General features: G+C 60.2%; 209 protein-coding genes, 1 pseudogene and 1 riboswitch (2 of these 211 running past the window's edge). Of the genes and pseudogenes, 120 read left to right on the top strand and 90 right to left on the bottom strand.

The window, feature by feature from the left end; all coding sequences use genetic code 11:
- The 10 genes and pseudogenes from ACZ5SR_RS02210 to ACZ5SR_RS02165 all read left to right on the top strand — a co-directional run.
- A protein-coding gene (locus ACZ5SR_RS02210) for a nuclear transport factor 2 family protein (RefSeq protein ID WP_464449959.1) crosses the window boundary here: on the top strand, positions 1-502 show its 3' portion. 8 nt of this gene lie to the left of the window's left edge; the window shows 502 of its 510 coding nt (coding positions 9-510); its start codon lies off the left edge, out of view; the stop codon is at positions 500-502.
- A gap of 66 nt (positions 503-568) precedes the next feature.
- Positions 569-1,660 (top strand): TAXI family TRAP transporter solute-binding subunit, encoded by a 1,092-nt coding sequence (locus ACZ5SR_RS02205; RefSeq protein WP_464449958.1) that lies wholly within the window; start codon positions 569-571, stop codon positions 1,658-1,660.
- 123 nt (positions 1,661-1,783) lie between these two features.
- Entirely contained in the window at positions 1,784-3,697 is a 1,914-nt protein-coding gene (locus tag ACZ5SR_RS02200; protein ID WP_464449957.1) for a TRAP transporter permease, read from the top strand.
- Positions 3,694-4,800 carry a 2Fe-2S iron-sulfur cluster-binding protein gene (locus ACZ5SR_RS02195; RefSeq protein WP_464449956.1) on the top strand — a complete coding sequence of 369 codons (1,107 nt, stop codon included), beginning with the start codon at positions 3,694-3,696 and terminating at the stop codon, positions 4,798-4,800. Before ACZ5SR_RS02200 ends, ACZ5SR_RS02195 begins: the two co-directional genes overlap by 4 nt.
- A gap of 13 nt (positions 4,801-4,813) precedes the next feature.
- Positions 4,814-5,143, top strand: coding sequence for a Rieske 2Fe-2S domain-containing protein (locus ACZ5SR_RS02190; RefSeq protein WP_464449955.1), 330 nt, complete (start codon positions 4,814-4,816; stop codon positions 5,141-5,143).
- 74 nt (positions 5,144-5,217) lie between these two features.
- Positions 5,218-5,577, top strand: a complete 360-nt coding sequence (locus ACZ5SR_RS02185; RefSeq protein ID WP_464449954.1) for a 2Fe-2S iron-sulfur cluster binding domain-containing protein — start codon at positions 5,218-5,220, stop codon at positions 5,575-5,577.
- 13 nt (positions 5,578-5,590) lie between these two features.
- Positions 5,591-6,535, top strand: a complete 945-nt coding sequence (locus ACZ5SR_RS02180; protein ID WP_464449953.1) for a catechol 2,3-dioxygenase — start codon at positions 5,591-5,593, stop codon at positions 6,533-6,535.
- Between the two features lie 10 nt (positions 6,536-6,545).
- Entirely contained in the window at positions 6,546-6,989 is a 444-nt protein-coding gene (locus ACZ5SR_RS02175; protein ID WP_464449951.1) for a GlcG/HbpS family heme-binding protein, read from the top strand.
- Between the two features lie 21 nt (positions 6,990-7,010).
- Entirely contained in the window at positions 7,011-8,465 is a 1,455-nt protein-coding gene (locus ACZ5SR_RS02170; RefSeq protein ID WP_464449950.1) for a 2-hydroxymuconic semialdehyde dehydrogenase, read from the top strand.
- A gap of 8 nt (positions 8,466-8,473) precedes the next feature.
- Positions 8,474-9,321 (top strand): annotated as a pseudogene (locus ACZ5SR_RS02165) (alpha/beta fold hydrolase).
- Positions 9,322-9,473: 152 nt separating this feature from the next.
- Here ACZ5SR_RS02165 and ACZ5SR_RS02160 read toward each other — a convergent pair.
- Positions 9,474-10,588 (bottom strand): IS3 family transposase gene (locus ACZ5SR_RS02160; protein ID WP_464449949.1). Its coding sequence is split into 2 segments (ribosomal slippage): positions 9,474-10,336 and positions 10,336-10,588, totalling 1,116 coding nucleotides; the frame shifts between segments, so codons are not numbered across the junction.
- Here ACZ5SR_RS02160 and ACZ5SR_RS02155 point away from each other — a divergent pair.
- Both ACZ5SR_RS02155 and ACZ5SR_RS02150 read left to right on the top strand, forming a co-directional pair.
- Positions 10,587-11,420: a chloride channel protein gene (locus ACZ5SR_RS02155; RefSeq protein ID WP_464449948.1), complete on the top strand. Its 834-nt coding sequence runs from the start codon at positions 10,587-10,589 to the stop codon at positions 11,418-11,420. The genes ACZ5SR_RS02160 and ACZ5SR_RS02155 overlap by 2 nt on opposite strands.
- A 982-nt stretch (positions 11,421-12,402) precedes the next feature.
- Positions 12,403-13,440: an IS630 family transposase gene (locus tag ACZ5SR_RS02150; protein WP_464451001.1), complete on the top strand. Its 1,038-nt coding sequence runs from the start codon at positions 12,403-12,405 to the stop codon at positions 13,438-13,440.
- A 37-nt stretch (positions 13,441-13,477) separates the two neighbouring features.
- Here ACZ5SR_RS02150 and ACZ5SR_RS02145 read toward each other — a convergent pair whose 3' ends face one another.
- Positions 13,478-14,716, bottom strand: a complete 1,239-nt coding sequence (locus ACZ5SR_RS02145) for a benzoate/H(+) symporter BenE family transporter (RefSeq protein ID WP_464449947.1) — start codon at positions 14,714-14,716, stop codon at positions 13,478-13,480.
- Between the two features lie 479 nt (positions 14,717-15,195).
- Between ACZ5SR_RS02145 and ACZ5SR_RS02140 the strand changes: the two genes are divergently transcribed.
- From ACZ5SR_RS02140 to ACZ5SR_RS02130, 3 genes are all read left to right on the top strand, one after another.
- Positions 15,196-16,296 carry a thymidine phosphorylase family protein gene (locus ACZ5SR_RS02140; RefSeq protein WP_464451000.1) on the top strand — a complete coding sequence of 367 codons (1,101 nt, stop codon included), beginning with the start codon at positions 15,196-15,198 and terminating at the stop codon, positions 16,294-16,296.
- A gap of 13 nt (positions 16,297-16,309) precedes the next feature.
- Complete coding sequence (locus tag ACZ5SR_RS02135; RefSeq protein WP_464449946.1) at positions 16,310-17,212, top strand: ribose-phosphate diphosphokinase; 903 nt, start codon at positions 16,310-16,312, stop codon at positions 17,210-17,212.
- Between the two features lie 162 nt (positions 17,213-17,374).
- Positions 17,375-17,920: a GNAT family N-acetyltransferase gene (locus ACZ5SR_RS02130; RefSeq protein ID WP_464449945.1), complete on the top strand. Its 546-nt coding sequence runs from the start codon at positions 17,375-17,377 to the stop codon at positions 17,918-17,920.
- On the opposite strand, the gene ACZ5SR_RS02125 is transcribed toward ACZ5SR_RS02130, so the two are convergent.
- Positions 17,917-18,750, bottom strand: a complete 834-nt coding sequence (locus ACZ5SR_RS02125; protein ID WP_464449944.1) for an amidohydrolase family protein — start codon at positions 18,748-18,750, stop codon at positions 17,917-17,919. The genes ACZ5SR_RS02130 and ACZ5SR_RS02125 overlap by 4 nt on opposite strands.
- Before the next feature lie 39 nt (positions 18,751-18,789).
- On the opposite strand from ACZ5SR_RS02125, the gene ACZ5SR_RS02120 reads away from it, so the two are divergent.
- Positions 18,790-19,530 (top strand): GntR family transcriptional regulator, encoded by a 741-nt coding sequence (locus ACZ5SR_RS02120; protein ID WP_464449943.1) that lies wholly within the window; start codon positions 18,790-18,792, stop codon positions 19,528-19,530.
- Between the two features lie 20 nt (positions 19,531-19,550).
- Entirely contained in the window at positions 19,551-20,540 is a 990-nt protein-coding gene (locus ACZ5SR_RS02115) for a tripartite tricarboxylate transporter substrate binding protein (protein ID WP_464449942.1), read from the top strand.
- A gap of 238 nt (positions 20,541-20,778) precedes the next feature.
- On the opposite strand, the gene ACZ5SR_RS02110 is transcribed toward ACZ5SR_RS02115, so the two are convergent.
- The 3 genes from ACZ5SR_RS02110 to ACZ5SR_RS02100 all read right to left on the bottom strand — a co-directional run bounded on the left by ACZ5SR_RS02110 (position 20,779) and on the right by ACZ5SR_RS02100 (position 23,166).
- A complete protein-coding gene (locus tag ACZ5SR_RS02110) occupies positions 20,779-21,027 on the bottom strand; it encodes a hypothetical protein (protein WP_464449941.1) in 249 nt (82 codons plus the stop codon).
- Positions 21,028-21,217: 190 nt separating this feature from the next.
- Entirely contained in the window at positions 21,218-21,448 is a 231-nt protein-coding gene (locus ACZ5SR_RS02105; RefSeq protein WP_464449940.1) for a DUF2783 domain-containing protein, read from the bottom strand.
- 17 nt (positions 21,449-21,465) lie between these two features.
- Positions 21,466-23,166: an FAD-dependent oxidoreductase gene (locus ACZ5SR_RS02100; RefSeq protein ID WP_464449939.1), complete on the bottom strand. Its 1,701-nt coding sequence runs from the start codon at positions 23,164-23,166 to the stop codon at positions 21,466-21,468.
- Between the two features lie 192 nt (positions 23,167-23,358).
- On the opposite strand from ACZ5SR_RS02100, the gene ACZ5SR_RS02095 reads away from it, so the two are divergent.
- The gene (locus ACZ5SR_RS02095) at positions 23,359-24,132 is read left to right on the top strand and encodes a FadR/GntR family transcriptional regulator (protein WP_464449938.1); all 774 of its coding nucleotides are present in this window, start codon (positions 23,359-23,361) and stop codon (positions 24,130-24,132) included.
- Position 24,133: 1 nt separating this feature from the next.
- Here ACZ5SR_RS02095 and ACZ5SR_RS02090 read toward each other — a convergent pair whose 3' ends face one another.
- Positions 24,134-25,153 (bottom strand): Bug family tripartite tricarboxylate transporter substrate binding protein, encoded by a 1,020-nt coding sequence (locus tag ACZ5SR_RS02090; RefSeq protein WP_464449937.1) that lies wholly within the window; start codon positions 25,151-25,153, stop codon positions 24,134-24,136.
- A gap of 28 nt (positions 25,154-25,181) precedes the next feature.
- Positions 25,182-26,054 carry an isocitrate lyase/PEP mutase family protein gene (locus ACZ5SR_RS02085; protein WP_464449936.1) on the bottom strand — a complete coding sequence of 291 codons (873 nt, stop codon included), beginning with the start codon at positions 26,052-26,054 and terminating at the stop codon, positions 25,182-25,184.
- A gap of 70 nt (positions 26,055-26,124) precedes the next feature.
- Between ACZ5SR_RS02085 and ACZ5SR_RS02080 the strand changes: the two genes are divergently transcribed.
- The gene (locus ACZ5SR_RS02080; protein ID WP_464449935.1) at positions 26,125-26,919 is read left to right on the top strand and encodes an SDR family oxidoreductase; all 795 of its coding nucleotides are present in this window, start codon (positions 26,125-26,127) and stop codon (positions 26,917-26,919) included.
- Between the two features lie 76 nt (positions 26,920-26,995).
- Positions 26,996-27,577 carry a lipocalin family protein gene (locus ACZ5SR_RS02075; RefSeq protein WP_464449934.1) on the top strand — a complete coding sequence of 194 codons (582 nt, stop codon included), beginning with the start codon at positions 26,996-26,998 and terminating at the stop codon, positions 27,575-27,577.
- A 51-nt stretch (positions 27,578-27,628) separates the two neighbouring features.
- Here ACZ5SR_RS02075 and ACZ5SR_RS02070 read toward each other — a convergent pair whose 3' ends face one another.
- Positions 27,629-28,237, bottom strand: coding sequence for a hypothetical protein (locus tag ACZ5SR_RS02070; protein WP_464449933.1), 609 nt, complete (start codon positions 28,235-28,237; stop codon positions 27,629-27,631).
- A gap of 188 nt (positions 28,238-28,425) precedes the next feature.
- Between ACZ5SR_RS02070 and ACZ5SR_RS02065 the strand changes: the two genes are divergently transcribed.
- The gene (locus ACZ5SR_RS02065) at positions 28,426-29,421 is read left to right on the top strand and encodes an oxygenase MpaB family protein (RefSeq protein WP_464449932.1); all 996 of its coding nucleotides are present in this window, start codon (positions 28,426-28,428) and stop codon (positions 29,419-29,421) included.
- On the opposite strand, the gene ACZ5SR_RS02060 is transcribed toward ACZ5SR_RS02065, so the two are convergent.
- From ACZ5SR_RS02060 to ACZ5SR_RS02035, 6 genes are all read right to left on the bottom strand, one after another.
- Positions 29,390-29,818: a c-type cytochrome gene (locus ACZ5SR_RS02060; protein WP_464449931.1), complete on the bottom strand. Its 429-nt coding sequence runs from the start codon at positions 29,816-29,818 to the stop codon at positions 29,390-29,392. The two genes, ACZ5SR_RS02065 and ACZ5SR_RS02060, sit on opposite strands and share 32 nt — an antisense overlap.
- 175 nt (positions 29,819-29,993) lie before the next feature.
- Positions 29,994-30,650 (bottom strand): pyroglutamyl-peptidase I, encoded by a 657-nt coding sequence (gene pcp, locus ACZ5SR_RS02055; protein WP_464449930.1) that lies wholly within the window; start codon positions 30,648-30,650, stop codon positions 29,994-29,996.
- A gap of 14 nt (positions 30,651-30,664) precedes the next feature.
- Positions 30,665-32,101, bottom strand: a complete 1,437-nt coding sequence (locus tag ACZ5SR_RS02050; RefSeq protein ID WP_464449929.1) for an NAD-dependent succinate-semialdehyde dehydrogenase — start codon at positions 32,099-32,101, stop codon at positions 30,665-30,667.
- Between the two features lie 111 nt (positions 32,102-32,212).
- The gene (locus tag ACZ5SR_RS02045) at positions 32,213-32,962 is read right to left on the bottom strand and encodes a glucose 1-dehydrogenase (RefSeq protein WP_464449928.1); all 750 of its coding nucleotides are present in this window, start codon (positions 32,960-32,962) and stop codon (positions 32,213-32,215) included.
- A complete protein-coding gene (locus tag ACZ5SR_RS02040; protein WP_464449927.1) occupies positions 32,959-34,083 on the bottom strand; it encodes an aromatic ring-hydroxylating dioxygenase subunit alpha in 1,125 nt (374 codons plus the stop codon). The genes ACZ5SR_RS02045 and ACZ5SR_RS02040 overlap by 4 nt, the downstream gene beginning before the upstream one ends.
- 13 nt (positions 34,084-34,096) lie before the next feature.
- The gene (locus tag ACZ5SR_RS02035) at positions 34,097-35,065 is read right to left on the bottom strand and encodes a Bug family tripartite tricarboxylate transporter substrate binding protein (RefSeq protein WP_464449926.1); all 969 of its coding nucleotides are present in this window, start codon (positions 35,063-35,065) and stop codon (positions 34,097-34,099) included.
- 182 nt (positions 35,066-35,247) lie between these two features.
- Here ACZ5SR_RS02035 and ACZ5SR_RS02030 point away from each other — a divergent pair, with 182 nt between their 5' ends.
- The 5 genes from ACZ5SR_RS02030 (at position 35,248) to ACZ5SR_RS02010 (ending at position 39,927) form a co-directional block, all read left to right on the top strand.
- Complete coding sequence (locus ACZ5SR_RS02030; RefSeq protein ID WP_464449925.1) at positions 35,248-36,681, top strand: aldehyde dehydrogenase family protein; 1,434 nt, start codon at positions 35,248-35,250, stop codon at positions 36,679-36,681.
- Between the two features lie 18 nt (positions 36,682-36,699).
- A complete protein-coding gene (locus ACZ5SR_RS02025) occupies positions 36,700-37,590 on the top strand; it encodes an NAD(P)-dependent oxidoreductase (protein WP_464449924.1) in 891 nt (296 codons plus the stop codon).
- Positions 37,591-37,634: 44 nt separating this feature from the next.
- Positions 37,635-38,420, top strand: coding sequence for a dioxygenase family protein (locus tag ACZ5SR_RS02020; RefSeq protein ID WP_464449923.1), 786 nt, complete (start codon positions 37,635-37,637; stop codon positions 38,418-38,420).
- Positions 38,421-38,560: 140 nt separating this feature from the next.
- A complete protein-coding gene (locus ACZ5SR_RS02015) occupies positions 38,561-39,325 on the top strand; it encodes a cytochrome b/b6 domain-containing protein (RefSeq protein WP_464449922.1) in 765 nt (254 codons plus the stop codon).
- A gap of 158 nt (positions 39,326-39,483) precedes the next feature.
- Positions 39,484-39,927, top strand: coding sequence for a universal stress protein (locus ACZ5SR_RS02010; protein WP_464449921.1), 444 nt, complete (start codon positions 39,484-39,486; stop codon positions 39,925-39,927).
- 34 nt (positions 39,928-39,961) lie between these two features.
- Here the strand turns inward: ACZ5SR_RS02010 and ACZ5SR_RS02005 are convergent, their stop codons facing one another.
- Together ACZ5SR_RS02005 and argE are read right to left on the bottom strand one after the other, a co-directional pair.
- Positions 39,962-40,930 carry a tripartite tricarboxylate transporter substrate binding protein gene (locus tag ACZ5SR_RS02005; protein WP_464449920.1) on the bottom strand — a complete coding sequence of 323 codons (969 nt, stop codon included), beginning with the start codon at positions 40,928-40,930 and terminating at the stop codon, positions 39,962-39,964.
- Positions 40,931-40,967: 37 nt separating this feature from the next.
- Entirely contained in the window at positions 40,968-42,188 is a 1,221-nt protein-coding gene (gene argE, locus ACZ5SR_RS02000; protein ID WP_464449919.1) for an acetylornithine deacetylase, read from the bottom strand.
- Positions 42,189-42,332: 144 nt separating this feature from the next.
- Here argE and ACZ5SR_RS01995 point away from each other — a divergent pair, with 144 nt between their 5' ends.
- Positions 42,333-42,650 carry an NIPSNAP family protein gene (locus tag ACZ5SR_RS01995; RefSeq protein WP_464449918.1) on the top strand — a complete coding sequence of 106 codons (318 nt, stop codon included), beginning with the start codon at positions 42,333-42,335 and terminating at the stop codon, positions 42,648-42,650.
- A 39-nt stretch (positions 42,651-42,689) separates the two neighbouring features.
- Here ACZ5SR_RS01995 and ACZ5SR_RS01990 read toward each other — a convergent pair whose 3' ends face one another.
- Positions 42,690-43,409 carry an SDR family NAD(P)-dependent oxidoreductase gene (locus tag ACZ5SR_RS01990; RefSeq protein WP_108427176.1) on the bottom strand — a complete coding sequence of 240 codons (720 nt, stop codon included), beginning with the start codon at positions 43,407-43,409 and terminating at the stop codon, positions 42,690-42,692.
- Between the two features lie 312 nt (positions 43,410-43,721).
- Between ACZ5SR_RS01990 and ACZ5SR_RS01985 the strand changes: the two genes are divergently transcribed.
- From ACZ5SR_RS01985 to ACZ5SR_RS01960, 6 genes are all read left to right on the top strand, one after another.
- Complete coding sequence (locus tag ACZ5SR_RS01985) at positions 43,722-44,696, top strand: Bug family tripartite tricarboxylate transporter substrate binding protein (protein ID WP_464449917.1); 975 nt, start codon at positions 43,722-43,724, stop codon at positions 44,694-44,696.
- A gap of 10 nt (positions 44,697-44,706) precedes the next feature.
- Positions 44,707-45,606, top strand: coding sequence for an L-threonate dehydrogenase (gene ltnD / locus ACZ5SR_RS01980; protein WP_464449916.1), 900 nt, complete (start codon positions 44,707-44,709; stop codon positions 45,604-45,606).
- Positions 45,603-46,859 (top strand): 3-oxo-tetronate kinase, encoded by a 1,257-nt coding sequence (gene otnK, locus ACZ5SR_RS01975; protein WP_464449915.1) that lies wholly within the window; start codon positions 45,603-45,605, stop codon positions 46,857-46,859. The genes ltnD and otnK overlap by 4 nt, the downstream gene beginning before the upstream one ends.
- Positions 46,860-46,991: 132 nt before the next feature.
- Positions 46,992-47,651, top strand: a complete 660-nt coding sequence (locus ACZ5SR_RS01970) for a class II aldolase/adducin family protein (RefSeq protein ID WP_464449914.1) — start codon at positions 46,992-46,994, stop codon at positions 47,649-47,651.
- A 208-nt stretch (positions 47,652-47,859) separates the two neighbouring features.
- On the top strand, positions 47,860-48,693 hold the full coding sequence (gene otnI / locus ACZ5SR_RS01965) for a 2-oxo-tetronate isomerase (RefSeq protein ID WP_108312348.1): 834 nt from the start codon (positions 47,860-47,862) through the stop codon (positions 48,691-48,693).
- Positions 48,694-48,720: 27 nt separating this feature from the next.
- Positions 48,721-49,464 (top strand): sulfite exporter TauE/SafE family protein, encoded by a 744-nt coding sequence (locus tag ACZ5SR_RS01960; protein WP_464449913.1) that lies wholly within the window; start codon positions 48,721-48,723, stop codon positions 49,462-49,464.
- A 6-nt stretch (positions 49,465-49,470) separates the two neighbouring features.
- Here ACZ5SR_RS01960 and ACZ5SR_RS01955 read toward each other — a convergent pair whose 3' ends face one another.
- Together ACZ5SR_RS01955 and ACZ5SR_RS01950 are read right to left on the bottom strand one after the other, a co-directional pair.
- Positions 49,471-50,472, bottom strand: a complete 1,002-nt coding sequence (locus ACZ5SR_RS01955; protein ID WP_464449912.1) for an XdhC family protein — start codon at positions 50,470-50,472, stop codon at positions 49,471-49,473.
- A gap of 12 nt (positions 50,473-50,484) precedes the next feature.
- Positions 50,485-51,159, bottom strand: a complete 675-nt coding sequence (locus ACZ5SR_RS01950; RefSeq protein ID WP_464449911.1) for a nucleotidyltransferase family protein — start codon at positions 51,157-51,159, stop codon at positions 50,485-50,487.
- 160 nt (positions 51,160-51,319) lie between these two features.
- On the opposite strand from ACZ5SR_RS01950, the gene ACZ5SR_RS01945 reads away from it, so the two are divergent.
- Together ACZ5SR_RS01945 and ACZ5SR_RS01940 are read left to right on the top strand one after the other, a co-directional pair.
- Positions 51,320-52,801, top strand: coding sequence for a M20 family metallopeptidase (locus tag ACZ5SR_RS01945; RefSeq protein WP_464449910.1), 1,482 nt, complete (start codon positions 51,320-51,322; stop codon positions 52,799-52,801).
- Positions 52,801-53,667: an alpha/beta hydrolase gene (locus ACZ5SR_RS01940; protein WP_464449909.1), complete on the top strand. Its 867-nt coding sequence runs from the start codon at positions 52,801-52,803 to the stop codon at positions 53,665-53,667. The genes ACZ5SR_RS01945 and ACZ5SR_RS01940 overlap by 1 nt, the downstream gene beginning before the upstream one ends.
- Here the strand turns inward: ACZ5SR_RS01940 and ACZ5SR_RS01935 are convergent.
- The 3 genes from ACZ5SR_RS01935 to ACZ5SR_RS01925 all read right to left on the bottom strand — a co-directional run bounded on the left by ACZ5SR_RS01935 (position 53,633) and on the right by ACZ5SR_RS01925 (position 56,721).
- Positions 53,633-54,811, bottom strand: coding sequence for an MFS transporter (locus ACZ5SR_RS01935; RefSeq protein ID WP_464449908.1), 1,179 nt, complete (start codon positions 54,809-54,811; stop codon positions 53,633-53,635). The genes ACZ5SR_RS01940 and ACZ5SR_RS01935 overlap by 35 nt on opposite strands.
- Positions 54,812-54,893: 82 nt before the next feature.
- Positions 54,894-55,595 (bottom strand): 16S rRNA (uracil(1498)-N(3))-methyltransferase, encoded by a 702-nt coding sequence (locus ACZ5SR_RS01930; protein ID WP_464449907.1) that lies wholly within the window; start codon positions 55,593-55,595, stop codon positions 54,894-54,896.
- Between the two features lie 7 nt (positions 55,596-55,602).
- The gene (locus ACZ5SR_RS01925) at positions 55,603-56,721 is read right to left on the bottom strand and encodes an aminoglycoside phosphotransferase family protein (RefSeq protein ID WP_464449906.1); all 1,119 of its coding nucleotides are present in this window, start codon (positions 56,719-56,721) and stop codon (positions 55,603-55,605) included.
- A 79-nt stretch (positions 56,722-56,800) separates the two neighbouring features.
- On the opposite strand from ACZ5SR_RS01925, the gene ACZ5SR_RS01920 reads away from it, so the two are divergent.
- From ACZ5SR_RS01920 to rsmA, 3 genes are read left to right on the top strand one after another with little or no spacing between them, the layout of a single operon-like run.
- Complete coding sequence (locus tag ACZ5SR_RS01920) at positions 56,801-59,236, top strand: LPS-assembly protein LptD (RefSeq protein ID WP_464449905.1); 2,436 nt, start codon at positions 56,801-56,803, stop codon at positions 59,234-59,236.
- Positions 59,229-60,593: a peptidylprolyl isomerase gene (locus ACZ5SR_RS01915; RefSeq protein ID WP_464449904.1), complete on the top strand. Its 1,365-nt coding sequence runs from the start codon at positions 59,229-59,231 to the stop codon at positions 60,591-60,593. The genes ACZ5SR_RS01920 and ACZ5SR_RS01915 overlap by 8 nt, the downstream gene beginning before the upstream one ends.
- A complete protein-coding gene (gene rsmA / locus ACZ5SR_RS01910; RefSeq protein WP_108312339.1) occupies positions 60,590-61,366 on the top strand; it encodes a 16S rRNA (adenine(1518)-N(6)/adenine(1519)-N(6))-dimethyltransferase RsmA in 777 nt (258 codons plus the stop codon). Before ACZ5SR_RS01915 ends, rsmA begins: the two co-directional genes overlap by 4 nt.
- A 77-nt stretch (positions 61,367-61,443) precedes the next feature.
- Here rsmA and ACZ5SR_RS01905 read toward each other — a convergent pair whose 3' ends face one another.
- From ACZ5SR_RS01905 to ACZ5SR_RS01840, 14 genes are all read right to left on the bottom strand, one after another.
- On the bottom strand, positions 61,444-62,148 hold the full coding sequence (locus tag ACZ5SR_RS01905) for a FadR/GntR family transcriptional regulator (protein WP_464449903.1): 705 nt from the start codon (positions 62,146-62,148) through the stop codon (positions 61,444-61,446).
- Positions 62,149-62,160: 12 nt separating this feature from the next.
- Positions 62,161-63,666 (bottom strand): xylulokinase, encoded by a 1,506-nt coding sequence (locus ACZ5SR_RS01900; protein ID WP_464449902.1) that lies wholly within the window; start codon positions 63,664-63,666, stop codon positions 62,161-62,163.
- Positions 63,659-64,699, bottom strand: a complete 1,041-nt coding sequence (locus ACZ5SR_RS01895) for a zinc-dependent dehydrogenase (RefSeq protein WP_464449901.1) — start codon at positions 64,697-64,699, stop codon at positions 63,659-63,661. The genes ACZ5SR_RS01900 and ACZ5SR_RS01895 overlap by 8 nt, the downstream gene beginning before the upstream one ends.
- Positions 64,696-65,508, bottom strand: a complete 813-nt coding sequence (locus ACZ5SR_RS01890) for a class I fructose-bisphosphate aldolase (protein WP_464449900.1) — start codon at positions 65,506-65,508, stop codon at positions 64,696-64,698. Before ACZ5SR_RS01890 ends, ACZ5SR_RS01895 begins: the two co-directional genes overlap by 4 nt.
- Positions 65,509-65,548: 40 nt before the next feature.
- Positions 65,549-66,829 carry a TRAP transporter large permease gene (locus ACZ5SR_RS01885; protein WP_464449899.1) on the bottom strand — a complete coding sequence of 427 codons (1,281 nt, stop codon included), beginning with the start codon at positions 66,827-66,829 and terminating at the stop codon, positions 65,549-65,551.
- Positions 66,829-67,308, bottom strand: coding sequence for a TRAP transporter small permease (locus tag ACZ5SR_RS01880; RefSeq protein WP_464449898.1), 480 nt, complete (start codon positions 67,306-67,308; stop codon positions 66,829-66,831). Before ACZ5SR_RS01880 ends, ACZ5SR_RS01885 begins: the two co-directional genes overlap by 1 nt.
- A 79-nt stretch (positions 67,309-67,387) precedes the next feature.
- Positions 67,388-68,383: a DctP family TRAP transporter solute-binding subunit gene (locus ACZ5SR_RS01875; RefSeq protein ID WP_464449897.1), complete on the bottom strand. Its 996-nt coding sequence runs from the start codon at positions 68,381-68,383 to the stop codon at positions 67,388-67,390.
- Between the two features lie 231 nt (positions 68,384-68,614).
- Positions 68,615-68,818 (bottom strand): hypothetical protein, encoded by a 204-nt coding sequence (locus ACZ5SR_RS01870; protein ID WP_464449896.1) that lies wholly within the window; start codon positions 68,816-68,818, stop codon positions 68,615-68,617.
- Complete coding sequence (locus tag ACZ5SR_RS01865; protein WP_019429907.1) at positions 68,797-69,222, bottom strand: barstar family protein; 426 nt, start codon at positions 69,220-69,222, stop codon at positions 68,797-68,799. Before ACZ5SR_RS01865 ends, ACZ5SR_RS01870 begins: the two co-directional genes overlap by 22 nt.
- A 29-nt stretch (positions 69,223-69,251) precedes the next feature.
- A complete protein-coding gene (locus tag ACZ5SR_RS01860) occupies positions 69,252-69,665 on the bottom strand; it encodes a guanyl-specific ribonuclease (protein WP_464449895.1) in 414 nt (137 codons plus the stop codon).
- A 154-nt stretch (positions 69,666-69,819) separates the two neighbouring features.
- Entirely contained in the window at positions 69,820-72,123 is a 2,304-nt protein-coding gene (locus tag ACZ5SR_RS01855) for an NADP-dependent malic enzyme (RefSeq protein WP_108312337.1), read from the bottom strand.
- A gap of 197 nt (positions 72,124-72,320) precedes the next feature.
- Positions 72,321-72,914, bottom strand: a complete 594-nt coding sequence (locus tag ACZ5SR_RS01850) for an MOSC domain-containing protein (RefSeq protein ID WP_464449894.1) — start codon at positions 72,912-72,914, stop codon at positions 72,321-72,323.
- A gap of 5 nt (positions 72,915-72,919) precedes the next feature.
- Complete coding sequence (locus tag ACZ5SR_RS01845) at positions 72,920-74,308, bottom strand: aminopeptidase P N-terminal domain-containing protein (protein WP_464449893.1); 1,389 nt, start codon at positions 74,306-74,308, stop codon at positions 72,920-72,922.
- 104 nt (positions 74,309-74,412) lie between these two features.
- On the bottom strand, positions 74,413-75,126 hold the full coding sequence (locus ACZ5SR_RS01840) for a nucleotidyltransferase family protein (protein ID WP_464450999.1): 714 nt from the start codon (positions 75,124-75,126) through the stop codon (positions 74,413-74,415).
- 153 nt (positions 75,127-75,279) lie between these two features.
- Here ACZ5SR_RS01840 and ACZ5SR_RS01835 point away from each other — a divergent pair, with 153 nt between their 5' ends.
- The 3 genes from ACZ5SR_RS01835 (at position 75,280) to gap (ACZ5SR_RS01825) (ending at position 79,688) form a co-directional block, all read left to right on the top strand.
- Positions 75,280-76,374 (top strand): Rieske 2Fe-2S domain-containing protein, encoded by a 1,095-nt coding sequence (locus ACZ5SR_RS01835; RefSeq protein ID WP_464449892.1) that lies wholly within the window; start codon positions 75,280-75,282, stop codon positions 76,372-76,374.
- Positions 76,375-76,471: 97 nt separating this feature from the next.
- The gene (tkt, locus tag ACZ5SR_RS01830; protein ID WP_464449891.1) at positions 76,472-78,502 is read left to right on the top strand and encodes a transketolase; all 2,031 of its coding nucleotides are present in this window, start codon (positions 76,472-76,474) and stop codon (positions 78,500-78,502) included.
- A gap of 178 nt (positions 78,503-78,680) precedes the next feature.
- Positions 78,681-79,688: a type I glyceraldehyde-3-phosphate dehydrogenase gene (gap, locus tag ACZ5SR_RS01825; RefSeq protein ID WP_464449890.1), complete on the top strand. Its 1,008-nt coding sequence runs from the start codon at positions 78,681-78,683 to the stop codon at positions 79,686-79,688.
- A gap of 60 nt (positions 79,689-79,748) precedes the next feature.
- Here the strand turns inward: gap (ACZ5SR_RS01825) and ACZ5SR_RS01820 are convergent, their stop codons facing one another.
- A complete protein-coding gene (locus ACZ5SR_RS01820) occupies positions 79,749-80,477 on the bottom strand; it encodes a Crp/Fnr family transcriptional regulator (RefSeq protein ID WP_464449889.1) in 729 nt (242 codons plus the stop codon).
- 131 nt (positions 80,478-80,608) lie between these two features.
- On the opposite strand from ACZ5SR_RS01820, the gene ACZ5SR_RS01815 reads away from it, so the two are divergent.
- Together ACZ5SR_RS01815 and ACZ5SR_RS01810 are read left to right on the top strand one after the other, a co-directional pair.
- On the top strand, positions 80,609-81,850 hold the full coding sequence (locus ACZ5SR_RS01815) for a sterol desaturase family protein (protein WP_464449888.1): 1,242 nt from the start codon (positions 80,609-80,611) through the stop codon (positions 81,848-81,850).
- A 101-nt stretch (positions 81,851-81,951) separates the two neighbouring features.
- Positions 81,952-82,413, top strand: a complete 462-nt coding sequence (locus ACZ5SR_RS01810) for a hypothetical protein (protein WP_464449887.1) — start codon at positions 81,952-81,954, stop codon at positions 82,411-82,413.
- 43 nt (positions 82,414-82,456) lie between these two features.
- Here the strand turns inward: ACZ5SR_RS01810 and ACZ5SR_RS01805 are convergent, their stop codons facing one another.
- Positions 82,457-84,058: a GMC family oxidoreductase gene (locus ACZ5SR_RS01805; RefSeq protein ID WP_464449886.1), complete on the bottom strand. Its 1,602-nt coding sequence runs from the start codon at positions 84,056-84,058 to the stop codon at positions 82,457-82,459.
- A gap of 181 nt (positions 84,059-84,239) precedes the next feature.
- On the opposite strand from ACZ5SR_RS01805, the gene ACZ5SR_RS01800 reads away from it, so the two are divergent.
- Positions 84,240-85,943, top strand: coding sequence for a tripartite tricarboxylate transporter substrate-binding protein (locus ACZ5SR_RS01800; protein WP_464449885.1), 1,704 nt, complete (start codon positions 84,240-84,242; stop codon positions 85,941-85,943).
- A 130-nt stretch (positions 85,944-86,073) separates the two neighbouring features.
- On the opposite strand, the gene ACZ5SR_RS01795 is transcribed toward ACZ5SR_RS01800, so the two are convergent.
- Complete coding sequence (locus ACZ5SR_RS01795) at positions 86,074-86,322, bottom strand: hypothetical protein (protein ID WP_464449884.1); 249 nt, start codon at positions 86,320-86,322, stop codon at positions 86,074-86,076.
- A 244-nt stretch (positions 86,323-86,566) separates the two neighbouring features.
- On the opposite strand from ACZ5SR_RS01795, the gene gap (ACZ5SR_RS01790) reads away from it, so the two are divergent.
- Together gap (ACZ5SR_RS01790) and ACZ5SR_RS01785 are read left to right on the top strand one after the other, a co-directional pair.
- Positions 86,567-87,568, top strand: a complete 1,002-nt coding sequence (gap, locus tag ACZ5SR_RS01790; protein ID WP_464449883.1) for a type I glyceraldehyde-3-phosphate dehydrogenase — start codon at positions 86,567-86,569, stop codon at positions 87,566-87,568.
- A gap of 110 nt (positions 87,569-87,678) precedes the next feature.
- Positions 87,679-89,010 carry a leucine-rich repeat-containing protein kinase family protein gene (locus tag ACZ5SR_RS01785; protein ID WP_464449882.1) on the top strand — a complete coding sequence of 444 codons (1,332 nt, stop codon included), beginning with the start codon at positions 87,679-87,681 and terminating at the stop codon, positions 89,008-89,010.
- Here ACZ5SR_RS01785 and ACZ5SR_RS01780 read toward each other — a convergent pair.
- Positions 89,000-89,893, bottom strand: a complete 894-nt coding sequence (locus ACZ5SR_RS01780; RefSeq protein ID WP_464449881.1) for an NAD(P)-dependent oxidoreductase — start codon at positions 89,891-89,893, stop codon at positions 89,000-89,002. The two genes, ACZ5SR_RS01785 and ACZ5SR_RS01780, sit on opposite strands and share 11 nt — an antisense overlap.
- Positions 89,894-90,050: 157 nt before the next feature.
- Here ACZ5SR_RS01780 and ACZ5SR_RS01775 point away from each other — a divergent pair, with 157 nt between their 5' ends.
- On the top strand, positions 90,051-91,940 hold the full coding sequence (locus ACZ5SR_RS01775) for an AMP-binding protein (protein WP_464449880.1): 1,890 nt from the start codon (positions 90,051-90,053) through the stop codon (positions 91,938-91,940).
- Between the two features lie 103 nt (positions 91,941-92,043).
- On the opposite strand, the gene ACZ5SR_RS01770 is transcribed toward ACZ5SR_RS01775, so the two are convergent.
- On the bottom strand, positions 92,044-94,974 hold the full coding sequence (locus ACZ5SR_RS01770) for a DNA topoisomerase III (RefSeq protein WP_464449879.1): 2,931 nt from the start codon (positions 94,972-94,974) through the stop codon (positions 92,044-92,046).
- A 95-nt stretch (positions 94,975-95,069) separates the two neighbouring features.
- Here ACZ5SR_RS01770 and ACZ5SR_RS01765 point away from each other — a divergent pair, with 95 nt between their 5' ends.
- Genes ACZ5SR_RS01765 through ACZ5SR_RS01750 form a run of 4 tightly spaced genes read left to right on the top strand, consistent with a single transcriptional unit; the run spans position 95,070 to position 97,415 of the window.
- Entirely contained in the window at positions 95,070-95,699 is a 630-nt protein-coding gene (locus ACZ5SR_RS01765; protein WP_464449878.1) for an SET domain-containing protein, read from the top strand.
- 18 nt (positions 95,700-95,717) lie between these two features.
- Positions 95,718-96,497 (top strand): biotin--[acetyl-CoA-carboxylase] ligase, encoded by a 780-nt coding sequence (locus ACZ5SR_RS01760; RefSeq protein WP_464449877.1) that lies wholly within the window; start codon positions 95,718-95,720, stop codon positions 96,495-96,497.
- Positions 96,494-96,736 (top strand): hypothetical protein, encoded by a 243-nt coding sequence (locus ACZ5SR_RS01755; protein ID WP_464449876.1) that lies wholly within the window; start codon positions 96,494-96,496, stop codon positions 96,734-96,736. The genes ACZ5SR_RS01760 and ACZ5SR_RS01755 overlap by 4 nt, the downstream gene beginning before the upstream one ends.
- A 19-nt stretch (positions 96,737-96,755) precedes the next feature.
- Positions 96,756-97,415, top strand: coding sequence for a glutathione S-transferase family protein (locus ACZ5SR_RS01750; RefSeq protein ID WP_464449875.1), 660 nt, complete (start codon positions 96,756-96,758; stop codon positions 97,413-97,415).
- A 126-nt stretch (positions 97,416-97,541) separates the two neighbouring features.
- On the opposite strand, the gene ACZ5SR_RS01745 is transcribed toward ACZ5SR_RS01750, so the two are convergent.
- The 3 genes from ACZ5SR_RS01745 to ACZ5SR_RS01735 form a co-directional block, all read right to left on the bottom strand.
- A complete protein-coding gene (locus ACZ5SR_RS01745) occupies positions 97,542-99,050 on the bottom strand; it encodes a sensor histidine kinase (protein ID WP_464449874.1) in 1,509 nt (502 codons plus the stop codon).
- Positions 99,051-99,100: 50 nt separating this feature from the next.
- Entirely contained in the window at positions 99,101-99,775 is a 675-nt protein-coding gene (locus ACZ5SR_RS01740) for a response regulator (protein WP_464449873.1), read from the bottom strand.
- Positions 99,776-99,879: 104 nt separating this feature from the next.
- The gene (locus tag ACZ5SR_RS01735; RefSeq protein WP_464449872.1) at positions 99,880-100,383 is read right to left on the bottom strand and encodes a MarR family winged helix-turn-helix transcriptional regulator; all 504 of its coding nucleotides are present in this window, start codon (positions 100,381-100,383) and stop codon (positions 99,880-99,882) included.
- A gap of 141 nt (positions 100,384-100,524) precedes the next feature.
- On the opposite strand from ACZ5SR_RS01735, the gene recA reads away from it, so the two are divergent.
- Positions 100,525-101,562, top strand: a complete 1,038-nt coding sequence (gene recA, locus ACZ5SR_RS01730; RefSeq protein WP_090044113.1) for a recombinase RecA — start codon at positions 100,525-100,527, stop codon at positions 101,560-101,562.
- A 24-nt stretch (positions 101,563-101,586) separates the two neighbouring features.
- Positions 101,587-102,045, top strand: a complete 459-nt coding sequence (gene recX / locus ACZ5SR_RS01725; protein ID WP_464449871.1) for a recombination regulator RecX — start codon at positions 101,587-101,589, stop codon at positions 102,043-102,045.
- Between the two features lie 127 nt (positions 102,046-102,172).
- On the opposite strand, the gene argC is transcribed toward recX, so the two are convergent.
- Entirely contained in the window at positions 102,173-103,135 is a 963-nt protein-coding gene (gene argC / locus ACZ5SR_RS01720) for an N-acetyl-gamma-glutamyl-phosphate reductase (RefSeq protein WP_464449870.1), read from the bottom strand.
- 136 nt (positions 103,136-103,271) lie between these two features.
- Between argC and sucC the strand changes: the two genes are divergently transcribed.
- From sucC to ACZ5SR_RS01695, 5 genes are all read left to right on the top strand, one after another.
- Positions 103,272-104,432, top strand: a complete 1,161-nt coding sequence (gene sucC, locus ACZ5SR_RS01715; RefSeq protein WP_108312308.1) for an ADP-forming succinate--CoA ligase subunit beta — start codon at positions 103,272-103,274, stop codon at positions 104,430-104,432.
- Positions 104,433-104,441: 9 nt separating this feature from the next.
- Positions 104,442-105,338 (top strand): succinate--CoA ligase subunit alpha, encoded by an 897-nt coding sequence (sucD, locus tag ACZ5SR_RS01710; protein WP_053173032.1) that lies wholly within the window; start codon positions 104,442-104,444, stop codon positions 105,336-105,338.
- A 150-nt stretch (positions 105,339-105,488) separates the two neighbouring features.
- Positions 105,489-106,205: a TerC family protein gene (locus tag ACZ5SR_RS01705; protein WP_464449869.1), complete on the top strand. Its 717-nt coding sequence runs from the start codon at positions 105,489-105,491 to the stop codon at positions 106,203-106,205.
- Positions 106,206-106,271: 66 nt separating this feature from the next.
- Positions 106,272-106,754 (top strand): pilin, encoded by a 483-nt coding sequence (locus tag ACZ5SR_RS01700; RefSeq protein WP_464449868.1) that lies wholly within the window; start codon positions 106,272-106,274, stop codon positions 106,752-106,754.
- Positions 106,755-106,815: 61 nt separating this feature from the next.
- Positions 106,816-108,294 carry a PglL family O-oligosaccharyltransferase gene (locus ACZ5SR_RS01695; protein ID WP_464449867.1) on the top strand — a complete coding sequence of 493 codons (1,479 nt, stop codon included), beginning with the start codon at positions 106,816-106,818 and terminating at the stop codon, positions 108,292-108,294.
- Between the two features lie 27 nt (positions 108,295-108,321).
- Here ACZ5SR_RS01695 and moaC read toward each other — a convergent pair whose 3' ends face one another.
- A complete protein-coding gene (moaC, locus tag ACZ5SR_RS01690) occupies positions 108,322-108,813 on the bottom strand; it encodes a cyclic pyranopterin monophosphate synthase MoaC (protein WP_464449866.1) in 492 nt (163 codons plus the stop codon).
- A 122-nt stretch (positions 108,814-108,935) separates the two neighbouring features.
- Between moaC and ACZ5SR_RS01685 the strand changes: the two genes are divergently transcribed.
- Positions 108,936-110,432 (top strand): M48 family metalloprotease, encoded by a 1,497-nt coding sequence (locus ACZ5SR_RS01685; protein ID WP_464450998.1) that lies wholly within the window; start codon positions 108,936-108,938, stop codon positions 110,430-110,432.
- Between the two features lie 48 nt (positions 110,433-110,480).
- Positions 110,481-110,948 (top strand): DUF3717 domain-containing protein, encoded by a 468-nt coding sequence (locus ACZ5SR_RS01680; RefSeq protein ID WP_464449865.1) that lies wholly within the window; start codon positions 110,481-110,483, stop codon positions 110,946-110,948.
- A 56-nt stretch (positions 110,949-111,004) separates the two neighbouring features.
- Here the strand turns inward: ACZ5SR_RS01680 and ACZ5SR_RS01675 are convergent, their stop codons facing one another.
- Complete coding sequence (locus ACZ5SR_RS01675) at positions 111,005-111,565, bottom strand: YaeQ family protein (protein WP_464449864.1); 561 nt, start codon at positions 111,563-111,565, stop codon at positions 111,005-111,007.
- Between the two features lie 7 nt (positions 111,566-111,572).
- A complete protein-coding gene (gene purB, locus ACZ5SR_RS01670; RefSeq protein ID WP_464449863.1) occupies positions 111,573-112,973 on the bottom strand; it encodes an adenylosuccinate lyase in 1,401 nt (466 codons plus the stop codon).
- Between the two features lie 122 nt (positions 112,974-113,095).
- Here purB and ACZ5SR_RS01665 point away from each other — a divergent pair, with 122 nt between their 5' ends.
- Entirely contained in the window at positions 113,096-113,710 is a 615-nt protein-coding gene (locus tag ACZ5SR_RS01665) for a glutathione S-transferase N-terminal domain-containing protein (RefSeq protein WP_464449862.1), read from the top strand.
- A gap of 24 nt (positions 113,711-113,734) precedes the next feature.
- Here the strand turns inward: ACZ5SR_RS01665 and ACZ5SR_RS01660 are convergent, their stop codons facing one another.
- The 9 genes from ACZ5SR_RS01660 to ACZ5SR_RS01620 all read right to left on the bottom strand — a co-directional run bounded on the left by ACZ5SR_RS01660 (position 113,735) and on the right by ACZ5SR_RS01620 (position 121,694).
- Positions 113,735-114,169 (bottom strand): nuclear transport factor 2 family protein, encoded by a 435-nt coding sequence (locus tag ACZ5SR_RS01660; RefSeq protein WP_464449861.1) that lies wholly within the window; start codon positions 114,167-114,169, stop codon positions 113,735-113,737.
- Between the two features lie 20 nt (positions 114,170-114,189).
- Entirely contained in the window at positions 114,190-114,960 is a 771-nt protein-coding gene (locus tag ACZ5SR_RS01655) for an SDR family NAD(P)-dependent oxidoreductase (RefSeq protein ID WP_464450997.1), read from the bottom strand.
- Between the two features lie 122 nt (positions 114,961-115,082).
- Positions 115,083-115,679: a DUF3833 domain-containing protein gene (locus ACZ5SR_RS01650; protein WP_464449860.1), complete on the bottom strand. Its 597-nt coding sequence runs from the start codon at positions 115,677-115,679 to the stop codon at positions 115,083-115,085.
- 32 nt (positions 115,680-115,711) lie between these two features.
- Positions 115,712-117,073, bottom strand: a complete 1,362-nt coding sequence (locus ACZ5SR_RS01645; RefSeq protein WP_464449859.1) for an MFS transporter — start codon at positions 117,071-117,073, stop codon at positions 115,712-115,714.
- Positions 117,070-117,684 (bottom strand): chalcone isomerase family protein, encoded by a 615-nt coding sequence (locus ACZ5SR_RS01640; protein ID WP_464449858.1) that lies wholly within the window; start codon positions 117,682-117,684, stop codon positions 117,070-117,072. Before ACZ5SR_RS01640 ends, ACZ5SR_RS01645 begins: the two co-directional genes overlap by 4 nt.
- A gap of 5 nt (positions 117,685-117,689) precedes the next feature.
- Entirely contained in the window at positions 117,690-118,943 is a 1,254-nt protein-coding gene (locus tag ACZ5SR_RS01635) for a class I SAM-dependent methyltransferase (RefSeq protein ID WP_464449857.1), read from the bottom strand.
- A 17-nt stretch (positions 118,944-118,960) separates the two neighbouring features.
- Positions 118,961-119,752 (bottom strand): DUF1365 domain-containing protein, encoded by a 792-nt coding sequence (locus ACZ5SR_RS01630; RefSeq protein WP_464449856.1) that lies wholly within the window; start codon positions 119,750-119,752, stop codon positions 118,961-118,963.
- Positions 119,749-121,068, bottom strand: a complete 1,320-nt coding sequence (locus ACZ5SR_RS01625) for an NAD(P)/FAD-dependent oxidoreductase (protein ID WP_464450996.1) — start codon at positions 121,066-121,068, stop codon at positions 119,749-119,751. The genes ACZ5SR_RS01630 and ACZ5SR_RS01625 overlap by 4 nt, the downstream gene beginning before the upstream one ends.
- A gap of 20 nt (positions 121,069-121,088) precedes the next feature.
- Positions 121,089-121,694 carry a glutathione peroxidase gene (locus ACZ5SR_RS01620; RefSeq protein WP_464449855.1) on the bottom strand — a complete coding sequence of 202 codons (606 nt, stop codon included), beginning with the start codon at positions 121,692-121,694 and terminating at the stop codon, positions 121,089-121,091.
- Between the two features lie 87 nt (positions 121,695-121,781).
- Between ACZ5SR_RS01620 and ACZ5SR_RS01615 the strand changes: the two genes are divergently transcribed.
- Positions 121,782-121,952, top strand: coding sequence for a DUF2256 domain-containing protein (locus ACZ5SR_RS01615; protein ID WP_464449854.1), 171 nt, complete (start codon positions 121,782-121,784; stop codon positions 121,950-121,952).
- Positions 121,953-121,989: 37 nt separating this feature from the next.
- Positions 121,990-123,528: a cryptochrome/photolyase family protein gene (locus ACZ5SR_RS01610; RefSeq protein ID WP_464449853.1), complete on the top strand. Its 1,539-nt coding sequence runs from the start codon at positions 121,990-121,992 to the stop codon at positions 123,526-123,528.
- A gap of 10 nt (positions 123,529-123,538) precedes the next feature.
- Here the strand turns inward: ACZ5SR_RS01610 and ACZ5SR_RS01605 are convergent, their stop codons facing one another.
- Entirely contained in the window at positions 123,539-124,435 is an 897-nt protein-coding gene (locus tag ACZ5SR_RS01605) for a LysR family transcriptional regulator (protein WP_464449852.1), read from the bottom strand.
- Positions 124,436-124,518: 83 nt separating this feature from the next.
- Here ACZ5SR_RS01605 and ACZ5SR_RS01600 point away from each other — a divergent pair, with 83 nt between their 5' ends.
- Positions 124,519-125,526 (top strand): sodium-dependent bicarbonate transport family permease, encoded by a 1,008-nt coding sequence (locus ACZ5SR_RS01600; protein ID WP_464449851.1) that lies wholly within the window; start codon positions 124,519-124,521, stop codon positions 125,524-125,526.
- Positions 125,527-125,530: 4 nt separating this feature from the next.
- Here the strand turns inward: ACZ5SR_RS01600 and ACZ5SR_RS01595 are convergent, their stop codons facing one another.
- The 4 genes from ACZ5SR_RS01595 to glnE all read right to left on the bottom strand — a co-directional run bounded on the left by ACZ5SR_RS01595 (position 125,531) and on the right by glnE (position 133,356).
- Positions 125,531-126,232, bottom strand: coding sequence for an SDR family oxidoreductase (locus tag ACZ5SR_RS01595; RefSeq protein WP_464449850.1), 702 nt, complete (start codon positions 126,230-126,232; stop codon positions 125,531-125,533).
- Complete coding sequence (locus ACZ5SR_RS01590) at positions 126,229-129,348, bottom strand: efflux RND transporter permease subunit (RefSeq protein ID WP_464449849.1); 3,120 nt, start codon at positions 129,346-129,348, stop codon at positions 126,229-126,231. The genes ACZ5SR_RS01595 and ACZ5SR_RS01590 overlap by 4 nt, the downstream gene beginning before the upstream one ends.
- A 10-nt stretch (positions 129,349-129,358) precedes the next feature.
- Positions 129,359-130,480: an efflux RND transporter periplasmic adaptor subunit gene (locus ACZ5SR_RS01585; RefSeq protein ID WP_464449848.1), complete on the bottom strand. Its 1,122-nt coding sequence runs from the start codon at positions 130,478-130,480 to the stop codon at positions 129,359-129,361.
- Positions 130,481-130,605: 125 nt separating this feature from the next.
- Positions 130,606-133,356 carry a bifunctional [glutamate--ammonia ligase]-adenylyl-L-tyrosine phosphorylase/[glutamate--ammonia-ligase] adenylyltransferase gene (glnE, locus tag ACZ5SR_RS01580; protein ID WP_464449847.1) on the bottom strand — a complete coding sequence of 917 codons (2,751 nt, stop codon included), beginning with the start codon at positions 133,354-133,356 and terminating at the stop codon, positions 130,606-130,608.
- A 25-nt stretch (positions 133,357-133,381) separates the two neighbouring features.
- Between glnE and ACZ5SR_RS01575 the strand changes: the two genes are divergently transcribed.
- The 4 genes from ACZ5SR_RS01575 to ACZ5SR_RS01560 are packed head-to-tail and all read left to right on the top strand — an operon-like array spanning position 133,382 to position 140,775.
- Positions 133,382-137,461, top strand: coding sequence for a YhdP family protein (locus ACZ5SR_RS01575; protein ID WP_464449846.1), 4,080 nt, complete (start codon positions 133,382-133,384; stop codon positions 137,459-137,461).
- A gap of 6 nt (positions 137,462-137,467) precedes the next feature.
- Positions 137,468-139,543, top strand: a complete 2,076-nt coding sequence (locus ACZ5SR_RS01570; RefSeq protein ID WP_464449845.1) for a sensor histidine kinase — start codon at positions 137,468-137,470, stop codon at positions 139,541-139,543.
- Positions 139,544-139,552: 9 nt separating this feature from the next.
- Positions 139,553-140,203 carry a response regulator transcription factor gene (locus ACZ5SR_RS01565; protein WP_464449844.1) on the top strand — a complete coding sequence of 217 codons (651 nt, stop codon included), beginning with the start codon at positions 139,553-139,555 and terminating at the stop codon, positions 140,201-140,203.
- Positions 140,200-140,775: a C40 family peptidase gene (locus ACZ5SR_RS01560; RefSeq protein WP_464449843.1), complete on the top strand. Its 576-nt coding sequence runs from the start codon at positions 140,200-140,202 to the stop codon at positions 140,773-140,775. The genes ACZ5SR_RS01565 and ACZ5SR_RS01560 overlap by 4 nt, the downstream gene beginning before the upstream one ends.
- A gap of 22 nt (positions 140,776-140,797) precedes the next feature.
- Here the strand turns inward: ACZ5SR_RS01560 and ACZ5SR_RS01555 are convergent, their stop codons facing one another.
- A complete protein-coding gene (locus ACZ5SR_RS01555) occupies positions 140,798-140,935 on the bottom strand; it encodes a hypothetical protein (RefSeq protein WP_464449842.1) in 138 nt (45 codons plus the stop codon).
- Between ACZ5SR_RS01555 and mltA the strand changes: the two genes are divergently transcribed.
- The 4 genes from mltA (at position 140,934) to ACZ5SR_RS01535 (ending at position 144,431) form a co-directional block, all read left to right on the top strand.
- Entirely contained in the window at positions 140,934-142,094 is a 1,161-nt protein-coding gene (gene mltA / locus ACZ5SR_RS01550) for a murein transglycosylase A (protein WP_464449841.1), read from the top strand. The genes ACZ5SR_RS01555 and mltA overlap by 2 nt on opposite strands.
- Positions 142,095-142,098: 4 nt before the next feature.
- Positions 142,099-142,371, top strand: coding sequence for a YkgJ family cysteine cluster protein (locus ACZ5SR_RS01545; RefSeq protein ID WP_464449840.1), 273 nt, complete (start codon positions 142,099-142,101; stop codon positions 142,369-142,371).
- Between the two features lie 108 nt (positions 142,372-142,479).
- Positions 142,480-143,265: a class II aldolase/adducin family protein gene (locus ACZ5SR_RS01540; protein WP_464449839.1), complete on the top strand. Its 786-nt coding sequence runs from the start codon at positions 142,480-142,482 to the stop codon at positions 143,263-143,265.
- 41 nt (positions 143,266-143,306) lie between these two features.
- Positions 143,307-144,431 (top strand): alkene reductase, encoded by a 1,125-nt coding sequence (locus tag ACZ5SR_RS01535; protein ID WP_464449838.1) that lies wholly within the window; start codon positions 143,307-143,309, stop codon positions 144,429-144,431.
- Between the two features lie 13 nt (positions 144,432-144,444).
- On the opposite strand, the gene ACZ5SR_RS01530 is transcribed toward ACZ5SR_RS01535, so the two are convergent.
- Positions 144,445-146,652 carry a heavy metal translocating P-type ATPase gene (locus ACZ5SR_RS01530; protein ID WP_464449837.1) on the bottom strand — a complete coding sequence of 736 codons (2,208 nt, stop codon included), beginning with the start codon at positions 146,650-146,652 and terminating at the stop codon, positions 144,445-144,447.
- 76 nt (positions 146,653-146,728) lie between these two features.
- Between ACZ5SR_RS01530 and ACZ5SR_RS01525 the strand changes: the two genes are divergently transcribed.
- The 8 genes from ACZ5SR_RS01525 (at position 146,729) to minE (ending at position 151,109) form a co-directional block, all read left to right on the top strand.
- Positions 146,729-146,926, top strand: coding sequence for a heavy-metal-associated domain-containing protein (locus ACZ5SR_RS01525; protein ID WP_464449836.1), 198 nt, complete (start codon positions 146,729-146,731; stop codon positions 146,924-146,926).
- A gap of 23 nt (positions 146,927-146,949) precedes the next feature.
- Entirely contained in the window at positions 146,950-147,144 is a 195-nt protein-coding gene (locus ACZ5SR_RS01520) for a YgaP family membrane protein (protein WP_464449835.1), read from the top strand.
- An 86-nt stretch (positions 147,145-147,230) separates the two neighbouring features.
- On the top strand, positions 147,231-147,716 hold the full coding sequence (locus ACZ5SR_RS01515; protein WP_464449834.1) for a Spy/CpxP family protein refolding chaperone: 486 nt from the start codon (positions 147,231-147,233) through the stop codon (positions 147,714-147,716).
- 125 nt (positions 147,717-147,841) lie between these two features.
- Entirely contained in the window at positions 147,842-148,726 is an 885-nt protein-coding gene (locus tag ACZ5SR_RS01510) for a DUF2189 domain-containing protein (RefSeq protein ID WP_464449833.1), read from the top strand.
- A complete protein-coding gene (locus ACZ5SR_RS01505) occupies positions 148,726-148,935 on the top strand; it encodes a DUF2788 domain-containing protein (protein WP_464449832.1) in 210 nt (69 codons plus the stop codon). Before ACZ5SR_RS01510 ends, ACZ5SR_RS01505 begins: the two co-directional genes overlap by 1 nt.
- A gap of 284 nt (positions 148,936-149,219) precedes the next feature.
- Positions 149,220-149,999: a septum site-determining protein MinC gene (gene minC / locus ACZ5SR_RS01500; RefSeq protein ID WP_464449831.1), complete on the top strand. Its 780-nt coding sequence runs from the start codon at positions 149,220-149,222 to the stop codon at positions 149,997-149,999.
- A gap of 30 nt (positions 150,000-150,029) precedes the next feature.
- Positions 150,030-150,845, top strand: a complete 816-nt coding sequence (minD, locus tag ACZ5SR_RS01495) for a septum site-determining protein MinD (protein ID WP_464449830.1) — start codon at positions 150,030-150,032, stop codon at positions 150,843-150,845.
- Between the two features lie 3 nt (positions 150,846-150,848).
- Positions 150,849-151,109, top strand: coding sequence for a cell division topological specificity factor MinE (minE, locus tag ACZ5SR_RS01490; RefSeq protein WP_464449829.1), 261 nt, complete (start codon positions 150,849-150,851; stop codon positions 151,107-151,109).
- A 93-nt stretch (positions 151,110-151,202) separates the two neighbouring features.
- Here minE and ACZ5SR_RS01485 read toward each other — a convergent pair whose 3' ends face one another.
- Positions 151,203-154,739, bottom strand: coding sequence for an indolepyruvate ferredoxin oxidoreductase family protein (locus tag ACZ5SR_RS01485; protein WP_464449828.1), 3,537 nt, complete (start codon positions 154,737-154,739; stop codon positions 151,203-151,205).
- A 119-nt stretch (positions 154,740-154,858) separates the two neighbouring features.
- Here ACZ5SR_RS01485 and ACZ5SR_RS01480 point away from each other — a divergent pair, with 119 nt between their 5' ends.
- From ACZ5SR_RS01480 to ACZ5SR_RS01430, 11 genes are all read left to right on the top strand, one after another.
- Positions 154,859-155,326 carry an Lrp/AsnC family transcriptional regulator gene (locus ACZ5SR_RS01480; RefSeq protein ID WP_464449827.1) on the top strand — a complete coding sequence of 156 codons (468 nt, stop codon included), beginning with the start codon at positions 154,859-154,861 and terminating at the stop codon, positions 155,324-155,326.
- 175 nt (positions 155,327-155,501) lie between these two features.
- The gene (mnmG, locus tag ACZ5SR_RS01475; protein WP_464449826.1) at positions 155,502-157,484 is read left to right on the top strand and encodes a tRNA uridine-5-carboxymethylaminomethyl(34) synthesis enzyme MnmG; all 1,983 of its coding nucleotides are present in this window, start codon (positions 155,502-155,504) and stop codon (positions 157,482-157,484) included.
- Positions 157,481-158,137: a 16S rRNA (guanine(527)-N(7))-methyltransferase RsmG gene (gene rsmG, locus ACZ5SR_RS01470; protein WP_464449825.1), complete on the top strand. Its 657-nt coding sequence runs from the start codon at positions 157,481-157,483 to the stop codon at positions 158,135-158,137. Before mnmG ends, rsmG begins: the two co-directional genes overlap by 4 nt.
- Before the next feature lie 119 nt (positions 158,138-158,256).
- Positions 158,257-158,871, top strand: a complete 615-nt coding sequence (locus ACZ5SR_RS01465) for a LysE family transporter (protein ID WP_464449824.1) — start codon at positions 158,257-158,259, stop codon at positions 158,869-158,871.
- Between the two features lie 38 nt (positions 158,872-158,909).
- A complete protein-coding gene (locus ACZ5SR_RS01460; protein WP_464449823.1) occupies positions 158,910-159,527 on the top strand; it encodes a LysE family translocator in 618 nt (205 codons plus the stop codon).
- Between the two features lie 56 nt (positions 159,528-159,583).
- Positions 159,584-160,354 (top strand): ParA family protein, encoded by a 771-nt coding sequence (locus ACZ5SR_RS01455; protein WP_464449822.1) that lies wholly within the window; start codon positions 159,584-159,586, stop codon positions 160,352-160,354.
- A gap of 24 nt (positions 160,355-160,378) precedes the next feature.
- A complete protein-coding gene (locus ACZ5SR_RS01450) occupies positions 160,379-160,948 on the top strand; it encodes an RBBP9/YdeN family alpha/beta hydrolase (RefSeq protein WP_464449821.1) in 570 nt (189 codons plus the stop codon).
- 2 nt (positions 160,949-160,950) lie between these two features.
- Positions 160,951-161,868, top strand: a complete 918-nt coding sequence (locus ACZ5SR_RS01445) for a ParB/RepB/Spo0J family partition protein (RefSeq protein ID WP_464449820.1) — start codon at positions 160,951-160,953, stop codon at positions 161,866-161,868.
- 82 nt (positions 161,869-161,950) lie between these two features.
- On the top strand, positions 161,951-163,624 hold the full coding sequence (locus ACZ5SR_RS01440) for a hybrid sensor histidine kinase/response regulator (protein WP_464449819.1): 1,674 nt from the start codon (positions 161,951-161,953) through the stop codon (positions 163,622-163,624).
- 11 nt (positions 163,625-163,635) lie between these two features.
- Positions 163,636-165,378 carry an ATP-binding protein gene (locus ACZ5SR_RS01435; RefSeq protein ID WP_464449818.1) on the top strand — a complete coding sequence of 581 codons (1,743 nt, stop codon included), beginning with the start codon at positions 163,636-163,638 and terminating at the stop codon, positions 165,376-165,378.
- Positions 165,375-166,550, top strand: a complete 1,176-nt coding sequence (locus ACZ5SR_RS01430) for a benzoate/H(+) symporter BenE family transporter (protein ID WP_464449817.1) — start codon at positions 165,375-165,377, stop codon at positions 166,548-166,550. Before ACZ5SR_RS01435 ends, ACZ5SR_RS01430 begins: the two co-directional genes overlap by 4 nt.
- Here the strand turns inward: ACZ5SR_RS01430 and ACZ5SR_RS01425 are convergent.
- Positions 166,542-167,969: an FAD-binding oxidoreductase gene (locus tag ACZ5SR_RS01425; protein WP_464449816.1), complete on the bottom strand. Its 1,428-nt coding sequence runs from the start codon at positions 167,967-167,969 to the stop codon at positions 166,542-166,544. The two genes, ACZ5SR_RS01430 and ACZ5SR_RS01425, sit on opposite strands and share 9 nt — an antisense overlap.
- Positions 167,970-168,168: 199 nt before the next feature.
- Between ACZ5SR_RS01425 and ACZ5SR_RS01420 the strand changes: the two genes are divergently transcribed.
- From ACZ5SR_RS01420 to ACZ5SR_RS01410, 3 genes are all read left to right on the top strand, one after another.
- A complete protein-coding gene (locus ACZ5SR_RS01420) occupies positions 168,169-168,735 on the top strand; it encodes a cob(I)yrinic acid a,c-diamide adenosyltransferase (protein ID WP_464449815.1) in 567 nt (188 codons plus the stop codon).
- A 4-nt stretch (positions 168,736-168,739) separates the two neighbouring features.
- Complete coding sequence (locus ACZ5SR_RS01415) at positions 168,740-169,081, top strand: hypothetical protein (protein WP_464449814.1); 342 nt, start codon at positions 168,740-168,742, stop codon at positions 169,079-169,081.
- Between the two features lie 84 nt (positions 169,082-169,165).
- Entirely contained in the window at positions 169,166-171,262 is a 2,097-nt protein-coding gene (locus ACZ5SR_RS01410; protein WP_464449813.1) for an acetoacetate--CoA ligase, read from the top strand.
- Between the two features lie 139 nt (positions 171,263-171,401).
- Here the strand turns inward: ACZ5SR_RS01410 and ACZ5SR_RS01405 are convergent, their stop codons facing one another.
- The 3 genes from ACZ5SR_RS01405 to acuI form a co-directional block, all read right to left on the bottom strand.
- Positions 171,402-171,746: a hypothetical protein gene (locus tag ACZ5SR_RS01405; RefSeq protein ID WP_464449812.1), complete on the bottom strand. Its 345-nt coding sequence runs from the start codon at positions 171,744-171,746 to the stop codon at positions 171,402-171,404.
- Between the two features lie 4 nt (positions 171,747-171,750).
- A complete protein-coding gene (dapD, locus tag ACZ5SR_RS01400) occupies positions 171,751-172,728 on the bottom strand; it encodes a 2,3,4,5-tetrahydropyridine-2,6-dicarboxylate N-succinyltransferase (protein ID WP_464449811.1) in 978 nt (325 codons plus the stop codon).
- Positions 172,729-172,822: 94 nt separating this feature from the next.
- A complete protein-coding gene (gene acuI / locus ACZ5SR_RS01395; protein ID WP_464449810.1) occupies positions 172,823-173,809 on the bottom strand; it encodes an acrylyl-CoA reductase (NADPH) in 987 nt (328 codons plus the stop codon).
- Positions 173,810-173,912: 103 nt separating this feature from the next.
- On the opposite strand from acuI, the gene ACZ5SR_RS01390 reads away from it, so the two are divergent.
- A complete protein-coding gene (locus tag ACZ5SR_RS01390) occupies positions 173,913-175,172 on the top strand; it encodes a serine hydrolase domain-containing protein (protein WP_464449809.1) in 1,260 nt (419 codons plus the stop codon).
- Positions 175,173-175,185: 13 nt separating this feature from the next.
- Here the strand turns inward: ACZ5SR_RS01390 and ACZ5SR_RS01385 are convergent, their stop codons facing one another.
- Positions 175,186-176,076, bottom strand: coding sequence for a DMT family transporter (locus ACZ5SR_RS01385; RefSeq protein WP_464449808.1), 891 nt, complete (start codon positions 176,074-176,076; stop codon positions 175,186-175,188).
- A 135-nt stretch (positions 176,077-176,211) separates the two neighbouring features.
- Here ACZ5SR_RS01385 and ACZ5SR_RS01380 point away from each other — a divergent pair, with 135 nt between their 5' ends.
- Together ACZ5SR_RS01380 and ACZ5SR_RS01375 are read left to right on the top strand one after the other, a co-directional pair.
- Positions 176,212-177,792: an alkaline phosphatase D family protein gene (locus ACZ5SR_RS01380; RefSeq protein ID WP_464449807.1), complete on the top strand. Its 1,581-nt coding sequence runs from the start codon at positions 176,212-176,214 to the stop codon at positions 177,790-177,792.
- A 104-nt stretch (positions 177,793-177,896) separates the two neighbouring features.
- Positions 177,897-178,520, top strand: coding sequence for a TetR/AcrR family transcriptional regulator (locus ACZ5SR_RS01375; RefSeq protein WP_464449806.1), 624 nt, complete (start codon positions 177,897-177,899; stop codon positions 178,518-178,520).
- Between the two features lie 10 nt (positions 178,521-178,530).
- Here ACZ5SR_RS01375 and ACZ5SR_RS01370 read toward each other — a convergent pair whose 3' ends face one another.
- From ACZ5SR_RS01370 to ACZ5SR_RS01360, 3 genes are all read right to left on the bottom strand, one after another.
- Entirely contained in the window at positions 178,531-178,953 is a 423-nt protein-coding gene (locus ACZ5SR_RS01370; protein ID WP_464449805.1) for a universal stress protein, read from the bottom strand.
- 120 nt (positions 178,954-179,073) lie between these two features.
- Complete coding sequence (locus tag ACZ5SR_RS01365; RefSeq protein ID WP_464449804.1) at positions 179,074-179,955, bottom strand: metallophosphoesterase; 882 nt, start codon at positions 179,953-179,955, stop codon at positions 179,074-179,076.
- Complete coding sequence (locus ACZ5SR_RS01360; RefSeq protein WP_464449803.1) at positions 179,952-180,944, bottom strand: LysR family transcriptional regulator; 993 nt, start codon at positions 180,942-180,944, stop codon at positions 179,952-179,954. The genes ACZ5SR_RS01365 and ACZ5SR_RS01360 overlap by 4 nt, the downstream gene beginning before the upstream one ends.
- A 145-nt stretch (positions 180,945-181,089) precedes the next feature.
- On the opposite strand from ACZ5SR_RS01360, the gene ACZ5SR_RS01355 reads away from it, so the two are divergent.
- Positions 181,090-181,560 (top strand): hypothetical protein, encoded by a 471-nt coding sequence (locus tag ACZ5SR_RS01355; protein WP_464449802.1) that lies wholly within the window; start codon positions 181,090-181,092, stop codon positions 181,558-181,560.
- Positions 181,561-181,654: 94 nt separating this feature from the next.
- Here ACZ5SR_RS01355 and ACZ5SR_RS01350 read toward each other — a convergent pair whose 3' ends face one another.
- The 6 genes from ACZ5SR_RS01350 to ACZ5SR_RS01325 are packed head-to-tail and all read right to left on the bottom strand — an operon-like array spanning position 181,655 to position 186,737.
- The gene (locus ACZ5SR_RS01350; protein WP_464449801.1) at positions 181,655-182,554 is read right to left on the bottom strand and encodes a DMT family transporter; all 900 of its coding nucleotides are present in this window, start codon (positions 182,552-182,554) and stop codon (positions 181,655-181,657) included.
- Between the two features lie 44 nt (positions 182,555-182,598).
- A complete protein-coding gene (locus tag ACZ5SR_RS01345; protein ID WP_464449800.1) occupies positions 182,599-183,060 on the bottom strand; it encodes a hypothetical protein in 462 nt (153 codons plus the stop codon).
- A complete protein-coding gene (locus ACZ5SR_RS01340) occupies positions 183,057-183,548 on the bottom strand; it encodes an OmpA family protein (protein WP_464449799.1) in 492 nt (163 codons plus the stop codon). The genes ACZ5SR_RS01345 and ACZ5SR_RS01340 overlap by 4 nt, the downstream gene beginning before the upstream one ends.
- Complete coding sequence (locus ACZ5SR_RS01335) at positions 183,545-185,446, bottom strand: caspase family protein (protein WP_464449798.1); 1,902 nt, start codon at positions 185,444-185,446, stop codon at positions 183,545-183,547. The genes ACZ5SR_RS01340 and ACZ5SR_RS01335 overlap by 4 nt, the downstream gene beginning before the upstream one ends.
- A gap of 29 nt (positions 185,447-185,475) precedes the next feature.
- Entirely contained in the window at positions 185,476-186,306 is an 831-nt protein-coding gene (locus tag ACZ5SR_RS01330; protein ID WP_464449797.1) for a hypothetical protein, read from the bottom strand.
- Positions 186,303-186,737, bottom strand: coding sequence for a hypothetical protein (locus ACZ5SR_RS01325; protein WP_464451133.1), 435 nt, complete (start codon positions 186,735-186,737; stop codon positions 186,303-186,305). Before ACZ5SR_RS01325 ends, ACZ5SR_RS01330 begins: the two co-directional genes overlap by 4 nt.
- A gap of 127 nt (positions 186,738-186,864) precedes the next feature.
- Between ACZ5SR_RS01325 and ACZ5SR_RS01320 the strand changes: the two genes are divergently transcribed.
- Positions 186,865-188,784, top strand: a complete 1,920-nt coding sequence (locus ACZ5SR_RS01320; RefSeq protein ID WP_464449795.1) for a caspase family protein — start codon at positions 186,865-186,867, stop codon at positions 188,782-188,784.
- A gap of 88 nt (positions 188,785-188,872) precedes the next feature.
- Here the strand turns inward: ACZ5SR_RS01320 and ACZ5SR_RS01315 are convergent, their stop codons facing one another.
- A complete protein-coding gene (locus ACZ5SR_RS01315; RefSeq protein ID WP_464449794.1) occupies positions 188,873-190,741 on the bottom strand; it encodes a phosphoenolpyruvate carboxykinase (GTP) in 1,869 nt (622 codons plus the stop codon).
- 197 nt (positions 190,742-190,938) lie between these two features.
- Here ACZ5SR_RS01315 and modA point away from each other — a divergent pair, with 197 nt between their 5' ends.
- From modA to ACZ5SR_RS01300, 3 genes are read left to right on the top strand one after another with little or no spacing between them, the layout of a single operon-like run.
- Positions 190,939-191,763, top strand: coding sequence for a molybdate ABC transporter substrate-binding protein (modA, locus tag ACZ5SR_RS01310; protein WP_464449793.1), 825 nt, complete (start codon positions 190,939-190,941; stop codon positions 191,761-191,763).
- Between the two features lie 47 nt (positions 191,764-191,810).
- Positions 191,811-192,488: a molybdate ABC transporter permease subunit gene (gene modB, locus ACZ5SR_RS01305; RefSeq protein WP_396429663.1), complete on the top strand. Its 678-nt coding sequence runs from the start codon at positions 191,811-191,813 to the stop codon at positions 192,486-192,488.
- Positions 192,488-193,657 (top strand): ABC transporter ATP-binding protein, encoded by a 1,170-nt coding sequence (locus ACZ5SR_RS01300; protein WP_464449792.1) that lies wholly within the window; start codon positions 192,488-192,490, stop codon positions 193,655-193,657. Before modB ends, ACZ5SR_RS01300 begins: the two co-directional genes overlap by 1 nt.
- 71 nt (positions 193,658-193,728) lie before the next feature.
- On the opposite strand, the gene ACZ5SR_RS01295 is transcribed toward ACZ5SR_RS01300, so the two are convergent.
- Together ACZ5SR_RS01295 and ACZ5SR_RS01290 are read right to left on the bottom strand one after the other, a co-directional pair.
- The gene (locus ACZ5SR_RS01295; protein ID WP_464449791.1) at positions 193,729-193,863 is read right to left on the bottom strand and encodes a hypothetical protein; all 135 of its coding nucleotides are present in this window, start codon (positions 193,861-193,863) and stop codon (positions 193,729-193,731) included.
- Between the two features lie 68 nt (positions 193,864-193,931).
- A complete protein-coding gene (locus ACZ5SR_RS01290) occupies positions 193,932-194,342 on the bottom strand; it encodes a PaaI family thioesterase (RefSeq protein WP_464449790.1) in 411 nt (136 codons plus the stop codon).
- Between the two features lie 77 nt (positions 194,343-194,419).
- Between ACZ5SR_RS01290 and ACZ5SR_RS01285 the strand changes: the two genes are divergently transcribed.
- Positions 194,420-195,658, top strand: coding sequence for an NAD(P)/FAD-dependent oxidoreductase (locus tag ACZ5SR_RS01285; RefSeq protein ID WP_464449789.1), 1,239 nt, complete (start codon positions 194,420-194,422; stop codon positions 195,656-195,658).
- Between the two features lie 40 nt (positions 195,659-195,698).
- Here ACZ5SR_RS01285 and ACZ5SR_RS01280 read toward each other — a convergent pair whose 3' ends face one another.
- Entirely contained in the window at positions 195,699-196,166 is a 468-nt protein-coding gene (locus tag ACZ5SR_RS01280; protein ID WP_464449788.1) for a DUF3237 domain-containing protein, read from the bottom strand.
- Between the two features lie 46 nt (positions 196,167-196,212).
- Between ACZ5SR_RS01280 and ACZ5SR_RS01275 the strand changes: the two genes are divergently transcribed.
- Complete coding sequence (locus tag ACZ5SR_RS01275) at positions 196,213-197,286, top strand: 3-deoxy-7-phosphoheptulonate synthase (protein WP_464449787.1); 1,074 nt, start codon at positions 196,213-196,215, stop codon at positions 197,284-197,286.
- 229 nt (positions 197,287-197,515) lie between these two features.
- Here ACZ5SR_RS01275 and ACZ5SR_RS01270 read toward each other — a convergent pair whose 3' ends face one another.
- A complete protein-coding gene (locus ACZ5SR_RS01270) occupies positions 197,516-198,493 on the bottom strand; it encodes a Bug family tripartite tricarboxylate transporter substrate binding protein (RefSeq protein ID WP_464449786.1) in 978 nt (325 codons plus the stop codon).
- A gap of 145 nt (positions 198,494-198,638) precedes the next feature.
- Positions 198,639-199,352: a YebC/PmpR family DNA-binding transcriptional regulator gene (locus ACZ5SR_RS01265; protein ID WP_464449785.1), complete on the bottom strand. Its 714-nt coding sequence runs from the start codon at positions 199,350-199,352 to the stop codon at positions 198,639-198,641.
- Between the two features lie 288 nt (positions 199,353-199,640).
- Between ACZ5SR_RS01265 and ACZ5SR_RS01260 the strand changes: the two genes are divergently transcribed.
- Positions 199,641-201,878, top strand: a complete 2,238-nt coding sequence (locus tag ACZ5SR_RS01260; RefSeq protein ID WP_464449784.1) for an NADP-dependent isocitrate dehydrogenase — start codon at positions 199,641-199,643, stop codon at positions 201,876-201,878.
- A gap of 117 nt (positions 201,879-201,995) precedes the next feature.
- Here ACZ5SR_RS01260 and ACZ5SR_RS01255 read toward each other — a convergent pair whose 3' ends face one another.
- Positions 201,996-203,249, bottom strand: a complete 1,254-nt coding sequence (locus ACZ5SR_RS01255; RefSeq protein WP_464449783.1) for an Hsp70 family protein — start codon at positions 203,247-203,249, stop codon at positions 201,996-201,998.
- Between the two features lie 133 nt (positions 203,250-203,382).
- On the opposite strand from ACZ5SR_RS01255, the gene ACZ5SR_RS01250 reads away from it, so the two are divergent.
- The 3 genes from ACZ5SR_RS01250 (at position 203,383) to hppD (ending at position 206,206) form a co-directional block, all read left to right on the top strand.
- On the top strand, positions 203,383-203,646 hold the full coding sequence (locus ACZ5SR_RS01250) for a DUF3297 family protein (RefSeq protein ID WP_464449782.1): 264 nt from the start codon (positions 203,383-203,385) through the stop codon (positions 203,644-203,646).
- 9 nt (positions 203,647-203,655) lie between these two features.
- Positions 203,656-204,855, top strand: coding sequence for a CaiB/BaiF CoA transferase family protein (locus ACZ5SR_RS01245; protein WP_464449781.1), 1,200 nt, complete (start codon positions 203,656-203,658; stop codon positions 204,853-204,855).
- Between the two features lie 268 nt (positions 204,856-205,123).
- Entirely contained in the window at positions 205,124-206,206 is a 1,083-nt protein-coding gene (gene hppD, locus ACZ5SR_RS01240; RefSeq protein ID WP_464449780.1) for a 4-hydroxyphenylpyruvate dioxygenase, read from the top strand.
- 123 nt (positions 206,207-206,329) lie between these two features.
- Here hppD and recQ read toward each other — a convergent pair whose 3' ends face one another.
- Positions 206,330-208,210, bottom strand: coding sequence for a DNA helicase RecQ (recQ, locus tag ACZ5SR_RS01235; protein ID WP_464449779.1), 1,881 nt, complete (start codon positions 208,208-208,210; stop codon positions 206,330-206,332).
- Between the two features lie 61 nt (positions 208,211-208,271).
- Between recQ and queC the strand changes: the two genes are divergently transcribed.
- Complete coding sequence (gene queC, locus ACZ5SR_RS01230) at positions 208,272-208,991, top strand: 7-cyano-7-deazaguanine synthase QueC (protein WP_464449778.1); 720 nt, start codon at positions 208,272-208,274, stop codon at positions 208,989-208,991.
- Positions 208,992-209,126: 135 nt separating this feature from the next.
- Entirely contained in the window at positions 209,127-210,173 is a 1,047-nt protein-coding gene (locus tag ACZ5SR_RS01225) for a homocysteine S-methyltransferase family protein (RefSeq protein ID WP_464449777.1), read from the top strand.
- On the opposite strand, the gene ACZ5SR_RS01220 is transcribed toward ACZ5SR_RS01225, so the two are convergent.
- The gene (locus ACZ5SR_RS01220) at positions 210,174-210,920 is read right to left on the bottom strand and encodes a tyrosine-protein phosphatase (RefSeq protein WP_464449776.1); all 747 of its coding nucleotides are present in this window, start codon (positions 210,918-210,920) and stop codon (positions 210,174-210,176) included.
- Between the two features lie 113 nt (positions 210,921-211,033).
- A riboswitch (S-adenosyl-L-homocysteine riboswitch) is annotated at positions 211,034-211,134 on the top strand.
- Positions 211,135-211,189: 55 nt separating this feature from the next.
- On the opposite strand from ACZ5SR_RS01220, the gene metH reads away from it, so the two are divergent.
- From metH to ACZ5SR_RS01175, 9 genes are all read left to right on the top strand, one after another.
- Positions 211,190-213,901, top strand: coding sequence for a methionine synthase (metH, locus tag ACZ5SR_RS01215; protein ID WP_464449775.1), 2,712 nt, complete (start codon positions 211,190-211,192; stop codon positions 213,899-213,901).
- A 5-nt stretch (positions 213,902-213,906) separates the two neighbouring features.
- Positions 213,907-214,977: a DUF6352 family protein gene (locus ACZ5SR_RS01210; RefSeq protein ID WP_464449774.1), complete on the top strand. Its 1,071-nt coding sequence runs from the start codon at positions 213,907-213,909 to the stop codon at positions 214,975-214,977.
- Between the two features lie 46 nt (positions 214,978-215,023).
- Positions 215,024-215,476, top strand: a complete 453-nt coding sequence (locus tag ACZ5SR_RS01205) for an FKBP-type peptidyl-prolyl cis-trans isomerase (protein ID WP_464449773.1) — start codon at positions 215,024-215,026, stop codon at positions 215,474-215,476.
- A gap of 47 nt (positions 215,477-215,523) precedes the next feature.
- Complete coding sequence (locus tag ACZ5SR_RS01200; RefSeq protein WP_464449772.1) at positions 215,524-216,795, top strand: ABC transporter substrate-binding protein; 1,272 nt, start codon at positions 215,524-215,526, stop codon at positions 216,793-216,795.
- 244 nt (positions 216,796-217,039) lie between these two features.
- Positions 217,040-217,900: an energy transducer TonB family protein gene (locus ACZ5SR_RS01195; protein WP_464449771.1), complete on the top strand. Its 861-nt coding sequence runs from the start codon at positions 217,040-217,042 to the stop codon at positions 217,898-217,900.
- A gap of 44 nt (positions 217,901-217,944) precedes the next feature.
- Positions 217,945-218,727 carry a DUF4395 domain-containing protein gene (locus ACZ5SR_RS01190; protein WP_464449770.1) on the top strand — a complete coding sequence of 261 codons (783 nt, stop codon included), beginning with the start codon at positions 217,945-217,947 and terminating at the stop codon, positions 218,725-218,727.
- The gene (locus tag ACZ5SR_RS01185; RefSeq protein ID WP_464451132.1) at positions 218,724-220,442 is read left to right on the top strand and encodes an ABC transporter permease; all 1,719 of its coding nucleotides are present in this window, start codon (positions 218,724-218,726) and stop codon (positions 220,440-220,442) included. Before ACZ5SR_RS01190 ends, ACZ5SR_RS01185 begins: the two co-directional genes overlap by 4 nt.
- On the top strand, positions 220,439-221,140 hold the full coding sequence (locus ACZ5SR_RS01180; protein ID WP_464449768.1) for an ATP-binding cassette domain-containing protein: 702 nt from the start codon (positions 220,439-220,441) through the stop codon (positions 221,138-221,140). The genes ACZ5SR_RS01185 and ACZ5SR_RS01180 overlap by 4 nt, the downstream gene beginning before the upstream one ends.
- 5 nt (positions 221,141-221,145) lie before the next feature.
- On the top strand, positions 221,146-221,751 hold the full coding sequence (locus tag ACZ5SR_RS01175) for a CDP-alcohol phosphatidyltransferase family protein (RefSeq protein ID WP_464449767.1): 606 nt from the start codon (positions 221,146-221,148) through the stop codon (positions 221,749-221,751).
- Between the two features lie 2 nt (positions 221,752-221,753).
- Here the strand turns inward: ACZ5SR_RS01175 and ACZ5SR_RS01170 are convergent, their stop codons facing one another.
- Positions 221,754-222,947 (bottom strand): DUF4062 domain-containing protein, encoded by a 1,194-nt coding sequence (locus ACZ5SR_RS01170; protein ID WP_464449766.1) that lies wholly within the window; start codon positions 222,945-222,947, stop codon positions 221,754-221,756.
- 526 nt (positions 222,948-223,473) lie between these two features.
- On the opposite strand from ACZ5SR_RS01170, the gene ACZ5SR_RS01165 reads away from it, so the two are divergent.
- A protein-coding gene (locus ACZ5SR_RS01165; protein WP_464451131.1) for a Fic family protein crosses the window boundary here: on the top strand, positions 223,474-224,296 show its 5' portion. Its footprint extends 623 nt past the window's final position; 823 of the gene's 1,446 nt are visible here — the first part of the coding sequence; it begins with the start codon at positions 223,474-223,476; the stop codon falls past the right edge of the window.

The following is a 224,296-nucleotide window of genomic DNA, read 5'->3' as shown; positions in this document are numbered from 1 at the left end:
AGACAAAACAATATTGGCCCAGATGCCTGAAGTGTCGGTTTCAGATTCGCTGCATGCGATACGGCGTGTTATCGAACGCGGATGCCGCTTGCTCGACGCTGAAAACTATTCCGAGTGGGTAGCCGCTTACGCGGACGACTTCAAATATTCCATCCGAGCGTATAGCCCCGAAATTCGCAGCGAAGTTACTTGGCTTGAAAAGGACAATAAGGGGTTGAAATTACTCTTCAAGCAGCTCCCCATGCATGAAAAGTACAAGGGCCAATTCAGGAGAATACTCGGCTGGACCGATATAGTCAGTCAGGATGATTCGGCAGAGCTATTTGTTGTGGAAAGCGGCTTGTGCGTCTACCACACTGACCTTCACGGGACGTCAATTCTCTACTGTACCGGGAAGTATCAAGACCAATTCCGTTTCGAGTCGGGGGTACCTGTTCTGTGTTCGAGGTTGGTGATGATGGATACACGTAGATTGCCTTTCGGATCTCATATTCCGATCTAGCTTCGCAACTGCCTGAGATCATTTGTAGATCAAGGCGAAAGTAGTTCCATAACTAAAGGAGACAATATGTACACGAAGACATCCAAGCGGGCGCGCGCAGATTTTATTTCGATCGCATTCAGGCGTCGAAATTCGGCACTAGGACTGCTCGCAATTTCATTCGCCATGTGGGGCACCAGCGCTACGGCCCAGACAGTGGTGCGCCTATATACCTACCCGCAAGGAGCCTATGGCCAGGTTGCTGGGGTCACGCTGCAGAAGCTGATTGCGAAAAACAGCAAGTCGCTGCGCATTGAGTCTCTGCCTGCCGCCGGACGGGAACAGTATGCAGACTATGCGGATGCATCGCCCGAGAAGCGCAAGCTCATGATCCTGACGATGCTCCACATCGAACCTGTTCTTGGCGAAAAAGGCCAGATACCTTGGGCCAAGCCGGTGCCGCGCATGAAAGCGTTGATGACCTTTAGTCCGAATAGCGCCGCGGCCATGTTCACAAATGACCCGTCGGTCAAGACCATCTATGATCTCGCCGGCAAAAAAGTGGATTTGGGCCTGCCCGGATCCTATATCTACAACTCGCTGGCTCCACTGTTCACCGCGGCCGGCCTCATGCAAAAAATCCAGCTATTACCCAGCGTAAGCCTCAATCAGGGCTGGCAGCGGCTCGGGGACAAGGTGGTCGACGCAACCGGCGCAGGCATCATCGATATGCGTCTTTTGCCGCCCGGTCCATCGGATATTGTAAAGAAAAATAAGATATATCAGGTCGATGTGCCGCAAGAGTTGTTTAAGAAGGCCCAAGACACGACCGGTGTGCCGCAGTTGCCGCTTCCGGTAAAGAAAGGCGCATTCAAGGAAAGCTATGCGCTTGATTATGAAGTCGCGCGCGAGGACTCCGGCACGCTGGCACCGGCCCTCACGGCGGGATTCTGGGTGTCCGCGGACATGCCGGATGAGATTGCCTATGAAATCGTCAAAACTGCGCTGAAAAATATTGATCAGTTCGGAAACGACCACGCGCTGGGCAAGCTGCTCAAGGAACAAATCGGGCACATGACTGTTCCGCAGGCCGAATTCCATCCGGGCGCGCGGCGCGCATACCAGGAACTGGGGTTCAGCTATGGACTGGAGGGCATTAAAGCACACACCAAGCAGTGAAATGCAGGAAGCCTGTTCCGGATTCGTCAACAATTCTTTAAACAAGGACCGGCACATTCTTTAAACAAGGACCGGCACATTCTTTAAACAAGGACCGGCACACAAGAGCTGAAGAGACATTTAATGAAAAATTGGAAATTAACGATTGCGGAATTGAAATGGACCGAGAAGGCATTGGCGGCGTTAGCTCTTGTCTATGTGGGATTTCATTTCTTGAACCTGTTCATGACTTTCGGGCCGATGGGCTCGAAAGTTATTCACATCTCCATGGGCATCGGCGTGCTGACGCTTGACCTGCTGCGCCGGCATTCAGGCCGGTCCATGAAGATTGTCGCGGCCTTTGCATGGGTGTCCGTGCTCGCGGCATCCGCTTACTTTCTGTCCGATCAGATCGGCGTATTGACCCGATATGGCTTCGCCTCTCCTCCCGACATGCTGGCCGGAGCGGTTCTCGTATTCTGGATGTTTTTTCTGACCGGGCTTTACTTCGGCGTTCCTTTTGCGGTCATCGGCATTGTTTTTTTCGTCTATGCCTATCTGGGAAGCTATTTGCCTGCGCCTTTGACCGCGCCTGCGTTAGACTTGCTGAGGGTGACTTCAAAGCTGACGGTAGGCGCGTTGGGGGACGTCGTTGAGTTAAGCGTCACAATCATTTTCTTGCTATTAGTCTTCGGAACCTTCCTACAGGCGTCCGGCGCCGGTGCATTCATCTGGCGGGTCGCAGGCAATTTGGCACGCCGTATTGGCGGCGGGACCGGAGCGCTTACGGTGGTATCTAGCGGCCTGGTGGCTAGCTTTACTGGTGTTGGCGCGGCCAATGTCGGCATTACGGGGCCGATTGCGATCCCGCTGATGAAACGCGATGGGTATACGTCCGAGCAGGCCGCCGCAATCGAGGCGATAGCGTCTACCGGCGGGCAGATCACGCCGCCGATCCTGGGAATGGTGGCGTTCCTGATGGCCGATTTCATCGGCGTGCCCTACGCCAGGGTTGTTCTGGCAGCCATTATTCCTGCGGCGCTTTTTTATATGGGGCTGCTGCTTTTCGTAGTCTTGATTTATCGCAGGAATGGCGGACAAGGGCAAATTCAAGTAGAAGCCCATGCCGGCCCGGCGCATGGATGGATCAAGGTTAGCATCAGTTTTCTTTTTCCGATCGCGGTGATCGTCGCCCTCATCATCGCTGGCATGTCGGTCCAGCTGGCGGTGTTCTGGTCTATCGTCGCCATCGCGGTGCTGGCGCTCATATTCCGCCTCGAGCGCGATCCGAAGGTTTGGCTGCATGCCGTATTAGAGGCAGCCATCAATGGAGCGGCGCTTGGAATGGCTTCCGGTGTGCTCGATGTCGTGATGGCCTCGCTGGACATTACACAGCTCGGGATGATCGTCGGCTTTATTGTTAGCCAGATCGGCGGCGCCAGCGTGCTGGCGAATTTCCTCCTGGTGCTGGTGGCCGCGTATGTGATGGGTATGGGCATGCCGGGCGTTGCGGTGTATACGGTACTGGCCGTCACCTTGGCTCCGGTGTTGATCAGCCTCGGGGCTGAGCCATTGATGGCGCATTTCCTGATCATGTACATGACCATTCTTTCCAACTTCACGCCGCCGGTCGCGCCAACGCTGATGCTTACGGCGCGGATCGCGGGAGCGAATTATATGCGCGCGGGTCTGGAGGCCATGAAGGCTGGAGCAGGGTCAATGCTGTTGCCTTTCTTCCTCTTTTCCTATCCGGCTCTCCTGTTGCATGACGCATCGCTGGGAGCCGTTCTGGAAGCGGTAATAGTTACGTCGGTAAGCATTTTCCTGTTGACGGTAAGTTTGCTGGGATGGCTGGGGCGCCCGATATCCATGTTCGAAAGGGTACTGCTTGCCTTGCCGCCGATAATCGCATGGAGCGCGGGATTTGCCGGTATAAGGTCGACCTACTGGGCCGCGGTAGCCGTATGCCTTGCAGCCTTCATCTGGTCGGTTTTTGCCGGGTATCGTACGCGGCAAAAACCGATTGCTGCACGAGCCATGGAGATGGAGCGCATATGAAAAAGGAGATTGCACTGCCGAACTGCCGCCCCGATCGTGCTCGCGCCACGGTCCCGGTCACGATCGAAACGGAGCATAACTCATATAAGGTGGATGTTGCGGCAGGTGACCTGATTCTCCACGAGGCCTTGCGTGCCGGAGTTCCATTGGCGTATTCGTGCGCGAGCGGAACCTGCGGAACCTGCGTGGCGCAGGTGATGGAAGGCGCGTTGGAGAATCGCTGGCCAGACGCGCCCGGCCTTTCAGCAAGGATGCGCCAAGCCGGCCGGGTGCTGTCGTGCCAGTCCGCGGTAACGAGTCCGGTCCGATTGCGCGCAAGCGAAGGCGCGGCATGCATCCGCTCCCTCTTGCCTGTTCCCGACTATCACGTCGGGCGCTTGGTGAAAACAGTTGCTCTTGCTCCTGGCGTCACGGAACTGCAGCTGCAACTCGATTGTGCTTTCACCTTCATTCCTGGCCAGTTCATTCTGGTCTGGTTTGACGGCTTGAGCGGCCCGCGCGCGCTATCGATTTCAAACGTCGAGCGTTTTCCGGTAGACCGCGTCCGCTTGCTCGTAAAGCCTCGACAAGGAGGCGAGTTTGATGCCCTATTGCGTTCGGCGGATTCGAGCGGCATGCCGCTGCAAGTATTCGGCCCCCTTGGCTCGGCATGCCTGTACGACGAATCGGCGCACGGCGAGATCACATGCGTGGCCGGAAGCACCGGAATTGCACCCATGCTTCCCATACTCTTCGACTGGGTGCACCGCAGAGCGCCGGGTTCGGCGCGGCTGGTTTATGGAGTGCGGACGGGCGAAGACACCGTCTTGCTGAATGAGGTGATCGATCTTGCGAAACGTTCAGATGGTCGCCTCGACGTGGTCATCGCGTTGTCCGAACCGCGCGACGGCGACGTCAATAATCTGCAGAAGCAAGTCAGGGACTTTGGCAGGGTCGTGGCCGGCTATGCGCATGACGCTGTCCGCGAGCTGGCAAGCGACGGCTCGTTAAGCGGTATCGCTTTTGTCTCCGGCCCGAAGCCGATGGTACAAGCCACGGTAAAAACGCTGATCGTGCACGGCAAGTTGAACCCACTGGCAATTCGTTCCGATGATTTTGGTTGAAAGGAAATAGGTAATGCCCTGGAAAAAAGTTTGTTCGCTGAATGACCTGGAGAAGGATCAGATTGCGGAGTTCGATGTGCAAGGAGTTCTGGTCGCGGTAGTGCGCGGAGAAAACCAGCCGGTTGTGATCCCGCCAATGTGCCCTCATTTGGAAGAGCCGCTGTGTGAAGGGATTTGTGATGGCCGGACGCTAACATGCCACAAACATTTGTGGCAATGGGATTTGGAAACAGGTAATCCAATGGGGTTGGCTCAAAAGCCGTTGAAACGCTACGACAGCAAGGTTGAAGGCGATACGCTCTTTGCTCTGATTGATCAGGAAATTCTATACGACTATGAATGAGCTCAGCTTTTGGGCCAGAGCCTTATACCAACCGCGCAGCCCACTTTTCAAGCGCGTGTGAAGGTGCTGAAACGATGTTATTCGAAACTAACACGAAGGTGAACGTCCATGTCATGCAGACGGGTGAGTCCTACCCATGTGCCACCAACGAGAGCTTGTTGCAAGGCATGTTGCGCCTAGGGCGCAAAGGCATTCCGGTGGGTTGCGTCAACGGCGGCTGCGGGGTCTGCAAGGTTCGCATCGCCGAAGGGCGGGTGCGGGTGCTGGGGCCGATCAGTCGCGCGCACGTGACGGCTGAGGAGGAAGCTCTGGGATACACCTTGGCCTGCCGGGTGGCGCCCACCGTTGCGGTGCGGCTCGAAGTGGCTGGCAGGCTGGCGAAGCCTATTTCCAAAGGATTCGCTGCACAGGCGAACCATGTTTTAACCAAGTAAAAGGAGAACTATTATGGGTGTAATGCGAATTGGCCATACCAACCTGAGAGTGATGGACATGGCGGCGGCGGTCAAGCACTACGAGAACGTGCTGGGCCTGAAGACGACGATGCAGGACAAGGCCGGTAACGTCTACCTGAAGTGCTGGGATGAATGGGACAAGTACTCACTAATCCTCACGCCTTCGGACCAGGCGGGCATGAACCACGTGGCCTACAAGGTCGAGAAAGACGCCGACCTCGATGCGCTGCAGCAGCGCATCGAAGCCTCGGGCGGCAAGGCCACGATGCTGCCCGAGGGCACGCTGCCCTCCACCGGACGAATGCTGCAGTTCAATTTGCCCAGCGGCCACGAGATGCGCTTGTTTGCACATAAGGAGTGTGTTGGCACCGACGTCGGCTCCACCAACCCTGACCCCTGGCCGGACGACATCCGCGGCGCCGGCGCCCATTGGCTTGACCACTGCCTTCTGATGTGTGAGTTCGATCCGGGCAAGGGCGTCAACAAGGTAGCCGAGAACACCCGGTTTTTTATCGACGTGCTGGACTTTTTCCAAACCGAGCAACTGACCGTGGGCCCAGACGGGGCGTTCCAGTTGGCTTCGTTCCTGTCGTGTTCCAGCAAGCCGCACGATATCGCCTTTGTCGGTGGCCCAACACCTGGCATACATCACATTTCGTACTTCCTCGACTCCTGGCACGACGTGCTCAAGGCTGGTGATGTGATGGCAAAGAACAGGGTCCGCATTGACGTGGCACCTACGCGTCACGGCATCACGCGTGGAGAAACGATCTACTTCTTTGACCCTAGTGGCAATCGCAACGAGACGTTTGCTGGTCTGGGATACCAAGCCCAACGTGATCGACCGGTGACAACTTGGACCGAAGATCAGGCGGGGCGCGCGATTTTCTACCATACCGGGGTGCTTTCTGCGTCTTTCACCGAGGTCTACACCTGATCGCGGAAAGATGACCATAGAACGAACTCCATTGAGTGTTGCGCAGCCCATGATCGACTGGGCGGCAGCACACGCCTGCGTCGGCGCAGCGGTCAAGGCCGCTGGGGTCTTGGGCTTGCGCGTCAATGTTGCCGTGGTCGATGCTGGCGGCGTGTTGGCGGCTTTCTTACGCATGCCGGGTGCGCCGCTGCATTCCGTGGACATCGCCATTGACAAGGCTTACACCGCGGCCAGCTTTGGCTTGGCAACGAGCCAGTGGTCCGCAGCACTACAGCAGCACTCCGTCGCGGTACGTGACGGCATTGTGCGCAGGCCCCGCTTTGTTGCCTTTGGCGGCGGGCTGCCGGTTATGGAAGTTGGTCAGTGCATCGGTGGCATCGGCGTATCCGGCGCCACTGAGGAGCAGGACGAGGCTATTGCAAACGCAGGCTTGAAGGCAATGGGACTTGTCTGATCTCAGACTGAAAACCAAAATATGAAACACTTTCTAAACTACATCAACGGCGAATTCGTCGCCACGGACAAAACTTTTGAGAACCGCGCCCCGGTGGACAACCACGTCATCGGCCTGGTGCACGAAGCTGGCGCGCCCGAAGTCGATGCCGCCGTGCGCGCCGCGCGCGCCGCGCTCACAGGTGAGTGGGGCCGCATGAGTGTAGTCAAGCGGGTCGAGTTGTTGCATGCGCTGGCCGATGAGATCATCCGCCGCTCTGACGAATTTCTGGAAGCCGAGATTGCGGACACCGGTAAACCGCGCAGCCTGGCCTCACATATTGACATCCCGCGCGGCGCGGCCAATTTCAAGGTGTTCGCCGACATCATCAAGAACGTGCCGACCGAAACTTTCGAGATGGCCACCCCCGACGGCGGCCAGGCACTCAATTACGCCATCCGCTCCCCGCTGGGAGTGATCGGCGTGGTCTGCCCGTGGAACCTGCCGCTGCTGCTGATGACCTGGAAGGTCGGCCCAGCGTTGGCCTGCGGCAACACCGTCGTCGTCAAGCCATCGGAAGAAACCCCGGCCACCGCCACCCTGCTCGGTGAAGTCATGAGCAAGGTCGGCATTCCGCCTGGCGTGTACAACGTGGTGCACGGCTTCGGTCCGAACTCGGCCGGCGAATTCTTGACCCAGCACCCGGGCGTCAACGGCATTACCTTCACCGGCGAAACCCGCACCGGCGAGGCCATCATGGCCGCTGCCGCCAAAGGCGTGCGCCCGGTGTCGTTTGAGCTGGGCGGCAAGAACGCCGGCATCGTGTTTGCTGACTGCGATTTTGACAAGGCCGTGGCCGGCATCACGCGCAGTGCTTTCGAGAACTGCGGTCAGGTCTGCCTGGGCACCGAGCGGGTGTATGTGCAGCGGCCGATTTTTGACAAGTTCGTCGCCGCGCTCAAGGCCAAGGCTGAGGGCCTCAAGATTGGCCCGTCCAACGAGGCCGGGGTCAACCTGGGTCCGCTGATTTCAGCCGAGCACAAACAAAAAGTCCTGTCCTACTTTGACAAAGCCCGCGCGGAAGGCGCCACGGTGGTCGCCGGCGGTGGCGTGCCCGCCATGCCCGGCGAACTGGGCCATGGCCACTGGGTACAGCCCACCATCTGGACCGGTCTGCCCGAGACTGCCAGCGTGGTGCGTGAAGAGGTGTTTGGCCCCTGTTGCCATATTGCCCCGTTCGACACCGAAGAGGAGGTGATTGCGCTGGCCAACGCCACCGATTACGGCCTGGCCACCACGGTCTGGACCGAGAACCTGGGTTGCGCCCACCGCGTGGCCAAGCAGGTCGAGGTCGGCATCTGCTGGATCAACAGCTGGTTCCTGCGTGATCTGCGCACCGCTTTTGGTGGTGCCAAGGGCTCTGGCATCGGGCGTGAAGGCGGCGTGCACTCGCTGGAGTTCTACACCGAGCTGCGCAACGTCTGCATCAAACTTTGAGTCCTGTCATGTCTAACAGCACCAACCCCGAAATCGGCCAGCGCATCCGCACCGGTTCTTTCCACACCAACGTCCGGTGCTGCTGCTGCACGGCTCCGGCCCGGGCGTGAGCGCCTGGGCCAACTGGCGTCTGCTGTTGCCGGTGCTGGCCCACACGCGCCGTGTGGTGGCGCCTGACTTGTTGGGCTTCGGTTACACCGAGCGCCCGGCCGACCCCGCCAATCCTCCAAAGGGCGGGGAGTACCGCATGGAGGTCTGGGTGCAACAGGCGATTGACCTGCTCGACACGCTGGGCATTGAGCAGACCGATCTGGTTGGCAACTCGTTTGGCGGTGCGCTGGCGCTGGCGCTAGCAATTGCCCACCCCAAGCGGGTACGTCGACTGGTGCTGATGGGCAGCGTCGGCGTGCCCTTTGTCATCACGCCCGGGCTGGACGCTGTCTGGGGCTACACCCCGTCGCTGGAGAATATGCGCAAACTGCTGGACATCTTCGCCTTTGACCGCTCTTTGGTCACGGATGAGTTGGCGCAACTGCGTTACAAGGCCAGCATTCAGAGCGGCTTTCAGGAGTCCTTCGCGGCCATGTTTCCGGCGCCACGCCAGCGCTGGGTGGACGCCATGGCCAGCGAGGAACAAGACATTCGCGCTTTGCCGCATCACACGCTGATCGTGCACGGCCGTGAAGACGCGGTCATTCCGCTGTCGAACTCGCTCACGCTGTCGCAATGGATTGAGCGCTCCCAGTTGCATGTATTCGGCCAATGCGGTCACTGGACGCAGATCGAACACGCTGCGCGCTTTGCCCGGCTGGTCGAAAATTTTCTGGCTGAGGCCAACGACACCTGCCTGGCCTGAGCGCCACCCGCCACCACATCCCATTTTATTCAAAACCCGCAGGACTTACCCATTTATGGACGCCAAACTGATCGAAACCCTGGGCGACGAGCTGTATCACGCCATGACCACCCAATCGGTGGTCGAGCCGCTGACCGGTAGTCCCCCCATTTTCAGCAGTAAGCGGCAGTAGAATCGGTTGGATATTTACGGGCTAGTTTCTGTCTTGGGGTGATGCCGCCCAAGGCCATGTTGGGCCTTTCGTTGTTGTAAGTCCAGAGCCAGGCGGTGGCGCCGTGCTGAACTTCCTCCAGGCTGCCAAACAGATTTTGGGCGAGCCAATCATAACGCACGGTTCGGTTATAACGCTCGACGTACGCGTTTTGCTGTGGATTTCCGGGCTGAGTATGGATGATGGTGATGCGCCGCTTGACGGCCCATTCCAGCATCGTTTTGCCGATGTATTCGGGGCCATTGTCGCACCGCAGGCATGCCGGCTTGCCGCGCCATTCGATGATCTGGTCCAGGGCTCGCGTCACGCGTTCTGCCGGCAAGGAGAAGTCCACCTCAATGCCTAAGCCTTCGCGGTTAAAGTCATCGACCACGTTAAAGAGCCGGATACTGCGACCGTCCGCAAGTTGATCATGCATAAAGTCCATGGACCAGATTTGATTGATATCGGTAGCGGTGCCCAGCGGATCGGGCCGCTCGCGCACCAAGCGCTTGCGCGGTTTGATGCGCAGATTCAGTTCCAGTTCACGATAGATCCGGTACACTTTTTTGTGGTTCCACTTGAAGCCTTTGATGTTGCGTAAGTACAAGAAACATAAGCCGAAACCCCAGTTGCGTTGAGCGGTGGTCAAGCGAATCAGCCAGTCAGCGATCACGTCATTTTCTTCGGCGTGTTTCGCCTGATAGTGGTAGCCGCTTTGGCTGATGCCGAACGCTTCACAGGCCAAGCGGATGCTGACCTTAAACTGCTCAACAGCGCCGCGCGCCATCTCTTTGCGTCGAGATGGCGCTACCACTTTTTTCGGAGCGCCTCCTGCACAATTTCCGCCTTTAGACGTTCTTCGGCGTACATCTTTTTGAGCCGTCGGTTCTCGTCCTCGAGCTCCTTCATCCGGGTCATCATGGAGGCATCCATGCCACCGTATTTGGCGCGCCACTTGTAGAACGAGGCGCTGCTCATGCCGTGCTCGCGACACAGTTCCGGAACTGGCGTACCGGCTTCCGCTTGTTTTAGGATCGCCATAATCTGGCTATCGGTGAATCGGGATTGCTTCATGGTGTCGAATTTCCTTGTAGTGGAAATTCTACTTCAGCTCACTGCGGTTCTATGGGGGGATTACCATACGTTTTATAGCTTGCTTGCGCTACCCGAATTTTCAGAAATTCTGTTTCTTAAAACTGTGCTTATCGGCGTTATTTGCGGTGCTGTTGCCTGGGTGTTTGTCGATATGATTACCTTGGTGCGCAATATTTTTGCACAGCTTAAAGGCCGGTTCAATCTATGGCCGCCCTTACTGCCGTTGATAGGCGGCCTGTTGCTTTCCGCCTTGATTATCGTCATTCCCACCGATTACCTGGGCTTGAGCCTGCCTTTGATAGGGCAGGCCCTGGATGGCGAGGCCATGCCGTATTTTGGGTTTTTATGGAAGACGATTTTGGTGGCAATTACCCTGGGGTCCGGCTTTTATGGCGGCATTGCCACCCCGCAGTTTGTGATTGGCGCGATTGCCGGCAATGCCTTTGCGCCCATGCTGGGGCTTAGCCCTTCGCTAGGTGCGGCGGTGGGTTTGGTGGCGGTGGTGGCGTCGGCCTCGAACACCCCCATTGCGGCCATACTGATGGGGGCTGAATTATTTGGCGGTACCCTGGGTATGGTCTACGTAGCAGGGGCAGGCATTGCCGCGTACTTAATCATCGGCCACCGCAGTGTTTACCCAGATCAACAGCTTGCCTATTCGAAATCCTCCTGGATGGTTGTCAGGCCAGACATGCCGTTGGGGCAAGAGAAAGTTTATCTTTCTTATGGCTTGCTGCGCTGGTGGAGCAGATTCAAACAACAACAAAGACCGCGCTATTGGCGGCGGTTGCTGACAAGATCGAAACGTTGAGGCGATGACCCCATACGGATGCGATTGCACCTAGCGTCAAAATTTACCTAAATGAGGTTTCGGTTAAACGTACATCCCCCAGCGGGTAGTCGAAGAACTGTGCACCACGCATCTTGCGGCAGACGCCGTGGCACGGTTTAAAGTGAAGCGCTGCCGCTTTTCGCTTCGCCTTGCGTCGATAACTAGATCATTTTTCGATTGACGATGGAACGGGATATTGAAATCCCACATACCAGCTAGACGGCAATAGCCGTTGCACAAAAAAATATTCGCTAAGATAGCCGATGAGCATATTGCTCTTTAAGCATCTGATCCCCATTGGCTGAGCTTTGTGCATCACTACGGAACCCACTGTGGGTCTATCAGCAGCAGCCGACCGAGGTGCAGACATGCATCTTCAGCGTGAACATCGACGCACACTGCCAACCACTCAAGCTTTAGGGACTTATCCAAAATTACCGGGCGCTCGCCGCCGAAGCGATAGGCCGACAGTGGAGCAATCTAGACCACTTGGAATAACTATAACTTCGCCGTGGATGCTCCAAAGAAGCAGATCGGCAAACTGGCGCGCCTGCCAGCAGGCCAAAACAGTAGAAGATGTGGAGGCGCTGTTGCCATGGAAGCTACATCAACATGATTTAGGCACAGCGCTGCGATCTGAGAGCCCTGTGAATCATGGATCGCGTACAGTGGAGACCACACGCTGACATATATTCCTGGAACTACCGAGACTTTCAAGGCGTACGACTGGTGTAGGCACAAAGCCTCTTTTTACCGCTTTTAGAACTTTGCACCATGCTCATATCGAAATTTCGTACGTAAGCGGCACTTACAGCCCTATTGCCAACCAGAAGAAGGGCGTGTCGCTTGACCCCGATCTGTGTCATTAAAATAGCTTCATTGACAGTGTGTTCAAAAATAGGACTATAGATACGGCCCACAAATAGGTTGATTTCTCGCCTGTTTCATGCGATCATTGCGCATGGATAAAGACGATGCGAGAAAACTAAGTTCTGCCGAGCAACATGAGAGGCGTCGGCAGGTGATTCGTGCTTACAAGCGTGGACGAACCAAGGCGCAGATCGCCGCTGACGTTGGCTTGAGCCACACGGCGGTGGGTCGAGTGATTTCGCGCTATGAGGCCGGAGGTCTTGCCGCGCTGGCGCCGCGCACACGCGGGCGACGCAGCGGCGAGAATCGTGCTCTGACAGACCAGCAGGCACAGGCCATCCGTCGGATCATCTGTGACCAACGCCCCGAACAGCTGAAGATGGATTTTGCGCTGTGGAGCCGCTCGGCGGTGATGCAGCTGATCGAGCGCGAGTGCGGCATCACGTTGCATGTGCGCTCGGTGGGCAAGTACCTAGCCCGCTGGGGCTTCACGCCGCAAAAGCCGATTAAGCGCGCCTATGAGCAATCACCGGCGGCGGTAAAGACTTGGCTTGACGAGACCTATCCGGCCATCGCCGAGCGCGCCAAGGCCCAGGGCGGCGAGATTCATTGGGGCGACGAAACCGCACTGGTAAACACCGACGTGCGCGGCAGAAGTTACGCGCCCCGAGGCAAGACGCCGGTGACAATGGCCATTGGCGGCACCCGGCACAAGCTCTCCATGATTGCCAGCGTCACCAACCAGGGCAAGGCGCGCTGGATGATCATTGATGAGGCGTTCAATTCGGACAAGCTGATCGAGTTTTTAGAGGCGCTTATTAAGGATGCGGGCAAGAAAGTATTCCTGATTCTGGACAACCTGCGCGTGCATCACAGCAAACCCGTGAAGGCCTGGCTGGCTGAGCGCAGCGACAAGATTGAGGTGTTTTATTTGCCCAGCTACAGCCCGGAACTGAACCCCGAGGAACGATTGAACGCCGATCTGAAGCACGTCATCGGTCGCAAGGTGCCCATACGTACCAAGCCAAAACTACGCGCCGCCGTCGAGGATCACATGCGCATCGTTGTAGCCGAACCGCAGCGCGTAAAAGCCTATTTCCAAGACCCCCATGTCAAGTATGCTGCATGAATCTATTTGAGGGCCGAATCAATAAGTGCTGCATCTATTAATTACTATTTTGATCCATAAGACGCCTTAGGCTGTCCCTTTCAAGCAACCATGAGGTGATAAATGCGAAAACCAACCCCCAGAATGGTGCACCAATATTGAAAATAGGAATGCCTGCAACCGACACCACAAAGGCGACTAGCGCACCCAATGGGCATTCCCCCTTAAAGGCTGCTTGAAATATGGTTTGCAGCACGCGCATCATCGCCAGGCCACCGATTAGACCAATTAACGATAACGGTAGCGCTAACGCAACGGCGGTGGCAAAAGGAGCCAGCAGCGCAAACCCTATCATTAGAAAACCTACGATCATGGCGCCGATCCAGTGTTTTGAATGATCACCACTGGAAACGATAATGCCGTTTACTGGCCCAGTGAGACAAGCGGGTACAGAGCCCGTAAGCGCTAGCAAAATCGAGCCCCAGCCCGTTGTCGTCGTAATAGCTTTTACAGGTGCATCGAAATCTGCATTTTTTAGAATGGCGATACCCTGAGCATTCTGTATTCCTAAGACCGTCACCATTAAGGGAATAACAAGTTCGATCACAGCCTGAATGGAAAATTCAGGAACGTAAAAGGTAGGGCGAGCGAAGATCTGCGTCGTTTCAGGAATGGGAGTCATGGCGCCAATGAACCAGGCGGTTACTCCACCCGCGATGATGGCGGCCAAAATGGGCGGAATATATTTGCCTAATGAGCGGACTATTGTAAAAAGAAGAAAAACAAAAAGTGTGGCGCTTGCCAGAACGACGCTATCAGTAAATGAAGTTACAACCCGAATGCCCAAGGGTAAAAAGACGCCAGCTACCATACCCATCACAATAGGCATAGGTATTGATCGCATGACTTTGCCTATCAACCCGCTCCAACCAAGTATTGCAATGACAATACCCGTAACCCAGTAGGCACCTATGACTTGTGCGAAGGTTAGATGATCTAAGGCAGCAGGTATCAATAAAGCACCGGGGATCGTCCAAGCAATGACTAAAGGTTGGCGAAAACGCCAGCAAATCCACAACGTAATGAGACCCGCCGTCCCGTAACCACCGAAGATCCATGACGACAGGTCGCTTTCTGTTAGGCCGCCGGCTTGCCCAGACGCTATAAGAATGGCTAGAGGGCCCGTGATACAAAACAAGTAAGCTGTAATGCTGTTGCTGAATGTGTGGCGATCTGGAATATACGCCGCAAAACCCAGTTGTCTCTTTTGAATGGAATGGACGTCGTTATCTGACATTTTGTCTCCTGCGATTTTTATTCAGCCTGTTTTTTTTAATTTATTTTGCCGCTAAGTGATCCAGATTTTTTGTTATGTTTCAAACAAATTCTGATGCTGGACTTGAGTAGGCTGACGATAACTCATCCGACAAATAAACAAGATAGGCTCAACCGGTTAGTGCAACGCTTCTCCAAACACTTGAGCTGAAGTTTTGAATCCTAGCATTTTTCGTAGTCCACCGGAACTGATCGGGAAGATTGCGCCCACCAGGCTGGAGAGCATCAACTTGCGGGGTGTGTTTCGCTTCCCGGTTGACCGCTATGCTGACCAAATCCTGCCTTCGCGGCCAAATGCATCGATAACTGGCACCAATGGATGAAACCGACCACGGTTTGACGCCACGAATCGCAGATTTGAAAGTGAACAGGAAAGTCAATGAAATCAACGATCTACCAACACCACCTCCGCGCCAGTGCTAGCTTTTCGTACCGTCACTTATTGCACTGAAAACGAGGAGACCCCCTGCTGGACGCCGCCTGGATTGGCGTGAGCCGCTGGTGGTCGACAAGCACTGCATCGGCGGCATCCCCGGCAACCGCACCTCGATGCTGGTCATGCCCATTCTGGCGGCCTACGGCATCCTGTGCCCCAAGACTTCATCGCGCGCCATCACCTCACCTGCAGGCACGGCCGACACCATGGAAGTGTTGGCCAATGTGGAGTTGCCCTTTGAAAAACTCTCCGAGATCGTGCGCACGCACCGAGGTTGTCTGGCTTGGGGCAGCACGGCCGATTTGTCACCGGCCGACGACGTGCTGATCGCGGTCGAGCGGCCTCTGTCGCTGGATTCGCCCGCGCAGATGGTGGCCTCCATCTTGTCCAAAAAAATCGCAGCGGGCTCCACCCACCTGGTGCTCGACATCCCGATTGGCCCCACGGCCAAGGTGCGCTCCATGCCCGAGGCGCAGCGCCTGCGCCGGTTGTTTGAATACGTGGCCACGCGCATGCACTTGTCGCTGGAGGTCGTCATCACCGATGGACGCCAGCCCATCGGCCAAGGCGTGGGCCCGATGCTCGAAGCTCGTGACGTGATGCGTGTGCTGGAAAACGACCCTCGTGCGCCCAATGACTTGCGCCAAAAATCGCTGCGCTTGGCGGGCCGACTGATCGAAGCCGACCCCGATGTGCGCGGCGGCGACGGTTTTGCCATCGCGCGCGACATCCTCGACTCTGGCAGGGCGCTGAGCCGCATGCAAGCCATCATCGCCGCACAAGGCGCGCACCCTTTTGACCACAACCATCCGCCCTTGGGAGCGCTCACGCTCGAGGTGTTCGCCCCCCGTGACGGTGTGGTGACCGGCATCGATAACCTGCAGATCGCCCGCATCGCCCGCATGGCCGGTGCCCCTAAAGTGCAAAGCGCCGGCGTGGATCTGCTGCGCAAACTGGGTGACAGCATCCAGCAAGGCGAGCCGCTGTACCGCGTGCACGCGGCCTACCCGAGTGATCTGGAATTTGCCGCGCAGCTGTGCGGCAAAGCCAGCGGCTACACCCTCGGTCAGGCCCATGAAGTGCCCCATGTGTTTGTCGAGTTCTAAAGCAGGTGTGTGGATGTCTGAACACGGCGCATTGCTCTACTTTGAAGACGAAACCCCTGCCGCCTTGCGCCTGGCCGAAGCCTCTGGCCTCTTGCCGCACCGGGTGGAGCGTCACTGCTTTCCCGACGGCGAAATGCAGCTGACACTGCCGTCGCACTTGCCCCCGCGTGTGGTGCTGCTGCGCAGCCTGCACCAGCCGAATGAGAAATTGACCGAGCTGCTGCTGATCGCACCCACCGCCCGCCAGCTGGGTGCCGTGCACCTGTGCCTGGTCGCACCCTACTTGGCCTACATGCGGCAAGACAAAGCCTTCGCCCCCGGCCAGGCCGTGAGCCAACGCATCGTGGGGGCATGGTTGGCCACGCTCTTCGACGAGGTCATCACCGTAGACCCGCACCTGCACCGAGTGAGCAGCTTGGCACAAGCCGTACCCGCACATCAGGCCATCGCGCTGAGCGCCGCGCCCTTGCTGGGCCACTGGATTGCACAGCACCGCCCCGGGGCTTTTTTGCTGGGGCCAGACCGTGAATCCGCGCAATGGATCACGCAAGCCGCTGCAGCGCACGGCTTTCAACACGCGGTGTGTACCAAGCTGCGTCATGGCGACCGCAGTGTGGATATCGCACTGCCCATCTGCGATCTGGTTGGCAAGGCGGTGGTGATTCTGGACGATGTGGCCAGCAGCGGCCACACCCTTGCCACCGCCGCCGCACTGGCACTGGCCGCAGGTGCCGCCAGCGTGGATGTGGCGGTCACCCACGCCCTGCTGGCAGGCGATGCGCTAGAGCTGATTCACCAAGCCGGTGTGGGGGCGTTCTGGAGCACCGACAGCATCGCGCACCCGAGCAATGTGGTCGCCTTGGCACCGCTGCTGGCGAAGGCGCTTAAGTCAGATGCTGGGGCAAAGGCCAAGTGAACTGTTAGGCTGTTCAGGGTCCCGAAGTCATCGAACCGGCCTCACGGGTCTGGCAGCACGCCATGGGGCATCCGCTTGGGTGAGGGGTGAGGCGCTACTCTCGGCACCTCAAGGCCAGTGTTAGATTCAGCACCTGAACTGTAGCCATTGAAACCAAAGAGCATGGGCGCACCCCTTATTGAAACCGAGCGACTGATCTTGCGTGCTCATCGTCTCGATGACTTTCCTGCATTGGTTGCCATGTGGGGAGAGCCCGCAGTCGCTCGATTCATCAGCGGGAATCCTTCGACGCGTGAGGAGTGCTGGGCACGGCTGCTTCGCTACAGAGGGCACTGGGCGTTGCTTGGCTTTGGCTACTGGGCCGTGCAGTGGAAGGACAGTGCTCAGCTCATCGGCGATGTCGGCTTTGCGAACTGGGCGAGAGACATCAGTCCTTCCCTGGATGGCCTGCCGGAGGGCGGTTGGGTGTTCTCAACCGAAACACATGGGCGCGGCATCGCCACTGAGGCGGTGAACGCGGCACTTGCATGGATGGATGAAAAGTTTGGCGCCAAGACGACGGCATGCATCATCAACCCAGAGAACGCGGCATCCATTCGAGTGGCTCAGAAGGCTGGGTATCAAGAGCATTGCCGATCGGCGTTCAAGGGATCGCAGGTGATCCAGTTTCGTCGCAAGCAGGCGCTTGGCGGGTCTGGGGATGTCTAACGTCCTGTATCCCGCAGCTTTTGCGAGATCAAACCATCAAAGCCATACAGTTGCGTTGGGTTGAGAACCATGACCTGCTCCAAGGCTTGGGCATCGATCCATTCATGCGCTTGGGCGATGAGTCTCTCAAAATCAGCAAATTGCTCATGGTTGGTGCAGGGCCAGTCACTTCCCCACAGCAATGCGCTGGGACCCATTTCTTTGAGCAAAAGAGTAGCCAAACGTCGAGGGTCAATGCCTCCCAACCGATAAGCGCCACTCAACTTCACGTAGACCGGTGCAACTCTGGCCCGCTTTTTCAGTGCCAGCAAAGTCGGGTCAGTGGCACTGGCTTCCCCTGGCTTGGCCATATGGTCCACGACCAGCGACACGTCAGAAGGGATCTGATGGAGAACCTGTGGCAGTTTGCCTTGATCTGTATGGACTTCGAGGTGCCAATTCAATCGATGGAGGGTTGCCCAGATGTGGTCAGAGCGCGTCCACTCTGGGATGTCATGAGACATGCCCGACAAATTCAAACGGATGCCGCGGACCCCGGATTGGTGCAGGGTCTGTAAATGTTCGATGCAAGCCTCTGGGCTGACCACGGCGATGCCACGCAACGTGTCCGGGTGAGACCCCAGGGCAGCGGTCATCAGACTGTTGTCTGTTCCTAAAAAGCTCGGTTGAACCCAAACTCCGCGTGTCACACCCACATTTTGGGCTTGTTTCATCCAATCGGTCAGCTGAGCGCTGTATTGCGGCACGTATCGAGCACCTTCAACGGCAAGCCCTGCGTTGAAGACATGGAAATGGGTATCGATCCAATTTTTTGACATGCTTAAATCCATGGTGTAAATTCTAGTCCTCTAGATGTCTAGAATCAATTCATGACAACACTCATAAAAAACCATTTGCTCGGACAAAGTCGATACGGCAATTTGGCCACTGCTTTGCGAGATCGAATTCTGCAGGGTGAATGGGTTCCGGGTGAGGTCATCCCTGCCGAATCCGCTTTGGCGCAAAGCTATGGTGTGGCCCTGGGCACCATCCGGCAAGCGCTGTCACTGCTGGTTCAAGATGGCGTGTTGCAACGTCGACATGGCAAGGGCACATTTGTGACCAAGGGGGTCGATGGTGCCTCCATGATGCGATTCTTTAGATTTCGCGGCACTGACGATGCGGCCAGCATGACCCCTCACTCCCATATTTTGGGCAGTCGATTGCGCAGTGCCAGCCTTCAAGAAATTCAGGCAATGGGCATGGCCAAGGGTGCCCAAGTTCTTCAAATCGAACGCCTTCGAAGCCTGGGAGCTGAACCCTGCTTGCTCGAAACCATCGTTTTGCCACTGCCACTTTTTGGCGCTTTGGCCGACTCCGACACCGATGCATGGGATGACTTGCTGTACCCCATGTACCAGCAACGCTGCGGGGTTGTGATTCAAAAAACACAAGACAGTCTGAGCTTTTCACAACTCAATGCCAGACAAGCCAAGCGTCTCAAACTTGCTGCATCACACCCCTGCGTTCTGGTTGAGCGTCAGGCTTTTGATATGGCGGGTCGCTGCGTCGAACTTCGCACCACTCGCGGCGACGCGTTTTCTTTCAAGTACACCGCACAGGTGCAATAACAACTCACAGGAGATATTTCATGAATCGTATTTCTCGACTCAAATCCGTTGGCTGGATGGCGCTTGTCACTTCTGCATTGTGCGGGACCGTGACATCTGGTTTTGCACAAACGGCCTACCCCAGCAAACCGATCACTCTGGTCGTGACTTACCCGCCAGGCGGTGGCGCAGATGCGATGGCCAGACTGATTGCACCCAAAATGGGTGAGGCACTGGGCCAAACGATCGTGGTCGAAAACAGGCCAGGCGCAGGCGGGCAAATTGGTGCCGCCGCTGTTGCCAAAGCCAACCCGGATGGCTACACCTTGATGCTGGATGCCTCATCCTTTTCCGTCAACCCTTCGCTCTATCCCAAGCTGCCTTATGACAGCCTGAAGGCTTTTCAGCCCATAGGCGTGGTGGCCTTGTTCCCGAATGTGGTCTTGGTCAACGCCAATTTCCCGGCGAAGAACATGGCAGAACTCACGGCCGCTGCACGTAAAGCCAAGGATGCCGTGTCCTATGCATCGTCGGGCAATGGCTCGGCACAGCATTTGGCGGGCGCGTTGTTTGAATCCGCTGCCAAAGTAGACATGATTCATGTCCCCTACAAAGGCGGTGGCCCCGCACTCAACGACGTGATCGGCGGACAAGTGCCACTTTTCTTTGGCAACCTGGCCTCCACTTTGCAGCACGTTCAATCTGGCAAATTGAAAGCCTTGGCCGTGACTTCGGGCAAGCGTTCACCCATCTTGCCCGATGTGCCCACGCTGAGTGAATCTGGCCTGAAAGGCACAGAAATTTACGAATGGAATGCGGTATTTGCCCCGGCCAACACACCAGAGCCTGTGATGAAAAAACTGGCCGCTGCGTTTCAACAGGCTTTAGATGCGCCTGAGGTCAAAGCTCGTGTGGCACAACTGGGCGGCGAGCTGCAAAAAAGCTCCCCCGAACAAGCCAGTGCATTCATTGAACAACAAATCAACCTGTGGGGTCGTGTGGTCAAAGAACGCAAAATCACCATCGAATGATTTTGAAAAAACTTGGCGAGCGTTGCAGTCCCTGACTGGGTCAAAACTGAAGTGGCCGCTTGAGAAAGCTGTGAAGCGTTTCTTGAGCGGCTGCTGCGTGTCAACTGCGCTTGTCGGCGATGCGCAGTCCAACATGTGCCTTCCCAAGAGCCGTCATTCGCAGCCTGTATGGACAGAAATGCTGTCTGAAGACTTCTGATGAATGCCGATCAACAAACCCGACAGAACGCCATGTGTTTCAGCGGTTGGCAGCCATGGCTTGGCGTTTTCGCTTGGCCATGATTCGGACTGAGTTGAGGCCGGTGAGAACCATGATGGGCCACAAGAAAGTGCAGACCAGGGCCCACAACACTCGACTACCCAGCGTTGATCCAGCTTCGGTCGTCTCGATCTTTTGTGGCCCCTCGCTGAAGATGTGCCGGTAAGAGAACGTTGAAAGACCAAATACAGCGCCAAACAAAAGGAACAGATAAATAGTGATGTTCACGACAGTCTCCTGATGAGAACGATCAGGGCCGTCTGGATGGGCGGTTCGCCTGACCTCAAGTCGTCATACTAAACCACCGCAACAAAAACTTACACCCGCATGTGTATATAAAGTCTTACACATCGGGGGTTTTATGCTTTCACGCGTGTTTCGAGTGAGAGGGCCGGTGGAGGGCACATGCCTTGGCCCGTCAAGCGCTTTCCCGTGCCGCCTGCAGCGCTTCGCGCAGCACTTTCAAATCCCCAATGTGGTTGGCCAGCAGCAGGATCAGGCGGGCGTTGAGCGCTTCGCTTTGTTCATCGCTCAGGCCGTTGTGGGCCTCGATCAGGTGTTCATAGAACTCGTCACCGGGTGAGAAGTCACGAAAGAACCGGCGACCGGGTTCATGGAAGTTGGGGTCTGTTTTCAGGGCGGTGTGCATGTCAGTCCTTGTGCGGTTCAGGCTTGGCCAATGTTGGCGCCCATGTTGTGGCCCAGGGCGCGGGCGCATGCGGCTTGCAGCTTGGCACTGTCCAGCTGACGCCAGCGGGCGACCACATGCTGGTCGGGGCGCAACAGGTAAGTGGTGCCGGGTGTGGCGTCGTAGCGTTTGGCCACCAGGCCTTGGGTGTCAACGATCACTTTCACGCCGGGAATGTCCAAGGGGCTGGATGAAACGATGAGGGGTGTCACTTGGACAGGCTGGGCATTCGAGCGCAAGGGCACGCTCACACAGGACGCGAGTTTTGCCAAGACATCTGATGAGGGCGATGCGTCTACAAACAGCATGGCCTGAAAGCCTTTGCCCACCTGGTCGAGCAGCCAGGCGTCTTGGCCGTTCACTTGCACAGGTGCGTCGTCCATCGGTGCGCCGGGCACCATCTGGCCTGCAAATGTGTCGGCGTCTGGCGTGTTGAGCACCGAATCTGTCAAGAACGACGGCATGGACAGGCGGCCCGAGTTGACCAGCTTGCGCGCAAAGGGGTGGTGCTTGGCCAGCGCCAGCACCTGGTTGCGGAAGGTCTTGCTGGTGCGGCTCTTGGGCGTGATGAAGTCGGTCGAACGCGTCGAGTTCATGATGTTCTCGTCGGCCGCAAACTGGCGGTCGTGCGCGTAGGTGTCGAGCAACTTGTCGCTGGCTTGGCCTTGGATGACCAAGCCCAGTTTCCACATCAAATCGTCCGCATCCTGAAAACCCGAGTTGGCCCCGCGTGCGCCAAAGGGAGAGACCTGGTGCGCCGCGTCGCCCACAAACAGCACGTGACCGTGACGGAAATCGGTCATGCGGCGGCATTGGAAGGTGTAGATGCTGACCCACTCCAGCTCAAACGGGCGTTCATCGCCCAGCATGGCTTTCAGGCGCGGGATGACTTTTTCGGGCTTCTTTTCTTCTTCGGGGTCGGCATCCCAGCCCAGCTGAAAATCGATGCGCCAGACGTTGTTGCTTTGCTTGTGCAGCAACACGCTCTGGTTGGGGTGAAACGGCGGATCAAACCAGAACCAGCGCTCTGCGGGGTAGTCGGCTTTCATGATCACGTCGGCGATCAAGAAGCGGTCTTGGAAGACGCGGCCTTCGATGTCCAGCCCCAGATGGCGGCGGATCGGGCTGCGTGCGCCATCGGCCACCACCAGCCAGTCTGCCTCAATGTCAAACGTGCCGTCGGGCGTTTCCACCGTCAGCGTGGCGTGTGCGTCATGCGGCGTGACGGCAGTGACTTTGTGCTGCCAGCGGATGTCGGCGCCCAGTTCCAGCGCGCGGGCAATCAGCATTTCCTCGACGTGGTACTGCTGCAGGTTGATCATGCCGGGGCGTTTGTGGCCCGCATCCGGCACCAGGTTGAACTGGTAGACCTCGTCTTCTTCTAAGAAGGTGCGGCCAATGTTCCAACTCACGCCCATGTCACAGGCTTGTTCTGCGATTCCCAAACGGTCCAGAATTTCGAGAGAGCGCTTGGCATAACAAACCGCCCGCGATCCGACCGACACGGTCTTGTCGTCGTCCAGCACCAACACGTCCAAACCCTGCAAGCGGGCATCAATGGCAGCCGCTAGGCCCACAGGCCCTGCGCCAATGACGATCAGAGGTCTGCGCTGCGGCGGTGTGGACATCAAGTCGGCAGGCGACTTGTAGGGATAGATCGGGTTGATGTAGGCACCCATGCGTGGTCTCCGGCCATGAGAAAACACCTTTCGGTGCGACAGTCAGTAATTTACTATAGATAAATTAATTTACCTATCCGTAATTTTAACGCCGCAAGGATTTTTGACTCAGCGTGTCACCGTGCACCGGGTTGACAGCATGAAAAACCATCTCAGGCTATGCTCAAGATCCGTCTTTTGTATGACAACTTCATGATCCAGCATTTCACCCCCGTGTCCAGCGGCGCTCGCCTGTCTGACCAGGTGGCCGAGCAACTGGCCAACGAGATCAAACAAGGCCGTCTCTTGCCCGGCGACAAACTGCCCACGGAGGCGCGCCTGGTCGAGCAGTTCGAAGTGAGCCGCACCGTGGTGCGCGAAGCCGTCTCCAGGCTCAAGTCTTTGGGTCTGGTCGACTCGCGCCAAGGCAGCGGGGTGTTTGTGAACCCGCAATTGCCCTTTGCCCCGCTCAACTTCGAGGCACGGCATGCCGCCTCGCAAGAGGCCGTGATCCAGATGGTCGAGGTGCGCCGCGCACTCGAAGCCGAAGTGGCCGCACTGGCGGCAGAACGACGCAACGCAAGCGATATTCGCAAGATCGAGCAAGCCGTCCAGGCCCTTGATGCTGCCGTCCAGTCGGGCGGTGACGGTGTGGCCGAAGACGTGAAGTTTCACCGGGCCATTGCCGACGCCACGTGCAACCCTTTCCTGATCCAGACGCTGGAGTACCTGGGTCAGTTTTTGCACGGGGCCACACAAGTGACCCGCGCCAATGAAGCCCGCCGCATGGACTTTGCAGCCGAAGTGCAAACCGAGCACCAGGCCATCTTGCAAGCCGTCAAAGCCGGTGATGCTGCTGCGGCCAGGCAAGCAGCCGCCACGCACATGGGCAACGCCATCACCCGCATCCGCAGCGCAGACCCGGCCTTTTGGGTGCAAGAAGGCGAACGACTGGCGCAGCCCCTGGTCAAAGGGCTGCGGGCTTGAATCACTCGGCCTTGATGTTGGCCGACTTGACCACCGCCGCGTAACGCGACAGGTCACGCGCCATGTCGCGACCAAACTTCTCAGGGCCCCCCGGGCTGGCCGTGATCCCCAAGGTGTTCAGGCGTTCGCGCACAGCGGGGTCGTTCAAGACCACATTCAGCTCGGTGTTGAGTTTGTCCACAATCGCCCGAGGCGTTTTGGCTGGGGCCAGCAAGCCCACCCAGGAGTTGATGTCGAAATCGGCCACGCCCGATTCGATGAAGGTGGGCACATCGGGCATGGACGGTGCGCGCTGCGCGCTCGACACCGCCACCGCGTGTACCTTGCCCGACTTGACGTGCTGAATGGCACTGGCCACGGCGGTGTAGACCAGCGGGATGGAGCCGCCCATCACATCGATCATGGCCTGACCGCCGCCTTTGTAGGGGATGTGCGTCAGGTTGGAACCCGTGCGCTGCTTGAGCAATTCACCCGCGATGTGCGGCGTGCCGCCCGTGCCGGAAGTGCCATACGACAAACCACCCGACTGTGTTTTGGACAAGGCGATCACTTGCTGCAGTGTCTTGGCGGGCACGCCGGGGTGTGACACCAAAATCAAAATCGCATCGCCGATCTTGCCGATGGGCGCGAAGTCCTTGGCGGTGTCAAAACCCACTTTGGGAAACACATGGGGGTTGATCACCATCGTGCCGTCAAAGCCTAAGAGCAAGGTGTAACCATCGGGCTCGGCCGAGGCCACCATTTGTGTGCCGATGTTGCCCGAGGCACCGGGTTTGTTGTCCACGATGACCTGCTGGCCCAAGCGTTTGGACAGCTGCTCAGCGATCAGGCGGCCGCTGGTGTCGGTCACGCCGCCGGTCGCAAAGGGCACCACCAAGCGAATGGGTTTGGCGGGGTAGGCTGCTTGCGCGGCGGCTGTGCTGGCGCTCAGGGCCAGACCGCCACAGGCAGCGGCCATCAGGCCCATGCTCAGTACGGCTTTGAGCCATTGGCGTCGGGGTGTTGTGATCTTCTTTTGCATCGTTGTCTCCTAGAGGTTTCAGGGGGAATCAATCGGTTTCGGCGTAGCGCTTTTCAAAAGCCCACACGTCTTCAAAACCCATGAGGCGGGTCAGGTCGGCGAAGTCGTACAAAGGCGTGTTGCCCTTGGCCGACGAGCCGGTGTCCTTGAACTGTTGGTACACCTGTGTCATGGCCTGTACACCTGCCAGCAAGGCGGTCACTGGAAAGATGGCGATCTTGTAACCCAGCGCTTCCAGCTCGGGCTTCGTCAGCACCGGTGTGCGGCCTTTCTCGACCATGTTGGCCACCAGCGGCACGTCAAAGCTTTGGCCGATGCGGCGCATCTCCTCTTCGGACTCGGGCGACTCGACAAACAAAATGTCCGCCCCCGCTTTGGCATAGGCCTCGGCCCGGCGCAGTGCTTCATCGAGGCCCAGCGTGGTGCGGGCGTCGGTGCGGGCGATGATCAAAAAGTCTTTGGATTCGCGTGAGTCGACGGCCACCTGGATCTTGCGCACCATGTCGGCCATGGGGATGACGCGGCGGCCCGGCGTGTGGCCGCATTTTTTGGGGAACTCTTGGTCTTCAAGTTGGATGGCGCAAGCGCCTGCGGCTTCATAGCCCCGGATGGTGTGGCGCATGTTGAGCAAGCCGCCGTAGCCGGTGTCGGCATCGGCAATCAGGGGCGTGCGGGCCATGCCCGCCATGGCTGTCACGCGGCCGACCATGTCGCTGTAGGTCGCCAAGCCCGCATCGGGCAAGCCCATATGGGAGGCCACGGTGCCGTAGCCCGTCATGTACAGCGCATCAAAACCAAAGCTGTCGGCCAGTCGCAAAGACACCATGTCGAACACACCGGGGGCGACCACCAAGCCCGGTTGGTTCAAACGCGAGCGCAAAGCAGAGGTTTTGGTATTCATGAGGAAAATTTTTGTGAAGAGTGGTTAAATCAGGCGCTTCAATTTCATCATTTCAGCAGAAGAGAACGCCATGGACCTGCACTTAAGCGACAAGCATGTTTTGATCACCGGCGGCAGCAAAGGCATTGGCCTGGCCTGCGCCCAAGCTTTTTTGGAGGAAGGGGCCAAGGTCACGCTGGTGTCGCGTGACACGGCCAATTTGACCAATGCGCTGCAAAAACTGCAGGCCCGTTTTGCAGCCAACCGCATCCACACCGTGTCAGCCAATTTGCGCGATGCAGGCGACGCCCTGACGGCGCTGAATTCGGCAGAAGCTGCATTCGGTCCGGTCGATGTTTTGGTCAACTCGGCAGGGGCAGCCAAGCGCACGCCCGCACCCGAGCTGACACCCGAAGCTTTTGCCGATGCCATGCAAGCCAAATACTTCACCACCATCCACATGCTCACGCCCACCATCCAGCGCATGGCCCAGCGTGGCCAAGGCACGGTGGTGAACGTGGTGGGCAACGGCGGCAAAGTGGCCAGCCCGATCCACCTGCCCGGCGGCGCGGCCAACGCGGCCTTGATGCTGGTGAGCGCTGGCATGGCCGCCGCTTACGGACCTCAAGGTATCCGCGTGAATGCGGTGAACCCCGGACTGACTTTGACGGACCGCCTGCAAGAAGGCATGGCGGCCGATGCACGTCTGAAGGGCATCGACACTGAAGAAGCGATGGCACAAGCCGTGGCCAAAATTCCACTGGGCCGCATGGCCGAACCCGAGGAAATCGCCAACGCCGTGGTGTTTCTGGCCTCGTCCAAAGCGAGCTACATCACCGGCATTTGCATGAGCATGGACGGCGCGCTCAGCCCCATCGTGGTGTAACAGACAGACTGGGGCTGTGCCTGTGTCATGCTTGACATGGGTACTGCCCCTTTCTTTTTTGTGAGACCGACACACCATGACCACTGCATCCATTCGGGCTCATCGCCTGCTGAACACCGCCAAACAATGTGTGGCTTCTGGCCTGTTGGTTTGGGCGACGGCCACGGGGGCGGCGCAGGCCGAACTGGCACCGCTGCAAACGGTCCCATCGGTCGACGTGCCGCGCTACATGGGCACTTGGCACGAGATCGCCAAATACCCCAACTGGTTCCAGAAAAAATGCGCCAGCAGCACGCAGGCCACCTACACGCTGCAACCCAATGGCCAAGTGCAGGTGCTCAACCGCTGCAAAACCGACAAGGGTGAATGGAGTGAGGCCTTGGGCGCGGCCCGGCAAATCGGCGGGGCAACTTCACCTCAGCTCAAAGTGCGCTTTGCCCCTGAATGGCTGTCGTTCATCCCCCTGGTCTGGGGGGATTACTGGATCATCGACCTGGACCCGGACTACCAGTGGGTGGTGGTGAGTGAGCCCAAGCGTGAGTACTTGTGGATTTTGTCGCGCACACCGCAGATGCCTGCCGCGACCTACCAGGCTTTGCTGAGCAAACTGGCCAAACTGGGCTTTGACCTCCAACGGGTCGAAGCCAGCAAGCCCTGAGAGCCTTCGCTCACAGGAGCGAGCTCCCACAAAGCACAACGTACTTGAGGGTCAGTGAACGGCTTCGGCCGCGCGGACTTCGCTGGGCTGCAGCCAGCCTTGCTTGGCGGCGTCTTGTGCCAGCTGGGCGATCAAGGCGCGGGCATCGGCGTTCACCAAGGCCACGGGTTGCAAGCGCAGCGCGGCGTCCGAGAAGTGGTGAACCACCTCGGCAACATCGTCAGCATCCAGTGCCGTGGGTTTGTAGACCGGGCTGCAGGCTGCTTTTTGGCCCAGGGCGCGGTAAAACACCGCCGCCAAATGGAACGATGCGCCGTACACGCTGCGCTGCTGGCCCGCTGCCGTCACACGCAGGGTGTAACCGTATTTGCCTTTGACGCACTCGGCTTGGGTGATGTCTTTCAAGGCGAAATGGTGCACCAAAGTGCCGCTGTCGTTTTCTGAAATCAGCAGGTTCTGATCGGTCAACAACCACAGACCGCGACCGGCCAGCACCACGCGACCCAGCACATAAGCCAAGACCCGCTCTTCAGGCTGGATGTGGTCGCGCATCTGGTCCACATCGGCTTGCTTGAGCAACTGCGCACCGTAAGGGTTGTTGCCCTCGATCAACAGTTCACTCAGTTCGTTGCCATTTTTCAAAAAGTCCAGCCAGGCCATAGGGGTCTCCAAATTAGTCGTGCATGTTCGGTCATGGCGCGGGGGACAAACGCCTCGGCCCACAAATAAGCCCACAGTATGCCGGGTTATTGGCGTAAAACCCAAGGCATTTCACGGCTTTTGCCCCGCCCCGTGCACCCAGCAGGGCAATGACCCAAACTGCAATTTGTCCAGCATTTGTCCAAACCATGTTCAGCCCATTCCGTTTTTTGCCGAACCTGAGCGCTTGGGACTGCCCTGTCCTGAGCCCACTGTCCGAGCAGCTCTCGGCCAGCCTGAAAACCCAGCTGGGCCAGCGTGTGCGGACCATGACCGGGGCGACGGGCGATGCGCAGGACTTTTTGCAGCCTGCGGGTGACCCGGGTCTGTTCGGCCCCGACTCGGCCGCCTGGCAGGTACACGCCCACTTTGTGGCCATGATGACCGGGGGCTTGTCGTCGCTGATGCTGCAGGCCTTGCACCCCAGGGCATTGGCTGCCGTGTGGGACCACTCCAGCTTTCGCACCCAGCTGCAGGCGCGGCTGGGGCGCACCGCCTTGTTTGTGGCCACCACCACCTATGGCGGCACGGCGGCTGCTTTGCAGACCATCGAGCGGGTCAACCGCATCCATGCACACATTCGTGGCACGCTGCCCGATGGCACGCCCTACGTGGCCAACGACCCGGAACTGATCCGCTGGGTTCACCTGGGCGAGACGACCAGTTTTTTACGGGCCTACCAAGACCTGTCGCTGCAGCCTTTGCGCACGGACAGGCAAGACCTGTACTTTGCCGAAATGGCGCAAATCGGCAAGCGTTTGGGCGCGCACGACCTGCCCCTGACGCGCCACCAAGCTCTGACGCAGCTGCAAGACTTTCGGTCCGAGCTGAGGATGGACGAACGCACGCGAGAGACGATTGCCCTGATCGAAAACTACCCGTGCGCCCCCTTGGACCGGCCCTTGGTCAGCCTGATTGTGCGGGCCGCGTTTCAAATGCTGCCCGATTGGGCGCTGGAGATGCTGGGGCGCGAACGCAGCTGCGCGCTGGAACAAGCTGCTGTGCGCACCGCCTTGCAGGGCATGGGCGCGTCGCTGGCCTGGGCTTTTGCCGACACGGGCGTGGCTGCCCGCGCTCGCCAGCGCATGGAGCCGGGGTTCACGGCCTCGGCATTCAGGGCTGTTGAATCGTCTCCAGGTACATGAGCAAAGAGACGATGCGGTTGCGCGCCGACCACTCGGCGGTGCGGGGCGAGTCGCTGGGCTGGGTCATGGCACGGGCTTTGAACTCGTTGCCCCACACGGGCATCTCGCGCGAGCCGTGAGGCCCGACGTCGCCCGACCAACGACCGTCGATCACCTCCCACATCAGCTCCTGCGGAAACTTGCCGCCGTGGCGCTGCGCAACCCGAGTCAGGTCAGAAGGGGGCTTGACCAAAAACGAGTGCACCGGGCCATCACCCTTGCCTGAGACGCCGTGGCAGCTGGCGCAGTTTTCCTTGTAGTCCACGCGGCCCAAGCCGACCGACGTCTGTGCCCAAGCTGCCGCAGTGACACTGAGAACACTGGCGATCACGCATCGGCAAATGGTTTGTTTGTTCATGGGTGCTCCTGTTGTTTCGCAAGAGTTTCATCATCCGGAAAAGAACGGCCCCAGTCTGTGCGTTGGCACGCCCAAACCACGGTATCGGCTTACCCGTTTGAAGGTATCTGGCGCGATGCCTGCGCGCTCACAGCAAACACCCCTGAAGCCCTTGCCGTGGCAAACGTGTTGCGATTCAGTTCAGCGAGCCGCCACTGATGGCCAAGTCGCTCAGCCCATGCTGACGGTGCGCCACCAACAAAGCCAAGGCCTGCTGCACGCCCGCCACCTGCACAGAAACCGGCCAACTGGGCAAAGTCGGTCCGGGCCATTGCGCAGCTTGCTCGGGCAGCAGTGGCAAGTGCATGAAGCCGCTGTGCACCCCTCGCCCTGCCAGCGTGTGCTGCAGGGCATAAAACACTTGGTTGCAGACAAAGGTGCCCGCCGTTTGCGACACCGAGGCCGCAAAGCCAGCGGCCTTCAACCCAGCCACCAACGACTTGATGGGCAAGGTGCTGAAATAGGCCACAGGGCCACCGTCAATCACCGGCACATCGATCGGCTGCGCCCCCGCGTTGTCGGGGATGCGGGCGTCCTGCACATTGATGGCCACGCGCTCGACCGAGAAATCGCAGCGCCCCTCGGCCTGGCCCAGCGCCAGCACGATGTCGGGGCGCTGCTGCGCCAAGGCCAGCTGCAATGCAGGCAGCGCCTGCGCAAACACACAAGGCAGCTGCACCGCCGTGACCTGCGCCCCGGCGATCACCGCACCCTGCAGGGTGCGGGCCACTTCCCAAGAAGGGTTGATGCTTTGCCCGCCAAAGGGTTCAAAGCCCGTGAGCAGGATGCGCATCAAGGCCACGCCCTTCAGACGTTGAAGATCGACACCGTCTTGGTGTTGAGGTAGGCTTCCAGCGCCTCGGGGCCGCCTTCGGAGCCGTAACCTGAATCCTTCACGCCGCCAAACGGCAGCTCAGGCCAAGGCGCGGCGGGCTGGTTGACCCACAGCATGCCCACGTCCAGGCGTTGGCTGAGCTGGTGCAGGGTTTTCATGGAATTGGTGAAGGCGTAGCCTGCCAAGCCAAAGGGCAGGCGGTTGGCTTCGGCGATGGCGTCTTCGATCTTCTCGAAGCTGCGGATCGCGGCAATCGGGCCAAAGGGCTCATTGACCACCACATCGGCGTCCAGCGGCACATGCGACAGCACCGTGGGCGCAAAGAAGTTGCCTTGTGTGCCGATGCGCTCACCACCGGTGAGCACCTTGGCACCTTTGGCGCGGGCGTCTTGCACGATGGACTGCATGGCCGCCAGACGGCGCTCGTTGGCCAAGGGGCCCATTTGGGTGCCTGCGGTCAGGCCATCGCCCACTTTCAGGGCTTGAGCTTGTGCGGCAAATTGTTCCGCAAAGGCGTCGGCAATTTTGTGGTGCACCAAAAAGCGGGTGGGCGCGATGCAGACCTGGCCCGCGTTGCGGAACTTGGCAGCGCCGGCGGTTTTCAGCGCCAGCGCGATGTCGGCGTCTTCGGCCAGGATGACCGGGGCGTGACCGCCCAGCTCCATGGTCACGCGCTTCATGTGCTGGCCGGCGAGCGCAGCCAGTTGCTTGCCCACGGGGGTGGAGCCGGTGAAGGTGATCTTGCGGATCAGCGGGTGCGCGATCAGGTAGTTCGAGATCTCGGCAGGCGTGCCGTAGACCAGGCCGATGACGCCAGCGGGCACGCCAGCGTCTTGGAAGGCGCGGATCAACTCAGCGGGCGCGGCAGGCGTTTCTTCCGGCGCTTTGACGATGATGGAGCAGCCGGTGGCCAAGGCGGCGGACATCTTGCGCACGGCTTGGTTGATCGGGAAGTTCCAGGGCGTGAACGCGGCCACCGGGCCCACCGGTTGCTTGAGGACTTGCTGCTGGACGTTGATGTTGCGCGGCGGCACGATGCGGCCATACACGCGGCGGCCTTCTTCGGCAAACCACTCGATGATGTCGGCGGCCGACATGGCCTCGACCTTGGCTTCTGCCAGGGGCTTGCCTTGTTCTTGTGTGAGGAGTTCGGCGATTTGCGGGGCGCGTTCACGCATCAAAGCGGCGGCCTTGCGCAAGATGGCGCTGCGCTCATTGGCCGGCGTGTCACGCCACAACTCGAAGCCCTTTTGGGCGGCTTGCGCGGCCCGCTCCAAATCGGGGATGCCTGCGTGGGCCAAGCGGCCGATCTCGATGCCGTTGGATGGGTTGAACACGGGCAAGGTGCGGCCGCCTTCGGCATCGCACCATTGGCCGTTGATGAAAAGTTGGGTGTTGGGGTAGGTCATGGGTAATGTCCAATCAGAGCGTCAAATTTCAAAATGCTGAATCGTGAACCCGGCACAGGCCAAATCAGGCCTGACGGTACGAGCCTCGCTGGGGTGGCACCATTGTGGCAGTCAGATGTTGCGTCCGCCGTCCACATCGAGACACACCCCCGTGAGGAAAGCCGCCTCATCGCTGGCCAGGTAAACCGCCGCATGGGCCACATCCAGCGGCCGGGTGAATCGGCCCAGCGGAATCCGCGCCAGGAATTTCTGCCGGTTTTCAGGTGTGTCGGGCATGCCCATGAACTGCTCCATGAGAGGCGTTTCGCCAATCATGGGGTTGATCACGCAGACCCGGATTTGGTCCTTGGCCAGCTCCAGCGCCAACCCCTTGCTGGCTGTGATGACCGCGCCCTTGCTGGCGCTGTACCAGCACAGCCCGGGGCCAGGGCGCACGCCAGTGGTGGAAGCCACATTCACAAAAACACCACCGTCTTGCTGGCGAAAAATCGGCGTCACTAGGCGGTTCATGTGGAACAAACTCTTCACGTTCACTTGGTAGAGCCTGTCGAACTCGGCCTCGGTCACCTCACCAGCAGGCTTGTTGGGGTGGGTGGTGCCCGCGTTGTTGACCACAATGTCCAAGCGGCCAAATTGCGCGAGGGTGAACTGGAGCAGTTGTTCGATGTCAACACTACTGGAGACATCGCAGCGGCAGGCAAGGCCACCGATGCGGTTGGCCACTTCCTGCCCTTTTTCAAGGTTCAGGTCGACCACCACCACGCGGGCACCCTCTTGGGCAAAACGCTCGGCGATGCTGGCGCCAAAACCCGAAGCGGCGCCGGTGACCACGGCCACCTTGTTGTGAAGTCTGGGTGTCATGGGCTGATTTTCTGGGTGGTTGCTGGGCTCGCCATGGCAGCTTCTTGCTGCAAGCGGCGTTTGATGATGAAACGGGCTTGGTTCAGGCCACTGTCGTGGGCTGTGGCCACGGGTTTGAAATGCGGGTCCAAGTTCAGGTTGCGCTGCTGCGCTTCGATGATGCTGCGGTCTTCGGCAAAGGCCTTGACCACGTCCTGAAAAATGGCCTCGGTGATCTCGGGCCTGTCCAACATGAAATGGTGGGCCTGACAAAAGAAGTAATGCGTGGTGCCAACGGTCTCAGGCGTTTGCACAGAGGTGTGGCGAAACTGCAAGGCTTCGGGCACGCGGGTGCCCTCCGGCGCGCCAGTGCCCGTGGGGGCAGAACCAGCATCCATGCGCAAAAAAGCCGGTGCGTGCCATTCGTAAATTTGCCAACGGTCCACCAAACCTTCAAATGAGGCCACGCGCTTGTGGTTGGGGGACATCTCGTCGTTGATGTACCAGCGTGTGATCCGCAGGCCCGGCCCGGTTGTGTCGTCCGTCAAGCGGTCGATCTGGGCCCGGACTTGGGCATTGGAGACGGTGCCCAGCGTGGTGGGGTGCACATAGGACAGGTGCGAAAAATCCAGCAGGTTGTCTACCACCAGCTGGTAATGCGCCTGGTAGTGGATGTACCCGGGCTTCATGCGCCACTCAGGGTGCGCATGCCAGAAGAAATCCAGAATCCGGGCAGGGTCGGCCTGGGCCGGGTCGCCCATCCAGATCCAGATGAAGCGGTCGCGCTCAACCACCTTGTAGGCCTTGACACAGGCAGACGGGGGAATTTGCGACTGGCCCGGGATGTCAGTGCAAGCGCCTTGCGGGTTGAACTGCATGCCGTGGTACATGCAGCGGATGTGGTCGCCCTCGACCCGGCCATGCGACAGCGGTGCCGCCCGGTGCGGGCATTTGTCGGCCAGCGCCACCACCTGGCCCTGCGTGTCGCGGTAAAACACCACCGGCTCGCCCAACAAGGTGCGGGCCAGCACGCCGCTGCTGCCCACTTCGTGGTCCCAAGCGGCCACATACCAGGCATCACGAATAAATTCCGAAGACAGGTAAGCCTCCCCGCTTTGCGGGGTGCCATTTTCTGGGTTCATGCGGGCCTCGCGCTCAGTCGGCTTTGAAGCCGGAAGCCTTGACGATCGGGCCCCAACGGTTGGTGTCGGCTTCCATGATGCGGACCAGGTCGGCCGCGCTGCCACCGCCGGTTTCCAGACCCAGCGACAGGAACTTCTCGATCACATCGGGCGATGCCAAGGCTTTGTTCAGCGCTTTGTTGACCCGCTCGACCTCTGCGCTGGCGGTTTTGGGCGGCGCATACAAACCGAACCAGCCCTGCCCAACGATGTTGGGGAAACCCTGCTCGGCAAATGTGGGCACATCGGGCAAGACTTTGGCGCGTGCGCGGCCCGAGGTGGCAATGATGCGGGCCTTGCCAGCGCGGTGGTTCTGCAAAAACTCAAACACCACGTCAATGCCTGCAGGCACCTGGTCGCCCAACACGGCCGTTTGCAAAGGTGCACCGCCGTTGTAGGAAATATGCACCATGTCCACTTTGGCCTCCCGGGCCAGCAGCAGGCCAAAGAAATGCGGCAAGCTGCCTGCTGCAGGCGAACCAAAACTGGCCTTTTGCGGATTGGCCTTGAGCCAGGCCACGAACTCGGGCACGGTCTTGATGGGCGAATCGCCCTTGACCGCCAGCCCGAAGTTGAAATTGACCACATGGCCCACCGGCGTGAAATCGGTCACGGGGTTGTAGGGCAACTTGCTGAACACCAAGGGGGCCAGCACCGGCACCACCACAGGGGTGATCATCAAGGTGGTGCCATCGGCCGGGGCGTTTTTCAGCAATTCGGCGGCCAAACGGCCACCGGCTCCGGTCTTGTTCTCTATCACCACTGGCTGGTTCAGATCGACCCGCATTTTTTCGGCAATCGTTCTGGCCACGGTGTCAATCGAGCCACCGGGCGGAAACCCCACGATGAGTTTGATGGGCTTGTCGGACTGGGCAAGCGCTTGCGGCGCATGCAAAAGTGGCAGTGCTGAAGCAGCTGTGACCAGCAAGTGGCGGCGTTTCATGGTGTCTCCTGAGTTTTGTATGGCCAAAGGTCTTGGTGACCTTCGCTGACTCTATGCACTTTCAACATGATTGATCTAATCAACCAGCCCTATCGTTTTCCCTAGGGTCGTCCTCACAGCCATGCCGCGAGGCCCCTTTGAGCAAGTTGTAAACTGACCGAATGACATTGGAGACTGCCCCCATGAAACTGCACTACATCGACAACCAGCACGTCGCTCCGGCATCGGGCCAGGACATCCCGGTCATCGATCCGTCCACCGGCGAACAGTTCGACGCCATTGCCCGAGGCAATGCGTCTGACATTGACCGTGCCGTGGTCGCGGCCCGTGAAGCCTTCAACGGGGCCTGGGGCAAGCTGAACGCCATGGAACGTGGTCGATTGCTGCACCGACTGTCGCAACACATGCTGGCGCACATCGACGAACTGGCCGCCATCGAGTCGCGCGACTGCGGCAAGCCCACCACGCTGGCACGCGGTGACGTCACGGCGGTGGCGCGTTACTTTGAGTTCTATGCCGGTGCAGCCGACAAGCTCATGGGCGAGACCATTCCTTTTTACAACGGCCACACCGTGTTCACCCTGCGCGAACCGTTTGGCGTGACCGGGCACGTCATCCCTTGGAATTACCCGCTGCAGATTTTTGGCCGCAGCGTGGCCGCTTCGCTGGCAGTGGGCAACGCCTGCGTGGTCAAACCAGCCGAAGACGCTTGCCTGTCGATCCTGCGTGTGGCCGAGATGGCCGCCGAAGTCGGCTTTCCGGCGGGTGCGCTCAACATCGTGACCGGTTATGGCCACGAAGCGGGCGACCTGCTGGTGCGCCACCCGGGCGTGGACCATGTGTCATTCACCGGCTCACCTCGCGTGGGCCAGCTGGTGATCCAAGCCGCAGCCGAACACCATGCGCCCGTCACGCTGGAGCTGGGCGGCAAGTCGCCGCAGATCATTTTTGGCGACGCCGACATGGACGCCATGACCACGGTGGTGACCAACGCCATCGTGCAAAACGCAGGGCAGACCTGCTCGGCAGGCAGCCGCGCGCTGGTGCACCGCCCGGTGTACGAAGCCGTGGTCGAGCGTTTGGCCAAGTCTTTTGCCGCCACACGCACCGGCCCTGCCCACATGGACCTGAACTGCGGACCACTCATCCGAGAGTCTCAGATGCAGCGTGTGCGCAGCTTTGTCGAGCTGGCCAAAACGGACGGCCTGCCGATTGCCGCACAAGGCCAGCTGGTGCCCGAAGCGCCCCAAGGCGGCTTTTACCAAGTGCCCACGCTGATCCGCGATGTGCCCATCGAGCACCGCTTGGCTCAGGAAGAGATCTTCGGCCCGGTCTTGACCATCTCGCCCTTTGACGACGAAGACCACGCCATCGAATTGGCCAACGGCACTGAATACGGCTTGGCCGCTGCCCTGTGGACGCAGGACGGCGGTCGCCAGCTGCGCATGGCGCGTCGCTTGCAAAGCGGTCAGGTGTTTGTGAACAACTACGGCGCCGGCGGCGGTATTGAGCTGCCCTTTGGCGGCGTCAAGGCCAGCGGCCACGGACGCGAAAAAGGCTTTGAAGCGCTCTACAGCTTCACCACACTCAAGACCATCACCCTCAAACACGGCTGAACGCCGCTGGAGCCGTACATGCAAAACCCCCGCATTGGCATGATCGGCCTGGGCCTGATGGGCTTGGGCATCGCCACCAACATCGTCAAAAAGGGCTTTGCGCTCACGGCCATGGAGCACCCAGGCAACCAGCCGCTGGGTGACTTGATCGCCGCAGGTGCACACACTGCGCCGACGGCTCAGGCCGTAGCGCAGACGAGCGACATCGTGATCCTGTGCGTCAATGGCTCAGCCCAGGTCGAGGCCATTTTGGCCGGCGACACCGGCTTGCTGATGGGCCTGCGCGAAGGCATGACGGTGATCGACTGCTCGACCAGCATCCCGGCGTCCACTCAGCAAGTGGCTGCCAAGCTGGCGCAGCGTGGTGTGCATTTCATGGATGCGGCCATGACCCGCACCCCCAACGAAGCGATGCAGGGCCGCCTGAACCTGCTCGTCGGCGGCGATGCGGCCTTGCTAGAAAAGTGCCGTCCGCTGTTGTCCACCTTCGCCGAAAACATCGTGCATGCGGGCGAAGTGAGCGCAGGCCACAGCATGAAGCTGCTGCACAACTTTGTCTCGCTAGGCTCGGTCACGCTGCTGGCCGAAGCGGCGGCGTGTGCACGCCGCTCGGGCATTGACGACGAGGTGTTTGTCGAGGTGCTGGAAAAAGGCGGCGGCTGGGGCGCCGCGCTGGAACGCCTCAAGCCCTATTTGTTGCGCGGCGAAACCTCGGGCTTGCGTTTTTCGATGGGCAATGCCCTCAAGGATCTGGGCTACTACGCTGACATGGCGCGCGAAACCGGTTCGCACGACGCGGCGGCCACGGCCATGCAAAGCACGCTGGCCGCGGCCTGCCAGGCGGTCGATCCGCAGACCTTGCTGCCCGAGTTGGTGGGGCAGCTGGCCAAGGGCGCGCTCAAGGCCTGATGGGAGTGCCTCCCCCATAACCCAACTTGTTGTCACCCTTCTCCATGTCTTCACCCCGCTCCGTTTTGTTTGTGCCCCACGGTTCACCCATGTTCGCCCTGCACCCCGGTGCGGCGGGCGCGGCCATGACGGAGCTGGCAGCGCGCTTGGGCAAGCCCCGCGCCATCGTGGTGATCAGCCCGCACTGGGAAACGGCCGTACCCACGGTGGGCTTTGCCACCCGGCCAGAAACCATCCACGATTTTGGTGGCTTTGACCCGCGCCTGTACGAGATGCAGTACCCCGCCACCGGCTGCCCCGAAGTGGCGGCGCAGGTGGTCGACGCTTTGCAAAATGCCGGCCTGTCCGTGGCACAAGACGCCGAGCGAGGCCTTGACCACGGTGCCTGGACTCCGCTGCGACAGATGTTCCCCGATGCCGATGTGCCGGTGGTGCCGCTGTCGGTGCAAAGCCGCCTGGGTCCGACGCATGCTTACCGCGTCGGTCAAGCGCTTGCTGGTTTGGCGCAGCAAGGCATTCTGGTGGTGGGTTCAGGCAACATCACGCACAACCTGCGCGACTTCATGATGGTGCGCATGCAAGGCGGCGCCACCCCCTCCTATGTGCAGACCTTTGCCGACTGGGTCTACGCCCACATGACGGCGCACGACGTGCCCGGCTTGATGGCTTACCGACAGCAAAGTGCTGGACAACGCGCTCACCCGACGGACGAGCACCTGCTGCCCTTGTTCACCGCTTTAGGCGCTGCGGGTGCTGATGCACAAGCCAAAGCGTTTTTCCGGGGTATCAGCGACCACGTCATCGCGATGGATGGCTACACTTTTCATTGACTTGGCTTCGGTCACCCGTCTGTGTGGTCAGGGCTGAAGGCCCTTGCAAGGACGTGTTTAGCTGCGACTGCAGTGCACAGAATAAAGCCGATCTGTGGCTTACCTGATCCAGCGCAAACCCTCAAGCGCCGGAAGCACCCATGATCAAAGCATTGTTCATGACCACCTTGACCACCTCCCACCCTGAACCTAGTGCGGCCAGCGACCCAGCCATCGCGCCGACCACACCCGCCAAGCCGGTGACACCCCTGGGCCCTGGCCGCCTCGTGACCGACGCGCCCATGCGCATGTTCCATTGGCTGTTTGCCCTGAGCTTTGTGGGGGCCTACATCAGCGCCGACAGCGAACACTGGCGGCTGGTGCATGTGGTGCTGGGCTACACCTTGGCGGGCTTGCTGGCTTTTCGGATCGTTTATGGCTTGGTGGGACCCAGACCGGCCAGGTTCAGCACGATGTGGCGCAAAGTCAGTGGGGCCAAAGCCTGGTTGAAAACCCTTCAAACCGCTTGGCGCCCCGGCGGTTCCTGGCAAGCGGTGGCCTGGCGGCAGGCGCCTGTCTTGTTGATGGCCATGTCCTTGCTGGCCTTACTGGCGGTGGTGTTGCCGCTGACCCTGAGCGGTTACGGCACCTTCCACGAGTGGGGTGGCGATCTGGGTGTCGAGGTGTTCGAGTCATTGCACGAGTTTTTTGGCAACACCGCTTTGAGCCTGGTGCTGTTGCATCTGGCCCTGCTGGCCGGTCAAAGCTACTGGCGTCAAAAAAACTTGGCGCTGCCCATGCTCACGGGTCGTCTCGAGGGCCGGGGCCCCGACCTGATCGCACACAACCGGGTGTGGCTGGCGATCTTGTTGCTGCTGTGTGTGCTGGCCTACCTCGCGTGGGAGATTTACAGCGCTGGCTTGTGACGAGCAGGTATAGCCCGGTATAGAGATCTCTATCCAAAGACAAATGGTCAGATGGGGCGCATTTTTTTAGCATGAGGCCACACGGTTCTCCTGAGCAGGCGCTGGGGTCCAGTGTGTTGCGTGGCTCCCCACGTCATTTCCTCACTTCGGAGAACTTCATGCCCATGTTCAAAAAAATCCTTGTTCCCGTGGACGGCAGTGCCACTTCCACCAAAGCCGTTGACTTGGCATTGCGCATGGCACAAGACGATCAGGCCAGTGTTCGCTTGCTCCACTGCATTGACGAGACGTCCTTCCTCGACGCCTATGAGTATTCCAGTGAATTGATCCAACAAGCGCGGCAAGCGGGCCAGAAGATCTTGCAGGACGGTCAAGCGGCTGCAAAAAAGTTGGGGGTGAATGCCGACACCCTGTTGCTGGAGCGCGCAGGCCAGCGTCTTGGACAGTCAGTGGCCAACGCTGTTGGTGACTGGGGGGCTGATCTGGTGGTGGTCGGCAGTCACGGCCGCCGGGGCATTGGCCGCCTGCTGCTGGGCAGTGGTTCAGAGCAGATTTTGCGCGACAGTCCTGTGCCTGTGCTGTTGGTCAGGGGCTTTGACTGAGCGGGTTGTTCACAGCCCGCTCCACCATGGAGCCTCAGTCGATCTTCGCGCCCGACGCCTTGACCACCTGCGCCATGCGCACATAGTCGGCCGCCAGCAACTTGGCAAAGTCGGCATTGCTCATGTCGCGTGGCTCGATGCCCTGCTTGTCCAGGCGCTCCAGGATCACCGGGTCCTTGAGCAGCTTGCTCACCGCCGCATGGATGCGGTTGGCCTGCTCTGCGGGCACGCCTGCAGGGCCGAGCAAACCAAACCACGAATCGAACTGGTAACCCGGCAAGCCGCTTTCGGCCAGGGTGGGCAAGTCGGGCAGGTATTTGCTGCGCTTGGGCGAGGTCACACCCAGCAAACGGATGCGGCTGTCCTTGGAGAAGGCCAAAGCGCCGATGCTGGCAGCGATGACCGCATGGGCACGGCCGGAAATGACTTCGTTGATCGCCTCGCCCGTGGCCTTGAGCGGCACATGCACCACATCGATGCCTGCCAGGCCCGTGAAGTACGCCATGGCCAGGTGCGTGGCACTGCCCACACCAGCGCTGGCGTAGTTCATCTTGCCGGGGTTGGCCTTGGCGTGGCGGATGAATTCGGCCGCCGTCTTGGCGGGCACGTCGGGGTGCACCATGAGCACATAGCTGGCGCTGCCGATGTGGCCCAGTGGCGCAAAGTCTTTTTGCGGGTCGTAGGTCAGTTTGGTGTACAGCGAGCCTGCAATGTTGTGGCTGGCCGCGGCCATGACCATGACCGAACCATCGGCTTCGGCGCGGGCCACATAGGCGTTGCCAATCGTGCCACCTGCGCCCGCGCGGTTTTCCACGATCACCGTTTGACCCAAAGCCGCCCCCATCTCGACCGAGAACGAACGCGCCAGGATGTCCTGCACACCACCCGGTGCAAAAGGCACCACGATGCGCACCGGTTTGGTGGATTGGGCCTGGGCCATGCCCACCGCCGACAGCAAAGCCGTGCCCAAGCTGGACGCCAAAAGTTCACGCCGTTGAATCATGTGTGTTTCCTTGAAAAGTTTTCTGTTCATTCAAAAATCAGGCCACGCACACCCGGTCGGCCAGGCGGCGCATGAAGCGCTCGCACCAGGCCAGTTGTTCCAGCGTGACCCATTCGTTGGGCTGGTGCGCCTGCGCAATGTGGCCGGGGCCGCAGACGATGGTGGGCACACCCGCCTGGTGAAACAGAGCAGCTTCCGTGCCAAACGAGACCTTGCCCGCGCCACTGGCCGGATCGACCTCGGCGCAGTCAAAACACAGCTGCGCGATCTCGCTGTCGGCCGCCGTGGCAAAGCCGGGCAACACCGATTTGAGTTCGTGCGTGATGCCCGTGTCGGGTGCGACGGCCTGCATGGTGGGCACCAGGCTCTCGCCAAAGGCCTTGGCCCGTGCAAACAGCTCTTCGGGCGTGTTCATGTGGTGGTGGCGAATCTCCCAGGTCACCTCGCACTGGCGCGGGATGATGTTGAGCGCCGTACCCCCTGCGATCACACCCGTGTGGATGGTGGTGTGGGGCACGTCGTAGATCGGGTCGAACGGGCCGTTTTGCGCCAGTTCGCGGTGCATGCTTTTCAGGTGAGCAACAAACTCGCAAGCGATCTCGACCGCGTTCACGCCCAACGGCGTAAGAGAAGAGTGCGCCTCAAAACCGTGCACCGTGGTTTTGTACGAATGCTTGCCTTTGTGCGCAATCACCACCTGCATACCGGTGGGCTCGCCCACGATGCAGCCTGCAGGCTTGAAGCCCTGGGCCTGCATGTCGGCGATCATGCGGCGCACGCCAATGCAGCCGACTTCTTCGTCATAGCTGAAAGCCAAATGGATCGGGCGCTTGAGTTTTCTTTTCAACAACTCGGGCACCATCATCAGACAGATCGCGCCAAAACTCTTCATGTCGGTCACGCCGCGGCCGTACATCTTGTCGCCTTGAATCACGACCTTGAACGGGTCGGTGTCCCAGGGCTGGCCGTCGACGGGCACCACGTCGGTGTGGCCCGAGAGCACCAGCCCACCCACCTTGGTTTCGCCGTCGTGCGCTGGCAGCGTGGCCCAGAGGTTGGCTTTTTGGCCACTGTCGTCGTAGGTGCGGCTGCAGGCAATGCCCAAGTCCTTCAGGTAAGCCTCGGTCCAATCCAGCAAGGCCAGGTTGCTGTCGCGCGAGACGGTGGCAAAGGCGATCCATTTTTCGATCAGGGGCAGGGCGGCCAGGTCGGTGGCCTGGACCGAGGACAGGGCAGCTTGAGGAAGCGGGGCGTTCATGGGGGACTCCGTTCAAAAGGGGTTCCAACTGGGGCGCTTGATCTTACCGGGCCAAGCGCCCGGCCGCGTCACCTTGCCGACATGGGTCGGCTGCGGCTGCCTCTAAAGTGGACATGCAACCCTCCCTCAACCTCTGGAGTCTCCATGGCCATTTACGAGCTGCGCACCTATTCCGTGATTGTCGGAAAAATGTCCGAAGTCATCTCGCACTACAAAAACGAGGGCTGGCCTGCGCTGGCCAAGCACCCGCCAAAACTGGTGGGCTATTTCACGGGCGATGTGGGTGCCTTGAACGAGCTGATCCATGTCTGGAAGTTCGACGACGACGCCGACCGCCGCGCCTTTTGGGCCGGGGTGTTTGCCGACCCGGAATTCATGGCCTTTGCCGCCAAGATCCGCCCGCTGATGCGTGAGCAAAACAACAAGCTCATGCTGTCGGCCCCCTTGGGCCCGCAACCCTGAGCCGCTTGGGTGGCCGCATGCGCCGCCCGGGCTCGGTCTCTACTGCACCAGGTAGCCCCCATCCACCGGCAGGATCACGCCCGTCACAAAGCGGGCTGCCGGGCTGGCCAAAAACAGCACCGGATCGGCCACTTCTTCGGGCTGGCCCCAACGGCCCATGGGCGTGCGGCCCACGATCTGGGCGCTGCGCGTCGGGTCGTCTTGCAAGGCCTGCGTCAAGGGCGTGGCGATCCAGCCCGGGGCCACCGCGTTCACCCGGATGCCGTCGACCGCATACGCAATGGCCAGCGACTTGGTCAGCTGCGCCACACCACCCTTGCTCGCGCTGTAGCCCGGCGTCGGGCTGCTGCCAAAAAAGCTCAACATCGAGGCGATATTGACGATGCAGCCCTGGCGGGCCTTCAAGGCGGCACGCGCCGCAGCGCAGGCGCGCATGGTCCCGTTCAGGTTGATGTCCACGGTTTTCGCGAACACCTCCGGGTCATGCTCGACCCCGCGCTGCACGATGCCCGCGCAATTGACCAACACATCCAGCTCGGTGAATTCGCCCAAACTTTTTTGCACCTGTTCGTTGTGACGCACATCCAGCACCTGAAATGCGATGCGTTGGTTGGCGGGCAAAGCCTGCGCCGCCGCAACCTCGGCGGGCGTGGCCCCTGTGGCCGTCACACGCGCACCCGTGGCGGCGAATGCCCGGGCAATGGCTGCGCCAATGCCGCTGGTGCCTCCGGTGATGAAAACTTGTTTGACGGTGTCCATGCCGCGTCTCACTTTCTGGGTTTTGAGAGTCCAGCTTACAAGGGCATGCAGGGTTTGCGCTGTCACCCAAGGGCGTGGGGGGGCAGGTTGGGCGATGGGTTGGGGCGGGTTGATGGTGGGTTGGCGGTGCAGACATGGATTCCCGCATTCGCGGGAATGACAAGAGGGGTGCGAGCGGGAATGACAACAAGGGTCAACGCGGAATGACAAGAGGAGGCATGACGGCTGCGACGGGGTTCCCCGTGTTCTCCCTGATGCTGGGGTCTTGCAAAATTTGTATGATGACCTGATTAATTTGAATCAGGAGTCCCCATGCAACGCAGAAACTGGATCGCGGCGGCCGTTGCCGTGGTCGCCATATCGCCCTTGTTGGCCCCCACTGCTTTGGCGCAAGCCTGGCCTGCACGCCCCATCAAGCTGGTGGTACCCTTCCCGCCCGGCGGTCTGATCGACAACATGGCCCGTCTGGTGGCGCCCAAGTTGTCGCAAGAGTTGGGGCAGCCCATCGTGATCGACAACAAGCCCGGCGCGGGTGGCAACCTGGGCGCAGCCGAGGCCTCGCGGGCCGCGCCCGATGGGTACACGCTGCTGATGGCCTCGCCCCCGCTGACGATCAACCCTGCGCTTTACAACAAGCTGCCCTACAAGCCCGAGCAAATCGTTCCAGTCGGCCTGCTCGGGCGCGTGCCGAATGTGTTGGTGGTCAACCCGGCGTCCGGCATCCAAAGCGTGGCCGATTTGAGTGCCCGCATCAAGGCCAAGCCTGGCCAACTCAACTACGCATCCAACGGCCAGGGCACGTCCTTGCACCTGAGCGCCGAACTCTACAAAAGCCAGTCCGGCCTGTTCATCACGCACATCCCCTACCGGGGTGCGGCGGCGGGCTTGACGGCGGTGATGGCCGACGAAGTCAGCATGATGTTTGACAACCTGCCTTCGGCCCTGGGCCTGATCAACGGCGGCAAGCTCAAGGCCCTGGCCGTGACCACGCCCCAGCGCAGCAGCGCCTTGCCGGGCGTGCCCACCATGGAAGAAGCTGGGGTCAAGGGCTATCAGGTGTTTGCATGGTTCGGCGTGGCTGCGCCTGCGGGCTTGCCTGCACCGGTCGCGCAAAAACTGGAACAAGCCCTGGAGCGCGTGGCCAAGCAGCCCGAAGTCCAGGCCGCCATCCAGAAAGCCGGTGCCGAGCCCACCTGGGTGAACGCGCAAGGCATGGCCAGCTTCATGCAGGCCGACATGGCGCAATGGAAAAAAGTGGCGGCCTACGCCAAGATCACACTGGATTGAGAGCACGAACATGAGCACAGTCGGATTGATTGGTTTGGGGGCCATGGGCTCGGGCATGGCCGCATCGTTGCGCCGCGCCGGGCACAGCGTGCAGGTGTTCGATGTGCGCCGCGAAGTCGCTGCGGCCTTTGCCCAAAACGGTGGTGTGGCACACGACACGTTGGCCTCGCTGGGCGCGGCGTGCGATGTGATCGTGTCTGTCGTGGTCAATGCCGCGCAGACCGAGAGCGTGCTGTTTGGCGACGGCACCACGCCGGGCTGTGCAGCGAGCATGAAGCCCGGCAGCGTGTTCGTGATGTGCTCCACCGTCGACCCGAACTGGTCGGTCGCGCTCGAGGCTCGGCTCGAAGCCATGGGCCTGCGTTATGTGGACGCGCCCATCTCGGGCGGTGCGGCCAAAGCCGCTTCAGGCCAGATGACCATGATGACGGCGGGCAAGCCCGAGGCTTATGCATTGGCCGAGCCCTTTTTGAACGCCATGGCCGCCAAGGTCTACAAGCTGGGCGACAGCGCGGGCGCGGGCAGCAAGGTCAAGATCATCAACCAGCTGCTGGCGGGCGTGCACATCGCCGCGGCGGCCGAAGCCATGGCCCTGGGCCTGCGCGAGGGTGTAGACCCGGCCGCTTTGTACGAGGTCATCACCAACAGCGCGGGCAACAGCTGGATGTTTGAAAACCGCATGGCCCATGTGCTGGCGGCCGACTACACGCCACTGTCGGCGGTGGACATTTTTGTGAAGGATCTGGGCATCGTGCTCGACGTGGCGCGTGCCAGCAAGTTCCCGCTGCCGCTGTCGAGCACCGCGCACCAGATGTTCATGCAGGCCAGCACCGCGGGCTTTGCCAAGGAAGACGACAGCGCGGTGATCAAGATTTTTCCGGGCATTGAACTGCCGAAAGGCAAGGCATGAAAATCAAACTGGGCTGTATTGCCGACGACTTTACCGGCGCCACGGACCTCGCCAACAACCTGGTGCGCTCGGGCATGCGGGTGGTGCAGACGATCGGTGTGCCCACTTCGCCACTGGCCGCCGAGGTAGACGCGGTGGTGGTGGCGCTCAAATCGCGCACCATTCCTGCTGCTGAGGCCATCGCGCAATCGCTTGACGCTTTGAAGTGGTTGCAGGCGCAAGGCGCACAGCAAATTTATTTCAAATACTGCTCGACCTTTGACAGCACGCCCGAAGGCAACATCGGCCCAGTGACTGAGGCGCTGATGGACGCGCTGGGCACGGACTTCACCATCGCCACCCCGGCCTTTCCGGACAACGGCCGCACCGTGTTCAAGGGCTACCTGTTTGCAGGCAACGTGTTGCTGAATGAATCGGGCATGCAAAACCACCCGCTCACACCGATGACCGACGCCAACTTGGTGCGTGTGATGCAGGCGCAAACGAAGCGCAAGGTGGGCTTGATCGATTACAAAACCGTGGCACAGGGCGAAGGCGCGATCCGCGAACGCATCGCCGCTTTGCGCGCTGATGGTGTGGGCGTGGCCGTGGTGGACGCGACCAGCAACGACGACCTGCACCTGCTCGGGCCTGCCCTGAAGGGCATGCCGCTCGTCACCGCCGGCTCGGGCGTGGCCATTGGCCTGCCCGCCAATTTTGGCCTGAAGCCTTCGCTGCAAGCGAGCCAGTTGCCTGCGGCCAGTGGCTTGCAGGCCGTGGTCTCGGGCAGCTGCTCTGTGACCACCAACGCGCAAGTGGCGCACTTCAAAGCCAGCGGTCGGCCCGCTCGGGCCATTGACCCCGCCAGCTTGATGCATGGCCAAAGTGAGGCCGTGGTGCAGCAGGTACTGGCCTGGGCCGCGCCGCTGCTCCAGGACGGTCCGGTGCTGGCGTACTCCACCGCCGAACCCGAAGCCGTCAAAGCCGTGCAGGCGCAGCTGGGGGTGGCCGAGGCGGGCGCTTTGGTCGAGGACGCGCTGGCCGCCGTGGCGCGTGGTTTGGTCGGTCTGGGTGTGAAGCAGCTGGTGGTGGCTGGGGGCGAAACTTCAGGCGCTTGTGTGCAGGCCCTGGGCATCGCGCAGCTGCAAATCGGCCCGCAAATCGACCCGGGTGTGCCCTGGTGCCATGCGCCTTCCGGTGTGCACATCACGCTCAAGTCGGGCAACTTTGGTACCGAGGACTTTTTCACCAAAGCCTTTGCGACCTTGCAATGAGCCATCTCCCTGTAGGAGCGAGCCCCCGCTCGCGAATGTGGGTCTGTGCCACAGCCAGTATTCGACCGCAGGGGCGACCTCCCACAAAAACGGCCGCTCCTACAATGCCCCCATGCCATCCGGAGACCGCGCATGAATGAATCCCAAGCCCGCGAAGAGATCTGCCGCGTGGGCCGCAGCCTGTTCGAGCGCGGCTATGTGCACGCCACGGCAGGCAACATCAGCGTGCGGCTCCATGACGGCTTTCTGATCACGCCCACCGATGCGTGTCTGGGTTTTCTGGACCCGGCACGCCTGGCCAAGCTGGACCTGCAAGGCCAGCAAATCAGCGGTGACAAAGGCAGCAAAACCATCGCCTTGCACCGTCAGATTTACGCCGCAGCTTGCGAGCACGATGCCGACACGCGCTGCGTGATCCACACGCACAGCACGCACTGCGTGGCCCTCAGCCTGAACGCTCAAGGCCCTGAACTGCTGCCGCCCATCACGCCTTACTTTGTGATGAAGGTCGGCCATGTGCCACTGGTGCCTTACCACCGCCCGGGCAGCCCCGATGCCGCGCAAACTGTGGCCGACCTGATCCGCCAATATGCCGCTCGCGGCACGCCCATCCGTGCGGTGATGCTCACCCGCCTGGGGCCCAATGTGTGGCACGACACGCCCGCCGCCGCCATGGCCACGCTCGAAGAGCTGGAAGAAACGGCACGGCTGATGCAGCTGCAAGCCCACACGCCCCCCCTGCACGCCAGCGAACTGGACGAACTGCGCCAAGTCTTTGGAGCGAGGTGGTGATGCGCCAGCCCATGGATATCTTCAGCTTGTCATCCCGGCCTCCGAGCGGGGATCCAGCATGGGTGGGTGCACATGGACCCCGGATCAAGTCCGGGGTGACAATGGCTTGTTAGGCCTGAGTCAGACAACAGCATGTTGTGCCTGAGTCTGACAATGGCACCTTGCGTCCGAACCCTCGACCCCCATCACGTTTTATCGAAAGAAACCCATGCCCCGTTTTGCCGCCAACCTCTCGATGATGTACCCCGATCTGCCGTTTCTGGACCGCTTTGAAGCCGCGGCCAAAGACGGTTTCAAGGCGGTGGAATATTTGTTTCCTTATGCCTTCCCAGCCCAAGAGCTGGCCGCCCGCCTGAAGGTCAACGGCTTGCAGCAAGTGCTCTTCAATGCCCCACCGGGCGGCACCGACACCGACAGCTTTGGCAAGGCTTGGGATACGGGCCAACGGGGCACGGCCAGTGTGCCCGGACGCGAAGCCGAGTTTCGCACCGGTTTTGCACAAGCACTGGTTTATGCCGAGGCGCTGAACTGCCCACGCATACACGCCATGGTGGGCCTGCGGGCCGAGGGGGCCAGCCCTGAAGCGGCTGACGCCACACTCATCAGCAACGTGCAATGGGCCGCGGCCGAAGCAGCCAAGGTCGGGCGCGATGTACTGGTCGAGCCCATCAACACGCGCAGCGTGCCGGGCTTTCACCTCAACCGCCAGGACCACGCGCACCGCATCGTGCAAGCGGTGGGTGCGGCCAATGTGAAGGTGCAAATGGACCTGTTCCACTGCCAGATCGTGGAGGGCGACCTGAGCACCAAGATCGCCCAGTACCTGCCCACGGGCCGGGTGGGGCATTTTCAGATTGCCGAGGTGCCCAACCGCCACGAGCCGGGCACGGGCGAGGTGAACTGGACGCACATCTTCCAGACCATCGACAAGGTGTCGGCCGAATGCGGCTGGGATGGCTGGATCGGCTGCGAGTACAACCCGGCCGACGCTTCGGCGGGGGGCACTTCGCGGGGCTTGGAGTGGGTGCGTCCTTATCTGTGAATCAAGGGCGTTGTGACCTGAGCTGTGATGGATGATCCTCATTACCTGATTTGGGCGGGCCTGGCTGCAGCCATGGTGGGTCTGTCCAAAGGGGGCTTGCCCACGGTGGGCATGCTGTCCGTGCCCATTCTTTCGCTGTTCATGTCCCCGCTCAAAGCAGTCGTGATGCTGCTGCCCATCTACATCATCTCTGACATGGTCGGGTTGTGGTTGTACCGCAAAAATTTCAGCGCCATCAATCTGAAAATCCTCGTTCCGGCTGGCCTGGGCGGTGTGTTGATGGGCTGGCTCACCGCCTCGCTGGTGTCCGACACGGCCGTGAAAATGATGATCGGTCTCATGGGGGTGGGCTTTGTGCTCAACGCCTGGCGCAAGCGCAATACCGCGCAAACGCCGCGCCCGGCCAGCCGGATCAAGGGACTGCTGTGGGGCGGCTTGTCCGGTTTTACCAGCTTCATCTCACATGCGGGTGGCCCACCGTTTCAGGTTTACCTGCTGCCCCAACAACTGCCCAAGCTGGTGTTTGCCGGCACCTCAACCTTGTTTTTTGCTGTCATCAACCTGGCCAAACTAGGGCCTTACCACCAGCTGCAGCCCTATGGCCCCAATGATCTGACGGGCGCACTGGTGCTGATCCCGTTTGCCTTGGTGGGCACCGTGGTGGGCGCTTATCTGACACGCAAAATCGCCGACGACTGGTTCTTTAAATGGGTGCAGGTGGGCTTGCTGTTGGTATCACTGAAGTTGATCCTGGACGTTGTCCGGGCTTGAACCCCTTCAACCCGACCTGCACACCGTCTGCGAGCCTGCCCAGTTGCTGAGTGCCTGACCGAGGTCCACTCCACGGCGCATGGCGGTCATTTCGGCCACGATGCTCAGCGCGATTTCGGGCGGGGTCAAAGCACCAATGTTGAGCCCCACCGGACCGTGCAACTGGCGCACCTCGGCTTCGCTCACGTCAAAGTCGAGCAAGCGTTTGCGGCGCTGCGCGTTGTTGTGCAGCGAGCCCAATGCGCCCACATAAAACGCAGGGGTACGCAGGGCCTCCATCAGGGCCAAGTCATCGAGCTTGGGGTCGTGCGTCACCGCGACCACAGCGCTGTTGTAGTCCAGGCGCATGGCCAGCACCAGGTCGTCGGGCATCTGGGTCGACAGGGTCACGTCGGCCATGGTGTCCCAGCCTTCGTGGTATTCGGTGCGCGGCTCGCACACGGTGACCTGGTAGTCCAGCGTCACGGCCATGGCAGCCAGATAACGCGAAAGTTGCCCGCCACCGACGATGAGCAAGCGCAAACGCGGGCCGTGCACCGTGGTCAGGCTCTGGCCATCAAATTGCAGCTTGTCGCCTTCGGTCGCCACCACCATGCGCACCATGCCGGTGGCCATGTCCAAACGGCGCTCCACGCGCTGGTGCTGCGCGATCAGCACCAGCAGCTCGCGCAGTTGCGATTGGGGCGACAAAGGCTCGAGCACCACCTGCACCGAGCCGCCGCAAGGCAGGCCAAAGCGGTGCGCTTCTTCGGCGGTCTGCCCGTAGGTGGTGGCCTCGGGCATGCGCAGCGCCAGCTCGCCAGCGGCCACGCGGCGGATCAGATCGTCTTCGATGCAGCCGCCCGATACCGAGCCGGCCACCTGGCCATCACCCCGGATGACCATGAGCGAGCCCGGTGGGCGCGGAGCCGAACCCCAGGTGCGCACCACCGTGCCCATGACCACGCGGTGGCCCCGGCTTTGCCAGTCGAGGGCGGTGCGGATCACGTCGATGTCGATGCTGTTCATGTGTGTCTGTTTTTAGAGGTCCAAATCGTGCGGCCAGCGCAGGCTTTGCCCCGTCAACTGTTCTACGGCCAGGCGGTCTTCTTCATTGTCCACGTCCAAGCGGTAATGGCCATCGGGTGTTTCCCAGCGGTACACGGCTTCGGGGTACGCCTGCTGCCATTGGCGTGCGCCCATGTCCACATCACCCGCCAAAATTTGCGCCATGACCATGCGGGTAAAGACGACCGGGTTGCCCGGCAGGCCTTGCACGCTCGGTTGCAGCAGCTGCGTGCCGAGCGGGCGTTGCGCAAAAGCTTGCAGCAACGCTTGCACTGCCCGCACATCGATCAAGGGCTGGTCGGCCAAGGCCACCACCACCGCATCGAGCCCGGATGGCAAGGCCCGCAAACCGGCACGCAGTGAGCTGACGTGGCCATCATCGGGTTGCGGATTGAGCACCGGCTGTGCTGACCAGCGGGCCAATGCCCCCTCTTGCAGGATACGTTCGGCGTGGTGCCCCAGCACCACCCGAATGGGTGCCACACCCGCCAATGACAAAGCCTGCAATTGCCGCTCCAGCAAGCTCATGCCGCCTTGCTGCAGCAAGCATTTGGGCCGATGGCCCATGCGGCTGCCCGCACCAGCGGCCAGCACCAGGCCGCCAATCTGCGGTTCTGGCCCCGATGTGGGCTGTACAAGCGGTGTCACGTTCAATGGAGCACTCTGGATCAGTTGCGGACCGGCCATTGTGCCGGGTCCCGGACCATGCTGCCGCGTTCGCGTCACCTCAGCGCATACCCACCGTGACCAGCCTTGTCCAAAAGCGCTACAGTGTTTTTCTTTTGTGCCGACCCGAGGAGCCCCCACCATGAACGCCCCCCTGCACCGCGAAATGCCCGAAGGCACGCTCGACAGCGCCCGCGCCCTGAACGACGTCACCCAAGCCTGGGACAGCAGCATCCTGCCCGAGCTGAAAAAATACATCGAAATCCCGGCCAAGTCGCCCTCGTTTGATGCCGACTGGGCTGCGCACGGTCACATCGAGACCGTGTTGCGCAACGCCGCGCAATGGGTGGAAGCGCAAAAGGTCGAGGGCCTGACGCTCGAAATCATTCGCTTGCCCGGGCGCACGCCGGTCATGTTTTTTGAAGTGGCGGCCACCCGCAGCGCGGGCGAAGGCTCGGGCCAGACCGTGCTGATGTATGGCCACCTGGACAAGCAGCCCGAGTTCAATGGCTGGCGCAACGACCTCGGCCCCTGGACCCCTGTTTACGAAGACGGCAAGCTGTATGGTCGCGGCGGGGCCGATGATGGTTATGCGGTCTACGCCAGCATCGCGGCGGTGCAGGCGCTCAAAAGCCAAAAGACACCGCACCCGCGCATCGTCGGCCTGATCGAGACCTGCGAAGAATCGGGCTCTTACGACCTGCTGCCTTATGTGGACGCGCTGCGCACCCGCCTGGGCGATGTGGGTCTGGTGATTTGCCTGGACAGCGGTGCAGGCAATTACGACCAGCTGTGGCTCACCACCAGTTTGCGCGGCATGGCCAGCGGCACGCTCAAGGTGCAGATCCTCACCGAAGGCATCCACTCGGGCGATGCCTCGGGGCTGGTGCCGTCGAGCTTTCGCATCATGCGCCAAGTGCTCGACCGCCTCGAAGACAGCGCCACAGGCCGCCTGCTGCCCGCGAGCTTTCACTGCGAAGTGCCCGCCGAACGGCTGGCGCAAGCGCAGGCCACAGCGGCCATTCTCGGCGACGAGGTGTACAAACGCTTCCCTTGGGCCCATTACGACTGCGGCGGCTCGACCAGCTTTGCGCTGCCCACCACCACCGACCCAACGCAAGCCCTGCTCAACCGCACCTGGACACCGACCCTGAGCGTGACCGGTGCCGATGGCTTCCCGGCGCTCAAAGACGCAGGCAATGTGCTCAGGCCCTACACCGCCTTCAAGCTGAGCCTGCGCCTGCCGCCGCTGATCGACGCAGCGCAGGCCGTGGCCGAAATGAAAGCACTGCTCGAAGACAACGCGCCTTACCAGGCCAAAGTCACCTTTGAAAGCGGCGGCGGTGCCACAGGCTGGAACGCACCCGACACCTTGCCTTGGTTTGAACAGGCGCTGAACAGCTCCAGCCAAGCGCACTTTGGTGCGGGCGTGGGCTACATCGGCCAGGGCGGCACCATCCCGCTCATGAACATGCTGAGCGCGGGCTTCCCCAAGGCGCAGATGATGGTCTGCGGCGTGCTCGGCCCCAAGAGCAACGCCCACGGCCCGAACGAGTTTTTGCATGTGCCTTACGCCAAAAAGCTCACGGCAGCGGTGGCCGAAGTCATGGCGCGGATGCCTTGATGACCAGCATCACGCACCTCTCCATTTCACGCCCCAGTCTTTCGGCACTGCCAGGCGAAGCAGGCCAGCTGGCGGTTTATGACTGGACCATGCCTGCGGACAAGCCCTTGGGCACCGTGCTGTTGGTGCATGGATTGGGCGAGCACGCCGGACGCTATGGCGAGGTGGCGGCGCATTTGCACCAGTGGGGTTTTGCGGTGCGGGCTTACGACCAGCAGGGCCACGGCCAGTCAGAAGGCGCTCGCGGTGACCTGCTGCGGCCGGGCAGTTTGCAGGCCGATTTGTGCCGAGTGATCGACGACACGCGGCAGCGCCCGGCTTTGGCCAGTGCCCCGCTCATCTTGCTGGGCCACAGCATGGGTGGGCTGGTGGTGGCACGCACACTGGCCGAACAACTGCGGCCGGTGGATGCCGCAGTGTTGTCGTCGCCGGCGCTGGGGGCGTTTCCCAATCTGTTGCAGAAAATGCTGCTGGCCACCTTGCCCCGCGTGGTGCCGCACCTGCGTGTGGACAACGGCCTGAAAGCCGAGTTCGTGTCGCGAGACCCGGACGTGGTGAAGGCCTACAAGGCCGATGCCCTGGTACACCGGCGCATCTCAGCGGGCCTGGCCGCATGGATTTTGGAAAACAGCGAGAAAACCCTTCATGCTGCGGCGAAGTGGGAAGTACCGACTTTGCTGCTGTATGCAGGGCAAGACAAACTGGTCAATGCGCAGGCAAGCGCTGACTTTGCCTACGCAGCGCCGCAGACCGTGGTGCAGGCCCAGTGCTTTGAGGGCATGTACCACGAGATCTTCAACGACCTGTATCGCGCCCAGGTGTTCAACGCGCTCAAACGCTGGTTGCTTGCACGCTTTTCTGCTTGAGCGCCATCCACACCAAGGCCACACCGGTCAGCGCCACGGGCAGCAATGAGCCGATGTTCAGCCAGGTCCAGCCCTGCGTGGTGACCAAGGCACCCGAGGCAAACGAAGTGATGGCCATGGTGGCAAACACAAAGAAGTTGATGGCGGCCTGACCCCGGTCTTTTTCGGCGGGGGTCCAGGCTTTCATGGCCAGGGTGGTGCTGCCCGTGAACAAGAAGTTCCAGCCTAAGCCCAACAAGAACAGAGCGATCAGGAACTGGTGCAGTTCGACCCCGGTGAGGGCGATGGCGATGCAGGCGAAGTTGATCACCACACCCACGGCCATGATCTGCAAGGTGCCAAATTTCTTGATCAGGTGGCCCGTGAAGAAGCCGGGCGCGAACATGCCGATCACATGCCACTCCAGCACCAGTGCCGCATCGTCAAAACTGAAACCGCACACCTGCATGGCGAGCGGTGTGGCGGCCATGAGCAGGTTCATCACGCCATAACTCAGGGCTGCAGCAGCTGCTGACACGATGAAAACCGGCTGACGCATGATCTCGCCCAAAGGGCGGCCCGTGCTGTCACCGGGCTTTTTGGCAGGCATGACCGGAAATCGAATGAAGCTCATGCACACCATGGCCAGCACCGCCACAACACCCAGGGCCATGTAAGCCCCAAGAAACGGCGTTTCATGCAGGGTGCGGGTGCGCGAAGCCAGATTGGGGCCGACGATGGCGCCGATCAAGCCACCGGCCAGCACCAAAGACACGGCTTTTTCGCGGAAACTGTCTGCGGCCAGTTCGGCTGCGGCAAAACGGTAGAGCTGCCCGTTGGCGCTGTAGTAACCCGCGATCACCGTGGCCGCCACCAGCAACCAGAAGTTGTGGCTCCATGCGGAATAAGCGGCCAACAAGGCCGAAAACAAAGCCACACCCAGGCCCAACTGAAAAGACACCTTGCGCCCCCAGCGTGACTGGCTCTTGGCCACCAGGCCGGTTGACACGGCACCGCCTACCACGTACCCCATGACAGGCAAAGTCGCCATCCAGCCCAGCGGCGCAATGCTCAGGCCTACCAAACCGTTGATGGCAATGAAGGTGACGTTGTTGGTCAGGAACAGGCCCTGGCAGAGGGTGAGGAGAATCAGGTTGGCGTTCATGCGGTCAGTGTATCGCTTGTCGCTTATGAAGCGGGTCGCCTTGGCCCATCAAGCGCCGACAACGCAAAGAATGTTGGGCGGGTCAAGCGCAAACAGCCAACACGGCCAAGGGCGCCGTCTCGGCGCGCAGCACGCGCGGCCCCAAGGTGATTGGCGCAAAACCCGCAGACAGCGCGGTCGCCTCTTCCGAAGGACTCAAGCCGCCTTCGGGGCCGCTGAGCACGGTCACAGCTGCGGAGCCTGTCATTTGTGCCAAGGGTCGCGTACCTTCTGACAGAGACAACACCCAGCGCTCGCCCGCTGCGGCTTGTTTGAGCCACTCGTTCAGCGTCACAGCAGGGTGAACCATGGGCACGCGGTTGCGCCCGCATTGCTCGGCAGCCGCCACGGCCACACCTTGCCAGTGCGCCAGTTTCTTCTCGGCCCGCTCGCCCTTGAGCTTGAGCACGCTGCGCTCGGCCACCAAGGGTGTGATGCTGGCCACGCCCAGCTCGGTGGCTTTTTCGACCAGCCAATCCATGCGGTCGTTGGCGGTGATGCCCGCCAGCAAGTGAACGACACGCGCCGCTTCACGCTCCAGCGGGCGGTGCGCGCCGACCTCGACATCCACATCGCTGCGACCCATGCGGGTCACGGTGGCGTCGAACTCGCCCCCTTCGCCGTTGAAGAGGGTGATGACATCGCCCGGCTGCAGGCGCAGCACCTGCACATGGCGCGCAGCGCCAGCGGGCAGGCTGAGCGTCAGGCCGGTTTGCAGGGGGGCAGGGCAGTAAAAACGGGGCATGAAAGATTTACATCCGTCCGTAGGCAAAACCGACCTGGGGGGTCGTGCCTTCGATCTCGTCGATCACCTTGAGCAGCGGGCCGAGTTCACGGTAGCGGTCGCAGGCTTTGCGGATGTAGTGGATGAAGCGCGGTGCATCGACCAGGTATTTGGGTTTGCCATCGCGCAAGGTCAGGCGGGCAAAAATGCCGGCCACTTTGAGGTGGCGCTGCAGGCCCATCCACTCGACGGCGCGGTAGAACGCGCCGAAGTCGCTGTGCCAATCTTCAAAGTCCATCAGCCCGGCCTTGCGGGCTTTTTCCCAATAGCGGATGGTGATGTCGAGCACAAAGTCTTCGTCCCAGGTCAAGAAGGCATCGCGCATGAGGCTGGCCACGTCGTAAGTGACGGGGCCGTAAACCGCATCCTGGAAATCCAGCACGCCGAGTTGCTGGCTCAGCGGACCTGTTCCATGGGGCATCATCAGGTTGCGCGGCATGAAATCGCGGTGCACATACACGCTGGGTGCGGCCAGGTTGCGCTGCACGATCAAGGCAAAAGCCTTGTCCACGGTCTCTTGGTCTTTGCTTGCAAGCTGCACTTTTTTGTGCTGGCCCAAGTACCAATCAGGGAACAGGCTCAGCTCGCGGTTCAGCAAAGCCGCATCGTAGGGTGGCAACACGCCAGGGCGTGAGGCCAGTTGCCATTGCACCAGCGTGTCGACCGCCTGAATGTACAACCCATGGTTGGCCTGCGGGCGCTCAGCGTCGATGGCCGACATCATGGTGGCATCGCCCAAGTCGCTGAGCAACATGAAGCCATGGGCTTCGTGCCAGTCCAGCACCACGGGGGCGTTCAGGCCCGCGTCTTTCATCAAGGCGGCAATGCGGACAAAGGGCTCCGAATTTTCTTTGTCGGGCGGGGCATCCATGACGATGCGGCTGTCGCCTTGCACAGTGTCCACCCGCAAATAGCGGCGAAAGCTGGCGTCGGCCGATGCGATGCGCAAGGTCTCGGGCAAGAGTCCCTGCGTTGCAGCGATGCCCGCGATCCAGTCGTTGAACAAACCCTGCCGTACAGGGTCTGCCCAGCTGACTTCTGAAACAGGTGCAAGCGAGGGGATTGGGGATAAAGAGGGGTGGCTCATGGATAATCGCATTCTACAAAGCCTGCTGGCACCCTTTCAGGGCAAGGACAGGCTGCTTCTTTTATTATTTTCCCAATTTGTGGCCATCCATTCCGCTTCACCCTCTCTGCTGTTGACCGCCGCCGCCATCTCTGCCCCACGCGCTGTGGCCGTTGCTGCAGCCTTGTTGACGCTGGGTGCCAGCTGGGCCCAAGCCCAACCCGCAAGCTTGCCCTTGCGCAGCAGCCCTTTGCTCGAAGAAAAAGTCTCCGAGCGTCAGCAGTCCGAAGGTGCGGTCTTTGTAAAAGGCGCACAAATCACGGCGCGCCCCGACATGGACTTGGTGGTGCAAGGCCAGGCCAGCATTCGGCGGCCCGGGTTGGCGGTGAGCGCAGACCGGGTGGACTACGACCAGACCCAGGATGTGGTGGACGCCTCAGGCAAAGTGCGTGTCAGCCGTGAAACCAGTGTGTTCGTGGGGCCACACCTGAATCTGAAAGTCGACAGCTTTCAGGGCACTTTTGACAAACCGGATTTTGAGCTGTACAGCAGCGGCGGCTACGGCCAAGCGGCGGTGGTGGAGTTTGTGGACAACAAACGCACCGTCCTTCGCCAAGCCAACTACACCACATGCCGACGCACACCCGGTCCGGAGTGGCTGCCTGAATGGCTGCTGAAAGCCACCCAACTGACGATCGACGAAGAAGAATCCTCCATTGACGCGAAAGGCGTGCAGTTCCGCTTTCAGGATGTGCCGATTTTTGCAGCCCCCTCCGTCAGCCTGCCTTTGTCCAACGAACGCAAATCAGGCCTGCTGCCCCCTTTGCTCAGCGTCGACACGGTCAATGGCGTTGAGGTGGCACTGCCCTATTACTTTGACATTGCCCCCAACCGCGATGCCACAGTCACCACCCATGTGATGAGCCAACGCGGCATCGCTGCAGACACCGAGTTTCGTTATCTGGAACGGGACTACAGCGGTCAAGTGCGTCTGAACCTGATGCCGGCCGACAAATTGCGGGACTCGAATCGCTGGGGTCTTTCAAGCCAACACAATGGCGGCATTGAAACCGGCTTGGACAGTGTGGGTCGCATTGGACTGGGCTTGACCTTGAACCGGGTCAGCGACAACAACTACTGGCGCGACTTCCCTCGCTCAGGCCTGGTACTGACCCAACGTGTTCTGCCCTCAACAGGGGTCTTGTCCTGGGGGCGTGGCGACTTCAGCATGACCGCCCAAGTGCAGCGCTGGCAAAACCTGCAAGAAGCAGCCCCACCCTACGACCGGGCACCACAAATCACCATGCGCTATGGCCAATGGAATGCCGAAGGCCTCGATTGGTCGGTGGTGGGTGACACCACACGCTTTGAGGCCGACTATTCACGCGTGGCCAGTTTGGTCAGTGCCGGGATCTTGCCGCGCAACGGTGAGCGCAGCTTCATACAAGCGCAGGTGAGCCGCCCATGGATTCGCCCTTGGGGATTCGTCACACCCAAGGTACAGCTGCACGCCACGCGCTACCAGATGGACCGCGCCCTCGACAACGGTGCCACGGCCGTGAACCGGGTCTTGCCCACTTTCAGTGTCGACTCTGGCCTGGTGTTTGAACGCGAAACCCGCTGGTTTGGCCGCGATGTTTTGCAGACCCTGGAGCCCCGCGCTTTTTACGCCCGAACGCCCTACAAAAACCAGGACATGCTGCCGGTTTATGACAGCGGAGCCACCGACTTCAACCTGTCCACCATCTTCAGTGAAAACGCCTATGTGGGACAGGACCGTCTGGTGGACAACGATGCGCTGACTCTGGGCCTGAACAGCCGGTTTTTTGATGCAGGCACGGGCGCTGAAATGCTTCGGGTGGGTGTGGCACAACGCATCCGGTTTTCCGATCAACAGGTCAACTTGTCATCCAATCAGGCCGACAGAGCCGCTGGACTGAGCGATATTTTGTTTGGCGCGGGCATCCGCTGGGATGATCGGTGGTCATTCGACGGCACCATCCAGGCCAAGAACCAGACACACGAGATCAGCAGAACCACCCTGCAAGGGCGTTACAGTCACAGCCCTTACCGCGTCATCAACATGGCTTACCGGGCCAACAACCAAGTCACGCCCAAAACCGAATTTGTGGACATCGGCTGGCAATGGCCTGTGAGCGATCTGCTCGGCAGGACCGACCGGCAAGCAGAAACGGCATGGACGCGGACCTCCGGCCAAGGTCTGGGGCCCGACCGCTGGTACACGGTGGGCCGCCTGAATTACAGCCTGAAGGAACGCAGTCTGGTGGACACCTTGGTTGGCCTCGAATACGATGCGGGCTGCTGGCTGGGCAGGGTCGCCTTTCAGCGGCTGCAGACCAACGTCTCCAGTGTCAGCGCCAGCAGCGCCACCAGCCGCATCCTGTTTCAACTTGAATTCGTTGGTTTTGCACGCGTGGGCGTCAGCCCATTGAAGAGCCTCAGTGACAACATTCCCCGCTACCAATACCTGCGCGACAGCGCGGTCCAACCCAGTCGGTTCCAGCACTATGAATAAACTGTTCTCTCCCGCTCGTTCAGCTTGGCTGGCCTCCATCCTGGGTGCGGTCAGCCTGCTCGGCACACCCGGTGCTTGGGCACAAACCCCCAATGTGGCACCGGTCAAAGCCTCCACCGTCGCCATCCGTCAGGCGGATTTCATTGTGGCGGTCGTCAACTCCGAACCGATCACCAACCGCGATGTTCAGGTGCTGCGCCAGCGACTGGCCAACGAAGCCACCGCACGCGGCGGCAGCAAGCCCGATACCAACGAACTCACACGGCTGGCCGTAGAACAACTGATCAATGAAAAAGCGCAGTTGCAGCAGGCACGCGATGCAGGCATCAAAATCGAAGATGAGGCAATCGACCAAGCTGAAGTCAATGTGGCGGCCAGCAACCAGTTGACGCGTGATGAAATGCACAAGCGTCTGGCACAAGACGGCATTGCGCTGAGCACGTTTCGCGAGCAGTTGCGGACACAGCTGACGCTCAGCCGTTTGCGTGAGCGCGAGATTGAAGGCCGCGTCCGTGTCACGGATATGGAAGTCGAGCAATTCCTGCGCGAGCAGCTGAAGGCCCAAGCGGCGCAACTGCCTGCTGAGCTGAATCTGGGCATGATCCTGATTGCCGTGCCGGAAAACAGCAGCGAATCGGAAACCAAGGCCCTGAGCGAGCGCGCCGCAGACATCGCACGCCGTGCGCGTGGCGGTGAAAGCTTCTCCGATTTGGCCAAATCCTTTTCGCAAGCCACTGACCGGGGTGCCAATGGCGGCGACATGGGCCTGCGCCCCATGGACCGCTACCCCGATTTGTTTGTCAACGCCACACGCAGCTTGAATGTGGGTGACGTCTCTGCCCCGGTGCGATCTGCCGCAGGCTTTCACGTGCTCAAAGTCATTGAGCGTCGCCAGGCCAACACCTTGCTGGTCACGCAAACGCGGGCCCGTCACATCTTGCTGCGTCCTTCTGCGCAAATGTCACAAGCTCAGGCGGTGGCCAAGCTGACGGAAGTGCGCCAAGCCGTGGTTTCTGGCAAAGCTGACTTCGCAACCGTGGCGCGCCAGATGTCACAAGACGGCAGCGCGCAACAAGGCGGCGACTTGGGCTGGGCCAACCCGGGCATGTTTGTGCCCGAATTCGAACAAGTCATGAACCGCCTGCGCCCAGGCCAGGTGGCGGAACCGCTGGTGTCGCGCTTTGGTGTGCACCTGATCGAAGTCACCGACCGCCGCAACGCGCCCATGAGCGATCAAGAACAACGCACCATGGCCCGCAGCGCCCTGCGTGAAAAGAAACTCGACGAAGCTTATGCCACCTGGGTCCAAGACATTCGCGGCCGGGCTTATGTCGAGATGCGCGAGCCACCCCAATGAAACACATTGCACGCAAACGGTTTGGTCAGCACTTTTTGACCGACGGCGGCATCATCGATGCCATCGTGGACGCCATCAACCCCGAGGCAGGCCAGCCCATGGTTGAAATCGGTCCGGGCCTGGCCGCGTTGACGCAGCCCCTGGTCGAGCGCTTGGGGCATTTGACGGTGATCGAGCTGGACCGAGATCTGGCGGTGCGTTTACGCGAACACCCGCACCTGTCGGTGGTGGAGTCGGATGTCTTGAAAGTCGACTTCAGGGCGCTGGCCACGCAGATGCTGACAGGCAGCACCACAGGTGCTTCCAAAATCCGCGTGGTCGGTAATCTGCCCTACAACATCTCGACGCCCATCCTCTTCCATTTGCTGGCGCAAGTGGACGTGATCGAAGACCAGCACTTCATGCTGCAAAAAGAAGTGATCGACCGCATGGTGGCCAAGCCCGCCACCTCGGACTACAGCCGCTTGTCGGTCATGCTGCAATGGCGTTACGACATGGCCAACGTGCTGTTTGTGCCCCCCGAGAGCTTTGACCCGCCCCCCCGCGTGGACAGCGCCGTGGTGCGCATGGTGCCTTTGGCACAGCCACCCGAGGTGAACGTCAAAACGCTGGAAACGCTGGTGCAAGTCGCCTTCAGCCAGCGCCGCAAAATTTTGCGCAACACCTTGGGCAAATGGCTCGAAGAAAAAGGCTTTGCAGGCAACTTTGACCTGCAACGCCGTGCGGAAGAAGTGCCGGTGGCCGAGTTTGTGGCTTTGGCCCAAGCGGTTTGACCCGCGATTCAGACGCCTGCTGGTGGGCAGTGCGTGCCTGGGTCAATGCACAGCCACAGCGGACAGCGGTCTTGGCTTTATTCCGTGACGTAAAGCATGGAAATTTTGGCTGATTCACGGCGCCACAGCGAGAAACACTCCTGCAACGCAACCCTTGCCATTTCAGGTTCCCGGTCACGTAGCGCCTGAATCACCGAGCGGTGCGTGTGCACGCTGCGATCGAAACTGCCTTTGACAACCGAAATCATCCGCACCCGATTGGTCATGACCGTGCGGATCACGCTCGTGAGCCCATCGATGATGAGAGAGATGACCGGGTTGTGCGCCGCTTTGGCCAACTCGACATGAAAATCCAGCTGACATTGGGCAAAGCCGTCAATGCTGTTGGCTTCGGCCATGCGTGCGACCACAGCATCCAGTGCGTCAAATTCCTCACGACTGGCGTCGATGGAGGCGGTCACGGCCATTTCCATGCCGATCATCTCCAACGCTTTTTGAATTTGCTCCAGCGACAAAAATCCCAGCTTGAGACTGACTTCAAAATAAAACTGCAGAACCTGTGCGTTGGGCAGCGACAAAAAAGTGCCACTGCCTTGTCGGCGCGTCACGAACCCCAGCGTTTCCAGCACCGTGAGCCGTTCACGCACGGTCGGACGCTGCACGTCCAACACCTCTGACAATTCCCGCTCTGTCGGCAATCGCACGCGGCCGCTTTCATCCGGCCGCACGCGCATGGCGATTTCAATGATGCGGATCAGCAGATCGTCGGTGTCCTCGCTCATAACGCCCCACCATCAACTCGAAGGCTTTTGACCGAGCTGGTGCATGGATGACGCAAGAACAGGGTAGAGGCGGGTGAATATTTCAAAATGACGTTGGTAAATATCTTGCTTGTCTGCAAAAGAGGGTTTGACCCACTGCGAAGATATCTTCACCGAAGGCAATGCCGTATCTTCCAGGCCCGAGAAATGGCCACCGGCAATGCCCCCCAGCATGGCGGCACCCAATGCACCGGCATCCTGAAATTCTGTGGTGCCATATTCTAGGCAAAGAATATCGGCCTTGATTTGTGCCCAGAAACGGCTGTGAGAACCGCCCCCTACGCCGACCATGCGCGTGGGCTTCAAGCCCCACTTGCGCTCAGCCAACTCCATGATTTGTCGCAGGCCGAATGCCGTGCCTTCAAAAACCGCACGAATCATGTCACCACGCGTATGGCCCAAGCGCAAACCGATCCATGCGGCACTGGCTTCAGAGTCCCAGATGGGGCTGCGTTCACCTGCCAGGTAAGGCAAAAAAATCAGCCCATTGGCACCCGGCAAGGATTCTTGTGCCAACCGTTCCAGCTCGGCCAGGGACTTCACTTCTGGCCAAATCTTGCTCTGCAACCACCCGAAAGAGCCTCCGAGTGTGGACATGGCACCGTGGGCAAGCCATCGCTTGGGATACACGTGGTGGCGATTGAGAAACCCCGGTTCAAAATCCGGTTGATCCATGCAAAAGGTGATCACGCCCGACGTTCCCACAGACTCGAAGGCTTGTCCGTTGTCACGCAACTGCATGGCAAATGCAGCCGATGCCGTATCGGCCACACCCAGTGCGACAGCTACACCGGAAGGAATACCCGTCAAGGCGGCAATGTCGGAAGTGACCTGGCCCAAGTGCTGCGCACCGTGAACGATGGGGGGCAAATAAGCTGCCGGAGTCTTCCACAAAGCCATCAGCTCAGGGTGCCACTGCGGATCGGCCTGTTGAACGTCCATGAGCCCCGAATAGGAAGCCTGGGTGGGATCAATCGCCAGCTCGCCCGTCATGCGCATGGCAATGTAACTGTTGAGCATGCACACACTGCGCACGCTCTTCCAGACTTCGGGTTCGTTTTTCTGCACCCACATCAAATTGGCTGCCCAGCATGTGGAGGTGCTGGCCCGGTTGCCACTCAGGCGCTGAAAAGCGACGGTGTCTTCGCCCACCACGGATCGGACAATGCTGTCTGCACGGCCATCCAGATAGACCATGGCATGGCGCACAGGCTTGCGCTCGCTGTCCAGCAAAATGGTCGTGGGGCATGTGGTCGACAAGCCCAGGGAACTCACCGGTCCTGTGTGTGCGGTGACTTCCTGCAAGGCTTCCAGTAGCAATTCCCAGTAACGCTCCAAATCAATTTCGACCCACAAGGGGTATGGCGTGATGACCGGGACAAAGCGTTGCACTTTTTTGAGCAAAGCACCTTGCTTGTCAAAAGCGCACACCTTGATGGCGCTTGTCCCGGCATCAATGCCCAGAAAGACTTCAGTCATTGTGGATGGCTACTTTGATGGCTTTGCCACTGGCTGCCGCTTCAAATGCGGCCAGAGAGTCATTCACACCGTATCGGTGTGTGATCAGAGAGGTGGCATCGATTTGGCCAGTAGACAACATGTTCAGCGCCAATTCATACCCGCTGCGGCTCAACGCGCTGGCACCCGTGACGGTGATTTCGTTGTAATGGATCAGATTCACATCGATGCTCGACATATCACCTTGAGAAAATCCTGCGAACAGGTTGACACGCCCGCCTTTGCGAACCAGGCTCAAGGCTTCATTCGCCAAGGCCGGTACGCCAATCGCCAGGATCACCACATCGGCACCCAGACCTTCTGTTCTTTGTTTGACGAGATCGAGCAGATTTTCCCGCGTCGGATCACAGGCGACATTGACGCCACGCTCCAATGCGGCCTGACGGCGTCCGGCATGGGGTTCGCTGATGATGACTTGTCGTGCACCTGCCGCCTTGGCCAAGGCAGCATGCATCAAGCCAATCGGACCGGCACCGAGAATGACGACCGAATCACCCAAGCCCACTTGGGCGTTTTTCTGGCCATTGATGCAACAAGCCAGTGGTTCACTCAATGCAGCGGCTTCAAAGCTCATGCCTTCTGGCATCTTGAACACATTGCCTGCCTGCAAGGCAATCGCCGGAATCCGGATGTACTGTGCAAAAGCGCCATCAAATTCATAACCCATCGCCTGGCGGTTCTGACACACGTTTTCCAAGCCAGCTTTGCAATACGCGCAAGCACGGCAAGGCACCACAGGGTCCATGCAGACACGGTCACCGGTGCTGAAGCCCGTCACACCAGCGCCCGTTTCGACCACTACACCCGAGAATTCGTGGCCAATGACCGAGGGAAAGCGAATGCCCTTGGTCTTTTTACCTGACAGGATTCGCAAGTCGGTACCGCAAACCGTGGCGGCACGGATCGACAAAATCAGCTCGCCGGGGCCGGCTTGCGGCGTCGCCATGTCGGCGACCTCCAGCACATTGGGGGCTTTCAGTATGGCGGCTTTCATTGGACACCTGCTGCAACATCGTCTTCGTACACTTTGAGCGAAGCCTCCACGCTGGCATTGTGGTGAATCAACGCATTGAGGGCCTTGATCACACTGCTGGTGTGCGGGTGCTGCCAGACAAACCGGCCATAAGTGACGCCACCCAGACCCACGTCCAGGGCCTCGCGGGTCATGCGCAAGTAGTCTTCCAATGTTTCACCCATTTCGCCCCCTGCCAGCGCCACCATGGAAGGGCAACCTTCGACAACGCTGCGAAAGCTTTCGGCAGAACCCGTCCAAAGGGTCTTGATGATGTCCACACCCAACTCTGCGCCAACACGTGCGGCATAAAGCACCGCTTTGGCATCATGTGGATCTTTGATCATGGTGCCTTTGGGATAAATGTGCGCCACCAAAGGCATGCCCATCGATTGCGCCTCTTTGGACATGCGCCCGAGAAAGCCCAGTTGTTGCGCCTGCTCAGGGCCACCCACGATACAGCCCACCGACACCGCATCTGCGCCCAAACGAACGGCCTCCTCCACATCGGCAACCGGTGCATCGTAGTGGGGATGGTATTGGGTGGAATAGGCGCTGACCTTCAAAATCATGGCGGCTTGTCCTGCATATGGCGCAAACACTTTTTCGGCAATGCCTTTGTGCATGGTGATGGCATCCGGCATGCCGCGAACCACCTTCTTCATCGTCCCGTGAATATCCTCCAAGCCAGGCAAAACACCACGAGTGATGGGATGGTCAATGGTGATGGCCAGCATGCGCCCGGATGGACCCAACAGACGGCGCATGCGAACTTGTTTACCTACAGACATGAGAACTCCAATTCAATTGATGATCGTTAAAAACAGGCACTCAGTACATTCCGAACAACTTCAGAGGACCAATTACCAACACAGGAAACAAAACCAGGGCGACGATCGAAACGATCAACACTGACACAGGCCCTGTCGAACTTTTGATGACTTCTTCCAAGCTCATGTTGGTGACTTTGGCCACCGCAAACAAGCAAACACCCACCGGAGGTGTCACCAGCCCCAACGTGAGGGTGATGACGATGATCACGAGCAAATGGATAGGGTCGACACCGAGCATCACCGCTGGAGGCACCAAGATGGGAATGAGGATGAACATGGCGGCTATCGCGTCCATGAACATGCCGACCACCACGAGGAAAAGAAAAATCAACACCATGATCAAGGTCGGATCTTTGGTGATGGTGCCCAGCCATGTACCCAGCATGACGGGCAAGCCGTCAAATGCGAATACCCAAGCGGCCAGCTTGCCAGTCGCAGCGATGAACAAGATGCCGCCACTGGAACGACCCGTTTCCTTGAGCATTTCTCGCATGTCGGCCCAAGTGATGTTCTTGTACACAATGGCGGCGATGAAAAAGGTGTACACCACAGCAATGGCAGCCGCTTCAGTGGGTGTGAAAAATCCATCCAGAATGCCCGCCATCAAAATCACCGGCGTCAGCATCGGCAAAATGGCTCTGGCTGCCGCCTTGGTGAAGTGACGCACATCAAACGGAGTGGGTTTGCACACACCACGGCGAACGCTGTAAATGTGGTTGTAGACCATCAAAAATGCGGCAATGAAAAGCCCCGGCACAAGACCGGCAATGAGCAGCAAGCCAATCGACTGGTTGGCAATAGAGCCCGCAATCACCATCAAGATGGAGGGTGGAATGATGGACGAGAGCGTGGAAGTGGCCAGCGTCATGCCCACGGCATAGCCCTTGTCATAACCGTGTTTGACCATCGCATTGATTTCGATCGCACCCAGCGATGCAATGTCAGCAACCGACGAACCGGAAATACCACCAAACACCACCGATGAGGTCACGTTGACGTGCCCCATGCCGCCAGGCAACCAACCCACGATCGCATGAGCGAAGTCGAAAATCCGATCGGCTACGCCACCTTTGTCCATCAGCTGTCCCACCAGCAGAAACAAGGGCACAGCCACCAGCAAAAAGGAGTTCATGGCTGAAAACATGCTTTCAGACAACACATGAACCGGCGTGCTGGTAAAAATGGCAATGCTCGCAACGCTGGACAGCCCGAGCGCAATCGCCAAAGGACAACCCAATGCACACAAGAGTAAAAACAGGCCGAGCAATGTCAGACTCATCATTTGGCTTCACCTCTGACTTGTGCGTGGCTGTCTGCGACAGCGATGCTGGATCGGTGTGCCCTCAGCGATTGCCATAAACTGAAAATCGACAACACAGCGGAAATCGGAACGATTACACCGACAACCCAGCTGGGCCAACCCAGAGTCGCAATTTGTTCATTCATGACCACTTGCTGACGGACCATGTACCAACCCGTCCAAGCAGTCAGCAAGAAAAAGCTCAGACTGCAACCCACATAAATGGGCAAAGCCATGCGGCGTATAAAGCCTGGAAAATACCGAAGCAAAACGGTGACGCGCGCAGCATCTGCATGGCGGATGCTGGCGGCAATGCCGGAAAACACCATCCAGATGAAGCAGGCGCGTGTCAGCTCTTCTGTCCATGAAAACGGCGCATCCAAAAGTCGACCCGCTACCTGCACCAGAACCACCACGACAATGGCAGCAGCTGCGACACCACAAACGTCGTCGGTCATCAAGGTCAGCAGACGAGATCCCGCACTCGGACGGTCATTTGCAGATTCAGGGGGCAGCGTGTGACTCATGGTGCATCACTCACTTTTTGCCAACAAAGGTCAGGGTTTTGTCAAAGAAGGCTTGGTCTTTCACCAGTTGCGAAAACCGTGGAAAGAGGCCTTTTGCAACCATCACAAATGCCTTTTGTTGCTCGGCTGTCAGGCTGTTTACCGCCACACCTTTGGACACCAGAAAGTCAATCGATTGTTTGGCATCTGCGGCATCGTTGGCGGCTTTCCAGGCTTCGGCCTCGATGGAAGCGGCTTGCAACGCTTGTTTGTCCTTTTCAGCCAATCCATTGAACTTGCCAGGATTGATGGCCAACACCCAGCCGTCGGCCATGTGGTTGGACATCGTGGCGTACTTCTGCACTTCATACAGCTTGGCCGTCACGGGGATGTTGATCGGATTTTCCTGACCGTCCACCACCTTCAATTGAAGGGCGTTGTAGACCTCGCCAAAAGCCATGGGCGTAGGAGCCGCGCCCATCTTGCTGAAGAACTCCACCCACAGCGGGTTGTTGGGCACACGGAATTTCATGCCCGCCAGATCCTGCGGTGACTGGATCGGTTTGCGCGAATTGGTCATTTGACGGAATGGGCGTTGCCACATGCCCAAACCTTTCAAGCCGATGCCGTTGAGGTCGCCCAGCAATTCCTGACCCAAAGGGCCCGCCAGATAACTGCGCAATTGCGCGTTGTCATCGAACAAATACGGGATCGAAATGGCGGTGAATTTGGGGTTGAAGTTGGCGTACAGCGACGAGGACAACAACAACATGTCCAGCGACCCTCCGGCAAGTTGCCGCACGGCAGCAGACGGGTCACCGCCGTAGAGCTGACCGTTGGGGAATACTTTGATTTCGACCTCACCACCAGTTTTGGCAGCCACCAGCTCGGCATATTTTTTGGCTGCCAGTGTGATTTCCGAGTTATCCGGGTCGGGGGTGGACAGCGTGAATGTGGTTTTGGCCGATACCCAGGTACCTGTCAGGGCGAGCAAGCCAGTGAGGATCAGAGTTTTGAATTTCCGCATCGTGAGTCTCCTAATGGTTATACCAATTTGGGTTGGTAGCCGAGCATAAGAAAATAAATTGGTATAATCAATAATGGAAAACCCTTGAAAAACAAAAATAAGCACGCAATGCCATCCAGGTGCGCAAGCCCGATGCAGCTCGATGGGCTCGGCGCAGCTGAAAATGGGCAAAAAAAAGCCCGTCTCTGGGACGGGCTTTTGGGATGGGTCCTCAAAGGACCTGTGTCAAGCTCAGGCGGCTGCGAGCCAATAACCTGCGTTAAATGGGCTGCTCATGCGCAGCGCCAAAGGCGACACGTCCACCAATTTGTCGGTGGGCATTTTTTCGCCTTCTTCGATCGATTCGGCCACTGCGGCGTCCTCGGTTTGTGCCTCAATCGCCCGTCCTGCTTGGCTGTTTTGCGCAGAACGGGCTACAGAAAAGAATAGAAGCATCGGAAGGGTATCTTCCTGTCTCCCCAGTAATCAGCGGTGTCACGGAAGATGTCCAGCAATTGCTCGCGGGCTTCCTTGTCAAATTTGACGTGCGCTGGAATTTGCTCCAGCACAACGATGAAGCCAGGCTGTGGGCCCGACTTGTGCAAAGGGTCCGTCATGCAGTCGTACAGGGCATCAAAGTTCTTGCCAAAGTGCGAAGGCAGCGTGAATTGCGCACCAATCAGGTCCAACACGTCTTGTTTGCTCTGGGCTTCGGCCAAGTTGGCGTACAAAAAGTGGTGACCCAAGCCTTGGGCGGCTTCTTGCAAGTCGCTCACGCGGTAAGCGCGAATCGATTGCACGATGTTGGACCGCACGCCCTTCAGGGGCGCCTCTTGGTCGTGACGAATCGGCGTGTCCATCTCCGTGGTCTTTCTCTAAAGTCTAAAAATCAAGGCTTGTCGACGATCATGCGAAAACTCGCGTAATGGTCTTGTGTGTAATAACAGGTCTGTGGATTTCGGGGAACCTGGCCACCGCAAACGATGCGCCGCGCTCCGCGATGCTTCACCCCGGGTGTTCTGACGGTGTATTCACGGTAAAACCCCCGCACTTCGCGCGGCAGAATCCGCTCGCGGTTGCCAAAAACCGTCCCGTCCTTTTCATGCGGAAAAGGCCCCCCCTTGCGGATAAGTTGGTACGTTTCTTGGCCTTCTCGCGGCAAATCTGTCACCGACATGGTCGATGAAGTTTGAGCTTCGGTGGCTGGACGGGCCTGCACCAAAAAAGTGCAAATTGATAACACCAACCCCAAAAGCACCGGCATCCAGCGCTGCGGGGCGGCGATTTGTCGCGCCACTTTCATGAAAACACCTTTCAGAAGTCCCCGGGTTAACCCGAACACTCGAAGGCGCTAGTGTGAGGCAAACGCCATAAAAAAGCAAGCGATTGCCCAATAAACAGGCAAAGCCCGTCTGGGCATTCCAACATCAAGTTAGCGCTTGCTGTCGTTTTATGGCTTAACGCGCGGCGTTGGCATCGGCCACAGTCAGGGCTGTCATGTTCACAATCCGGCGCACGGTGGTGCTGGATGTCAGGATGTGAACTGGCTTGGCAGCACCCAACAGAACGGGGCCAACGGCAATGTTGCCGCCCGCTGCGGTCTTGAGCAGGTTGTAGGCAATGTTGGCGGCATCAATGTTTGGCAAAACCAACAAATTCGCATCACCGATCAAACTGCTGTTGGGCATGATGGCCTGTCGTGCTGCCGCGTCCAATGCAACGTCACCGTGCATTTCGCCATCCACTTCGAGCCAAGGCGCATTTTTACGCAACAACTCCAACACGTCGCGCATCTTGACGGCGCTGGGTTGGTTGGACGAGCCGAAGTTCGAGTGTGACAACAACGCCGCCTTGGGCTGGATGCCGAAACGGCGCATTTCTTCGGCTGCCATGATGGTGAACTCGGCCAATTGCTCGGCTGTCGGGTCGTAATTCACGTGGGTGTCCACCATGAACACCTGGCGGCCCGGCAGCATCAAACCGTTCATGCAGGCGTAGGTGTTGACGCCTGCGCGCTTGCCGATGACCTGGTCGATGTAGTTCAGGTGCATGGGGTTGGTGCCCCAGGTGCCACAGATCATGCCGTCCACGTCGCCTTTGTGCAGCAACATGGCGCCAATCAGCGACAAACGGCGACGCATTTCGATTTTGGCGATCTGCTGCGTGATGCCCTTGCGCTCGGTCAGGCGGTGATAGGTCTGCCAGAAATCGCGGTAGCGGTGGTCCAGCTCGACGTTGACCACATCGTAGTCCAGCTCTTCTTTCAGACGCAGGCCGAATTTTTCGATGCGCTCGGCGATCACGGCAGGACGACCGATCAAGGTGGGACGGGCAATGCCTTCATCGACCACGATCTGGGCGGCGCGCAGCACGCGCTCTTCTTCGCCTTCGCTGTAGGCAATGCGCTTTTTCAGGGCGCGCTTGGCAGCCGTGAAGATGGGCTTCATCATGGTGCCCGAGGCGTAGACAAAGCCTTGCAATTTTTCGCGGTAAGCGTCCAGGTCTTTGATGGGGCGAGAAGCCACACCACTGTCGGCGGCCGCTTGCGCGACCGCAGGTGCGATCTTCATCATCAAGCGCGGATCAAACGGCTTGGGAATCAAATACTCCGGGCCAAAAGCCAGAGGCTCACCCACATAGGCCGCTGCAACCACTTCACTTTGTTCGGCTTGCGCCAACTCTGAAATGGCATGCACAGCCGCAATTTCCATCTCCAGCGTGATGGTGGTCGCACCGCAGTCCAGCGCACCCCGGAAGATGTAGGGGAAGCACAGGACGTTGTTGACCTGGTTGGGGTAGTCGGTGCGGCCTGTGGCCATGATGGCGTCGTCGCGCACGGCCTTGACGTCTTCGGGATTGATTTCAGGGTTGGGATTGGCCAACGCAAAAATCAAGGGCTTGGCCGCCATGGACTTGACCATGTCCTGCTTGAGCACGCCCCCCGCAGACAAGCCCAAGAACACATCGGCACCAGCAATCACTTCGCGCAGCGTGCGGTGCTCGGTTTTTTGCACGAACTGGATCTTGTCTTCGTCCATCAACTCGGTACGACCTTCGTAGACCACACCCGCCAAATCGGTCACCCAGATGTTTTCGCGCGGGATGCCCAGCTTGACCAGCAGCCCCAAGCAAGCCAAGGCAGCAGCGCCTGCGCCAGAGGTGACCAGCTTGATCTTTTTGGGGTCTTTGCCCACGATCTTCAAACCGTTGAGGATCGCCGCGCCCACCACAATGGCCGTGCCGTGCTGGTCATCGTGAAAGACTGGAATCTTCATGCGCTCGCGCAGCTTGCGCTCAATGTAGAAGCAGTCCGGTGCCTTGATGTCTTCAAGGTTGATGCCGCCAAACGTCGGCTCCAACGAAGCGATGATCTCGACCAACTTGTCGGGGTCTTTTTCGTTGATCTCGATGTCGAACACGTCGATGCCCGAGAACTTCTTGAACAGCACGCCCTTGCCTTCCATGACCGGCTTGCTGGCCAGTGGGCCGATGTCGCCCAAACCCAGCACGGCAGTGCCGTTGGTCACCACGCCCACCAGGTTGCCCCGGCTGGTGTACTTGAACGCATTGGCCGGGTCTTTGACGATTTCTTCGCAAGGCGCAGCCACGCCAGGGGAATAAGCCAAGGCCAAGTCGTGCTGGTTGACCAGCTGTTTGGTGGCAGCAATGGCCACTTTGCCGGGGGTGGGGAACTCGTGGTATTCGAGAGCGGCTTTGCGCAACTGGGCGCGTTTTTCTTCGGCTTGGACCTTGTTGGTCATTTTTTGCTCCGTTGTAGGGATGTGCTGTCAGGCGTGCCAGGGTTCAGCAGCCAATCTGGATGACAAATGATTTGTCAACATCCAGGGCGACAGTCAGACAGTATTTTCATTGTAGACCCCTGATTCGAGGGATCAGGCCTGGGTAATGCCCCTCGCAAGTGAGTTGGCTTTTGACTTTTGCGCACAAATGGCGGCATTCAACGCAAATGCTTCCACGCTTTGTGCTTCAGGGCTTGCGCCACACTGATGGATTGCGGACCCGAAATGACTTCGAAACGGGCACCCGCTTGCAAGCGACCCGGCCGGTCCACCGCGAGATAAAACCCGCAACGCCCGCTTTGCACCATGTCTTTGGCCGCATGGGTGTAACCCATGACCGCGTTGAATTTGCCGCAGGGCTCACGCGGCTGCGTCACACGCAAAACCACATCACCAAAGTCCAAGCTGTCGCCGATGAAAATATGTTCTTCCAGCAGGCCTTGCAGACTGAGGTTTTCACCCAGATAACCGGGGGCCAGCTCTTCCACGAACATCGTTGCGCCCTGCGTCTGGCGCTGGGCTTGCCACCAAGTCAGGTGCTCTGAAGGCAAGGCATACACCGCCTTGCTCAGGCCGCCGTGCACACTCAGATCGGCCTGTTCGTCGCCGGCCAAACCCAGCGGCCCCACGGACACAGGGCCTTGCACGGGGGTCTTGCCAATGGCCGACATGAGCTTGCGCCCACCCACCATGAGCGGCTGAACCTGGCCGACTTGGATCGACCGCACACAGGTGCCTTGAAGTCCCGTCATGTGACTCAGGCTTTCATCAAGGCTTCAATCTCCTCTGCCTTGACAGGCACACCACGGGTGATCAACTCACACCCGGTGGCTGTGACGATGGCGTCGTCTTCGATGCGGATGCCAATGTTGTGGAATTGCTCGGGCACGCCGGGTGCAGGGCGCACATACAAGCCCGGCTCGATGGTCAGCACCATGCCTGGCTGCAAGATGCGGCTGGGGCGGTCTTTGATCAACTCGCCGCTCAGCGGGTCTTGGCGTTCGCTGATCTGGCCCACCTGTGACGGCTCCACATAGCTGCCGCAGTCGTGCACATCCATGCCCAGCCAGTGGCCGGTGCGGTGCATGTAAAACTGGAAGTAGCTGCGGTTGGCGATCACGTCTTGCGCGTTGCCGACCTTGTTCTTGTCGAGCAGGCCGACATCGAGCAGGCCCTGAGCCAGTACGGCCACCGTGGCTTCGTGCGGATCGACAAAACGGGCGCCCGCTTTGGTGGCTGCCACGGCCGCGTCTTGCGAAGCCAGCACCAGGTCGTACAAAGCGCGTTGTGGCCCGGTGAATGTGCCGTTGGCCGGGAAGGTGCGGGTGATGTCGCTGGCGTAACCGTCCAGCTCGCAACCGGCATCGATCAACACCAGATCACCGTTTTGGATCAAAGCGGTGTCGGCGCGGTAATGCAACACGCAGGCATTGGCCCCGCCCGCCACGATAGAGCCGTAGGCCGGGTACTGCGAGCCGCTTTGGCGGAACTCGTGCAGCAACTCAGCGTCCAGGTGGTATTCACGCACCTCTTGCCCCGCACGCAGCATGGCCGCGCTGCGCTGCATGGCGCGGATGTGGGCGCGAGCGCTGATGGCGCTGGCGCGGCGCATGATGTCTTGTTCGTGCGCGTCTTTCACCAGCCGCATCTCATCGAGCAGGCTGCACAGATCGCGCTGCTGCTCGGGGCACAAAGCGCCGTAACGCACACGGGCCCGCACCGACTGCAGCCAGCCGTTCACCAAACTCTCCAGCCCAGTGTGGATGGCAAAGGGGTACCAAACGGTGCTGCGGTTTTCCAGCAACTTGGGCATCTGAGCGGCCATCTCGCCAATGGGTAAGGCCCGGCTCACGCCCAAAGCAGCGGGTGCCGCGTCTGGCCCCAGGCGGATGCCATCCCAAATTTCGCGCTCGAGGTCTTTGGCTTGGCAAAACAGCGTGCACTCGCCCTCGGCTGTGATCACCAAGCTGGCGTGCGGCTCGGCGAACCCGGTCAGGTAATAAAAGTAGCTGTCATGCCGGTACAGGTAGTCGCTGTCGCGGTTGCGCTGGCGCTCGGGCGCGGTGGGGATGATGGCGATACCGCCTGCGCCCAGTTGGGCAGCGAGGCGGGCACGGCGTTGGGCGTAGAGGGCGTTAGAAGTCATCTGAACATTGTAGGAGGCCGCCCCTGGGTTCGAGTGCGTTCAGGGCACTAGACCCATTGGTGAGCAGGGGCTCGCTTGCACGGGCAACAAAACCTCGGGGTCACCTAGCTCTGATTGAGCTGCGCCAGCCGCTCGGGCGTGCCCACATCGGTCCAGTTGCCCGCATACACCTCGCCTGTCACCTGCCCACGGTCCATCGCCGCGCGCAACAAGGGAGCCAGCGCCAGCGCGGTGCCCTGGGGGTTGCCCGCAGGCACACCGCAATCGACAAAAAAGGCTTTTTTGTACAGCGCGATGGTGCTGAAGGTGTGGTCGCGGCCTGCCGCCCCTTTGGGCAGATTCAACACCAGGCCTTCGGCCGACAAGCCAAAGTCGCCGCCCAGGTTGTGCGCCGGGTTGGGCACCAACCACAGGTGGGCCAATGCAGGGCTGGCGACAAAACGTTGAAAGGCCTGAGTCGTGAACACGAAATCGGGCGCAAACACATCGCCGGCCACCACCCAAAACACCTCAGCCAAGCGGGGCAGGGCGCGAACAATGCCGCCAGCGGTTTCCAGCGCCTGGCCAAAGTCCTGGCCTTCGTGGGAGTAACTGATCTGCACCTCGGGCAAGCCGGGCCAAGTGGTGCGGTCGCCAAAATGCGCCGGAATCTGCTCACCCAACCAGGCGGTATTGACCAGTTGGTGGAGAAAACCGCCCCGTGCCAAGGCCTGCATGGGCCACTGCATGAGTGGCTGGCCGCGCACGGTCAGCATGGGTTTGGGGGTGGTGTCGGTGAGGGGGCGCATGCGCTCGCCGCGTCCTGCGGCGAGGACCATGGCTTGGGCCGGAGCCGTACCGAGCGTAGACGGGATCGGAGCGTTTGAAATCGACATGGTGGGATATTGCCATGCTTTGAGGCGCTCTCGGGACAGGACGAGCCGACCTGGGAGACCTACACTGTTTCCCGGACATTCAACCCTCAAACTCCTATGACACGCCCCCTGCCCGCCGTCATTGCCGCCGCACAAAACGCCTCCGATCGCATGGCCGACCGGCACACACCTTTTGTCATGAACGACTGGTACGTGGCCGCCTTTGCCGAGGAAATTAAGGAAGAACTGCTGGGCCGCACCCTGCTGGGACGCCAATTGGTTTTTTACAGAACCAGCACGGAGCAGGTGGTGGCACTCGAAGACCGCTGCCCGCACCGCTCTATGCCACTGTCGGCAGGCACATTGACCCAAGACACCATCGTGTGCGGTTACCACGGCCTGCGCTTCAACGCAGAAGGCGACTGCATCGAAGTCCCCTCACAAGCCAACTGCCCCAAAAACGTGGGCATCCGGTCCTACCGCACCCACGAACGCGGTGCCGTGGTCTGGATTTGGATGGGCGAGGCAGAGCTTGCCGACCTGTCCAAACTGCCGCCACAAGACTGGATGGAAAGCGGCGAGTGGGAGCGCTCACAAGGCTATTTGAGCCTTCAAGGCAGTTATGTGCGCCTGCACGAAAACCTGCTGGACCTGACGCATTTGAGTTTTTTGCACGCCAAAAGTTTTGGGACGCCCGATTACGCCAAAGCGGCCTTTGAAAGCGTCATCGGCGATGGCCAATTTGCCTTGCTGCGAAACGTCGTGCCCACCACCTTGCCCCCGGTGTGGGCCATTCCCACAGGCTTGACCGGACAGGGCCAGGCTGCCCGCATCGTGCGTTCCGAATTTCGCAGTCTGGGGCTGCACGAGGTGTCGGTGACTTTCTACGATTGCAATTTGCCCGAAAACGAGCGCCCCCAGTTTCGCATCCGCACTGCGCACATGCCCACGCCCGAAACCGCCACCAGCACCCATTACTTCATCGTGCACGGACGCGATTTTGCTTTGGGCAACCCCGAGACCACACGCTTCATGCACGATCAGTTGTTTGTGGCTTTTCAAGAAGATGTGGACGGTCTGGCCCTGCAAGAGCAGGCCTTGGCCAGCACCCCACCCGAAGATTTGTACGAGTTTTCAGTGGCAGCCGATGCCCCGGCCGTGGCCATGCGCCGTTATGTGCTGGCTCGGCAGCGCCAGGAGGCACCGGACTGAAGCTGGCTTTGTTCTTCGCCATCCCTGCGCCTTGGGCCCCAGCGGACAACCGCTAAAATCACGGGTTTTCCCGACCTCATCACCGGAGTTGCCCTACATGGCCAATACACACAACATGGCGAACGCCATCCGCGCCCTCGCAATGGACGCCGTTCAACAAGCCAACTCCGGTCACCCCGGTGCGCCCATGGGCATGGCCGACATGGCCGTGGCGCTGTGGGGTGATCACCTTCAACACAACCCCAGCAACCCGCACTGGGCCAACCGCGACCGCTTCGTGCTGTCCAACGGCCACGCTTCGATGCTGATTTATTCGGTGCTGCACCTGACGGGCTACAAGCTGTCGGTCGATGACCTGAAAAACTTCCGCACGCTGCACAGCAAAACCGCAGGCCACCCCGAAGTAGGCGTGACCCCCGGCGTGGAAACCACCACCGGCCCACTGGGTCAGGGCATCACCAACGCCGTGGGCATGGCGCTGGCCGAAAAAATGCTGGCTGCCGAGTTCAACCAAGAAGGCCACGCCATCGTCAACCACCACACTTATGTGTTCCTGGGTGACGGTTGCCTGATGGAAGGCATCAGCCACGAAGCCGTGGCCCTGGCTGGCGCCTGGAAGCTGAACAAACTGATCGCCCTGTACGACGACAACGGCATCTCGATCGACGGCAAAGTCGCCCCTTGGTTCATCGACAACACGCCCCAGCGCTTTGCCGCCTGCGGCTGGAACGTGATCGACGCTGTGGACGGCCACGACGCTGCGGCCGTGTCCAAAGCCATCGCTGCCGCCAAACACAGCGCCGACAAGCCTACTTTGATCGTCTGCAAAACCGCCATCGGCAAGGGCTCGCCCAACCGTGCAGGCACCTCCAAAGCCCACGGCGAACCTCTGGGCGCTGAAGAAATCAAACTCACCCGCGAAGCCCTGGGCTGGACGGCCGAGCCCTTCAAGATCCCCAAAGAGGTCTATGCCGACTGGGATGCGAAAGTTGCCGGCAAAGCCCGCGAAGCCGCCTGGAACACCGCATTTGCCGCTTACAAAGCCGCCTTCCCCGCACAAGCCAAAGAGTTTGTGCGCCGCATGAAGGGCGACTTGCCCAAGAACTTCAACCAAGTGGCGTTTGACGCCGTGGTCGCCGCCCACACCAAGGGCGAGACCGTGGCCAGCCGCAAGGCCAGCCAGCTGGCGCTCGAAGCCTTCACCGCCGCGCTGCCCGAAATGCTGGGCGGCTCGGCCGACCTCACGGGCTCTAACCTCACCAACACCAAGAGCACCCCCGCTTTCCGCGTGGACTTGGCCGGTGACGTGGTGAAGACCGAAGACGGCAAAATCGGCCGCCACATCAACTACGGCGTGCGCGAATTCGGCATGGCCGCCATCATGAACGGCGTGGCCCTGCACGGTGGCTACATCCCCTACGGCGGTACCTTCCTGACCTTCAGCGATTACTCGCGCAACGCCATCCGCATGGCCGCGCTCATGAAGCAACGCGTGATCCACGTCTTCACCCACGACTCCATCGGTCTGGGCGAAGACGGCCCGACCCACCAGTCCATCGAGCACGCGGCCAGCCTGCGCCTGATCCCTGGCCTGGACGTGTGGCGTCCGGCTGACACGGCCGAAACCACCGTGGCCTGGGCCGTGGCCCTGCAAAACGCGAACCGTCCTTCAGCCCTGCTGCTGTCGCGCCAAAACCTGGCTTACTCACCCAAGAGCGATCTGGGCGACATCAGCCGTGGCGCGTATGTGCTGTCTGAGCCAGAACACGTTGGCATGAAGAAGACCCACGGCGTGATCATCGCCACCGGCTCTGAAGTGCAACTGGCCCTGGCCGCGCAAAAGCTGCTGGCCGAACGCAAGATCGGTGTGCGCGTGGTCTCCATGCCCAGCACCAATGTGTTCGATCGCCAAGACAGCGAATACAAGCAAAGCGTGTTGCCCAAAGGCCTGCCCCGCGTGGCGGTCGAGATGGGCTCCACCGACGGCTGGTGGAAATACGGCTGCGCCGCTGTGGTCGGCATCGACACCTACGGCGAGTCGGCCCCAGCACCTGTGCTCTTCAAACACTTCGGCTTCACCGCCGAAAACGTGGCCGACACGGTCCACGCCGCACTGCTCAAGGCCTGATCGTTGGCCACGGCGCCCCTCACGGGGTGCTGCGTGCCACAACGGCCACTGACCGGCCGGACCCCTTCCTCGCCCACAAGGCGCTGAAGCCAGGTCCGGGGATCAGGATTCTGAAAGGGTCTTGGTTTCCAATCCGGTTACGTAACGGTTTAGTAACTTATCTCCTGAGGCTCTCACCATGACCATCAAGCTGGGTATCAACGGATTTGGCCGCATTGGCCGTCTGGCTTTGCGCGCCGCACTCAAGCACGGCTACGACGACATCCAAATCGTCGGCATCAACGACCCCAAGCCCGCCGACTACCTGGCCTACATGCTCAAGTACGACAGCGTGCACGGCCGCTTTGATGGCACCGTGGACTTCACCGAAGACACACTCATCGTCAACGGCAAAAAGATCAAGCTCTCGCACGAGCGCGACGCGCACAACCTGCGCTGGGGCGAGATGGGCGTGCACACCGTGCTCGAATGCACGGGCCACTACCTGACCGAGCCCACCAGCCAAATGCACCTGGCTGCGGGCGCCAAGAAGGTCGTGATCTCGGCCCCGTCCAAAGACAGCATCCCCATGTTCGTCTATGGCGTGAACCACAAGAAATACGCAGGCGAAGCCATCGTGTCGAATGCGTCATGCACCACCAACTGCTTGGCCCCCGTGGTCAAGGTGCTCAATGACAAATGGGGCATCAAGCGCGGCCTGATGACCACCGTGCACGCGGCCACCGCCAGCCAAATGACCGTGGATGGCTCCTCGCGCAAAGACTGGCGCGGTGGCCGTGGCATCCTCGAAAACATCATCCCCAGCAGCACGGGCGCGGCCAAGGCCGTGGGCGTGGTGATCCCCGAAATCAAGGGCAAGATCACTGGCATGGCCTTCCGCGTGCCCACCTCCGACGTGTCGGTCATTGACCTGACCGTGGAACTGAACAACGACGCCAGCTACGCCGAAATCTGCGCCGAGATGAAAGCGCAAAGCGAAGGCGCGCTCAAAGGCGTGCTGGGTTACACCGACGAAAAAGTGGTGTCCACCGACTTCCGTGGCGAGCCCTGCGCCAGTGTTTTTGACGCGACTGCAGGCATTGCGCTTGACAAGAGCTTCGTCAAGATCGTGGCCTGGTACGACAACGAATGGGGCTACGCCAAGCAGTGCTTGGAGATGGTGCGGGTCGTCAACAAGAAGAAGTGAGCGGCAGAATGGGCGTGGCGGTATTCACCCAGACTGAACATCGTGCCATGGCCTATCGCCTCAGCCTGTCAGTGAGCCTGGCCGTCCCAAATCGCCGTCCGCAAATCGATCAAGACGATGCCAATCAGGAATCAAAAACTGACCATAGCCTGCAACGATCAACCCCTCTTGCTCCAACTGCTGTAGCAACTGGTTGGCCGTCTGGCGAGAGCACCTTGCTTGACTGGCCAATCTGGCTTGCGTGACATGCAGGGTGCGAGGTAATTGGTCGGATGCATGCTGTTGTTCCTGAACCAAAATGCTCAACAATTTAGCCATGCGCTGAACCGGGGTAGCCAAGACAGACTGCCCGGTCCACTCCATCAGCAAGCGCATCCGATGACCAATCATCCGAATGATCAAAGGATAAGTTTCTGGATGACGAGCGCAAAAAGTCCGAACTGCCTCAATGGGTAAAGTCAAATAACTTGAGGAAGCACTGCTGTAGAAATCATGCGCTGGCGCTTGGGCCATGAACACCGAAAGCCAAGTTGCCCAACCGCCCGATGTGATGTGACCGACCACGATTTCAGAGCCCGAAACGTGGCGAGCAATGATCTCAATGTGTCCCGAAAGCACCAAACGCAAATGAGATGGGTTCTCCCCCGCAGCACCAAGCAAAGTAGGGATTTTGTAGTGCTCAATCCGCGCCACTTGCAGCATCCCATCTAAGGCGTCAGCCCCTACAGCACCAAAGATGGTGCTGGCCAATTTTTCTCGAACATCCTGACCTGATATAGGGTTTGTCATAGTCTCTCCGAGCTTGATTTGTCGGTTAGCCGACATTCTTGTTGCCTCAAATCTTTGAGACTCATGACAAGCCACGCGCTCAGCTTGCCATCAGCGTGTGTGGAGAAAAAATTTCCAGGATCCATGTTCATATGAGCCTTATTCTTTACGCAATACCCTTTTTTCTTGGCTGCATAGCGCTTGAATATGTCATCTCCAAAAGAAATGCGCAACAGGTTTACCGCTTCCACGATGCGGTCACCAGTTTGAACATTGGCTTCATCAGTGAGACGATTCGTTCCGTTCTGAAACTGATGTCCATCTTTGTTTACGCCTTGGTGGTTGACCAAGTCGCTGCATTTGAATGGGACCTTAAAAACCCCGCCGTCTGGGTCGTGGCTTTTTTCATGTACGACTTTTTCTACTACTGGGCACACCGCAGCGGGCACGAAGTGAACTTGTTGTGGGCATCACATGTCGTGCACCATTCCAGTGAAGAGTTCAACCTGTCGACTGCACTGCGACAATCATGGACAAATCAGATTTTTTATTGGATTTTTTATCTCCCGATGGCCATCGTCGGCATTCCTGTCAAGGTGTTCGTCATCACCGCCTTGGTGAGTGCGCTGTACCAATTTTGGAGCCACACGCGGCTGGTCGGCAAACTCGGTTGGGCAGATCGCATCTTTGTCACGCCATCCAACCATCGCTGTCACCATGGTCGCAACGACTATTGCATCGACAAAAATTACGGTGGTACGTTAATCATCTGGGATCGAATTTTCGGCACATACACCGAGGAGCGCGACGATGAACCCGTGGTTTATGGCACGTTGACCCCCTTAAACAGCTGGAACCCTGTTTGGGGCAACTTCAAAAACTACACCACCCTCTGGCGAGATATGCGCGACGCCAAAAGCTGGCGTGAAAAACTCTATATTGTGTTTGCGCCTCCTGGCCTGATCAACACAAACACCAACAGTTCGGTCCAGACACCCGAACCCATCACCCAACGCTTTGCAACACCCGTGACACGATGGCAGCAAATTTACGGTTGGTTAGCATCGGGTGTTGTATTGGCTCTGGTGATTGAGCTGCTGCGTGTAGCGCCTGATCTGAGCTGGCCTGCGCGCGTGGTCTTTACTGTCACGATCATTTTGAACACTGCGGGCCTCAGTCGCATTTTTGAAGGACGTGCTGGTGCCGTGAAACTTGAAGCGAGCCGCTGCCTATTGATGTTCGGCTGCTTGGGCGCTGGAATGTGGTTTTACCCATTGCCTGACATCGCGCGTTTTCTGGCTGTGGGAATCCTGATGGTGTCATTGGTCCTCTTGTTCTTGTTGCAACGTGATCAGTCTTCAACCATCACGCAAAATTTCATGGAGACCGCATGAACCTGCAAGCACTTTTTGATGCATTGCTGGCTCTTGTGGCCTTGGGTTTGGCCATTCGTGGAGGCCACTGCAAACCTGCGTGGCGTCTGGCTTGCTTGCTGTTGGCTGCAGCTGCCACATTGGGAGCACTGCGATTTTCGGGGTTGCTGCCAATGCCGTCATTGCATCAGTTTTTCTCGATGCTAGGTGCAGGGGTTGGCTTGCCTCTGCTGGCTTTGGCTGTCATCCTGCCTGATAGCCATGTGGCCACACAACGGCGATTTGCTTGGATTTTTACCATCTCCGCAGGTACCTTGTGCATTCTGTTGGTGATGGTGGCACAGCTCAAAGTCTGGACTGCGGCATGTGCACTCTTATCCACATTCGGTATTTTGATGATCTCCATCAAACACCGTGAAATGATCACCGCTTTAGGTGCACTGCTGTTATTGCTCGCGCTCTCAGCTTTTGCCGCCAAGATACACATACCTCCTTTGCTGCCTGGCGACTTATTGCACATCGGCATGGCTTTGGGTTTGCTGGCATTGTCAGCAGGGGCCCAGCGTCTGAGACCCACGCCTTGAGGTAAAAACGGCTTGGCTTGCTAGCGGCGCTTAACACCTTCCATCAAGTCAACGCAGCCTTAATCTCATCCGCCGCCTTCTCCGCCATCATGATCGTCGGCGCATTGGTGTTGCCACTCACGATGCGCGGCATGACCGACGCATCCACCACGCGCAGACCCGGCACGCCGTGCACGCGCAACTGCGCATCCACCACGGCCATGCCATCTTGGCCCATGCGGCAGGTGCCCACAGGGTGGTACAACGTATCGGCGTTTTGCCGAATCCAGTGGTCGAGTTGTTCGTCAGTGCGCGCATCGGCAGATGCTGCCCACTCTTTGCCATAAGCGGCCAATGCGGGTTGGGACAAAATGTTTTGAGCTTGGCGAACACCGTCTCGCAAGCGCTGCAGGTCACACGGGTCGCTCAAAAACTGCGGGTCGATCAACGGTGCGCTGTTCGGGTTGCGGTCGGCCAATTGCACACGGCCTCGGCTGTCCGGTTGCAACAGACACACATGCAGCGAATAGCCGTGGCCCAGCGTGAGCTGACGGCCATGGTCCACCAGTTTGGCCACCACAAAGTGCAGCTGAATGTCCGGGTGCGCCTCTTCGGGGCGGCTTTTGTAAAACGCACCGCCTTCAGCGAAATTGGTGGTGAGCGGCCCCTTGCGGTGCTGCCGCCAGGCCCACAGGGCTTGTAGGGTTTGCCACGCGCCTTTGGGTGAGACGCCGATCAAATCGGTTTGCCCCGGCGCATCGGCCACCAACACCGCGTCGGGGTGGTCGTGCAGGTTTTCGCCCACGCCGGGCATGTCGCGCAACACCTCGATACCTAAGCTTTGCAAATGCGCGGCAGGCCCAATGCCCGAACGCATGAGGATGGCGGGCGACTGGAAAGCGCCTGCACTCAAAATGATCTCGCGCCGGGCGGTCACGGTCTGTGCCTGGCCACCCTGCAAGGTGTGCACTTGCCGCGCCACGCCATCGACCAAGCCAATGCGGTCCACGGTGACACCGGTCATGACGTGCAAGTTGGGTCTGCCCAAGTTGGGTGTCAGGTAGCCCTTGGCTGCGCTGAAACGCTCGCCTGCCTTCTGTGTGACCTGGTACAGGCCCACGCCTTCTTGTGTGGGACCGTTGAAGTCGCTGGTTAAGGGCAACCCGGCTTGCACGCCCGCCTCCACAAAGCGTTTGGCGAACGCATTAGGGCTTTGCAGATCGGCCACGTTCAAGGGCCCGTTTTGGCCATGCCATTCGTTGTGGATGCGCTCGTTGTGCTCGGCCTTCAAAAAGTAGGGCAACACATCAGCCCACGACCAACCCGCGCAACCCATGTCAGCCCAGGTGTCGTAATCCACCGCTTGGCCCCGGATGTAGGCCATCGCATTGGTGGAGCTGGAGCCCCCCAAGGTGCGGCCACGCGGCTGAAAACCGATGCGCCCGTTCAAACCGGGTTGCGGCACGGTGTTCAGGCCTTGCGAGACGATTTCAGTACGGGCCATGAGCGCGATGCCGGCTGGGCAATGGATCAAGGCACTGGTGTCGGGCGGCCCAGCCTCGATCAGGGCCACCTGCACGGCAGGGTCTTCGCTCAACCGGGCTGCCAGAACACACCCGGCCGATCCACCACCCACGATCACATAATCAAACACCGAATGATTCATCAATTTGACTCCCGTTCTTCTAGGTGCAATATAAACCTGTAATGGCCCGTCATCGGGTGTGCTGGGCTTAGTGGTTTGCCCTTGGTGTGAGTGCCCAGCGTATGGATGATTCGGTACCGCGTGCCATGCACCGGTTTACGCGCCATACAATCAAAATCGAACCGCAACTCCACACACCGCCATGCTTTCAACCCTTGACAAAGCTGCTGCGCGCTTGCGCACCATCCTTGCGCCCATGTTGTGCATGGCACTGCTGGCGCCACTGCCGCTGTTGGCACAAACGCGTCCGGTTGCGCTGGTGATTGGCCAAAACGATTACCAGCAGATGAAGAAACTTGACAACGCGGTCAACGACGCACAGGCGATTGCCAGCAGTCTGCGCGCGCGTGGCTTCGACGTGACTTTGTTGACCAACATCGGCGCAAAGCAGATGCGACAAGCTCTGACCGAGTACCGCAGTCGATTGACCGCGAGTCGTCGTGGCGTGGTCTATTTTGCTGGCCATGGCGCACAAGTCGGCAACGACAACGTGTTGGTGCCGGTTGACCTGCCAGATGTTTCCATAAGAGCACTGACCCAGCAGAGCGTCACGTTGCGCGAATTGGTCAATACGCTGGCACCTGCACAACCCGAAGCACTGGCCATCATCCTGGACGCCTGCCGTGACAACCCACTGCTCTCCGCTCAAGTTCAGAAAAAAGGCCTGGGCGAGCCAGGTCTGAACCTGCCTTCTGGCTTCATGGTCATTTATGGTGCCAGCGTGGGACAAACGGCTCTTGATTCTGCCTCTCCAAGCGGGTCTGCGGGTACGCCCGATAACGGCCTGTTCACCGCACGCTTCATCCACTGGTTTGCCAAGCCATCTCTCAGCCTGCGCCAAGTGATGCGGCGCACCCGAGTCGACGTGATGGAGTCAGCCCGTCAGATGCACCACCAACAGTTGCCCTCGGTCTATGACACCCTTGTGCGAGGCAGCCGCTTTCATGCATTGACCAGCATTAGCTCTGACACACTGGTGTCCCATCGTGCACCGTCTGGCCCTATCCGTCTGATCGTGCCCGCCGCTGCGGGCGGTCCCACTGACGCCGTTGCACGCGCATTGGTGCGGTACATGCAACCCATGGTGGGACAGCCCATCCACATTGAAAACATCATTGACATTCCTGGCCTGCGTGTCGCCGATTTGGTGGGCAGCGCCTTGGCAAACGGCCAAACCCTTTTGTTGAGCTCCTACCAAGCATCGTTGGCACGCATGCGCCGTGGCGATCAACGCCTGACGCCCATCGGCCTGGTCACAGAAACCCCCATCATTTTGACCACGCACACCGGCAACGACATGCACAACCTGCAGCAAATGCTGCAGTCTCAGCGCGGCTCTGGCAAACCCCTGTCTGTCGGCATATCAGGTCCGGGTAGTCCCAGCGAAGCCTGTGCCGCAGAACTGCGACGCGTATGGGGTAGCGATACCTTTGAGACAGTGGTGTACCGAGGCAGTGCACCAGCGCTGGCCGATTTGTTGGCAGGCAAAGTCGATCTGAACTGCGACCAAGCCATCCTATTCGGCCCCCACATCGCCAGCAAACGCATAAAGCCATTGGCCAACCTTCAAGAAGATGCGATCGGCGAAGTCGCCATCAGTGCTGCCGCCACTGCACAGGCCCAAGGCTATGCGGCCGTCGTGCCCAACTGGACAGCGCTGTTCGCACCCACCAACACCGACGCAGCCATCGTGCATCACCTGAGCGTGGCCCTGCAACGCGTCCTGGCCGAGCCTGCTTTCGATGCCGAACTGCGTCGCTTCTTGGCCCTTCCCGTCACACCCGAAAAAGGCGTTCCACTGGAGGTGGATTTGTCACTCAAAGTGGGGCTGGAGGTGTCACCGTGATCGCCTTGTCAAACATCCACGAAAACTCTCCCGACCCGCGGTATCAGTTTAGCCTTGCATGACAAGGCTTTTCATATAAAAAGCCGCCTGCCCTGATGAGACAGACGGCTTAAAAGCCACTACAAGGGGATCACTTGGCAGCAGGCATGGCTTTTTTGGCGGCTTCTGCGTGGGTATGCGCTTGCGTCAGATGCTCTTGTGCAACTTTGACGTGGGCTTGAGCGCCAGTGTGATCGTTCGCACCGATGAGCTTGGCCACTTCTTTGTGTGATTTGGCCGCCAGCTCCAGATGCTCCGCTGCTTTGCTGTGGTGCTGCTCAGGCTTCAGCTGGACAGGCACAGGCGTAGGTGTTACGGGTGTTTTGCTCTCGAATGACATGTGATTTCCTTTTCAAATGTTGAGTGATGGATCTGTAAACCATGTGCACCTGATTCACTAACCCATTTTTCCCACCGACACGGGTCCTGTCTGTCCGCTTGCACACGCAACAGCCATCGGTTACACAACCGGAACAATCCGGGCTATGTAACAAAATTTCAATATTTGGCATACGATGGTTACATGCACGGCGCATCCAGTTTTGGCTGACTTGAGCCCACCCATCAACGAAAGTGAGACCCACATGACCACGCGAATCGGCATCAACGGCTTTGGCCGCATCGGGCGCATGGTGCTGCGCGCAGCCGTGCAGAACTTCAACGACGTTGAGATCGTCGGCATCAATGACTTGCTGGAGCCAGAATATCTGGCCTACATGCTGGAGTACGACAGCGTCCATGGCCGCTTTCAGGGCACGCTGTCTGTAGAGGGTTCCACGTTGATCGTGAACGGCCAACGCATCCGCCTCACACAAGAGCGCGACCCGGCCAACCTGAAATGGAGCGAGATCGGCGCGGATGTGGTGATCGAGGCCACGGGCCTGTTTCTGGACAAAGACAGCGCAGGCAAGCACCTGAGCGCGGGCGCCAAAAAAGTCGTCATGTCCGCGCCTTCGAAGGACGACACGCCCATGTTTGTGTATGGCGTGAACCACGCGTCCTACGCGGGCCAGACTATCATCAGCAACGCCAGCTGCACCACCAACGCGCTGGCCCCCATCACCAAAGTACTGAACGACAAATGGGGCATCAAGCGTGGCCTGATGACCACGGTGCACGCCACCACCGCCACACAAAAAACCGTGGATGGCCCGAGCAACAAAGACTGGCGCGGCGGGCGCGGCATTCTGGAAAACATCATCCCCAGCAGCACGGGCGCAGCCAAGGCGGTGGGCGTGGTGATTCCCGAGATCCAAGGTCGGCTCACGGGCGTGGCGGTGCGTGTGCCCACCAGCGATGTGTCATTGGTGGATTTGACGGCCGAGCTGAACACCCCGGCCACCTATGCCGAAATTTGCGCCGAGATGAAGGCGCAAAGCCAAGGGGCCTTGAAGGGCGTGTTGGGTTACACCGAAGCCAAAGTGGTCTCGACCGATTTCCGGGGTGAGGTCTGTACCAGCGTGTTCGACGCCGAGGCGGGCATGGCCCTGGACAGCACCTTCATCAAAGTGATGGCCTGGTACGACAACGAGTGGGGCTACTCGAACAAATGCCTGGAGATGGCGCGGGTGGTGGGACAGACATAAGCCCACGCGCTTGTGCGCAAGGGTTTGGGTCAGCGTACGCCGCCATGCCCGACAATCGACAGACAACGCCCATGCTTTTAATGGGCGTTTTCATTGGCTGATGGATTCCCATGCACACCCTGGAACAACTGCGCAGCGGCGCCTTGGCAGGCACGCACCGCCTCGATCTTTCTTGCGGCTTGACCGAGCTACCAGAAGAAGTTTTTGCCCTGGCCGACACGCTGGAGGTGCTCAACCTGAGCGGCAACCGCCTGCGCACTTTGCCGCACCAGCTGCCGCGCCTGCACCGCTTGCAGGTCTTGTTTGCCTCGGACAACGACTTTGAGGTGCTGCCCGAAGTGCTGGGCGACTGCCCGGCTTTGCAAATGGTCGGCTTCAAAGCCAACCGCATTGCGGATGTGCCCGCCGCCGCGCTGCCGCCCGCCTTGCGCTGGCTGACGCTGACGGACAACGCCATCGGCCATTTGCCCACCGAACTAGGCCAACGCCCGGCTTTGCAAAAGCTGATGCTGGCGGGCAACCAGCTCACCACGCTGCCCGATAGCCTGCAGGCGGCTCAAAAACTGGAATTGCTGCGTGTTTCGGCCAACCACCTGGAGCACGTGCCCAGCTGGCTGACCGAACTGCCGCGCCTGGCCTGGTTGGCACTGGCGGGCAATGACATGAACTGGACATGTGCTTCAGATGATGCATCTGCATGGCCGAGCATCACCTGGACGGATCTGAGTCATGGGCCGCTGCTGGGCGAGGGCGCTTCGGGCCACATCTACCAAGTCCAAGCAGCGGCTTGGCCGCAGCCCTTGGCGCTCAAACTGTTCAAAGGCAAGGTGACCAGCGATGGCCTGCCCGAAGACGAGCTGGCCGCTTGCCTGGCCGCAGGGCAGCACCCGGCGCTCACCACGCCCGTAGCGCGGCTCACTGGCCACCCTGCGCAGGCCCAGGGTTTGCTCATGCCGCTGATTCCTGCCGCACATGTCAATCTGGCGGCACCGCCCAGCCTGGACAGCTGCACCCGCGACGTGTACCCGCCGGGCTTTCAGCTCTCTGCTGCATTGGCCCTGCAAATGGCCCGCGATGTGGCCGATGCGCTGGCGCACCTGCACCAGCGCGGCGTGATGCACGGCGACTTGTATGCCCACAACATCCTGGTCGACCCCGTGCACGGTCAAGCTCGCTTGGGCGACTTTGGCGCGGCCACACGGCTGCCGATCGATCAAAGCGCGTTGCGCCAAAACCTGCTGGCGCTGGAGGTGCGGGCTTTGGGGTGTTTGTTGGAAGAGTTGGGCACTGCTGCACAGGCGCAAGCCGCCCACCCTTCAGTCCAAGCTCTGCAGGACCTGGCCCACGCCTGCCTGTCCAATCAGCCGCGTCAACGGCCGACGGTCAGGGAGGTGTCCCAGGCCCTCCAAGCCATCGAAGGCATCGAAGGCATTAAGCCTTGACGATCGTGACTTGGTTGAGTTGGGCCTGCGCCTTGACCAATGAGGGCACCATCTCGCTGCCATAGCCCAAAGCCACGGCCGTGTTCAGCGCCTGGTGCACGCTGGTGCCAATGATGGAAGGCACTTTCACGCTCTCGGTGAGGTGCGAGTAGTAACGCAAATCCTTGGCTGCATTGTTCAGCTCGAACTTCATCGCGCCATAGTCGCCCTGAAGTGTTTTGCTCATCAGCTGGAACAGTCCCGAATTGACTCCGCCTGCCGAGATGACCTGCACCAGTTTGTCCAGGTCCACGCCCGCCTTGGCCCCCACAGCGAAGGCCTCGGCTGTAGCGGTGCAAATGGCTTGTGCCACAAAGTTGTTGAGCAGCTTGACGACGTGACCCGAGCCCATTTCACCCACATGGAACACGTTTTCGCTGTACGCCCGAATGACCGACTCGATGCGCGCGAACACCTCGGGCGATGCGCCTACCATGGAGTTGAGCTTGCCCGCCTCGGCCTCGATGGGTGTGCGCGTCAGGGGTGCGTCCACATAAATCACGCCTTGCGCAGCACACAAGGCCGCCATACGCCGCGTGGAATCAGGCTCGCTGGTGGAAGTGTCGATGATGATCAGGCCAGCGCTCGCCTTGGACAAGATGCCTCCCGGCCCAGCCACGACTGCCTCAACTTGGGGCGAGCCGGTCACACAAATGAGCACCGCATCACAGGCCGCCAAGTCGGCGTATGCGCTGACCTGCCGCGCGCCCGCAGCCAGCAAGTCCTGCACGGGCGCGGTGCGCTGGTGCACCGTGATCGACAAATCAAAACCCTTGGCCCGAATGTTCTTGGCCATGCCATGGCCCATCAATCCCGAAGCGCCGATAAATCCGATGTGTTGCATGGTGTCTCTGCTGTGTGGTGAAAGGAACCACCATTCTGGAAGATATCGCGGGACGGGGCTGTCGCCTGTGCAATTTCAAGTCAATGCTCGGGGCCTCCTCAAGGTGATCTGCCGCTTGCGAGACAAAGTCTGCCGCAGACGGTGGCTAACATCGGTCATGCACCTGACTGTTTCATCTCCCGTCCAAGCCCTCGCCGACATTCACCGCATCGAGGCCACGCCCTTGGCACAGACCGTGCCTTGGGCCAGCACCTATGCGCTGATCCGTGCCAGTGCCGAGGTTCATGCCGACCGCCCTGCACTGACCTTTTTGCACACGGGCCAACCCGGCGGCAAGTCCACCACTTGGACCTACCGTGACTTGCTTAAAGGCATCCACCAAACCGCCAACCTGCTGCACGGCTTGCACCTCTGCCCACACGACGTGGTGGCCATTTTGTTGCCGGGCGGCTTGGCTTACCACTTGGCGCTGTGGGGTGGCGAGGCGGCGGGCATCGTGCAGCCACTCAACCCCTTGCTCAGCGAAGACAAACTGCTGTCTTTGCTGCGGGCCAGCCAAGCGAAGGTGCTGATCGCACACGGCGTGGACGACGACACCCAGATGCGCGCCAAAGCGCTGCGCTTGCAAGCCCAATTGCCCCATTTGCAGACCGTGCTGCTGGTGCACCCAGAGGGTGAGCCCTTGGCCGAGGCCCTGCCCGATGGCACCCAAGACTTTCACGCCCATCGCGCTCAACAGGCCTCAGACCGGCTGCTCAGCGATCGGGTGTTCAGCCCCCAAGACATCGCTGCTTACTTTCATACGGGCGGCACCACCGGTGCGCCCAAGCTGGCGCGGCATAGCCATGGGGCGCAAATCTTCACGGCGTGGGCCAACGCCACGATGCAGGGCTTTCAAGCCAGCGACGTGACGATCAACGGCTACCCGCTGTTCCATGTGGCGGGCGTTTTACCGGGGGCCTTGTGTTCCTTGGCGGTGGGTATGCACGTCATCATTCCAACCGCCGCGCTTTTTCGCAACCGCGACGTGGTGCAAAACTACTGGCGCTTGGCAGAGCACCATGGCTGCACCCTCATGTCGGGCGTGCCCACCGTGCTGGCCGCCTTGGCAGGTGTGCCGCTGGATGGCGCTGACATCTCGCGCATGCGTTCCGTACGCACGGGGGCAGCGCCCTTGCCGCCCGAGTTGGCACAACGCTTTGCGCAAACTTTCGGTTTGCAGATCAACGAGAGCCTAGGCATGACCGAAACAGCAGGTTTGAGCACCGTGGCCCCGCCGGGTCTGAGCGCTCCGGCCGGTTGCGTGGGCTGGCCACTGCCGCATGCACAAGTGCGCATCGTGGCCTTGAACAGCGACGACCAGGCCACCGGAGACGACCTGCCCGCGAGCGACAAAGGCATGGTGCTGTACCGGGGGCCGAATCTGTTTTCGGGCTACTTGGATGCGGCTGAAACCGCAAGCAGCTTCACACCCGATGGCTGGCTCATCACGGGTGACGTGGGCTTCGTCGACACGCAAGGCCGGCTGCACCTGTCGGGTCGTGCCAAGGACCTGATCATCCGCGGCGGTCACAACATCGACCCCAAGGTGATTGAAGACGCCCTGGGTGCTCACCCGGCCGTCGATTTGTGCGCCGCCGTGGGTGCACCCGACGCCTATGCAGGGGAACTGCCTGTGGCCTTTGCCACCCTCAAGCCTGGCAGCACGGTCAGCGAGGCCGAATTGCTGACTTTCACCGCTGAAGGTGTCGACGAGGCTCCCGCTCGTCCCAAGTCGATCACGGTGCTGGCACGCATGCCCGTGACCAACGTGGGCAAGATCTACAAACCCGAACTGCGCACCTTGGCCACAGCGGCCGTGGTGCAGGGACTGGTCCACAACACCTTAGCGCCCTTGCAACTTGAACCCACGCAATGGCCGCAAGTGCAAGCAGCGGGTGATGCACAGGTGGTGGTGGACGCCCGCGCCACGCCTGTTGCTGCTTGGAATGCACTCAAGCCCTTGCTGGATGCGCTGCCCGTGAAGCTGGTTCTGCACGCGCCCTGAGGGGCGGCTAGCTGAGCCCCAGCTCAAGCAGCAGGACGCCCTGTTGGAAGGCCCACAAAAAACGCCACGGCTGGCGTGGCGTTTTTGGAAAGGCCAAGCACCCTTAACTCAGGTGCTTGCCGATGATGCCCGCCAGCTCAAACATGGTGGCGCTGTCCTTGCCGAACACGGCTTGCAATTTGCCGTCGGCCTTGATAGAGCGCTTGTCGGCCGGGTCTTGCAGGTTGTTGGCCTTGATGTAGTCCCAGATTTTCTTGACCACCTCGGTGCGGGCGTAGGTGCCGTCACCGATCACGGCGGCCAGTGAAGCGCTGGGCTTCAAGGTGCCCACAGCCGCTTTGCGCGGCGCTTTGGGCGCTGCAGTCTTGGCGGCTTTTTTGGCCGCAGGCGTTTTGGCGGCCGTGGTTTTGGCCGCAGCTTTCTTCACCGCGACTTTGCCAAACGGGGTCTTTTTGGCCGCCGTCTTGCGCGGTGGGTATTTCTTGCCGCCTTCGCGTTGCTCAAACTCAAACGTCACCTTACCCTCTTCGGGGTTCCAGGCCAACATGGCCTTGAAGCTGCGGCGTGTGCGGTTGCTGATGAACTTGTCGAGCAGGTCGGTCTTACCAGCGGCCAAGAGTTTGACGACTTGTTCGCGCTCCACCGGTTGCTGCAAGATGATCTTGCCGGTCTTGAAGTCGCAGCTCGGCGTGGGTTGCTCGTTCGTCGGCACGGCTTTGCTGCACACATAGTTGCTGCCGTGTTCGTGCACAGCGCTGCCGCACTTGGGGCACACGCCCAGCGACTCGTCGGTGAACTCGACGATCTCGCCACTCTCTTCGTTCTTTTTGTCGTCACCAAAGTCGAATTCGAGCTTCCAGTTCTTTTCTTCTTCGTTGTACTTGAGCGCCATCTCGGCCACAAAAGGCCAACCGGCTTTGGAACGGAAGCCGTCCAAAGGGCCGATCTTTTTGTCGCGCATGAACTGCTCGACCTCGGCGGGCTCAAAGGTGCGGCCTGCCGGCGTTTTGCCGAATGAAAAGCCGCAGCCTTCACTGGCCCCAAGGGCACCCGTGCAGGTGTACCGGCGGTAGTTTTCTTTCACCACGCCACCGCAGTTGGGGCAAGGCGTGCTCACGGTGGCGTAATCGCCCGGCACGGTATCGCGGTCGTACTCTTTGGCTTTCTTGACGATGTGCTCGGTCATGGCCGCGATCTCGGCCATGAAGGTGGCGCGGCTCAATTTGCCTTGCTCCATTTGCGCCAGCTTGTATTCCCACTCGCCGGTCAGCTCGGGCTTGGACAGTTCTTCCACCTGCAAGCCGCGCAACAGCGTCATGAGCTGGAAGGCCTTGGCCGTGGGGATCATCTCGCGGCCTTCGCGCAGCATGTATTTTTCGTTGATCAGGCCTTCGATCGTGGCGGCGCGGGTCGCAGGTGTGCCCAAGCCTTTTTCCTGCATGGCTTCGCGCAGCTCGTCGTCGTCAACCATCTTGCCTGCGCCCTCCATGGCGCCCAGCAGCGTGGCTTCGGAGTAGCGGGCCGGCGGACGGGTTTTCAGGCCCTTGGCTTCGACCGACTCGACACCCACCTGCTCGCCCGGTTGTACCGGCACCAAGTTCTGGCCCTTGTCGCCATCCTTGGCGTCTTCCACTTCTTGGGCGGCTTCTTTGCCGTAAATCGCCAGCCAGCCCGGCTTGACCAGCACCTTGCCCACGGTCTTGAAGCTGTGGCCTGCGGCCACGCTGATGCGGGTGGTCACTTGGTATTCGGCGCTGGGGAAGAACACCGCCATGAAGCGGCGCACCACCAGGTCGTACAACTTTTGCTCGGCCTCTGACAACCCGCTGGGCGCTTGCAGCGTGGGGATGATGGCGAAGTGGTCCGAGACCTTTTTGTTGTCGAAGATGCGCGGGATCTTGCGCACGTAGTTGTTGTTGAGCGCAGTGAGGGCGTGCGGGGCCAGGTGGCGCATGCCGCTGTCGGCCAGCATCTCGAAAGTTTCTTTGGCCACGGGCACATAGTCTTCGGGCAGGTGGCGCGAGTCGGTCCGGGGGTAAGTCAGGGCTTTGTGGCGTTCGTACAGGCTTTGCGCCAGCGCCAGCGTGGTCTTGGCCGAAAAGCCGAACTTGCCGTTGGCCTCGCGCTGCAAGCTGGTCAGGTCAAACAGGCCAGGGCTGGCTTGGGTGGTGGGTGTGGCCTCTTCGGTCACCGAGGCGGTCTTGCCGCGCACGGCGTCGACGATGGCTTGCGCCTCGGCCGCGGTCCATTGGCGGTCGGCTTTCTTCTCGGCGTCTTCTTCTTTGCGCCACTTCGGGTCGAACCATTTGCCCGCATAGGTGCCTGCGGCAGCGCCAAACTCGGCGTGGATTTCCCAGTAATCACGGCTGATGAATTTGCGGATTTGTTCTTCACGCTCCACCACCACCGCCAGCGTGGGGGTCTGCACCCGTCCCACCGTGGTCAAAAAGAAGCCGCCATCGCGCGAGTTGAAGGCGGTCATGGCCCGCGTGCCGTTGATGCCCACCAACCAGTCGGCTTCAGAGCGGCTGCGCGCGGCGTCGGCCAGGCCCTGCATTTGGCTGTTGCTGCGCAGCTTGCCAAAGCCGTCGCGGATCGCTTGGGGTGTCATGGACTGCAGCCACAGGCGCTGCACGGGCTTGTCCAGCGTCTTGGCGCCCCCGGCGTACTGCTCGATCAAGCGGAAGATCAATTCACCCTCGCGCCCCGCGTCACAGGCATTGATGAGGGCGTTCACGTCCTTGCGCTTGGCCTGCTTGACCACGGCAGAGAGGCGGCTCTTGGTTTTGTCCACGGGCTTCAAGTCAAAGTGCGGTGGGATCACCGGCAAATTGGCAAAGCTCCACTTGCCGCGTTTCACGTCGTATTGCTCGGGGGCCTGGATCTCCACCAGGTGGCCCACCGCGCTGGTCACGACGTAAGTGTCGTTCTCAAAGTGGTCGTCGTGTTTCTCGAACTTGCCCGAGGTCGGGGTCAAGGCTTTGACGATGTCTTGAGCCACCGAAGGCTTCTCTGCAATTACCAGTGTCTTCATATCATTACAATCCGTTGTCTCGCGTGTGCGCACGCGCCCGGGCACGCGCTCACGCACGCGCCCACATGAATTCACCATAACAAATTTTTGACGCCGTGGCCAAAACCCTTGTTTCCTCCCCCAGCCGCTCCACCCCCAGCGCCTCCGGCAAGCGCATCCAGGTGCGCCGCTCCGGCGTGCACGGCAAGGGCGTTTTCGCGCTGCAAAACCTCGCCGAAGGCGAGACCCTGATCGAGTACGTGGGCGAGGTCATCAGCTGGGACGAGGCGCAAGACCGCCACCCGCACGACCCCAAAGACCCGAACCACACGTTTTACTTCCATGTGAATGAAGACCGGGTCATTGACGCGCTGTTTGGCGGCAACTCTTCGCGATGGATCAACCACAGCTGCAACCCCAACTGCGAAGCCGACGAGGACAACGACCGCATTTTCATCAAGGCGATCCGGAACATCAAGGCCGGTGAGGAACTCAATTACGACTACGGCCTGATCATCGACGAGCCTTACACCAAGAAACTCAAGGCCGAATACCCCTGCTGGTGCGGTGCGAAGAACTGCCGTGGCACCTTGCTTTCGCCCAAAGATCGCAAAGACACGCCCAAGACACCGAAGCAGATGAAGACCAAGGCCAAAGACAAACCGAAGGCCGATGCCAAGGTGAAAGTCAAAGTTAAAACCAAATCCAAAGACAAGGCCAAGTCCATCAAAGCCGCCAAGGCTTGACTTGCACGCCAACGTTGAATGATCGCGCCTACACCTTGGCCTGCTGAAGCTGTTTGGGAACAAGTGTTCCCCTTGTTGCCCGACTTCACAGTCGAGGTGCTGCCCGAGATCGATTCAAGCAACAGCGAACTCATGCGCAGGGCGCGCGCAGGCCAGCACGAAGCCACTTTGTTGGTGGCCGAGCGTCAAACGGCTGGACGCGGGCGCATGGGCCGGGTTTGGCAAAGCCAGCCGGGCGACTCGCTCACTTTCTCACTCAGCCTGCCCCTCAAGCCCCAAGACTGGTCCGGCCTGTCGCTGGCCGTGGGCCTGAGCCTGGCCGAGAGCCTGCACCCCGAAATAGGTCTGAAATGGCCCAACGATTTGTGGTTCGAAGACCGCAAGCTCGGCGGCATCCTGATCGAAGCGGCCAGCATGGGCGAGCACAGCCAAGTGGTGGTGGGGGTGGGGCTGAACATCCGCCCGCGCCCTGTAGACGGCCTCAACACAGCGCCAGCGGCCCTCACCGAATTGCTGCCCGATTTGACCGCACCTGCCTGCCTGGCACGCGTGGTAATGCCCTTGATTCAGACCTTATTGGCGTTTGAACGCGAAGGCTTTGCCCCGCTGCAAACCCGGTTTGAGTCGCGCGATGTGCTCAAGGGACGACGCGTGCACACCAGCGATGGTCAACAAGGGGTGGCCTTGGGCTTGAGTCAACATGGGGCTTTGCGCATGCAAACCGAAGCCGGTGCTCAAGAAATCCACAGCGCAGAAATCAGCGTTCGGCCATTTCAGGCGGAGGGCCAAACCCGATGATGCGTTGGCTGATCGCCTTGCTGTTGATTCTGAATCTGACCACTCTCGCTTGGCAGTGGGATGCCTTTGCCCGCTGGGGTTGGGGCCCGCACACCCACCAAGAACCTGAACGCCTGCTCAAGCAGATGCGCCCCGAAGCTCTGAAAATCGAAATTCCTGCGGCGGTCGAGTCGACGGCCAATGCACCCGGCACAGCTGCCCCCGACACCGGCACAGCACTTAAACCCCCAAATCCTTGATTTTTCCGGAGATCCAACCATGAGCCTGAAACTGTACTTTGCCCCTGGTGCTTGTTCATTTGTGCCCCACGTGCTGCTGGAAATGAGCGGTGCCGAATTTGAACCCAGCATGGTCAAACTGCACAAAGGCGAGCAAAACAGCGACGATTACAAAGCGATCAACCCACGTGGTCAAGTGCCCGTGCTGGTGAACCAAGGCCAGCCCATTACGCAAATCATGGCCATCGTGCTGCACCTGGACCAAGTCTTTGCGCACATGGGTTTTCTGCCTACCGAACCCTTGGCACGCGCCCAAGCCATCTCGACACTGGCCTGGATGAACAACACGGTGCACCCCACCTTCACGCACATCTTCATGCCGCAAAAATTCTCGGACCAAGCAGAAGTTCAAGCGGCGCTCAAACCTTACAACATCCAATTGTTCCGCGGCATGCTGGGCGAGTTGCAGGCCCTGGTGAAAGCCGCTGCCGACAAAGGTCAGCCTTGGTTGAGTGGCGAGCGCTTTGGTCCTCTGGACGCTTACAGCCTGACGCTCACCCGCTGGGGAACGATTGCGGGCATCACGCCCGAAGAGCATCCCGAATTGTGGGCCTTTGTGCAAAAAGTGGCCGCAGAGCCCGCCGTGGCCCGCGTGATCGAGCGAGAGCGTTTGCAGCTGAACATGGGCAAGCCCGCTTGAAGCGAACAACGCCCCTTCTGGCATTAGGCAGCTGGGGCGACTTCCCACCAAAACCGATCTGCTCGTCAGGCCATGTGGGAGTGAGCCCCGGCGCGCGAAGGACGGCACTGGCCAGTTCAGAAATTTTCACGCAGGTTGTGGCTCACGCCAAGGGGCTGGCAGCACTGGCGCCCAGACAAGCGCGTTGAAACGCAATGTGAAGCACGCGCCCGGCGGGGTGTGACCGGGATGAGCGGCATCGACGGTGATCGATGCCCCGTGTTGCTGCGCGATTTCCTTGACGATCGGCAGGCCCAAGCCCGAGCCGTCCACATTGGTACCCAGCGCCCGGTAAAAGGGCTGGAAGACCAAATCATGCTCGGCCGCAGGAATGCCCAGGCCGTTGTCTTCGACCTGCATGACCAAGGCTTTGCTGTAAGGGTCCACCAACACGCGCACAGTTACCACGCCTTGGCGCTCAGGCGTGCTCGGTGTGTAATTCACCGCGTTCTCCACCAGGTTGCGCAGCATTTCCTTGAGCAAGGTGGGGTTGCCTTGCACTTGCGCGCCCGGCGTATCGGGTTCGACCCCTTCGTAGCCCAGGTCCAGGCCCTTGTCCATGGCACTGGGCAGGCAGTCTTGCAAAACTTCCCTCGCCAACACCACCATGTCGCAGCTTTGTTGTGCCAGGTGCATCCCGCCACCTTCAGCGCGGGCCAGCGACAGCAGTTGGTTCACCGTGTGGGTGGCCTGTACGCTGGCACGACCGATTTGCTGGAGCGATTTTTTCAGATCCTCTTCGCTGGAGCCCGAACGTTGTGCCAGATCGGCCTGCATGCGCAAACCTGCCAGCGGTGTTTTGAGTTGGTGCGCGGCATCGGCCAAAAAGCGCTTTTGAGTGATGATGGAATCCTTCAATCGCTCCAGCAAGTCGTTCACCGACACCACCAGCGGGGCCACCTCCATGGGCACAGCCTTGTCGTCCAAAGGACTGAGGTCATCGGGCTTGCGGGCGCGGATGCGCTCTTCCAGCTCAGACAGCGGCTTGATGCCCCGCACCAACGCCAACCAGACCAACAGCACTGCCAAGGGCAGGAGGGCGAACTGGGGCAGCATCACGCCCTTGATGATCTCGGCGGCCAACACCGATCGTTTTTCACGCGTCTCGGCCACCTGCACCAAAGCCGGATTTTTGCCCTCGGCATCCAGCCTTATCCAGGTGTAGGCCACGCGCACTTCCAGGCCACGCATCTCGTCATCGCGGATGTGCACTTCGTAGCTGCTGCCCTTGTCTTCACCGGACTTGGGCATGGGCAGATCGCGTTCACCGCTGAGGTGCTCGCCGCGTCTTCCACGCACCTGGTAATAGACCAGATCGGTCTCGTCGGCGCGCAGCAATTCGCTGGCAGGTTGGGGCAGATTGAATTGCACACTCTGGTCGGGGCCGAGCTTGACTTGCTGAGCCAACGCCTGGACGTTGTACACCAGTGCGCGGTCGAACGGCTTGTTGGCCAGTCCCTGCGCCACCAACCAGGTGAGGGCCAGGCTGATGGGCCACAGCAGCAACAGCGGGGTCAGCATCCAGTCGAGAATTTCCCCGAACAAGGACCGCTGTTCGCGCTTGAAGAGGCGCACACTCCACCCTCGCGATTTCATGGCGGCGTCATCCTGGGTGCAGTGCCGGTGTGGTTCGAATCAACAGGCGTTCAGCCTGGAATTTTTTCGAGGCAATAGCCCAAGCCACGTACCGTGGCGATGCGGATCGGGCCTTTTTCAATCTTCTTGCGCAAACGGTGGATGTACACCTCGATCGCGTTGTTGCTGACTTCCTCGCCCCATTCGCACAGACGTTCAACCAGCTGGTCTTTGCTGACCAGACGGCCAGCGCGCTGCAGCAGCACTTCGAGCAGACCCAACTCGCGGGCCGACAACTCGACCATCTTGCCGTCGATGGTGGCCACGCGACCCGATTGGTCGTAAATCAGTGGGCCGTGCTTGATTTGCGAAGTTGCACCACCCATGCCACGGCGGGTGAGGGCTCGCACGCGGGCTTCGAGTTCCTGCAGGCTAAAGGGCTTGGCCATGTAATCGTCAGCGCCATAGTCCAGGCCCTTGACACGTTCTTCTACGCTGTCTGCAGCCGTGAGGATCAAAACCGGCAGCGTTGAGCCCCTTGCCCGCAAGCGCTTGAGCACTTCCAGACCGTGCATTTTGGGCAAGCCCAAGTCCAGAATCAGCAAATCGAATTCATGGTTGGTCATCAAGGCAGCGTCGGCCTCGCTCCCGCTGGCCACATGGTCCACCGCTGCGCCCGCGCTGCGCAAAGTTCGCAACAAACCATCGGCAAGCACCTGGTCGTCTTCGGCTATCAGAATGCGCATGTCTGTCTCCTGTTGTTGTGGCGGCGGCGCTGGGCTGTCTGTCCCGGCTGTCTGATTTTAGTGTCTGCTTGGCGCAAGACCTCGCCGCAAACACCCCGCCTGCATCAATGCGCATACGCCTCCAGCCCCAAAGCCACCACGGTGGCCACGTCCTTGCCCACCGCGTCGCGAAATTCGGCTTCGGCCTGAGCCACCGCGTCCTTGAAGGCCTGCAGCCAGGCCAGGCCCACAGGCGTGAACACCACACGCCTGGCGCGGGCGTCCAAGGGGTCGGCTTCGCGCTGCACCAGACCCCAGGCCGTGCACTGGTCGACCAGATCGCCCATGGCCTGTTTGCTCATGCCCGCCGCGCGGGCCAAGTCGGTCAGGCGCGAACCGTCCAAGGCCAGGTGCCGGGTGATGTGCACATGCGCAGCACTGATTTGATCGCGTGAAGCCAAATTGGCCAAGGCCAAGGGCACGCCGTCGTTGCCCGCCATCAGGTGCAGAACGCGCTCGTCAAACCGCCGCATGGCGTGGCCCAGTAGACGACCCAAATGGGTTTGTCGCCAGCGGTCATCGTGCAGCGCAGGGCTGTTCAAGTCGTTTGAATGGGTGTTTTCTGACATTCTTAAATGATAAGGCAAACTGACAAAAAATAGTGTTTACAGGTTTATACAGCTCGTTTACAGTACTGTTCACGCATCCAGTAAACAGCAGATCGGTGCTGAGCCCGGTGCCCCAACCCATTGATATTCAAGGAGATTCCCATGAGCGACGACAACAGCGAAAAGTCCAAAGCCCTGCAAGCCGCCCTGGCCCAGATTGAAAAACAATTCGGCAAAGGCACCATCATGCGCCTGGGCGAAGGTGAAGTCATCGCCGACATCCAGGTCGTCTCCACCGGCTCTTTGGGCCTGGACATTGCGCTGGGTGTGGGCGGCTTGCCCCGCGGTCGCGTGATCGAGATCTACGGCCCTGAGTCTTCCGGCAAAACCACCCTGACCCTGCAAGTCATCTCCGAAATGCAGCGCCTGGGCGGCACCTGCGCCTTTGTGGACGCCGAGCACGCGTTGGACGTGCAATACGCCCAAAACCTGGGCGTCAACCTGCAAGAGCTGCTGGTCAGCCAGCCTGACACCGGCGAACAAGCCCTGGAAATTGTGGACAGCCTGGTGCGCTCCGGTGCGGTCGATCTGGTCGTCATCGACTCGGTCGCGGCCCTCACGCCCAAGGCCGAAATCGAAGGCGACATGGGCGACAGCCTGCCCGGTCTGCAAGCGCGTTTGATGAGCCAGGCCCTGCGCAAGCTGACCGCCACCATCAAGAAAACCAACTGCACCGTCATCTTCATCAACCAGATCCGCATGAAGATCGGCGTCATGTTCGGCAGCCCCGAAACCACCACCGGCGGCAACGCGCTCAAGTTTTACGCCTCGGTCCGCCTCGATATCCGCCGCACCGGCACCATCAAGAAGGGCGACGACGCGATCGGCAACGAGACCAAGGTCAAAGTGGTCAAAAACAAAGTCGCGCCACCCTTCAAGACGGCCGAGTTCGACATCCTGTTTGGCGAGGGCATCAGCCGCGAGGGCGAAGTGATTGACATGGGCGTCACCGCCAAAATCGTCGACAAGTCGGGTGCTTGGTACGCCTACCAGGGCGAAAAAATCGGCCAAGGCCGCGACAACGCCCGCGAGTTTTTGCGCGAGAACCCCGCTTTGGCCCGCGAAATCGAAAACAAGGTCCGCGAATCACTGGGCATCCGCTTGCTCGAATCGGCCATTGCCGAACCCAAAGGCGAATAAGAGGCTTTTGCCAAGGGGCCACGCTTGAACAAGCCCGGTTTTCAGCCCTCACTCAAAGGCCGCGCCCTGCGGCTTTTGAGTCAGCGTGAGCACTCACGCACGGAGCTGGAGCGCAAGCTGGCCCAGCACGAGGAAGTACCGGGCGAGTTGGCCAAAGCGCTGGACGAATTGCAAGCGCGGGACTTCATCAACGACGGCCGCGCCATCGACTCGGTGGTGCACCGCCGCTCCGGCAAGTTGGGCGCGGCACGCGTCAAGCAAGAGCTGGCCGCCAAGGGCCTGACAGGCGAGGCGGTGGTGGCCGCGATGGATGGCTTGCGTGAAACCGAGTTCAGCCGCGCACTGGCGGTTTGGCGCAAGAAATTTGACCGCCCGGCGGCCGACCCGAATGAACGGGCCAAACAAATCCGCTTTTTGATGACGCGAGGCTTCAACGCCGAGGTGGTGCGCAAGATTGTGCAAGGCACCGACGAAGACATCTGAGTTGCAAAAACCCCAAAGGGGAAGAATGGCTCTGATGCCCAATGATTGGCTCTGCAGATCCGCAGGCACTCGCGAGCAGGGGCTCGCGCCCACAGGGCAGACGCGATGAACCCACTTGGCAGGTGAATTACAAACCGAGCATCAGCTGGATGTTTTGCACTGCCGCGCCGCTGGCCCCTTTGCCCAGGTTGTCCAGCCGGGCGATCAGCACCGCGTGGCGGGCTTCTTCGTTGGCAAACACGCGCAATTCCAGTTTGTTGGTGTCGTTGAGCGCCGTGGCGTCGAGTTTGGCGTCGGTCGTGGCGGGCTCCACGCTCACCCAGCCGCCTGCAGCCTGGCTGGCGGCATAGTGCGCGCGCAGTGCTTCATGCAGGTCAGCACCCGTCGGTTTGCCCGGCAAAGCGTCCAAGTGCAAAGGCAGCTGCACCAGCATGCCCTGGCGGAAATTGCCCACCGCCGGCACAAACAGAGGTCGGCAGGTCAGGCCGGTGCAGGCCATGATTTCAGGGATGTGCTTGTGCTTGAGGCCCAGAGCATAGGCTTCAAACAGCGGGGCTTTGCCGGCTTCGTAGTCTTCGATCATGGTGCGGCCGCCACCCGAATAACCGCTCACGGAGGGCAGGCAAACTGGGTAATTGGCAGGAATTAGCCCCGCGTCAATCAGCGGACGTAACAGTGCGATGGCCCCTGTGGCGTAGCAGCCGGGGTTGGCCACGCGTTCGGCGTGTTGAACCTTTTGTGCCTGTCCGGCCGTCAGCTCCGGGAAACCGTAAACCCAATCAGGATGGCAGCGGTGCGCGGTGGAGGCGTCCACGATGCGGGGCTTGTGGCCCGTCAATGCGTCGATCATGGCCACCGATTCGATGGCCGCATCGTCGTGCAGACACAGCACCACCAAATCGGCCGCGGCCATCAGCTCGCGTTTGGCTTCAGGGTCTTTGCGGCGAGCCGGATCGATGCTCAGCACCTGCACTTGGGGCATCAACGCCAAACGCTCACGGATTTGCAAACCGGTGGTGCCGGCTTCGCCGTCGATGAAAATTTTCGCCATGGGTATTACTTTCTCAAGAATTCGTGCGCCCAGCGTCAAGCCAATGTAAGACGCTGAGCTCAGGATTGGTGCGTTGCAGCATGATACAGTCGCACGCTGCAGTGTCCAGAGCCTGCTGGCGGGTGAATCACCGCAGCAGACCGGTCAAATCAACCACCCTCTGAGAGAAGACCTCATGAAGATTCACGAGTACCAAGGCAAGGAAATCTTGCGTCAATTCGGTGTGCCTGTTCCCCGCGGCATCCCGGCGTTCACCGTACAAGAGGCGGTCGAAGCCGCTCAAAAACTCGGCGGCCCGGTTTGGGTGGTCAAAGCCCAGATCCACGCCGGTGGCCGTGGCAAAGGCGGCGGCGTCAAAGTGGCCAAGACCATTGAAGACGTCAAGCGCATCTCTGGCGAAATCCTGGGCATGCAGCTCAAGACCCACCAGACTGGCCCCGAAGGCCAAAAAGTCCGTCGCCTCTATATTGAAGACGGCGCTGACATCAACAAAGAGTATTACGTGTCCGTGGTCACCGACCGCGCCACCCAAAAGATCGCTTTCATCGCTTCGAGCGAAGGCGGCATGGACATCGAGGAAGTGGCCCACTCCACTCCCGAGAAAATCATCACCGAGTTCATCGATCCTCTGACCGGTCTGGGCGATGCCCAAGCCAAGAAGATTTCGGACGCCATCGGCATGCCTGCTGACTCCACCGCCCAAGCCGTGGACATCTTCAAGAAGCTGTACCAGTGCTACATGGAAACCGACGCTTCGTTGGTGGAAATCAACCCCCTGAACCGCGACAGCAAAGGCAACGTGATGGCTTTGGACGCGAAGTTCAACTTCGACGCCAACGCCTTGTTCCGTCACCCTGAAATCGTGGCTTACCGCGATCTGGACGAAGAAGATCCTGCTGAAGTGGAAGCTTCCAAGTTCGACTTGGCCTACATCAGCCTGGACGGCAACATCGGTTGCTTGGTCAACGGCGCTGGCTTGGCCATGGCCACCATGGACACCATCAAGTTGTTCGGCGGCGAGCCCGCCAACTTCTTGGACGTGGGCGGCGGCGCGACAGCCGAGAAAGTCACTGAAGCCTTCAAGATCATGCTGGCCAACAAGAATGTCAAAGGCATTTTGGTCAACATCTTCGGCGGCATCATGAAGTGCGACACCATCGCCACTGGCGTGATCACCGCCTGCAAGGCCGTGAACCTGTCTGTGCCATTGGTCGTGCGCATGAAGGGCACCAACGACGAGCTGGGCAAGAAGATGCTGGCCGAATCCGGTCTGCCGATCATCTCTGCCGACACCATGGCCGAAGCCGCGACAGCCATTGTTGCCGCCGTCAAGTAAGGAACACACATGTCCATCTACATCAACAAAGACACCAAAGTCATCACCCAAGGTATCACCGGCAAAACCGGTCAGTTCCACACTGAGAAGTGCCAGGAATACGCGAACGGCAAGAACTGCTTCGTCGCGGGTGTGAACCCCAAAAAGGCTGGCGAGTCCATCTTCAACATCCCAATTTACGCCTCCGTCAAGGAAGCCGCCACACAAACCGGCGCAACCGTGTCGGTGATCTACGTGCCCCCAGCTGGCGCAGCCGCTGCGATCTGGGAAGCTGTGGAAGCCGACTTGGACATGGCCATCTGTATCACCGAAGGCATTCCGGTCCGTGACATGCTCGAAGTGCGCAACAAGATGAAGGCCAAGGAAGCCGCTGGCGGCAAGCGCACGCTGCTGCTGGGCCCCAACTGCCCAGGTCTGATCACCCCTGACGAAATCAAGATCGGCATCATGCCCGGTCACATCCACCGCAAAGGCCGCATTGGCGTGGTGTCCCGTTCGGGCACTTTGACCTATGAAGCCGTAGCAATGCTGACCGAAGTGGGTCTGGGCCAATCCAGCGCCGTCGGTATCGGTGGCGACCCGATCAACGGTTTGAAGCACATCGACGTGATGAAGGCTTTCAACGACGATCCAGACACCGACGCCGTGATCATGATCGGTGAGATCGGCGGTCCAGACGAAGCCGAAGCCGCGATGTGGTGCAAGGCCAACATGAAGAAGCCTGTGGTGGGCTTCATCGCCGGTGTGACTGCCCCTCCCGGCAAGCGCATGGGCCACGCTGGTGCCTTGATCTCTGGCGGCGCCGACACGGCCGACGCCAAGCTGGCCATCATGGAAGAGTGCGGCTTCATCGTCACACGCAACCCCTCTGAACTGGGCAAATTGCTCAAAGCTCAGTTGAAATAATCAGGGTTTTCCCTCGGGTCACAAGCCCGACCCCTGAACAAGGCTGTGGTTTGCCACAATAGCCAAGCCGGATGTCCTGCGGGACAATCCGGCTTTTCGTTTTTTAGAACTCATGTCAATAGACCTTGCGTCCATGACAAAAGGAATACCGTGGAAGAATTTCTGACCCCTACTTTCTGGTTTGCCGTTGGGCAGATCATCATGATCGACATCTTGCTGGGCGGTGACAACGCCGTGGTGATTGCACTGGCCTGCCGCCAGTTGCCCGACCACCAACGCACCAAAGGCATCATGTGGGGCACCGCCGGTGCCATCGTGTTGCGCGTCATCCTGATCTTCTTCGCACTCACCCTGCTGGCGATTCCTTTCCTCAAGTTCGTGGGCGCGCTCTTGCTCATCTGGATCGGCGTGAAACTGCTCACCCCCGATGAAGAAGACGACCACAGCAACATCCAGGGCAGCGACAAGCTTTGGGGCGCAGTCAAAACCGTGATCATTGCCGACTTGGTCATGAGCGTGGACAACGTGATCGCCATCGCAGGTGCCGCTCAGACTTCGGGCAACGCCGACCACCAAATGCCTTTGGTCATCTTCGGTTTGTTGGTCAGCATCCCAATCATTGTCTGGGGCAGCCAGTTGGTGCTCAAGTTGATGGACCGCTTCCCGATGATCATCACCGCCGGTGGCATGCTGCTGGGCTGGATTGCCGGCACCATGATCCAAACCGATCCCGGCCTGGTGGCTTACCTGCCGCAAGACAAAGCTTGGGGCTACGGCTTGGGCATTGCGGGCGCCTTGCTGGTGTTGGCTTTGGGCAAACTGATCATGGCCCGTCGCCCAGCAAAGGCTGAAGACACCGCCTCGTGAACTGAAAACAGGCCTTCGGTGGGTGAATCAATTACCATCGAGGGCCATTCACCAGGGGGGAAAACCATGCCAAAAAACCAACAAGGTTTGACATTGATTGAGCTGATGATCGTGATCGCGGTCATCGGTATTCTGGGCGCGCTGGCCCTGCCGGCTTACCAGGATTACACCATCCGGGCCAAGGTGTCCGAAATGTTGTTGGCGGCCAATGGCTGCAAGACAGCGGTCAACGAAGCCGTCAGTTCCGCGTCGGATGCGAATGTGTCAGCCGCTTTGCCCAAAGTCTGCGAGAGCCAAACCAGCAAATACGTGGCCAGCGTGGCCGTGGATGGCAATGGTGTGATCACGGTGGTGGGCAACCATGAAGCGCTGCGCGGCAGCACCAGCGCATCGGCCAACACCATCGCCTTAACCCCACTGCAAACCGGCGATACCGCCATTAATGGCAGCACCGATGGCGGCAAGACCATCTCCGGCTGGCGCTGTGGCCCTGCCAGCAGCAACGGCTTGCCGGTCAAGTACCTGCCTGCTTCATGCAAAACATCTTGAAGGTTTTTTGCACATCACAACGCCCTGCTGAACCCAGGGCGTTTTTCATGGTGGCTGGCGCATGGCATTGAATCACAACGGTCATCAACCCATCAGCCTCCCCACATGGGGCACCGGAATGGCTTTGGGGGGGCTGTTGGTTTTGCCATGGCTTGCGCCTTGGTCACCTTCACCACAAGCGAACACGGTGCCCTTGCTGGTCAGTTGGGCCTGTATCGGCTTGCTGATGTTGTGGGCCCCGCGCATTCAGGCCTTGGATGTGGCTCGGGCATGGACCATGGCAGCCCTGATCAGCAGCGTCATGGGGCTGATCCAGTATTTTGGGGCGGCTGAAATCTTCAGCCCTTGGCTGCATGTGGCTGCCTTGGGCGAAGCAAACGCGAACTTGCGCCAACGCAACCAATTGGCCACCTTGCTGGCTATCGGCATGCTGGCGGTGCTGTGGTGGCAAGCCCGTGGGCTCAAAACCGGTCACGCACTGTGGATGCTTGCCCTGCTGGCCATCGGCAATGCAGCCACCACATCGCGCACCGGCTTGCTGCACATGCTGCTGGTCTGCGGCCTGGTCACCTTCTGGGCTTGGCGCAGCCACCCGCAGGCCCCCAAACTGTCTGTCGGCCTGGTTTTTGGCGCATTCACGGTTTATCTGCTGGCCAACTGGACACTGCCAAGGAGCTTGAGCCTGCTTTCAGGACAGGACGTGGTTGACGCCTTGAGCCGCATGAGTCACGACGAAGGCTGTGGCAGCCGACGCGTGCTCTGGGGCAATGTGCTGCAACTGGTGGGGCAAAAGCCTTGGACAGGTTGGGGCTGGGACGAGCTCAAATACGCCCACTACATCACGCCGTTTTCCGGTGGACCGGAAAACAGGTTCTGCGCGATTTTGGGCAACGCACACAACTTGCCCTTGCACCTGGCCGTCACACTGGGCATCCCGGTGACGGCCGCTTTGGGTTTGGCCTTGCTGGCGCTTCTGGCTAAATCTCGGCCTTGGATCAGCCAGTGGCCAACCCCACAGCTGGCATGGTCAGTGCTGGCCGTCATCGCTTTGCACAGCCTGCTGGAATTTCCGCTTTGGTATGGCCCGTTCCAGATGGCCGTGCTCTTGTGCGGACTGTTGCTGCTGGCCCCTTCAACAAGCTTGAAGGCGGGTGCTGCGCGCATTAGGCAACTGGTTGGCGGCTTGGTCCTGGCAATCGTCTGCCTGGTCGGAGCAGACTATGCCCGTGCCAGGCAAATTTACATGCCTGCCGCAGAGCGCTGGCCGGTGTGGCGTGAGGATCCTCTGAGCGCAGCGCGCAGCAGCTGGTTTTTCCAGCGGTCAAGCACGTTTGCCGAGCTGAGCCTGACCCGCCTCACCCCGCAAAACGCTCAATGGGTGCTGGCCACCAGTCTGGAAATGCTGCACTACTCACCCGAACCGGTGGTGGTCCGACAACTGATCCAAAGTGCGTACCTGCTGGGCAAACAGGACTTGGTGGACCTGCACACAGCGCGGTTTCGTACAGCCTTCCCTTCAGAGCCATTGCCTACGCGTTGACGGCCCATCTGCCGGCAAATGCGGTTTTCACTGCCCCGCCACAAAGCTCCCCGACTTGCCCCCATGCTTTTCCAAGAGCGTGACGCCGTTCATCGTCATGCCCCGGTCCACGGCTTTGCACATGTCGTAGATGGTGAGCAGGGCCACTTGCACGGCGGTCAAGGCTTCCATCTCGACACCGGTCTGGCCAATGGTTTCTGCGGTCGCGGTGCACACCACGGCCGATTCGACAGACAACACTTCAAAGTCCACCGCCACACGCGTCAGACCAATCGGGTGGCACAGCGGTATCAGCTCACTGGTCTTTTTGGCGCCCATGATGCCGGCGATGCGGGCGATGCCCAGCACATCGCCTTTTTTGGCGGTGCCCGACGCGATCAGCGCGAGGGTGGCTGGCAGCATGTCGATGCGGCCCGTTGCGACCGCGATGCGGCGGGTGCTGGACTTGGCTCCCACATCCACCATATGGGCCTGGCCTTGGGCATCAAAATGGGTCAAGACATCGGTAGACTGGGTCATGGCTGTGTGGCTTAAAAACCATTTACAAAAGGTTGACAAGAATGGCGCATCATACGGCCATCAATGGGTCAATCCACAGGACGTCGATCACCTTGAAAAACATATTCCGCCCCTCCAAACTGATGCTGGTCCTGTTGCTGGGCGCCTTGGGCTCGCAGGCCGGCTGGGCGCAATCGGGCGCCTTACCGTCTTTGGGCAACAGCGAAGGCATTTCACTGGGTGCAGAGCGCAAATTGGGCGACCGCATCGCGCGTGAGCTTTACCGCGACCCGGATTATCTGGAAGACCCCGTTCTGGACGAATACATCCAACGCCTGTGGGCACCGCTGGTCAAGGCGGCTGCAGCAAGGGGCGAGCTGTCAACGGATTTGCAAGAGCGGTTTGCCTGGCGCATCCTGCTGGGCCGCGACCGTTCGGTGAACGCCTTTGCCTTGCCCGGCGGCTACTTGGGAGTGCATTTGGGCCTGATCGCCGTCGTCAGCTCCAACGATGAGTTGGCTTCGGTGCTGGCGCACGAATTGAGCCACGTCACACAACGCCACATCGCGCGCTCCATGGACGAGCAAGCCAAGATGACGCCCTGGGTGATCGGGTCGATGATCTTGGGGGCCATCGCGGTCAGCAAGAACCCGCAAGCGGCGCATGGCCTGATCGTGGGCGGACAGGCCGCGGCGATGCAGTCTCAACTGAGCTATTCACGCGACATGGAGCGTGAGGCTGACCGAGTGGGTTATGGCATCTTGGCGGACGCAGGTTATGACCCACAGGGCTTTGTCGGCATGTTTGGCAAATTGCAGCAAGCCGCTGGCGTGAACGACAGCGGCGCTTACCCGTACCTGCGAAGCCACCCTCTGACCACCGAACGCATCGCCGACATGCAGGCACGCTTGCAGCTCAACAGCGCCAGCCCTCGCACAAGCAGCAACATGGTGCAGGCCATGCTGGCTGCTCGCGCCAGGGTGATGTCACAAAACAGTGTGGAAGCATTGAAGGCCTGGGCGCAGGGCGGCAAGGTCATCTCGCCTCAAGCCCATACGGCGCAACAGGCGGGGGCTCTGTATGCGGCCACCTTGGCCCACCTGCAGTTGCGGGATATGGCAGCGGCTGAGCGCAGCTGGCAGCAGTTGTCACTCTTGACGTCGGCCACGCCCGAAGCCAAGCGCTTGGTGATCTTGCTGCAGGCCGAGGTGGCCTCCAAGCAAGAGCGTTTTGCGGTGGCACTCCAAGTGCTCGAAAGCCTGAACCAAGCACCGTTGCCACGTCCAGAGCTCATCGCCACCGCGCAAACCCTCTTGCGCTTGCCACCCCATCCGGCACGCGCCAGCATCACCCAAAAACTGCGCGAACAAGTGACACAAGCGCCGCACGATGCGCAGGCCTGGAACACCCTGGCCAGCATGCTGGCCTTGCAGGGGCAGACGCTTGCGTCACTGCGTGCTGAGGGGGAAGCCCAAATGGCGCGGATGGATTGGACCGGCGCGGTGGACCGCTTTCGGGCTGCGCAAGACTGGGCCAAAAATAACCGGCTGCAAGCCGGTGACCACATCGAAGCCTCCATTGTGGACACCCGCTTGCGCCAAGCACAAGCTCAAATACGGGACATGCAAGCCGAGCGTTGAGCCAGCATCCCGAAAGCGCTATGATCGCGCTCCTTCTTCACACATGCCATGGCCGGAATTCACATCACCGACATTGAAGCGGCCATCAACCATTGGCGCCTCAAAAACCCCTCACCCGATGGGATCACCTTGCCACGCGAGTTGCGCGCATTGGCTGAGGTGTATGGCTTGATGGTTTATCACAGGCAAGACCTGGCCGACGAGTTCACGCTGCCTTTGGCTGCTGCAGAAGCCTGGCAAGACTGGTACGCCAGCACACCCGACACGCCTTGCATTGCCATTTGCTCCACCAGCCAAGGCGATGAGACCTGCAAAGGTTGCGGCCGCAGCTTTGAGGAAGTACAGCATTGGACCGAGATGAGTTCAGGCGAAAAGCGCGCCGTCTGGCGACGCATCACGGTTGACGGCACCTCATGGCGATTCAACCGTTATGCCGAGCGCGCTGCTGAAAATCGCCAATGGGCCAAAGCGGCGGCAGAGGCGCAAACGAAGCTGGACCTGAAAGCTGCGGATTGAGCCATGGCTCCCGGAGCCTGTCCGGGATGAGATACATCACAACCCGTGGATTGGCATCACTTCCAGCGGATCAACTCGATGTGGACACTGCCCTTGTCGCTGCTGAAGGTGACGGAGCCTTCTTGCACAGTGGCTTGCAGTTGCATGCTGCGCTCGGCCAATTTCGCCAGCTCTTGCGAGCCTTCAGTCGGCACGCGCCAAACCTGCAATTTGTCCAAGCGGGTGAGCTTGGTCTCGATGCCTTTCCACCAAACTTCAGCCGCGTGGTTGAAGCAATACAGCAGCACCTCATCGGCTTTCTGACAGGCTTTCATAATGGGCTTGTCTTCAGGCTGACCGACTTCGATCCACATGCGCGTTTGGCCGGTGAAGTCGCGCAGGCTCACATCTGGATCGTCCGGATCAGACAAACCCGCACCAAAGGCCAATTTGCCGTCGCCGTTGCACACGGCTTGCAACTTGTAGGCGTTGATGGCCAGCGCCAACAGGCGGATCATCATGCGCTCATCGGTCTCGCTGGGGTGACGCGCCAGCGTAAGCTGGTGGTCTTCGTAATAGCTGTGATCGATGTCAGCGATCGACAGGTTGGCTTTGTAGATGGTGGATTTGAGGGCCATGGGAACCTTAAACCCGACGGGCCAACTCGGCGGCCTTGCCGACATAACTGCCCGGCGTCATGGCCAGCAAGCGGTCCTTGTCGGCTTGCGGAATCTCCAAGCCCTGAATCAAACCATGCAGGTCGGCGGCGCTGACTGACTTGCCACGCGTAACTTCCTTGAGCTTTTCATAAGCGCCCTGCACGCCATAGCGGCGCATCACGGTCTGGATCGGCTCGGCCAGCACTTCCCAGGCGGCGTCGAGATCGGAGGCCAAGGCTTCTTCGTTGAGTTCGAGCTTGTTCAAGCCGGTCATGAGCGAAGCATGGGCCAGTGCGGTGTAGCCCAAACCCACACCCATGTTGCGCAGCACGGTGGAGTCGGTCAGGTCGCGTTGCCAACGGCTGATCGGCAGCTTTTCAGACAAGTGCTTGAGCACGGCGTTGGCCAGACCCAGATTGCCTTCGGCGTTTTCAAAGTCGATCGGGTTGACCTTGTGCGGCATGGTGGAAGAACCAATTTCGCCAGCTTTGAGGCGCTGCTTGAAATAACCCAAACTCACATAACCCCAGATGTCACGCGAAAGATCGATCAAGATGGTGTTGCTGCGGGCCACTGCATCAAACAACTCGGCCATGTAATCGTGCGGCTCGATCTGGATGCTGTAGGGCTGGAACGTCAGGCCCAAGCCCCATTGACTCGCTTGTGTTTCGCTCAACTCGGGCGTCTCCACCACTTTCCGTGCAAAAGCTTCCCAGTCAAAGTCAGGCCAGGCCGACAGGTGGGCGTTATAGTTGCCCACCGCACCGTTCATCTTGCCCATGAGCTGAACGGCTGCGATTTTGTCGCGGCAACCCTTCAGGCGCATCACGACGTTGGCCATTTCCTTGCCCACGGTGGTGGGGCTGGCGGTCTGGCCATGCGTGCGGCTGAGCATGGGAACTTCTGCAAATGTGTGCGCCATCTCGCGCAATTTGGCAATCAGGCCATCGAGGCCAGGCAAGAGCACTTGAGCGCGCGCACCCTTGAGCTGCAAAGCGTGGCTGGTGTTGTTGATGTCCTCGCTGGTGCAGGCAAAGTGAACAAACTCGGCCGCTTTTTCCAACTCGGGGCGGTCCTTGAACTTTTCCTTGATCCAGTACTCCACCGCTTTGACGTCATGGTTGGTGGTCTTTTCAAAGGCCTTGATGGCCAAGGCATCGGCTTCGCTGAAATTCTTCACCAAGCCAGTCAGATAAGTGCGTGCACCGGGCGTCAGGGGCTTGAATTCGGCAAAGCCCGCATCGGACAAAGCGATGAACCAGGCGATTTCGACCTGAACGCGGCGGTGCATATAACCCTGCTCGCTCATGAGCGGGCGCAAGGCATTGAGTTTGCTGGCATAACGGCCATCCAGCGGCGACAGGGCGGAAATGGGGGTGAAATTCATCCTTTGATTGTAATTCCCGCCACTCTGCAACCAGCCTCTTTCCCAAATAGATACACGCGCGGTAAATCCGCACGTGTTTCACCTAGAATCGGCCATCGTTCATTGGCACCAACCCCTCTTCTATGAAACTCATCGGCTCCGTCACCAGTCCTTATGTTCGCAAGGTGCGCATCGTCATGGCCGAGAAAAAACTGGACTACCAGTTTGTCACCGAAGATGTTTGGTCCGCACAGACCAGCATTCACGCCACCAACCCCTTGGGCAAGGTGCCATGCTTGGTGATGGAGGGCGGTGAAGCGGTATTCGATTCGCGCGTGATCGTTGAATATCTGGACACCTTATCGCCCGTGGGCAAGTTGATCCCCACAGCAGGGCGTGAGCGCGCAGAGGTCAAAACTTGGGAGGCCTTGGCCGATGGCCTGCTGGATGCGGCCTTGCTGGCGCGCATGGAAGCGGTCTGGACCGAGCGCCAAGACAGCCAGCGCAGCCAAGCCTGGATCGACCGCCAACTGGACAAAATTCAGCATGCCCTGCGTGCCATGAGCAACGGTCTGGGTGACAAAGCGTTTTGCTCCGGCATCCACCTGACTTTGTCTGACATCGCGGTAGGCTGTGCCGTGGGCTATCTGGATTTCCGCTTCCCGCAAATCGACTGGCGCACGCCTTACCCGAACCTGCACAAGCTCTACGACAAGTTGGCTCAGCGGCCGAGCTTTGTGGACAGTTTGCCGGGATAAGGTTTTCGGCAAACCGCTGGAAGTTCAGGTGTTGGCGCGTTTTTTGAGCCAACGCATCACGCCACCCAACACCGGCAATTTTTCGTACAGCTCTTCGGCCGCATCCCAGTAATCGCGGTGCATGGTCACCAAACCCTGCGCGTTGAACAGCACATGGCTGGCACCGCGCACGGCTTGCAAGGTGGTGGTGTCAAAGCGCTTGAAGCGAAAGCGAAATTCCCAGGTCAAAAAGGCTTGGGCGCCATCCACCACCTGGCCGGTCACGACAAAGTGCGGCTGGTGCAGTGCCACATACATGTGCCGAAAAATGCGCTCGATCTCGGGCAAGCCCTGCACCTCGTTGAACGGGTCCTTGAACGTGGCTTGTTCATCGTAGACCGTGTGCAGCTGCGCCACACTCTGCGGCGACAGCGTTTGAAAAAAAGTGGCCAGGTTGTCGGTGGCTTGTCTGCTGTTCATGAGTCGTTTTCCATTCGGGCTCAAAGCCCCGTGAACTTGCGCACCAAGGGGAAGTACAGGCGGTAGGGCAACAAGCGCAGCAACTTCAGCCAAAGGGTGAAGCGTTTGGGGAAATGGATATCAAATTGGCCTTTGGCCCAGCCCTTGAGCATCTCGCGAGCCGCTTCTTCGGGGCTGATCAGGGCGGGCATGGTGAACTGGTTTTGCGCCGTGAGCGGCGTGGCCACAAACCCGGGGTTGACCACGCTCACACCAATGCCTTGGTCTTGCAAATCCATGTACAGCGTCTCGGCCAGGTGGGTGAGGGCGGCCTTGGTCGGGCCGTAAGCCAGACCATTGGGCAAGCCACGCCAACCCGCCACGCTGCTGAGCAGGCTGATGTGCCCACGGCCTTGCGCGAGCATGCCGGGGAGCACTGCATGAATCACCTGCAACGCGCCTTGGTAATTGACCTTGTCGTGCTGCAGCAAGTCGTCCATGTCCATGGCCGTGGCACGTTGCGCGCGGTAGAAGCCCGCCGCATAAACCACCATGTCGAGCGGGCCTTCGGCCAGCAGGGCGCGGGCCGTGGCCTCCACTTGGGATGCATCGCTCACGTCGAGCGCGCGCCACTGCACACCCGCATCTTTCGCGGCCCAGTCCTGCACGCCTTGGGGGTTGCGGGCCGACACCACCACCTGGGCCCCAGCCGCGCGCAGCGCTTGCGCGCAGGCCAGGCCAATGCCGGTGGATGCGCCGACCAGCCAGACCCGGCGGCCTTGCCAATCGGTGAGGGGCGTGTTGAGCTGCAGCCAGCTTCGGGTTGGCACCTGCGCAGGGGGTGGGGTGGTTTGCGGTCCCACTTTGGGCATGGGCATCTCGGCCGTTTCAGTGGCCAGTGCTGCCGCGCCTGGTGAAGTGGTGTTCATGCGCATCAACCCGGCTTGGCCGCCAAAGGCGTGCGGCGTGTGAATGACAGTGTGACCTCACCCAGCTTCACCCCCCATTTGCTCATGGTGGCTTTGTTGAGCATGACGCGGTCGTCCATCAGGTACATCCAGTCGTCAAAGTCGACGTTCCAGACCCGACCATCAACGGGCAACGCCAGGGTGTAGCCCCAGCGGAATGCGTTGCCGCTGACTTGGCCCGAAGCCTCGCCCACCACGTCGTCGGCGCGACCCGTGTAGCTGCCATTGGGCCCGGCCTTGAGCTTCCAGATGCGGCGCTGTTTGGTGCCGTCCGAGTACACAAAGGCCTCGTCCAACACGCCCTCGTCGCCATTCCAGCTGCAGTCCATCACCACCGTGAAGCGCTTGACCACCTGGCCGCTGCGGTCGGTGAACACGCCCCACGCGTCGATGGTGCCAGTGAAGTAGGTGCGCAAATCCAGCAGCGGTTTTTCTTGTGCGTACTGTTGCACCTGTGGCCCGGCGCAGCTGGCCACAAATGGCGTGGCCGCCACCATGGACAAAGCGCCTAAGCGCCTCAGGGCGGTGCGGCGGTGGATCATGGCGGAGTAGGGTTGTTGCATGGAGGGCTCCCGTGTTGTCTGTTCAAAGCGGCTCATGCAGAAGGGTGAGCCGAAGGATGGGCTGAAGGGTGCGCCAATTCAGGCCCCGACATCAAATCAGGGCGACGCATCAAGCCCGCGTACAAAGCCAGTCCGGCCAAAAGCTTGAGCACACAGGGCAGCAGGCCATAAGCCAGGCCCAGCGCCAGCACGGCATCGGCACCCTGCTGGCCTGGGGCATAACCCCACAAGCCGAGCAATGGCAAAGACAGCCCAGCGGCCAAAGCCAGATTGAGTTTGGTGGCCAGATTCCACCAGCCCATGAACGCGCCGTCTGTGCGGCCCCGCTCACCGCAACGGTCAATCAACTGGTTGAGCAAGGCGCCGGGGACGGTGAGGTCAGCGCCTAACGCCATGCCCGACAAAGCGCAGACCACTAAAAAACCGGTGGTGTCGCCCGCGCCCAGCGTGATGACACTCACAAAAGCCAGCACCGACAAAGCCATGCCGGTGGCCCAAGTACGCAGCAAGCCAATGCGGTCGATCACCTTGAGCCACAGCGGAAACGACAGCGCCCCGGCGGCGAAATACAAACCCAGAAACAGCGGCTCCATGGCTTTGGGCGCTTGCAACAGGTCTTGCACAAAAAACAGCACCAGCGTGGCGGGCACGGCGCTGGCCAAGCCATTGAGCATGAACACCATCAACAGGCGGCGAAAGCCAGCGTGCTGCCAAGGCTGCCAAAGGCTGCCCACGGCATGCCCAGAGTCCACCGCAATGGTCGATGCCAAAGCGCTGCGTGCAACCCGCCGCCAAGAAAACAAGCCCAACCCTAGCATGAGCACCAGCAGGGCCGTGGTCGGCCCCCATCCCCACAGCGCGGGCAAGGCGGACGCCAGCAACACCCCGATCAATGCAAACCCTTCACGCCAAGCCACCCAGCGGCTTTGCGCAATGCCCCCACCGCCTTGGCGCGCGGCCCAGGCCTGGTGCAAGATGCCCAAACCACTGTAGGCCAGATGGCTGAGCGTGAGCGCTGCGGCCACCCACACCAACAAACCCGTGGGCGACAAGGCCGACGCAGGTGGAAAAAACAAAGCCGCAAAGCCCAGCGCCACAGCCAGCGCCATCAGCAACGCCGCCAACCACACGGCCTGCCACGAGTGGCGGTACAGCTTGTCACCCCATCGCCCAAGCCAAGGGTCCACCACCGCGTCGATGCTGCGACTGAGCAAGAGCACCGCGCCCAAAGCGGACAGCGTCACGCCATATTGCTGGGCATACACATTGGGCAAATGCACATAGACCGGCAAAGCCACAAAGGCCAGAGGCAAACCCAGCAAGCCATAAGCGGCCGAGGTCTGTCGCGGCACAGCCGCCGATGTCGTCGGATCCGAATGGACAGCGGCACTCATGGCTGCAAGCCTTGCAGCAGCTGGGCGCGCATTTTGGGCTCGGAGGTGCGCTCATCGAGCCAGATGCCGAAAAACAATCGCGCAAAAGCCGGGTCTTTCACCACACCCACACGTTGGCCGTTGACCCAGAACTCGGCCCCATCGCCAGGCAGGTTGATGCCGGTGATGCGCTCGCCCTGACGCACATCCGGAAACAGCTCGCGCATGGCGGCCAGCCAACTTTGCGCTTGCGCATCGCTGAAGCTGCCGACGCGCCGCATCTCATCAATCGAGCGGCTGGCAATGGCCGCACCTTCAAGTTTGCGCAAGTACTGCAACTCCAGCGCAAATGGAAACTGCGTGTATTGCCCATGCCGAAAACCCACAGGGGTCCACAAACGGACGTCGTACACCTCGAAACCCCAGACGCGCAAGCGCACAGGCGCGGTGGGGACGACGCCGCCCAGGCCCGTCACTTCGGGGCGTGAAAAAGCCGCATTCGGGTTGGCCACAGGGGTGCTCTGCGCCCGCACCTCAACTGCGAGCGCACCCATCAACAGCGCACAGCCCAGAACCCGCACACCCCATGTGTGTGAGCGGCATGCGCGGATGGTTGGGTGTGAGCGGTTCATGGGCTTCAAGCCGGTTTGGCCAAAGTGAACTGGATCACGTCGATGTTGGCCTCGTCAAAGGCGGCTTCGCAATAGGCCAGATAAAACTCCCACAAGCGGATGAAGCGGTCGTCAAACTTCAAGGTCCGCACAGTGGCCAGTTGCGACATGAAGCTCTCGCGCCAGCGGCGCAGCGTCTCGGCGTAGTCGGGGCCAAAGTTCAGCTCATCGACCACCTGCAACCCGGCCGCTTGCGCTTGTTTGCGGAACTCGCTGGGGCTGGGCAAGCAGCCGCCCGGAAAGATGTACTGTTGGATGAAGTCGGTCGATTGCAAGTAGCGCTCAAAAAAGCGGTCGTCGATCGTGATGCTCTGCACACACGCACGGCCACCGGGCTTGAGCATGCGGCTGATGGTCTGAAAGTAAGTGGGCCAGTATTCTTGGCCGACCGCCTCGATCATTTCGATCGAGCACACCGCGTCGTAAGGCCCATCGTTGATGTCGCGGTAGTCTTGCAGGCGCAAATCAGCGCGCTGTTGCACGCCGTGCGATTGCATGCGGGCGTTGGCAAACGCCAGTTGCTCGGTGGACAGGGTCACGCCCGTGATGTGCGCGCCAAACTCGGTGGTGGCCGCTTCGGCCAAAGCACCCCAGCCGCAGCCGATTTCGAGCACGCGGTCGCCAGGTTGGGCATTGACCATGCGCAGGGCGCGGCGTACTTTGGCCTTTTGGGCTTCGGCCATGTCTTTGGTATGGTCGCCTTCAAACCAGGCCGATGAGTAGTTCATCGTGCCGTCCAGCCACAGCTCATAAAAAGCATTGCCCAAGTCGTAGTGGGCATGGATGTTTTTGCGGCTGTTGGTGCGGTTGTTGCGGTTGAGCAAGTGCTTGATGCGGTAGAACAATCGCCCCAGCCAGTGGCCGTAAATCGCGCTTTCGATGTGGTCGCGGTTGGCAATGGTCAAGCGCAGCAGGGCGGCCAGGTCGGGTGTGGTCCAGTCGCCGGCCATGTAGCCTTCGGCAAAGCCAATGTCACCCGATTTGAGCACCTCGGCGCACATCTCCCAGCGGTGGATGTGCAAGGTGGCAAAAGGGGCCTCGTGCGTGCCAAAAACCTGGTTGTTGCCGTCGGGCGCGTGCACGGTGAGCGTGCCCATCTTCAGGCGCGTCAACAGGCTCAGCAAGCGCGCAGCGGCTTTGGGCAGGCTGGCGTGCGAAATGGTGGCGGTACGCTGGCCCAAGGCTTGGGCGTTGTCGGCAGTCTTCATGGAGGGTGGCATCTGGTGGGGTCCAGTGTTCATCGGGTCACAAAATCGCGGGGCGGTTCGGGCTTGCGCCAAAACGGTACTTTTTTCAGCCACAGCAAGAGCGCATGCCAGTGGATGCGGGCCACCACGCCAAACGTCAGCAGCGGAAAGCGCCACATCACGCGGCGCAAAGCGGCCGCCGTGGCGGGCTCGAGCACGCCGCTCCAGCTAGTGTCGATCAAAGGGCCATCGGCGTCGCCATGGTCCACACGCGCCACGATGCGGTCTTGTCCGTTGTGCTCTGTGCGCAGGAATCGAAAGCGGTACTCGCCCTGCACATCGCAAAAGGGCGAGACATGGAACACTTTGTGGGCCAGCATGGTTAGGCCGTATTGCGGCTCGGGCAGCAGGTAGCAGTGGCGCTCACCAAAGGTGTTGTTCACCTCGGCCACAATGGCGGCCAGGCTGCCATCGGGGCGGTGCGCGTACCAAAAACTCACAGGCTTGAAGGCATGGCCCAGCACGCGCGGAAAAGCCTGCAGCCAGATCTCGCCTGTGGCGTCTTCGATGCCTTCTTTGTGCAACAAAGCATCGAGCCAAGCCAAGGCCCCGCCCGTTTCAGCGGGACGTCCATCGCCGTGGTCGGCATCGTGAAAGGCAAACCAGGCGCGGCGGTTGATGGCCAGATCCGTGCGGCACACACCCGCTTGCACGCTGCGCATGGGCAGCATCAAAAATGCGGTTGTGTAGGCAAACGCATGGTGCGCCGGGCGGTGGCGCGTGTGGCGCACCTGGCCCCAACCGATGAGCGCAGTGTGGGCATGGACCGGGGTGGGTGTCATGCGGCCAGTCTGTCCTGAACAGGGCTGGCCTGTTCGTGGATGAGTTTGAGCAAAGCGCGGCCCACTTGCAGGCCCGATTTCAGGCCGTCTTCGTGGAAGCCATACCCCGTCCAGGCGCCGGCATACCAAGTGTGCTGCTGGCCTTGCAGCAAGGGCAAGCGCTTTTGCGCCTCGATGGCGCCCAAGTCAAACACCGGGTGGGCATAGTCGTACTCGCCCACGATCGTGGCCGGGTCAATAGCTTGCAGCGGGTTGAGCGACACCACCACGGGCTGCTCAAACGGGATGCGTTGCAAACGGTTGAGCAAATAGTGCAGGCACACACGCGAGGACTCGCGCTCGCTGCTGGCAGCGCGTTCGTAGTTCCATGCGGCCCAGGTCTTGGGGTTGGCGGGCAGCACGCTGGCATCGGTGTGCAGCACGGCGCGGTTGTCTTGGTAACGAATGGCCCCAAGCAGGCTGCGCTCCTCGCCAGACGCCTCACGCAGCAAACCCAGCGCTTGGTCAGTGTGGGTGGCGATGACCACTTGGTCAAAGCGCTCGGCGTGGCCATCGGTGATGATGCGCACGCCTTGCGCGTCACGCTCGATCAAACGCACGGGGGTGTTCAAGCGTTTGTCGTGCACACCCGCCAAAATTTTCTCGACGTAGTGGCGCGCACCGCCCACCACGCTGAACCACTGCGGGCGGTTAGTCACCTGGATCAGGCCATGGTTGTGGCAAAACCGGATCATGGTCGCCACGGGGAACTGCAACATCTGGTCGGTTGGGCAACTCCAGATGCAGCCCAGCATGGGCAGGAAATACCAGTCGCGAAACGGCTCGCTGAATTTGTGCGTACGCAAAAAGTCGGATAGGGGCTGCTGCAGCTCTTTTTCGCGCTGCTCTTTGGCGATGCGGGTGCACAGGGCGTTGAAGCGCATCACGTCGGCGAGCATGCGCCAAAAACGTGGGTTGACCAAGTTGCCGCGTTGCGCGAAAACACTGTTCAGGTCGGTGCCGCTCCACTCCAGCGTACGGCCATTCAGCGCACCCGGCACTTTGACCGAAAACGACATGTCGGACGGCGCGATCTCGACATTCAGCTCGGCAAACAGGTTGATCAGGTTGGGGTAGGTGCGTTCGTTGAACACCAGAAAACCCGTGTCCACGCCATGCGTCACCGGGCCTTTGGGCGTGGGCAGCGTGATGTCCACCGTGTGGGTGTGGCCACCAAAGTAGTCGCCCGCCTCGAACACGGTGATGTCGGCTTGGTCTTTCAGGGTGTGGGCCACGGCCAGGCCTGAAATGCCGGAGCCCACAATGGCCAGCTTCATGCGTGGCTTGCTTGTCGCGCTCATGGCTGCGCTTTCAGGGCTTTGTCGATGGCCGACAACAGCGTTTTGCTTTCCGGCCCGGTCATGCTGCTGTACTGGTCAATGACCTTACCGTCGCGGCCTATCAGGTATTTGTGAAAGTTCCAGCGGGGCTTTTGGCCGGTTTGTGCGGTGAGCTGTTTGAACAAGGGGGCTGCGCCATCACCCGTGACCTGGGTTTTGGTGAACATCGGGAACTTCACGCCGAAGGTGCTTTCGCAAAAAGCCGCGATGTCCTTGTTGCTGCCTTTTTCTTGCGAAAAGTCGTTTGACGGGAAACCGAGCACCACCAAACCTTGGTCTTTGTACTGTGCATTCAAGGCCTCCAGGCCTTTGTACTGGGAGGTAAAACCACAAAAACTAGCGGTGTTGACCACCAGCACCACTTTGCCCGCGTACTGGCACAGCGATTGCGGCTTTTCGTCTTGCAAACGTTCAACGGTGTGGTTCAGGATGGCTGGGCAAGCCGCCGCATGGCCACCCTTTTGCGGGCTGGCCTGCGCAGATTCGAGCCCCAGGCCCAGCAAAGCGGCCAGCAAGGCCATCAGCAGGCCGGGGCCCCATTGTTTTACCCAAGAGTGGTTCATTTGCACTTGAAAATTCATTTTGTGACTGATCAGTTTAAACTTGTTTATCCACATTGTCACGCCAGGCCCTTTTCATTGGAGACGCACATGCCCAAACCCTCGGGTTTTAAAGGGAACAAACAGGATTTGCCGCAAAAACCTTGCGCCGTCTGTGGCCGGGCCATGAGCTGGCGCAAAAGCTGGGCCAAGAACTGGGAGAGCGTGCTCTACTGCAGCGACCGCTGCAGGGCCGACAAGTCCAAGCCCGCCAGAACCTGACCCCCCTCCTGAACGTCCCCCCCGCGAAAGACAAGGCATGACACGTCACCTGGTATTGATTTTGGGCGATCAACTGGGTTGGGACAACCCGGCCTTGGCCGACTTTGACCCCGCCCAAGACCGGCTCCTGATGATCGAGGCAGACAGCGAAGCCGATGAGGTCTGGAACCACCAAGCCCGTATCGCGATCTTCTTGTCGGGCATGCGGCACTTTGCCAACGAAGCGCACCGCCGCCGCTGGCCTTGTACTTATCTGAAGGTCGACGACAGCGAACTGCCCCCGGACTTTGCAGGCCGCTTGGCCCTGGCCCTGCACACCGACCCACCCAAAGCCTTGGTGGTGATGGAAGCCGGAGCTTGGCGCATGGAACGGCTGATCGAAGAAGCTGCCGAACAGGCACAGGTGCTGTTGCGCTGGGTGGGCGACACCCACTTTTTGTGCAGCCGCGCCGAATTCGCCAAGTGGGCCGGCGACAAAAAAGAGCTGCGCCTGGAGTTCTTTTACCGCGAGATGCGCAAAAAGCATGGCGTGCTGATGGAAGGCAAAGAGCCCATCGGCGGCCAATGGAACTACGACGCTGAAAACCGCAAAGGCTTTGGCACCAAAGGCCCCGGCACCGTGCCCCCGCCCGCCCGATTTGCGCCGGACCGGGTCACACAGGATGTGATCGCTCTGGTGCAAACGCGTTTTGCAAAATACCCCGGCACGCTCGAGCACTTTGCTTGGCCCGTGACCCGCGAAGACGCGCTCGTGGCGCTGCAGCACTTCATCGACCAGCGCTTGGAAAACTTTGGCGCTTGGCAAGACGCGATGTGGACCACGCTGCCTTTTGGTTGGCACGCGCTGGTGGGCAGCAGCTTGAATCTGCATTTGCTCCACCCGCGTGAAGTCATCGCGGCGGCCGAGGAGGCTTACCACGCACGCGGCTTGCCGCTGGCCAGCGTGGAGGGCTTCATCCGCCAAGTACTGGGCTGGCGCGAGTTCATCCGCGGGGTGTATTGGCTGGACATGCCGCACATGGCTGAGGCCAACCACTACGGCCACACGCGCGACCTGCCCGCCTGGTACTGGACAGGCAAGACACACATGGCCTGCATGCAAGCCACCATTGGCCAAAGCCTGCAGCACGGCTACGCACACCACATCCAGCGGCTCATGGTCACCGGGCAGTTTGCGGTGCTGGCGGGCCTCTCACCGCAGCAGGTCAGCGCTTGGTACCGCGCCATGTATGTCGACGCGGTGGAATGGGTAGAAACGCCCAACACCCTAGGGATGGCCCTGCACGCCAATGGGGGGCGCTTCACCAGCAAGCCCTATGTGGCCAGCGGCCAATACATCAGCCGCATGAGCAACTACTGCAAAGGCTGCCGCTACCAGCCCGAAGTGCGCACCGGCCCCAACGCCTGCCCCATGACCACGCTGTATTGGGACTTTTTGATCCGGCATGAGCAGGACTTTGCAGGCAACCCACGCACTGCGCTGATGGTCAAGCATGTGGGCAAGATGAGCGCGGAAGACAAGGTGCAGATCAACCTGCAAGCTGAGACGACGCGCGCGGGTCTTGACGCCGTCTAAAAATTCTGAATCATTTGCGCCGTCTGATCTGCTTGAGCACATGCTGCTTGAACGCCTGCGCCAGCGGTGACAATTTTTTGCCGCCTGGATAGACGATGTGCCAGGCCGAGGGCAGGGGAAAGCCCTGCACATCGATCACGCTCACGCCGTTTTCTTTTTGATGCCCGTGCAAGGCGTGGCGCGAAACCACGCCCACGCCAAGCCCGCCCGCCACCGATTCCTTGATCGCCTCGTTGCTGCCCAACTCCAGGCGCACGTCGGGGCGGAACTTCATTTGGCGGAAAAACTGGTCCCCCGCCATGCGCGTGCCCGATCCTTTTTCCCGAAAAATAAAACGACGCTCAGCCAACTCTTGCAAAGGCACTACAGTGCGTTTAGACAAAGGGTCGGATGTGGGCGCGATCACCACGATCGGATTGGGCATGAAAGCCTCGTCGCCCAAGTCCATGTCTTTGGGTGGCATGGACATGATGTACAGGTCGTCCAGGTTGTCTCGCAAGCGTTGCACCACGCCATCGCGGTTCAATATTTCCAGTGACACGTCGATGGCCGGGTGTTGCTTGCAAAAGCTACCGATCAGGTGCGGCATGAAGTACTTGGCGGTGCTGACCACAGCAACTCGCAGCTTGCCACGCGACAAGCCCTTGGCCGCGTCCACGTTTTGTTCAAACGCATCCCAGGTCTGAGCCACGGCGCGGGCGGTGTGCGCCAGCTCTTGGCCCACCTCGGTCAAGTAGAGTTTTTTACCCACCAACTCGTACAGCGGCAAGCCCACGGATTCGCTGATGTCCTTGAGCTGCATCGAGGCCGTGGGTTGGGTGACGTGCATCACCTTGGCCGCAGCGCTCACGCTGCCGGTTTCGGCCAAGGCCAGAAACAAGCGCAATTGACGGAAGCTGACATTCATAGACTTTTATCTATACTCAATGGTTGAAGAATCGATTTTACAAGTGTACGGTCCGTTTCTATGATCGGCGCCAGGAACACCCCATGCAAAATCTGATCGACCCCGCCATCCTCTTTTTCATCTTTGGCGTGCTGGCGGGCACCGTCAAATCCAACCTCGAAATCCCGCCCGCCATCTCCCGCTTCCTCTCGCTCTACCTGTTGATGGCCCTGGGCCTCAAAGGCGGCTTTGCGCTGTCGCAATCGGGCCTGACGGCCAGCGTGGGCATCAGCCTGGCCGCGGCCGTTTTGCTGGCCATCGTCATCCCGCTCATTGGTTACGCCGTACTGCGGCGTTTTGTGTCCGGCTTTGACGCGGCCGCTGTGGCCGCTACGTATGGCTCGGTGAGCGCGGTGACCTTTGTCACGGCCGTGCAAACCCTGGAAAACCAGGGCGTGGCTTATGGCGGACACATGGCCGCGGCCATGGCCTTGATGGAGTCACCCGCGATCATCCTGGCCGTGGTGCTGGCCAATTCGCTGCGGCAAAAGCAGGTCTCGGGCGTGGTGTCGCAAGGGGGCGGCACCGCAGCATTGGCTGGTACTGCTGCGCCTCATGGTGCCTCGGTGGGCAAGATCCTGCACGAGTCCTTCACCGATGGCGCGCAGTTGCTGCTGCTGGGCGCCATGGTGATCGGCCTGATCACGGGCGAAGCTGGCAAAGAGGCCATGGCCCCCTTCTCGGTGGACCTTTTCAAAGGCATGTTGGCCTTCTTCCTGCTGGACATGGGTTTGATGGCCGCGCGCAACCTGCCCCAGGTCAAAGGCCAGTCGCCCGTGTTGATCGCCTATGCCGTGCTCGGCCCCATCGTGCATGCGGCACTGGCCCTGGGTGTGGCGGTTGTTTTGAAGCTGAGCCCAGGCGATGGCGCCTTGCTCATGGTGTTGGCCGCGAGCGCCTCTTACATTGCAGTGCCCGCCGTGCTGCGCACCGCCTTGCCCGAAGCCAAGCCTGCGCTCTATTTCGGCCTTAGTTTGGGTTTGACCTTTCCACTCAACATCGTGCTCGGCATCCCCGTGTATTTGGTCGTGGCGCAGGCGGTTTTGCGGTGACCGACTAGACCGAACGCATCAACCCGCCATCGATGCGCAGGCTCTGGCCCGTGATGTAAGCCGCTGCATCCGAGGCCAAGAATGCGATGGTCGCGGCCACTTCTTCGCTGGTGCCGTAACGCTGCATGGGCACACTTTGGCGGCGCTGCTCTTGGGCGGGCAGGCTGTCGATCCAGCCGGGCAGCACGTTGTTCATGCGCACCTGGTGCACCGCGTGCTCGTCGGCAAAGAGTTTGGTGAATGCCGCCAGACCTGCGCGGGCCACGGCCGAAGTCGGGAACATCGAACTGGGCTCGACCACCCAGGCGGTGGAGATGTTGACGATGGACCCCGCCTTTTGCTGAATCATGATGGGCGCCACCAGACGCACGGCACGCACCACGTTCATGAAATACATGTCGAGCCCCAAATGCCATTGCGCATCGGTCAACGCCAGCAGCGGGCCCTTGGGGCCGTGGCCAGCGCTGTTGACCAGCACGTCGATGCGGCCCCAACGTGCCATGGTTTGGTCGACCAGCTTTTGCAGGTCTTCGCTCGACTGGTTCGAGCCGGTCAGCCCCAAGCCGCCCAACTCACGGCCCAGCGCCTCGCCCTTGCCGGACGAAGACATGACCGCTACTTGGAAGCCATCTTGCGCCAACTTGCGGGCCGCCGCTGCGCCCATGCCACTGCCGCCACCCACCACCATCGCCACTTTGTTGCTCATGCTTTGCTCCTGATTTGTGTCAGTTTTCGAAACATCCGGCCAGACCACTGGCCCAAGTCATCGAGGTAAGTGAACACCACCGGGATGACCAGCAAGCTGAGCACGGTGCTGGTGAGCAAGCCGCCGATCACGGCAATGGCCATGGGCGAGCGGAAACTCGCGTCGGCCGCACCCCAGCCCACGGCAATGGGCAGCATGCCCGCGCCCATGGCAATCGTCGTCATGACAATCGGGCGTGCGCGCTTGTGGCAAGCGTCCAAGATCGCATCCCAACGGCTCATGGGCGGCACAGCAGGGTGATCCCCCTCGGCGGATTTGCCACGCCGCGCTTCGATGGCGTATTCGACCAGCAAGATCGAGTTCTTGGTGGCGATGCCCATGAGCATGATCAGGCCAATCAGCGAGGGCATGGAGAAGCTCTTTTGTGCGATCAGCAAGCCCACAAACGCGCCACCCAAAGACAGCGGCAGCGCCGCCAAAATGGTGATGGGGTGCAAGAAGCCTTTGAACAAGAGCACCAGCACGATGTAAATACACAACACACCGATCAGCATGGCCAAACCAAAGCTGGCAAACAGTTCACCCATGACTTCGGCGTCGCCCACCTCCACCACCTTCACACCCGGCGGCAGGCTTTGCAGCGCAGGCAGTTGTTGTACCGCCGCTGTCACGTCGCCCAGCGGCATGCCCGACAGCTCGATCTCGAAGTTGATGTTGCGCTGGCGGTCGTAGCGGTCGATCACCGCCGGGCCACCGGCCACCTCGATGCTGGCCACTTGGCCCAGCATGACGGGGCCACGGCTGCCAGGCACCAGCAGGCGCTCCAGCGTGGCCAAGTCGTGGCGGGATTCATCGCCCAGTTTGACGACGATGGGCACTTGCCGCTCCGACAAATTGAGCTTGGGCAAAGCCGCGTCGTAGTCACCCAAGGTGGCCACGCGCAAGGTGTCGCTGATGGCGGCGCTGGTCACGCCCAAATCGGCGGCTTTGGCAAAGTCGGGGCGGACCGCGATCTCGGGGCGCACCAGGCTGGCGGTGGAGGCAATCGACCCCAGGCCCTGGATGGTGCGCAGGTCACGCTCAACGGCCATGGCGGCGGTTTGCAGGGCCTGCGGGTCTTCGCCGGTGAGCACCAGCACGTATTTCTCGCCCGAACCGCCCAAGCCCACTTTGCTGCGCACGCCGGGCAGCTGTTGCAGCGCGGTGCGGATGTCATTTTCAATCGCCTGCTTGCGTGGGCGCTGGCCGCGTTCGGTCAACTGGATGGTGAGCGTGGCCTTGCGCACTTCGGCCGCGCCACCACCGGCGAACGGATCAGAGCCCGCGCTGCCGCCGCCAATCGTGGTGTAAACGCTTTTCACGTCGTTCACCGTCATGAGCAGCTTGCGGGCGTGTTCGGCACTGGCCTGGGTTTGCGCCAAGGTCGAACCCGGGGGCAGCTCCACATAGACTTGGGTTTGCGAGTTGTCATCCGGTGGGATGAAGCCCTTGGGCAACAAAGGCACCAGCATGATGGAGCCGATGAAAAACAGCGTGGCCAAGACCATGGTGACCAAACGGTGCTTCATGCACCAAGTGGCCCAGACCATGTAGCGCTTGAGCCAGCCGGGCTCGTGCGCGGCCGTGACGATGGGTTTGAGGATGTACGCCGCCATCATGGGCGTGAGCACCCGCGCCACCACCAGCGAGGCGAACACCGCCAGCGACGCCGTCCAGCCAAACTGCTTGAAGAACTTGCCGGGAATGCCGCTCATGAAAGCGGTGGGCAAAAACACCGCGATCAAGGTGAAGGTGGTGGCAATCACGGCCAGACCGATCTCGTCGGCCGCTTCCATCGCCGCCTGGTAAGGCGACTTGCCCATGCGCAAATGGCGCACGATGTTTTCCACCTCCACAATCGCGTCGTCCACCAGCACGCCAATGACTAGTGACAGCGCCAACAAAGTCACAACGTTAATGGAAAAGCCCAGATAGGCCATGCCAATGAAAGCCGGGATCACCGACAGCGGCAACGCCACCGCCGACACAAAAGTGGCCCGCCAGTCGCGCAAAAACAGCCACACCACCAGCACCGCCAAAATTGCGCCCTCGTACAGCAGCACCAATGAGCCGTTGTATTCCTCTTCCACCGGGGTCACAAAGTCAAAGGATTCGGTGATCTCAATGTCGGGGTTTTGCAAGCGGTAGTCGGCCAGCGCTTGGCGCACCAATCGGCCCACGGCCACCTCGCTCTCGCCTTTGCTGCGCACCACCTCAAAGCCCACCACAGGCACACCGTCCAAGGTGGCGGCCGAACGGGCATCGGCCAGCGTGTCGCTCACGGTGGCCACTTGGTCCAGCCGTACGCTCCCTCCGCCTGGGCCACCACGCGAGATGGACAACTCGATCTGCCCCACTTCTTGCGCTGTCTTGACGGTGGCCAGCGTGCGCACAGGTTGTTCGCCCGCACCCATGTCCATGCGGCCACCGGAGCCTTCGCGCTGCACCTGCTGGAGCTGGCGCGACACCTCGGCCGCCGTGATGCCCAGCGACTGCAGGCGGTTCACATCCAACGCCACACGCACCTCACGCGTCACACCGCCCACGCGGTTGACGGCGCCCACACCACGCAGCGACAAGAGCTTGCGGGTGATGTCTTTGTCCACCAACCACGACAGCGCTTCATCGTCCATGCGCGAAGAGCGCACGGTGTAAGCCAGCACGGGCGAGCCGGCCAGGTTGAGCTTTTGCACCACCGGGTCGCGCAAGTCGCCCGGCAAGTCGGCTCTCACACCCTGAATGGCCGAGCGCACATCGTCCACAGCTTCTTGCGTGGGCTTTTCCATGCGGAACTCGGCGGTGATCGACACCACACCGTCTTGCACCTTGGTGGTGATGTGCTTCAAGCCCTGCAGCGGGGCCAGCGCGTTTTCGAGTTTGCGGGCCACATCGGTTTCAAGCTGCGAGGGCGCAGCGCCGGGCAAGCTGGCAGTGACGCTGATGGTGGGCACGTCCAGATCCGGAAAGTTCTGCACTTTCATGGACCCAAAGGCGATGAAGCCCGCCACAGTCAGCAGCACGAACAGCATGACGGCGGGAATGGGGTTGCGGATCGACCACGAAGAGACGTTGAGCATGGCGTCCCTTTTATTTGGTAGCGGCGGCGGGAGCAGCTTGAGCGGCTGGCGCATCGACCACACGCACCGTGTCGCCGTGGTTCAAAAATGCACCGCCGCTGGCCACGACCCGCGCGTCGGACTTCAGGCCGCTGGTCACCTCCACACGGTCGCCGCTTTGGCGTCCTGTTTGCACCTTGAGCTGGCTGACTTTCTGGTCGGCCCCCACGGTGTAAACGTAACTGAAGCCATCGCGCACCACCACGGCGCTTTGCGGCACGGTGAGCGCTTGGCTTTGCCCCAGCGCGATCTCGCCTTGGGCGTACATGCCAGCACGGGCGCTGCCAGTGGCGGCGGGCAAGTCCACATACACGATGGCGTTGCGGGTTTGCGCATCGACCGAAGGCGCGACCATGCGCACCTTGCCTTGCAGCTGCTGGCCGCTGGCGGCCTTCACTTGCACCGGCGCACCCACCTGAATGCGACCAATCTCGGCGGCAGTCACTTCAGCGCGCCACTCGATGCGGCCCTGGCGAATCAAACGGAACAACTCGGTGCCCGCACCCACCACGCTGCCCACGGTGGCTTGGCGCGCCGAGATCACGCCCGCATCGGGTGCCCGCACCAGGGTTTGTGACAAGCGCACGTTTTGCAACTGCACCAAGGCACGCGCCGATTGCACGCGCGCTTGCGCCGAAGCATCGGCGGCCAAGGTCTTGCTGAGTTGCGCGTTGCTGAAAAAGCCCTGCTGCTGCAAGCTGCGGGCACGGTCTGACTGGGCTTTGGCTTCTTGCGCACTGGCCGTGGCTTCGGCCAAAGCCGCTTCGGCCTGCGCCAGCTCGGCGCGCAGGGTGTCGGACTGCAAAGTTGCCAGCACATCGCCGCGCTGCACCCGGTCGCCCACATTCACCCGCACCTCGGTGATCTTCAGGCCATTGGCTTCTGCACCGATGATGGCTTCTTGCCACGCAGCCAGGCTGCCGTTGGCGTTGATTTTTTGCGCCAAGCTGGCGGTTTGGGGCGTGGTGACGGTCACCGTCAAAGACGGTTTGGCGGCACTGGCTGATTTGGCCGGTTCAGCCGCATACACCATGCCAACCGCAGCGGCCCACAACCCAAGAGCCGCCCACACCCCAACACCGTTTTTTTTCATGACTTTTCTCTTTGCAATGCGCCCCGCTGGCGCGTCGGAAGTTTAGCGCTTGCCGATGACCCTCACCGTGTCCTCTGGCACATTGAGGCCCAAAAATACACCCACCTTGCAGACCTCAAACGCCTTCACTGCATGACGAAGCGCCACACCGCCAACACCGCATCACGCGCTGCACTGAGCGAGGCAGGGTCCAACTGGGTGGGCTCTTCGTTCAAGCGCGCACGGTGCTGCAAGCGCCGCATTTCGCGGTAAGCATTGGCAGCCCCTTGACCCACGCCTTCTGGCAGCAAAGCGGCTTGTTCGGCGCGTTGGAGCAAAGCGATGTTGCCCACGTTGTCGGCCAACTCAGGGTGTGCGGCAGCGTTCAAGAGCACCAGATACTGCATGGCAAACTCAACGTCGACCATGCCACCAGGGCTGTGTTTCACATCAAAGTGGTCGGCTTTGACCGGATGGCCCTGCCGCACGCGTTCGCGCATGGCCACGATTTCGGCCTTGAGGCTGGCCGCGTCGCGCGGGGCGCTGATGACGGCGTGGCGCACAGCGTCAAAGCGGGGCGCCAAGCTTTGCAAGCCCATGACAAAGCGGGCGCGCGTCATGGCTTGGTGCTCCCAGGTCCAAGCGGTGTTGCTGCCGCGTTGTTGTTGGTAATCGGCGTAGGCTTCAAATCGGGTGACCAGCAGACCCGAGTTGCCATTGGGGCGCAAGGCGGTGTCGATCTCGTAAATGTCACCTTCGGCGGTTTTGACCGTCATCCAGTTGATCATTTTGCGCACGTAGGCGGCGTAGATTTCCTGGGCACGTTCATCTTCGTCGTCGTACACGAAGACGATGTCCAAGTCGCTGCCGTAACCCAACTCTTTGCCGCCCAATTTGCCGTAACCGATAATGGCAATCGCCGGTTCTTCGCGGTGGCGGTTCTTCAGGCGGTCCCAGCACCAGCGGGCCGTCACACGCAAAACGGCATCGGCCAGGGCGCTCAGATCGTCGGCCACTTGCTCGACCGTGAGCACGCCTTCTACATCGCGGGCCAAGGTGCGAAACTGCTCGGCGTGGTGGGCGCGGCGAAGCAGGTTCATCAGGCTTTCTTCGTCGTCTTCGCCCGTGCGCTGCAGGGCCACGCGGCGCGCCTGCAACTCGCCCTCGAACTCGGCTGCGTCAAAGCGGGTGTCAAACAAGTTGCCGCCGGCCAGCTCGTCGATCACGCCGGGGTGTTGCAACAAATACCGCGCAGGCCACTTGGCCGCGCCCAGCAGACGCAACAAGCGTTCATACACCGAGGGGCGCTCCAGCATCAGGGCCAAATAGCTTTCGCGGCGCAGCAGGGGTTCGATCCAGTCGGCCATGCGCAGCACGGCCACTTCACTGATGCGGCCCTCGCCCAACCACTGTGCGGTGCGCTGCAGCAGACGCATGAGCCGCCCGCGTGCGTCGTCGCGCAGGGCCTGCACACGCGAGTTATCGGTCCACTGTGCCAAGCGATCGCGCACCGGGCCCTTGAAGTCATTCAACACCGCATCGAGCTCGGCAGGTTCTCGGCCATTGCCGTTCTTGCCATTTTTACCGTTGCAGGTTTTGCAATCACGGTCGCCGCCGAGCAAAGTGTCGAATTCTTGCGCCACCACTTCACGGTGCGCGTCCAAGGCGCTCAGGAAGCTGCAGGTGCTGGCATGCCCCAGCGTCTGCGCGATCCAGGCCAAATCATCGTCGCGGGTGGGCAGCACATGGGTTTGCTGGTCGTCCAGGTACTGGATGCGGTGCTCCACCTGGCGCAAAAACACATAGGCCGCACCCAGCGCGTCGGCCGTGGCCTGCGGCATGAGCCCGGCTTTGGCCACGCGCTGCAAGGCGTCCAACGTTGGGCGGGTGCGCAATTCGGGAAACTGCCCACCACGCACCACTTGCAGCAATTGCACGGTGAATTCGATCTCGCGGATGCCGCCGCGTGAGAGCTTCACGTCGTTGGCCCGTTCGGGGTGACCGGCGCTGCGCTTGGCCGCGTGGTCGCGGATTTGCTGGTGCAGCGTGCGCAATGATTCGAAGACGTTGTAGTCCAGGTAGCGGCGAAACACAAAGGGCAACACCACGGCGCGCAATGCTTGAGCCGAGCCATTGAGCATGGCGCTGCGGGGCGCGACCACGCGGCTTTTCATCCAGGCAAAACGCTCCCACTCGCGGCCTTGCACCAGCAAATACTCTTCCAGCGCGTCGAGCGAGACCACGCTGGGGCCTGAATTGCCGTTGGGCCGCAGGGCCAGATCGACCCGGAAAACAAAGCCGTAGTCGGTGGTGTCGCCAATCAGGGCGTACATGCGCTTGACCGCACGGGTGAAGTACTCCTGGCACGAGACTTTGTTGCGGCCTTCGGTGTTGCCCTGGGTTTCACCGTCCTGGTCGTAGACATAAATCAGGTCGATGTCGCTCGACACATTCAGCTCACGCGCACCCAACTTGCCCATGCCTACGATCCACATTTCGGCGCGCTGGCCGTCAGGTTTGGTGGGTGCCCCGTGCAGGGCGTCCAAATCGGCCATGACTTGTTGCCAAGCCATATCGAGCGTGAATTCGGCCAGCCAGGTCATGCCGTGCGTGACGGCTGCCAAATCGGCTTGGCGGCTGCAATCCAGGAAAGCCAAGCGCTCCAGTGTGAGTTGGCGCAACACACGCAAAGCGGCGCTGGTGTCCAGGCCCTTGGCTTGCAAAGCGGCATAAGCCGCGTTCAGGCTGTCGCGTGTTGGGGGGCCGGGCGGCAAAAGGGGCAACTCTGCACCATAACGGCGATACAAACGCTGCAGAAAACGTGAATACGCAGGCAAATCGACCAAACTGACATCATTTGCGGCGGGTGCCTCATCCATGGGCTGGCTGCGGGTCATAATTCCTGCTGACTTTCTGATTCAAATGTTTGTGCCTTCTTTGCCCACTTTTCCCCGCCTGACCCTCGTGCTGTCCCGCTTGATGCGGGCCGTAGCCTGGGCCCTTTTGGTGCTGGGTGTCTTGTTGGGCATGGCCTGGGCTGCCTTGCATTTTTGGATTGTGCCGCGAATCGGAGACTACCGTCCCGCGCTGGAGCGCTTGGCCCAACAAACCATCGGGGTTCCGGTCAAGGTCGGTGAAATCTCCGCTGAATCAACGGGCTGGGCTCCCTCATTCGAGTTGCGCAACATCGAACTGCTCGACCCCGAAGGCCGCACAGCATTGCGTCTGCCCAAAGTGATGATCGCGATCAGCGTGCACTCGGTTCTGAGCTTGAAGCTGGAACAACTCGTGCTGGACAGGCCCGAACTGGATGTTCGGCAGATGGCCAACGGGCACTGGCGGGTGGCCGGACTCGATTGGACGCCGCAAAAGGGAGGGGATAACCCCGCAGCCGATTGGTTATTCGCGCAGCACGAAGTCATTGTGCGTGGCGGCACGCTGCACTGGACCCGCGAGAGCCCAACACAAACCGACGTGCAAACCAACACGGTCGCGAGCAGCCTTTCGCTGCGTGACCTGGATCTGGTGCTGCGCAATTCACCCCGACACCATGACGTCCGCATCGATGCCACCCCTGTGGGCGACTGGGGTCAGCGCTTTGTCACCATCGGCCGCTTTAAACGCAATCTGTTGTCCATCCACCCCGGCCAATGGGCGGACTGGACAGGCCAGGTTTACAGCTACTTTCCGCAGGTTGATGCCGCGAAGCTGAGCCCTTACATGCCGGCGGGGGTCAAGCTCATGTCGGGTCAAGGCAGCATGCGACTGTGGAACGACGTGAACAACGGCCAATGGGCTGGCGGCGTGGCCGACGTCCATCTGACCGGCTTGCAAACCGCCCGCTCTGAGGGTGAGGCCCCTTTGGGTTTTGAGCGTTTGTCTGGCCGTTTGGCTGGCCGCGTCCACCCACTGGGCTTTGAGGTTTCGACCCAGCATCTGGCCTTTGTCAGCGACCAAGGCTTGGCCTGGCCTGGCGGCAATGTCTCACTGACCTATACCCACCCACAAGGCAAAAACTTGGCAAGCGGTCAGCTGCAAGCCGATCACCTGGACTTGTCAGCGTTGCGCGATGTGGCCTTGCGCATGCCTTTGACCGCTGTGTGGCATCAGCAGCTGCAAGAGCAAACGGTCAGTGGACAGGTCGAAGCTTTGCAGTGGCGGTGGCAAGGCGACTGGCAAGCGCCGCAACGCTATGACGGACAGCTCACACTGAACAGCTTGTCTTTGCCGCCAGCGGCCGCACGCTCGGGTGGCAGCCATCCACTTCGACCCGGTCTGCAAGGCGCACAAGTCCAGCTGAAATTGAACCAGGATGATGGCCGAATTGAGGTCAATATGGGGGCTGACGGGGCCGTGTTCTTGCCCGGCGTCCTGGAGGACCCCGAAGTGCGCGTGCGGTCTTTGCTGGGGCATGCGGTTTTCAAACGTGAAGCTGCTCAGTGGCACGTGCCCGAATGGAAGCTTCAACTGGCCAACGCAGACTTGCAAGGCGAATGGCAAGGCCAATGGCACCCCGCCCCCCAAGGCCAAGGTCCCGGCGTACTTGACCTGCAGGGCAAGATCAAACAGGCCAATGCCGCACAGGCTTACCGTTATCTGCCTCTGTCACTGCCTGCAACCGTGCGCCAATACGTGCGAGACGCAGTGCTCAAAGGCGTCTATTCGGACGTACAGGTGAAGATCAAGGGCGATCTGGCCAAACTGCCGTTTGCCAACCCCAAAACGGGCGATTTCAGGTTTGCCGGACGCATCCAGGACGTGGAGCTGGATTACGTGCCTACGGCCTTGCTGCCCGCAAAAGCCCTGCCCTGGCCACGATTGCACCAACTGACCGGTGAGCTCGTCTTTGACCGCCTGGGCATGAAGCTGAACAAGGCCTCCGCCCGCGCAGGCGATCCACGCACCGGCCTCACCCTGAGCGCAGGCCAAGCCGACATCGCCGACATGCTGAATAACCCCGTGCTGAATGTCTCGGCCGAGAACAAAGGCGCAGCATCGCAAGTGCTGACGTTGGTGCAAAAATCGCCTTTGGATGCCATGCTGTCTGGCGCTTTGCGGCAAACGCAGGCCACGGGCAACGTGCAAACCCGCTTCAAACTGGCTGTGCCCCTGCTCACCCCCCAGAACACCAAGGTGCAAGGCTCGGTGGTGCTGAGTGGCAACGATGTGCGCGTAACGGCCGACACACCACTTTTGGAAAAACTCCAGGGCACGGTGCAATTCAGCGAGTCTGGTTTCAGCCTGAGCGGCACACAAGCGCGCCTGTTGGGTGGACCGGTCCGGATCGAAGGCGGCATGCGGCCAACCCCTGGTGCGGCCACCACCGAAACCTCACTGCAATTGCGCGCCCAAGGCCAAGTCACGGCCGAAGGGCTTCGCCAAGCCAAAGCGTTCAGCCCGCTCAACGAATGGGCCCAATTTGCCAGCGGTGCCACCAACTACAGCGCTCAACTGGGCTGGCGCCAAGGGCTACCCGAATTCGCTCTGCAAACCCAACTGGAAGGACTGGCCCTGAAATTGCCCGCCCCGCTAGGCAAGACCGCCAACACGAGCCTGTCCGTCTCGGCGCGCACACGTGTGCAGGGTTCAGGCAGCGGCTTGCGTGACCAGTTGCAACTGGACTGGGGCAGTGTGGCATCGGCGCTCTATGTGCGCGATCTGTCGGGCGCTGAACCCGTCGTCTTGCGCGGCAGCCTCACCTTGGGCCTGCCGGCCTCCCAAGCCCCCGCATTGCCCGCCACAGGGGTCACCGCAGCGGTGGCGTTGGACCGTTTTTCTCTTGAAGACTGGCAAAGCCTGCTGCCCGCCGAACTGGGCGCAGGAAGCCAGAAAGACACCGGCAAAACGGCGTGGTCAGCCTATGGCCCCACACGCATCGGCCTGCAAGCCAACACACTCAGCGCCGATGGCCGCACCTTGCACCAAGTCGTGGCCGGCGGCTTGCGTGAAGGAAACTCGTGGCGGGTGAATGTCGATGCCCGCGAGCTCAATGGCCACGTGCTTTACCGCCAACCCAGTGGCGATCAATTGGGCCATCTGTTTGCACGCTTGTCGCGTCTGAATTTACCGCCCTCCAGCGTGGCCGAAGTCGAAGGCCTGCTCGAAGCACCACCGGCGAATTTGCCCTCACTGGACATCGTGGTCGAACAGCTGGAGCTGCGCGGCAAAAAACTCGGCCGCATCGAAATCGAAGCCCTCAACACCGAACAAACCAAAACCCGGGCCAAGGCCAACCCCGAGTGGCAGTTGAACAAATTCAACATCACGGTTCCCGAGGCCTCCCTGCGCAGCACCGGCCGGTGGTTGGCCTCTGCTGAAGGCAGTCAGCAACGCAAGACCGAAATGAATTTCAAACTGGACATTTCGGACGCTGGTGCATTGCTCACGCGCCTGGGCACGCCCAACGCCTTGCGAGGCGGCACAGGCCTGCTCGAAGGCTCTGTGAATTGGCAGGGCTCTCCCTTGGCTTTGCATTACCCCAGCATGTCTGGCCAGTTTGCCGTCAAGATGGGCCGTGGTCAGTTCCTCAAAGCCGATGCCGGTGCTGCCAAATTGCTTGGGGTTTTGAGCCTGCAAGCCCTGCCGCGACGCCTGTTGCTGGATTTCCGCGATGTGTTTTCAGAAGGCTTTGCCTTTGATTCGGTGCGTGGTGACGTCACCATCGCGCAAGGCATCGCCTACACGCGCAATTTGCAAATCAAGGGCGTGAACGCGCTGGTGCAGCTTGATGGATCGGCCGACATTGCCCAGGAAACCCAAAAGCTGCGGGTCGTGATCCTGCCTGAACTCGATGCGGGCACCGCATCGCTGGTCGCCGGCATTGCGGTCAACCCCGTGGTCGGCCTCACGGCTTTTTTGGCGCAGTTGTTTTTACAAAACCCCCTCATGAAAGCCAACACCCAGGAGTTCCTGATCGATGGCAGCTGGGCCGATCCCCGGGTCACCAAAATCAACAGCGCGGGCGATGGGAAAAACCCACCTGCAGGCACGACCCGGCCCTGACGCCTCATGAAAAAACTCGGCGCAACTCCCCTGATGGCCGACTGGCACAAGCACCTCCACAGGATCCGAGCCCAACTCGATGAAGCCTTGCCTTGGGGATCTGGGCGACGCTCTTTGTGGGCGGCGTTGATCGCGCTGGTGCTGGCTGTGTTGGCCACACTGGTTTGGCTGGCTGGTCGCTACGAGGCCAGTCAAGTACAAGCCGAATTGGAACGTGACACGGCCGATGCCGTGGGGGATTTGCGCGGCAGCCTGTCACGGCAGATTCAGGCTTTACAAGCCTTGCAATCGGGGCATTTGGCACCCGCCAGCTGGCAGCCTCCCGCATTGGATTTGTTGCGCGACAACCGGGACTGGTTGCGCGTGGAGTGGCGCGACAAAGCCTGGCAACTGAAGGCGTTTGCCGACTCACCCTTGCGTGCGCCGGCATTTGAACGCATTGCGCGCAGCGAAGTCCTGAACGAGGCCAGCCAGGCCTGCCAACGGGCCAAACGCCTGAACGGCCCCGCTTATTCCAGCACCTATTTTCTGCCCCAAAACGACGGTCTGGGCATCGAAGTCATGGAGCTGTGCCTGCCGGTCACACAAAATGGAGAGTGGTTGGGTTACACGGTTGTCACCTACAGCCTACAAGAGCTGCTGACCGAGCGGCTGGGCAGCACCTTTGGCCGCAGGAACGAACTGTCCTTCGTCGAACCGGACGGAACGCGCTTGGCCATTGCCGGTGCCCAACGGCGTGAGCGGCGTGTGTTCACCAGCCAGCAATTGGTCGATCTGCCAGGCAACACCTTGCTGCTGCGCATGGACGGCAGACGGGGCGAACCGGACTTGTTCCCCAATGTGCTCACCGCCTTGGTCACCGGCATGTCCATCGCCCTGATCACGGTGATGGTGCTGCTGACCAAGGATGCCCGCAGGCGTCAGAAGGCCGAGCGAGATCTGGCCGACGCGCTGGCTTTTCGCAAAGCCATGGAAGACTCTCTGGTCACGGGTCTGAGGGCCCGTGACCTGCAGGGCTGCATCACCTATGTGAACCCGGCGTTTTGCCAGATGGTGGGCTGGGAGGCCGACGCCCTGATAGGGCAAAACGCCCCCATGCCCTATTGGCCCCCCGAAATGGTGGACGAATACCAGCAACGCCAAGCCATCCGAATGGCAGGCAATGCATCGCCCAGAGAGGGTTTTGAATCGGTCTTCATCCGCCAAGACGGCACGCGTTTTCCGGTGCTGATCATCGAAGCCCCCCTGATCAGCGTGCAAGGCGAACAAACAGGCTGGATGGGCGCGGTCATCGACATCAGCGAGCAGCGGCGCATCGAAGAACTCTCAAGGGCCAGCCAAGACCGTCTGCAAGCCACTGCGCGCTTGGCCACCGTGGGCGAGATGGCGTCCTTGCTCAGCCACGAGCTGAACCAGCCTTTGGCCGCGATCGCCAGTTACGCCAACGGCTCGCTCAACCTGCTCAAAGACCCTCAGGCCGAACCGCAAACCCTGGACGATGTGCACATGGCGCTGCGCCGCATCGCCGAACAAGCCGAACGGGCTGGCCGCGTCATCAACAGCGTGCACGATTTCGTACGCCGCCGGGACCAAGCCCGTGAAGCCGTGCAACCCCAGGCCCTGCTGGACGCCATCGCACCGCTGGTCAACCTGCAAGCGCGCAAACTGCAGGTGCGCGTGCACATGCGGGTAGATGCCCGACTGCCTGCCGTGTGGTGTGACCGCACCATGGTCGAGCAGGTCCTGCTCAATCTGGCACGCAACGGCATGCAAGCCATGGATTGGCCACACTGCCGCGACAGGGTGCTGGTGCTGCAAGTGCAACGGGCCACACCCGAGAAAGAACATGCGGGGGTGATCTTTTCTGTCACCGACCTGGGCGCGGGCATCGCACCCGATGTGGCGGCCCAGCTGTTCAATCCCTTCTTCACCACCAAGCCCGAGGGCATGGGCTTGGGCCTGTGCCGCACCGTGATCGAACAGCACGGCGGCCAGTTGGAATTTACCGACCACAACCCCAAAGGCACCGTGTTCCGCTTCACACTGCCCGCCGCGGGCGGCCCGGCAACGCACACCACCTAAAATCGCGCCATGCACCCCCCTTTTGACAGCATGGTCTACATCGTTGACGACGACATTGGCGTGCGCGAAGGCATGGCCTGGTTGTTGCGCACGCGGCGCTTGCTCAGCGAGTCTTACGACAGCGCAGAAGCCTTCATGGACATGCTGGAGAAGGCCGCCTCGGTGGCCAACGCTTCACCCCTGCCCCAACAAGCAGGGTGCATCTTGCTGGATGTGCGCATGCCGGGCATGAGTGGCCTGGCCTTGTTTGAACACCTGCAAGCCAACGGTATGGCGCAAGCTTGGCCGGTGATTTTTCTGACGGGTCATGCGGATGTGCCCACCGCGGTGGACAGCGTCAAACGCGGGGCGTTTGATTTTTGTGAGAAACCCTTCTCGGACAACGCCTTGGTGGACCGTGTGGAGCAGGCCCTGCGCTTGTCTCAAGATCGCTTGAATGCCCGCACACAGCAAGACTTTTTGCAATCACGCTTGGGTGAGCTGACCGATCGGGAGCGTGATGTGATGCGCTTGGTGGTGGAGGGCCTGCCCAACAAGCTGATCGCCGACCAGCTCGACATCAGCGTGCGCACGGTCGAAGTGCACCGCTCACGCGTGTTCGACAAAATGGAAGTGAAATCTGCCGTCGAATTGGCCAACCTGATGCGAACACTGACATGAGCCAGCCCACCATAAACAGCGCACGCGCCATCCACGCACTCGCTCGCACAGGCCTGATCACCACGCTCACGGGCATGGCGCTTCTCATCGTGGGCTGTTCTTCTGCTCCCGTGGTGACAGACAACCGGCCAGCGCCTGCCCGCGCGCCAGAGCTTTCATCCATCCCCGAACCTGCAGTAACAGGTGATTACCACCCCAAGCGCAATGACCTGGCCTTGTTTGCCATGTCCTTGCTGGACACCCCTTACAGCTGGGGCGGCCGAGGGCCCGCCACAGGCTTTGACTGCTCAGGTTTGGTTTCGCACGTTTACCGGGAAGTCGCGGGCTTGCCCGTCAAAGGCACTTCTGCCGACCTGGGCCAAAAATCAAGGCCCGTCGACCGTGCCCGCATTCAACCCGGCGATCTGGTGTTCTTCAACACCTTGGGTGCGCGGCATTCGCATGTGGGCATTTATGTGGGGGGCGGCCGCTTTGTCCACGCCAGCAACCCCCGAACCGGTGTGCGCATGGACCAACTGAACAACCGCTATTACGCCCAGCGGTTTGAAGGCGCCGGAACGCTGCTGGACTGAGCCCGGCCCTCCACCATCATCATCAAGGCTTTGGGTCGTCTGCGTCTTTTTTCTCGGCAGATGGCAATTCACCCTTGTTTCGGCCGGAAAACATGGTCCACCACACAATCACGACGAAGAGCAGCAGGGCCAACAAGGCTTCCAGCAAAATAAGCGCCATGATCAAGTTTCCATTTCTGAGTGTTCGCCGCGCAGGTCCCCGCTGGCTGTTGGCTGCGATTGTAGGCAGCCTGACCGCGTGTTCGGTCGCCCCCGTGCTAGAAGAACCCAGCCAAACCGGCCCATTGGCCACGCCTCCCGTTGAGGCCGTGACACCACTGCCTCCTGTGATCATGCAAGCCAAAAGCCGCTGGGTCCCGGTGCCATGGTCCGAACTGCCAGGACTTGAACAAGACGCTGTGCACGAAGCCTGGCCCGCATGGGTGCAAAGCTGCACCCGCCCCAGCCCGCCTTGGGCCGCGCTGTGCCCGGAGGTTCGGCAACTGGCCCAAGCCAGCGTGCAAACACAACGCCAGTGGTTGCGCGAGAAATTGCAGCCTTACCGCGTGGAGTCGCACAACCAACAAAGCGAGGGCTTGTTGACGGCTTACTACGAGCCCGTTTTGAACGCCGAGCGCCATGCCCGCCCTGGCTTTCAAGTGCCGCTCTATGGCCCGCCTGCCGATCTGAACAAACGCAAACCCTGGTACACCCGGCAAGAAATCGACACCCTGCCTGCGGCTCGGGCTGCTTTGCGTGGCAAGGCCTTGGTCCATTTGGCCGATCCGGTCGACGCCATGGTGCTGCACATCCAAGGCTCTGGCTTGATCAACGTGCGCGAACCCGATGGCAGCCAACGCATGGTGCGGCTGGCGTTTGCCGGCACCAACGAGCAACCCTACAAAAGCATTGGGCGCTGGTTGCTGGACAAAAACCTGATTCGCGATGCCTCCTGGCCAGGCATCAAATCATGGATTGACCGCAACCCCTCGCGTGTGAACGAGTTGCTGTGGCAAAACCCCCGCGTGGTTTTTTTCAAGGAAGAAGCCTTGCCTGTCGGCAGCGTGCCGCCAGGCCCCAAGGGCGCACAGGGCGTGCCATTGACCGCCGAGCGCTCCATCGCCGTAGACCGCGGCAGCATTCCTTATGGCACGCCTGTGTGGCTCAAATCCAGCGGCCCGCAAACCCGACTTGACCGCCTGGTGTTGGCCCAAGACACAGGCACCGCCATTGTGGGCGCGGTACGGGCCGACTACTACGCGGGATCAGGCCCAGCAGCCGGGGAACTGGCCGGACGCGTGAAGCAACCGCTGCAACTTTGGGCACTGTGGCCACGCTGACCCCATGCATTTGACCTGCCGACCAGGCTGCGCCGCTTGCTGCACCGCCCCCTCCATCTCCTCGCCCATCCCCGGCATGCCCCAAGGCAAACCGGCAGGCGTGCCCTGCATTCAACTCGACGCCCAGCTGCGCTGCAAGATTTTTGGGCAACCCGAGCGGCCTGCGGTGTGTGGGCAGCTGCAGGCCTCGGTGGAGATGTGTGGGGCTGTGGAAGATGGCGGGGGACACGCCCGGGCTTGGCTGATGCGGCTGGAAGATTTGACGCGGCCGGGGTGATGCACGGCTTCATTGGCACTGGCCATTCACCTCAGTCACCAACACGTCATCCCCCCACCCCGCTTGCCGCTAAGCTGAATCCCTTTTGCTGACCTGCGGAGCACGGCCATGGCGTTTGAAATCCCCTCTTTAAAAGACAGCGTTCACCCCGACGAATGGCAGCTGCGGCTGGACTTGGCAGCGTGTTACCGGCTGGTGGCGCTGTACGGGTGGAGCGATCTGGTGTTCACCCACATCAGTGCCAAACTGCCCGAGTCGGTGGCGGGCCAAGACCATCAGTTTCTGATCAACCCCTACGGCCTGATGTTCGACGAAATCACCGCGTCCAGCCTGGTGAAAGTGGACATGCAGTGCAACAAACTGCACGACACCCCCTTCCCGGTCAACCCGGCAGGCTTTGTGATCCACAGCGCGGTGCACGAAGCGCGGCCCGACGCCGGCTGTGTGCTGCACACCCACACGCGCGCAGGCGTGGCCGTCAGTGCCCAGACCCACGGCGTGCTGCCCATCAGCCAACAAAGCACTTTTGTGCTGGCGTCACTGGCCTACCACGGCTACGAGGGCGTGGCCATTCGCGATGACGAAAAGCTGCGCCTGCAAGCCGACTTGGGCGAGGCCAATTACCTGATGCTGCGCAACCACGGTTTGCTCACCGTGGGCAAAACCATTGCCGACGCTTTTTTGTCGATGTACACCTTCGAGAACACCTGCCGCATCCAGGTCGATGCCCTGGCAGGTCAGTCTGGCGCTGCAGACCTGACGGCCGTCAACCCGCAAATTCTGACGGGTGTGGCCAACGCCATGCGCGTGCAAACCGGCGGTTTGGGCGGTGCGTTTGTATGGCCGTCCCTGCTGCGCAAACTGCAGCGCGAAAGTCCAGACTACGCTTTGTGACCCCTTGGCCTGAACAACACCGACACCTTTGAATCGACCCCATGACCTCTTTGTTTGAACCCTGCCAGGTTGGCAGCATCGCTTTGGCCTCACGCATCGTGATGGCCCCGCTCACGCGCAACCGCGCACCCGGTTCGCTAGCCAACGCCCGCATGGCCACCTATTACCGCCAACGCGCCAACCCGGCCACGGGGGCAGGCCTGATCGTCACCGAGGCCACGGCCATCAGCCACCAAGGCCAGGGGTACGCCGATGTGCCCGGCATCTGGAGCGCCGAGCAAGTCGCTTCATGGAAACAAGTCACCGATGCGGTGCACGCCGAAGGCGGCAAGATCGTGATGCAACTATGGCATGTGGGCCGTGTCTCGCACACCAGCTTGCAGCCCGGTGGTGCGGCGCCCGTTGCACCGTCGGCGCTCACCGCCGAAACCAAAACTGTGTTGCTGGTCGACGGCCAAGCCAAGTTCGTGCCCGTGTCGGAGCCGCGTGCGCTCGATGCCGCCGAGCTGCCCGGCATCGTGCAGGACTACCGCAGCGCAGCAGCCAACGCCATCGCCGCAGGGTTTGATGGCGTAGAGGTGCACGCGGCCAATGGCTACCTGATCGACCAGTTTTTGCGCAGCAGCAGCAACCACCGCACCGACGCGTATGGCGGCTCGGTCGAGAACCGCGCCCGCTTTTTGCAAGAAGTCATGCACGCCATCGTGGCCGAAATTGGTGGCCCGCGCACGGGCATCCGCCTGTCGCCCGTGACGCCTGCCAACGGGGTGAGCGACGACCAGCCTCAGCCACTGTTTGAGCATGTGGTGCGCTTGCTGGCCCCCATGGATTTGGCCTTCTTGCATGTCATCGAAGGCTCAACTGGCGCGGCACGCGACCACCAGCAAGGCGAGAAACCGTTTGATTACGCCGCTTTGCGTCAGGCCTACACACAAGCGGGTGGGCGCGGCGCATGGATGTTGAACAACGGCTACGACCTGAGCTTGGCCGATCAGTCCCTGGCCAGCGGTGCAGACCTGATTGCCTTTGGCCGCCCCTTCATCGCCAACCCCGACTTGGGCGCACGCCTGAAGCAAGGTGGCCCCTTCAACACGCCCGACCGCGCCACTTTTTACGGTGGTGGCGATGTGGGGTATACCGACTACCCCTTCTTGCCCACGGCTTGACGCCGACCAGCGCTCAGGGTTTCCAACGCTTGAGCAGCAGGGCATTGGCCATGACACTGACCGAGCTGAGCGCCATGGCCGCGCCCGCCATCATGGGGTTGAGGTAACCCAAAGCGGCCAAGGGAATGCCCGCCACGTTGTAGGCAAAGGCCCAAAACAGGTTCTGCCGGATCTTGGCCACCGTGCGGGCCGAGATGTCGAGCGCTGCGCCCACCAAAGCCACATCGCCGCGCATCAGGGTGATGCCCGCCGCGTGCATGGCCACGTCGGTGCCATTGCCCATGGCCATGCCCACATCGGCAGCAGCCAGCGCGGGCGCGTCGTTCACCCCATCGCCCACCATGGCGACCACTTGGCCACCCGCGCGCAGTTTTTGCACCTGCGCCGATTTGTCGCCGGGTAACACATTGGCCAGTACTTCTCCCGCTTCGGGGCGCAAGCCCAAGCGGCGCGCCATGGCTTCGGCGGCGGCTTGGTTGTCGCCCGAAATCATCACCAGCTTCAGGCCGCGATCACGCAGCGCAGACAAAGCTTGCGCAGCGCCCACTTTAGGCTCGTCGCCAAAACCCATGAGCAGCAGGGCCTGCAAACCCTCATCGGTGCGCTCGGCCAAAGCCGACAGACTCGCGCCTTGCGCCTGCAAGGCATCGATGTCTGGCTGCCACATGCCGATGTCCAGACCCTCTTCTTGCAGCCAGCGCAAACTGCCCAGCAACAAGCGCCGGCCGTCCACCTGGGCCCGCACCCCTTTGCCGGGCACCGCCTGCAGGTCTTGGGCCGCGGGGCCTGCCAGGCCCTGCCGTTCAGCCGCGCTGACCACAGCACGCGCCAAGGGATGTTCACTGCCGCTTTGCACGCGTGCAGCCAAACCCAACGCCGTTGGCGCGTCGAGTCCGGGCGCGGGCACATGGGCCAACAAGCGCGGCTGCCCCACGGTGAGCGTGCCGGTTTTGTCAAAGGCCACGGTTTGCACGCGGTGGGCCAACTCCAGTGCCTGCACGTCTTTGATCAAGATGCCGTGTTTGGCCGCCACACCCGTGCCCGCCATGATGGCGACAGGCGTGGCCAAGCCCAAGGCGCAAGGGCAAGCGATGACCAGCACAGCCACGGCGTGGATGAGTGCTGTTTCAAAGTCGGCACCTGTCACCATCCACGCACCCAAAATGAGCAAGGCGATCACCAGCACCACGGGCACAAACACTTCGGCCACTTTGTCCACCAGCCGCTGAATGGGTGCTTTGGCCGCTTGTGCATCTTCGACCAAGCGGATGATGTGCGAGAGCACGGTTTCGTGGCCCACCGCCGTCACGCGCATGAGCACACGCCCTTCGCCATTGATCGACCCGCCGGTCAGTGCCGCACCCGGTGCCTTGGCCACGGGCAGGGGTTCTCCGGTCAGCATGGATTCGTCCACCTGGGTTTGCCCTTCGACCAATTCGCCGTCCAGTGGAAAACGTTCGCCGGGGCGCACCACAATCTGGTCGCCCACCAGGATTTCGTCCACAGGTACATCGACTTCGCCGTCGTCGCCCAACCAGTGCGCCTTATCGGGGCGCAAGGCATGCAAAGCGCGGATCGCCTCGGTGGTTTGGCGCTTGGCGCGCGTCTCCAGCCATTTGCCCAGCATCACCAAGGTGATGACGACGGCCGAGCCCTCAAAGTACAGGTGCGGCGTGTGCCCCTCGTGCGCCGTGAGCCACAACCAAACCGACAAGGCCCAACCTGCGGTGGTGCCCAGGGACACCAGCAAATCCATATTGCCCGCGAGCGCCTTCAGGGCGTGCCAACCGGCTTTGTAAAAACGTGCGCCCAACACAAACTGCACAGGCGTGGCCAGTGCAAATTGCACCCACGCGGGCAGCATCCAATGCTGGCCCCACAAGTCGGCCAGCATGGGCAAAACCAAAGGCGTGGTCAACAACAGGCCCACACCCACCGGCATGAACCCTGCCCAGGGTGATTCACGGCCTGCATCGGCTTGTGCTTCGGGTGTGCGGGGTTCATAGCCTGCATCGCGCACAGCGCGGCGCAGGCGTGCATCGGTCACGTCATTTGACGCGACTTCGATGCGGGCCGATTCGGTGGCCAGGTTGACCGTGGCGCTGAGCACACCGGGCATTTTTTTCAGCGCTTTTTCAACCCGCGCCACGCACGAAGCGCACGTCATGCCGCCGATACCGATGTCGTAGGTGATGGGAAGTTCGTTATTGATCTGTGTCATGGCATGAAGTCCTTGATGGTCTATGCTCAGACCAGACCCAAACGGGTCGTGTTCAGTTGATTGAAGAGGATGCATCATGAACCAAATTTTCACCGTTGAGGGCATGACGTGTGGCCACTGCGAAAAAGCAGTCACCAAGGCTTTATTGTCTTTGGATGCACAGGCCAAAGTTGTGATCGACCGCACACACAACAGCGTGCAAGTGGATTCTGAAAAACCCCGCGAAGCTTTGGCACAAGCCATTGCCGATGAAGGTTACCGCGTCACCTTTTGAATTTTTCAACCCAGGAGTTTCACATGACCCAAAACATTGGCAACATCGAACGCATCATCCGCATTGTGGGTGGCCTCGTCTTGATCGCATTGGCGGCCACAAGCACTGTGGGCGTTTGGGGCTGGCTGGGCCTGGTGCCTTTGGCCACCGGTTTGGTGGGTTGGTGCCCGCCTTACAGCTTGCTGGGCATCAACACCTGCAAGAATAAAAATACCTGATCTTTACAAATCAGCAGCATCCGGGCACAGCCCAGATACATGGGCGGATCACACTGCAGGCATCCCATCAACCTAAGGATGTTTTCATGAAATCGATTCGCACCACTTTGATCGCCACGGCCTTGATGGCCGGTCTGACCGGTCTGGCTTTGGCCCAAAACACCACAGCCCCCACCGACTCCACCCGTGTTGGCCGCATGGAGAAAATGCGCGAGCACAAAGCTGAACGTCACACCCAACATTTGACCGAACTCAAGTCCAAACTGAACTTGCAAGCCACTCAAGAACCTGCGTGGAACAGTTTCACCCAATCGATGCAACACCCTGCCCGCACGGCGCAGCCCGAGCGTGCAAGCTTCGAAAAAATGACCACACCCGAGCGCTTGGACCAAATGCAGGCCATGAAAGCCCAACGCGATGCGCACCTACAACAACGTACCAATGCTACGAAAGCTTTTTATGCCACGCTGAATGCAGACCAAAAACAAGTGTTTGACCAGGAAACAACACGCATGATGAAACACTCAGGCATGCACGCCATGAAACATTCAGGCGGTCACGGGCATCATTGAGCTTCTGTAGGTCACACCCAACCGGGTTTTCACCGGTTTGATTGAATCCAAAAGGCTGCTGGTCAGCCTTTTGCCATTTGATGCAGGTCAAATTCACAAATTTCCCTGCAGGTAAGCTCGATGGCATGACCCAAGCTTCCCCTCCTTCCCACCCATCCCCCAATCCGCTTCCCGATCCTGCACCAACAAAACGTGGGCGTTTGAATTTGCCTGGCGTTTTGCGCATCGATGGCAAGCAACCTTTGTTTTGGCTTTATTTGGGATTGAAAGACATCTGTCATTCACCTTGGCTTAGCTTGGCGCATGGCCTGGTCATGGCCCTGGTTGGCGGCTTGATCACTTGGCTGGCACACGATCGGTTCTGGTTGCTGGCCAGTGCGGTGTCGGGCTTTTTGGTCGTGGCACCCGTTTTGGCCTCCAGCTTGTACGCCATGAGCCGCGCCATCGAAAGAAATGAGGCCGTGAACTTGCGGCTTTTGTTCAAAACCTGGACGCAATGGCAAACACTGCAGAACAACGAACCCGTGAGTTACTGGTGCCTGGTGCGTTTTGGTTTGTTATTGGGCTTGGCAGGCACAGGCTGGGTGATGACCTCATCGGCCTTGATCACTTTGTTGGCCCCGGTGCCGATCCACACCCCCATGGATTTCATTCGCCATGTGGTGCTCAGCCCAGACCATTACCTGTTTGAGCTGTGGCTGATGTTAGGCGGCCTGATGGCTGCGCCGGTTTTTGCTTCCAGCGTGGTGGCCATGCCTTTGCTTTTAGACCGCCAACTCAACACCCTGCAGGCGGTGTTGACCAGCTGGAAGGTGGTTCTGACCCACCCCATGCCCATGGTCTTGTGGGCGTTTTTGATCATGGGCCTGAGCATGATGGGCATTTTGAGCTTGTTCATCGGCCTGATCGTGATCGTGCCCATGCTGGGTCATGCGTCTTGGCATGCTTACCGCGATCTGGTGGACACCCGTGATGTGCCTGAGCGCATGCCCCCTCAGGAGTCTGTGTGATGTGGAATTTCACAGAAGAACAGTTTGCCTGGTTTGGCCTGACCATTGGTGTGGCCGCTTTCATGCTCTACATGCTGTTCATCGTCTTGCAGCTGGCTTGGGAGTCGAAGGCCGGTAAATTTGGCACCTTCGTGATCTTTTTAGGTCTGGCTTTTGGCATGCTGGGTTTCGTCGCCAAAGGGATCATTCAATGGTTGATCGATCGATAAAACCGACCGGGATAAACCTGTGGATAAAAAACACGAAACCGCATGGTTATCAACAGCTTGGTCTATCTTGGTCAAGTTGTTCATTTTGTCGTGACAGCAAAAAATCACACTCACACACACCCTTGAAACCACGATAAGTCTTTGTCAATGCTCAAGAAAAGACACTTGTACACAGAACAAGCTTATCCTTACTACTACGACTATTTAAAGATATAAAACTATAGAGAGATAACAAGAAAGAGGTGCGCTGTTAAGATTTGCATCTTTCCATCCCAGACTGCACCATGGCGATCGTTTCAGAAGACCCTTCTCAACCCTGTTACGACATCAAAAGCGCCGATTTGTCTTTGTTGGCTTTGTTACTCAAGACCACAGACATTGAAGCTGTCTCTGCTGCATTGAAGCAACAGATGGCTGAAACCCCTGGCTTTTTTGACCAAGACCCTGTGGTGGTGGATGTGAGCGCATTGGGTCTTGAATCCGATCAGACGCTCGATTTGCAAGCGCTGTTGGCTGTTTTGCGCGAACACCAATTCGTGCCTTTGGCCATCAAAGGGGCCCAGGAGACGCTCTTGGTGAAAGCCAAGGGTCTGGGCCTGGTCGATGCTTCAGATGCCCGTATTCGGCGTTCTGTGCAGGTTGAAGAGCCATCATCAGCATCAACAACACCTCGCGAACCTGCGTTACCCGTCTCAACGCCACCTATGGCTGCGCCTTTGGGTGCCATGGTCATTGACAAGCCGTTGCGTTCAGGCCAACAGGTGTATGCCAAAGGCCGAGATTTGATTGTTCTGGCCATGGTCAATGCGGGTGCCGAGGTGATTGCCGATGGGCATATCCATGTTTATGGCGCTTTGCGAGGGAAAGCCATTGCAGGTGCCCGTGGCAACACGCAAGCCCAAATTTTTGCCCAGGTGATGGAGCCCGAATTGATTTCCATCGCGGGTGTCTACCGCACCAGCGAAAATGCCTTGCCCAAAGATGTTTTGGGTCAAGTGGCTCAGGTGTGTTTGCAATCTGGCCCCGATGGGGACAAATTACTGATTACCCCTTTCAAGTTTTAATTTTTTAATCGAGTCCAAGAAAGTTTTTCCATGGCAAAAATCGTTGTTGTGACCTCTGGCAAAGGCGGCGTGGGTAAAACCACGACCAGTGCCAGTTTCGCCACCGGCCTGGCCCTCAGGGGTTTCAAGACCGCCGTCATTGACTTTGATGTGGGTCTGCGTAATCTGGACTTGATCATGGGTTGTGAACGCCGTGTGGTGTATGACCTGATCAATGTGATCCAGGGCGAAGCCAACTTGAACCAAGCCCTGATCAAAGACAAGCAGTGTGACAACCTGTTTGTGCTGGCCGCTTCTCAAACCCGTGACAAAGATGCCCTGTCTCAAGAGGGTGTTGAAAAGGTTTTGAATGACCTGAGCGGTATGGGTTTTGAATACATCGTGTGCGATTCGCCTGCAGGCATTGAAACTGGTGCTTTGATGGCCATGCACTTTGCAGATGAAGCTTTGGTGGTGACCAACCCTGAAGTCTCTTCGGTGCGCGATTCGGACCGTATTTTGGGTATATTGGGCAGCAAGACCAAGCGTGCGATTGAAGGTTCAGAACCCATCAAAGAGCATTTGCTGATCACGCGTTACAACCCCAATCGGGTCGAAGAAGGGCAGATGCTGTCCTTGCAAGACATTCAGGACATCTTGCGCATCAAGCTGTTGGGTGTGATCCCTGAAAGCGAAAACGTCTTGCAGGCGTCCAACCAGGGCACACCAGCCATCCACATGGCCAACAGCGATGTGTCAGAGGCGTACAAAGACGTGATCGATCGTTTCTTGGGTGAGGACAAGCCCATGCGCTTCATCGATGCCGAGAAACCTGGTTTCTTCAAACGTTTGTTTGGAGGCAAGTGAGCCATGTCCTTTCTTTCCTTCCTGTTGGGTGAAAAGAAGAAAACCGCCAGCGTCGCCAAAGAGCGCTTGCAGATCATCTTGGCCCATGAACGCAGCGGTCGAAATGTCGCTGAGCCTGACTACTTGCCGGATTTGCAACGCGAATTGGTGGCGGTGATCAGCAAGTACATCAAGATCAATCCGGACGACATCAAGGTCAACCTAGAACGCCAAGACAATCTTGAAGTTTTGGAAGTCAAGATTGAATTGCCGGATGCACGTTGACGTTGGATAACTGTTGGTGCAGCGCTTAATTTTTTTCTAAATTTGAGCGCTCTTCAAGCAAGAAAGCCACCTTTGCAGGTGGCTTTCTTTTTGTCAATGTGCGTTCAATGAGGCCCATAAGGCCCGGGCTGCACGGATGTTGCGCTCTTTGACATGGCCAAAACCCTTGATGGTTTCTGGCACACGGGCCACCTCCAGTGCATGCGCATGGGTGCCTTCTGACAGGTTTTCCAACACGCGGTCAATGTGCTGCATGTATTCGCGGATCAAGGCGCGTTCGGTCAAGCGTTCTTCTGTTTTGCCAAACACATCCAGCGCCGTGCCACGCAAGCCTTTGAGTTTGGCCAATACTTTAAATCCGGTGAGCATGGCTGGACCAAACTTGCGTTTGACCAGCTCACCCTTCGCATTGCGCTTGGACCAAATGGGTGGGGCCAAGTGGTAGTTCACTGTGAAGTCACCTTCAAAGCTGTCGCTGATGCGTTCCAGAAAACCGGTTTGGGTGTGCAGGCGGGCGACTTCGTACTCGTCTTTGTAGGCCATGAGCTTGTACAAATGCCGTGCCACGGTTTCGGCCAGAATGCTTTTGCCCAGTGGGGCCTCGGTGGCCCGCACGCGTTCCACAATGTTTTGGTAAACCTGTGCGTAAGCAGTGTTTTGGTAGTCCGTCAAACGCGCCATGCGGTTGGCTACGATGTTTTCTAGGCTGTCGCGTTTTTTGAATTGGATGACCTGTGCCGGACGGATGTGTTGCATCAGTGCATCAAGGTGCTGCGCGGCATGCCGCCCCCACTCAAAAGCGGCCAGATTGTTTTTGACCTGCACATCGTTGAGTTCGATGGCCCGCACCAAAGATTCATGGCGCAAAGGCACCCAGCCTTTTTGCCAGGCGTAACCCAGGATCATGGGGTTGACGTAAATCGTGTCGCCCATGAGTTGCTTGGCCAGTGCATCGGCATCAAAAGCGCCAACGCCCTCTACGCCTACTTGTGCGGTGATTTCAGCCACGCATTGTTCGGCCGGGTTTTGCCAGTTGCCGTTTTTCACAAAGGCGGCTGTGGGTGTGCTGTTGCTGTTCAGCGCGACATGGGTGCGGCCAGGGCGCATGCGCAAAGTGGTTTCTTTGGATGCACTGACGATGGGGTCGCAGCCCATGATGAGGTCGGCAGCAGCCATGCTCACGCGGGTGGTGCGAATTTCGTCTTGGCTGTTGGCCACCAAAATGTGGCTCCAGGTGGCGCCACCTTTTTGGGCCAGGCCTGCCGAGTCTTGCGTGACGATGCCTTTGCCCTCCATGTGCGCGGCCATGCCCAGCAGCTGGCCAATGGTGATGACGCCGGTGCCACCCACGCCTGCGACCACAGTGCCCCAAGGCTCGGTGATGGTGGGCAACACAGGTTCGGGCAAAGCGCCCAAGTTGGCGGGGTTGACCGTGGTGCTGGTGGATGACGATTTCTTTTTGAACGTACCACCTTCCACCGTGACAAAGCTGGGGCAAAAGCCTTTCAGGCAGCTGGTGTCTTTGTTGCAGGTGCTTTGGTTGATGGTGCGTTTGCGGCCGAGTTCGGTCTCCAGTGGCTCGACCGACAAACAGTTCGATTGCACACCACAGTCGCCACAACCTTCACACACTTCTTCGTTGATCATCACGCGCACCGCCGGATCTACCATGGTGCCGCGCTTGCGGCGGCGGCGTTTTTCGGTGGCGCAGGTTTGGTCGTAAATGATGACCGTGGTGCCTTTGATTTCTCGCATTTCGCGTTGGATGCGGTCGAGTTCGTCACGGTGGAATACGCGAACGCCTTCGGCCAAAGCCACACCTTCGTATTTCTCAGGTTCGTCGGTCACGACCACGATGCGCTGCGCGCCTTCGGCCTTCATGCTCATGGCGATTTGCACCACGCTGTGACCTTCGGGCCGTTCGCCAATCTGCTGGCCCCCCGTCATGGCCACGGCATCGTTGTACAAAATCTTGTAGGTGATGTTCACGCCCGAGGCCAAGCTCTGGCGCACCGCCAAAATGCCGCTGTGGAAGTAAGTCCCATCGCCGATGTTGGCAAAGATGTGCTGGTCGGTGCAGAAGGGTTGTTGTCCTGTCCATGGCACACCTTCACCGCCCATCTGGGTGAAGCCCGTGGTGCTGCGGTCCATCCAGAGGCTCATGAAGTGGCAGCCAATGCCCGCCATGGCGCGTGAGCCTTCGGGCACCTTGGTGGAGGTGTTGTGTGGGCAGCCGGAGCAGAACCACGGCGTGCGCTCAGCCGCTGCCCCCAAGGTCAGGGTTTGCAAGGATTTTTCTTTGGCGTCCAGCACGGCCAGGTGGGCGTCGATGCGGGCGGTGGTGTCGGCATCAACGCCGAGCTTTTTCAGCCGCTTGGCAATGGCGCGTGCAATCAAGGCGGGAGTCAGGTCTGCGTTGGCCCGCAGCAAGGTGTGCTGGGTCGGGTTGGCCGTCGACCATTCGCCGCCCGAGGTGTCGCCATCGGCCTCGTCGAATTTGCCCACGATGGTGGGACGCACATCGTCGCGCCAGTTGTACAGCTCTTCTTTGAGTTGGTATTCGATGACTTGGCGTTTTTCTTCAACCACCAAAATCTCGCGCAAGCCGGTGGCAAATTCGCGGGTGGTGTGCGATTCGAGGGGCCAAACCACGCCGACTTTATGCACCCGGATACCCAAGCGTTGGCAGGTGGCGTCGTCCAGACCCAGATCGAGCAGGGCCTGGCGCGTGTCGTTGTAGGCCTTGCCGCTGGCGATCAAGCCAAAGCGATCGTTGGGGCCTTGGATGACGTTGTGGTTGAGCTTGTTGGCGCGGATGTAAGCCAGGGCGGCGTACCACTTGTAATCAAACAAACGTGCTTCTTGTTCCAGCGCGGTGTCGGGCCAGCGGATGTGCACGCCGCCAGGCGGCATGACGAATTCGGGCAAGACAATTTGCACGCGCTCGGGGTCGATGTGGGCGGTGGCACTCGATTCGACGATCTCCTGAATGGTTTTCATGCCTGACCAGATGCCGGCAAAGCGGCTGAGCGCTATGGCATGCAGGCCTTGGTCCAAGACGTCTTGCACGCTGGCCGGGAAAAACACCGGCAGGCCGCAGGCCTTGAAGATGTGGTCGCTCTGGTGTGCGGCGGTGGAGCTTTTGGCCACATGGTCATCGCCCGCCACGGCCAACACGCCGCCCCAAGGCGTGGTGCCTGCCATGTTGGCGTGCTTGAACACGTCAGAGCAGCGGTCCACGCCGGGGCCTTTGCCGTACCAGATGCCGAACACCCCATCGAACTTGTTGGTCCCTGGGGGCGCGAAACCCAGTTGTTGTGTGCCCCACAAGGCGGTGGCGGCCAGCTCTTCGTTCACGCCGGGTTGGAAGACGATGTGCTGCGCCTTCAGGTGGTCTTTGGCTTTCCACAGAGACTGGTCGTAGCTGCCCAGTGGCGAGCCCCGGTAACCGCTGATGAAGCCCGCCGTATTTTTGCCTTGCAGCGCGTCCCGTTGGCGCTGCAGCATGGGCAGTTTGACCAAGGCTTGCACGCCGCTCATGAAGGCACGGCCCACATCAAGGCTGTATTTGTCATCCAGTGTGACGGTCTCAAGAGCCTGGCGAATTGAATCGGGCAAGGGGGCGTTCATGGTCTGTCCTGCGACTGAAATAGAAAACACAGTGTAGAGCGGGCCTGCCGACAAGTGCTTGCTTTCGGCGACAGGATTTGCCCTATGATTTGAAAGAATCTTGCTCAAAGAGGCGTATTTTGGAAACACTGGACAAATTTGACTGGGCCATATTGAATGAACTGCAAACCAATGGCCGCCTGACCAATGCCGAACTGGCGCAGCGCGTGGGTTTGTCGGCCGCGCCTTGTTGGCGGCGGGTGCGGGCGCTGGAGGAGTCGGGCGTTATCCAAGGCTACCGCGCCGAAATTAACCGGCAGAAAGTGGGATTGGACGTGTTGGCCTTTGTACGGCTGGACGCCGAGCGCAACCGCGGCGACATCACGCGCCAATTGGAAGAAGCGATCCTCAAAATCCCCGAAGTGGTGTCCTGCCATTACATCAGCGGCACCGGCACTTTTGAGTTGCAGGTGGTCAGCAAAGACCTGAACAGCTTCAGCCAGTTCGCTCGTGACGTGTTGATCAACTTGCCCAATGTGAAGGATCTGCACACCAGTTTTTCACTGGGTGAGGTCAAGGCCGCTGGGGCCTTACCGCTCAATCCCTGAGCCTCAGAGGCTTCACCCCGGTCAAGCCGATCAGCCGAGGTGTTGCCAGGTTCAGGGACACTGCAGCCCTTGGCGCCCTGCCTGTAAAATCAGCAGCTTCAGCCGACCCCGTGGCAGGGTGGCTCCATGGCGCTGGCGGCGTTCATTTATGGGCCTCGATGCGAGGCAGACCAACATGCTTTACCCTCAAGAATTCGACGTGATCGTGGTCGGTGGCGGCCATGCCGGAACCGAAGCGGCGCTGGCCGCGGCCCGCATGGGCTGCAAAACGCTTTTGCTCAGCCACAACATCGAGACGCTGGGGCAGATGAGTTGCAACCCCAGCATTGGCGGCATTGGCAAGGGCCATTTGGTCAAAGAGGTGGATGCCTTGGGGGGTGCCATGGCGCTGGCCACCGACGAAGGCGGCATCCAGTTCCGCATTCTCAACAGCTCCAAAGGCCCAGCCGTGCGCGCCACACGCGCCCAAGCTGACCGCATTTTGTACAAAGCCACCATTCGCCGCATGTTGGAGAACCAGCCCAATTTGTGGCTGTTCCAGCAAGCTGTGGACGACCTGATGGTGGAGGGTGACCGCGTGGTGGGGGCTGTCACGCAGGTGGGTATTCGTTTTCGTTCGCGCACCGTGGTGCTGACGGCGGGCACGTTTTTGGACGGCAAGATCCATGTGGGCTTGCAGAATTACGCGGCGGGCCGTGCGGGCGATCCGCCTGCGGTGAGTTTGTCGGCGCGTTTGAAAGAATTGAAGCTGCCGCAAGGCCGTTTGAAAACCGGCACGCCCCCGCGCTTGGATGGCCGCACCATCGATTTTTCCAAGTGTTCCGAGCAACCCGGCGATGGTGTGACCGGCGGCATGAATCCTGAGGGCGGGGTGCCGGTGTTCAGTTTCATGGGCAAGGCCGAGATGCACCCACAGCAAGTGCCGTGCTGGATCACCCACACCAATGAGCGCACGCATGAGATCATTCGCTCCGGCTTTGACCGCAGCCCCATGTTCACTGGCAAGATCGAGGGCGTGGGTCCGCGTTATTGCCCGAGTGTGGAAGACAAGATCAACCGCTTTGCCGACAAAGACAGCCACCAGATTTTTTTGGAGCCCGAAGGCCTGACGACGCACGAGTATTACCCCAACGGCATCTCCACCAGCTTGCCGTTCGATATCCAGTACGACCTGGTGCGCTCGATGAAGGGGCTGGAGAATTGCCACATTCTGCGCCCTGGCTACGCCATCGAGTACGACTACTTTGACCCCCGGGCGTTGAAGAACAGCTTTGAGACGAGGCAGATCAACGGTTTGTTTTTTGCGGGCCAGATCAATGGCACCACCGGTTACGAAGAGGCCGCTGCCCAGGGCTTGTTCGCGGGTATCAACGCCGCATTGCAATGCCGGGGCGAAGCCGCCTGGCTGCCTGCGCGTGACCAAGCTTACTTGGGCGTGCTGGTGGATGACTTGGTGACCCAGGGCGTGACGGAGCCTTACCGCATGTTCACCAGCCGTGCCGAATTCCGCTTGCAGCTGCGCGAAGACAATGCCGACGCCCGACTGACCGAAGTGGGCCGCCAGATGGGCTTGGTCGACGATGCCCGCTGGGATGCCTTCAGCCGCAAGCGCGATGCTGTTTCACGTGAAACAGAACGCCTGAAGTCGGTTTGGGTGAACCCACGCAACCTGCCCGCCGAAGAGTCCCTGCGGGTTTTGGGCAAAGCCATTGAGCATGAGCACAATCTGTTCGATCTGCTGCGAAGACCCAATGTGAGTTACCCAGCGCTGATGACGCTCGACGGAGGCCGCATGGCCAGTGCCGATGTTTCACGTGAAACGCTGGGCGACCTGAGCGCCCCGGTGATCGAGCAGGTTGAGATTGCGGCCAAGTATTCTGGCTACATCGACCGCCAAAAAGGGGAGGTAGAGCGCGCTGCTTTTTATGAACACCTGCGCTTGCCCGAAAGCCTGGACTACATGCAGGTCTCGGCCTTGTCGATTGAGGCGCGACAGAAGCTGGCCAAACACCGACCTGAAACTTTGGGCCAAGCCTCGCGCATTTCGGGCATCACGCCCGCCAGCGTGTCGCTGCTGTTGATCCACCTGAAAAAGGGTGGGTTCAAGGGCTTCATGCAAACCGCCGATGATCGGGCCGAGATGGGCGTGCAGGCATGAGTGTGAATTTGGAAGAGGGTTTGCGCGCGGGTGCCCAAGCCCTTGGTTTGAGCTTGTCGGATGAGCAAGTTCAGCGCCTGCTGGGCTACATGGGACTGATCCAGAAATGGAACAAGGTTTACAACCTGACCGCTGTGCGCGATCCGGCGGACATGCTGACGCACCACCTGCTGGACAGCTTGACGGCCATTGCGCCCTTGTCGCGCCACACCCTGGGTCGGCCTATCCGTTTGCTGGATGTGGGTTCGGGCGGTGGCTTGCCCGGGGTGGTTCTGGCCATCTGCATGCCCGAATTGAACGTGAGTTGTGTGGACACGGTCGCCAAAAAAGCCGCCTTTGTGCAACAAGTCGCCGTGAGCCTGAAGCTGCCCAACTTGCGCGGCCTCCACGCGCGGGTCGAGTCCCTGACCGATCCATATCAGGTCATTAGCTCCCGCGCCTTTGCATCCCTGCCTGATTTTGTGGCCTGGTCCCGTTCGGCATTGGCCGAAGGCGGTGTTTGGATGGCCATGAAAGGCAAACACCCGCAAGAGGAAATCGACGCTTTACCTGAGGATGTGAAAGTGTTTCACGTGGAACCATTGACGGTGCCGGGTCTGGATGTGGAGCGCTGCATGGTTTGGATGAAGCCAGAAGCTCCGGCGCAGAGCTGACCCTTTCTTGCTGCTGGCAGGTTGGGTGATGGGTGTTTCACGTGAAACAAGATACCTTGTTGGGTCTGGTGCGCCAGGGCATCACTTACACTCAGCCCATTCGCATTTAAAGAAAACCCATGTTTGGCATCTCGGATTACGCGGCGTTTGCCACTGCTTTTGTGCTCTTGCTGTTCTTGCCGGGCCCCGGCAACCTGGCCTTGATCAGCTCTGCCAGCAAGGGTGGTTTGTCGGGTGGACTGGCTTCGGTCTTGGGTTTGTTGGTGGGCGATCAGATGTTGTTGTGGCTCACGGTGGCTGGCGTGGCGGCCGTGCTCCAGACTTTGCCGATGCTTTTCATGGCTTTGCAGTGGCTGGGTGCGGCCTATTTGATTTGGCTGGGTTTCAAAATGATCACGGCCAAAACGGGGGAAGGCCCCAGCATTCAGATTACCCCTGGGCATTACTTCCGTGAAACCATGCTCATCACCTTGCTCAACCCCAAGGCCATCATGTTTTACTTGGCCTTTTTCCCGCAGTTCATTGACCCCGTTCACCACCAAGGTTGGGTCACTTTTGCGGTGATGGCTTTGACGATCGCTGCGTTGGGTTTTGCTTATTGTTTCGGCGTGGTTCTGGTGACCCATTTCATGGCCGAGCGCATCCGCGCCAACCCCACGGTGTCCGGTTTGTTGCAAAAAGCGGCAGGCCTTTGCCTGATCGGTTTTGGCCTCAAGATGGTGTTGACCAAGTAATGGGCCGCCTTTGGCCCGCATGTTTTTGAAAGCCTTGTATGTTCTTTGGCATCTCTGATTACAGTGCGTTTGTTGCCGCCATCGTGTTGTTTTTGGCCATTCCGGGGCCTGGTAATTTGGCGCTCATCACCTCCACCAGCAAGGGTGGCGTGACGGGTGGTTTGATGGCCACTTTGGGCGTGATTGCCGGAGACCAAGTGCTCATGTGGTTGGCGGTAGCGGGTGTGGCGGCGGTGTTGTCCACTTACCCCTCGGCTTTTGTCGCCATCCAATGGCTGGGTGCTGCCTACTTGGCATGGTTGGGTTGGAAAATGTTGTCTGCTAAGCCCGGCGACGCGCCGGTGTTGAACATCCGGCCCCGGCAGTATTTTCAGCAAGCTTTGGCCATCACCTTGCTCAACCCCAAGGCGATTGTTTTTTACATGGCGTTCTTTCCCTTGTTTGTGGACCCACAAACCCATCTGGGATTGATCAGTTTTGGCGTGATGGCCGCGACCATCGCAGTGCTGACTTTTTTATACGGCCTGGGTATGGCTTTGCTGACGCACCACTTGGCCGAACGCATGCGTGCCAACCCCGTGGTGGGCCGTGTGCTGGAGAAGGTGGCAGGCCTATTTTTGGTGGGTTTTGGCATCAAACTGGCCTTGTCTAAATAGAAGTGAACGCAGCCACCCCTGACTGTTCTACGAATTGATTAACCTGAGCGCAATTTATGGCCACCATTTTCTGCATTGCCAACCAAAAAGGGGGGGTGGGTAAAACCACCACCACCGTCAACCTGGCCGCTGGTTTGGCCAAAGTAGGTCAGCGTGTGCTCTTGGTCGATCTGGATCCCCAGGGCAACGCCACCATGGGTTCAGGCATCGACAAACGCACGGTCGAGTTGAATGTGTACGATGTGCTGCTCGAATCAGCCACCATTGCCGAAGCGGTGGTCAAGGCCGAAAAGTGCGGTTACGACGTGCTCAGCGCCAACCGCGAACTGGCAGGTGCCGAAGTGGAGCTGGTTCAATTGGAGCATCGCGACCAGCGCCTGAAAAATGCTTTGCAGGTGGTCGACGCCGATTACGACTTTGTGCTGATCGACTGCCCGCCCTCGCTGTCCATGCTCACGCTCAATGGCTTGTGTTCAGCCCATGGGGTGATCGTGCCCATGCAGTGCGAATACTTTGCCCTGGAAGGCTTGACCGATTTGGTCAACACCATCAAACAGGTGCACGCCAATCTGAATAAGGACCTGAAGATCATCGGTTTGCTGCGGGTCATGTTTGACCCACGCATCACGCTGCAAATGCAGGTCAGCGACCAGCTCAAGGCCCACTTTGGCGACAAGGTATTTGACACCGTGATTCCGCGCAATGTGCGCTTGGCCGAAGCGCCCAGTTATGGTTTGCCGGGCGTGGTGTTTGATGCCTCTGCCAAAGGCAGCCAAGCCTATGTCGAGTTCGCACGCGAGCTGGTGCAACGTGCGCCCACGCTCTGAGTTTTGGCCGCACATCGCACCAGGATGATTTCAAACCAAGTCAACACCACAACCCCAGACATGGTCTCGGTGTTGATCTTGCCCGGTTGGTTGGGCAGCGGCGATGGCCATTGGCAGATGCACTGGGCCCGTATGCAAGGTTATGCGGTGGTGGAGCAAAACGACTGGCTGCACCCACTGCGCGGCGACTGGCTGGCTCGTCTGGATGAAACGGTGATCGATGCCCCGGGCTCGGTGGTGTTGGTGGCGCACAGTTTGGGCTGTATTTTGGTGTCGGCTTGGGCGGGTGTGTCTCGGCACACGGCCCGCGTGCGTGGCGCATTGCTGGTGGCACCCGGTGACACCGAAGCCCAAGAACTGAAAGACCGTCTACCGGGCTGGTCACCGATCGCCCGTCAAAAACTCCCGTTTCAAAGTATTTTGGTGGGCAGCCAAAACGACCCGTATTGCACGGCAGAACGTGCCCAAGCGTTGGCCCATCACTGGGGCTCACAGTGGGTGGACCTGGGCGCTGCCGGGCACATCAACGCCGACTCTTCTTTGGGCGACTGGCCAGAAGGCCAGACGCTTTTACAAACACTTTTGAAGGATTGACCATGGTCACCAAAAAACCCAAAGGCCTTGGCCGTGGACTTGAAGCCTTGTTGGGGCCTAAAGTGCAAGATGCCCCTGCCGCCGACATGACGGCTGAAACGGGTGTCTCCACCCAACTCAAACTCGATCAGATGGTGCCCGGCATGTACCAGCCACGCACCCGCATGGACGAGGGTGCTTTGTATGAGTTGGCCGAGTCCATCAAGGCCCAGGGCATCATGCAGCCCATCTTGGTGCGCCGATTGACCGAAGGCGAAAACGCGGGCAAATACGAAATCATCGCGGGCGAGCGGCGTTTCAGGGCCAGCAAGTTGGCGGGTCTGGACGCTGTTCCCGTTTTGGTGCGTGATGTGCCCAACGAGGCGGCTGCGGCCATGGCCCTGATCGAGAATATCCAGCGCGAAGACCTTAACCCGCTGGAGGAGGCTCAAGGCCTGCAACGCCTCATCAAAGAGTTTGGGCTCACTCACGAAACCGCTGCACAAGCGGTCGGCCGCTCCCGTAGCGCCGCCAGCAACCTGCTGCGCTTGCTGAACCTGGCCGATCCGGTGCAAAGCATGCTCATGGCCGGTGACCTGGACATGGGCCATGCCCGTGCTTTGCTTTCACTCGACAAGGCTGCTCAAATCACGGCCGCCAACCAAATCGCGGCCAAAAAGTTGTCGGTGCGCGAGGCAGAAAGCTTGGCCAAAAAGCTGGGTGCCGAATTCAACTTGGTGCATCAAAAGCCCAAAAAGGAAAAGTCTCGCGACATCCGCCGAGTCGAAGAAGAGTTGTCAGACCTGCTCATGGCGGAGGTGGAGGTGCGCGTGAAAAAGCGCGTCAAGCGCTTGGGCAAGATCGAAGAGATGGGGGAGCTGAGTATCCAGTTTGGCTCACTCGACGAACTCAATGGTTTGATCGACAAACTGCGCGGGTAAATCGGTGCCTGTGTTCGCAAAAAAATGGTCGAAAGCTTTGTGGCGAACGCTGTTTCGTCCCGACGGTTTTTTGCGTCAGGAAATGCTGACCATTTACTTGTTGCTGGTCTGTTTCACCACCTTTTTTGGATATTGCTTCACACCCGTTGAGCGGGTGGCACAGGCCAACTTGGTCGTGTCCGTGTTGTCGCTGTGCTTGTTGTCGGTGGTGCGCGTGCGGACCATATTCAACATGTTGGTCCATGCCGTCACGGCGCTGACCGTATTGCTGATTGTTTATACCGCTTTGCAAACAGGGGGCATCAACTCTACCGCTGTGGTTTGGCTCAATGTCTTGTCTGTGCCCGTGCTCCTGATGTTGGGCCGGTCTGCCACATTGCTGTGGATCGGGGTCATGCTCTTGTCGATTTTGGTCCTGACTTTGGTGACCTGGTTGGGTTGGGTGAGCAGCCATGTCAATGTCTCTTCATCGGTGGTGACTTGGGCGTATTTGAACCACGCCTTGGCGCTGTTGAACCTGATGATGGGTGTGCGGATTTACGAACATTTGCACCAAGTCCAGTTGCGCAAGCTCAATCAGCGCAACGATGAACTCAAGGCGACGCACGAAGCGCTGATTCGAGCGCAGGCGCACAAGGACGAATTTGTGGCCGCTGTTGGGCACGAATTGCGCACACCCATGAATGTGATTTTGGGCTTCAACGGTGTGCTTCACCGGGAGTTGGCCGATGAACCTGCACAGTTGGCCATCGTGGGACACATTCGCCGCTCCACCGAGCATTTGTTGCAAGTGGTCAATGACATCCTGGATTTCTCGCAACTGCAAGCAGGCAAATTGCGGTTGAACCCGGTGGACTTTGCGCTTCAGGCTTTGTTCGATGAGTTGCGGCAACGGCACATTGAAAAAGCACAAGCCAAGAACGTGACGCTGCAATTCACGTTGGATGCCAAATTGCCAGAACGCTTGCATGGTGACCGCAACCGATTGCTGCAAATTTTGAACAACTTGGTCGACAACGCCATCAAATTCACACCCCAAGGCGTGGTTTTGATCGCGGTGAAAGCACAAGGCAAGGGCTTGCGTTTTGAGGTGAAAGACTCAGGCCGGGGAATTCCCCGTGAGCGTCAACAGCACATCTTCAGGCGCTTTGAGCATGCCGATGTTCAAACCAACCGCGCCTATGGCGGCACGGGCTTGGGCTTGACGTTGTGCGAGAAGCTGGTGACGCTCCACGGTGGGCAAATCGGCGTAGACAGCCAAGAAGGACTTGGCGCGCTTTTTTGGTTTGAAATCCCTTTGCAAGCAGCGCAAGCGATGGACTTGTCGGTGCCCGTGACAGACGACAGTTTGTCCGATGAGCCTTTGCGCATGTTGGTCGTAGACGACAACAAGGTCAACCTGATGGTGGCACAGCTGCAATTGCAAAAATGCTGGCCCAATGCAACGATCACCACGGTCGACAGTGGTGCCAAAGCCCTCAACCTGTTGGACCAACAGGTGTTTGACGTTGCACTGATCGACATGATCATGCCGGACATGGATGGCATGCAAGTGACGCAGCAAATTCGTCAGCGCTTTCCGGCCATCACGGTCAATATGCCGATCTTGGCACTCACCGCCAACACCAACCCTGTGGACCGTGACCGTTGCTTGGCCGCTGGCATGAACGATGTGCTGCACAAGCCCATGGACACTTTGATGTTGATGGCATCGGTAGGTCGTCATATCCGACGCGCCAGGGGGGGCCTGCTGTGACCCTGACCGCCATGATTCGCCAATGGTTACCCCATTTGGTGGCCCGATTGCCTGTGCGTTACCAGCAGGGCAAGATGCCCTATGTGTTCTTCTTTGTGGTCGTGGTGATCACGGTCTTGCTGACCTATGCGTTGATCAGCCCTTATCCCTATGCCATGGTCACTTTCAGCAGCTTTGCGGCTTGCTTGGCTTTGCTGTTGGTCTTGGTGAACAGAGGGTTCGCCTCGAACTCCGCGGTCCATTTGGGGACAGGACTCGGGGCGCTCATTTTGTTTTATGCGGTGTGGGCCACGGGAGGGGTTCATTCCCCGCGATTGGCTTGGATGCTGATTTTGCCTTTGACCCCCTTTTACGTGATGGGCCGACGGGCGGGCATTTTTTGGCTCATGGTGGTGATGGCCTTGCAGTTGGTAATGGCGGTGGCCAATCACATGGGCTGGATCCAGGCCTTTGAGACAGGCATGGCGCATGTGCCATCCTCTTTCTTGACGTACTCGTTGGTGACCTGCGTGCTGATTGTGGTGCCATTGATGTATGACCACATGTACCGCCAAGCCTTGGAGGCAAGCCGCAATCACCAGCGAGAACTGGAGTTGCGGCGTGAGGAGCTGGAACACACCGCGGTGATGCGTGAGCATTTCATTGCAACCGTAAGCCACGAGTTGCGAACGCCCATGAACGCCATTTTGGGCTTCAATGCGTTGCTGCTCAACCAAGTACAGAATAGGCCCGAAGCCCTCAATGTCCTCAACCACACACGTCAGTCGGCAGACCACCTGATGACGGTGATCAACGACATTTTGGATTACTCCCAACTGCAAGCGGGTGAGTTGGTCACTCAGTCCGAAACTTTTGAGCTGCGTCTTGTGGCCGAGCACGCTTTTGAGTTGTTCAAGCCACGCGTGGAAAGCATGGAGCTGGATTACCGCTTGGTGCTCGATCCGGCCTTGCCTGTCTGGGTGTACACCGACCGCCACCGCTTGATGCAAGTCTTGGTCAATTTGTTGGGCAACGCGCTCAAATTCACCCATCAAGGCTCGGTGGTGCTCCGGGTGGATGGCACCGATTCAGGCGTGACTTTTTCGGTTCAGGACACCGGCATCGGCATTGCCAAAGAGCGGCAAGACCAGATTTTCAAACGGTTTACCCAAGCCGAGAACGATACCCAAACCGTATACGGTGGCAACGGCCTGGGTTTGGCGATTTCGCAAAAAGTGGCGCAATTGTTGGGGGGTGAAATCGGCTTTGAAAGTGAGCCGGGCCATGGTTCGCGTTTTTGGCTGCATTTGCCTTTGACGGCTGCAACCGCGCCGCTCAAGTCATCTGAAAAGCAGCAACACCTGTTGCAAAGTGCCGATCACGCATGGACCTTTTTGGTGGCCGATGACCACCCTGTCAATCGGCTCTTGCTCAAGCAAGTGTTGCAAAACGCATGGCCCCTCAGCGTGGTGCTGGAGGCGGTAGACGGGCAAAAAACCTTGGACGTTTTGCGCGAACAAAGGGTGGACTTGGTTTTCATGGACATGGTCATGCCTGTCATGGACGGCATCGATGCCACGCGGTTCATCCGCCAAGACGTCGTGGACCGTATTCGTCAGGTGCCAGTGATGGGGTTGACCGCGAATGTGAACCCCCTCGATCTGGAGCGCTTCAAGGCTGCGGGACTCAACGATGTGATGCTCAAGCCCTTTGAGCCTACTGAATTGTGTAGCCGGGTAGAGCCTTGGTTGTTGGCCAAAGACGCTGTCGCATGAAAAGCATTTGGCGTGATTTTTCGGTGTCCACTTGGGTGGCTGGTTTTGTGGCGGTGTTGGTGGGCTTTACCAGTTCTGTGGCCATTGTGTTTTCGGCTGCGCAAGCCTTGGGTGCCACACCGGAACAACTGGTGTCCTGGATGTGGGCTTTGGGCATCGGCATGGGCGTGACCAGTTTGGGTTTGAGCTTGTGGTACCGCCAGCCCGTCTTGACGGCGTGGTCTACCCCAGGAGCGGCAGTTTTGGCGGTGAGCCAAGGTGTGAGCCTGCCCGAGGCCACGGGGGCTTTCATGGTGTGCGGGTTGATGATCATTGCCGTGGGTTACAGCGGCTGGTTTGAACGCCTGATGTCCAAAATCCCATTGCCTTTGGCCAGCGCTTTGTTGGCGGGGGTCTTGGCGCGCTTTGCCTTGGATGCCGTGGGCGCTGTGGCGCATGCGCCCGGGTTGGTGCTGGCCATGACCCTGGCCTATCTGCTCGGTCGGCGCTGGTGGCCGCGCTGGTCGGTGCCCGTCGTGTTGTTGGTGGGCATGGGGGTGGCGGCTTTGCAAGGTCAGTTGCATTTGACCACTGTGGTCTGGACTTGGGCTGTGCCCGTGTGGGTGAGTCCGGCATGGAGTTGGACGGCCATGGTCAGCGTGGCGCTGCCTCTTTTTGTGGTGACCATGGCTTCACAAAACCTGCCGGGTGTCGCGGCGCAACGTGCCTCGGGGTATGACACCCCGATCTCTCCTGTGGTGGGGGCAACCGGTTTGGCCAGTTTGGTCTTGGCCCCTTTTGGGGCTTACGCGCTCAATTTGGCGGCGATCACGGCGGCGATCTGCATGGGCAAAGAAGCACATCCCGATCCAAGTCGCCGTTACACCGCTTCGGCTGCAGCGGGCTTTTTGTACATCGTTTTGGGCTTGGCAGGTGGCACGATCGTCAGCCTGATGGCGGCGTTTCCAAAAGCGCTCGTTTTGGCTGTAGCCGGTCTGGCTTTGCTCGGCACCATGGCCTCGGGCTTGGCGGTGGCCTTCAAAGACGAGCAGCAACGTGAAGCCGCGTTGCTCACGTTCCTTGTGACGCTCTCGGGTGTGACGCTGATGGGCGTCGGCTCGGCTTTTTGGGGCGTGGTGGTCGGCAGTTTGGCGCAGTGCTTGTGGACACGGCGCCAACAGGCGTCACATTGAAAAAATCTTCCCTGGGTTCATGATGTTGTGCGGGTCCAGTGCCCGCTTGATGGTGCGCATCATGTCCACCGCGCCTTCACCGGTTTCTGTGCGCAAGAAGTCCATTTTGTGCAGGCCAATGCCGTGCTCGCCGGTGCAGGTGCCACCCAGGCGCAAAGCGCGGTTGACCAGTTGCTGGTTCAGCGCTTCGGCGGTGGCGCATTCCTCGGGGTTGTTCGGGTCGATCAAATAGCCGAAGTGGAAGTTGCCATCGCCCACATGCCCGACCAAAAAGTAAGGCAAGCCGCTGGCATCGGTTTCGGTGATGGAGTCGAGCAGGCAATCGGCCAGGCGGCTGATCGGCACGCAGGTGTCGGTGCTGATGGCGCGGCAGCCAGGCTTGCTCTGGATGGCCGCAAAGTAAGCGTTGTGCCGGGCTGTCCACAAGCGCGTGCGCTCTTCGGGTGTGGTGGCCCATTCAAACGCGTTGCCACCAAACTCGCTGGCGATTTCTTGAACGGTTTCGGCTTGTTCTTTCACGCCCGCAGGCGAGCCGTGGAATTCCATGAGCAGCATGGGCTCTTCGCGCAGGCCCAGCTTGGCATAGGCGTTGACCATGCGCACCGTGTTGTGGTCGATCAGCTCCACGCGGGCAATTGGCACACCCAATTGAATGGTTTGGATGACCGCTCGCACCGCTGCCTCGATGCTGGGGAAAGAGCAGATGGCCGCCGAAATGGCTTCTGGTAAGGGGTACAGGCGCACGGTGACTTCGGTGATCACGCCCAGCGTGCCTTCGCTGCCCACCATCAGGCGCGTCAGGTCGTAACCAGCGCTGGATTTTTTGGCGCGGGTGCCGGTGCGGATGACTTCGCCATGGGCGGTGACCACTTCCATGGCTAACACGTTTTCGCGCATGGTGCCGTAACGCACCGCGTTGGTGCCGCTGGCGCGTGTGGCGCTCATGCCGCCAATGGTGGCGTCGGCACCTGGATCGATGGGGAAAAACAGTCCGGTGGACTTGATTTCTTCGTTGAGTTGCTTGCGTGTCACGCCCGGCTGCACCGTGACCGTCAGGTCTTCTGCGTTGATGGCCAGGACCTTGTTCATGCGCATCAGGTCGATGCTGATGCCGCCTTGCACGGCCAACAAATGGCCTTCGAGCGAAGAGCCCACGCCAAACGGGATCACAGGTACTTTGTATTCGGCGCACAGCTTGACCGCATCGGCGACGTCTTGTGTGTTTTCGGCAAAAACCACAGCAGCCGGTGGCGGCACATGGGTGAAGGCCGACTCGTCGCGCCCATGCTGCTCGCGGATCACCAAGGCGGTCGAGCAGTTGTCGCCAAAGCGGGCTTTGAGCGCGGTCAAAAAAGCTTCGGGCACAGCGCGTTGCGCGACTTCGGGGGCCAGGTGGGCGGCAGGGGTGGGGGCGTTCATGGGGGTAACTCCTTTGGTGGCGGGGTAAGACCGCCAAACATGCTGAGCGGCAGTTTACGCCGCAAACAGAGGCCTTGCTGTCCGCTGTCAGACAAGTTGCAGCCAGTTGGCCGACAATCAACACTTTTTGTAGGAGCCCACACGGGTGGGTGATTTCCCCGATCCTGCACACTTAAGCGAACAAAAAGAGAGCAAGACCATGGGCAACCGACTCACACAAATCGCCACCCGCACCGGCGACAACGGCACCACCGGCTTGGGCAACAACCAGCGCGTGTCCAAAAACAGCCTGCGCGTGCACGCCATGGGCGAGGTGGACGAGCTGAACTCGCACATCGGCCTGCTGCTGTGCGAAGACATGCCTGCCGACGTGCGCGAGGTGCTGGTCGAGGTGCAGCACCAGCTTTTCAATTTGGGCGGCGAGCTGTCGATTCCCGGCTTTGAGCTGCTCAAGGAAGAGGCCGTGGCGGCACTCGATGAAGCGCTTGAGAAATACAACGCGCAACTGCCCAAACTCGAAGAGTTCATCTTGCCCGCAGGCACACGTGGCGCTTCGCAAGCGCATGTGTGCCGCACCGTGGCCCGCCGCGCCGAGCGCGCTTGTGTGGCGCTGGGCAACGAAGAAGCCTTGAACGACACCCCCCGCCAATACCTCAACCGTCTGTCTGACCTGATGTTTGTGCTGGCCCGTGTGCTCAACCGCATGAATGGCGGTGACGACGTGTACTGGAAAAGCCAGCGCATGAACAAAGAAACGGCGGCCTGAAAACGTGCGCAGACTTTTACACACCTTGGGGTGGGCTGCGTTGAGCCTGAGCGCGCTCGGCCCCGCTGTGGCTGCGCCGTCTTCGGTGGTGTTGAGTTGCGCCGTGGCCTACCTGCCCCAGCGCAGCACCTGGGTGCGTGAGGTCCGCATCGAGTGGGATAAAAAAGCCATTCGGCGTTTGCACATCGACGGTGTCGAGCCCCATGGTTTCTCACTCATTCCCCAGGGGGTGATGACGGCCGTGGACAACGAGCGCATCCAGATTGATTTGGTGGTGCGCCAATGGCAAAGTGATTTTCGGGGCCAAGCCACGGGTCAGGGCCGCTGCGAAACGGTGCCCGGTTGAACGCCGCCCCGACTGTCACCTAGGTGCACATTTCAGGGTTGATGCGCGTGACAGCGGTGCATGGCCGCTGATACGCTGCAAAGCATGAACACCGTGACACGAATTTCTGCTCCTGCCCCCCATTTGCCGCAAATTCGGCTGTACCAAAACTGGCTGCGCGATGAACGCGGGCTGAGTTTTGCCACCTACAACGACCTCTGGCGTTGGTCGGTGACCGAGCTGGACGCGTTTTGGCAAAGCATTTGGGATTATTTTGAGTTGCAGTCCCCCACGCCGCACAGCGCTGTTTTGGCGAACAACGTCATGCCGGGTGCCAAGTGGTTCCCGGGTGCCCAGACCAACTACGCGCACCAAGTGCTGCGCCATGTGCAAGCCGCAGACGCTGAGGGACTCTTGGCAGTCATCAGCCACAACGAGAAAGGCCTGCGCCGCGAAATGAGTTGGCCCGAGCTGCGCCGTCAGGTCGCGGCCATGGCGCTGTACCTGCAAGCCCAGGGTGTGCAGCCGGGGGACAGGGTGGCGGCCTACCTGCCCAACATCCCCGAGGCCATGGTGGCGTTTTTGGCCACCGCCAGTGTGGGCGGCGTGTGGAGCATTTGCGCGCCCGACATGGGCACCAACGCCGTGCTCGACCGCTTCAAGCAAATCGAGCCCAAGGTCCTGATTGCCGTGGACGGCGTGAGCTACGGCGGACGCGATTTTGACCGCATGGGTGTGGTGCAGGAGTTGCGCGACGCCTTGCCCAGCGTGCAGCACGTCATCGTGCACGACAACCTGGGCACTTTGGACCTGACCAATTGTGATGTGGGCAGCAGCGTGCAAATGTCGGCCATCACCGCGCGGGATGACGCCGAAGTGCAGGCCTTTGAGCCGATGTGGCTTCCCTTTGACCACCCGCTGTGGATTGTGTATTCGAGCGGCACCACTGGCCTGCCCAAGCCCATCGTGCACGGCCACGGTGGCACCGTGATCGTGGCCTTGGCCAACAAAATTTTGCACAACGACATCGGCTGCAGCTACCACCCCAACAGCAGGGGAGAGTGTTTTCACTGGTACAGCTCCACCGGCTGGGTCATGTGGAACGCGCAGGTGGCGGGCTTGCTCAACGGCGTGACTTGCGTGATCTACGACGGCAACCCCGGCGGCAGCAAAGACAACCCGGACTGGGGCATTTTGTGGCGTATGGCGGCGCAAGAGCGCGTCACGTTTTTTGGTGCAGGCGCGGCTTACTTTGCCAACTGCCACAAAGCCGGTTTGGACATTTCGCGCAGCGGCGATTTGTCGCGGGTGCGCGCATTGGGCACCACGGGCTCGCCCCTGTCGGCCGACACGCAAAGCTGGGGGGTGGACCAATTCAAGGCCATTGGCACCGACATTTGGTGGTGCAACATCTCCGGCGGCACAGACTTTGCGGGCGCTTTTGTCGGCGGTCACCGTGAGCTGCCGCAAGAGCCTGGCGTGATGCAATGCCGCGAACTCGGATGTGCGGTCGAGGCCTGGAACGAAGCGGGTGAGCCGGTGCTGGGCGAAGTGGGTGAGCTGGTCTGCACGCAGCCCATCCCGTCCATGCCGCTGTATTTTTGGGGCGACCAGAATAACGCGCGCTATCTCGCCAGTTACTTCGAGATGTACCCCGCAGGCCACGGCCGCCAGCCTGGCGGCGGCGACGGCCCCGCGAGCATGGGCGGCGTTTGGCGGCATGGCGATTGGTTGCGCATCGGCAACGCCCAAGGCGAGGGCGAAGGCTGTGTCATCTTTGGCCGCAGCGATGCCACCATCAACCGCTACGGCCTGCGCATGGGCACCAGCGAGCTGTACAGCGCTGTCGAGGCCTTGCCCGAAGTCATGGACTCGATGGTGGTGGACCTGGAGTACCTGGGCAAAGAAAGCTACATGCCGCTGTTTGTGGTGCTGCGCCCGGGTACGGCGTTTGACGACGCGCTCAAGGCCAAACTCAACAACGCCATCAAGGTGGCGCTCAGTCCGCGGTTTATTCCGAACGAAATCTTCCAGGTCGCTGAGATCCCGCGCACCCTGTCTGGCAAAAAGCAGGAGCTGCCCATCAAGAAGCTCATGCTCGGCCAGCCCTTGGAAAAGGTGGTCAACAAGGACGCCATGGCCAACCCGGGTTGTTTGGATTGGTATGTGGAGCTGGCCAAGCAACATTTGGCCAAGGCTTGATACCACCTGCCACTGACCTGAAGGCTGAAACCCTTCAGGTCCCTGTGCCTGCTCGACGCCTTTGGTGCTCTGATGGCCCACACCGACCGCCACCACGGCAATGTGTTGCTGCTGCCGCGTGCAAAACCCGTGCCAGCCATCAAAGCGTTTTGCGTTTCAACAAACGTCCAAACGGCGCTTGAATCACCCCTTTGGCACGCAGTAACAGGGCGCGCAAACGGGCCACGAAGGCTCTTTTTTGACCAAAGATGCGGCGCTGTGGATCGGGCGTTGGCTTGGGCAAATTCCAACGGCTTTCAGGTCCCCAGATGCTGGTCAGCATCAACTGCAGTGCAGCCAGTAGCAGCAGCACTTGCAAGCCAAACAGCAAGAGAAAACCCCATGAAATGTCAGGCCACAACTTGCGCATGAGCACCATCACCAAGGGCAGCAACAAAGTGCCCAAGGCGATCAGCTTAACGCTCAAGGGTAGCCTTTGAAACATGGCATCAGTTCTTGTGCAACTCAGCGTTCAGCTCGCCCCAGCTCTTGTTGCGCGGGATCGCGTGCAACGCGCCCGACTGTGAATCGCGGCGGAACAGGATGCCGTTTTTGCCGGACAGCTCTTTGGCCTTCATCAGGCTGCCGTCGGGCAACTGCACGCGGCTGCCGCCGGTGATGTAGCAACCGGCTTCGACCACGCAGTCGTCGCCCAGCGAGATGCCGATGCCAGCGTTAGCGCCCAGCAGGCAGCGCTTGCCGACCTTGATGACTTCTTTGCCGCCACCTGACAGCGTGCCCATGATGGACGCGCCGCCGCCGATGTCGCTGGCGTCATCGACCACCACGCCCGCGCTGATGCGGCCTTCGACCATGCTGGCGCCCAGGGTGCCTGCGTTGAAATTGCAGAAACCTTCATGCATCACGGTGGTGCCGCTGGCCAGGTGCGCGCCCAGGCGCACGCGATCCGCGTTGGCAATGCGCACGCCCGAGGGGATCACGTAGTCGGTCATTTGCGGGAACTTGTCCACGCCTTTGATTTCGAGCACTCGGCCACTGGCGCGGGCCTTCAGGCGGGCGGCGGGCACATCGGCCACAGCGCAAGGACCGAAGTTGGTCCAGGCCACGTTGGCCAGCAGGCCAAAGATGCCGGTTACGTTGGCACCATGCGGCTGAACCAAGCGGTGGCTCAACAGGTGCAGGCGCAGGTAGGCGTCGTGTGTGTCGGCCGGTGCATCGGCCAGCGATTTGATTTCGGTGCGCACAGCCACCACGGTGGTGCCGCGCACGGCGCAGACGGCGAGCGCCTTGGCCGCGTCAGCACCGAGAGCCACCACGGCTTCGGCCTCGGTCAGGCGGGTGCTGCCGCTGGCGGTCACATCGCCTGCCAGTTCAGGGGCAGGGAACCAGGTGTCCAGCACGGTGCCGTCAGCGGCCAAGGTGGCCAGGCCCGTGGCGCGTGCGCCGGTGGTTTGCAAAGTGCTCATGTGTTGGCTCCGGAAAATGGCCCGCCAAGTGTGCGGGCCGTTGCGTAAAGGGTGGCGAGATTATCGGTGACTTGTCAGCGATTTTGAGCGCAGCTCAAGCGTTCACATTCACCACCACCCGCCCACGCACCTGACCCGCCAGGATCTCTGCACCCAGGCCAATGGCGTCCGCCAAGCCCACTTCGCGCGTCATGCGCTCCAGTTGCCCCGCGTCCAGGTCTTGGGCCAGTCGTGCCCAAGCAGCTTCGCGCAGGGCACGCGGGGCCATCACGCTGTCGATGCCTGCCAGCGTCACGCCGCGCAAGATGAAGGGCGCCACACTGGACGGGAAGTCCATGCCTTGCGCCAAGCCGCAGGCGGTGACCACGCCGCCGTATTTCGTGCTGGCGCAGGCGTTGGCCAAGGTGTGGCTGCCCACGGTGTCGACCACGCCGGCCCAGCGCTCTTTGGCCAGGGGCTTGCCAGGGGCAGACAGTTCGGCCCGGTCCATCACGTCGGCTGCGCCCAGCTGGCGCAGGTAGTCGGCCTCTTGCAGGCGGCCGGTGCTGGCCACCACCCGGTAGCCCAGCTTGGCCAGCAGCGCAATCGCCACGCTGCCCACGCCGCCGCCCGCACCGGTGACCAAAATGTCGCCCTTGTCCGGCGTGACGCCGTGCTTTTCAAGCGCCATCACGCACAGCATGGCGGTGTAACCGGCGGTGCCAATGGCCATGGCTTGGCGCGGGGTGAAGGCGGCAGGCAATTTCACCAGCCAATCGCCCTTGAGGCGGGCCTTTTGCGCCAAGCCCCCACTGTGGCTCTCGCCCACGCCCCAGCCGTTCAAAACGACTTTGTCGCCTGCTTTGAACAGCGGGTGCTGGCTCTCGGTCACGGTGCCCGACAGGTCGATGCCCGGTGTGAGTGGGAATTTGCGCACCACGGGCGATTTGCCGGTGATGGCCAGGCCGTCTTTGTAGTTGAGGGTGGAGTAGTCCACTTGCACCGTCACATCGCCCTCGGGCAGGGCGTTGTCGTCCAGTGTTTGCAGCGTGCAGCGGTATCCGGCGTCGTCTTTGTGGATTTGCAGGGCTTGGTAGGTCATGAAATGGGTTCCTTGAAGGTACGTTACTGTGCACCAATCGCCAGCGGTCAGCTGTGCTGTGCGTCACCTGTGCGCTAGCATAACGGCGTCGGAAAGGTTTGCCATGCGTGTTGCTCGTTCTGTGTTGCTTGTGGTTTTCAGCTGGGGGCTGGGCCTGTTTTCAGTCATGGCCGCGCCCGACGAATCGGTCTTGTGCAAGGATCAGGGCTACCCGATTGGCAATTCGCGCAATTGGTTTTTTGACGAATGTGTGCGGGTCGGCTCCTTCACCCACCATGGTGAGATTCCGGGTCTGTTGAATGGCCGTGCCAACGTGATGGCGCCAGCCGAGCAGCCCCTGGCGCTGCCCAAAGCCGCGCAAGAGCCCGCGTACCGTTGGAACCTTGATGCCCTCAAAGGCCTGAGCATCGACGATTACATGAACCGCCAGCGGGTCATGGCTTTGTTGGTCATCAAAGACGGCGTCATTCAGGTCGAGCGCTACCAATATGAGCGCAACGCCCAGCACCGTTTTTTGTCCAATTCGATGGCCAAGACCATCGCAGCCATGGCGGTGGGTTTGGCGCTGCGCGAGGGACGCATTCAATCGCTCGATGACCGGGCCGATCTCTATGCCCCAACACTTGCAGGCACGCTGTACGGCGAGACCACGGTGCGCAACCTGCTGCGCATGGCGTCGGGCGCTAAATTTGAAGAGCGGTATGACGGCAAGGACGATTTGGCCCGCTACGGCATGGCCGCTTTCCGGGGCGGGGCGGCAGAAGGCGCGCGGGTGATCACCGACCGCTTGCAACCGCAAGGGCTGCGTTTCAACTACGCCAGCGCAGAGACCGACATTTTGGCGTTGGTGGTGCAAGGAGCCACGGGCGAGACGCTGAGCGGTTATTTGCAGACCCGCTTGTGGCAACCCATGGGGGCCGAGACCTCGGGCCTGTGGCGCGCGGGTGTCAATGGGCTGGAACGGGCAGGTGGCAACTTCAATGCCACAGCCCGCGATTACGCCCGTTTGGGTGTGTTGCTCGCCAACGATGGCCGGCGCCCAGACCGTCCTGATTTGGGCGAGATTTTGCCCCGCGACTTCTTGCTGGAAGCCACAGACTGGCAACGCCACCCCAAGGTTTTTGCCCCCAACCAAGCCACGCCTTACTTTGGTTATGGCTACCAGGTTTGGACTTTTCCCGGACCACAGCGCCGCTTTGCCTTGTTGGGGGTGTACGGGCAAGCCATCTTTGTGGACCCTGCGCAGAAGTTGGTCATGGTCCACTTGGCGGCCAACGCCACAGCCAGCACGGGCAAAACGAGCATGGGGCGTGAGAGGGGCTCACTTTGGTACGGGCTGGTGACGCACCACGGCAAATGGTGAACGCTGAACGACTTTAGCGTTTGTTGACCAGCACAATGCCCACGGCCACCAGCGCCAAAGACAGCGCTAACGTCAGGGTCACGGATTCACCCAGCCAGAGCATGCCAAACAGCAAGGCGAACAGTGGTGTGAGGAACACAAAAGCAGAAATCTTGGTGGCGGGGTAGTGGCCCAGCATCCACATCCAGGCTAGGTAGCTGGCGAAAGCGCCGACCACGGTTTGCACCGCCACCGAGCCCATGGCAAAGCCGCTCCAAGTGCCTGTCCAAGACTCGCCCAGCAGGTGTGACAGCAACAACAAGACCATGGTGCTCACAGCCAATTGGTAAAAAAGCAGTTTTTCAGCTGCCAGCCGCGTGAGGTTGGCCGCCCGGATGGCCACCGTGGTCAGGCCCCACAAAGCCCCGGCCGCCAGGCCCATCAAGTCCCCGATCGCCCCACCGCCGCCAAAACCTTCGCGCAGGGCAAACACCACGGCGGCAAACGCGCAAGCCATGCCCACCCACTGCACCGGGCGCAGCTGCTCGGTGCGGATGAACAAAGGCAGCAAGGCCGCCACCCAAAAGGGTGAGGTGTACAAAAACACCGTCAGCCGAGAGGCCGTGGTGTGCTGCAGGCCGATGTAGATGAAGGCAAACTCCGCCGCAAACAGGCAGCCCACCAGCAAACCCGCCCACAGGCTGCCATCGCGGCCAAACAAGCGCACTCCGCGCCACTGACACCACAGCCACAGCAGCAACGTGGCCCCGACGCCGCGCACGGCCGACTGGAACACCGGGGGCAATTCGGCGACCGTGGCTTTGACCAGCACCTGCTGAAAGCCCCAAAACATGCAGCACACCAGCAAGATACCTACGGCCAGGGCGTCCAGGTGTTCTTTTCGGGGGCGGATCGAAGCACTCATGCCGTCCATTGTGCCCCCGTCCAGCTTGCTCGCCTGTCACCACCAGGCATGCTGTCCCTGCGGGTGCCCCGCAAAAAGTGCCCAGTTAATATGTCTGCTGAACTTGTGCCCACACGACCTGAACGCCCCACCGCCATGAACCCATCTTTAGTGTCCCGCCGAGATGTGCAACGCCGGGCCTTGGCGCTGGCCTTGATGCCCTGGCTGAGTGCAGGAGCCCAGGCGCAGCTTTTGCAGGGCCCCGCTTTGGGTGCAGTGCCGCGTTGGCAAGTGGATCCTTTCAGTTTGGGTGTGGCCAGCGGGCAGCCCCAGTCTGGCAGCGTGGTGCTGTGGACGCGCCTTCGCATCAGCGAGCCCGATGCAGGACTGAAAGCCCAGAGCTTGGAGGTGGTGTGTGAGGTGTTTGCCGACGCTAGCTTGCGCCAACCCCTGCGCCAGTGGCGTGTGCAAACTGATGCAAACCGTGGCCACAGCGTTCATGTGGTGGCCCATGGTTTGCAGCCCGGGCGCCCTTATTGGTACCGTTTTGTCTGCGGCAACGCCATCAGCCCGGTGGGCCGCGCCCGTACCAGTCCTGCCGCCGATGAAGCCGTGGCACGTTTGCGCATGGGCCTGGCGTCCTGCCAGCATTACGAGCAGGGCTTCTTTGCCGCCCACCGCGAGATGGCCCAAAGCGATTTGGATTTGGTGCTGTTTGTGGGGGACTACATTTACGAAAGCTCCAACCCCAAGTTCATGCTGCGCAAGCATGAAGGCGGTGTGCCCAAGTTGCTGGAGGAGTACCGCGAGCGGCATGCGCAGTACAAAACCGATGCCGATCTGCAAGCCTGCCATGCCGCGCACACCTGGGTCATGACGTGGGATGACCACGAAGTGGTCAACGATTACGCCAACGACTTGGACCGAAACTTCACCGACCCGCAGACCTTTTTGCGACGCCGGGCGGCGGCCTACCAAGCTTATTTTGAGCACATGCCGCTTCGACTGGGCCCGGACCCGGTCAACGCCAGCCAGATGCGCATCCATGACCGCATGCCCTGGGGCAAGCTGGCCGACTTGTGGACGCTGGACTGCCGCCAATACCGTGATCACCAGGCCTGTCTGGACCCGAACCGGGGTGGTGGCCGTGTGGTGGTGGGTTGTGACGCTTTGAACGATTCGTCGCGCAGCATGCTGGGTGCGGCGCAAGAGCAGTGGTTTTACGAGGGGCTCACCCACAGTGCCCGGCGCTGGAAACTGGTGGCGCAGTCCACCCAAATGAGTTCGAGTGGCGTCAACACCCCTTTGGGACGAAGTGCCTTCACCGATGGCTGGGACGGTTATCCGCAAGCCCGCGCCAGGCTCTTGCGCACGGTGGCCCAAGCGGGGGTGCAAAACGTGCTGATGCTCGGCGGCGATGTGCACATGAACGTGGCCGCCCAGTTGCGCGTGCAGGCCAACGACGAACGCTCGCCCGTGGTGGCCGGCGAAATTGTGACCACATCGGTCACATCACGCGGACTGGGAGAGAAATTGTTGGCCCAAATCCGCGACAACAATCCGGACATCTTGCACGCCCGCTCGGACGAGCGTGGGTTCACCCTGCTGGATGTGCGCCCTGATCGTGTCACCGCAGACTTCAGGACCACCCCCAATCCGGCGCAGGCCAACGGCGTCTTCCGATCGCAGGGGCAGTGGGTCATTCGGTCGGGTGTGCCAGGCGTGCAAAAAGCCTGATGCCGTTGTTCATGGCCGGCCAACGGGGCTTTCACACTTTAAGTTGTAAGGGTTCTGATGTGACTAAGCGGTCTTTTTTTGGCCTGCGAGGCTAGAATCTGGCCATGAATACCGAAGCCCACACACCGCCGAAAAAGTCCTTCAAGATCCAGATGCTGGCAGCCCGTGAGACCGCCATCATCCAGTCGGTCAACCGGTTGCTGGCCGAAAAAGGCTTTGACGCGATGACGGTGGATGAGGTGGCCGCCGAGGTGGGCATTGCCAAGGCGAGCTTGTACAAACATTTCACCAGCAAGGAAGAGTTGGCCTGCGCCGCCATGGTCACTGCCATGCGTAAGGCGCAAGAACACATCCAGTCTTTGTCGGCCGAAAAAGCGGCCATCGACAAACTCAAGGCGGTGACCCGCTGGACCATGACCCTCAAGCTGCAGGGCCTGATGCCCTCCTTGCCCAGTCAGAACTCCAGTCTGCGTGCCACCTTGATGGCCAGCAAGGACTATATGGATGGCTTGATGGAGGTCAGCGATGCCTTGGGCGGCTGGATCGAAGAGGCACAGGCGCAAGGTCAAATCAACAAGGCATTGCCTGCTGTGGCCGTGCTCTACACCTTGTTTGCTCGGGCTTGCGACCCGGTTCTGGAGTTCCTCAAGATGGGCGAACAGCACACCGACGAACAAATCCTCGATCTGGTGATGAGCACTTGTTTTGACGGGCTGAGCGCCCGCTAAAGACGCAGCTTCAGCGCACCAGCAGCACGGGCACTTTGCAGTGCGCCAGCACCTGGGTGGCGACCGAGCCCATGACCAGATTGCCCAAGGTGCCGTGGCCGTGGGAGCCCATCACCACCAAGTCAAATTTGCCGCTGTCGGCGGTTTTAGAGATGGTCTCACCCGCATGGCCCACTTTGGACACGGTCTTGGCGTCGATGCCGTGGCGTAGCAAAAACTTGGTGACCGGGCTGAGCACTTTTTCGGCTTCGTCGCGGTGGTAGGCCTCGACCATGTCTTTGCCCACGGCAGCACGTGCGCGTGGGGGCAGCTGGGGGCTCACCGTCATCAAGGTGTAGCTGTTGTTCGTGCTGAAGAGTTCGTCGTGCGTGCTCAAGTAGGCCAGCATTTTTTTGGTGTATTCACTGCCATCAACGGCCAATAAGATTTTCATGAGGCTCTCCTGTTGGGGATCAAACAAGTCTTCACTCTAGGCCTTGCAGGGCCGTGAGGGCTTGACCTATGTCATGAAATCAGAGGGTGGCGTGTGCCTTCACGTCGGGGCCGTGTGAACTCATGTGCCCCGCACCTCCAGCACGCATTGCGGCTTGAACATCAGTTGTTCGTTTTTGCGTGCATAACCCAGTGGGTTGGCCACCACGCGGCAGCCGTTTTGGGTGTAGTCACTTGGGCAATGCAAATGGCCATGAAGCCACAACTGGGCGTGGGGCAGCAAGTGGTCGAGCGCGTTGCAAAAACCCGCCGTGCCTGGCACATGGCCATAGCGCGGGTCAGCGCTGGCCAAGCTGGGCGCAAAGTGCGTGACCACCACGGTCGGACCCGAAAAAGGCACGCTCAATGCAGTGCTCAGCCAGTCCTGGCATTGCAGGGCTTGCTCGCGCAGGCCCTCGGCCAGCCAGGGTTCACTTTGGCGCGTGGTCAGGGTTTTGCGCAGGTAATAGTTGGCGGCGCGAAAGGCTTTGTCGCGGGCCTTGAGTTGGCGCGTGAATTGGCTGTTGGGGTGGCTGAAGTGGGCCGGAATTTTGTCGGTCAGTGGGTCGGGGATGGGTTGCCCTGCCAGCGGCCCCAGCGCGTCAAAGTCGGTCCACAGCGTGGTGCCCACAAAGCGCACGCCGCCCAGTTGCAGCACCTCGCGCTCCAGCCAGGTGATGCCCAGCCGCTCGCATGTTTGGCGCAGCCGGGCATGTGCCGCGTCAAAGTCCAGTCTGTCGTACTCGTGGTTGCCGGGCACAAACAGCACGGGTGTGGGCCAGCCGTGCAGCGGCGAAAACCGCGCCAAGCCAAAGTCGCCGTCGCCTGAGCTGGCAAGCGCCGAGCCTGCTTGGTAAGACCCAATGTCGCCCGCGAGCACCAGCACATCAGCACCCGGAGCCGGGGTGGGCATGAAGTCGGGGTTGGACTCCAGGTGCAGGTCGGAAAGGAGTTGGATCTTCATGTCGGGATGTCGCGGGTTGGCACGGGGTTGTCAAATGCCTGCCGTGCCACTTGCTGCAGTTGGGCGCGCAGCCATTGGTGCGGGCTGTCTTGTTGGCGTTTGCGGTGCCAAATGGCATGCACTTGCACAGGCGGTACTTCAAAGGGCAGGTCGTGCAGCACCAGTTCATGGGCCATGCCGGTGGTGGGCACAAAGTGGCGCGGCAACACTGTGAGCAAGTCGGAGTTCACCACCACCCGCCCCGCCGTGAAGAACTGGTTCACCGTGAGCACAATGCGCCTTTGCTGCCCGATGGCGGCCAGCGCTTCATCCACAAAGCCGTAGGCCCGCCCGGAAAAGCTGACCAACAAGTGCCGTGCCGCGCAATAGGCCTGCAAGCTGATGGGCCGCTTGGCCAGCGGGTGGCCCTTGCGCATCACGCACACGTACTCGCCCGAATACAGGCGCTGGTGTTCAAAAGGAATGGCTTCGCCCGACTGGGCGCGTGCCGTCAGGTCGGCCAGCACCGCCGGAAAGTACCCCAGCGCGATGTCTGCGCTGTCTTCGCTCAGCAATTTGCGCGGGTCGCGCGTGGTCAGGGGCAGCACACGCAAGGACACACCCGGGGCCTGCAGCTCCAGTTCGCGGGCCAGCCCGCCCATGAGTTCGGCGGCGGTGGCGTCGGCCATGGCCAGCACAAAAGTGCTGTTGGCCTGCTGGGGCTCAAAAGTGCTGGGCACGATGGCCGCTTGCAATTGGCGCAGGGCCTCGCGCACGCTGGGCCACAGGGCCAGCGCCCGGGGTGTGGGCGCCATGCCGTGGCCGTGGCGGCGCACCAGCTCATCGCCCAAGGTCTCGCGCAAGCGCCGCAAGGCATTGCTCACGGCCGGTTGGGTCAGGGCCAGGTTGTGCGCTGCCCGGGTCAGGCTGCGCTCGGCCATGACTTCGTCAAACACCCGCAGCAAGTTCAGGTCAAGGGTGCGAAAAGAGGACGGGTTGGGGTTGGGCATGGACGGTCTTTAACTATCACCATTATGAATGAAGGCCATTAAGAATATAAAGTTGAAGAACACTGGTAAAAACCCTATGATTAGAAATGTGGTTTTATTAATTTGGGTTGCCAAAGAAAACAAAACCAAACCAAGGGAACACAAAATGAACATCACTACCAAATCTGTTTTGGGCACTGTGCCCTTCACTTCTGCTGCACCAGCAGCTTCCAACACGTCCAGCAAAATATTGGCGAATCTGATGCTTGCCGCAGGGGTGGCTGCACTGGTGGTCGGTGTTGATCAGATGATCGACAACTGGGCTGAATCCCACGTGGTGGCCGCCTGGCTGGCGCTGTGGGCCGTGGCCGTGTTGGCCATTGTTTTGTTGCGTGGCCTGACGCGCCACTTGGCCCAAAACCTGATGACCGGCTTGGACGCCTGGTCGGCGCATGTCGCCCGCAGCCGAGCCGACGAGCGTTTGTGGTCCATGGCGCAGTCCGACCCGCGTTTGATGAGCGACCTGCAAGTGGCCATGGACCGCGCCAGTGAGACCCAAGGTCCAGTCCGTGATCTGGAAAACCTGATGACCCGCCGCGCTGCCCGATTGGTGCGTGACCGCTTGTATTACATCTGAAGCCCGATTCCCAGGGTCCTGCGGGACCCACACGACAAAGGCCTCCTTGCGGAGGCCTTTTTTACGCGCCATGGGATGAAACCCCTTGGCCGCTTCAAGACGAAGACCGAGACGCCAAATAAATGCCGGGCAAGATCAGCGCAGCGCCCATCAGGTGGTGCCAGCCCATGGCTTCACCCAGCACCAGCCAAGCGGCAAGGCCGCCATACAAGGGTCCGAGGTACAAACTGGCGGCCACGCGGCTCGCCCCCAACACCTTTTGGCAAAAGCCATAGGCCCAATAAGCCCCAATGCCGGGCAACAAGCCTGCGGCCACCACCAACAGGGTAGCCTGCGGGGTCCAGGCGGGTGTCTCAGCTTGAACGAATTCCCACGCGGCAAAGGGCAGCAGTACCAGCATGCCCCCCATGCAAATGACAGCCAGGCGTGCCGTGGAGCCCAAAGGGGTTGACCATTTTTTCTGCAGCAAAGCAAAGGCAGCCCAGGACACCATGGCCAGCACGATCCAGCCGTCACCGGGGACCCATTGCACTTGGCCCAAGGCCAGCCATTGGCCTTTGACCACCACATGGAATACGCCAGCCATGGCGACCACAACGCCCAAGCCTTGTCGCCACGAAAACCGTTCCCCAAGCCAGACCACAGCGCCCAGCGCGATCAGCACGGGCGATGCGGCATAAATCAGCGCGATGTTCATGGCCGAAGTGGTTTGTGCGCCCTCGTAAACCCAGGCTCCGCAAATGAGCATGCCCAAAGCGCCCAACGCCAGGTAACGCCAGCCATGCTGCAAGGTGCTGCGGCGTTCGCGCCACAGTTCGCTGCGGGCAATCACAGCCAGGATCACACCCGCCAAAGCCCATCGACCCAGAGCCAGCATGTGCGGCTCCACCACGCCGGGGGCGGTGCGGGCCACGATGTAATTGACGGACCACAGGGCGGGGGTGATCCAGAGGAGCCAAAGGGCTCGGCGTTCGCGAGATTCAGGGGTGTTCAAAATCAAATCAGTTCAGGGTGTCACGCAAGCAGTCGGTAAAAACATCATTTGATTTCGAAATCGAGTGACTTGATGCCTTGGCGACCTTGTAGGTCTTCAATGCTGATCAGAAGACGGTGCGAACCTTTGGGTAGGCTGGCTTCCTTGACGCTGATGCCCTCTGCAGTGACCTTGGCCGCGTTGATGAGGCGCTGTGTGATGTCAATGCGCAAACGCCCATACAAGACTTTGAATGTCTCAGGACGGACAACGCTGGAGGCCGCAGGCACAAACATCAACTGGATGGCCGTTGGCGAGACTACGGGGGTGTCCAGTCTGGGGTGCACGATCTCAATTTGAGGCGCACCAGGAACGGTAACCGTTTTGGCGATCAATGGCTCTGTCGCACCCAAAGACGCCTGCATTTCCTTGACCGAGACGAGCTCAAAAGCCTGCACATGGCAGGCCGATGCGCACAGTCCCCAAGCCAGGACGGACGTTTGCAGCCATGAGCTCCAACGCATCATGGCAACAGGCTGATCCGCACACGGCGGTTTTCGCTGGCCAGTGGCTTGTCGGGCAGCAGCAATTCGCTGGCTCCTTTGCCTTCGGCTTGCAGTCGTTCAGCGGGCACGTTTTGACTCACCAAGTAGGCTTGCACCGCTGATGCTCGGCGTGCCGACAGTTCCTGGTTGTATTCGTTTTTGCCTTTGGCATCCGTATGGCCTTCCACCTTGAATTTCAGCTGAGACAGGCGCTCGCTGTTCATGGCCTGTGCCAGGTTGTCCAACAAAGGCTTGCTGTTGGCCTGCAACCGGGCGGAGTCAAAGTCAAAGTTGATCGACAGATCCACATTGACCGGTTTGGGCACCAGGTTGCGAAGACTGCGCGTGGTGGGTGGCGCAGGGGGTGTGAGCTTTTCGATGAGGTCTTCTTTGGAGGCCTGCTGAACCAGTTGGGCCGATGCGGATGACCCCATCAAGATGAGTGCCAAAGCCAAGGTAAACCGTTTCATAGAACTTCCTTCAGGGTGAGCAGTTTGGCGCCAAAGCGTTCGGAGCCCTCACCGTCCTTGTTGTGAACCAAAAAGTTGATCAGCGCGGCGCGGCCACCGATTTCATTCAGGGCAAAAGTGAATGGATTGGCGGCCGATGGCTCAGCCATGGTCAGGCGGTCAATTTGCCGCGGGCTTGAAGACACCATCACCAGCAAGTGGTCAGTGCCGGGAGGTCCTGCCGCTTCCAGTTGCCAGTCTGGTCGGGGTAGCTTGCGTGTTTGACCCGCCTTGATCCTGTTGTCTTTGTCCAGGCCATTGGGATAAAGCACGTAGAAGCTCTTGCGGTCACTGCCCAGCAAGACCATGTAAATGTAACCATCGTGGCTGGATTTGATGCTGAGGTCCAAAGCATCTTTGCCAATCTTCAGCACAGATTTGCTCAGTTTCACATCCAGCACGATGCGGGGATCGCGTTGTTGTTCAATATCGGCCAATGTGGCCAGTGAGGCCAGCATGGGCTCAGGTGCAGGTGCCACACTTGCTTGAGCTTGAGCTTGAGCTGGAGCTGGAGCTGGAGCTGGAGCTGGAGCGGGCTGGGCCACAGGTGGTGTGGGTGGCTTGGCGGGTGCGGCCTCAGGACGTTGTGCAGCTGGCGCAGCAGCAACGGGCCGTGGAGGTGCGGGGTTGCTTGAAGGCGCTGGGCTTGGTGTCGCAGTAACCGCAGGGCTTGCCGTAGATTGGGCAACAGTTGCCGTGGGTGTTGGCGGTGGCCGTGATGCGCTGGTGGATGTTGTTGCCGGTGCGTTGGCGGTTGATGAAGTTGCAGTTGAAGTTGCAGTCGGTGCAGTGTTGGCCACCATCGCCGTGGTCACGGGCTGTGGCGCAGTGGGCGCAGGCACTGCGGCTGTGGGCGTTGGTGTTGCTGCAACAGGCGGTGCGGGCTGAGTTGCTGGTGCAGGCGTTGGTGCAAGTGCTGGTGCGGCAACCTGCGCTGGGGCGGGGCGCTGCAAAGCCACAGGAATCAGGTTCCGATTGCCCGAAACCGACACATGGTGTGGCGTCAGGTCTTTCATACCTTTGAGCCGCAAGTCAATGAAGGCTTGAGCGCATTGCTGGATTTCTGCGAGGGAGACGGCACCCGAGCCGTCCTTGTCAACAGCTTTGCCGAGCAGACAGTCCCGCACACCTTGGGTCGCCAGGCCACCTTTGCCCGGCTCGTCAAAGCTGACCTCATCCGGCCGTGAAGACGTGATCTGAACCACGTTTTCCTGCAAGGCACCCAAGCGTGTGGTCTCCCCCAGCAGGCTTCGGGTTTTCAGATTCGAGGGTTGGCTGCAGGCATCGGCCGCGCTGCTGGCTTTGAACGTGAATTTGGGTTTGAATTCAATGCCGCCGATCGACCGCGTGGCGGCTTTGCTGGAGGTCACACCACCTGAGTGACAGGCATCGATCATGGTGATGACTTTGTCTGCACCCGATGTGATTTTTTGTGTGGCCTGAGCCAATTCGGCGTTGGTGATGGCTTGACCATCGTGGGTCAGCAGGCCCTCGACGCATCCGTTGACCGTCGGGTCCCAATACCGGGTGCCGTGTCCAGAGAAGTAGATGAACGTGCGCCCCCCATCGCGTGTGCGTTCACCCAATTGCCGAATTTCCTTGAGGATGTTTTCTTTGGTGGCGTTTTGGTTTTGCACCAAACGGATCTGATTGACGGGAATGCCCATGGCCATGGCCATGCGTTTGGCGCTTTCCACGTCGTGTGGCACTCCTTCCAGCGTGGCCGCGCCGGTGCTTGGACTGTATTGACTCAGGCCAATGACCAGCGCAGAACGCAAAGCCGGCGTCTGTGTCTGAGATTGTGCGGGCCATGCCGTGAACAAGGCCAAGGCCAGCAAGAGTGAGGTGTTTTTCTTCATGAGATCAAGCGCAGTCAAATGTGATCAGCTCATGCGCCCGTGAAGGCCTTGAGTCCGGAATAGAGTGCCACCCCTGCAGAGACCAAAGGCGCCGTGGCGGTGATCAGACTTTGCACCTGGTTGGAGATTTCCGTGATTTTGAATTGGCCGGATGCATCGCGCGCCAGCAAAACCCGCAAGCTGATCTTGTTGCGCTGTTGGCGCGCCCACCGAGCCATCAGGTGGTGTGTCAAATAGCCCGTTAAGAATGACAGCCCGATGGCGGCTGCGTATTCCAGGGTTTCGCGCCAGTCTCGGACGTTTTCTGGCCAAAGGGGCACGCCATCAATATGGGCCGTGATGGCGAGCATCAATCCGACAGACAAACCACCCACCATCAAAGCGGCCAGGAATTGCATGAATCCGCCGAAACCACTGCGACGCGCACACCCATAGCCAGTCAATGCGGGCAGTGTGATGGTTATGAGACGCAAAAACAAAGGCGGTGCGTCGTAGACAAACAACAAGATCCAGTGACAAAGTCCCATCACGGCGATGGTCAGTACCACCATGACCACCCAATTGAGCCAAGATCGACGCGGCGTGTCGGCGGTGGCGTCAATCGGTGTTTCCGGTGATGTGTCCTGTGTCTTGGCATAGTTCAGGGCTACCGCCTGAATGTCTCGTGATTGCAGTTCAGAGAGCGTTTGTGCCTGCTGTTGTGCCGTTGCTTTCAGTTGTGTCACCTCATCGGCCAGCGATTGCAGCTGGAGCGCCAGAGGTTTGAACAGCACCAAATCCCGTGTGCAGTGGCTGCACACCGATGCCTGCACAGGGACATCGCTCCAGCAGTAAGGGCAGTTGAAGGTGGTGTGGCTCACTTGGCGTTCAAGTAGATGATGGTCTTGCCTTCGCGGCCTTCGCTGTCGCGCACGGAAATCCGGATCGGGTGCGTCCCAGCCGGCACGCTCGCCTGGGGCAACTCAAGATGGTTGCCGTTCAAACCAGTTTTGAAGCGGGCCGTCAGATCGACAACGGGTTGCTTTAAGTATTCAAATTTGATGGATGAGGGGTCGATTTTGGCGCCGCCTCTGGGTTCAAAATTCATTTTGAATGCGAAAGATTTACTGGCCACTTCTGTTGGCGACAACAAGCTGATCCCTGGGCCTCGCGTGATGGCACGTGTGGCGGGCACTTGCAGATTGGGGGTCTGCGACTCAGCTTCCGTGATCAATGGCGTTTGAGCCACAGCGCCCCAGGACAAAAGCGTCAGCATCAGGGCCATGACAGAGGTCGAGAAAATGGAGCGCATGTTGGGTGTTTCCCGCAATGGAGTGGTGTATACCGGTTCATCAGTGTAACAATTGGTACGGTTGTTGGGCAGACACGGTGAGCCGAGTCTGCCCAGCCATGAAGGCCAAGAGATTTCAGGAAAAAACATGTCGACCATTCGCTGCGTCAAGCAAGCTGTTTTCACCCACTTCAATTTGACGTTCAAATCCATGCTGCGTTGGCTCGGGGTGTTCCTTGGGCTGATGGCTTGTTTGGCTCTTCCTGCTGTGGCCCAGCCTGTCAAGGGCTCCGTGTACAAGGACTTCTTGCCTATGGGCTCGGGTGCCAGTGTGGCTTTGCCTGAAGGGGTTTGGGAGGCAACGCACGTTGGCCGACTGACTTATCCAGGGGAAGAATGGGAAACCTTCACCCTCAAAAACCAAAGCCTCGATGCCAAAGTCCCGTTTTTGGTGGTTCGGCACACCACCACCTCGGGTCGTTGGGGCAACACCGGCTGCTTGTCTAAAAATCCTCACCAGTTCATGGTCAACGAGCATGGCATCCAAGCCAATCAGGTCTTGAACAAATGCTCTCGTATGTGGTCATTGAGTAATTTTGAAGGTTGGAAAATGCTCAGTTGGGCCACCAAACCGGAAGACCAAAAATGGTGGGGCGATGTGGTGCAGGGGATGGTCGACAAAGAAGGAGTCAAAAGGGGCGGCATCTTTCAATTGGAGCTGGGGATTCAGCAATTCAATGGGAAAAGGGTTCGAATAGATGCGTTTGTCTTGCCGCCCAAGGGTATGGGCGTTGGGAAATTCAAATCGGACTTCCTGGCTGGACAGATGTTGCCCGAACACCAGATCTTGTCTGGTTGGACGTCTATTTACATCGAATCCCTCCAGCAAAGCTACTTCAACAAAAAGCCGCAACCTATCATGGCGCTGGCTTACCCGATCAACTCAACTGGTTCGATTGCGGTTGCTCAGGCCGCCTCTGCCGCGATGCCTGCCGCAATTCCCTCAACAGCCCCTACGGTTGCGACGCACCCCCCTGTGGTGGTCGCCGCTACCACTAGGCCAGAGCCTGCAAAGGCTACGCCTGTGGTGCCCACACCGGCGCCTGCGGCCAGAGTTGAGCCTACGCCGGTTGCTGCACCAGCGCCAGTGGCTGTTGCCGACAATTCTGCCCAGCTCAAGCTGGAACAAGAACGCCGCGCCATGGATGAGGAAAAGCGCAAGATGGCGCAGCAGCTGGAAGCCATGACGCAGATGCTGGCAAAGCTCCAGCAAGAAAACGCAGCAGCCGCCGCCGCAGCAAAAGCCAAGGAGGTGGCGGCCGCAACGCCTGAGCCACCAGCCAAATCTCGTGAGCCTGTGACCTATGCCAACCGCAAGGCCTTGGTCATTGGCAACGACCTCTACACGCATGTGCCCAAGCTGAACAACGCAGGTGCCGATGCAGACGCCATGGCCAAGTCTTTAGAGGCTGTGGGCTACAAGGTGTTCAAGCACTTGAACTTGGATGAGAAAAAGTTCAAGCAGGCAGTTCGCGACTTCCGACAAAACCTGACGGGTGGCGACGAAGTGCTGTTCTTCTACGCAGGCCATGGTGTGCAGTTGGGCAATGCCAACTATTTGCTGCCCATCGACGTGCAGGGCGACCAGGAAGATCAAGTCAAAGACGATGCCATCTTGTTGCAAAAGGTGCTGGACGATCTGGAAGAGAAGAAGACCAAGTTCGCTTTGGCAGTGATAGATGCTTGCCGTGACAACCCGTTTAAAAGCAAAGGCCGAGCCATCGGCGGCCGTGGTCTTGCGCCCACAACGGCAGCTACGGGACAAATGATCATGTTCTCGGCAGGCGCTGGTCAACAAGCGCTTGACCGTTTGGGGGACAACGACAAAGAAAAGAATGGCTTGTTCACTCGAATTTTTGTGAAAGAAATGACCAAGCCCGGTGTTTCTGTCGACCGAGTTCTGCGCAACGTTCGCAACGAAGTGGTCCGTTTGGCCCGCTCGGTGGGACACGAACAAACACCGTCCCTTTACGACCAAGCCATTGGCGAGTTCTATTTCAAGCAATGAGCCAGTCTTGATTTGGGCATAAAAAAACCGCCCCGGTTTGTGACCGGGGCGGTTGGAGTTATCAGCGCCGGATGGGCGCAGCACCTGATTAAGCGGCCAAGCGGGCTTGCAGCGCAGCTTTGGTATCCAGCAGCGCTTGGGGCAGGTGGTAGCTCAGTTGCGCAAAGTGCTCGTCGTGCAGCTTGAACTCGGCTTGCCAGGCAGCCTTGTCGATGCTGGTGACCGACTTGAACTGTTCAGCGCTGAAGTCAATGCCACTCCAGTTGATTTCTGCATAAGTGGGAGAGACGCCGAACATGGTTTGTTCGCCGGTGGCTTTGCCCTCCAAGCGGTCAATCATCCACTTGAGCACGCGCATGTTGTCGCCGTAGCCGGGCCACACGAACGAGCCGTCTTCGCCTTTGCGGAACCAGTTCACGCAGTACATGGCGGGCAGCTTGTGGCCAGCGGCCTCAGCTTTGGCACCGGTGTTGAGCCAGTGCTGGAAATAGTCGCTCATGTTGTAGCCACAGAAAGGCAGCATGGCGAAGGGGTCGCGGCGCACCACGCCTTGTGCGCCAAAGGCGGCGGCAGTCGTCTCCGAGCCCATGGTCGCAGCCATGTAAACGCCTTCGGTCCAGCTGCGCGCTTCGGTGACGAGCGGCACGGTGGTCGAGCGGCGGCCACCGAACATGAACGCGTCGATCGGCACGCCCGCAGCGTCGTCCCATGCGGGGTCGAGTGCAGGGTTGTTGGTCGCGGCCACCGTAAAGCGGGCGTTGGGGTGAGCGGCTTTGGCGCCGGTCTCTTTGGCGATCTGGGGTGTCCAGTCCTTGCCTTGCCAGTCGATCAAATGGTCGGGCAGCTTGCCGGTGTCTTTTTCCATGCCTTCCCACCAGACGTCGCCATCGTCCGTGAGGGCCACGTTGGTGAAGATCACGTCCTTGTTCAGGCTCAGCATGCAGTTGGGGTTGGTCTTCATGTTGGTGCCGGGGGCGACGCCAAAGTAACCGGCTTCGGGGTTGATGGCATACATCTTGCCGTCTGTGTGGGGCTTGACCCAGGCGATGTCGTCACCGATGGTGGTCACGCTCCAGCCCTCGAAGGCTTTTGGGGGAACCAGCATCGAGAAGTTGGTCTTGCCGCAGGCGCTGGGGAAAGCCGCTGCGACGTGGTATTTCTTGCCTTGGGGGTTGGTCACGCCCAAGATGAGCATGTGCTCGGCCAGCCAGCCTTGCTCGCGGCCCATGTTGGAGGCGATGCGCAGCGCAAAGCACTTCTTGCCCAGCAGCGCGTTGCCGCCGTAGCCCGAACCGTAAGACCAGATCTCGCGTGTCTCAGGGAAGTGCACGATGTATTTGGTGCTGGGGTTGCAAGGCCAGGGGGTGGTGTCTTTTTGGCCAGCAGCCAAAGGTGCGCCCACGGTGTGCATGCAAGGCACAAACTCGCCATCGGTGCCCAGCACGTCGAACACGGCCTTGCCCATGCGGGTCATGATTTTCTGGTTGACGGCCACGTAGGCGCTGTCGGTCAGCTCGATGCCGATGTGGCTGATGTGTGAGCCCAAGGGGCCCATGGAGAAAGGCACCACGAACAGGGTGCGGCCAGCCATGCAGCCGTCAAACAAGGGGTTGAGCGTGGCGCGCATTTGCGCGGGCTCCATCCAGTTGTTGGTCGGGCCGGCGTCTTCTTTTTGGGCCGAGCAGATGTAGGTGCGGTCTTCCACGCGGGCCACGTCCGAAGGGTCGGAGCAAGCCAGGAACGAGTTGGCGCGCTTGGCGGGGTTGAGCTTTTTGAAGGTGCCGGCTGCGACCAGTTCGGCGCACAGGCGGTCGTATTCTTCTTGCGAACCGTCACACCAGTAAATGTTGGCAGGCTTGCACAGGGCGGCCATTTCGGCGACCCAAGCAATCAGCTTGGCGTTTTTGACATACGCAGGGGTGTTCAGGTTCAGGCCCTGCATCACGGGTGAGTTCATGACTAGCTCCAAGTTTAAAAATCGTTTTTTCAAAATCCCTGCACAGGGACTTTGAAAAAACGGCTGAAGGGCTGAGATACTGAGGGTTGTTGCCGTAAAAAAGAACGGCTGTAACCACGCGGTAACTGGCGGGTCTCGATTTTAGGGAGACTGCTTGTTTTGTGCCTGTCAGCTTGCTTGAAAACCCGTTTAAATCTATGCAAAAAATGCATGACGTTATGCGCATCCTGGCGGACGGTGCATTCAGTGCACGCCGGCGTCAGTGGATGATGGCGGTATGGGCGGCACCTTTGATGGCCGCTTGTAAGACCCATGCACAAGCGCCATTGCGAGTCAAAATTGCTGCCGCCAGCAATTTGAAGTTTGTGCTAGCTGACTTGGCAGACCAATACAGGCAACAAACAGGCGTTCAGGTGGATGTGAATTTAGGCGCATCGGGCAACCTGGCGCGGCAGATCTTGCAAGGCTTGCCGGTGGCGCAATTCATCTCGGCCGACGAGCTTTGGGTGGCCGAACTGGCCAAAGCCGGACGCACGGTGGACGCTGGGCAACGCTACGCCACGGGCCGGCTGGCGCTGGTTGTGCCTAAAAATTCAGCACTGCCGCTGGCCCAAGGTTTGGCGGCAGTGGTGCGTGCGATGAAGCCCGGCGACAAATTCGCCATCGCCAATCCGGCGCTGGCCCCGTATGGTGTGGCGGCCGTAGAGGCTTTGCAGCGTGCAGGCGTCGGGCCTTTGCCTGCTCATCAAAAGGTATGGGGCGACAACATTGGGCAAGCCACCCAGTTCGTGGCCACGGGCGCGGCGCAGGCGGGCATCACCGCATTGGCGTTGGCCCAAGCCCCCGAGATCGCCCCCAGCTTGCAGGTTTTGCCCTTGCCCGCTGACTTGCACGCCCCGCTGCACCAGCGCATGGTGCTGCTCAAGGGTGCGGATGCGGCAGCAGCAGAGTGGCACCGGTTTTTGCTCAGCCCGCCAGCCCAGGCGGTGTTTGTGCGGCACGGCTACGCCTTGCCGCAATAATCCAGCCCACCACCCCATATTTCAGCTCCGCCTTCGAACCCCACCCCATGGATTGGTCTGCCCTTCACGTTTCACTGACCCTGGCTGCTCTCACCACCTTGGCCTTGCTGCCGGTGGGCTTGGCGTTGGCCCGCTGGCTGGCTGTGACCGCCTGGGCCGGGCGGCCAGTGGTCGAAGCTTTGCTGCTGCTGCCCCTTTTGCTGCCCCCCACCGTGATCGGGTTTTACTTTTTGGTGGCCTTTGGGCAGGGCAGCACTTTGGGTGCATGGCTTGCTGCTTCGGGCATTCGTCTCGTGTTCACCCTCGAAGGCCTGTTGCTCGTGAGCGTGCTGGTCAACTTGCCTTTCATGGTGCAACCGATTCAGCGGGCGTTTGCGGCGGTGCCGCACAGCCTGCGCGAGGCGGCTTGGGTCTCGGGCCTGTCCACTTGGCAGACGTTTTGGCGCATCGAGTTGCCGCTGGCTTGGCCCGGTTTGCTGGCGGGCATGGCGCTCACTGTGGCGCATACGCTGGGCGAATTCGGCGTGGTGCTCATGGTGGGCGGCAACATCGAAGGCGAAACGCGCACCCTGTCGGTCTCGCTGTACGACAAAGTGCAGGGCATGGATTTGCAGTCGGCGCATGTGATGGCGCTGGCACTGGTGGGCGTGTCTTTGCTGGCGCTCACGCTGGTCTTGGCCTTTGACCGGGTGGGCCAGCGCGGCCGCGCCCTGCAGGAGCGCTGATGCACGGCTTGCAAGTTCAACTGCGCTCGGCCAGCCCGATTCGGCTGGAGGCCGAATTTGATTGCGGCGCGGGCGAGTTGGTGGCCTTGGTCGGGCCGTCGGGCAGTGGCAAAACCAGCATGCTGCGTGCGATTGCCGGGCTGTGGACGCCCACCGATGTGCAAGGCCACATTCGGGTCGCGGGCCAGGCTTGGCTGGACACGGCAGCGGGCGTGCAGCTCAGCCCGCAGCAGCGCCGGGCGGGCCTGGTGTTCCAACACTACGCTTTGTTCCCACACATGACGGCGCAGGCCAATGTGTCGTTGGCCGCTGGGCCGGGTTGGTCGAGCGCCGATGTGCAGACTTTGCTGGCTCGCTTGGGCTTGGCCGAGTTGAGTGAGCGCAGGCCATCACAACTCTCGGGCGGTCAACAGCAGCGTGTGGCGCTGGCGCGGGCGCTGGTGCGCGTCATGCCCAGGCCCACAGCGGACCCCACGCCAACACCCCAAGTTTTGCCCGGTGTGTTGTTGCTCGACGAGCCGTTTTCTGCGGTGGATGCGCCCACGCGCCAGACGCTGTACCGTGAGTTGGCTGCTTTGCGCCAAAAGGTGTCGGTGCCCATGGTGCTGGTCACACACGACCTGGCAGAAGCCCGCCGCCTCGCCGACCGGGTGGTGATTGTGGACGCTGGCCAGAGCCTGCAAACCGGCGAGCCTGCCCGCGTGTTTGCCAGCCCGCGCAATGCCCGGGTGGCCGAACTCGTGGGCATTCAAAACCACTTTGAGGGGCGCTTTTACAAAGACCACGCGGACTGGGGGCGCTTGCGCTGGACCGATGCGGCGGCATCAGGCACCGGTCTGGACTTGGCGGTGTTCGACAAGAACAAGATCGACGACGGCACCCCTGTGACTTGGGTGCTGAACGGAGAACAGGTGGATGTGATGGCCGATGGCGAGGCGCCTAGCCTTACGCCGCCAAGCCACACCCGTTTGCGTTGCGAGTTGATGGAGGTTTTGTCGCTGGGCGAGATCAGTTTGTGCACGCTCAGGCCCGAAGCCTTGCCCAGTCAAACCATCACCTTGAACCTGACCAGTCGCCTGCTGCAGCGTTTGCAGGTCGCCTCTGGCAGTTGGGTTCAGCTGCAGATCGCGCCAGAGGCCCTGCACATCATGCCGGTTCGCACAAAATAAAACCCGCAAAGCACGGGCTGTTGCGGGTTGGGGGGGTGCTGCCAAGGCGGCGCACCGGGTGCGGCGAATCCTCAGGCCATGAACACGGCGATGAAGGCCAGCAGGAAAATCAGCACGGCACCTGCAGCCGGAATGATCACGGGAATGTGCTTGACCACGTTTTCAACGGGATCGTCAGAAGTGTGTGCGTCGTTGTGATGGGACATGGTGGGCCTCGGAACAAGAATGGCGGTATTGTAGCCAAGCCGGGCTGGCGGGTCGCTGACAACCCGGCTCACATCAGGGCATAGGTGGTGCTGGCCCGGAAAACGCTCTTGCCGTCGTCGGCCCCGCTCAGGTCGATTTCACCAAAGGCCATGGCCTTGCCAGCGCGCAGCACCCGGGCCGTGACCAGCGCGTCCTGGCCCGACAGGGGTTTCATGAAGCTGCTGGACAGCTGCACGGTGCTGCAGGGCCGGAACTGCCCAAAGTGGCTGATCAGCGCCAGCACCATGGCCGTGTCGGCCGCTGCCATCATGGCCTGGCCGCACAGCAAGCCGCCCACCCGCGACAGCTGCTCGCTTTGCGGCAAGCGCAGGGTCACGCTGTCGGCGTCAAAGCGCTCGACCTTCAGGTTCAGTGCCTGTACCCAAGGGGCAAACAAATCGGACAGCGATTGCTGCAGGGTTTCAGTGGTGGTGCTCATGGCCGCAGTTTAAACAGTGCGAAGACGTCGCCCCAACCCACGCTTGTCAGTCCCTGAGGCGTCTCTATACTGCGCACATGGCTTCTTCCATCCTCGTTTTGGGCGCCGGCATGGTCGGCACCTGCACTGCTTTGCATTTGCAGCAACGCGGCTTCGAGGTCACTTTGGTGGACCGGCGCGCTCCCGGACAAGAAACTTCGTTTGGCAATGCCGGCCTGATCCAGCGCGAAGCGGTGGAGCCTTATGCCTTTCCCCGTGAACCGGGCTTTTTGCTCAACGCTATCTTGGGCCGGGGCGCCGAGGTCAATTGGCATGCGCGTGGCCTTTGGCAAATGGCCGGATCGTTGCTGCGGTATTTTAAAAACTCGCACCCGCAGTCACACGCTCGCGCCACCGAGGCTTTCAGTCGCCTGATTGCGCACGCCACCCATGAGCATGGTTGGCTCATGGCCGCTGCCGGCGCGCAGGACTTGGTCCGCCAAGAAGGATTCCGATTCGTGTTCCATACGCCCAAGGCGTTGCAGGCGGCCGTGCAGAGCGCATCGGTTCTGCACGACCGTTTTGGGGTGCGTTACCAAGCTGAAAATGCCGCCCAACTGGCGCAGGCCGAACCTGCTTTGCGCGCGCCGCTGGCAGGCGCGCTGCGCTGGCTGGACCCGTGGGCGGTCAATGATCCGGGCGCCTTGGTGCAGCGCTATGCCGATTTGTTGGTGGCCCGTGGTGGACGCCTTTTGGTTGGCGATGCCGCCAGTCTGCAAGCGCAAGGGCTTGGCTGGTCAGTGCAGACCTCCGAAGGCCGTGTGGACGCCAAGCAGGCCGTGCTGGCGCTGGGCCCCTGGGCCGATGGATGGATCTGCACCCTGGGCTACCGTTTCCCGCTGTTCATCAAGCGGGGTTACCACCAGCACTATCACTCGCCGGCTCAGGTGCGGCAGCCGCTGCTCGATGCCGAGCGTGGTTATGTGTTGGCCCCTATGCAGCGGGGCTTGCGCCTGACCACCGGGGCTGAGTTCGCGCCCATCGATGCCCCGCCGACCCCCGTGCAATTAGTCAAGGCCGAAGCCATGGCGCGCCAGTTGGTGGACTTGGGCCAGGCCTTGCCTGAGCCGCCTTGGCTGGGTGCACGCCCTTGCACCGCCGATATGCTGCCCGTGATGGGCCCTGCGCCGCGGCATCAAGGTTTGTGGTTCAACTTCGGTCACGCGCACCAAGGCTTTACTTTGGGGCCTGTGGCGGGCCGATTGCTTGCCGAGATGATCGAGGGTCGGCACACTTGGATCGACCCTGCACCTTACGCCCCTGCGCGATTCATGTGAATGCGCCTCAAGCGCCATGTTGCAGGCCATTCAGGCCCGTTCAAAGCACCCGGTAAAAACTCAAATACACCCCATCTGGCGCACGTCGTCCTGTGCCGATGAACTGGCTCTCGCTCAGCCAGGCCCATGCGTGCGTTGTGGCCTCCATCTTGGGCTGGCAGCGGAAGTAGATTTCTTCGGGGTTAACCGGCTGTCCGTTCATGATGCGTTGCGAGTTTTCCAGCGAAGCCACGCGCAAGGCGGTGTTTTGCACAAACACCCGGCTGCCGTCGTCAAGCTCGATCACATAGCGTGCATCCAGATGTGCCTGCGTACCGCCGTCCAAAATCAATTGAAAGTCGGCGCCACCCGCCAGCACTTTGCCATTCAGCCGGGGGCCCGTCACGGTACCCCCTGTGATGGGGATCATGCGCCGCAGGCCTGCGGGGGTGTGGCCTACTTCAACGGGCGCCGCAATGGTCACGGCCAAATCGCAAACGTGCTCGAGCTGGGGTGGGGGCAGCGTCATGGGGGTTCCCTTTAAACTTGGTCTGAATTATCAAGTAACTCGACACATGCTTTCCACCCAAGACAAAACCCGCATCGACGACACCCGCATTGCGTCGGTGCGCCCACTCATGACCCCGGCATTGCTCGAAGAACGACTGCCTGCATCACCCGCCCACCTGGCGCTGGTGGAGCGCTCGCGGCAAGACATCTCAAATGTGTTGCAAGGCCAGGACGATCGCTTGGTGATCGTGGTCGGTCCGTGCTCGATCCATGACCACGAGCAGGCCATCGCATATGCCAAGCGGCTCAAGGCCGAGGCCGACAAGCACGCGCAGGATTTGCACATCGTGATGCGTGTCTATTTTGAAAAGCCCCGCACCACGGTGGGCTGGAAGGGCTACATCAACGACCCGCACCTGGACGGTAGCTTCGCCATGAACCAGGGGCTGGAGATGGCGCGCAAGTTGTTGCTGGAGATCATTGACTTGGGCTTGCCTGTGGCGACGGAGTTTTTGGACTTGCTCAGCCCGCAGTACATCAGCGATCTGGTCACCTGGGGCGCGATCGGTGCGCGCACCACCGAAAGCCAAAGCCACCGCCAGTTGGCCAGCGGTTTGTCGTGCCCGGTGGGCTTCAAAAACGGCACCGATGGTGGCGTGAAAGTGGCCGCAGACGCTGTGGTGGCGGCCAAAGCGCCGCACGCCTTCATGGGCATGACCAAGATGGGGCAGGCGGCGATTTTCGAGACACGCGGCAACCAGGATGTGCACATCATCTTGCGCGGCGGCAAAGCGCCCAACTATGGCGCCGCCGATGTCGATGCCGCCTGCAAGGCGCTCGAAGCTTCAGGCATCGCACCGCAAGTCATGGTGGACGTGTCGCACGCCAACAGCAGCAAGCAGCACGCCAAACAAATCGAGGTGGCGCACGATGTGGCCGCGCAAGTGGCGGGCGGTGACCGCCGCATCATGGGTCTGATGATCGAAAGCCACCTGAGCGAGGGCCGCCAAGACCTGAAGGAAGGCCAGCCCCTCGCCTACGGCGTGTCCATCACCGACGCGTGCATCAGCTTTGATCAGACAGTGCCTGTGCTGGATGCGTTGGCGCAATCAGTGCGGCAGCGCCGAAGCCGCCGCTGAGCCTTTGCAAAACATGTAACAGTGCCTTGACCACCATCGCCCGGCGGGCTTAAAGTGGCATCGCTGACATCGGGAAACCGATCGAAGCATCCTCTGGGGTGCATACATGCACCCCGCCCATCAGAACGATGAAGCTTCTTTTGGGCAAACCTTGGGGCGATCCTCTCGTGACGACCCATCGGCCCGACCAGTTCGCTGGTCGGGCTTGTCATTTGGGGCTGCTCTGGTGTCAGTCCAGACTCAGACCAATCTTGCGCGACACGGCGCCCCACTTGGCAAAGTCTTTGGCCACTTTGACGGCGGCCTGCTCGGGCGTGCTACCGATCACGATCTGGTCGGATGCCTTGAGCCGCTCGGTGGCCTCTGGTGTGCGCAGCGCGTCGACCACCGCTTGGCGGAATTTGGCTACGATGTCATCGGGCACTTGTTTGGGGGCGATCAAGATCAGGCTGAAATCGGCCTCGTAGCCTTTCACCCCAGCTTCGTCGATGGTGGGCACTTCGGGCAAAGAGGGCGAGCGCGCCTGGCCCGACACCGCCAGCGCTGTCAACTTGCCCGAACGCACATGCGGCAGCACCGTAGGCCCGGCCAACAGGCCACACGGCACCTGGTTGGCCAGCACGTCTTGCATGGCGGGGGCTGGGCCTTTGTAGGGAATGTGCGTCATCTGCATGCCGGTCATGCTCAGCAGCAACTCGGTCGACAAATGCCCCGGCACACCCGCGCCACCCGAGGCATAGCTCAAAGAAGTGGTTTTGGATTTGGCGATCAGCTCGGACACCGTTTTCACGCCCAGTGAGGGGTTGCACACCAGGGTTTGGCTGAACGACGACAACACGCTGATGGGCTTCAAGTCGTCGAGCTTGAAGGGCATGGTTTTGTACACATGCGGGTTGACGGTAAGCAGCGTGTCGGTGGCAAACAAAAAGGTGTAGCCATCGGGTGTGGCCCGCGCCACGCTGGCTGCGCCGATGTTGCCACCCGCGCCGGGCTGGTTCTCGATCACGATGGGTTGCTTGAGGTTGGCCAGAATCTTTTCGGCCGCTGTGCGCATGACCAGGTCACTGGGGCCACCGGGTGGGAAGGGAATCACAACCTTGATCGGGCGCTGTGGCCAGGCTTGTGCCAGGGCGGCGCTGCTGGCAGCCACAGCCAACAAGGCCGTTGCGGACAAGCCCAGGCGGCGAAAACTCAGTGTTGAAAACATGCAAAACTCCTCACAAGGTCAGCGTCTGTCCAAAGGCAGACATTCCCGAAGAGTAAGCGGTTTAAACCCTGAGCCGCAACCCGGGAGAGTCCCCTAGGTAACGGCATCACATGACTGCAAGCCCGTCCCTTGCCTTGGCGGAAGCTCAGCCCGCCAGACCCACAAACACGTTTTGCACGTCGTCGTTGTTGTCGATGGCGCCCAAAAAGGCTTCGACTTCTTCGAGTTGTTCGACGCTCAGGTTGGCCGGGTCGACCGGGTTTTTGGGTTTGTAGCCCAGCTTGGCCGACACCACGGTGAAGCCGTGTTCGGGCAGGGCACGGCTGACCAGGTCCAGGTCGGTCGCTTCGGTGATGAACACCGTCACGCCGTCTTCGTCGGCGGGCTCAAAGTCTTGTGCACCGGCTTCGATGGCGGCCAGTTCGGCATCCGCCCCAGCTTGGGCAGGTTCGGCTTCGATCATGCCCACATGGTCAAAGTCCCACGACACCGAGCCCGACGTGCCTTGCTGGCCCTTGCGGAACAGCACGCGCATTTCAGACGCCGTGCGATTCACGTTGTCGGTCAGCACCTCGATCATCACCGGCACTTGGTGCGGCGCAAAACCTTCGTAAATCACGCGGTCAAAGCTCACGGCATCGCCCAGCAAGCCCGCGCCTTTTTTGATGGCGCGCTCCAGCGTTTCTTTGGGCATGGACACTTTGCGGGCTTGCTCCACCACCAGACGCAGGCGCGAATTGGCCGCGGGGTCGGCACCGTTGCGGGCCGCGATCATGATGTCTTTGGCCAGGCGGCCAAACAGCTTGCCTCGTGCGTCTGCTGCCTGTGCCTTGCCTTTTGCTTTCCATTGCGCGCCCATGGCGGTTTTCCTAGGTTTGGGCGGGTGCATTCAAGGCACCCACCGGGTCAATCGGGCACCAAATCCAAGGGCTTGGCGCATCTGTCGAGGGGTATCAGTTTAATCGCCCGGGTGTTGGGCTTGGCAGGGTGCACAGACGCCAACAGGTGCGGGCGGGGTCCAGTAAGAAAATCGGCGGGTCTTTTGAGATAAAGTCTCGGGCTAAACCGCCTTAAAAGGGTGGTTTTTGGCACGGTTCGACACACCGCCGAACGACGTTATACCTACATCCTGACAACGAGAGTACCCATGGCTGCAGACAAATCCAAGATCATTTACACCCTCACGGACGAAGCCCCTTTGCTGGCAACCGCTTCGTTCTTGCCGATCATCCGCACCTTTGCCGCGCCTGCTGGCATCGAAGTGGCAGAGAGCGATATCTCTGTGGCGGCCCGGATTTTGGGTGAGTTTTCGGATTTGCTGCCACCTGAGCAGCGCGTGACCAACAACTTGGCCGAGCTGGGCAAGCTGACCCTCAAGCCTGAAGCCAACATCATCAAGCTGCCCAACATCAGCGCCTCCGTGGGCCAATTGACCGCTGCGATCAAAGAGCTTCAAGGCAAAGGCTACGCCTTGCCTGACTACCCAGAAAACCCCAAGACCGACGAAGAAAAGGCCTTGAAGGCCCGCTACAACAAGTGCACGGGCTCGGCCGTTAACCCTGTTCTGCGCGAAGGCAACTCGGACCGCCGCGCACCCCGCGCCGTGAAAGAATTCGCACGCAAGAACCCGCACAGCATGGCCGACTGGAGCCAGGCTTCGCGCTCGCATGTTTCGCACATGCACGCTGGCGACTTCTACCACGGTGAAAAGTCCATGACCTTGGACCGCCCTCGCGAAGTGAAGATGGAGTTGATCACCAAGAGCGGCAAAACCATCATCCTCAAGCCCAAAGTGGCTTTGCTCGACCGTGAAGTCATTGACAGCATGTTCATGAGCAAAAAAGCGCTGCTCGAGTTCTATGAAAAAGAAATTGAAGACGCGCACAACACCGGCGTGATGTTCTCGCTGCACGTCAAGGCCACCATGATGAAGGTCTCGCACCCCATCGTGTTCGGCCACTGCGTCAAAATCTTCTACAAAGAAGCGTTTGCCAAACACGGAGCTTTGTTCAAGGAGTTGGGTGTCAACGTGAACAACGGCATGGCCGATCTGTACAACAAGATCGCCACACTGCCTCAGTCCAAGCAAGACGAGATCAAGCGCGACCTGCACGCCTGCCACGAAGGCCGCCCCGAGTTGGCCATGGTCGACTCGGCCAAAGGCATCACCAACTTCCATTCGCCCAACGACGTGATCGTGGACGCCTCCATGCCCGCCATGATCCGCAACGGCGGCAAGATGTGGGGCGCCGATGGACGTTTGAAAGACGTCAAGGCCGTGATGCCCGAGTCGACTTTTGCCCGCATTTACATGGAGATGATCAACTTCTGCAAATGGCACGGTGCGTTCGACCCCAAGACCATGGGCACCGTGCCCAACGTCGGCTTGATGGCCCAACAAGCCGAAGAATACGGCTCACACGACAAGACCTTTGAAATTACCGAAGACGGCGTGGCCAACATCACCGACCTCAACACCGGCGAGGTGCTCCTGTCCCAAGATGTGGAAGAAGGCGACATCTGGCGCATGTGTCAGGTCAAGGACGCAGCGATCCGTGACTGGGTCAAGCTGGCCGTGAACCGTGCCCGCAATTCCGGCATGCCCGTGGTCTTCTGGCTCGACCAGTACCGCCCACACGAAGCCCAGTTGATCACCAAAGTGAAGATGTACCTGCACGAGCACAACACGGCGGGTCTGGAAATCCAGATCATGAGCCAAGTGCGTGCCATGCGTTACACCTTGGAGCGCGTGGTCCGTGGCTTTGACACCATCAGCGCCACTGGCAACATCTTGCGCGACTACCTGACGGATCTGTTCCCGATCATGGAGTTGGGCACCTCGGCCAAGATGCTCTCCATCGTGCCCTTGATGGCAGGTGGCGGCATGTATGAGACCGGTGCGGGCGGCTCGGCCCCCAAGCACGTGCAGCAACTGGTGGAAGAAAACCACCTGCGCTGGGATTCCTTGGGCGAGTTTTTGGCTTTGGCCGTTTCTTTCGAAGACCTGGGCCTCAAGACTGGCAACAAGAAAGCCGGTGTGTTGGCCAAGACCCTGGATGCCGCGACCGGCAAACTGCTCGATAACAACAAGAACCCGTCGCCCAAGACAGGTCAGTTGGACAACCGTGGCAGTCAGTTCTATCTGGCCATGTACTGGGCCCAAGAGTTGGCAGCACAAACCGAGGACGCCGCACTGGCTGCCCAGTTCGCGCCTTTGGCCAAGCAATTGACCGACAGCGAAAAGAAAATTGTGGACGAGCTCAACGCGGTGCAAGGCAAGCCGGTGGACATTGGCGGCTACTACATGCCTGACCAAACCAAGCTGGCCGCCATCATGCGCCCCAGCACGACCTTCAATGCGGCACTGGCTGCGGTGAAGGCTTAAGGCCAAGCGGGCTCAGCGGTTTTATATCGCTGAGCTGCTGGCCAGAGCAAGGACACAACGCTCTACAGAAAGCCACCCAGGTTTTGCCTGAGTGGCTTTTTTATTGGCTCAACGCCCTCAGCGGCTGTAGGCCAAACCCAGTGCCACGCCGCCAAACAAATCACCTTCTACCAGCGGAACACCCGTGAACTCGGCCTGCAAGGCCTGTTGGAATGTTCTTAAGGCCGATGAACCGCCGGTGAGGTAAATCGCGTCCAGCGACGCATCGGTCAGGCCCGCGCGCTGCACACATTCGCGCGCACAGGCCACGGTGCGGGCCAGCAAGTCATGCAAGTGGGCTTGCATGTCAACCGCGCCCAGTTGGGCGTTTAAGTCGCGCTCAATCACTGACAACTCAATGCGCGTGTCGGCACCGGTCACCGAGCAGTGGATTTTGGCCTGCTCGACCTCGTGCGCGATGTGGTGGCCATGGCGCTCGCTCAGCACCTGCATCAAGCGCTCATGCAAGCGCAGATCGCTGTAGTTGGTACGCAGTGTTTTGGCGTGGGCGATGGCTTTGGGCTGGTATTGCCAATGGATCAGGTGCCAGGTGGCCAGGTCAAAAAACACGCGACTGGGCACTTCGCGCTGTTCGGGGCCGATGTGTTTGAAGCCCAGCAGCGGCATGACCTGCGCCAGGTTCAGCTGGCGGTCGTAGTCGGTGCCCCCAATGTGAACGCCGGTGGTGGCCAACACATCTTGCTGGCGGTTGGCCTTGTGCATGCGGTCAGGTCCCAATCGCACCACGGTGAAGTCCGATGTGCCACCCCCCAAGTCCACCACCAAGACGGTGCTCTCCTTCGTCAAGCGCTGTTCGTAATCCAGCGCAGCGGCAATCGGTTCCAGCTGGAACGACACCTCGTCAAAACCCACCGCTTCGACCGCCTGGCGCAGCGAGGCTTCGGCTTGCGCATCCCGCGCGGGGTCGTCATCCACAAAATGCACCGGGCGGCCCATTACCACGCGGCGCGGCGCTGTGCCTAGGTTTTGCGTGGCGCGTTCGCGCAGGCGGGCCAAAAAGGTGCCAATGATGTCTTGGAAGCTGATTTGCTGATGGCCAATTTGCGTCGTTTCAAGCAGCAATGGGCTGCCCAGCAGACTTTTGAGCGAACGCATCAGGCGGCCTTCTGTGCCTTCCAGATAGTGCTTGAGGGCGTCGCGCCCGAAGTGGGTGCTGTGGTCTTCGGCGTTGTAGAACACGGCCGTGGGCATGGCCAGCGCCTCGCCCTCCAGCGGGATCAGGAGAGCGCTGCCCTGAGGGCCGAGCCAGGCCATGGCGGAGTTGGAGGTGCCGAAATCAATGCCGAGTGTGCCGGCGGGGGAAGAAGTCATGTGTGAGGGGATTTGCTGAGCCGGAGGTGGCAGGCCAAAGCGCTGACCGTCGAAGGACCCGGGATTCTGCCACCGTCAGCCCTGTCAAATCGGGGAGAATCGGCGTTGTTTCATTTTTGTCCACAAACATCCCATGACCGAAGCCCCATTCCCCGACACATCCTCCCGCCCAGCACTGCCCGACCGCCTCGCCATCGACGCCCGTAGCCCGCACCATGTTCGCGCCGTTTTTGAGCACGACATCGGCATCCGATTCAACGGCAAAGACCGCAACGACGTTGAGGAATACTGCATCAGCGAAGGCTGGGTGCGCGTGCCTGCTGGCAAGACGTTGGACCGCAAAGGCCAGCCCTTGCTGATCAAGCTCAAAGGCAAGGTCGAAGCGTTTTACCGTTGAGCAGTTCCCATGACGACGTCTGACAAGAAACTCCCGCTCGAAGGCTTGCGCGTCGTCGAGTTCACGCACATGGTCATGGGCCCCACCTGCGGCATGGTGCTGGCCGACATGGGCGCCGAGGTCATCAAGGTCGAGCCCATCGAGGGTGACCGTACGCGGCATTTGTTGGGTTCGGGTGCGGGCTTTTTCCCGATGTTCAACCGCAACAAGAAAAGCATCCAACTCAACCTGCAAAGCCCCGAGGGTGCTGAGGTTGCGCGCCGGCTGTGTGCCACGGCCGACGTCGTGGCCGAGAACTTCAAGCCCGGCTCCATGGCCAAGTACGGCCTGGACTACGCCAGCTTGTCGGCCACCAATCCCAAAATCATTTACGCCAGCCTCAAGGGCTTTTTGCCTGGGCCGTATGACCACCGCACCGCGCTCGATGAGGTGGTGCAGATGATGGGCGGCTTGGCCTACATGACGGGCCGCCCTGGCGACCCGTTGCGCGCAGGCACCAGCGTGAACGACATCATGGGCGGCATGTTCGGCGCGATTGGCGTGTTGGGCGCACTCATCCAGCGCGGCATCACCGGACGCGGGCAAGAGATCCAGTCGGCCCTGTTCGAGAACAACGTCTTTTTGGTGGGCCAGCACATGCTGCAGTACGCCATCACCGGCAAAGCGGCCGAGCCCATGCCCAACCGCATCTCGGCCTGGGGGGTGTACGACGTGTTCACCGTGAAAAACGGCGAGCAAATTTTCCTGGCGGCCGTGAGCGACGCACAGTGGGCTGTTTTCTGTGATGTGCTGGGTTTTGCCGATCTCAAGGCCGACCCGCGTTACAGCGACAACAACGCCCGCGTCTCGCAGCGCGATGTGATGATGCCCGAGTTGCGCAGCCGCCTGGAGGCCTTCACAGCCGCCGAGCTGACGGTCATTTTTGAAAAAGCGGGCCTGCCCTTTGCGCCCATCGTCAAGCCTGAAGAGTTGTTTGACGACCCGCACCTGAACGCCACAGGCGGTTTGGCCGATGTGCGTTTGACCGATGGCCCCAAGGCGGGTCAAACCGCCCGCGCCGCGCTGTTTCCTTTTACGATGGACGGGCAACGCCTGGGCGTTCGCCGCCAGCCGCCCACACAAGGCGAGAACACCGATGAGCTGCTGCAAAGCTTGGGCCTGAGCGCGGCAGAGATTGCTCGCTTGCGCAGTATCCAAGCGGTCGCTTGATGGCTGTCGGTCAAGGTTTCATGGCCCCAGCCATAGCAGGCACAAGCGGGCAGGGTTTTAGCGCTTGACACACTGAGTGTCAGAGACGACCATTGACCCCATGTCTATCCAGGTATTGATTTTCGGTATCCACCTCGCGCGCAGCACGCGGGGCAAGCCCTGCGCACCGCCGCAGGGTTTTTAAACAACTCCCCTGTTTCGTTTGACCGATTTCAATTCGGGCCGCGCTCACCCTGCAGCGCGGTCCGGCTATTCACTGGAGATTTTCATGGCCGATTTGTTTGACAACCCCATGGGCCTGTGCGGCTTCGAGTTCGTCGAGTTCGCATCCCCCACCCCCAACACCCTGGAGCCGCTGTTCGAGCAGATGGGCTTCTCGCTGGTGGCCAAACACCGATCCAAAGACGTGGTGCTCTACCGCCAGGGTGACATCAACTTCATCGTCAACCGGGAGCCCAAAAGCCTGGCCGGGTACTTTGCCGCCGAGCACGGCCCTTGCGCCTGTGCGCTGGCGTTTCGCGTCAAAGACTCGCACTTGGCGTATGCGCGAGCCCTTGAGTTGGGCGCACAACCGGTGGATGTGCCCACTGGCCCCATGGAGCTGCGCCTGCCCGCCATCAAAGGCATTGGCGGCGCGCCCTTGTATTTGATCGACCGATTTGAAGACGGCAAAAGCATCTACGACATCGACTTTGAATTCATCGACGGCGTGGACCGCCACCCGCCGGGCCACGGCCTCAAGCTCATCGACCACATGACGCACAACGTCTACAAAGGGCGCATGGCGTACTGGAGCGGCTTTTACGAAAAGCTGTTCAACTTCAAAGAGATTCGTTACTTTGACATCAAGGGCGAATACACGGGCTTGACCAGCCAGGCCATGATGGCGCCGGACGGCATGATCCGCATCCCGCTGAACGAAGAGTCGGGCAAGACCGGCGGGCAGATCGAAGAATTCTTGATGCAGTTCAACGGCGAAGGCATTCAGCACATTGCGCTGCTGACCGACGACCTCTTGAAAAGCGTGGACGCGCTGCAGATGGCGGGCATCCCGCTCATGACCGCGCCCAACGACATCTATTACGAGATGCTCGAAGAACGCCTGCCGGGCCACGGCGAGCCCGTGGCCGAGCTGCAGGCGCGCGGCATCCTGATGGACGGCTCCACCGCCAATGGCGAGAAGCGTTTGCTGCTGCAAATCTTCAGCCAAACCCTGCTGGGCCCGGTGTTCTTTGAATTCATCCAGCGCAAAGCCGACGAAGGCTTTGGCGAAGGCAACTTCAAGGCGCTGTTTGAAAGCCTGGAGCGTGACCAGATTCGGCGCGGGGCGATTCAGGTTGACGCCTCCTGATCGGTAGTTCTGTTGTGAATTTGTGGGAGGCCGCCTCTGCGGCCAAATGGTTGTCCGGCAGCAATGCCTGCATGGACCCAACAAGCCTTCGCGAGCAGGGGCTCGCTCCCACAGGGGAACTGGTCAGCTGCCGTTGCAGACTTTCAGCACCTGCTCGCCATAGGCCTCGAGCTTTTTCACGCCCAGCCCGCTGATGCCTTGCAGGTCGCCCAGACTTTGCGGGGCGCTCTCGGCAATGGCGGCCAGTGTGGCGTCGTGGAAGATCACGTACGCGGGCAGGTTGTGTTCTTTGGCCACTTCGGCGCGCCAGGCCTTGAGGTTGATGTAGCGCACCATCGCGTCTTGCCCCAGGTTGGCGGCGGCGGGGGATGGGGCGCTGCGTGACCGTGTTTTTTTGTCGCTGCGTTGGCTGGTGCTTTCGCGCAGTTGCACCGGCACATCGCCTTTCAGGACGGCGCGCGATCCGTCGGTCAGGTGCAGGGTGCTGAAGCCTTCTTCGGTGTGCACATGCAGCGCGCCAATGGCGATCAGCTGGCGCATCACGGCGCGCAGTTGCTGCTCGCTGTACTCGGCCCCCACACCAAAGGTGCTGATGCTCTCGTGGCCGCGTTGCGCCACTTTCTCGGTCTTCTTACCGCGCACAATGTCCATGGTGTGCGCTGCGCCAAAGCTGTGGCCGCTGGCCTGGTGGCAGCGGTACACGGTGGACAGCAGTTTGCGCGCCGCATCGGTGCCGTCCCACACTTCAGGCGGGTTCAGGCAGTTGTCGCAGTTGCCGCAGTAGGGCATGTACACGCCCTGGCTGCTCTCGGTTTGGCCTTTGTAGGTTTCGTCAAAGTAGCTCAGCAGGCGCACGCGGCGGCAGTCGGTGGCTTCGGCCAAGGCCAGTAGCGCATCAAGCTTGCCGCGCATGACTTGTTTGAACTCTTCGCCCGCTGGGCTTTCGTCGATCATGCGGCGCTGGTTCACCACGTCTTGCAGGCCATAGGCCATCCACGCGTCTGAGGCCAACCCATCGCGCCCGGCACGGCCCGTCTCTTGGTAATAGCCTTCGATGTTTTTAGGCATGTCCAGGTGCGCCACAAAGCGCACATCGGGTTTGTCGATGCCCATGCCGAACGCGATGGTGGCCACCATCACCACGCCTTCTTCGCGCAAAAACTCGTTTTGGTGGCGCTGGCGCATGTCGGCGGGCAGCCCCGCGTGATACGGCAGCGCATGAACACCCGCCTCGCACAGCATGGCTGCAACCTCTTCCACCCGTTTGCGCGACTGGCAATACACCACGCCCGCTGCTTCGGGGTGATCGCGCTCAATGAAGCGCAGCAGCTGTGTGCTGGCCTCTTTTTTCTCTACGATGGTGTAACGGATGTTGGGGCGGTCAAAGCTGCTGATGAACAGTTCGGCGCTTTCCAGCTGTAGCCGTTCGACGATGTCGGCACGGGTCAGCGTATCGGCCGTGGCGGTGAGCGCCACACGCGGCACGCCGGGGTAGCGCTCATGCAACACCGTCAGGCCCCGGTATTCAGGCCTGAAGTCGTGGCCCCACTGGCTCACGCAATGCGCTTCGTCGATGGCAAACAGGCTCAGCAGTCCGCGCTCTTGCAGCGAGTCCATCTGCGCCAAAAAGCGGCCGTTGGTCACGCGCTCGGGCGCTGCGTACAGCAGGATGATTTCGCCGCGAAGAAGGCGGCGTTCAATGTCGCTGGCTTCTTCGCTCGTCAGGGTCGAATTGAGAAACGCAGCGCTTACGCCTGCTTCGTGCAGTGCGCCCACCTGGTCGTGCATCAGCGCGATCAGCGGCGAGACGACCACCGTGATGCCCTGGCCTGCGCGCTGGCGTGCAATGGCTGGAATTTGGTAACACAGCGACTTGCCCCCGCCCGTGGGCATCAGCACCAGTGCATCGCCCCCGGCCGCCACATGGTCAATGATGGCTTGCTGTGGGCCGCGAAAGGCGTCGTAGCCAAAAACTTCGCGCAGGATGGGGAGGTGGGGGGACAAAAGCGGCGTGGGTGATGGCAAAACAGCCGATATTGTGCGCTACCGATTACCATCCCACCCCATGCACACCTCCGCTCTCGTCTTGTTTTCTGGTGGCCAAGACTCCACCACCTGCCTGGCCCATGCTTTGTCGCGTTACGAGCGCGTCGAAACCCTGGCGTTTGACTATGGCCAGCGCCACAAAGTCGAGCTGGATGCCCGTCTGAACGTGTTGGCCGCGATCAAGGCCCGCTTTCCGCAATGGGCCCCCAAAATGGGCGAAGACCACCTGCTCGACGCCGGCATCCTGGGCCAGATCAGCGAGACGTCTTTGACCCGCGACACCGCCATCGAGATGGAAAGCTCCGGCCTGCCCAACACCTTTGTGCCGGGGCGCAACCTGTTGTTCCTCACGCTGGCTGCGGCATTGGCTTATCGCCGGGGCTTGCAAGTCATCGTCACGGGCGTGTGCGAGACCGATTTTTCTGGCTATCCCGACTGCCGCGACGACACCATGAAAGCCATGCAGGTCGCCTTGTCACTGGGCATGGACCGCAAACTGTTGATCGAGACGCCTCTGATGTGGATCGATAAAGCCCAGACCTGGCAACTCGCGCACGACTTGGGCCACAAGGCCGATGCCGCTGGGGGGGGCCAGGCTTTGGTGGACTTGATCGTGGAGCACACCCACACCTGCTATCTGGGCGACCGCACCCAGCGCCACGACTGGGGTTATGGCTGCGGCCAGTGCCCGGCATGCCAGTTGCGGGCAGCGGGCTTTGCGCGTTACCAAACAGCGTGAGCGTGTCCCTGTAGGTCGGCGGCTTCAGCCCCGACAACTGTCTGCACTGCGTTAAACCGCGTCGGAGCTGAAGCTCCGACCTACAGAAAATGGGGTTGCTGATGCTCGCTGCTCCTGTTTTCTACAATACCCCCCATGAAGACCCCCTTTTACACCCGCGCCCAGGCGCTGCCCGAGATCCTGAAAACCCGCATCGCCATTCTCGACGGGGCCATGGGCACCATGATCCAGCGCTTCAAATTGTCTGAGGCCGACTACCGGGGTGAGCGTTTCAAGGACTTCCCCAAAGACGTCAAGGGCAACAACGAGCTGCTGAGCCTGACCCGCCCCGACGTGATCCGCGACATCCACGAAGGCTACCTGGCTGCCGGTGCCGACCTGATCGAGACCAACACCTTTGGCGCGACCACGGTGGCCCAGGCCGACTACGACATGCAGCACCTGGCCCGCGAGATGAACCTGCAGTCCGCAAAAATCGCCCGTGCTGCTTGCGACAAGTTCTCTACGCCCGACAAGCCCCGCTTTGTGGTCGGTGCACTCGGCCCCACGCCCAAAACCGCCAGCATCAGCCCCGACGTGAACGACGCCGGTGCCCGTAATGTCACTTTTGAAGAACTGCGCGCTGCTTATTACGAGCAGGTCGAAGCGCTGGTCGAAGGTGGCTCGGATGTGCTGCTGGTCGAGACGATTTTTGACACGCTCAACGCCAAGGCCGCACTGTTTGCCATCGAAGAATTCTTTGAAGCCAGCGGCCAACGCCTGCCCCTGATCATCAGCGGCACCGTGACCGATGCCTCGGGCCGCATCCTGAGTGGTCAGACCGTCACCGCGTTCTGGCACAGCGTGCGCCATGCCCAGCCCTTGGCTGTTGGCCTGAACTGCGCTTTGGGCGCGACTCTGATGCGTCCTTACATTCAAGAGCTGAACAAAGTCGCGGGTGACACCTTCATCAGCTGCTACCCCAATGCGGGCTTGCCCAACCCCATGAGCGACACCGGCTTTGACGAAACGCCGGATGTGACCAGCCGCCTGCTGCACGAGTTTGCGGCCGAAGGCTTGGTCAACATCGTGGGCGGCTGCTGCGGCACCACGCCTGAGCACATTGGCGCGATTGGCAAGGCTGTTGCACCTTTGGCGCCGCGCAATGTGCACAGCGGTTTCTTCTACAAAGAAGCGGCCTGATCAATCTTCCAGCAGCAGCTTTCGCAACTCGGCCAGATCCTGTGTGCTGAGGCCAATCGCGCCGTGCAGGTAGTCGGTCATGCCGCCGTGCTGCCCATCCACCGCTTCAAAAGCAGCATCCAAAAACTCCGGCTGCACTTGCCAAAGCACCTTCATCACATGCGCGTGGCCTTGACCTTCCAGTCGTGCATCGCGCTTGTACAGCTGGTTCGTCAGTAAATAGTCGTGCTCGATGGTGGCCCGATCAACACCCAGCGCTGACAACACCAGAGCCGCTGCAAAACCCGTGCGGTCTTTGCCTGCGGTGCAGTGAAAAACCTGCGGTGTGGGCTGCTCCAGCAGATGCTTCATGAACCGCCCATACGTGTCTGCGTTGCGGTTCACAAAATCGCGGTAGGTCTCGCGCATCAAATCCACAGTCTCTTCGGTGGTGGGCACGATACCTTGCGCCACCAGCGCCTGCATGCGCGCGATCACCGTGGGCTCAATCGTCAGTGCCACGCGCTCAACGCCGGCAATGGCATAAGGCGTTGCGGTGTATTCGGCCACGCCGCGAAAGTCCAGGCTATGCCTTATACCCAACGCCTGCAAACGCGCCACATCGGCGTCGGTCAGGCCCGCCAGATGGTCAGAGCGAAACACTTGGCCCCGCCGAACGTGACGTCCGTCTGTGGTCAGGTAGCCGCCCAGATCGCGGAAATTGGAGGCGCCTTGGAGGGCTATGAGTGGGTTGGATGGAGGGGTCATGTGCGTTTCAAAGGTGATGGCCTCATTGTGCGGCGTTCAAACCGTCAAACCTGTCATCTTGGTGCAAAGTTGGTGTCAGTTTCTCAGGTCAGGCCTCCGGTTAAAATCACGCCTTCCCCAAGGAGCGTTGCAGCCCGCCGCCTTTCAGGCGCAGCAGGTCAGGCTTGGGGCCGTTCAATGTCTGAATGATCTTGCACAACGACGCTCACCTGTAAGCCCAAGGTGAGCCTGTGTCTGTTGTCGCGTCTAAAACCGTTTCTGTGCCCCCCATGAAGTTGTCCGGTCTGGAGCCTGTCTCCATCGGCACGGGGTCGCTGTTCGTCAACGTGGGCGAGCGCACCAACGTGACCGGCTCCAAGGCTTTTGCCCGCATGATTTTGAATGGCGAGTACGAGCAGGCTTTGGCTGTGGCGCGTCAGCAGGTCGAAAACGGCGCGCAGGTGATCGACGTGAACATGGACGAAGCCATGCTCGACAGCCAGGCGGCCATGGTGCGGTTTTTGAACTTGATGGCCGGTGAGCCCGACATCGCCCGCGTGCCGGTGATGGTGGACTCGTCCAAATGGACCGTGATCGAAGCGGGTTTGCGCTGCATCCAGGGCAAGGGCATCGTCAACTCGATCAGCATGAAAGAGGGCGTGGAAGAGTTCAAGCGCCAGGCTAAGCTGGTCAAGCGTTATGGCGCTGCGGCCGTGGTGATGGCGTTTGACGAAAAAGGCCAGGCCGACACCTACGAACGCAAGATCGAGATTTGCGAGCGCGCTTACCGTGTGCTGGTCGGCGAGGTGGATTTCCCGCCCGAAGACATCATTTTTGACCCCAACATTTTTGCCATCGCCACCGGCATCGAAGAGCACAACAACTACGCGGTGGACTTCATCAATGCCACGCGCTGGATCAAGCAGAACCTGCCGGGTGCCAAGGTCTCGGGCGGCGTGTCCAACGTGTCGTTCAGCTTCCGGGGTAACGACCCGGTGCGCGAGGCGATCCACACCGTGTTTCTGTACCACGCCATCCAGGCGGGCATGGAAATGGGCATCGTCAACGCGGGCATGGTCGGCGTGTACGACGACCTGGAGCCCATGCTGCGCGAGCGCGTCGAAGACGTGGTGCTCAACCGCCGCGCTGATGCAGGCGAGCGTTTGGTCGAGGTGGCCGACAGCGCCAAGGGCGCAGCCAAAGACGAGACCACCAAACTGGCCTGGCGCGGCACGCCCGATGCGCCTGTGGGCGTGGCGCAGCGCTTGTCACATTCTTTGGTGCACGGCATCACCGACTTCATCAGCGACGACACCGAAGAGGCCTACCAAGAGATTTTGGCCAAGGGCGGTCGTCCGCTGCATGTGATCGAAGGCCCGCTGATGGACGGCATGAACGTGGTCGGTGACCTGTTCGGCCAGGGCAAGATGTTCTTGCCGCAGGTGGTCAAGAGCGCCCGCGTGATGAAGCAGGCCGTGGCACATTTGCTGCCCTACATCGAAGCCGAAAAACTCGCGCAAGAAGCAGCGGGCCAAGACGTGAAAGCCAAGGGCAAGATCGTGATCGCCACCGTCAAGGGCGACGTGCATGACATCGGCAAGAACATCGTCACCGTGGTCTTGCAGTGCAACAACTTTGAAGTGGTCAACATGGGTGTGATGGTGCCCTGCCACGAAATTTTGGCCAAGGCCAAAGAAGAAAACGCCGACATCATCGGCCTGTCGGGCCTGATCACGCCGAGCCTGGAAGAGATGCAGTACGTGGCCGCCGAGATGGAAAAAGACCCGTACTTCCGCGAGCGCCAGATGCCGCTGTTGATCGGCGGTGCCACCTGCAGCCGCGTGCACACCGCCGTCAAGATCGCGCCCAACTACTCAGGCCCGGTGGTCTACGTGCCCGACGCCTCGCGCAGCGTGAGCGTGGCGCAGGGCTTGTTGTCGGAGCAAGCCGCGAACTACATCGCCGAGCTGAACGCCGACTACGCCAAAGTGCGTGAGCAACACGCCAACAAAAAGCAAACCCCCATGTGGACGCTGGCGCAGGCCCGCGCCAACAAGACGCCGATCGACTGGTCAAAGGGCGTGCCCGCCGCGCCCAAGTTCATAGGTCGGCGCGTGTTCAAAAACTACGACCTGGCCGAGATCGCGCAGTACATCGACTGGGGCCCTTTCTTCCAGACCTGGGATTTGGCCGGGCCTTTCCCGGCCATCCTCGACGACGAAGTGGTGGGCGAGCAGGCGCGCAAGGTGTACGCCGACGGCCAAGCCATGCTGCAAAAAATCATCGACGGCCGCTGGGTCACGGCCAACGCCGTGCTGGGCCTGTATCCCGCCAACAGCGTGAATGACGACGACATCGCGCTCTATGCTGACGCCTCGCGCAGTCAGGTCGCCATGACCTGGCGCGGCCTGCGTCAGCAGACCGAAAAACACATGATCGATGGCGTCATGCGCCCTAGCCGCTGCTTGGCCGACTTCGTCGCGCCGCAAGGCACTGCGCCAGACCATGTGGGCCTGTTCGCCGTCACCGCAGGCATTGGCGCCGATAAGCGCGCCGCCGCTTTCGAAGCCGCGCACGACGACTACAGCGCCATCATGCTCAAGTCATTGGCCGACCGTTTGGCCGAAGCGCTGGCAGAGTGTTTGCACAAAAAAGTGCGCACCGACCTTTGGGGCTATGCCGCTGGCGAAGCGCTCACCAGCAAAGACCTGATCGCCGAAAAGTACCAAGGCATCCGCCCTGCACCCGGCTACCCCGCTTGCCCCGACCATAGCGCCAAACAAGCCATGTTCGACTTGCTGCAATGCCAAGACATTGGCATGGGCCTGACCGAGAGCCTGGCCATGACGCCTGCAGCCAGCGTGAGCGGTTTCTACATCGCCCACCCCGAGGCGCAGTATTTCAACGTGGGCAAAGTCGGTGACGACCAAGTGCAAGACTTGGCACAGCGCAGCGGCGTGCAAGTCAAAGACCTGCAGCGCCTGTTGGCCCCCAACCTTTGAATCACATGACAAATTTCTGGACGGCTTGTGGTCACCAACACCTGACGCGCAACGAGCGGGGTTGGCTGGTGCCCAGTCCAGACTATTGGCGGCTGTGGCTGCAGCGCCCCGAAATGGCGCTGGTGCCCGAATCGTGCAAAGCTGAAAAGCGTTTGCACGCCGCCCTGACCGATTCGCCCCACATGCAGGTCACGCCAGCCGACTACAAACATTTCAAGGACGACGATGTCCGTGAAAACTACAAATTGTTTCTGCGTTTTCGCGATGAAGTGGAAAGCGCGGGTTCTCTGGAAGCGGCCTACATGGGCTGGATCCAGAGCGGCAACATCCAGCTGCCGCCCCTGTTCATCGATCTGGTGGTGCAGGCCATCGTGTGCAATGTGCTGACTGGTGAGGATGATGCTTGGGTGTGGCGTGCCGCCGAGCTGCTGTTCAGACGCCAACGCATCACCGTGCGCGATGGCCGTGTGCTGTCGGGCGACAGCGACACCCTGGACAACTTGCAAGCCACCGGCGGTTTGGGCGAGATGGGCCGCTTGTTGATGGAGGGCGGCGCGCCGCTCAAAGCGGTCGATGTGAAGGTGCTGCACAAGGACAACGAAGACCGTTACCTGTCGCAGCGCGAAGGCCTGGGACGCTACGCCTTCTTGCTCGACATGACGCACGAAATCCAGAATGAATTGCCGCACGGGCTGATCCTGAAAATGGTCAACGCCCGCTCAGGGCTCAAGGCTTTGTCGGTGGTGCTCGCCCGCTGGGTGCAACACTTTTTGGGTGTGGCGGTGCAGATCGAGCCGGTGCAAAAAGTCGACGACCCGGCCTGGCGCTGGCATGTGGGCCTGGATGTCACGGCCACCGCTTTGCTTAACGATTTGTACCAAGGCGCCGAGCTGTCATCCCAACGCCAGCAGCAACTCATCAGCCTGTTCAAGCTGCGCTTTGAGAACCCGCAAGACATGCGCGCCGACGTGCAGGGCAAGCCGGTGTATTTGGGCTTGGCCATGAACGAGCAGGGCTTGCTCAAGCTCAAACCGCAAAACCTGTTGCTCAATTTGCCCTTAACCCTCTCTGCCTGAGCTTGTTTCGCTCAGGTTTTGTTCTCTCTCAACTACCCAGCGCATCATGAAAATTTCCCTTCGCCTTTCGTGTCTCGGCCTTGCTATCACTTTGACCCTCTTGGCCCAAGTGGCCATGGCGCAAAACGCGGTGACCACAGCCGCTGCCAAAGAAGAAGGCGCTGTGGTGACCCCCAGTGGTCTGGTTTACCGAAGCCTGAAAGACGGCAACGGTGCCAGCCCCACGGCCAGCGACAAAGTGACGGTGCACTACAAAGGCACCTTCCCGGACGGACGCGAATTTGACAGCTCTTACAAACGCGGTCAGCCCATCGACTTTCCTCTCAACCGCGTCATCGCGTGCTGGACCGAAGGCGTGCAGCGCATGAAAGTAGGCGGCAAAGCCAAGCTGACCTGCCCGCCTGAAATCGCTTACGGTTCGCGAGGTGCGGGCAGCGCTGTGCCGCCCAACGCCACGCTGTTGTTTGAAGTGGAGTTGCTGGGCATTCAAGCCAAGTGATGCCTCTGGCGCCATTCACAGGATCACCGCACCACACCTGATACGACATGCCTGACATGACACACCAGACGTCTTACCCCACCGAAACTTCGCAGCGGCGTTGGAATCGTCGGCAAACCTTGGCTGCTTTGGGGGCGGTTTCGTTGTTGCCTGCCATGGTGGCTGTGCGCCCGGCGGCGGCTCAAGTTGCAAGCACCGCTTGGCTCGACACCCTGCGCGCCGCACGCGGCCAGACCGTTTACTTCAACGCCTGGGCGGGCAGTGAGCGCATCAACGCTTACCTGCAATGGGCGGCGGGTGAATTGCAGCGCGACTTTGGCGTCAAGCTGCAGCACGTCAAGATCAGCGATGCGGCCGATGTGGTCAAGCGCGTGCGCGCCGAAAAGCAAGCAGGCCGCAAAGACACCGAAGGCACGGTGGACCTCATCTGGATCAACGGCGAAAACTTTGCCACCATGAAACGCGACGGCCTGTTGTCCGCGCCCTTTGCGCCAACCTTGCCCAACTTCCAGTGGGTGGACACCGTGGGCAAGCCCACCACGCTGGTGGATTTTTCGGTGCCCACCGACGGCTTGGAGTCGCCCTGGGGCATGGCGCAGCTCACGTTTTTTGCCGATGCCAAACGCCTGCCCCAACTGCCGCAAAACATGGCCGAACTGCTGACTTTGGCCCGCAGCCAACCGGGCCGCATCACCTACCCGCGCCCGCCCAACTTCCATGGCACCACCTTCATCAAGCAGGCCTTGATCGAGCACGCGCCCGATGTGAAAGCGTTGGCCCAGCCCGTGACCGCCGCCGCACTGGAAGCGCAAGCCGCGCCGCTGTGGCGCTTTCTGGATGCGCTGCACCCGCACCTGTGGCGCGGTGGCAAACAGTTCCCGCAAAACTCCGCCGCGCAGCGCCAGATGATGGCCGACGGTGAGCTGCTGCTGGCGCTGACTTTCAACCCCAACGAAGCGGCCAACGAAATCGCCGCCAAGCGCTTACCCGCCACCGTGCAAAGCTGGCAATTTGCCAAAGGCACGATTGGCAACACGCACTTTGTGGCCATCCCCTACAACGCGCCCAGCAAAGCGGGCGCACAAGTGGTGGCCAACTTTTTGCTGTCGCCCGCCGCGCAAGCGCGCAAGGCCGACATCGACGTGTGGGGCGACCCCACCGTGCTCGATGTAGCCCGCCTGCCCGCCGCTGACCGCGCCCGCTTTCAGTCCGCGCCCCATGCGGGACAAGTGCGCCAAAGCGCCCCGGCCTTGCCAGAGCCTCACGCCTCGTGGGTCGATGCGCTTGAAAAGGAATGGACCCGCCGTTACGGCGTGTGACCAGAAGCAATCCTCTCGTAGGTCGGTGGCTTTAGCCCCGACTTTGTGGGCTTGGCACAGGCGGCAGATGTCGGAGCTAAAGCCCGCGACCTACGGGGCACAGGATTTGCAGGTCGGCGGCCTCAATCCCGACCTGGGTGGTGACGGTGCAGGTACTTGCCACGGTTAACATCAGCGCTCACCAATATGGTTAGCCCAAACAGGCTGCACCGCTTCTAGCCCAGCCCTGCCCCCATAGCCCTTCATGCCCCGCAAGCCCTCTTTTTTTGCCTTTGTTCTGTCGCTGGCTTTGCACGCGGTGGTCTTGGCGTGGGCCGCTGGCTGGGTCTTCAAACCTGCTGATGCACCGCCTCCGCCCAAAGCCCTAAGCAAGGTGGTGTACCTGACGCTGCCCAAGCCACCAGACCTGCCACAACGCGAGCCCGTTGAGCCCAAACCCATCACCGCCCCGACTCCAAAACCCGCCCCCGCCTTGCCGCAGGTCACCACCACGCCCACCGCTCCAGCCACTCAGCCCAATGCAGGCCGCGCCACCATGGCCGCACCCCCGCCGCCCACGGCCGAAGAATGGGCCTTTGCCGCCGGATACACCAACAAAAACAGCAAGGGCTACCGCTACAGCTGGGGCCAGCAAGTGCGCAGCATGATGGGCACCGCCGTGGAAGGCCCCGACCAAGGTTTCGTGCGCTTTCGCATCGAGATCGCGCCCAACGGCACGCTGGTGCAACTGCAAACGCTGTGGACCACCTCGCCCGTGGCCGAAAAACTGGCGCGCCAAGCCATACAAAACATGCCCCCGCTGCCGCCTACGCCCACAGGCAAGCCGCTGGTGTTTGAGAAAACCATTTCGTTTTCGCCCTTCGCCAGCGATGGCCCGCCGCTGTACAAAGACGATTGCCTGCCTGACCCGCCGGTGTTCCGCAACCCGTTTGCGTGGGACGGCAAATCGCCCCAAGTGGCCCAAGCCCCGGTGCAGGCGGTACCGCCCGATCCGCAAGCGCTGGCCGACTGCCTGCGCCAACTGCCCAAAGACACGATCGATGCCGAAAGCGCCCACGACCGCAGGCTGATGGAGCAATGGGGCTCAGGTCAACTCAAGCGCTGAATTTCTCCGATACTCAAGTCACCACACCCGAATAGACAACCACCATGACTTCACGCATTTTTGAATTTGGCCAAACGCTGCCCGGCTACGACGTGCCGGTGCTCAACGAACGCGCGGTGCGGGCCAGTGCGGGCATCTTGTTTTTTGTGGCCATGGTCACCTTCATGCAGGCGTTGCTGCTGGGCAACTTCAAACCCACACAGGTGTTTGTGGTGGCCTTCCTCATCGAGTTTGCCATCCGCTTGTTCGTCAACCCGCGTTGGGCCCCGGCCATGATCGTGGGCCAGTGGGCGGTGCGCGGCCAAATGCCCGAGTACGTGGGCGCGCCGCAAAAGCGCTTCGCCTGGAGCATCGGTCTGGCGCTGGGCTTGTCCATGTTTTATTTGATCGTGGTGCAAGGCGTGATCGGCCCCATCAACATGCTGGTGTGTGGCACCTGTTTGCTTTTGCTGTTTTTGGAGTCGGCCTTTGGCATTTGTGTGGGCTGCAAACTGCACGACCTGCTGCGCCCCCAAACCGCCCAGCTGTGCCCCGGTGGCGCATGCGCCTACACACCGCCCGCAGGCGCTGGTGGGCAGTGGGGCCATTTGGTCTTGTTGGTGGTGTTTGCGCTGGTCATGGTCGGTGTGGGGCGCTGGGTCAGCCATGGGCCCGATGTGCGCGGCATGCACCACCCCAGCATGCACGGGCAGGGCACGGTGCAGCCAGCCTTGCAGTCTGAGCAAGCCCCCGCATCCGGGGCCGATGCCGAGCGCTGCAAGGTGCCCGAGTTTGCCAAAGCCATGGGCCACGAAACCATCTGGAAACAGCACAACGGTTGCCTGTGAGCGCCTTGGTCTTTTTTGCTGCCTGGCTGTTGGCGCTACTGGCGGCCGTGTCCATCGGCGCAGCGCTGTGGGCGGTGGGCGTGCAAATGCTCGACGCCGCCGCCTGGCAAGCCCTGTGGGCCGACCCGCAAACATGGCGCGCCTGGGGCATGACGCTGCGGACCGGTTTGGCCTCGACCGCGTTGGCGTGGATCACGGTGGCGCATGTGCTGGCCAGTGGCTTCATCCGCCAACAACTGGGGCGCTGGCTGTCGCATCTGCCTGCCTTGCTGGCCACGCCGCACGCGGCCATGGCCATTGGGCTGGTGTTGTGGCTCTCGCCCAGCGGTTGGGCGTTGCGGCTGGTGTCGCCGGGCCTCACGGGCTTTGACGCACCGCCGCCTTGGTTCACCACGCAAGACCCGTGGGGCCTGGGGCTGATCCTGGCGCTGTGGCTCAAAGAGGTGCCGTTTTTGCTGTGGGTGGCCGCCACCCAAATGCAGCGCGAAGACCTGCGCCGCCGCTGGCAAGCCGAATACGCGCTGGCCCAAACCCTGGGCCGCACCCCCGCACAAGCCTTTGCGCAAATCATCTGGCCGCAACTGGCCCCGCGACTGCGCTGGCCGCTGCTCGCGGTGCTGGCCTATGGCCTCACGGTGGTGGACATGGCGCTCATCATCGGCCCCGCCACACCGCCCACCTTGGCGGTGCTGGCCTGGCAATGGCTGAGCGATGCCGACCTGCTCATGCAATCGCAAGGCGTGGCGGCGGCCGGGTGGCTAACGGGCACGGTGCTGGTGGCGGGCGTGTTGATGGTGGTGGCGTTGAAAGCGTTCGCGGTCACGCGCACATTCGCGAGCAGGGGCAAACGCCCACAGAGTCAGGCCACAGATCGGAAGTGCTCGATCCCACAGAAAACCCCGACATGGGTTCTGTATTTTTGTGGGAGGCTGCCCCTGCAGCCGAATGCCATGTGGACCACCCTCCTCACCACCTACGCCGCCGTCTGGTTCGCCCTGACAGTGGGCAGTGTCTCGGGCGTGTGGCCTTTCCCCCAAGTGTGGCCCGAGTTGTGGACGCTGGGCGCCTGGCAACAAGTGGCCAGCAGCGCGCACACCGTGTGCACCACTTTGGGCCTGGGTGTGGCATCGGCCAGTGTGTGTTTGTTGTGGTCGGTGGCTTGGCTGGAGCTGGCCCCGCGCCGCTGGCAGCAGGCCTTGCAACCCTGGTTCTTGTTGCCGCTGGTTTTGCCTTCGGTGCTGTGGGTGGTGGGCTTGTACAGCCTGGCGCTGCACACCCGGCTTGAAGGCCAATGGCTGGGCCTGAGTCTGGCGCACGCGGTCATGGTCTTGCCCTATGTGCTGCTGGCGCTGGTGCCCGCGTATCAGGCGGTGGACCCGCGCCAAGCCGCGCTGGTGGCCAGCTTAGGCCGTGGCCGCTGGGTGTATCTGTGGCGTGTGAAGTGGCCATTGCTCCAACGCGCCATCGCCTCGGCTTGGGCCGTGGGCTTTGCGGTCAGCGTGGCGCAATACCTGCCCACGCTCTATGTGGGCGCGGGCCGCTTTGCCACCGTCACCACCGAAGCCGTCACCTTGGCTGCGGGCGCTCAACGCTCGCTCATGAGCGCCTACGCAGCGCTGCAAATGCTCTTGCCCATCGCCGCCTTTGCGCTGGCCGCGTGGCTGGGCATGCCCCGCCGATTTGAGAAGATCGCCCCCATGAAAGCCAAACCATGACCGACACCCCAAAAGATGCCGCGCACGAGGGTCTGCACGTTCACATCGAACGCTTGGGCAGCGCGCATCACCCGCTGGTGAGTGGCCTGCGCCTGCATGTGCCGCCCGGAGAAATCCTCACGCTCATGGGCCCGAGCGGCTGCGGCAAAAGCTCGGTGCTCGCAGCAATAGCGGGCACGCTGGCCAGTGTGTCCGAAGGGCTGCAGCCACTGCAATTGCAAGGCTCGGTGCAACTCAATGGCCGTGAACTCTCGCACCTGCCCACGCACCAACGCGGCGTTGGCTTGGTGTTTCAAGACGCCTTGCTTTTCCCGCACATGACGGTGGCCGAGAACCTGCTGTTCGCTGTGCCCGCGAATGGCAGCACCGCGCAGCGCCAAGCCCGCGTGCAACAAGCGCTGCAAGAAGCCGAACTGAGCGGCATGGGTAATCGCGACCCATCCACGCTCTCGGGCGGGCAACGTGCGCGGGTGGCGCTCATGCGCGCCTTGTTGGCCGAGCCGCAAGCGCTGCTGCTCGACGAGCCGTTTTCCAAACTCGACGCCGCCTTGCGCGCCCAGCTGCGCCCGTGGGTGTTTGCGCATGTGCGCGAGCGGCGCATCCCGGTGGTGCTGGTCACGCACGACGAACAAGACGTGGCCGACCCGCAGCGCGTGCTGCACTTGCGCGCCGCCGAAGAAAGCCACACCCATGTTTGACCACCATGTTTGACCGCCACGCCCAAATCCTCTTGCGCCCCGCGCTGAACGCCGCCGCACGCGGCTTGGTGCGCGCAGGCATCAGCGCCGACGCGCTGACCTGGCTGGGCTTTGCCATCGGCATGGCCGCCGCCGTGGCCATTGCGCTGCAAGCGTGGTGGTGGGGCTTGGCGCTGTTGCTGGCCTCGCGCTTGCTCGACGGCCTGGACGGCAGCGTGGCCCGCCTGACCCAGCCCACCGACGCGGGCGGCTTCCTCGACATCGCACTCGACTTCGTGTTCTACGCCGCCATCCCCCTGGCCTTTGCAGTGGCCAACCCCAGCGCCAATGCACTGCCCGCCGCCGCCCTTCTGGCCAGCTTCATCGGCACCGGCAGCAGCTTTTTGGCGTTTGCCGCACTGGCCGAAAAACGCGGCCTGACCGACACGGCCTTGCCAGGCAAAAGCTTTTACTTCTTGGGTGGCCTGACCGAAGCCACCGAAACCATCACCATCTTCGCCGCCATGTGCATCTGGCCTGAACACTTTGCGGTGTTCGCTTATTGGTTTGCGGGCTTGTGTGCCATCACCACGGGAATGCGGGTTGGGTGGGGGTATCGGCGGTTGGGGTGAAGTTAGGCCGCACCTTCCTCCGGGTGTTCTGTCGCATTGCCTTGTTCCTCTTCGCGGGCTCTTCGCCGTGTAAGGAACTCCTCCACTGAGTACGGGTAGTGGCGTACATATCGACGCATCATGAGGGAACTACTTCCGCCACGCATCTCTGACAACGCCTCGACGATAACCGCACGAGACTCTTGCCGAAGCATCATGTACTGGCCCCACTCCGATGCAATGGACTCAAGGTCGAACGGCCTGGAAATTAGATAGAAAGAACCATCTGATTGGAGCATTAGCTCGTATGCTGTTCGACCCAGTCCTACTTCCCGTCGCAGCTCTTCGGGTGCAGGTTGAATTTTCTGGATGTCAATTGCAGCCAGAAGTTCTGGCCATGTTAGGGTCGGTCCAACTAAAGTTGCCTCAGCTATTGGCCCAAGGCCAGTGACGAAGTCATAAAGGCGCCGATAGCGGACAACTCCACGAGCGATTTGCTTCTCATCGTTACTGCCTACTGCCGCTAATATCGCAGCTTTTAAGTTCTCGAACTGATCGGTTAGGTCTTCAATGCGACGTCTGTCTATTGAGCGAGTACGTCGCTCAAGTAATAGGTGTTGCAACAGCCCCGACCATTGGCGACGCAGCGCATCCTCAATATCTTGTAGCCTTGAAAACGTTGTGATGGCGTTATTGGAGCTTCGGTGGCGAAGAAAGTTTATGAACTCAAATACGTACTTTGCCGTCTCTGGTTTGTCAATCGAGTCGTACTCAATTTCATCGGCAATCACTTTCGCTTTGTTCTTCTCGTAGGTCGCATGGTCATGCATAACTCTTTGATCGACGAAAGCGAAAACTGGCACTGATCGCTCGATCGCCTTTAGAACTTCAAGTTGCGTTATTGAGAGCTTTTCTTTTGTCTTCAGAATTTCGTGGCTCTTGCTGATTGATTTGAGAGCATCTACATCTATAGTCTGAAGCGCTTGAGGAACTACGGTCCCGCCGAATCGCGAACCTATGATCACAACGACGGCATCAACGCCAGCGACCTCGTCGATGCAGCTTGTGTGCGTGTGTGACGCTGGATCATAGACAACGTCGTTGTAGTCGCTCATTACCGGCTCGTGACCAAGGCGTTCTATAAACTGACGTAGTTGACTTCGGATGACTGATAAGTCGTAGCAAGTGGATGAGACGAATACACGCAGTGCTGCCATTACTAAGCTCCCCGATGTGATTAAGTTGTTTATGTGATGTCCGCCTTGCTGCAGAGGGTGTTTCTGCGGCCTAACGTGATGTAGATCGCTACACCCGGCTTGAGTCAATACATCTTTTTGTCGAAATCATTGCAAGCGGACTGCGCCATGCGGTTCAGGCTATGCGCGGTATGTTCGTGCATATACAAATTTGAAGCCCAAACCCAGCATCCAATTCCTTGCAACTTCCCTCCCGCAACATCCAGCGCAGCAGGCATGAAGCGCCCAACTATACCCAAATAAATACGAAAAATTAGCTACAAAAATCTTTGCGCAATCAATCCTTACCAGCTCCCAATCCACCCCAAGCACAAACGGGTACGCGCGATTGCGGAGAAAGATGCGTGCAAAGCGCCACAATTGCCAAGTTGCACGACACTACCACTTGCAAGCGCGACACATTGAGCGACATAATTAACCGAAATACTGTCGCTCTAAGCCGCGCTTAACCCGTTGAGTGCGACAAATTGCCCGAAAAGGCCACCCCATGCCCCGCATCACCCCCGCCGACGAATTGCAACTGATCGAATCCATCGTGGCCGCGCACCCCGGCGGGATCGGCATTGCCGAGATCGAGCTGGCCATGGCGCAGCGTCAGGGCGGGTCGCTGAACCGCCGCACTTTGCAGCGCCGCTTGCTCAAACTCATGGATGCAAAGCGAATCGCGTCAGAGGGGCAAAGCATTGCGCTGGTCTACAAGCCGGTGGCGCTGGCGCTGGCTTGGGCACAGATTGCGGGTGGGGGCGGTGACCGAGGCGTCATGCAACCTGTTGGGGTGGCCGAGGCGGAGCCCGATCTGCCGGTTTCGCCAGCGGGTGCCAGCATCCGTGAGCGGGTCCGTCAGCCGTTGATGCACCGCCGCCCGGTGGGTTATCGGCGTGAATTTTTGGAGGCGTATCAGCCGGGTGTCACGTTTTATTTGCCAGCTGCACTGCGAAGCCAGTTGCACGAGATGGGCCGTACACCCGCCAACGAACGACCCGCAGGCACCTACGCCCGCGACATCTTGAGCCGTTTGTTGGTGGATTTGTCGTGGGCTTCATCGCGGCTGGAGGGCAACACCTACAGCCGCCTGGACACGCAAAACCTGATCGAGCATGGGCAGGCCGCGCAGGGCAAGGACGCCATCGAAACGCAGATGATCCTGAACCACAAAGCCGCCATCGAGATGCTGATCGAGGACACCGACGAGGTGGGCTTTGATGCCTTCACGTTCAAAAATCTGCATGCCGTGTTGTCGCAAGATTTGATGCGCGACCCGCAGGCCAGTGGCAGGCTGCGTCGGCGCTCAGTGGAGATTTCGGGCACGG

Source organism: Limnohabitans sp. TEGF002 (assembly GCF_055395845.1).
Note: the sequence above shows the minus strand (reverse complement) of the source record. Positions and strands in the feature narration are given on the sequence as shown.

Bases quoted from the DNA above. Each gene is read 5' to 3' on its own strand.
- ACZ5SR_RS01775 (WP_464449880.1), top strand. From the start codon at position 90,051: ATGCACCTGACTGTTTCATCTCCCGTCCAAGCCCTCGCCGACATTCAC.
- dapD (WP_464449811.1), bottom strand. From the start codon at position 172,728: ATGAGCACTTTGCAAACCACCGGCGCACGCGCCACGGGCCTGGCCACC.
- ACZ5SR_RS01855 (WP_108312337.1), bottom strand. From the start codon at position 72,123: ATGACCAACAAGGTCCAAGCCGAAGAAAAACGCGCCCAGTTGCGCAAA.
- ACZ5SR_RS02195 (WP_464449956.1), top strand. From the start codon at position 3,694: ATGAAAAAGGAGATTGCACTGCCGAACTGCCGCCCCGATCGTGCTCGC.
- ACZ5SR_RS01570 (WP_464449845.1), top strand. From the start codon at position 137,468: ATGAAAAAACTCGGCGCAACTCCCCTGATGGCCGACTGGCACAAGCAC.
- rsmG (WP_464449825.1), top strand. From the start codon at position 157,481: ATGAGTGTGAATTTGGAAGAGGGTTTGCGCGCGGGTGCCCAAGCCCTT.
- ACZ5SR_RS01585 (WP_464449848.1), bottom strand. From the start codon at position 130,480: ATGAAAAAAAACGGTGTTGGGGTGTGGGCGGCTCTTGGGTTGTGGGCC.
- ACZ5SR_RS01360 (WP_464449803.1), bottom strand. From the start codon at position 180,944: ATGCCCAACCCCAACCCGTCCTCTTTTCGCACCCTTGACCTGAACTTG.
- ACZ5SR_RS01870 (WP_464449896.1), bottom strand. From the start codon at position 68,818: ATGCTTCTATTCTTTTCTGTAGCCCGTTCTGCGCAAAACAGCCAAGCA.
- ACZ5SR_RS02035 (WP_464449926.1), bottom strand. From the start codon at position 35,065: ATGAAACGCCGCCACTTGCTGGTCACAGCTGCTTCAGCACTGCCACTT.
- ACZ5SR_RS02050 (WP_464449929.1), bottom strand. From the start codon at position 32,101: ATGACCTACCCCAACACCCAACTTTTCATCAACGGCCAATGGTGCGAT.
- sucC (WP_108312308.1), top strand. From the start codon at position 103,272: ATGAAGATTCACGAGTACCAAGGCAAGGAAATCTTGCGTCAATTCGGT.
- ACZ5SR_RS02115 (WP_464449942.1), top strand. From the start codon at position 19,551: ATGAATCGTATTTCTCGACTCAAATCCGTTGGCTGGATGGCGCTTGTC.
- ACZ5SR_RS01365 (WP_464449804.1), bottom strand. From the start codon at position 179,955: ATGAAGATCCAACTCCTTTCCGACCTGCACCTGGAGTCCAACCCCGAC.
- ACZ5SR_RS02125 (WP_464449944.1), bottom strand. From the start codon at position 18,750: ATGGATTTAAGCATGTCAAAAAATTGGATCGATACCCATTTCCATGTC.
- ACZ5SR_RS01220 (WP_464449776.1), bottom strand. From the start codon at position 210,920: ATGACCCCTCCATCCAACCCACTCATAGCCCTCCAAGGCGCCTCCAAT.
- ACZ5SR_RS01260 (WP_464449784.1), top strand. From the start codon at position 199,641: ATGGCTGCAGACAAATCCAAGATCATTTACACCCTCACGGACGAAGCC.
- ACZ5SR_RS01930 (WP_464449907.1), bottom strand. From the start codon at position 55,595: ATGCCCCGTTTTTACTGCCCTGCCCCCCTGCAAACCGGCCTGACGCTC.
- ACZ5SR_RS01270 (WP_464449786.1), bottom strand. From the start codon at position 198,493: ATGTTTTCAACACTGAGTTTTCGCCGCCTGGGCTTGTCCGCAACGGCC.
- ACZ5SR_RS01895 (WP_464449901.1), bottom strand. From the start codon at position 64,699: ATGAAAGCCGCCATACTGAAAGCCCCCAATGTGCTGGAGGTCGCCGAC.
- ACZ5SR_RS01960 (WP_464449913.1), top strand. From the start codon at position 48,721: ATGGATGATCCTCATTACCTGATTTGGGCGGGCCTGGCTGCAGCCATG.
- ACZ5SR_RS01685 (WP_464450998.1), top strand. From the start codon at position 108,936: ATGCTGGTCCTGTTGCTGGGCGCCTTGGGCTCGCAGGCCGGCTGGGCG.
- ACZ5SR_RS01835 (WP_464449892.1), top strand. From the start codon at position 75,280: ATGACACGCCCCCTGCCCGCCGTCATTGCCGCCGCACAAAACGCCTCC.
- otnI (WP_108312348.1), top strand. From the start codon at position 47,860: ATGCCCCGTTTTGCCGCCAACCTCTCGATGATGTACCCCGATCTGCCG.
- ACZ5SR_RS02010 (WP_464449921.1), top strand. From the start codon at position 39,484: ATGCCCATGTTCAAAAAAATCCTTGTTCCCGTGGACGGCAGTGCCACT.
- ACZ5SR_RS02200 (WP_464449957.1), top strand. From the start codon at position 1,784: ATGAAAAATTGGAAATTAACGATTGCGGAATTGAAATGGACCGAGAAG.
- minE (WP_464449829.1), top strand. From the start codon at position 150,849: ATGTCCTTTCTTTCCTTCCTGTTGGGTGAAAAGAAGAAAACCGCCAGC.
- ACZ5SR_RS01345 (WP_464449800.1), bottom strand. From the start codon at position 183,060: ATGATGCGTTGGAGCTCATGGCTGCAAACGTCCGTCCTGGCTTGGGGA.
- ACZ5SR_RS01460 (WP_464449823.1), top strand. From the start codon at position 158,910: ATGTTCTTTGGCATCTCTGATTACAGTGCGTTTGTTGCCGCCATCGTG.
- ACZ5SR_RS01755 (WP_464449876.1), top strand. From the start codon at position 96,494: ATGATGCGTTGGCTGATCGCCTTGCTGTTGATTCTGAATCTGACCACT.
- ACZ5SR_RS01565 (WP_464449844.1), top strand. From the start codon at position 139,553: ATGCACCCCCCTTTTGACAGCATGGTCTACATCGTTGACGACGACATT.
- mnmG (WP_464449826.1), top strand. From the start codon at position 155,502: ATGCTTTACCCTCAAGAATTCGACGTGATCGTGGTCGGTGGCGGCCAT.
- ACZ5SR_RS01385 (WP_464449808.1), bottom strand. From the start codon at position 176,076: ATGAGTGCTTCGATCCGCCCCCGAAAAGAACACCTGGACGCCCTGGCC.
- ACZ5SR_RS01680 (WP_464449865.1), top strand. From the start codon at position 110,481: ATGGCCGGAATTCACATCACCGACATTGAAGCGGCCATCAACCATTGG.
- ACZ5SR_RS01390 (WP_464449809.1), top strand. From the start codon at position 173,913: ATGCGTGTTGCTCGTTCTGTGTTGCTTGTGGTTTTCAGCTGGGGGCTG.
- ACZ5SR_RS01990 (WP_108427176.1), bottom strand. From the start codon at position 43,409: ATGGACACCGTCAAACAAGTTTTCATCACCGGAGGCACCAGCGGCATT.
- gap (WP_464449890.1), top strand. From the start codon at position 78,681: ATGACCATCAAGCTGGGTATCAACGGATTTGGCCGCATTGGCCGTCTG.
- ACZ5SR_RS01290 (WP_464449790.1), bottom strand. From the start codon at position 194,342: ATGAGCACCACCACTGAAACCCTGCAGCAATCGCTGTCCGATTTGTTT.
- ACZ5SR_RS01200 (WP_464449772.1), top strand. From the start codon at position 215,524: ATGCCTGACATGACACACCAGACGTCTTACCCCACCGAAACTTCGCAG.
- ACZ5SR_RS01370 (WP_464449805.1), bottom strand. From the start codon at position 178,953: ATGAAAATCTTATTGGCCGTTGATGGCAGTGAATACACCAAAAAAATG.
- pcp (WP_464449930.1), bottom strand. From the start codon at position 30,650: ATGCGCATCCTGCTCACGGGCTTTGAACCCTTTGGCGGGCAAAGCATC.
- ACZ5SR_RS02065 (WP_464449932.1), top strand. From the start codon at position 28,426: ATGTTCAGCCCATTCCGTTTTTTGCCGAACCTGAGCGCTTGGGACTGC.
- rsmA (WP_108312339.1), top strand. From the start codon at position 60,590: ATGAAACACATTGCACGCAAACGGTTTGGTCAGCACTTTTTGACCGAC.
- minD (WP_464449830.1), top strand. From the start codon at position 150,030: ATGGCAAAAATCGTTGTTGTGACCTCTGGCAAAGGCGGCGTGGGTAAA.
- ACZ5SR_RS01695 (WP_464449867.1), top strand. From the start codon at position 106,816: ATGGCATTGAATCACAACGGTCATCAACCCATCAGCCTCCCCACATGG.
- ACZ5SR_RS02070 (WP_464449933.1), bottom strand. From the start codon at position 28,237: ATGGCCTGGCTGGACTTTTTGAAAAATGGCAACGAACTGAGTGAACTG.
- modB (WP_396429663.1), top strand. From the start codon at position 191,811: ATGGATTGGTCTGCCCTTCACGTTTCACTGACCCTGGCTGCTCTCACC.
- ACZ5SR_RS01545 (WP_464449840.1), top strand. From the start codon at position 142,099: ATGCATTTGACCTGCCGACCAGGCTGCGCCGCTTGCTGCACCGCCCCC.
- ACZ5SR_RS01850 (WP_464449894.1), bottom strand. From the start codon at position 72,914: ATGACGGGACTTCAAGGCACCTGTGTGCGGTCGATCCAAGTCGGCCAG.
- ACZ5SR_RS01915 (WP_464449904.1), top strand. From the start codon at position 59,229: ATGAATAAACTGTTCTCTCCCGCTCGTTCAGCTTGGCTGGCCTCCATC.
- ACZ5SR_RS01285 (WP_464449789.1), top strand. From the start codon at position 194,420: ATGGCTTCTTCCATCCTCGTTTTGGGCGCCGGCATGGTCGGCACCTGC.
- ACZ5SR_RS01745 (WP_464449874.1), bottom strand. From the start codon at position 99,050: ATGAAATCGCGAGGGTGGAGTGTGCGCCTCTTCAAGCGCGAACAGCGG.
- ACZ5SR_RS01245 (WP_464449781.1), top strand. From the start codon at position 203,656: ATGACGACGTCTGACAAGAAACTCCCGCTCGAAGGCTTGCGCGTCGTC.
- ACZ5SR_RS01175 (WP_464449767.1), top strand. From the start codon at position 221,146: ATGTTTGACCGCCACGCCCAAATCCTCTTGCGCCCCGCGCTGAACGCC.
- ACZ5SR_RS01635 (WP_464449857.1), bottom strand. From the start codon at position 118,943: ATGCCACCCTCCATGAAGACTGCCGACAACGCCCAAGCCTTGGGCCAG.
- minC (WP_464449831.1), top strand. From the start codon at position 149,220: ATGGCGATCGTTTCAGAAGACCCTTCTCAACCCTGTTACGACATCAAA.
- ACZ5SR_RS01250 (WP_464449782.1), top strand. From the start codon at position 203,383: ATGACCGAAGCCCCATTCCCCGACACATCCTCCCGCCCAGCACTGCCC.
- ACZ5SR_RS01190 (WP_464449770.1), top strand. From the start codon at position 217,945: ATGACTTCACGCATTTTTGAATTTGGCCAAACGCTGCCCGGCTACGAC.
- ACZ5SR_RS01805 (WP_464449886.1), bottom strand. From the start codon at position 84,058: ATGAATCATTCGGTGTTTGATTATGTGATCGTGGGTGGTGGATCGGCC.
- hppD (WP_464449780.1), top strand. From the start codon at position 205,124: ATGGCCGATTTGTTTGACAACCCCATGGGCCTGTGCGGCTTCGAGTTC.
- ACZ5SR_RS02095 (WP_464449938.1), top strand. From the start codon at position 23,359: ATGATCCAGCATTTCACCCCCGTGTCCAGCGGCGCTCGCCTGTCTGAC.
- ACZ5SR_RS01985 (WP_464449917.1), top strand. From the start codon at position 43,722: ATGCAACGCAGAAACTGGATCGCGGCGGCCGTTGCCGTGGTCGCCATA.
- ACZ5SR_RS01780 (WP_464449881.1), bottom strand. From the start codon at position 89,893: ATGCAACACATCGGATTTATCGGCGCTTCGGGATTGATGGGCCATGGC.
- ACZ5SR_RS01555 (WP_464449842.1), bottom strand. From the start codon at position 140,935: ATGGCGCTTATTTTGCTGGAAGCCTTGTTGGCCCTGCTGCTCTTCGTC.
- ACZ5SR_RS01885 (WP_464449899.1), bottom strand. From the start codon at position 66,829: ATGAGTCTGACATTGCTCGGCCTGTTTTTACTCTTGTGTGCATTGGGT.
- ACZ5SR_RS01595 (WP_464449850.1), bottom strand. From the start codon at position 126,232: ATGAGCAACAAAGTGGCGATGGTGGTGGGTGGCGGCAGTGGCATGGGC.
- ACZ5SR_RS01535 (WP_464449838.1), top strand. From the start codon at position 143,307: ATGACCTCTTTGTTTGAACCCTGCCAGGTTGGCAGCATCGCTTTGGCC.
- ACZ5SR_RS01865 (WP_019429907.1), bottom strand. From the start codon at position 69,222: ATGGACACGCCGATTCGTCACGACCAAGAGGCGCCCCTGAAGGGCGTG.
- purB (WP_464449863.1), bottom strand. From the start codon at position 112,973: ATGAATTTCACCCCCATTTCCGCCCTGTCGCCGCTGGATGGCCGTTAT.
- ACZ5SR_RS01520 (WP_464449835.1), top strand. From the start codon at position 146,950: ATGACCCAAAACATTGGCAACATCGAACGCATCATCCGCATTGTGGGT.
- ACZ5SR_RS01380 (WP_464449807.1), top strand. From the start codon at position 176,212: ATGAACCCATCTTTAGTGTCCCGCCGAGATGTGCAACGCCGGGCCTTG.
- ACZ5SR_RS01625 (WP_464450996.1), bottom strand. From the start codon at position 121,068: ATGAAGCTGGCCATTGTGGGCTCCGGCATTTCAGGCCTGGCCGTGGCC.
- ACZ5SR_RS01320 (WP_464449795.1), top strand. From the start codon at position 186,865: ATGTCGACCATTCGCTGCGTCAAGCAAGCTGTTTTCACCCACTTCAAT.
- ACZ5SR_RS01255 (WP_464449783.1), bottom strand. From the start codon at position 203,249: ATGACTTCTTCCCCCGCCGGCACACTCGGCATTGATTTCGGCACCTCC.
- ACZ5SR_RS01265 (WP_464449785.1), bottom strand. From the start codon at position 199,352: ATGGGCGCGCAATGGAAAGCAAAAGGCAAGGCACAGGCAGCAGACGCA.
- ACZ5SR_RS01900 (WP_464449902.1), bottom strand. From the start codon at position 63,666: ATGACTGAAGTCTTTCTGGGCATTGATGCCGGGACAAGCGCCATCAAG.
- ACZ5SR_RS01770 (WP_464449879.1), bottom strand. From the start codon at position 94,974: ATGAAGACACTGGTAATTGCAGAGAAGCCTTCGGTGGCTCAAGACATC.
- ACZ5SR_RS02060 (WP_464449931.1), bottom strand. From the start codon at position 29,818: ATGAACAAACAAACCATTTGCCGATGCGTGATCGCCAGTGTTCTCAGT.
- ACZ5SR_RS01405 (WP_464449812.1), bottom strand. From the start codon at position 171,746: ATGTTTCAAAGGCTACCCTTGAGCGTTAAGCTGATCGCCTTGGGCACT.
- ACZ5SR_RS01455 (WP_464449822.1), top strand. From the start codon at position 159,584: ATGGCCACCATTTTCTGCATTGCCAACCAAAAAGGGGGGGTGGGTAAA.
- mltA (WP_464449841.1), top strand. From the start codon at position 140,934: ATGATCAAGTTTCCATTTCTGAGTGTTCGCCGCGCAGGTCCCCGCTGG.
- ACZ5SR_RS01355 (WP_464449802.1), top strand. From the start codon at position 181,090: ATGAACATCACTACCAAATCTGTTTTGGGCACTGTGCCCTTCACTTCT.
- ACZ5SR_RS02175 (WP_464449951.1), top strand. From the start codon at position 6,546: ATGACCATAGAACGAACTCCATTGAGTGTTGCGCAGCCCATGATCGAC.
- ACZ5SR_RS02120 (WP_464449943.1), top strand. From the start codon at position 18,790: ATGACAACACTCATAAAAAACCATTTGCTCGGACAAAGTCGATACGGC.
- ACZ5SR_RS01840 (WP_464450999.1), bottom strand. From the start codon at position 75,126: ATGGTCCTCGCCGCAGGACGCGGCGAGCGCATGCGCCCCCTCACCGAC.
- ACZ5SR_RS01740 (WP_464449873.1), bottom strand. From the start codon at position 99,775: ATGCGCATTCTGATAGCCGAAGACGACCAGGTGCTTGCCGATGGTTTG.
- ACZ5SR_RS01860 (WP_464449895.1), bottom strand. From the start codon at position 69,665: ATGAAAGTGGCGCGACAAATCGCCGCCCCGCAGCGCTGGATGCCGGTG.
- ACZ5SR_RS01795 (WP_464449884.1), bottom strand. From the start codon at position 86,322: ATGTCATTCGAGAGCAAAACACCCGTAACACCTACGCCTGTGCCTGTC.
- modA (WP_464449793.1), top strand. From the start codon at position 190,939: ATGCAAAAAATGCATGACGTTATGCGCATCCTGGCGGACGGTGCATTC.
- ltnD (WP_464449916.1), top strand. From the start codon at position 44,707: ATGAGCACAGTCGGATTGATTGGTTTGGGGGCCATGGGCTCGGGCATG.
- ACZ5SR_RS01510 (WP_464449833.1), top strand. From the start codon at position 147,842: ATGACCCAAGCTTCCCCTCCTTCCCACCCATCCCCCAATCCGCTTCCC.
- ACZ5SR_RS01620 (WP_464449855.1), bottom strand. From the start codon at position 121,694: ATGAACCACTCTTGGGTAAAACAATGGGGCCCCGGCCTGCTGATGGCC.
- ACZ5SR_RS01640 (WP_464449858.1), bottom strand. From the start codon at position 117,684: ATGAACCGCTCACACCCAACCATCCGCGCATGCCGCTCACACACATGG.
- ACZ5SR_RS01650 (WP_464449860.1), bottom strand. From the start codon at position 115,679: ATGCAACAACCCTACTCCGCCATGATCCACCGCCGCACCGCCCTGAGG.
- ACZ5SR_RS01575 (WP_464449846.1), top strand. From the start codon at position 133,382: ATGTTTGTGCCTTCTTTGCCCACTTTTCCCCGCCTGACCCTCGTGCTG.
- ACZ5SR_RS01890 (WP_464449900.1), bottom strand. From the start codon at position 65,508: ATGTCTGTAGGTAAACAAGTTCGCATGCGCCGTCTGTTGGGTCCATCC.
- ACZ5SR_RS01955 (WP_464449912.1), bottom strand. From the start codon at position 50,472: ATGAACAGCATCGACATCGACGTGATCCGCACCGCCCTCGACTGGCAA.
- ACZ5SR_RS01440 (WP_464449819.1), top strand. From the start codon at position 161,951: ATGCTGACCATTTACTTGTTGCTGGTCTGTTTCACCACCTTTTTTGGA.
- ACZ5SR_RS01430 (WP_464449817.1), top strand. From the start codon at position 165,375: ATGAAAAGCATTTGGCGTGATTTTTCGGTGTCCACTTGGGTGGCTGGT.
- ACZ5SR_RS02090 (WP_464449937.1), bottom strand. From the start codon at position 25,153: ATGCAAAAGAAGATCACAACACCCCGACGCCAATGGCTCAAAGCCGTA.
- ACZ5SR_RS01760 (WP_464449877.1), top strand. From the start codon at position 95,718: ATGATCGCGCCTACACCTTGGCCTGCTGAAGCTGTTTGGGAACAAGTG.
- ACZ5SR_RS02080 (WP_464449935.1), top strand. From the start codon at position 26,125: ATGGACCTGCACTTAAGCGACAAGCATGTTTTGATCACCGGCGGCAGC.
- ACZ5SR_RS01875 (WP_464449897.1), bottom strand. From the start codon at position 68,383: ATGCGGAAATTCAAAACTCTGATCCTCACTGGCTTGCTCGCCCTGACA.
- ACZ5SR_RS01530 (WP_464449837.1), bottom strand. From the start codon at position 146,652: ATGACACAGATCAATAACGAACTTCCCATCACCTACGACATCGGTATC.
- ACZ5SR_RS02205 (WP_464449958.1), top strand. From the start codon at position 569: ATGTACACGAAGACATCCAAGCGGGCGCGCGCAGATTTTATTTCGATC.
- gap (WP_464449883.1), top strand. From the start codon at position 86,567: ATGACCACGCGAATCGGCATCAACGGCTTTGGCCGCATCGGGCGCATG.
- ACZ5SR_RS01435 (WP_464449818.1), top strand. From the start codon at position 163,636: ATGATTCGCCAATGGTTACCCCATTTGGTGGCCCGATTGCCTGTGCGT.
- ACZ5SR_RS01315 (WP_464449794.1), bottom strand. From the start codon at position 190,741: ATGAACTCACCCGTGATGCAGGGCCTGAACCTGAACACCCCTGCGTAT.
- ACZ5SR_RS01205 (WP_464449773.1), top strand. From the start codon at position 215,024: ATGAAAATTTCCCTTCGCCTTTCGTGTCTCGGCCTTGCTATCACTTTG.
- ACZ5SR_RS01815 (WP_464449888.1), top strand. From the start codon at position 80,609: ATGAGCCTTATTCTTTACGCAATACCCTTTTTTCTTGGCTGCATAGCG.
- ACZ5SR_RS01925 (WP_464449906.1), bottom strand. From the start codon at position 56,721: ATGAGCCACCCCTCTTTATCCCCAATCCCCTCGCTTGCACCTGTTTCA.
- ACZ5SR_RS01615 (WP_464449854.1), top strand. From the start codon at position 121,782: ATGCCCAAACCCTCGGGTTTTAAAGGGAACAAACAGGATTTGCCGCAA.
- sucD (WP_053173032.1), top strand. From the start codon at position 104,442: ATGTCCATCTACATCAACAAAGACACCAAAGTCATCACCCAAGGTATC.
- argE (WP_464449919.1), bottom strand. From the start codon at position 42,188: ATGAACGCCCCGCTTCCTCAAGCTGCCCTGTCCTCGGTCCAGGCCACC.
- ACZ5SR_RS02030 (WP_464449925.1), top strand. From the start codon at position 35,248: ATGAAACTGCACTACATCGACAACCAGCACGTCGCTCCGGCATCGGGC.
- ACZ5SR_RS01335 (WP_464449798.1), bottom strand. From the start codon at position 185,446: ATGAAGAAAAACACCTCACTCTTGCTGGCCTTGGCCTTGTTCACGGCA.
- metH (WP_464449775.1), top strand. From the start codon at position 211,190: ATGAAGTTGTCCGGTCTGGAGCCTGTCTCCATCGGCACGGGGTCGCTG.
- ACZ5SR_RS02085 (WP_464449936.1), bottom strand. From the start codon at position 26,054: ATGAATACCAAAACCTCTGCTTTGCGCTCGCGTTTGAACCAACCGGGC.
- ACZ5SR_RS01425 (WP_464449816.1), bottom strand. From the start codon at position 167,969: ATGAACGCCCCCACCCCTGCCGCCCACCTGGCCCCCGAAGTCGCGCAA.
- ACZ5SR_RS02100 (WP_464449939.1), bottom strand. From the start codon at position 23,166: ATGGGTGCCTACATCAACCCGATCTATCCCTACAAGTCGCCTGCCGAC.
- ACZ5SR_RS02170 (WP_464449950.1), top strand. From the start codon at position 7,011: ATGAAACACTTTCTAAACTACATCAACGGCGAATTCGTCGCCACGGAC.
- ACZ5SR_RS01600 (WP_464449851.1), top strand. From the start codon at position 124,519: ATGCAAAATCTGATCGACCCCGCCATCCTCTTTTTCATCTTTGGCGTG.
- queC (WP_464449778.1), top strand. From the start codon at position 208,272: ATGCACACCTCCGCTCTCGTCTTGTTTTCTGGTGGCCAAGACTCCACC.
- ACZ5SR_RS02075 (WP_464449934.1), top strand. From the start codon at position 26,996: ATGACCACTGCATCCATTCGGGCTCATCGCCTGCTGAACACCGCCAAA.
- recA (WP_090044113.1), top strand. From the start codon at position 100,525: ATGAGCGACGACAACAGCGAAAAGTCCAAAGCCCTGCAAGCCGCCCTG.
- ACZ5SR_RS01180 (WP_464449768.1), top strand. From the start codon at position 220,439: ATGACCGACACCCCAAAAGATGCCGCGCACGAGGGTCTGCACGTTCAC.
- ACZ5SR_RS01450 (WP_464449821.1), top strand. From the start codon at position 160,379: ATGATTTCAAACCAAGTCAACACCACAACCCCAGACATGGTCTCGGTG.
- ACZ5SR_RS01845 (WP_464449893.1), bottom strand. From the start codon at position 74,308: ATGACTTCTAACGCCCTCTACGCCCAACGCCGTGCCCGCCTCGCTGCC.
- ACZ5SR_RS01590 (WP_464449849.1), bottom strand. From the start codon at position 129,348: ATGCTCAACGTCTCTTCGTGGTCGATCCGCAACCCCATTCCCGCCGTC.
- ACZ5SR_RS01970 (WP_464449914.1), top strand. From the start codon at position 46,992: ATGAATGAATCCCAAGCCCGCGAAGAGATCTGCCGCGTGGGCCGCAGC.
- ACZ5SR_RS01750 (WP_464449875.1), top strand. From the start codon at position 96,756: ATGAGCCTGAAACTGTACTTTGCCCCTGGTGCTTGTTCATTTGTGCCC.
- ACZ5SR_RS01340 (WP_464449799.1), bottom strand. From the start codon at position 183,548: ATGAAACGGTTTACCTTGGCTTTGGCACTCATCTTGATGGGGTCATCC.
- ACZ5SR_RS01665 (WP_464449862.1), top strand. From the start codon at position 113,096: ATGAAACTCATCGGCTCCGTCACCAGTCCTTATGTTCGCAAGGTGCGC.
- ACZ5SR_RS01645 (WP_464449859.1), bottom strand. From the start codon at position 117,073: ATGAGTGCCGCTGTCCATTCGGATCCGACGACATCGGCGGCTGTGCCG.
- ACZ5SR_RS02155 (WP_464449948.1), top strand. From the start codon at position 10,587: ATGGTGTCGAATTTCCTTGTAGTGGAAATTCTACTTCAGCTCACTGCG.
- ACZ5SR_RS02145 (WP_464449947.1), bottom strand. From the start codon at position 14,716: ATGTCAGATAACGACGTCCATTCCATTCAAAAGAGACAACTGGGTTTT.
- acuI (WP_464449810.1), bottom strand. From the start codon at position 173,809: ATGACCTACCAAGCCCTGCAAATCCACAAAGACGACGCCGGATACCGC.
- ACZ5SR_RS02135 (WP_464449946.1), top strand. From the start codon at position 16,310: ATGTCTGAACACGGCGCATTGCTCTACTTTGAAGACGAAACCCCTGCC.
- moaC (WP_464449866.1), bottom strand. From the start codon at position 108,813: ATGACCCAGTCTACCGATGTCTTGACCCATTTTGATGCCCAAGGCCAG.
- ACZ5SR_RS01505 (WP_464449832.1), top strand. From the start codon at position 148,726: ATGTGGAATTTCACAGAAGAACAGTTTGCCTGGTTTGGCCTGACCATT.
- ACZ5SR_RS01170 (WP_464449766.1), bottom strand. From the start codon at position 222,947: ATGGCAGCACTGCGTGTATTCGTCTCATCCACTTGCTACGACTTATCA.
- ACZ5SR_RS01275 (WP_464449787.1), top strand. From the start codon at position 196,213: ATGCTTTCCACCCAAGACAAAACCCGCATCGACGACACCCGCATTGCG.
- ACZ5SR_RS02190 (WP_464449955.1), top strand. From the start codon at position 4,814: ATGCCCTGGAAAAAAGTTTGTTCGCTGAATGACCTGGAGAAGGATCAG.
- ACZ5SR_RS01935 (WP_464449908.1), bottom strand. From the start codon at position 54,811: ATGAACGCCAACCTGATTCTCCTCACCCTCTGCCAGGGCCTGTTCCTG.
- ACZ5SR_RS01525 (WP_464449836.1), top strand. From the start codon at position 146,729: ATGAACCAAATTTTCACCGTTGAGGGCATGACGTGTGGCCACTGCGAA.
- ACZ5SR_RS01210 (WP_464449774.1), top strand. From the start codon at position 213,907: ATGACAAATTTCTGGACGGCTTGTGGTCACCAACACCTGACGCGCAAC.
- ACZ5SR_RS02040 (WP_464449927.1), bottom strand. From the start codon at position 34,083: ATGAACCCAGAAAATGGCACCCCGCAAAGCGGGGAGGCTTACCTGTCT.
- ACZ5SR_RS02130 (WP_464449945.1), top strand. From the start codon at position 17,375: ATGGGCGCACCCCTTATTGAAACCGAGCGACTGATCTTGCGTGCTCAT.
- ACZ5SR_RS01660 (WP_464449861.1), bottom strand. From the start codon at position 114,169: ATGAACAGCAGACAAGCCACCGACAACCTGGCCACTTTTTTTCAAACG.
- ACZ5SR_RS02015 (WP_464449922.1), top strand. From the start codon at position 38,561: ATGATCAAAGCATTGTTCATGACCACCTTGACCACCTCCCACCCTGAA.
- ACZ5SR_RS01445 (WP_464449820.1), top strand. From the start codon at position 160,951: ATGGTCACCAAAAAACCCAAAGGCCTTGGCCGTGGACTTGAAGCCTTG.
- ACZ5SR_RS01940 (WP_464449909.1), top strand. From the start codon at position 52,801: ATGACCAGCATCACGCACCTCTCCATTTCACGCCCCAGTCTTTCGGCA.
- ACZ5SR_RS01280 (WP_464449788.1), bottom strand. From the start codon at position 196,166: ATGACGCTGCCCCCACCCCAGCTCGAGCACGTTTGCGATTTGGCCGTG.
- ACZ5SR_RS01485 (WP_464449828.1), bottom strand. From the start codon at position 154,739: ATGAACGCCCCCTTGCCCGATTCAATTCGCCAGGCTCTTGAGACCGTC.
- ACZ5SR_RS01675 (WP_464449864.1), bottom strand. From the start codon at position 111,565: ATGGCCCTCAAATCCACCATCTACAAAGCCAACCTGTCGATCGCTGAC.
- ACZ5SR_RS01945 (WP_464449910.1), top strand. From the start codon at position 51,320: ATGAACGCCCCCCTGCACCGCGAAATGCCCGAAGGCACGCTCGACAGC.
- ACZ5SR_RS01375 (WP_464449806.1), top strand. From the start codon at position 177,897: ATGAATACCGAAGCCCACACACCGCCGAAAAAGTCCTTCAAGATCCAG.
- ACZ5SR_RS01605 (WP_464449852.1), bottom strand. From the start codon at position 124,435: ATGAATGTCAGCTTCCGTCAATTGCGCTTGTTTCTGGCCTTGGCCGAA.
- ACZ5SR_RS01300 (WP_464449792.1), top strand. From the start codon at position 192,488: ATGCACGGCTTGCAAGTTCAACTGCGCTCGGCCAGCCCGATTCGGCTG.
- glnE (WP_464449847.1), bottom strand. From the start codon at position 133,356: ATGACCCGCAGCCAGCCCATGGATGAGGCACCCGCCGCAAATGATGTC.
- ACZ5SR_RS01630 (WP_464449856.1), bottom strand. From the start codon at position 119,752: ATGACACCCACCCCGGTCCATGCCCACACTGCGCTCATCGGTTGGGGC.
- ACZ5SR_RS01295 (WP_464449791.1), bottom strand. From the start codon at position 193,863: ATGTCCCATCACAACGACGCACACACTTCTGACGATCCCGTTGAAAAC.
- ACZ5SR_RS01560 (WP_464449843.1), top strand. From the start codon at position 140,200: ATGAGCCAGCCCACCATAAACAGCGCACGCGCCATCCACGCACTCGCT.
- ACZ5SR_RS01225 (WP_464449777.1), top strand. From the start codon at position 209,127: ATGAAGACCCCCTTTTACACCCGCGCCCAGGCGCTGCCCGAGATCCTG.
- ACZ5SR_RS02180 (WP_464449953.1), top strand. From the start codon at position 5,591: ATGGGTGTAATGCGAATTGGCCATACCAACCTGAGAGTGATGGACATG.
- ACZ5SR_RS01410 (WP_464449813.1), top strand. From the start codon at position 169,166: ATGAACACCGTGACACGAATTTCTGCTCCTGCCCCCCATTTGCCGCAA.
- ACZ5SR_RS02185 (WP_464449954.1), top strand. From the start codon at position 5,218: ATGTTATTCGAAACTAACACGAAGGTGAACGTCCATGTCATGCAGACG.
- ACZ5SR_RS02005 (WP_464449920.1), bottom strand. From the start codon at position 40,930: ATGATTCAACGGCGTGAACTTTTGGCGTCCAGCTTGGGCACGGCTTTG.
- ACZ5SR_RS01610 (WP_464449853.1), top strand. From the start codon at position 121,990: ATGACACGTCACCTGGTATTGATTTTGGGCGATCAACTGGGTTGGGAC.
- tkt (WP_464449891.1), top strand. From the start codon at position 76,472: ATGGCCAATACACACAACATGGCGAACGCCATCCGCGCCCTCGCAATG.
- ACZ5SR_RS01800 (WP_464449885.1), top strand. From the start codon at position 84,240: ATGCTTTCAACCCTTGACAAAGCTGCTGCGCGCTTGCGCACCATCCTT.
- ACZ5SR_RS01465 (WP_464449824.1), top strand. From the start codon at position 158,257: ATGTTTGGCATCTCGGATTACGCGGCGTTTGCCACTGCTTTTGTGCTC.
- ACZ5SR_RS02020 (WP_464449923.1), top strand. From the start codon at position 37,635: ATGTCTTCACCCCGCTCCGTTTTGTTTGTGCCCCACGGTTCACCCATG.
- ACZ5SR_RS01420 (WP_464449815.1), top strand. From the start codon at position 168,169: ATGGGCAACCGACTCACACAAATCGCCACCCGCACCGGCGACAACGGC.
- ACZ5SR_RS01515 (WP_464449834.1), top strand. From the start codon at position 147,231: ATGAAATCGATTCGCACCACTTTGATCGCCACGGCCTTGATGGCCGGT.
- ACZ5SR_RS01325 (WP_464451133.1), bottom strand. From the start codon at position 186,737: ATGCGCTCCATTTTCTCGACCTCTGTCATGGCCCTGATGCTGACGCTT.
- ACZ5SR_RS01735 (WP_464449872.1), bottom strand. From the start codon at position 100,383: ATGTCAGAAAACACCCATTCAAACGACTTGAACAGCCCTGCGCTGCAC.
- otnK (WP_464449915.1), top strand. From the start codon at position 45,603: ATGAAAATCAAACTGGGCTGTATTGCCGACGACTTTACCGGCGCCACG.
- ACZ5SR_RS01995 (WP_464449918.1), top strand. From the start codon at position 42,333: ATGGCCATTTACGAGCTGCGCACCTATTCCGTGATTGTCGGAAAAATG.
- ACZ5SR_RS01880 (WP_464449898.1), bottom strand. From the start codon at position 67,308: ATGACCGACGACGTTTGTGGTGTCGCAGCTGCTGCCATTGTCGTGGTG.
- ACZ5SR_RS01905 (WP_464449903.1), bottom strand. From the start codon at position 62,148: ATGAGCGAGGACACCGACGATCTGCTGATCCGCATCATTGAAATCGCC.
- ACZ5SR_RS02025 (WP_464449924.1), top strand. From the start codon at position 36,700: ATGCAAAACCCCCGCATTGGCATGATCGGCCTGGGCCTGATGGGCTTG.
- ACZ5SR_RS02045 (WP_464449928.1), bottom strand. From the start codon at position 32,962: ATGACACCCAGACTTCACAACAAGGTGGCCGTGGTCACCGGCGCCGCT.
- ACZ5SR_RS02105 (WP_464449940.1), bottom strand. From the start codon at position 21,448: ATGCACACCGCCCTGAAAACAGACCCCAACTTCCATGAACCCGGTCGC.
- ACZ5SR_RS01700 (WP_464449868.1), top strand. From the start codon at position 106,272: ATGCCAAAAAACCAACAAGGTTTGACATTGATTGAGCTGATGATCGTG.
- ACZ5SR_RS01785 (WP_464449882.1), top strand. From the start codon at position 87,679: ATGCACACCCTGGAACAACTGCGCAGCGGCGCCTTGGCAGGCACGCAC.
- ACZ5SR_RS01195 (WP_464449771.1), top strand. From the start codon at position 217,040: ATGCCCCGCAAGCCCTCTTTTTTTGCCTTTGTTCTGTCGCTGGCTTTG.
- ACZ5SR_RS01820 (WP_464449889.1), bottom strand. From the start codon at position 80,477: ATGACAAACCCTATATCAGGTCAGGATGTTCGAGAAAAATTGGCCAGC.
- ACZ5SR_RS01540 (WP_464449839.1), top strand. From the start codon at position 142,480: ATGGCGTTTGAAATCCCCTCTTTAAAAGACAGCGTTCACCCCGACGAA.
- ACZ5SR_RS02150 (WP_464451001.1), top strand. From the start codon at position 12,403: ATGGATAAAGACGATGCGAGAAAACTAAGTTCTGCCGAGCAACATGAG.